The following is a 201,776-nucleotide window of genomic DNA, read 5'->3' as shown; positions in this document are numbered from 1 at the left end:
TCATCAGGTCAGGCTTGATCAGATTATGCTTGAGCATCCAGCCGGGGCCGACTTCGCCACCAAATTCTTCATCGTAAGTGAATAGCAATTCCAGTGTACCCGCTGTTGGTTTTACAACGGCTTCGAGTGCACGCAGGGCAAAAGTATAAGTCGAGAAATCACATTTGCTCACAGCCGTAGCGCGGCCATAGATATTGCCGTTTTCTATTTCACCACCGTAGGGGTTCTTGGTCCAGCCTTCGCCCGGTGGTACGACATCACCGTGAGCATTCAGCAGCACGGTCTTGCCCGGGCCATACTGGCGGCGTACCAGCAGGTTGGTGATACTTTGCAGGCCTGCTTCTTTGACTTCGCTATCAGGTACTGCATGTTTTTCTGCTGTGATCCCCATGTCTTGCAGCAGGTCGGCGGTACGCTCTGCATGCGGGGTGTTATTGCCGGGTGGGGTATCAGTTGGTACGCGCACCAGTTCTTGCAGGAATTTGACTTGCTCGTCAAAGTGATTGTCTACCCAGGCATCGAGTTGTTCGTAGTTATTCATGTGGAGAGCTTTCATTGTGAGTGTGAGTGGGCGTCTTATGTTTGACGCCTCGATTGAAAGTGTTCAACAAAATGGGTAAACGCTTGCGCTGCGAGTGCAGCATCTTCTGCTGTCATGATTTCATCTGGATGATGGCTGATACCGCCATTGCCGCAACGTACAAACAGCATGGCGACATCGCAGATGGCGGCCATTGCCATCGCATCATGTCCTGCGCCAGAGGGCAGGTGGCGTAGTGAGACATCGCAAGCAATGATGGAGTCTGCCAGTTGTTGCTGCAACCATGGCGCACAAGGCACGCTTGCAGCCTCATGGGTTCTGCGCAAATTGAAATGCACCTTGCGGCGCGCCGCGATGCGCTCGATTTGCGCCAGCACATCGGCCACGGCCTGTTCGCGCACAGTATCCTGCTCCGCTCGTATGTCTATCGAAAATACCGCCTTGCCAGGCACCACATTGGTGGCGCCATTCGGCACATTGAATTGCCCCACCGTGCCGACCAGACCAGGCATACCCTGGCAGCGCTGTTCTATATACAGGCCGGTTTCTGCTGCTGCCATGGCAGCATCGCGGCGCATGCCCATGGGGGCTGTACCGGCATGTCCTGCCAAACCTTCCACCTCGACCATATAGCGGGTGGCCCCGGATATGGCCGTGACCACGCCCAGCGCCAGTCCTTCATTGAGCAAGACCGGCCCTTGTTCTATATGGACTTCGACAAAGCCCAGTAAGCTCGCCTGGTCATAGGCGGCTTTGGCCAGCCCGGCTGGATGAAAGCCAGATGCTGTCATCACTTCGCGCATGCTTGCGCCGCTGTCATCCAGATTATCCAGCACAGTCATGTCGAAGGTGCCTGCGGCGGCGCGGCTGCCCAGGAGCGTGGCCTTGAAGCGCACGCCTTCTTCTTCCGCAAAGCCGATGACCTCTATCGCGAACGGGAAACGCTTGCCTGCCGCATGCCATTGCTCTACACAAGCCAGTGGTAGCAAGATGCCTAGGTTCCCGTCATATTTGCCAGCATTGCGCACCGTATCAAAATGCGAGCCGGTCAGCAGGGCGGGGGCATTGGGTTCCAGGCCTTCATAGCGTCCTATGACATTGCCAGCCATATCGCGCCGCACATTCATGCCAGCAGCGCACATCCATTCAGCCAGTTGGGCGGCGGCATTGTGGTGCTCGGGGGTCAGATAAGTGCGCGTCAACATGCCCGGTGTTTCGGTATGTTGCGCCAATACGTCAGCCCTGTTCATGATTTGCGAGGCACTACTCGCGTAGGAATGCATCTTGCTCGACATGCTGGTCTCCTCCTGGTCAGGTGTTTCGGGCGTTTAATTGCGCGCCTCATAGCAACTGGCGACTCTCGTGGTTTCTGGTGGGAAACTGCCTGCATCTGCTTGCCAGGATGGTCGTTGTTTTTGCCTGTTTTTTGAATTCTACTATTGAATTCATTTATTGCATACAAAAATTGGATGCAGTATATTTGATTTCAGATCGCGTCCTGAAAAGGTGGCTTGATGGTGAGGTCTGCAAGAATTTTCGTCTATTTATCAATGAGTTGGAGTTGAATTTCAGTAAGTAATAATAACCAGTCAATCAGGAGGTAATCGTGCAGCGTATCTACAAATCACTTTTTGGCCAGGTGCTTATCGCCCTGGCAGCCGGGATACTGATAGGGGTCTTGTACCCCAGCTTTGGCGTCAGCCTCAAACCCATAGGCGATGGCTTTATCAAACTGATCAAGATGATCATCCCCATGATCGTTTTTTGTGTGGTTGTCCATGGCATTTATGGTGCAGGCGAACTCAAGAAAGTAGGGCGCGTCGGCCTCAAGGCGCTGATTTACTTTGAAGTGGTGACCACGATTGCACTGGTATTGGGCCTGGCGCTGGCTTTTCTGTTCCATCCCGGTGAAGGCATGAACATTGTCCCGGCCTCGCTTGATGCCAGCGCCCTGGGCACCTATGTTGATAATGCCAACAAGGTAAAAAGCGCAGGCTTTGCCGAATTTGTCATGAAGATCATCCCCACCACCGTGGTCAGCGCCTTTACCTCGGGTGACGTGTTGCAGGTCTTGCTGTTTTCGCTGATCTTTGGTTGCGCCCTGTCATTGGTAGGTGAAAAAGCCCGCCCTATCGCCAATATGATCAGCAGCCTGTCTGAAGTATTTTTCAAGTGTATGTCCTTCATCATCAAGCTTGCGCCCTTGGGCGTGTTTGGTGCCATTGCCTTCACTGTCGGCAAATATGGGGTGGGTTCATTGAAACAACTGGGTTTGCTGGTGATCTTGTTTTACGCTGCCGTCATCATTTTTGTGTTTGGCATTTTGGGTACGATATTGAAAGTCGCTGGCTTCAATATCTTTAAATTCATCAAATACCTGCGTGAAGAGTTGCTGGTGGTACTGGCAACGGCATCGTCTGACTCAGTCTTGCCACAGGTGATGAAAAAGCTCGAATACATGGGCATCAAGGACACCACCGTTGGACTGGTGATACCCACCGGTTATTCATTCAACCTTGACGCCTTTTCTATCTACCTGACACTGGCAGCCGTATTCATCGCCCAGGCCACCAATACTCCGCTGGCATTTTCTGATTTGCTGGCGATACTGGCGATTGCCCTGGTGACCTCCAAAGGCGCACATGGCGTGCCTGGCTCGGCGATCGTCATCCTGGCTGCCACTTTGTCTGCCATACCGGCGATACCGGTAGTGGGCCTGGTGCTGGTGCTGTCCGTCGATTGGTTCATCGGCATCGCCCGTGCCCTGGGTAACCTGATCGGTAACTGCGTTGCTACTGTGGTTGTCGCCGCATGGGAGAAAGACATAGACAGAACCCGCGCCCATGCGGTCTTGAATGGCGATACTGCTGCGATTGCCAGCTATGATCTGGCGAACAGCAAGACCGAATTGGCGGCTGGATGAATTGATGGAGTGAAAGCTGTCAGCATGTGACAAAAATAACGCCCAAGGATGGAAATCTTTGGGCGTTAAGTTTATCAGGTTACAATTTCGCCTTAGCTCATCATGCAGCACGCTAGCTCCACAGGTAAATAATATGACCGCCACCACGAATACAGATCAGGCAGACAGCTCAGAAGCCATCGCCCTAGACATCACCACGGCCATCGCCGAGCAAAGGCTGCCGCCCGGCACCAAGCTCAGGGAAGAGGCACTGGCGCGCATGTATTCCGTCAGCCGCACAAAGATCCGTGCGGCCCTGGTCATGCTGGCCAAGGACAAGCTCATTGACCTCGTGCCAGAAAAAGGTGCCTTCGTCAGCAAGCCCAGTGAGCAGGAAGCACACGAGATATTTTTTGTCCGCCGCATACTCGAAGCCGCCCTGGTACGCGAATTCATCGCCAAGGCCACCGCAGAAGATTATGCCCGCATAGAACAACACCTGCTCCAGGAACGCCAGGCCATCAGCGACAACAACGTCCAGGAACGCTCAACCCTGCTCAGCGATTTCCACATCCTGCTCGCCAAAACCGCAGGCAACCAGGTTCTGACCGACATCCTCATGAAACTCGCTGGCCGCAGTTCCCTCATCACCATGCTCTACCAGTCCAGTCGCGACGCCAGTTGCTCTTCGGACGAACACGTAGAATTCATCAAGGCCGCAAAAGCAGGGGACGTAGAAAAAGCCGTAGAACTGATGGCCCATCACTTGCACCACGTTGAATCAGCGCTGCAATTCAAGGAAGTGGCGAAGAGTGACAAGAAGGATTTTATTTCGGCACTGCTGGCTTGAGGTTGATACTCCTTCAGCATTTCAAGGTAGAAGGTGCGGAAAGCGATAAATGTCTAATAAACCTCTTGCAATAAAAAGCCCCGAATTCAAGGCTCTCGCCAGACAGAAAACCAAACTCTGGCGAGAGCTTGACGAGAGCCGGGCTCCGCATCCCGGCATTGATCACATACAAGACCAGTGGGGTACTTATGTTCCCATGGATAAGGTTAAGAAATTGCTTGATATGATGGATCAACTTGCTGGAGTTGATGATAAAGAGGAGTCTCGTGGCAGCAGATATAGTAGAGCAGCCTTGCTGTTGACGCTCAATCTGCTTGATCAGGCGGAAAAGGAATTCAAACTGCTAGTTGATCAAAATCCAGAGGAGACATCATGGAGCTCAAGCCTTGTAGTAATTGCCGCTAGACGCGGAAAATTAGAAGAGGCGAGGCGGATTGCCAACATCGTTAATACAAGCTCGCATACATTCTTCCATATGTCGGAAGAGAGGATATTGGAGGAGTTTGAACGACATGGCCGTTTGATCAAACCTGATCAATCCTGATCATTGAACAACATGCGCAAAACAAAAATATTATCCAAAGTCAGCACCGACAAAGAAAACAGCATCAAGCTGCAATTCCCATTTTTGCAGAACATAAAAGAAAATATTGATCACGGCAATATGGGGCGCGTTGCTACCTCAGTGTTTGACCACTGGATTACTTGCGAGAGCGAGTATTCTCTATTGGATAACATAGACGTCGCTGAACAAGAAAACCGGAATAAAAAATTTCTGTCGCACTGGGCTGCGATATTTGATACTACCGAGGTGTTCACGGTTCGTTACCGTGGACAATGGCCGCAAAAAAAGAAACTGGTCATCAAACAATATACCGACAAGACTGGCTATCTGATGCAATGCAAGCAGAAAATGCTCAGCACCCCATTCCAATTCCTCATCTTGCCCGAGTTTGATAGCCTCTACGTAGCATCGTGGGACGACACCCATGTGCTTTATTTTAACGACCGTCTGCGGGCTGAGCTAGTTCTACGCCTGGCAGAAAAATCTGGATTGCATGTCCTGGAATTCAATTAAATCCAATTAAATCCGAATCACCCTGCGTAGATACGATTAGATTTGCGTAATCGTACGCATGTTGATCTACGCACCATGTTTGGTAGATTTGTTGTTTCGAAGTCTTACATGCGTGCGAATACGTTTCACTAATCGTCTATGTTTTTGGCACCACCTGGCGACTTCATTTTGAAGGCCGGTACATATAAGAAAATGCCAAAATAAGAAAACCAAAAATCGTCATGACGAGTCCCATTTTCACGTCTCTTTTTTCCCATGGCCATCTGTTCTTTGTATAGTCATTCGCTAAATAAATGATCCTCATACTTCGCCCACCATGCAGGGTTTGCGAGGTAGCCTGGTCAATGCTTTTCGTCACAGTATACTTTTCGCCTCGTTCTGTGACGAGTGTCAAACGCACGTCGTTTTGATTGCTAGCTGGCCCAGAAATTTTCTCCAGTGGTTCAACCTGAGCATTTCTTCCGAGAAGCTCGAAGTCGCGGTTTTCGAGATAACCTCCCACTCCTTCATATAAGCCCATTGCAGAAAAAAAGAAACCCAAAACACGAATTTTTCCAGCGAGTGACATGATTACTATACCCTTTTAAATATTTTTTAAGTCACCTTCCACTGAGTCAGCGGAGGTGAGCTCTATTCTTTGACTTGCAAGAGCCAGATTGTCAGCTTGATGCTACTGGTGCAGCAGGTGGTGATGCCGCCATGAGCTTTTGCATTTTCTCCAGATAAACACTGGCTTCTGCTGCCACGTCTGCATCAGGGTAGCGCTGCAAGATCACCTTCACGATGGAAATTGCCTGCGCATATTTGCGGAAATGGTCACCCGACAGGCGGGCGGCCAGCATGTATACGGCGGGGATATCTGCATGCTTGGGGTTCTTTTTGTCAAAGCCCTGTATCAAATTCATCGCACCCTTGAAATCATTGGTGGCAAAAGCACTGCTGGCAACTTGCAGGATATCGTCAGGTTGCACTTCAAAAGCCGGGTCGCGGTTTTTTAGTTCGCTCAGCATATGCATGGCTTTTTCGTGATAACCGGCTTTACCCAGTACCAGCATATAACGCCGTGCCTGTTCGCAGATGCGTTTTTCATCGCCTTTGCGCAGCAATAACTGATATAGTTTTTCATTCAGGGTCAGGCTGCCGCGTTCGTAGCGCATTTCATCTTCCAGTATGCGCAAGGCAGCATCGAGCTCACCTCTCATCAAGAGTGCGTCGATACGTTGGATGAACGGGTCAGAAGATGCAGGCGCTGGATTGTCCTGCGCCTTGGACTGCTCCCTGTGCGTATCAAAATCCACTGCAACCGGCAAACCGAGTTGCTGATGGTATTGATACAGCACATAGCCCATCATCGAATAGGTTGCCAGGATCAGGTAGAAATTCAAAAAAGTCATCAGCGGCACGCTTACGAAGGGCGACCAGGTTGCCGGTATCAGATGACGCAAGCCTTCTATGCTCAACAAAACTGCACCAAAGATTGCCCATACAACGAAATAGGATGCACCCATGCCGCGTATGAAGAACAGCGCTGTCGCAGGGTTGAGAGCACGCCAGGCATTATCTTCAATCGCCAGCACCATCACCGCAGCGGGTATGGGCAGGGCAAACAGGATGGCAAGCACATAAAACCATTTGGCGAAATGCACATCCGGCGCCATGAATTTATCCATCCTGCTGCGCGGCTGGTTGCTGTTTTCTTCTGCACTATTGTCTTGTGCGCCGTTTTGCTTACCATAGGTCAGCTCCGCCTCACGCATGGCAATGCGGCGGGCTGCTTCATCACTGCCATCGCTGCTGGCCCTGGGCGCAGCCATATCATACTGGCTGAGGGCTTTGGGTTCATCCGGGTCGGCACTGTCGTCATCTTCATCTGTTGGCGCAGGCCTGCGTGTAGGGGAGGCCTCATTACCCGCTATTGCCGCCAGCGATGCTGCCGCAGGCATTTGCACACTTGCAGCACTGGTTTTGGATGAGATCGCAGGCGCATTCGCATCCGGCTTCATGGCATATGTGCCAACCACGACCATCAAGAGAAAATATAGCAGGAACACCAGGTTCTGCTTATAGGGGCGCTTGTCTTTATTACCCCAGACAGTAATGTCATCCCATTTTGGGTTCAGTTGCCCCATCGATGCCATTTCCATGACCGCATACGCATAACGCAAAAAGAATAGCATCAGCAAGCCGCGAAACATGCCAAAGGCAAACACCGTCACGACACTCAGGGCCGACAAGCCTGCAATCATGATCAGCGGTGCAGGCTTGAAAGGAAACAGCAAAAACGCAGGCAGGCGCTGCAAAAATGGCGTGATATCGTCTTGGTAAATCTTGATCTTGGGTTCTGCGGACATGGCTACTCTGAATTGTTGTTATGCGCTGTAAAAGCGCTATATAGGGGCGGGCAACCCGGCAATATAAACGTAGTCAGGCTTGTGTGCAAGGCTGTTGTCTGAGGGAATTGTTTTGCGGAAAAATGTTAGTTGGCTTCGGTAATTTATTACCCGGGGAGATGATATGAGTTTCAGTCATTATCATGCGACTAGAGATTAGTGGATTATAGAGAAGTTTTTCTGATGAACGAATGGGCGACCTACTAGCTCGAAAATATTAAGTTGTTTCTAATACTGCAATATACGATTAAATTTCATTAATCATAGAATCCATCAACTAAAAAGCATCTAACAGCGCTGATGATGGCTACCATGGTGGAAAAGTTGTGCTCAGCACGCGGCATAAGCTTAGTGAATGCGTGTACTTATGAATACTAAAGTTCCAAAATTATAATAAATTAACAACAATTAACTTTTTGTGAATATAAAGTATTTGCTAAATTTGCATATTAATTCGTTAATGATTAAAGATTATTATCTTATTCATTTTGAATGTTGTAGCAAGCTGCGTGCACAACAATATCGACGAGGGTCTTGGTTATGACAAAATCATGGAAACTACTTGAAGCACATATACGTGAATTAGCGTCTGTCATTTGGTCAAGACCTGTTGTCGCGCGACGAATTAGCGGGGTGAATTATGATGCAGTCATCGAAGTTTCTGATGACGAAATCATCTTGATTGAAATTACAGAGCAGTTCTTGCTAAACAAGGTCAGAGATGATATTGCAAAAATAATAGCGGTTAAATTGAATTTTGCGAGCAAAGGAATCTTGACGCGAGGGTTTATTGTTTTAAATCAAGAACCGACTCCTGGTATGTCTGAGTTAGGGATAGATTCAAAAATTATGGTGCTGTCTGCTGAGTCATTTACAAAAATGGCTTTTGACTTCCAAAGCTATGTCAATCTTAGGAGTAAGCAAGTATTTGGTAGTGCGATTAATCCGACCACAGGTGAGCCAGACAAACATGCCTACATACCAGTTGAATATACTGATGAACTAAGCAAACACAGTTTTACTACCTTGCAAATAGCTGAGAAATTGCTAAAGGGTGAAAAGCTAATTCTTTTAGGAGAGTACGGTACTGGGAAAAGTAGATGTGCTAAAGAGACTTTTGAGGTATTAGTTGGAAAAGGTACTTTGAACAGCTCTTTTGTGTTTTCAATAAATCTTCGAGATCATTGGGGGGCTTCCTCTGCAATTGAAATTATTGCTGGCCATTTAAAGCGAATTGGCATGTCGAACGTAATAGATCGGGCCATGCAATTGCTTACAGCGGGACATATCACGTTAATTCTGGATGGGTTCGATGAAGTTGGTTCACAGACATTTGGACATAGTTTATTCAAACGGGAGGCAATTCGTAAAGAGGCTTTAAAGGGAATACGAGAGTTAATCGGTGATTGCCGGGCAGGGGTGCTTGTCACTGGACGCCCACATTATTTTGACAGCAATAAGGAAATGTATGATTGTCTCGGTATATCATTAAGAAGTCACCAATCAGTTTTGATTAAGTGCGCAGTAGAATTTGACGAAGCGCAAGCGCAAAATTATCTGAGAAATATTGGGATCAAAGCTCCAGTTCCAAAGTGGCTTCCAAGAAAACCATTGATATTCTTGATTTTGGCGGAAATAAGTAACGGCAAGGCGCAGGAAATATTATCAGCTGAAATTGGAGAGGTTGGATTTTGGGGGCAATTTCTCGATACTGTATGCACTCGTGAAGCAAGAATTAATGCGTCTATTGACCCAGAAACAGTTAGAAATGTTCTTACAAATCTTGCTGCAATTGTGAGGTCAAGTGATCGGGCTTTAGGTAGATTGACTCCAACAGACGTGAATCAAGCCTATGAAAAAGCCACAGGCTCAATTCCCGACGAGTCTGGTCAACTCATGTTGAGTAGGTTATGCACGTTGGGTAGGATAGAGCCAGAGTCCCCTGACAGACAATTTGTTGATCCCTACATTGCACAATTACTGTTTGTGGAAAATCTATTTGAAGATGTTTCAAATAAAAATACCTCTATACTGGCTGAACCTCTTTGGAAGCAAGGTCTAAAGAAAATCGGAATAGAGTTTCTTGCTCAGTATATTGAGCATTATGGTGAGCTAGCTGAGGTTCTTGCTATGGTAAATCACAGTGGAGTCCCAGTAAATTCACAGCCCGTTGGGGAACTGGTCGCAGCGGCAAGTCTTTTGAATGGCGACTCTTTAGACTTTAAGGGGCTACAAATTAAATGGGCGGAAATTTCACTTCTGGAATTGGGTAACATTGAGTTAAAAAATATTGAGTTCAAAGAATGTCTTTTTGATGTTATATCTTTTGAATCTAGCAAAATTAGTTCATCATCTAGATTCAAAATTGAAGATTCGTTTATTTCAATGGTCACAGGATTTGCTTCGGAAACCGCACGACCCGAATGGATTGTTGGGGGGAAAATTGAGGAAACGCAAAGCGCATCAAATTCCGCACGAATTAAATCAAGTAATTTACCCCCGTCACAAAAACTATTATTGTCTATTATCCAGAAGATTTTCTTTCAACGAGGTGGAGGGCGTAAGGAAAGTTCTCTATACAAAGGTGGATTTGGTGAAGCATTTGATAGAAAAATCATCGATCAAATCATCAATATTTTATTGAGTGATGGACTAATTGAGAGAAGCAAAGATAGTTCAGGCCACATATATAACCCAAACCGTGAATATACGGCAAGGATGAAGGCAATTAAAGACCAGTTATCTTTAAGTAACGACCCGCTTTGGCTCAAGATGCTTACTCTTGATCAAAAAAAACATGACAAGAAGTGATTTCTAAAGGAAGTTTTGCTCGTATGCTTTTTGTGCAAGGAAGAAATATCGCATGTTTTTAAAAAATGCCGTCGTGTTTTTGCTCAGTCGATCTAAAAAGGTACAAGATTGACGTAGATGGCAATTGTTTACCTCGTCACAATCCCAAACGTCCCCTGCGCCTTGTCGATGAGACCAAAGAAACGCACCAAATCTATCTTGCTGCCATCCACCTTCAAGTCATCACTGAACATCGTATCCTTGACACCCGCTGTCCCCGCCATCATCTTGATGAAGATGGGTTTGGTCAGTGTCAGCGTGGCGTTTGCATCTTTTACGGGCTCAGCTTTCTTGTGATGCAGTACCGCGTTTTCTATCCATAGGACGTAAGACTCTTTGGTGTCGGTCAGTACCAGGTTGAGCTTGTAGTCTTTACCTTCAGCATCGGGGCCGTTCAGGCCGGCGGCCATGGCTTCGAGGAAGCGTTCTATCGGGGTTTGGCTCAGCATGTCTATCATGGCGGCGCGGTTGACGCCTTTGGCGGGTGGGCCGTTGCGTAGTTCGTTGGCGGCGGTGAGGTAGCTGTTGCGCCAGGTGGATGCTTCTGCTGCGTAGCCCATTTGTTCGTAGGTGCGTGCCAGCAGTTCTTTGGCGTTTTTGTTGTTGCTGTCGGCAAAGACGACGTGGTTTAGCAGCTCGGCTGTCCAGCGGTATTCTCCCTTGTCGAACGATCTTTGTGCAGCGGCGATGGCGTTGTCTGCGCCGCCGAGCAACTCGACATAGTGTTTGGCATATTCTTGCGGTGGCAGGCGGTTCAGGTTGGCGGGGTTGCCATCGTATGCACCTATGTAGAACTGATACACGGCTTTGACATTGTGGCGCAGGTCGCCGTAGTAGCCGCGTGCGCCGAAATAGTTTTCCAGTGATTTGGGTAGTTTGATCTTGTCGGCGATTTCGTAAGGTGTGTAGCCGGCATTGATGAGGCGCACAGTCTGGTCATGGGTGTATTTATAGACATCGCGTTGCTTGCTGATAAATTCTGCAATGCGTGGCTTGCCCCAGATGGGCCAGTTGTGCTGGCCAAAATAGACATCGGCATCGGCACTTTGTGCGAGGGCCTGTTCGAGGTAGCTGCTCCAGCGTTGTGCATCGCGTGCCTTGGCACCGCGCACGGGCAAGAGATTGTGCATGGTTTGCGCGAGTATCTCGGCACCGGCATAGGCTTTTTTATCAGGGATGCTGAAGGTGAGTTCTGACGGTGCTTCTGCACCTGGCACGTTGTGGAAGACAAAATTCACACCGTCCAGCGTCAACTCTTGCGTTTCTTTGGTGACGAGCTGGTTAGGTGCCAGCACGCCTACGCTGCCGTAGGCGACCGCTTTGCCGAGACCGGTATCGACCAGGCCCTTGGGTGAGCGTTCGAGGTCTTTGCCAAACTGGTAGCCAGAGCGCCTGGCCATGGCGGTGCCGACGAGAATGTTTTCGCTGGTGGCTTCTTCCATGAAACCATCAGGGGCGATGACGGGGATTTTTTTGCTTGCCACTTGTTCTGGCGTGATGACGCCAAGTGCGCCGCCAAAATGGTCGGCATGGCTGTGGGTGAAGACGATGGCAGTCACTGTTTTGTCACCCAGGTGTTTGCGGGCAAAGGCAAGGGCGGCACTGGCGCTTTCTTTGGAGGTCAGCGGGTCAACGATAATCCAGCCTGTCTTGCCTTCGATGATGCTCATATTGGCGATATCAAAACCGCGCAACTGGTAAATGCCATCAGTGACTTTGAACAGGCCAATTTGGGCATTGAGTTTGGCATGCCGCCACAGGCTGGGGTTGACAGTGGCGGGGGCTGCGCCATCAATGAATTTCCAGGCATCGAAATCGATGAGCACGTCACCTGCGGGGCCGAGGATTTTGCCTTCTGGTTTGGCGATCAGGCCGCGCCTGGCATCTTCAAAGTCTTGCTGGTCATCCAGCGCCAGGCCTTGTGCCATGTCGGCATTGGCTTTGACGGTAGTGGCCGTGGCGTCGCCCATGGGTACGTTGCTGGCCTTTTGTCCGCAAGCGCTGAGGATGAGGCTACAAGCGAGGCCGCTAATGAGCCGGGCGGCGAGAGGTGTTAACTTCAAGTGATGCATGACAGCCTCCATTATTTATTTTATGGAAGAGCGTAGGGCAGCGGGTTATAGTTGTCCAATGCATTCTTAAGCTAAAATTAATGCGCTGCATGCATGGAGGTGTTTAAATGATAATGCCATGCTCAAGCACGCATGTGTCTATGTTTTTATGCTGTCTTATTCAGGTCAATCTCATGGAACATAATGGAACTTAAGCGACTCAAGCATGTAGTTGCCCTGGCAGATGAAAAGAATTTTGCCCGCGCTGCCAAGCGTGTGCATCTGTCGCAATCAGCCCTCAGCCGTAGTATACAGGCGGCCGAGGCTGAGTTGCAGGTGCAACTGTTTGACCGTGGCACGACCGAGGTGTTGCCCACCCCGGCAGGCAGCTTTTTTATAGACAGGGCACGCAAGCTGGTGTTTGACAGCAATTGCCTGCAAAGGGATATTGAGCTATACCGCAGCAAGCAGATAGGTGAGCTGGCGATAGGCGTGGGGCCATTTCCTGCGGCGACCTTGCTGCCCATGCTGATGCCAGAATTGCGGCAGAATTTTGCCAGCGTCAGCTTGCGGGTAGAAGTCAATAACTGGGAATACCTGGCCCAGCATCTGCGGGCAGAAGAACTGGATTTTTTTGTGGCAGATACGCGTGACCTGCCGCCGGACCAGGAGCTGGATATTGATTTGCTGGCGCGCCAGCATGGCGGTTTTTTTGTGCGCGCCGGGCACCCGTTATTAAGCAAGGCAGAAAGGCTGCCTGCGGATATCCTCGATTATGGCCTGGCATCTGTGCGTTTGCCGCAAGCGATACGTAAGGCCTTGGCGCAATTGCTGGGTTTGCCAGCGGGTGCCGCCTTGCCAATTGCGCTTGAGTGCGATGATGTGCTGACGCTGAAGCGCGCGGCCCTGGAGTCTGACACCATACTGGCGGCCATCAATGCTGCGGTGGCAGATGAAATCCAGCGTGGCCTGATGTTGCCGCTGGTGATTGCGGGTATCCCGAATATGCATTCCGAGGTGGGCATAGTGTCGCTGCGCGGGCGTAGCCATTCGCCAGTGGCGCAGTTTGTCATAGGCAGGTTCAAGGAATTGGCTGAATTGCATGCGCGACAGTAGTGGACTTACGCAAAACCGCCACAGCTGCGTTGCAGCTCCCGCATTTAGCAAATTTGGTACTAAAGTACTGTCTTCGTCGCCGACGGAACTAACCTCTCTTGCCAGACAGGTTTCCTAAAGCGATAGCCTTGCTGGGACAATTTTGCGTAAGTCCTAACATATACAGAGACAGGCTGGGCGTTAAAGTCCAAAACTCGCTAGAATCTTGCTTTCAGATAATTCACCGGAGCCAGCCTTGCATCGCAGTCACCACCACAGTGCCATTCTCGCCAGCATACCCGGCATACAATATGGCTTTGGTAATGCCAGGGACTTTGTGCCAGCCAGCCTCAGCGGGCACTGGGATACCGTGCCCAACAAGCTGCAGGTACATGGTACCCGCGTGGTGGAAGTGATAGAGCAATCCCAGCAGTGCGGTGATGCCGATGCTTTTTTCACCCGCCTGCCCGGTATACCTGTGACTGTGATCACTGCTGATTGCGTACCTGTCTTGCTGGCCAGGCGAGACGGCAAAATGATCGCCGCTGCGCACGCAGGCTGGCGTGGCATCGTCGGCGGAGTGGTGCAAACCTTGTGGCAGGAACTGGCCGCACAGGGCGAGCAACCGAAAGACTGGGTGGCTGCCATAGGCGCGCATATAGGCCCATGCTGCTTTGAAGTCAGCGAAGAACTGGCGGCGGATTTTGTACGGCAGTTTCCTGATCTAGATGCCACAGCGATCAACCCGCGTTACCGTCATGTAGATCTGAATGTATTGGCCAGGCGCGCCTTGCAGCAAATCGGTATCGACGATATTGATCATGCCGCGCCTTGCACCATGTGCAGCAAGACCGCAGAAGGCAAATATGTTTATCGCAGTTATCGCCGTGGTGACCGAAATTCTTTTCAGCATTCAGGGCTGGTGATTTTGCCTTGATCTGATTTCTCAACCTTGTCTTGCGCGTGTTGGCTCAGGTAGCCAAGAAAATTGCTGGCAATGGGGGACAGGCGTTTGCCTTGCAGGTGGACGATATACCAGTTCGACATGATGGGAAAATCCTGGACGTCAAGAACGGTCAGGTTTTGATCTGTCAAATGATCGCCTAGCGCATGGCGTGACAGGATGGTCAACCCCATGTCGGCAGCAACCGCTTGTTTGATCGCCTCGTTGCTACCGAGTTCCAGTCTGACCAGGGGTGTGAACTTATTTTCGCTAAAGTAGTGTTCGCATGCCAGCCTGGTGCCAGAGCCCCGCTCACGCAGGATAAAGCGCTCATTTAATAACTGGGCAAATTGCAGCCGTTTTTTCCCCGCCAGAGGATGCTGCAAGGGTGCAACCACGACCAGCGGATTTGGCAAGAATATTTGTTTGACAACGTCAATGTCCCTGGGAGGAGTGGACATGATATAGATATCGTCCAAGTTGTTTCTCAGGCGGTCGACAACGCCGTCACGGTTTTGCACTTCGAGCGCGATATCAATTTCCGGGAATTCCCTGCAAAAATCACCCAGCATGCGCGGGATAAAGTATTTTGCGGTGCTGACCACGGCCACGCGCAGGCTGCCCTCGGTTAATCCTTTCATAGCTGCGATTTGCTGCTCAAAGCTGCCCCATTCATGCGCCAGGTTGCGGGCGGTGCGCGCTAATTCTTCGCCTGCCTTGGTCAGGTAGAGTTTTTTGCCTATCACTTCATACAGGGGGATTCCTATGGTGTCTGTCATTTCTTTCAGTTGCATGGACACCGTGGGTTGTGTCACATGACAGGCGCGTGCAACAGCACTGATGCTGCGTAGCTCTGCCAGGCGTATGAAGATCTGCAATTGTCTAAAGGTAATATTCATAGGTTTTTATCTATGATTGGATTCAATAAAATTGATTTTACCTTATGATGACCTGCGCTTACCATGCCTGCCATCGATATACTTAAGGCAGATATGCAGAGCTTACTTGACCCCGCCATCCTCTTTTTTATTTTTGGCATCCTGGCTGGTTTGATGAAATCAAATCTGGAGATTCCTTCTCAGATTGCCAAATTCCTCTCCTTATATTTACTCATGGCCCTGGGGCTGAAGGGTGGTTTTGCGCTGGCGCATTCTGGGCTTAACCTGCAACTGGTAACGAGCCTGGGCTGCGCGGTTGCATTGGCGCTGATCGTTCCCGCATTGTCTTATCTGGCCTTGAAGCGAATTCTGCCAGCCCTTGACGCCGTTGCTGTGGCGGCGACTTATGGTTCTGTCAGTGCCGTCACTTTTATTACGGCGGTGCAGTACATGGATACCCATGCTTTACATTACGGTGGACACATGGCGGCTGCGATGGCGCTGATGGAGTCGCCAGCGATACTGTTCGCCGTGATCGTGGCAAATGCAGTGCGCAAGCGCCATGCGAATGTCGATGTTGCTAACGCTGTGGCTGGCGCTGTTGCTCAAGATAAGGCTGGAACTTTACCCACACTGGGCAAGATACTGCACGAGTCCTTGACGGATGGTGCACAGTTGCTGTTGTTGGGTGCCATGCTGGTAGGCATACTTTCCGGTGAGGCAGGCAAGGTATCGATGCAGCCATTTTCTGGCGACCTGTTCAAAGGCATGCTGGCGTTTTTTCTGCTTGATATGGGCTTAAAGGTTGCACGCAACCTGGGACAATTGCGTGGGAAGTCGCCCTTGCTGATTGCCTATTCCTTGCTGGCGCCGCTGGCCCATGCCGGAATTGCGCTGATCCTTGCGGCCCTGTTCGGCTTGCCTGCAGGGGATGCTGCGCTGTTGATGGTCCTTGCTGCCAGTGCCTCCTATATTGCAGTACCGGCGGTTTTGCGCTTTGCTATTCCTGAAGCCTCACCTGCACTGTATTTGGGCATGTCACTGGGATTGACCTTCCCATTCAATATTTTGCTTGGTATTCCTTTGTACATGACAATCGCTCATCGTGTATTGATTTGAAACTGCCTCACCTGATTTGCCTAAAAAGCATACAATCTTGCATGCCTGATTGGACTTGTTCAACTTTAGCGGACTCAGCATGAGCAAACATAACCTGAATATTAATGGTCAATTGCAGGCCGTAGATGTCGCCCCCGATACACCCTTATTATGGGCACTGCGCGACAGCCTGAACCTGGTTGGTACCAAGTATGGCTGTGGTGTAGGGCAATGCGGCGCTTGTACTGTACAAATCAATGGCGTACCTACCCGTTCCTGCATGGTGCCAGTATCTGCTCTTGGCAAGCAAAAAGTTACCACCATAGAAGGTCTGGATGCCAAGGCCATGCACCCGCTGCAAACCGCGTGGCAAGAGCTGGACGTGCCGCAATGCGGCTATTGCCAGGCTGGTCAGATCATGTCGGCTGCCGCCTTGCTGAAAGACAAGCCCCATCCTACTGATGCTGATATCGATGCGGCCATGGGCGGCAACCTGTGCCGCTGCGCGACCTATATACGCATACGGGCAGGCATACACAGGGCGGCAGAACTGGCTAATGGCAAGAGTGGCAAGAGTGGCAAGAAGAAGGTGGCGAAATGAATAAGCAGATAAACAGCGCAGTGCCCGCAGAAGTTAGCTCACCGGCCCGCCGTGACTTTTTGCGCATGTCGGCATTGACTGGCGGTGGCCTGATATTGGCTTACCTGGGGGCTGGCGACAGTGCGCTGGCGCAGATCAGCAAACCCGCGGCATTGCCATCAGCCGACTTTGTCCCGCATGCCCTGATACGCATAGGCAGTGACGGTACGGTGACCCTGGTATCCAAACAACCAGAGATAGGGCAGGGCATCAAGACTTCGCTGCCCATGGTGATAGCCGAAGAGCTGGAAGTGAACTGGAAAGATGTGCGCATTATCCAGGGTGATCTTAATCCCGCCTATGGCAGCCAGGGCGCTGGTGGTTCAACTTCCACGCCGACGAATTACAATGAATTCCACAGGCTGGGTGCTACTGCACGCACCATGCTGGTCAGTGCTGCTGCGCAAACCTGGAACGTGCCGGTCTCTGAATGCCATGCGGCGGACAGCACCGTGCACCATGCTGCCAGCGAGCGCAAACTGACGTACGCGGCACTGGCCGCTAAAGCTGCTACATTGCCCGTGCCAGATGCCAAGGATGTCAAACTCAAAGACCCGGCGCAATTCAAATTGCTGGGCACGCGCATAGGCGGGGTTGATAATCCCGCCATCGTGACCGGCAAACCGCTGTTTGGCATAGATGTGAAATTACCTGGCATGCTGTACGCAGTCTATGAAAAATGTCCTGTCTTTGGTGGCAAGGTCGTTAGTGCCAATCTCGATCATATCAAGGCACAGCCTGGCATTAAGGATGCTTTTGTCATTGAGGGCACGGACAATCTGCGTGGCCTCATGCCCGGCATTGCCATTATCGCTGAGACTACTTGGGCAGCCTTCAGCGCCCGCAAGCTGCTGGAAGTGAAGTGGGACGAAGGCAAGGGCGCAACTGAGAGCTGGTCCGGCTTTGCTGAACAAGCCAAAAAACTGTCAACACAGCCAGGCACCGCCACTTTGCGCAAGGATGGTGATGTTGCTGCAGCCATGGGTAAAGCCGCCAAAACGGTGGAAGCTGCCTACACCTACGCCTTCATCTCGCATGCGAGTATGGAACCACAAAATTGCACGGCTGCGTATAACGCGCAAGACAGCAGCCTTGAGATATGGGCTCCAACCCAATTGCCAGAATCTGGTCAGGCGCTGGTGGCTGATGTGCTCGCCATGCCCAAGGAAAAAATCAAGCTGCACATCACTCGCAGCGGTGGTGGCTTTGGCCGCCGCCTGAGTTCTGATTTTATCGTCGAAGCCGCCGCGATTGCCAAACGCGTTAATGCGCCAGTCAAGCTGACCTGGTCACGCGAAGATGATATGCGCCATGATCATTTCCGCGCAGGCGGCTTTCACTTCTTGCGCGGTGCGGTGGATGACAAGGGCAAGCTCACCGCCTGGCACAATCACTTCGTCAGTTTTGGCAATAAAGTCATGCGGGATGGCAAGCCGCAATTGCAGGCGGGCAGCGGTGCTGGTTTATCGGGGGATGAATTCCCTGGCCGCTGGCTCGACAATTGTCTGTTGGAACAGACACTGATGGAGTGCAATATCCCCATGGGCCCATGGCGTGCGCCGGGAAGCAATGTGTTTGCCTGGGTCTTCCATAGTTTTATTGATGAGCTGGCGCATGCAGCAGGGCGTGACCCTGTGCAGTTCCGCCTCGATATCCTGGGTGATAAAGATATCGTGCCAGGCACAGGGGAGCGTGGCCAGCCTTATCATGTGGGCCGCATGAAGCGTGTCTTGCAAGAAGTGGCGGCCAAGGCAGGCTGGGGTAAAAAGAAATTCCCGCGCGGGCAGGGGCAGGGCATTGCCTTCCATTTCAGCCATCGCGGCTATATTGCCGAGGTGGCCGAGGTTACCGTCAGCAAACAGGGTGAGCTCAAGGTCGACAGGGTGGTCGTGGTGACCGATATAGGTTCGCAGATCGTCAATCTCAGCGGTGCCGAGCATCAGGTATATGGCTCAGTGCTGGATGGTATCAGTACCCTGATGTACCCTGAGCTCGATATTCAGCGTGGCCGTGTCGTGCAGGGTAATTTCAATGAATATCCCCTGCTGCGCATCAAGGACAGTTATACCAAGATTGAAGCACATTTCCTGAAAACGGATTTTCCTGTGACGGGTTTGGGCGAGCCAGCCTTCCCGCCAGTGGCACCGGCGGTGTGTAATGCGATTTTTGCAGCGACGGGCAAGCGCGTCAGGCAGTTGCCTTTGACGCATACGGATTTGAGCTGGAGTTGATGGGGTAAAATTGTTGGGCGGCTTCGTAGGTTGGCGAGCGTTGTAGGTTGGGCTACGCTTCACCAGCCCAACACTCGGCGCTTGAATAACGTATTCGTGTGTTGAAGCCCAGTGTTGGGCTGGTAAGGCGTAGCCCAACCTACCTGTACCTCAACTCTCCATCCCATACCGCAACTTCAACTGCCTCGAAATCCGCTTCATCAACAAAGTCAGCGGATAACAAAAGCAAAAGAAGAACAAACAGGCATACAAATAAATAGGCAGCATCAAAGCTGTATTCCCTGTCGCATTGATGACGGTATTGCAGCGGCTGACGAGTTCGCTGACGCCGATGATGGATGCGGTACTCGACGCCATGACGATGATGAGGGCATAGCTGGTCCAACTGGGGATGAACAGAAAGGCGGCATGATGATTGCCTTTCTTCCATTCATCCATGGCGATGGTCAGGTTGTCACTGGTGAAGCCGATGACGGCAATCGCCAATGCCAGCGCTGCCTTGATCCACACCGGGAAGCTGATGATGGTCTTGAAATAAGGCAGCAATATCTCGGATGGCAGCATGAAGGCCAGGTAAAACTGGAACACGATAGTGGGTATGCTGCGCGAAAACTCAGTCGCCACCAGGCTGACTTTGACGCGACGCGGATGGCTTGATAGACGCAAGGATGCCAGCAACCAGCCTATGCCTGTCCCTATGACCATGGCGACGATGGATATCCAGATATTCAGGGCAAATCCACCGAGTAAATACGGTGTCCAGGTCAGCAGATGCTGGAAGATTTCTGTGGTTTCCATCATGCGACTCTCGCCAGGATTTTTTGTTCAAGCTGGCGTATGACACGTACGACGGCAAAGATGATCAATAAGAAGGTCAAGAGCAGGGCATTCATCATGACGCCGACATTGCCGCGTTCATTAATGATGGAAGTGGTGGCTGACAACAGTTCCGGCACAGCGACTGCAGAAGCCATCATTGTGGCCTTGGAGACGTTGATGAGTGAGGCAGTTACTGACCCGCTGGCGAGCCTGGCGATTTGGGAAGTGTTTGTGAAACGCAGGCGGAATTCACCGTGTTGCAAACGGTAGGCGGTAGCCGCATCAAGCAAAGCCGTCATGACACCCGCACCGGTATACACACTGAGGCAAAACACCACGACGCCAAAGGCAGGCAGCGCTATACCGACGGACTCGCTGAGTATTGCACCCACACCAAACAGCAGCAAATACATGCAGAGCAGCGGCGGCGTCATGCGGCCCACCGTGCCCAACAGAAGTGCCGTTGCTGACAAAAGCCATACCTTTGATTCGGCAAACACCGCGCCCGCCCAGCCCAGCAAGAGGCTGAAAGTGATGCACAAGACCGTCAGAGCCAGCGTCACCAGCAAACCATAACAGAATTGGCTGCGGTCAACGCTGTCATACACCAGGGTCAGGTTGATGCCCGTGGTTTCATTGAGCCACAGGCCAAGTTGTGCCAGGCCGCCTACATCCGTCGATGTCAGGAAAACCTGGTTACGGCATTCTGCCCGCCAGTTGCCATCTGCCATACGGTGGCAAAAGGCGGTATTGTCGTCTTCATTCTGTTGCCAGAGCGCGTGGGTATCTGCCAGGAATTTCGATGGTGCTATGCCCCAGGCTTTTTCCCGCTCCTGCAAAAAGCCGCTGCGATGCCAGTCGGCGACGATATCGCCCAGCATTTTTTCAAATGCCGTTCCTTTTTCATCTTTGCTGATCGCCATCGCCCAGGCAGTGTTGAGAGTCGGCGGTAATGGTGCCTTATAACCCTTCCATTCAGGGTTGGCGAGATCATTGATGACGGCGGTATTGTCGAACAGATAGCCTATGCAACGCCCATCCTTGACGGCCAGTTTGGCATCCCTGGCATTGTTATACATCTGTAATTCCATCAGGTAGCGTTGCTGCATGATGCGGTTGAAGTAGGAGCCTTGTGTTACACACACCGGGTGGCCACGGGTATCTGCCCACTCCTTGATGTTGGCTGTTGGAGGCATGAACAGGGTGACGCCGGACGCATAATAATTCGGTTCTATCATGGTAACGATCCGGCGGCGTTCTGCCGTGTCACCGGTGGTGGCTATCACCAGGTCTATCACACCTTCCTGCAATTTTTGCAGGCGGTTGCTGCCTGTGACGCTGACTTTACGCAATTGCACGCCAAGACGTTTGGCGATGTCGGCAGCCAGGTCATGCTCGAAGCCTTCAGGTACTCCATTGGCGTCAAGCATGCCAAACGGTGGGTAATCGGTTTTGACGCCAACGATGATGGCACCACGTTCGCGTATCAGCGTCAGTCTTTCACTTGCTGTAGGGGGGGACGTTGTCTGCGCCTGAGTTGCAGTCATGAACAGCATCATGAGCAAGAGCAGGGCGCAATAGAATTTTATTTTTCTTGAATACGTCATCATGTTTGAATCATGGTTGAGTCATATTTTACACAGGTACCGCCACCGCACGGATGCCATAACCGAGGGCAGCAGGCAGCAAGGGCAGCAGGGCTTCATCGAGCTTGCCCAAAAGATCGTGCTGGGTAATCATCCATTCTGGCAGCAGGCTTTCTGGCGACAGGGCTGTGATGGCAAAGCCAGCCTCCTGCAATTCTGCACGCAACCCCGCAACTGAATACAGGTGATAAAAAAACTGATGCGCCTGTTTGTCTATGTTGCGGGTGAATAAAATATTACCTGGTTCTTTTTGCGTATCGCGGGCTTTGCCCGTCATGCGCTGCCAGTATGCGGCAAATAGCTCGAAAGGGCGGCGGCGGAAGATGCTGGGTACGCTGAGTACCAGCCTGCCTTCAGGCCGCATCAGGCTGCGCAATTGTCTAAGTGTATCTATCCTGGCGGTATGATCACCGACATGGCTGAGTACGCCAAACATCAGCATGACCATGTCATAGTCGCCCTGCGCATTGAGTTTCTCTGCCTCACCATCGAACAGGCGTATGCGTGCTGCATGTGGGTGATCTTGCAAAAAGCGTGACAGTTCTGCGATAGCCGCATGCGAGATGTCATAGGCGGTCAGTTTGGCATTACTTTGCTCCAGCAGTGGCAGGGCATAGCGGCCATTGCCACAACCAAAATCAAGAATGTCTTTTGCTTCTTTTGCGCCGTTTTCAAACAAGAAATGCAGAGTGCTCTGGTTAGGTTTTGGATAACGCTTTTCGTATTCATGACTGGTGTAATAGCGGTCATACAAATCCGTCATCGCCTCAGTGATGTGATGATTGTCACGGACAGGCGCTGGCAAATCATCTTTCACAGGCATTCTTTCGGTGTGCTGGGGCTGATGCTGTCACCGCATAGCCATTTGTCGCCACTTTTCTTGTTCCAGGTCTTGTGCATGTCATCGAGAAAACGTGATGGCGGGATGGACCAGGATTTCTCTACTTGCTGCAGATAGCCATTCCTGTGCCAGTTGATAATGGTCCTGGACAGATATTTTTCCAGCTCGCCACCGTGCTCTGTTGGCGCAATTGCGATGGACCAGGGTGTAGTGAAGATAGTGGTCATGGGCATGACAAAATCATTGGCCCATTCTGGTGCCCGCAACATGGCAGCGATAGCCGTATCGTCATACACCAGGGCAGCACAGCGGCCATCACGCAGAGCCTGTTTTGACCAGTCATTCGAGTAAAGGGCGACAACGTCAGCACCGTAAGTGACCGTCACGCGGCGATTATAAAAAGCGCCGCGACGGCTGCAAACGCGGCGGTTCTTGAGGTCTGTCCATTCCTTGAAATTCTCGCTCTTGCGGGTCAGCAGGTTGACGCCTGAACTATAGTAATGTGGCAGGATGAGGTTCAATTCTTTTTGCCTCTCCAGTGTGTCAGTCAAAGTGGCAATCAGGATATCGACCTGGCCATATTTGACTGCATCGATACGTTCAGCAGTCAGCACCCCCACCAGTTCAAGTTGCACACCCAGATCGGTGGCGATGCTTTGCGCCAGGTCAGGTTCCATACCTATGATTTTGCCGCTGCTGTCCTGATAGCCCCACAGCAGCACGTCTTTTTTTACGCCGACGATGAGTTTGCCGCGCTGCTTGATTTCTGCCAGGCTGGTCGCTTGTGCAACACAGTTCAGCATTGAAAGTATGCAGCACAAGGCGAGACTAAAGATGGTGGATTTGGATATCATCATGATGCCTGCTGATCTGCTTGTGGTTTATTATCGGCCACACTATTTTTTGCGAAATGAAAATGCAGGGCAACGCAGGTAATATCGTCTGATTGCGGTGCGCCATTAGCATGCAGGTCAACATCGGCAACAGTGCGGTTGACGGCGTCATTGACATCGCTGATCGGGTGGTTTTCAAACAGGGGGGGAAGGCGATCAGGCGTGTATTCTTCATTTTGCGGGTTGAAGGCTTCAGTCACGCCATCGGTATAGATCAGCACATAGTCACCGGCTTGTAACTGTACAGTTTTTTGTGAGAAGGGTATGCCATCCATGATGCCGAGGGCGCTGCCACCCGTCATGGGTAAAAATTCTGTTGTGCCATCCTGATGTATCAGCAGAGGCGGGGGGTGGCCGCCATTGACATAGGTGAGTATGCCTGTGGCAGGATCAAGCACGGCGTAAAAGGTGGTGACGAAAATGCATTCATCATTGTCTTCTGCCAGTATGTCATTGGCAATGGCTATGATTTCGCCAGGCTCGCTGGCATTGCGGGTGGCGGTCGCACGTATCAGGGTTTTTGATACCATGCCGAATAAAGCTGCTGGCACACCTTTGCCGCTGACATCGGCCACGACTATGCCTATCTTGCCATTGCCTAATGAAAAGTGGTCATAGAAGTCACCGCCCACTTCCTTGGCCGAGCGCATGATGCCCCATAGGGAGAATTCTTTTTCATTGGGCCAGTGACGCGGCAAGATCGACAGCTGCATGTTGGCCGCGATATCCAGCTCCTGCCGGATACTGACGAGTTGCAGGCTTTGTTTGAAGGCTTGCGAGATGGTTTCAAACCAGGGTTTCCAGGTGCCGGGTACCACCGGTATAGGGGCAGGGGTGAACTGGCTTTCTTTTGCGATATGTGCCACCAGCTTGGATGCAGGCGAAATGAATTCTCGCGTAGTCACATAATAGGTGACTACCATTAGCAGCGTCAGCCCCAGTATCACCAGTAACATGATGGGGCCACGTTCCCACAAGAGGTTTTTCCAGAGCTGGTTCTTGGGAACGACATACACCAACTGCCACGGTGCGGAGATAAAGGGGTGACGTATCAGCAGGTAATCACCTATTTCGACTGCCTGATTTGCGGGTATGTCAGTCAGGCGATTGCCGTCTGTGAGTATGCCTGCTGGCAGGATTTTTTCCAGCTTTTGCGTGGCTTGTACTTCCATTGCATTGGCATATGCCTCGGGATGGGCGACAACCTCGCCATAGGCATCCACCAAAAAGGCCGTACCGGGTTTGTAGGCAAAGTCAGCATTAATACGATTCAGGTAATCGAGGCTGGTATCAATGGAGACCACGCCACGGAATTTGTCATCATGGTAGATAGGTGCCGCAGTTGGTACCAGCAAACCACTGGCGGTGCCACCGTAGTACACAGGTGCCCAGTATTTTTCGCCAGTAGGGTTTTTCTCTGGCGTACCCATGAGCCAGGCCTGGTTTTGATATACCTTGTCGCTATGCGGACGTTTGGCCGCATCCATCCAGGGATAGGTATTGGAAAAATTGTCCACCGATATGAAACGGCTTTCGCTGGCATTCGGCAAATTAAAGGCAATCGCCTGGAAGACCTGATTCAGGTTCAGGGCCATTTCCACATCCAGGTAAAACTCAGGTGTGCGGCCTTGCAATTTACCCAGGCCGTTCAAATTGCCAGTGGCGTCTTTTTCTGGTGCCTTGTCGAGGTCAAAACTTTGCTTTTCCTGTTCGAGTTTTTTGAATAAGGGGGAATGCCCGGTATCGGTTTCTGCTTTGTTGAAAGCAGGCGGAGCGCTATCGTAAAAATTGGCTGCCGAGATCCGCATTGCTTCGAGGTTGTCGAGCGATGAGCGTAAGATGAATTCTACAAATTGCCCATGCCTGTCTACATGGCCTTGTATGACCTTGACTTCTTCGGTATGTTTTTGCCGTATCTGGAACAGGAAGAATCCCATGGTGAGCACGACGATAGCGATATAGGTGAAGCCGACCAGCCGGTTATAGTTGCGAAAGAAGTTAATATTGTTGTTTTCATTGTTATTGCTGACTGGCGGCGTAGTGCTGAGCATTTTCTGGTCCGGTGTCTGGGTTTCTTTGGTCTGTTTTCTGAAAAATGATCAGGACGGGATGCGCTTGCAAAAACGCACTTCATTGATGTCGCCGTCACGGCGGTAAACAAAGCTGTCAGCCATCTTCCTGACAAAATGCACACCCAGGCCACCGATATCACGTTCATCGACATCAAGTGTGGTATCAGGCTCGGCGATAGCGAAGGGATCAAAGGCATGCGCACTGTCGCGGATGATGACTTCAACGCAATTCTCTATCGTTAGAACGGTGACTTCAATTTCACCACTGGCATCATCGCCATAACCATGGATGACGACATTGGTCAGCAATTCATCAAGCATGAGGACGATGCTGTTGGCGGTGCGTGGAGGTATGCCATGGCGCTCAGCCCAGCCACGCAGGGCTTCGGTCAGCGCTTCAATTTCAGCGATCAGCCCGGGGATGATGTGATGGAACCTGGCTTTGCCCGGTGCCGCTTCTTCAATCGACATCTATGCCTCCTCAACGATAGTGAGTCTGTCCACCGGATAGCACACCTGGAGAGGTGAGCAACAGCACAATATCTCAATGTCGCTACACTCTTGGTTTGCATAGTCGAGGATAGTGCTGCCTGCGCATTCTGGTTTTCAGGTTCTTCAATGACTTCTCGCTGCACATGGAGAGAGGCAATATAAAGAAGCTGGACATGCACATGGTTAAAGAATGTTAAATGCTGATTGCTGTAAAAAAACCATTCTATAAAAATCAGTAAAGCCAAATGTCTGAAGAATTTCTGCTCGATAGACAGCTTTCAATAAGTTAGGATGTACGCAAAACCACCCAGCTACGTTGCAGCGCCTCTTCCAGGCACCGCGTACTAAAGTACGGTCTTCGTCGCTGACGGTGTAATCGGTATGTCAGGCAACATGTTGCCTGCCGACGTAACGGACTTCCCTGACAAGGGAAGTTTCCTTCAGTAATAGCCTTGCTGGGACAATGTTGCTTAAGCCCAGTAGTTGGTGTCACCTGACTGGACTATTATTCCCGCGCTGGAATTTTTTGTCGATGCGTTTCTAACGCAAATTAACAGATTTTCCGTGTTTTCTTCACAATTTATTTTATCCATCAATAAGTGTTGTTTGCCCGCATTCATATTGCGGTCTGGTTCTCAGATAGGTTAAACTTTTTACATCGTCTCAGCCGGAAAAAAAACAATGAATGCTCAGTGGTTTTTTCCTACCCCTTATTGTCTGTTCGTGCGTTTGTCTGTGCGCCGCGAACGCTATGTGCAGTTCAAAGAGCTGGCTGGCAAGGTCGCTTTCGCGTACCAGCAGCACAGCCGCCGCATGCGCTGGATGGCCTATGCCACCGTTGCCGGCCCCGCCAATTATGTCTATATCATGCTGCCGCTGGATGAGTTGGGCGACATGGACCGCATGCCTTCACTGGACCAGGTTTTGCATGATGTGTATGGGGCCGACAGCACACCCTTGCTGGAAAAATTCCAGGAATGCGTGTTGCAGATGGAAAGCTTTGTGCTGAACCGTGTCAATGACGGCATAGACCCGATAGAGCGCGAAACCCCACCCCCTTATCTGTATTACCTGAACCTGCAAGCTCAGCCAGGCCGGATGGGGCAACTCATGCAAAATCTGCAGCAATTGGGCGTTGCCACTGCTGGCAGCCCCTTGTTCTGCTTCGCAACCTTTGCCGGGCCAGTCAGGCTGCATGCTTTTACCATGGGTAATACCATAGCTGAACTCGGTGAGGTTGCTACGCTGGAAAGACGGGTCGTGCAACACTATGGTTCTGACGAGGGGCACAAGGTTATCGCCCAGATACATGACACGCTGGTCGATATCGACGCCTCGATATTGCGCTATATAGGCCATCTGGATTGAGATGAGCATGCATACCAGGGATTTCATTTTGATGTTGGGCTTGGATGCAGATTACTTTAATCAATGCATTGCCGTTGGGCATAATTTGATTTCTTGTTCATCATGAGTATTGATATGGATAAGGCCGCGCCAGAGTCTGGGACTCAGGTGACAGAACACGCGATTGCTGTCATCGGCATGTCATGTGTTTTTCCTGGTACTGCCAATATAAAGGCGTTCTGGTCCTTGCTTGAGCAAGAGATATGTGCGGTTAAGCGCATACCGCCAGAACGTTGGGATGCGGTAGACTTGCCTGCCTCTGCCGCGCCATATGCTGGTTTCATTGATGATGCCGCCTGTTTTGACCCGGCCTTCTTCGGCATCTCCCCCAAGGAAGCATGGGCGCTGGACCCGCGCCAGCGCCTGACTTTGCAACTGGCCTGGTGGGCGCTGGAAGATGCGGGCATTGCTGGGGACAGTTTGAAAGAAAGCCGCCTGGGCGTTTTCATCGGTGCTGTCAATGGCGAATTCCTCGGCAGCTTTGCCCATACCGATGATGTGGAGGCCCACATGGGCATAGGTATGTCGAATGCCGTCATCGCCAACCGTATTTCGCATGTGCTGGGCTTGCGTGGTCCCAGCATGACTATCGACACTGCGTGTTCATCCTCATTGGTGGCAGTGCACCAGGCTTGCCGCAGTTTGCAGGCTGGCGATGCCGACATGGCGCTGGCCGGCGGTGTCAGCCTGATGTTAAGACCAGACAGCAGCGTTGCCTTGGGCAAGGGCAGCATGTTGGCACCGGATGGTCTATGCAAGACATTTGATGCCTCCGCCAATGGCTATGGCCGTGGTGAGGGTGCTGGCCTCGTCTTGTTGAAACGCTTGTCAAATGCGCTGACGGATGGTGACCGCATCCATGCCGTGATACGTGGTTCTGCCACTAATCATGACGGTGTCTCGAATGGTATCACCGCCCCGAATGGACTGGCGCAAGAGAATTTGATACAGGCAGCGATGGCTGATGCCGGCATGTCGCCATCAGCGATCCAATATGTAGAAGCACATGGCACGGGTACGCTGCTAGGCGATCCTACCGAAACGCGAGCTTTGGGGCGCACGCTGGGCCAACAGCCACGGCAAATGCCCCTGCTGATAGGCTCAGTCAAAACCAATATCGGCCATCTGGAAGCGGCTGCCGGTATTGCTGGCCTCATCAAACTGATACTGGCGCTCAAGCATAAAAAGATACCGGCCAGCCTGCATTACACCCAGCCCAATCCACATATCAATTTTGAGCAATTGCGCTTGCAGGTGGTAGCGCGAACGACAGAATGGCCAGCTAATCCTGAGGCTGTTACAAGGGCCGCTTCTATTAGCGCCTTTGGCTTTGGTGGTGCAAATTGCCATGTCGTGCTAGAGGAATTTATTCCTGTATCCCCTTCAGAAAATCTACAAGTCGATGAACCGGATATTTTGCTCTTATCCGCATCCAGTAATGAAGCACTGAGTTTGCTGGTGCAGCAAACTGCAAAAGAGCTGCATGCTGATGTTCATCAAAACTTCACTGCGATTTGTTCTTTGTCACAGCATGGCCGTGCTCATTTGCGTCACAGGTTGGCGCTGGTGGCTAGCAGTTCAGATGACGCCAGTAGACATCTGCATGCATGGCTGGACAAAGGCTATGCTGAGCCGTTAGTCACTGACATCGCGGCCAGACGACCACCCAAACTGGCTTTCCTCTGCCCCGGTCAAGGCTCGCAGCGACCTGGCATGGCAAAGGGTTTATTCCAGTTTGCCAGCTTTCGCGCCACCATCGCAGAAGCGGATGCGGTGTTGCCCTGGTCGCTAAGCGAGTTATTATTAAGCTCTGATGAGAATATCGATAAGACTGCGCACACCCAGCCAGCTTTATTGGCGCTGGGGGTAGGACTGGCACGTCTGCTCGCAGAATACGGCATCAAGCCCACGGTGCTGGCAGGACATAGCCTGGGTGAATATACTGCGGCTGTCATCGCCGGTGCTTTGAGTTTTGTGCAGGCACTGCGCCTGGTTGAAAAGCGTGGCGGGCTCATGGAGGCCTTGACTTCAGATGGTGCCATGGCTGCTGTGCGTGCTGATGAAAAAACTGTCTTGGGCTATCTGGCTGGCACAGAGATCAGCGTTGCTGCCGTGAATGGTCCGCAATCCGTGACTATTTCCGGTGCCATAGATCAACTGGATATACTTAGTCAAAAGCTGATTGCAGTTGGCATACGAGTGCGCATGTTGAGGGTAAAAACTGCTTTTCATTCTGTCTTGCTGGAACCCATGCTGGCAGAATTCGAGCAGGCTCTGCAGGAAGTCGAATGGCAACCATTGCAAATAGCTGTGACATCAAATCTGAGCGGTGAATTGCTGCCCGTTGGTCACCTCTACGATACTGCCTACTGGCTAACGCATACGCGTGAAGCTGTGCGTTTTGCTGACAACGTCGCGGCGCTGAGTAAAACTGCTATTGATACTGCGCTGGAGCTGGGAGCCGTGCCAGTGCTGTCCGGCATGCTGGATGATTTTACAAACACCAATGGTATCAATATACGGAGCCTGCCTTGCCTGGATGCGGCCCAGGATGACAGACTGGCATTCTTGAAAACAGTCGCGCACCTGCATGTGTTGGGTAGCAAGCTGCAATTCGCTGACAAAAAAAATGCAGCGGCTGGTGATGCCTTGCCCTTGTATCCCTTTGCCAAGGAAGTCTTTCCCTTGCGCCTGGGTTTGAACAGTTTTAATGGTGACAACGCGGCTGTACCATCAAGCAAAGCTGTCGAAACTGGCAGGCCAGCGTCTGCAAACGCATGCGTGGTCGTCACTGATCCCGCAGCTATCCGCAGCCGCATCATTGCCATCATCGCTGGCTTGCTGGCGATTGATGTCAGCAAGGTCGATGCCGCAGCACCCTTGCTGGAAATTGGTGCTGATTCATTGATACTGATGCAGGCCGTAGGCCGCATAGAAAACGAGTTTGCGGTCAAGATACCGGTGCGTGCTTTTTTTGAGAATTTGTCTTCGATTGAAGCAGTGGCCGCTTATCTGGCCGAACAGCAGGTTGGTAAAGTGTCGACTGATGTCTTTATCGAAAAAGAAGTTAAAGCTGATGTATCGATGGCAACTGTTGTTGCCAAACCCAAAAGCAATATCCTGCTGAGTACTAATCTGAGCGAAGTACAGCGCCAGCACCTGGATGAATTCAGCATCAGTTATTGCAAAAAAACTGCACTGTCCAAACAACAGGCCCAGCAATACCGGCACGTACTGGCAGATAGCCGCGCATCTGCGGGCTTTCGTTTCTCCATCAAGGAAATGCTCTACCCCATCGTGGGTCAGCGAGCTGCCGGTGCCAAAATCTGGGATCTGGATGGCAATGAATACGTAGACATTTCCATGGGTTTTGGTGTGCAGTTGTTTGGGCATGAGCCAGGATTTTTAAAAGAGGCAATGGCAGAAAGCCTATCGCGCGGCATACGCATAGGGCCGCAATCAGACATGGCAGGTGAAGTCGCCAGACTCATCAGTGAATTGACAGGGGTTGAGCGCGTCGCCTTTTGCAGCTCAGGCACTGAAGCCATCATGACGGCACTGCGTCTGGCCCGGACTTTTACTGGTCGCAACAAGATTGCCATCTTCCGCGATAGTTATCACGGTCATTTCGATGGCGTGCTGGGTGAGGTCAATGATGATCCGTGGAAGGTGATGCCGCGTGTGGCTGGCATTACGCCAGGCATGGTCAGCGACCTGGCCTTTTTTGAATATGGTTCGGCAGAGGCGTTGGAATTATTACGTGGCCGCTTGCATGAATTTGCTGCGGTGCTGGTAGAACCTGTACAAAGCCGCAACCCCGGCTTGCAGCCGCAAGAATTCTTGCGCAGCCTGCGTGCCATGACCAGGGCGGCTGGCAACTTGCTGGTGTTTGATGAAGTGCTGGTCGGTTTTCGCATACACCCCGGTGGTGCCCAGGCGCATTTTGATGTGCAGGCGGATATAGTCACGTATGGCAAGATAGTCGGCGGTGGTTTGCCGGTGGGTGTGATTGCCGGTCGCGCCGATATCATGGCTGGCATCGATGGCGGGCACTGGCAATATGGCGATACATCTTATCCAGCGGCGGACACGACTTTCTTCGCGGGTACTTTCAACAAGCATCCGCTGGTGATGGCAGCCGCACACGCTGTGTTGACAGAGATCAAGCGGGGCGGTCTGGCTGTCTATCAAAAACTGAACGACAATACCGCAAGGCTGACAGCGGAACTCGATCAGGTGTTTGCTGCAGCCGGTGCACCTATACACCTGAAGAATTTCGGCTCGCTATTCCGCTTTGTCTTCAGCGAAAACCTTGATCCCTTCTTTTATCATTTGCTGTATCGCGGCCTGTATGTATGGGAGGGGCGTAATTTATTCCTGTCGACTGCGCACACTGATGATGACATCGCTGCGATAGTCAGCCGGGTAAAGGACAGTGTAGCCGATCTCAAGAATGCTGGTTTTATTGCGACTACTTCGCTTGCATCAAAGGTAGAGGAAAAAATCCTGCCCCTTCGTCTTCCTTTATCCAAGGCACAAAAACAATTGGCGACACTGGCGGCTTTGTCTGAACAGGGTTCAGCAGCTTATGTCGTCAGCGTCGCGCTGGAGTTGGAGGGTGATATCAATCATGCTGACATCACGCGTGCATTTGCAACGCTTGTAGCCAGACATGATGCCCTGCGGGCATCCATAGAGTTAGAAGCAGGCGTGCAGAAAATCGCAGCTCATGTGGAAGTAAAAGTGCAGCGCCATCAAGTCACTGCCAGCACGCTAGATGCAGGCTTGCAAAACAGTGTTGCAGCCAGTTTTGACCTGACGCGGGCGGGAGCTTTTCGCATAGACTTGTTTGAGCTTGATACGCATCATGCTGTTCTGCTGTTTGCTGCCCATCATGTCTTCATCGACGGGCAATCCATGCAGATACTGTTTGACGAATTTGCAGCGCTCTCGAATGGCCAGGCTTTCACCAGCAAATCGGACTATGCCTTATTGGCGCAACGCATGGCAGATGCAGGTTCATCGCCAGAAGAGCAAGAACACAAACAATACTGGTTAAATAAATTGCAGCAAGCTCCACTTGGCATAGAGCTGCCATGTTCCCATGCCAGGGCCAGCATGCGTGGTTTTGCAGGCCAGCGTCTCACTCAGGAACTTGACAAGAACATCTTGCGCCAGCTTGACCAAAAAGCGGGCAAGCTGGGCATGTCATTCAGCATGGCGTTGATCGCTGCATTTGCAGCTACCCTACGTCGCGCCGGTGCAGGGCGGGATATGGTGCTCGGCATCCCCTATTCTGGTCGTGACGAAACGCTGGCGCACACGCCTGGTTATTGTGCCCATCTCTTGCCCTTGCGTCTGACTATTCCGGCACAGGCAAATACCAGCACGGTATTGGCAGAAGTGAAGCAGCAATTCCTTGATGCCATCACCCATGCAAATTACCCGCTGTCGCAACTGGTGGATGACCTGGGCCTGGCGCGTGACCCGGCCAGGCCGCCATTGGTGAATATCACCTTCAATATAGATAAACTGGCCGCCATGCCCAGCTTGCCGGGCATGACTGTGCAGGCATATTCTTCGCGCATACGCCATTCGCGCTTTGACATAGGATGCAATCTGGTCGATTGGCAAGATGGCGCGCGGGTAGAGCTGGATTTCGATAGCCAGTTATTTGATGCTGCTGACATGCAGGAATTGCTGGAGAGTTTTGCCGCCATGATAGAACGCATGGCAGGTACCGATCAGGATTTTGATGAACGTGTTGCCGCCAGGGTTGTCTGGTTGCCCCTCAGAGTTGAACCAGATACTGCCAAGCCGGGTTTGCTGCAAAGATTCCGTCAGTCAGTTGAGCAAGACCCACAGGCGATTGCCTTGCGTGTGGATGCATTGGAAAGCATGACACGCCAGCACCTTGACAGGCAATCTGACAAGCTGGCGCTGGATATTTTAACTATAAAGCGAAGCGCAGGCCCAGTATTCTTGTTGCTGGGCCGCGGTCTGGCTTTCCCCGTTGCCATGCTGGCGGCATGGAAGGCTGGTAAAGCTTATCTCCCGGTAGATAGCAATCTACCGCAGGGACGCGTGCTGGAATTGATGCAGCAGGCTAAACCTTGCTGCGTTATCTTGCAAGATAATCCTGGTATCAGTGATGCATTGGCTAAATTGGATATTCCATACCTGCAATTGCCAAACAATCTCGCAGAAATCGATGTTCAAGATCATCAGCCACTAGCTTTGCCTGATTTAGACCCTGAGTCCTGTGCTTATCAGCTATTCACTTCCGGCTCAACTGGCAAGCCCAAGCTGGTCGCTGTGCCTCACAGGTCGGTTGAGCACTATCTCGATGCGGTTATTTCCGCTTTTGATTTGCAGCCCGGCTTGCGCTATGCGGTGATATCGACGTTTGCTGCTGACCTTGGTTTAACCACAGTGTTGCCCGGCCTATTCCATGGTGGTTGCCTCTCCATCATCAGCAATGCCATGGCGCGCGACGCCGATGGTTTTGCTGCACTGATGCAGCAAGCGCCAGTTGATGTATTAAAAATTGTCCCTTCGCATCTTGAAGCCATGCTTGCAGCGCGGGACAATGCGGCAGTCTTGCCATTGTCGCATTTGATACTCGGCGGCGAAACCGCCAGCGCCAGACTTCTGCAACAACTCAATGATGTTCAAGCAAGCTGCCACATCTACAATCACTTTGGCCCGACTGAAGCGACCATCGGCGTCATGGTTGGAAAATGGCAGGGCGACTTGAGTGGCATGCGCTTTAGCCAGCCTCTGGGTAGTAACCGTATCCACATACTCGATGACGCAGGGCAGCCATGTGCTTTTAGCGAGACAGGTGAGATTTATCTTGCTGGCCCCGGCCTGGCATTGGGTTATGTGGGCATGCCTGAAGATGTGACTGGCCCTTTCCTGTTCGCAGATATTGCTGGCGAGCGCGAGCGCCTCTACCGCACTGGCGACCTTGCAATGATGCATGCTGATGGCCGCATACAGATACTGGGCCGCAAGGATGAGCAACTGAAAATACGCGGCTACCGTATCGAACCAGCAGAAATCATCGCTGTCCTGATGGTGCAAGACAATGTGGCGAATGCAACGGTGATCTTGCATAAGCCTGAACTTGGCCGTCCGTATTTGCTGGCCTATGCAGTCGCGGCTGAATCCGAAAAACCACTGGATACACAAATCCTGCTGGCCAAGTTGAAGCAGAATTTGCCAGATTATATGCTGCCGAAAGCAGTGATTTCCATAGCCAGCCTTCCTTATACATCGAACGGTAAGCTAGATCGCGCTACCTTACCCAAGTTGGATGATGAACAAGATAATCCTGAAGTAGAGAACGCCATCAGCTCAGAAGCAGAAGCGGTGGTACTGGCAATCTGGCGTGAACTCTTACAGCGTGAGAACCTGGGTACTCAGGCAGATTTTTTCCAGAGTGGCGGCGATTCCATTTTGGCGATACAGATGATGGCCCGCTTGCGTCAGACTGGCTGGCAAGCCAAGGCCATGGATTTATATGCAACGCCCGTGGTGGCCGACTTTGCAAGGAAAATTCTGCCTGTTGGCGAAATGGCTGGCGCTGATGTCAAGCCTGAAGGCGAGTGCGGACTTTTGCCTGCGCAGCTCAGGTTGCAAGAACTGATGAAGGAAATACCAGATCATTTCAATTTATCTGTCTTGCTGGAAATGGCGGACTGGGTCAGCGCTGACATGCTTGAACAGGCATTGCAAGCGCTGATAGCGCAACATGATGCGCTACGACTGAGCTTTAATAAAGAAGCTGCACATTTCAATGAACTTTCCCATAAACCAGTTTTGCATCTGACTAAAGACTACCAGCAAGTACAGGCTGCATTACAAGCTGCACAAGGAAGTTTGCTGGCCGCCGCCTGGACACCTGCAAGCGAAGTGCAACAGCCCCGACTCTTGCTCGTCGTGCACCATCTCATCAGTGACGGTATCTCCATGCAAATCCTGCTGGAAGATTTGCGACAGGCACTGCTGGATTTGCAGGCAGGCCGCACCCCCGCGCTTGGAAGAAAAACAGCCTCAGTGCAAGCCTGGGCAGAACATCTGAAGCGCCAGGCCAGCCAGGATGCCGTGCTTGCAGAAGCTGAGTATTGGGCCGTTTGTACTTCCATTCCCGCGCCGGAGTTGCCGAATAGTGGGCAGGGTGATGGTTATGGCTGCATTGCCGAAGAAGCGCAAATCAGCGTCATCGTACCCGCAGAAATCACCAGCCGCTTTTTACGTGGGCTGCCAGATGCAGTAGCGGAAGATATCCTCATCGCAGCCCTGACCCTGAGCCTGGGCGACTGGACGGGTGAAACTGTCGCCTATCTGGAGCTGGAAGGCCATGGCCGTCAACTTGACCAGACTGAGCTGGATGTCAGCCGCAGCGTGGGGTGGTTCACCAGCCGTTACCCGGCATGGTTTGATCTGACCGAGATAGTTGGAGATGCTGCTGCCAGCGAGATTGCAGCACAGCGCAGGGACATACCTGCGCATGGCTTTTCTTATGGACTATTGCGTTACCTGGGTGCAGACAAAGTACGTGTCACATTGGCACAAGGACAGATGCCTGAGATCAGCCTGAACTATATGGGCCAGATCAATCCACCACCTGATGATGTCTGCAAGCTCTTGTCGTGGTCGCCAGACCGGCAGGATAGAGGGGCAGAACGAGGAGGACATCTGCCACGTTTGCATAAACTGGCGATAGAAGCTTATATCCTTGATGGTTGTCTGCACTTGCTATGGCAATACCATGCATCCAGCTATCAGGAACAGGAAATATGCAGCGCCGCGCAAAAAATGGCTGCCTATATCGCCAGTATTTTGAGCAGCAACACTGCGACAGAAGCAAAACATGGGAAGGAAGAAATAACATGAACACGATGCCCAAACCCGGACTGAATCTGCGCCGGCCGGCGGTGCGCCTGTCGGATGGCAGCCTGGTGGACAAGCAAGGTTTTGCCAACGCGTCCGGCTTGCCGCTGGTCTTGCGCCCTCATGCAAAAGGCGTTGATTTGTTGGGCTGGATCAGGGATAACCAGGCGCAATTGCAGCAGGATTTATTGCAATATGGTGGCTTGCTGTTCCGTGATTTTGACATGCGTGGTGTGCAGGATTTCCAGGCGGGCCTGGATGCCTTTGGCGTGCAGCTCATGAATTACATAGAAAAAGCCACGCCGCGCAAACAGGTGAATGGGCAGGTATATACATCGACCATCTTCCCGCCTGAACATGTAATCGCCCTGCATAATGAATTGTCGTATGTACGCCAGTGGCCGGGTCGAATCGCTTTCTTTTGTGAAGTCGCCGCCGAGACAGAGGGTGAGACCCCTATCGCTGATGTACGCCGTGTACTGGCTGCGATAGATACTGAAGTCAAGGAGAAATTCCGTCGCCTGGGCTGGATGCTGGTACGCAATTTTGGTTCTGGCATAGGGCCATCCTGGCAGCATTCGCTGGCAGTAGAGAGCAGGGAAGAAGCCCAAGCCTATATGCAAAAGTCGGATACGAAATGGACCTGGATGGAAGGCGACAGGCTGCGCACTTCACAAGTACGTTCCAGCATACGCTGCCATCCGCAGACAGGTGAAGAGCTATGGTTCAATCACATCGCTTTTTGGCATCCATCCAGCATGACGGATGAAGTACGTAATTCATTGACTGGTGATCTGGGTGTGGAAAACCTGCCCTATAACACTTTCTATGGTGATGGCACGGTGATTCCTGACGAGGTGGTGGCGCACCTGCGCGCCGCCTATGATGCAGCAACTATCAAGTTTCGCTGGCAGCCAGGTGACCTGCTCTTGCTCGACAATATGCTGGTTGCGCATGGCCGTTCCAGGTTCACTGGTGAGCGCAAGATACTAACGGCCATGGGGGATGAAGTGCGCCCGACCAGTGTCTTGCCAGGTTCGACAAACTGAATGCAATGCACATACAAACCAGGGACATGCAAGTGAGCGGCAAACTGAAAAGCGGTTTTCCATTGTCACCAGTCCAGCAAAGGCTGTGGCAACTGGCGCAAATAGATGGTCAGCAGACTTATCTTGTCAGTGTTGACTTTCGTAGCGCTGGCGTGGACGAAGCACTATTGTGTCTTGCCTTTGACCAAGTATTGGCCAGGCATGAAATTCTGCGCATGGAATTTGGTGTCTTGCCCGGCATGCAATTACCTGTGCAGGCGCCCGCTGAAACAATGGAACCTATAAAGGTGGCGCCACCGCAACTGGCAGCAATCCATGAAGACCAACGCGCCTGCCTGCAAAAACTGAATGACAGCCATTACCGTCTTGGCCTGTCTTCCCTGTGCGCCGATGCACAAACTGCTTTGCTTATATTGACTGAAGTCGAAGAAAGACTGGTAGATGCAGCATGGTGTGCCGTGCCCGATACTATAAAAGTAGAGGAGGAAGACCTGCCTTTCACCAGCCTTGCGCAATGGCAGCACGATATGCTGGCAGAGCCTCAGGATGTGCAGTTGCCAGCCTGGGATGCGACAAACAGCCTGGCAACAGGCAGTCTGCCAGACTGGCCTTTCATGCGCAGGCAACGCCAGGCCACACCCTATGTCAAGCGCCAGCCTCTTGCATTATCAGCGGACTTGTCCGTCGCCTTGAATGCCCTGGCTGACAAAAACCAGTTGCCAGTCGCGCATTTACTTTATTTGGCCTGGACGGTATTGCTCTATAGATTAAATCCGCAGTCAACTGCTGTGGCATATCAGGCCAATGGCCGTGCCTATGAAGAAATGACGACGGCTATGGGGCCTATGGCGCGCTTTATCCCGCTGCATACTGTAATAAACCCGCAAGCCAGCTTCATGGCTTTGCTGATGACATATAGCGCAGTCATTGATGAAGTTTGCGCGCTGCAAGACTACATTGCGCCGCTGAATAGCAAACAGGGACTGGCCGCAGGTTTTTGCTGGCAGCAGGCAGGCGCGGGCAAACTAATAACAGCAGATGCGCCTTTCGCCTGGATCGATGAATGCCTGCTGGTATTGTTTGCTTATGCGGGTGCGCCAGGCCAACTGCAACTGTATTTGGATTACGACATGGCAGTGTGCGACTCTGCCTGTATGCATCATCTGGAAGAGGAGTTGCTGGCTCTACTGACATCCATAGCCGCGAACCCGGATGCGCAGGTAGATCAATTGATACTGCTAGGCCCCAATGAACGGCGGCAGATCATGCAAGACTTTGCCGGGCCGGTTGTGTCGTCTGCAGAACCCTGGCAAGCGCCGGTGCAAGATATTCTTGATTGCCTTGCACAACATCCTGATCAGATATTCCTACAAAGCCCGTTGACCCAATTGACTGGACAGGCTTGCTCACACCGCATTGAGGAGTTGGCACAGCATGTATTGCTGGCCAGGCAGCAGGATGAATCCAAAGCCAGGGTCGTGGCAGTATTGCTGGACCGCAGTGTCGATATGATAGCCAGCATTCTGGCGATACAGGTGGCTGGTGCAGCATACCTGCCGCTCGATACTGCATATCCTGAAGAGCGTATTGCTTTCATGTTGCAAGACAGCGGTGTGAGCGTACTGCTGACCAGTGCGGTAATTGCTGCCCAATTCAAACAGCAAGTGGCATTTGCAGGACTGCTGGAAAAGATAAAGCTGATTACCGTTGATACCTTGCCCGCACTTGAAGATGCAACTGCCCCGCAATTTCCTGTATTGCGAACCAATGACCTGGCATATCTCATTTATACCTCGGGTTCGACTGGATTACCCAAGGCTGTCGCCGTATCGCATGGCGCGCTGGCCAATCACATGCAATGGATGCTCAGGGATTTACCGCTGGATGCAGACGATGCAGTCCTGCAAAAAACTGCCATCAGTTTCGATGCATCGGTTTGGGAAGTATTTACCCCTTTAATGGCAGGTGCCAGACTGGTACTGGCCGCACCCGGCGTCGAAAGAGACCCGGAAGCTTTGTTGCAAACTATGCAGGATTTTGATATCAGCGTGCTGCAACTCGTGCCCAGCATGTTGCGCATGATGGTAGAGCAGCCTGAATTTGCCAAATGCCTGCGCCTGCGTCGTCTGTGTTGTGGTGGTGAAGTGCTGGATGCTGAACTGGCGCGGCAGGCACTAACTGCTTTACCAACAGGTGCAGAGTGCATCAATCTGTATGGCCCTACTGAGGCGACAGTGCAAGTCGTCTATGAAAAGGTCGGCATGGATGACACGGTGGTTGCCATCGGCAAGCCCATAGACAATACCCGCATCTATGTACTCGATGACTATTTACAGCCGCAAGCCATAGGTGTGCGTGGTGAATTGTACGTGGCAGGTGCCAGCCTGGCGCAAGGTTATTACCAGCGTGATGCCTTGACGGCGGAGCGTTTTGTCAGCGATCCATTCGTGCATGGTGAGCGCATGTACCGCACCGGTGATCTTGGTGCCTGGCGCATGGACGGCAAGCTAGATTGCTTTGGTCGCGCAGACAGGCAAGTCAAGCTGCGTGGTTATCGCATAGAACTGGGCGAGATAGAAGTCATTGTTGCCGCACAGGCAGGGGTGTTGATGGCTGCCGTGGTAGTGGACAGGGATGCCGCAAACATAGACCAGTTACTGTGCTTCTACTCGCTCAAGCCAGGGGCCAGTCTGGCCGCTGCCAGCATCAAAGAGACGTTGGCCGCTGCTTTGCCTGACTATATGTTGCCAAACTGGCTGATACCGATTGATGTCTTCCCCTTCATGCCTAACGGCAAGGTCGACAACAAGGCTCTGCTCAAGCTGCGCCCATCAAATACCGCCATCTCGCAGGCACCGCGTGACACATTGGAAATGCGACTGGAACGTATCTGGGAAAGTGTCTTGCATGTCTCCCAGGTTGGCATCACCAGTAATTTCTTTGACCTGGGTGGGCATTCCTTGCTGGCCGTGCGCTTGATGGCTGAGATAGAAAAAGAATTTGCCCACAGGTTGCCGCTGACTTCGTTATTCTCTGCACCCACCATCGCTGCCCAGGCAGAACTCTTGCGTAACGAGAGTTTGCAGCTTGATCCTATAGTGATACCTATACGTGCCGGCAATCCCCAGCATACGCCCATTGTACTGGTGCATCCTACCGGCGGCAGTGTCTTGTGTTATCGCGACCTGGCCAGCGGTTTGGCGACAGACAGGCCAGTCATTGCCCTGCAAGACCCGGGTCTCATGGGGCTAGCGACCTATGAAAGCGTGGAAGAACTGGCCAGCCTGTATCTGGACAAGATAGTCTCGCTGGTCAAGGACCAGCGCTATTTGCTGGCAGGCTGGTCTTCTGGCGGCATTATCGCTTATGAAATGGCGAGGCAGGCATTGGCACGCGGTTATGAAATTGCCTTCTTGTGCCTGATCGACAGCCAGGTTGCGCCACTGGCTGAATCTGCGCCGCCGCGTGAACGTTTGTTGCGCTCCATCTCGCGCCTGATAGCCCACAAGGCAGAGATCGCCTGCCCTGATTTATCTGGCCTGCCATTTGATACTGCCTTGCAGCGCCTGCTGGAACTGGCACGCGAAGCCGACTATGTACCACCGCATGCGGATGAAAAAGAAATCGCCCGCTTGTTTAACGTGTTTGAAAAAAATGTGACTGTCATAGGCCGCTATACCGCAGGCCCTCTGCCACGCCGTACCTTGCTCATGAAAGCCACACAGGCTTTGCCGGAAGCGATACGTGAAGCAGCTGTGCATTACAACTCGGAAGAAAAACATCTGGGCTGGGACAAACTCTGTTTTGTCAAAGTGCGCGATATCGTCGGCGACCATATGTCGATGATGGAAACACCGAGGGTCAATGCAGTAGTAGAAGCCCTGGATCAGGAATTGAAGGAAGTCGAGCGCTTGCATGGCCTTGGGCGGCAGATACTGCTGCCTATGCTGGGTTTATAGTTGGCAATCAGTATGTTGTTTTCTGTCAGTATGATGTGCAAAGACCTATGAAAGCTGGAACAAATATGGACATGGCTTTTCCTCTGACGCCTATGCAACAAGGCATGCTGTTTCACCATTTGCGTGAACCAGCCAGTGCTGCCTATTTCCAGCAATTGCGGGTGCGCCTGCAAGGTGAGCTGGATACGGCAAAATTGCAGCAAGCCTGGGAAACCGTCATCGCCCATCATTGCGCATTGCGCATGCGCTTTCTGTGGACAGGAGACCAGCCGCTCCAGCAATTACAGGCTGCAATCGTCCTGCCATTCAAAGTTGTCGATTACAGCCAGTCTCCCAAACACGAACATGAAGCATTGCGTCAGCAATTCTTGCAGGCTGACAGCCAGCAAAGGTTTGCGTTGGATCATGCACCGCTGATGCGCGTCAGCCTATTACGCTGGGCTGAACATGAATGGGAGATGGTCTGGAGCCATCATCATTTGATACTCGATGGCTGGGCATCCGGCCTGGTGCTGGCCGCGGTAGCACAACAGTATGCAGATGTATTGCAGGGCAAGACAGTCAGCCTGCCAGCAGAACGGCCCTATATCGATTTTTTGCTATGGATAGGCAAGCGCGATAACCTGGCGGCAGAAGATTACTGGCGTCATGCCCTCCGCGGTATTGAGCAGGTAACCAGTTTGCCTGTGTTGAAACGCAACACAGGAACGGCTGCAAAAGTCGTGGCTTTTGAAAACCTGCTGGCCGCTGATGACTTCACTGCATTATCGGCCTTGTCGCAAAAAAACGGCGTGACCACTGTCAGCGCCATCATGGTTTGCTGGGGTTTGCTCTTGTCCAGATATGCAGACAGCAAGGATGTGCTGTTTGGTGTGACCACTTCTGGCCGGCCTGCTGAGCTCGATGAGGTAGAGCAGATGGTTGGTCTGTTCATCAATACCATCCCGCTACGCATCAAACATAACGCGGAACAAAGCATTGCCAGCCTGCTGACTGATGTACACAGACACCTGGCCGCATCGCGTGAACATGAACACAGCAGCCTTAGCCGCGTGGCTGAATGGAGTGAACTACCCTCGGGCCAGGCACTGTTTGACACGATCGTTGTGTATGAAAATTACCCGCTGGCAGTGCAGGGCAATCAACTGGGCGATGCACTCATCGTTGATTACCATTTGCAGGAAGAATCGAATTACCCGCTGACCTTGATCGTAGAACCGAAAGACAATGGCGTGCATTTGCGCCTGCTGGCAGACACTGCGCGCATAGAGCCTGCAACAGCGCAAGCCATGCTGGACCAATATCGCTTTTTGTTACAGCAACTGGCACATGCCAGTAGTGGGCAACAGGTCAGGAATTTGCATTTGCTGACAGCAGCGCAGCGTGAACGGCAATTGCAGCAATGGAATAACACTGCCTGTGCTTATGACACCACCGCCACGCTGGCGAGCATCTTTATAGACCAGGCAGCACGCACGCCAGATGCGATAGCGCTCATCGACGCGCAGGGCAGCATGAGCTATGCCAGTTTGCGAGACAGGGTCAGCCAGATGGTGCATGCCATCAATGCCTTGGGATTGAGCGCGAATTCGCCAGTCGCCGTCAGGCTCACGCGTGACCGCGAAATGCTGGTTGCCCTGCTGGCCGTAGTCGCCAGCGGCCACCATTATGTGCCTATTGAACCGCAACTGCCTGCCGCCCGCGTCATGGCGATTTTTGATAGCCTGCCGGTGCGCTGCATACTGACGGTCGGCACTTTGATGGATAGCACGCAGGCCCTGGCAAATGAACGGCAATTGCAAGTCGTCTGTGTTGATCAGACGACAGTCTTGCCAGTCGTAGCCTTGCAAAATCGGGCGCGTCCGCAAGACCCGGCTTATGTGATCTTTACATCCGGTTCCACTGGCAAGCCCAAGGGTGTGCTGGTCTTGCATCAAAAAGCCATCAACCTTATAGAGTGGGTGAACCACACATTTGACATAGGCGCGCAGGATAAGCTCCTGTTCGTCACTTCACCCGCATTTGATCTGTCGGTATATGACATCTTTGGCATATTGGCCGCAGGCGGCGTCGTCAGGATCGCCAGTGAGGCCGAGATTGCTGATCCTGAACGCTTGCTGAAAATTATAGAGACAGAAAATATCAGCTTCTGGGATTCTGCCCCGGCGGCCTTGTGGCAACTGGAATCATTATTGCCACAAGGTTCTGCGGTCACTGCCAGGCTGCGCTTGATCTTCGTCAGTGGTGACTGGATACCGCTGGCCCTGCCAGACCGCATGAAAGCCGCTTTCCCCGGCGTCTGCGTCGTTGCCCTCGGAGGTGCGACTGAGGCGACGATCTGGTCGAATTATCATATCGTGAGAGAACCGCAGCCAGACTGGGTCAGCGTCCCTTATGGCCGGCCTATACAAAATGCGCGTTACTACATCCTAGATGCCGACTTGCAGCCTCTACCTGTGGGCCTGCCTGGTGATCTCTATATCGGTGGTGATTGCCTGGCCGAAGGCTACGTGGGCCAGCCTGAATTGACGGCAGAGCGCTTCATGCATGATCCCCATGCAAGATCGGATGTGCAGGATGCACGCATGTATAAAACGGGCGACCGTGCCCGTTTTTATGCTGATGGTGTCATGGAATTTCTGGGCCGTCTCGATAACCAGGTCAAGATACGCGGCTTTCGCATAGAGCTGGGTGAAATAGAAATCGCCATGGGCAGGCATGCAGCGATACGTGATGCGATCTGCATAGTGCATGACCATAATGATGGCAACCCGGCATCGGGTACATCCGACAAGGAATTGCTTGCTTACTACGTGCTGCATACCGGCCAGAACCTGGGGGCCGAGGAATTGCGCCTGCATTTGCAAGCGCAACTGCCAGCCAGCATGCTGCCATCACATTTCTTGCAGCTTGATAGCGTGCCTGTGTCGGTGAATGGCAAGGTGGACAGGAAAAACCTGCCACTGCCTGAGCGCAAGGGCAATGCGCACGCGACGCAGCAGGCTGGTGCTGATGCTGTGCAAGACATCATCGCAGCAGCATGGTCCGAAGTATTGTCTGTGCCAGGCGTGCATGCCACAGATGATTTCTTTGCCCTGGGCGGGCATTCATTGCGGGCAACCGCCGTCATGGCAAGGCTGCGTGCGGCTTTCTCGGTGGACCTGCCTTTGCGCCTGATATTTGAATACCCAAGCTTGCAGTCCTTGGCAGCAGCAGTGCGCGAATTACTGAGTGGCCATGCGCAAGTACAGGTGCTGGCTTTACCCGCATTGAATCGCGATGAGGGTTTGCCCTTGTCACGCGCGCAATCGCGCCTGTGGTTTTTGCACCAGATGGAACCACGCAGTGCCAACTACAATGTCGCACTGGCGGCACGGTTGGATGGCAATCTGGACCAGGCTGCTTTCCAGCACGCGGTACAACAAGTGGTGGCACGTCATGAAATCCTTAACCTGTGCATACAAAAACAAGGGCAGGGTGCAGTCATGCAGGCCATGGCCAACGACGCTGATCTGGCAATTCATCTGGAAGATATCAATACGAAAAACCTGGATGAAACACAGATCAATGCCAGGCTCAAACAACTGGCCAGCCAGCCCTTTGATCTGGAAAATGAAAGACCGGTACGCCTGAGCCTCCTGCTCAATGGCGAGCGGCAAGCCTATGTGTTGATACTGATACACCACATCGCTACCGATGGCTGGGCGATTGCCCTGTTTGCGCAAGAACTCTTGCAGGCCTATGCCGCTGAAGTAAGCAATACCCAGGCATTTGCAGAACCCACACTACAATATGCTGACTTCAGTCACTGGTGGGAACAGCAGGTACAAGGGCAATACCTTAACAAGGAAATGCAATATTGGAAGCAGCAACTGGCTGCCTTGCCACGCTTGAACTTGCCCACAGATTTGCCGCGTCCGGCAAACAGCAGCCATGCTGGTGCGCGTATCAGTTTTGAGCTTGATGCCAAATTGTCCGATGATTTACGCCGTGTCGCGCGGCAGCATTCAGCTACCTTGTTCATGCTCTTGCTGACGGCTTTTTATGTCGTCCTGCGCCACAGGTCTGGCCAGGATGAGATCGTCATTGGCAGCGATATCGCAGGCAGGGATCATCCGCTGGCAGAAAAAGTACAGGGCTTCTTTGTCAATCAACTGGTCTTGCGCAGCAATTTTTCTGATTGCAATAGCTTTGCCGATATGCTGGGCAAGGTCAGGCAAACCAGCCTGCAAGCCTATTTCAACCAGCACCTGCCATTTGACTTGCTGGTGCAAGAACTGAACCCGCCACGCGATGCCGGTGGCATGCCGCTGTTCCAGCACAAGTTCGTCCTGCAAAATGCACCGCTGGCGCAACTGGATAACAAGCACTTTCAGATACAGGCAGTCGATTTGCATACTGACACGGCAAAATATGATTTGCTGCTGACTGTCATTGATGAGCCACAATTGCGTGCCACACTGGAATTCAGCACTGAATTATTTACCGTAGCAACTGCACAAAGCATACAACGAGAATTTATTGCCGTGCTGGGTCAGGTCGCCGCCGACGCCAGCATCAGCTATGCCAGCCTGGCGAGCATGTTATCACTCGATGGTGCAGAACGCCAGGAAGCGGCAAAACGTGATTTGCGTAAGAGTGGCTTGCAAAGACTGAAAGACTTGCGCAAGCCTGGGGCAACAACATGAGTAACACGATCATGAAAGATGCAATGACGGAGCAAGCAAGCATGACTGCCCATAAAGTGGAACGGGTTTTGTGGGATGTGACGACAGAAGCGGCTGAGCTGCATGCAGCTCTGTCAGCGATTTTACCGGATCTTGATACGCGGCTGGCGGCATTGCGCCAGGAACTGCCTTGTGCGCATGGCATCAATCCTTTCCAGTCTGGTGCATACCAGCGACCTTATCGCCATCTGCGGGCTTTTTACCAGGATACGGGTGCAGGTGTGCTGGCGCATAAAGGGACGGAAGTGTATGCGCATGACCGTGACCAGCATCTGGCTGTTCTTGCACAATTCCGCATTGATTATCCCATACGCGGCAAATCTCTTTTTTCCGCGGCTGAGCATTTTGCCCTGGTCGAACAAAAAATCCCGCTGGCCATCAGTGCTTTTGAAGCGGTGGAAGATGCGAAGGCTGCCTGCATGTTGCAGCAGGCGCATTTAAAACGTTTTGGAAATCTTGCCTGCATCCCGACACCTTTGCTGGTGATACAGTGGCCTGCGTCGGCACGCGATAGTCATCTTGCTGCCTTGCGCAGCCTGCTATCAGAACGTGCGATGCGCATAGTAGAAACTTCATCAGCAGATGGCCTGGCCGCTATTATTTATTACTACCCCAGCCTGCCTTTGCGGGTTGCGCATTTACCTGTGGAATTGAAAAAGCCCGGTAATACACCCTGGCTGCAAAGGCTGAGTATCCTGACTGCGGATTATGGCCTGACGCCGGAACAAGTGGTGGACCGCTGGATAGACCTGGTCGCCCGCATGCTGGCACTGGGCTTCTTGCCTGGCCGCACAGAGCACATAGGCATAGGTCATTGTCTGGAAATGCAAAATGCCGTCATTGATGGCGGCTTTGTCGATCTGGCTTCCATCATCCGCATGGCAGAAGTCAAGAGCGATGCTGCATTCATGGAAATGCTGATGGTGGCCTTTGCTGACCTCAGTAAAACGGTGCGCCACTTCATGCTGGGGCCGGTCGCCGATGTGGAGGCGGAATACCGTAACCCATCCTTGCTCATGCTGGCCTGTCTGCAAAGAGTCGTGCCTGCGCTCTTGCAAAAACTGCGTACCTATCCTGATCTGGAGCCACGCCTGCAAGCTTATCTGGATCGTAGCGAGGTCAGCTGTTTCAGTGCATTGGCTGAAGAGTTTCAGTACCTTAGTCCGGACATGCTCAACCCTGCGGCGCACGCATGATGACAGAGCGACTACTTACCGCCATGGTGCCCGGCCTGGATGCGATGTATAAGCCAGTCGACCTGGTACAAAGGCCGACCCCCATCAGCCATGAAACTGTGCTGGCAGCACGCTGGAATTTGCAAGAGCTATGGGTAAAGCGCGATGATCTCAGCTCACCAATTTATGGCGGCAGTAAGGTCAGGAACCTCGAATATTTCTTTGGTGACGCGATAGCCAAAGGTGCAACCTGTGTCGCCACCATGGGGCCACTTGGCAGCCATCAGGTATTGGCGACAGCCACCTTCGCCCGTATCCACGGCCTGCATGCACGGGCCTTGCTGACGCCGCAGCCAAATGTGCATGAAGCCGGGTTGAACAAGCGCCTGCTACCAGCATTGGGGATGGAATTCCTGCGCTGTGAGCGCTTCCTCGACGTGCCCATGGCTTTCCTGCGCATACGTTATACCCGCCATCAGGGGCAAAGACCTTACTGGATACCACCAGGCTCGCATCACCCCATAGGCGTCCTGGGCGTTATTGAAGGCGCTTTGGAAATTGCGGCAGCCATCAAAAGCGGTGAATTGCCTATGATAGACGACATCGTCATCCCGACAGGTACTTGTGCTACTGCATCCGGCGTCTGGCTGGGCCTGGCGATGGCTGGTTTGCCTATCCGTGTGGTGGCGGTGCGAATGGTACCGATGATGATTACTGGTCCTGCCAAGATGAAAAAACTGGCAATGAAAACCCTGGCCTTGTTGCGTCAGGCTGGCTATACCAAAGAGCCACAGTTTGGCGACATACTCTGGGTCGATGAATTCGCTGCACCAGGTTATGGGCAAAGCAATGCCGATGCCGACGAAGCAGCGAAAGAAGTGGCAGAGGTCAGTAACTTCCGCACTGAGACCACTTATATCTCCAAGACTCTGGCGATGTTCCGCAAGTCCACCCTGCAAGGGCGGCGCGTGCTGTTCTGGAATACCTATAGCGCGGTTGATCCTGATCCATCCACCATTTGTGCAAAGGCCGCAGCATGAGTAGCTTGAGCTTATCCCTGCTTGATCTGGGCATTATTGCCCCCGGCCAGAATGGTGCAGAAGTATTGGCGCAAACATTCAGGATGGCGAAGCTGGCTGATCAACTAGGTTATGAGCGCCTTTGGCTGGCCGAACACCACGAAACCCATTTCTCTTGGGCTGCGCCGGAAATGATGCTGGCTGCTCTTGCACATGCTACGCAGCGTATAGGTCTGGGTTCAGCAGCGGTATTGCTGCCCTTGTACAGTCCGCTGGCTGTTGCTGAAAATTATCGTGGCCTGTCTGCATTGTCAGGCGGGCGGATAGTGCTGGGCGTTTGCGGCGGCGTGCCTGCTGATCCGGTCGCCCTGGCTGCGTTGACGGGTACCGATGAACCACCCGGTGTCATCACCAAACAGTTTGTCGATAAACTGGCAGCCTTGCTGTGTTACCTCGATGGTGATTTCCCTGAAGGACATCGCTTTGCCCATGCTGCGACACCATGCTTTGCTGAAAGACCGCCACTGTGGATCATGGGTTCAGGCTTTGGCACGGCAGAACTGGCCGCGAAGTCGGCAGCCAGTTATGCCTACTCAATGTTTCACAGGGCCAGTACGCAGGATGCCGCCATCACCAGTGCCTATCAACGCCAGTATGGTGAATATCAGGGCAACACAGACAAAGCAAAAATCGCCATCGCCCTGAGTTGCATCTGTGCTGATACCGAAGAAATTGCCCAAGCTCAAAAGCAGCAGATAGAAAGCTGGATAGGCAGCACCATGCGCGTCAATATCTGTGGCACGCCAGCATCCTGTCGCGACCAACTACTGGCGATACAGGAGCGCTATGCTGCTGACAGCATTATCATCTATCACATGTGGCATCTGGAAGAGCGCAAGCGCGCAGCTATAGTGGCACTTGCTGAGTTATTTGAATTGCAAACGGATTTGCAGACATGACAGACTTGAGGGCCAGTCCTTTGACATTAATGGATCAATACCGAGCATACATGGACATGGATGTTGATGCTCCTGCCATGTCCTGGGTGCCAGAGCGCTCGCAAGACCTGGCAGAGCATCTGAGCCGTCAGGAACTGTATGTCGCCAGCGAAGGCATAGCCCATGGCCTGTTGCAACTGAGCTGGCCGGATGATCATCCTCGCATGATGATCCTGGCGTTCACACCAGGGCTGGATTTCATACTGGCCTTTCTGGCTTGCCAAATTGCAGGTGTGATTGCCATCCCCATCGCCATGCCCAGACGCGGCCGCGAGGCACATATACTCGAAGCGATCATCCGCAATTGCGGTGCGACGATGACATTGACCAGCGAGCCAGAAGTGCTGCGCCTGCAGGATGTGTTTGCCTCCAGCCCGGTGCTGGAGAGCATGTACATACTCAGCACCATACAGTTAAAAGTATTGGGTGAAGGCAGGGATATGTCAGGGCGCAAGGCGCAGGACTATTCCTTCATCCAATACACCTCTGGTTCCAGCAGCTTGCCAAAAGGGGTGCTGGTCAGTCATAGCAATCTGGCAGCCAATCTGGCGCTGATACAGAAAGACTTCAGAGTTGATCCTGAATTTGTCATGGTCAACTGGCTGCCGCATTATCATGACATGGGTTTGATCGGCGGTTTGCTGACACCTGTCTATGGTGGCATACCTTGCGTCAGCATGGCACCATCGGCTTTCATCAAACGTCCGGTGCGCTGGTTGCAACTGATATCGGCACAGGAGGATGGCCGCAAAGTGATGTCCGGCGGCCCCAATTTTTCCTATCAGCTATGTGCTGATCGGGTCGCAGATGCGGATATAGCATGCTTGCGTCTGCAAGCATGGAAAACTGCCTACAACGGGGCAGAGCCGATACGCGCCATCACCCTGAAAAAATTTGAACAACGCTTTGCCCCGGCAGGCTATTCGAACACGAATATGCTGACCTGCTATGGTCTGGCAGAGACCACGCTGTTTGCTACCGGTAACCATGACCCGGTCATACGGACGGTATCGGTACTGGGCCTGGAGCAGGGCAACATAGGCGTAGCACTCAATAAAGAAGATAGTCGCCAACTGGTTGCCAGTGGTTATGCCGACCCTGAACGCATGGTCATTGCCGACCCGGTCAGCAAGGTAAGGCTGGCGGATGGCAAGATAGGCGAAATCTGGATCACCGGCCCCAGTGTGCCAGAGACTTATATCAATAATCCTGAGCAAAGCCAGCTGACTTTCCATGCTCAACTCGCTGAGCAACCTCTGTCGCGCTATCTGGTGACAGGGGACATAGGTGCCATTGTTGACGGGCAATTGTATGTGACCGGACGCAGCAAAGAGTTAATGATACTTAATGGCCGCAATATATATCCACATGATGTGGAAGCATTGATACAGAATGCCGTCACCGGGATTGAGGACGTCGCTGTTTTTTCTTATGATGATGCAAGCGCAAAAAATGAAAGCATTATTGTCATCTGCGAGTTGGCACGCACTGCGCGAAGCTGGTTTGCAGACACCCCTGAACAGACGCTGAGTGCAGAACTCGAAAAACTCGCCAATCAGATCAGGCTTGCAGTGGCACCGGCAGAAATCGCGATTACCCATCTGCGCTTTGTCGGCCCCATGGGCATCAGCAAGACCACCAGTGGCAAGACCAGTTATGGGCAAAACCGCAAGGCTTTTGCTGAGTTGTCAGAAAGCATCAGATCACGCACCGCATCGGCAGAATTCCGCAATAAAGATTAATCAATCAATCCGGGAACAGATAATGACAGAAAAGCTGGCAGCAAAAAACTGGAATGCAGAACAGCTGGAAGACTGGCTCATCAACAGGGTGGCGCAACTATTGGAGCAACCGGCCGACGATATCGATCCTGACATGCCATTCAACAGCCTGGGCCTCGATTCCATCAATGTCATGGACTTGATTGTTGAAATCGATGATTTGCTGGGTATAGAAATTGAATCGACCATCGTTTGGGATTATCCGACGATACATCTTTTAAGTGAATACGTCGCAACACTGGTAAAAGGATGACAGAGCTGAGGCATAGCAGATAATGAAATGAATGCTTTATGCCAACTGGCATGGGTAAATTAAACCGGAGCAAGCATGAGCGATCAAAAGGCAGCACCCAAAAACGAAGCTGCCAATGCAGCAGATGGCGAACATAAAGTCAGTTTCTGGGGATTCATCGGTCAGGCGCTGGGCCTGGCCTTTACTTACCGCTTGTTGGCCAGCCTGGTGGCGTTGGCCTTGCTGGTGCAGATTGGTTTTAATCTGCTGATGCCCCTGAGTTACCGCTACATTTTCGACAAGGCTATCGTCAACAAGGACATGGGCTTGCTGGCGATTTTGTTGGGTGTGCTGGCAGTCGGTTTCCTGCTCAATGCCGCTGCTGGGCTGATGCAGGACTTTGGTACTGCCACGATAGGTTCACGTATCTCCAAGAGTTTGCAGGAAAGGATGTTCGCCAACCTGCAAAAGCAATCCACCGATTTTTTCAGCAAGACACCGCAAGGCGACATCGTTGCTTGCTTTGGTCCTGATGTGATGGCGATAGAAACTGCCCTGGTGCGCGGCTTGCCCAGCTTTTGCATGCGCCTGGTCACCATCGTCACCAGCTTGATACTGTTGTTTGTCATTGAATGGCGATTGGCGATGGTGGCGCTGATACTCATGCCCATGATTGCCTTCGCCCCCAAGCCCTTTGGCCCGCGTGCGCGCAAATTTGGCCGCTCGCGTGACGATCTGCAATCCGGCAATGCTGGCCTGGTGCAAGAGAACCTGCTGAACCACCTGACCATACGCACCTTCAACCTTAGCAAATACCGCGAACAGCAATTTGGCGACAGGTTGACGCGCTTGCAGGAAGATGATTTCAGGGCGAATTTCTTTACCTCCATGATAGGCCGCTCCACCAATGTTGCTGCCGGTTTTTTGCAGATAGGTGTACTCGGTGTCGGTGCCATCCTGGCCGTCATGGGTTTTTTGACGACGGGTTTGCTGATTGCTTTCATAGGTTTGTTGCTCAATATCGGTGGTGCCACCGATAACTTGACCCAGGCCATCCCTTTGCTGGTACAGGGCATGAACAGTTACTCGCGCATACAAAAACTGCTGAGCGCGCAGCCAGCTTTGCCGGATAGCCCAACAGCTACGGCATTGCCAGCAATACAGGAGAACCTGAAACTGCAAGGTGTGGAATTTGCCTATCAGCCTGATCATCCTATCTTGCGTGGCGTTGATATAGAAATCCCGGCAGGAAAGACGGTGGCGATTGTCGGTGGCTCCGGTTCCGGCAAATCCACGGTACTGTCATTGTTGATGCGTTTGTATGATCCCAACAAGGGCAAGATACTGCTCGACAATGTGGATTTGCGCGATGGCACAGAGGCATCCTTGCGCGCACAAACCAGTGTGGTCTTGCAAAACACCGCCTTGTTCGATACCAGCATCGCAGAAAACATACGTATGGGCAGACTGGACGCAACAGATGAAGAAATTGTCGCTGCTGCCAGGGATGCTGGCATCCATGATTTGATAGAGACTTTCCCGAATGGTTATCAAAGCGTGGTTGGTAGCCAGGGCGGCAGCCTGTCGGGCGGCCAGCGCCAGCGTATCGCCATTGCCCGTGCCCTGTTGCGCAATCCACGTATACTCTTTCTTGATGAAGCCACTTCGGCACTCGATGCCCATACCGAAGCCGAGATAGGCGCGACCCTTGACGCCATCTCTGCTGACTGGACCGTAGTATCTGTCACGCACCGGTTCACCCATATCACCAATTACGACCTCATCATCGTCATGGAAAAAGGCCAGGTGGTGGAGTCGGGCACGCATGAAGAGTTGCTGGCCAAGGATGGTCGCTACGCCATGCTGTGGCGCAAGCAAAGCGGCTTCACGATTACTGATGATGGCAAGGCCAGCGTCTCCGTGGAACGACTCAGGGGTATCCCTTTCTTGTCAGAATGCCCGGACGAAGTCTTGCAAAAACTCTCGAAGTCGCTGGTGTCAGAATCCTTTGCTGCAGGCAAGCCGGTGTTCGAGGAGGGGGAACCAGGCAGCAAGTTCTACATAGTCGCTCGCGGCAAGCTAGAAAACTATGTGAAGCTTGAAGGTGATAAAGAAACACCGCTAGGCATGCTGGATGACGGTGACTACTTTGGTGAAATGGCGTTGATACGCCCGGTACCGCGTATCTGGTCCGTGCGTGCCGTCGTGGACAGCACCTGCATCAGCCTGGACCGCCAGCAATTCATGGAGTTGATGGATGCTGATCCTAAACTGAAAGAGGCGGTGACGACAACGGCCTATGAAAGAGCGGCAGAGTGGACGCAGGCCATCCTGGAAGCGGCAGACGCTTAATGATCAAATAGGACGGCAAAAAGTAAAAAGCCCGCGCAAAAAAGCGTGGGCTTCTTATGACGGCTTGATGAATTCAAAAACGTGCCAGTGCCGCATCCTTGTTCGCCTGTATATCCAGGATAGCATTAAAGCCACTGACCAAAAATACTTCATTGATTGAATCATTCAGGCTGCACAAGACTAGTTTGCCGCTGGCTGCTTTGGTTTTCTTGGCTGTCAGCAAGATGACACGCAGTCCCGCGCTGCTGATATAGGCGAGGTCAGAGAAATCGATGAGTATGTGCACTTCGCCGGCTTCGATGGCAGTGAGAATTTCTTTCTCAAATGCCGCAGAATTATTGCTGTCCAGGCGGCCAGCAGGCGTAAATGTTTTTATAGTCGGCATATTGATCCTGACAGGAAAGTTTGTGAGCTAAATGTTGCTTATTCTAGACGTAATTTCGATGCAAATCGTACTTTTAACAACGCAAAAATAATAATATTTTTTTGAGCTTTGTTAAAAACTAGACATCATTTCTGTGCGCGTGTACCATTGCCTTCGCTGCCTAAATTTTGAGCTGAAACGGGTGGCATAGAGTTTCGTTTCATTCCGATATTATTTTCGTTGAACCACGTAAACTAGGGGTAAGAAAAATGGCACATTTATATGACCAACTGGCAACTGCAATTGCAAAATCCGCACAAGATCCTGCATACCGTACCAAACTGCTGTCTGACCCAAACGGCACTTTGAAATCTGACGGCGTAGATATTGGTGGCGCAAAAGTTTCTATGGAATGGACAGAGATCACCAATGTACTGAGCATCCTCGTTGAAAACGGCGGTGCAAACTGGACAGGCTCTATCGTTCTGAGTATCAAGAAGTAATTCCCCGCTAGTAGAGTAGAGCACATGGCTCATCCGGGCTATGTGCCTGATGTCTGTCGCAGACCCTCAGACAGCACATCAATCAAAATGTTTTTCCTGGGTAATAATCTCTGAACAAAGACAATGCATCCATGAAAGTGGGTATGTGTTGTGCAAATTCACGTTCGCAGATGCCGCCTTCCCGGGAGCCATTTCTTCTGCTAGCCAATGCAATAACATGCAGTTCATCATACTTTCTAAGTAAAAAATCCCAGTCTCCGGCATTGCTACTATCAAGGCCATTGAGCAAGCTGACCTTTGACGTCGTATCTACGCTGAATACCAGTTTCCGCGCATCTGCCGACAAACCATCGCCAGTAACTTTCAGGTAAGCCTCTTTCAATACCCAGAATTCATAAAATTTCTGCGCTTTGTTCTTCGTGCCGGGCAGATTGATTTCTGCAATTTCTTCTTTACTGCATACCACGCCCATCAAATCATCCAGAGTGACATCGTGGTTAAATAATTCCACGTCCACGCCGATATCAGCGCCAAATTGTAATGCCACTACAACCAGGTCTCCTGCATGAGAAATACTGATGGCAGGAGCCACAATATTTTCTTTGATGAAGCTGACAAAGGGTTTGCCTGAAGTGGCGGTGACGACCGATATTTCTTCAGGCGGGATGCCGCACATCTTTGCTACTGCCAGTTTGCTCAATACACGGCCACCCAGATACCTGTCCCTGTCGTCCTGTTGCAGATAGCGCTGAGCACGTTTTTGTTCTACACCCGTTAGCAGGGTTTGCAAGCCGGTTCTGTATGTGCGCAGGTAGTCGAGCCTGGCTATCCATATTTCTGCAGCCGGGTTCGCGTACATATTCTTTGTGTGAGTAGTCATAGACAGGTTATATTCATCCGTGCCGCATTATATTGAGAACCCTGATAAAGGAATAGTATATTGAAAATCATCGCCTACCCATTTGCCGGTGGCAGTAGCTATAGCTATGCAAAACTGTCGCGCGAACACGCGCATGAATGGCAGGTGCCCGACCCGCCTGGACATGGCAGCAATATGCGTCAACCCCTGATGCATAGCATTCCTGAGATGGTCTCAGCCTTACTGGAGCCCACGCTGCGCGCAAGTGCCGGTAACGCTTATGTACTGTTTGGTCACAGCATGGGCGCTTATATAGCATTGGCGATGCTCGACAGGCTGGTGGAACTGGGTGCCAGCCTGCCGCAAAGACTGGTATTGTCTGGTGCCGCCGCTCCGCACAGCCGCTCGTTACAACATCATGCAGAACTCCCGCATAAGGAATTTCTGGAATGGGTAGCAAACATGGGTGGCATCTCGGCAGAAGTGCTTGCAGAGCCGCAATTGATGGAATTGTTTGAGCCCATCCTGCGAGCCGACATAGGCGCAGCAGAAGCCTATGTTGATGGAAGACAGCGTCAGCACGATGTACCTGTGCGGGTGCTGTTGGGGCAAGATGACAGGATAGCGCTGGCCGATGGTCTGGCCTGGGCAGAGTGTTTTGTGCATGCACCTGAAATACATACATTTGCAGGCGGGCATTTCTTCCTGTTTGATGAAGTCGACAAAGTGCAACACCTGATCGCCTGAAATAAAAAAACGTGGCCCTGAATGCCAGGGCCACGCTTAGCAGTCAATCAAGATCAGTATTAGAAGCGATACAGCACAGACGCCTCAATCGCACGGCCAAAGATAGGGCGGGCAAAGACTACGCTGCTGCCACTGCCGATGACGCGCGAATTACCCTCGGTCAGCCCGAGTTGATTGGTCAGGTTGGTGCCAGCCAGGCGAAATTCCAGATTCTCACCCAGGCCAACCAGAATGCCAGCATCCAGCGTGTAATACTTGGGCAGGGATTGCTGGTTTTCTGCATCGGCAAAGCGTGCATCGACATGGGTGTACGTGCCATACAGTTTGATATCACCATTGTCGAGCGGGATGCGGTAGCTTGGTGACATGCGGAATTGTAATTTAGGCTGGCGCTTCACCTCATTGCCAGTATTGGTGCCATAGTTTTCATACTTCGATTGCTGGTAGGCACCACTGAGTGAAATCTGGAAATTCTTGATCGGGCGCGCAGCCACTTCAAATTCCAGGCCAGAACCGCTGGAGCCACCAATCGCATTCACATTGCGGCCATCTGCCAAGAATTGCTGGAAGGGCAGGCCTGTGAAAGTATTGTGGAAGAAGGTCAGGTAGGCGCTGAAATATTCCGACACACTCTTCAAACCTATTTCATATTGCTTGACCTTGGTCACAGGCGCATTCACCCCATTGTCGCGTATGGTATCGAACTGTGGCAGGGCGAAGCCAGAGTTCAGGCGTGCAAATACACTGAAATTTTCTGACACCTTGTAATTGCCACCGAGGGTATAAGACACTTCATTGTCTGAGCGGTCAACCGAAGTGTTGCTGCCGCTCAGTACTGATGCGCTGTTGTTGTACAGGGTCAGCGGGTTATTATCCAGATCGACTGACTTTGGATTCGAGATAACGCCATTCAAACGACGGTTCTCGGTGCGTACACCAGCATCAACGCGGATGCGGTCGTTGATCTTCCATTCATCGGCCAGATAAAACGCCGTGTTCTGTGCCGAGAAATTTTCATTCAAGGTATAGAAGGATGCGCCATCATGGCCATTGCCGCTGACTATCACGCCATTATTCAACTGTACATTGATAGGGCGGGCATTTGGTGTTGCTGTCATCAGCACGCTATTACCCAGATACCACATGTCCTTGGATGAATAGTCAGCGTAATACAGACCAGCGGTAAAGGTATGGTCTTTGATGATCTCTTTGCTGATGCGCAGTTCATCAGTGAAAGAACTCAGCTTCTTTTCTACCGACCAGATACCGGCAGACATTACTTGCTGGTCACCTGCCACTGCAGCGCCGCCATTCAGATAAGTTGCCGTACCCGAGACTGCCTGCTTGCCACCTGCCGCAGCCACCACATTGGCCTGGCCATTGGCGGACTGGATAGCACTATTGATATAACTGGACATGCTCACAGGGCTGTTGCCCGTAAAGATCGCCAGGGTAGGTGCATTGCCGGAGAAATGATTGAGCTTGTTACTGATATTCCAGCCGTTGATGGTTTGCGAAAAGTCCACACCAAACAGATTGGCTTGCAAGCCACGGCCATTTGCCAGGTCTTTATTGATGACCTGGCCAGGGCCGACTTCCAAGGCGACATTGCGCAATTCATTGCTGTACAGCGAACCGGTCAAAGGATCAAAACCAGGGAAAGCCGTTGGCTTGCCGCCAGCAGAGCTGGCAGAGATCAGCGGCACGCCAGTATAGAAAGTGTTTTTGTCATTGACGGTACGCGCATAAAAAGTCAGCTCGCCCTGGTCTAGTTTTCTGGTGACGCTGGCAGTGATTTGCCCGCCATCGTCTGCGGGGTATTGCCCGTCGCGCACTCCCTGTGCCACGCGGTAAAAACCACCTATGGTTCCATACCAGCCATCGGCAATCTTGCCACCATAATAGCCATCGATGCGACGCAGATTGCCCGTGCCTACCGTAGCTCGCAAACTGCCCTCTGCCACATCACGGCCTTTCTTGAGCAGGAAGTTCATCGTCGCACCAGGCTGGCCATTCGAGAAGATAGGGCTGGGGCCGCCGCGTAATACTTCCACCCGTTCTATCGTGTCATCAATACGGAACAGCGATGAACCTTCGAGGAATGACAGGGTCGGCGGCGGGAATAATGGTGAACCATTCATTTGTATCGTCACAAACGGCGCATCACCATCGATAGGGAAACCACGCACGCCGATATTGGCACCGGCATTGCCACCGCTGGATTCGGCATAAATACCTGGCACGATTTTCAGCAGATCAGCAGTACTGCTGGGAGCTGCCTGTTTCAGTTGTTCTTCATTCGCGGTAGTGATGGAATAAGACGCATCGATCTTGCGTTGGCCACCGTTGCGGGCATTACCTGTCACGACGATTTGCTGGACTTCATCTGCCTTGGTTGGCGCAGTGGCATTCGCAGTATTGGCAGTTGCCGCTGTGTTGGTTTCTGGATTGCTGGCGACCTGGGCTTGCGCCTGGCTCAATAATGTCATCATGGCGATCGTAATCGCCGACAAGCGGAAAGGCTTGTTGCAGTTCATGTTGTGCTCCTGAATATTATTAAAGTTTGTCGTCCCTAACATCCGTTCAAGGGCAATACGTCCATTTTTCATGATACGCATTGTTGCCTCTTGCCACTTCCTAAATGAGTCCGGCCTGGTTTTTTATGCGGCCTGTTTCCCTGGTACTCAAGTGACGAGATGTAAAAACAAACTCATTGAAACAATAAATGTTATCGATGTCAATTGAAATGTTATCGATGTCATTTATTCGACACAAATTATTGAGATGTTTAAAAGTATATAATTTCTGTGCGGAAATGGACATGCCATCGGCTTGATGAAGGCCGATGTTCGCATGAGATTGATCCAATATCCGGCGCATTTTTGCCTGGTTTTCACAGGTATGCCCTGGCATCCGCTGTAACTTGGTGTCTACTTTGTGTGACCTGAGGCCTGGGATATATCGCCCGCAAACAAGCTCTGTCATAATGCGCGGGAAATAAAGCAAAATCACCTCAGAGTCTGCGAGGCAGGAGACATTACTGCTATTTGCCAGAATCTGAAATTGCTGGATCTGAATATCAATCATTGGGCAACCTACAACAAGGTCTTTGCATGACAGCAAAAAAGCGCAGCACACCCAACCCTGAATCCGGGGTAACGATGGAACATCTGGCAGCCATTGCCGGGGTATCCACCATTACGGTGTCGCGTGCCTTGCGTAATAGCCCCCTGGTGACAGTCGATACGCGGGAAAAAATCCGCAAGATTGCAGAAGAGCAGGGCTACCGCTTCAACGTCAGCGCCCGCAATTTGCGCTTGGGCCGCAGCCATTCTGTCGCTGTGGTGGTTGAGATGACACCCGCCAATGACAGACCCATGTCCGACCCCTACCCGCTTGAATTATTGGGTGGCATCACCCAGGAGTTGACCACCGCTGGCTATAGTGTAGTGCTGACTTCCATGCAACTTATAGACACGCCGCCAGTGCAGGGGGCAGATGGCATGATCTTGCTAGGGCAGGGCTCTCACGGTGAAGCGGTACACCGCTTGCAACGCTCTGGCTTGCCGCTGGTGATCTGGGGTGCACCGGATGCGAACCAACCTGGCATCGTTGTCGGCAGCGATAACCGCAAGGGCGGTGCCAGCGTGGCCGAGCGCTTCATCCAGCAAGGACGGCGCAAGCTCTTGTTCATCGGTGACATCGACCATGCCGAAGTGCAGGAACGTTGCGCCGGTTTCATGGAAGCGCTGGGTGATCAGCAACACGCAGTCACCATCCTGCGCCCCAAAGCGTTTACCTTTGAAGCAGGTTTTGACTGCATGTCTGCCTACCTGGATAAAAAAGACAAAGCCTTCGACGCCGTCTTCGCCGCCAGCGACTTGTTGGCGATGGGCGCGATACGTGCAATTACCGAAGCAGAGATGAGCGTGCCTGGCCAGGTATCCGTCATCGGCTACGACGACACCCCAGGTGCTGCCAGCTTTATCCCTGCACTCACCAGCGTGCACCAATACCTGCGAGACGGCGGGATCCTGCTTGCCAAGAAAATCCTTGGCCTCATCAATGAAGAAGCCGTGGAGTCTGAGGTCTTGCAGACCATGCTGGTGGTCAGGCAAACCTGATGTTTTCGTAGCGGCGATGCCGTGCCGGATTTTCAATTCACACAAGCCGGATGTTGTCCGCATCCGGCTAGCCTCTCCCGCAGTAGCGCTTAAGTTATCACTGCTTAAAACCGGGTATTTAGCACCAGGTAGGCGTTAAACGGTGCACCCGGTTGTATCTGCACATTGTTATTGGCTGACTCCATGTAGCGGGTATTTGCAAGGTTATTGAGTTTCAAGGTAATGTCATAGCGCGCTTGCAGATAAGTCAGGGCCAGGTCGATGCGGGCATAACCTGGCAGACGTACCATATTGTCAGTCAGGGCATATTGCTCGCTATGGGCAATGATGCCTGCACCTGCACTCCAGTTCGTGTTGAAACCTTGCTTTAACCACAGACTGGCATTGTGGGAAGGTGTCATTTCTGCGCGGTTACCTATGCGTATATCATTCGATGCGACGATCTTGGCATCGTTATAGGTGTAGCTGGCATTGACCTGTGTAGCGCTCAACAGTTGTCCCTGCAGTTCAAGCTCCAGCCCCTGGTTGCGCTGACGGCCAATTTGCAACTGACGCAAACCTGTCAGGTCAGCAGGGTCAGCAGTCAATTGATTGCTTTGCTCTACCCTGAACAAGGCGATACTGGTGTACAGGCGTCTATCCAGCCACTCTTGCTTCAAACCGATTTCTTGCAAGTCAGTTTTCAGGGGGGGGACCTGGCTCAGCGGATTGCTGCCGGTGTACAGCAAGTCACCACCGGCAGGCTGATGCGAGCGACTGATCGTGGCATAGGCCGACTGCTGCGGCGTGATTTTATACACCAGCCCCATGCGTGGTGAGAACAGATTATCCGTACGTTCACTGATGGCATTGTTGAGCAGCCTGTTGGTTTGCTTTTGCTTGAACTGGTCAAAACGGCCACCGAGCAGCATGTCCCAATCATTCGTCAAGGCAATCTGATCCTGCAGGTACAGGGCCGTGGTATCGGCATCGAAGCGGCTGTCTATGGCCACAGGCAAAGCCCTGAAGTCAGGAGCGGCCAGCAATTGCTGGGGGCGGTATAAATTCACAGGGTAAGCCGTGCCGGTTTGCCTGACCAGGGAATCGCGCTTTTGCTGGGATAATTCCAGGCCAGCCAGCACCAGGTGGTTACCGATGGCGTACGTCAGTTCAGTCTGGTTGAGCAAGTTCTTTTGCTGTATGGGGAAATAGGTAATCTGGCGTGATACGGTATTGTCAGCATTCACACGCCGGTTGCGTGTGTTCACACCATCGAGATCAGTCTGGCTGTATTGCAGGTTGTTGACCAGGTTTAACTGCTGATTGAACTTGTGTTCCAGCCTGACTTTAAAAAGATCGCTATTGGTTTTGGTGAAGTCAAATTTTTCACCATAAAAAGTGCTGGCATCAACTACCAAGGCACGTCCATTCACCGACGGTATGCCACGGTCAGGCGTGTGGTCTTCGCGCTGTATTTCAGTCTGCAGCAGCAAGCTGGTTTGTGGGCTGATATTCCATGACAGCGATGGTGCCAGTATCGTGCGCTTATGATCAACAATATTGCGGTAACTGTCACCCGCATCATAGGCAGCAATCAGGCGCGCATTGATCTCATTGCTCAGGGCTCCACCTGCATCGACACTGAGTCTGCGCTGGCTGTTCGAACCCAGGGCCAGTGAAATTTCACTATCCTGTTTTGCCTGCGGTTTTTTGGTAATGCGGTTGATCAAGCCTCCGGCTGCGCCACGGCCATACAAGGCGGCTGTCGCGCCCTTGATGACTTCGAGTTTGTCGGTGGTGGAAAGATCGCGAAAGTACAGGCTATCGTCACGCATGCCATCCAGCAGGGTTTCCCGTGGAGAGTAAAAACCGCGTATATAAAATTCATCACGGCGGCCTTCCCCTTGCCCGGCGATGATGCCAGGCGTGTAAGCCAGTGCATCCTTGCTACTATTGGCTGCACGGTCGCGCAAGTCTTCATTGTTGACGACAGAAATTGATTGCGGGGTTTCCAGCAAAGTCCCATTGGTTTTGCTGGCACCACTTACTCTGGTGGCGCCTTGCCGTGACTGTGCCTTGACTTCAATTAATGGCAAGTCATTTTGTGTCGTGCTTTGTGCCATCACTGTGTGGCTATGAGCCTGACAAAGCAAGGCCGGGAGTATCATTGAAAAAGATTTTGCGTACATAATTAGTGCATCATTTTGGAGTTGAAAAAAACGGATACAGAGCAAGGCGCATCGAGGTTCATTAAGGTTCATTCACCACGCCCAGCGGGTGATATAGCGGCAGGTAAGCAGCCTTGCGGTCAGCCTGCTTTAAAAAACGGATCAGCAAATTACCCTTGACTGGCAAGGGTTCGCCGGACAGCAAGCCCTGTATGCGACGCGCTGCTTCCGGGTTGGGGAAGTTGGCAAGGTAACTTTGCAGTGTATTGCGCAGACAAGCCCACAATTCCAGGTATAGCTCATGATTACCATTCGCCAGCGTGGCGATGACTTCGCAGATATTATTGACCAGCAGGCAGTAGCCTATGCGAGTCCAGCCGGCTTCATCACTACAGCAAATCTCTTTGCGTGTATGTTCATCGAGTTGCATGGAACTGATCAGTTCGTGGGCTCTGGGTGTGAGCCTGGTCAGCTCCAGGTCGCGGACGATAAAGCGCACTGGAGTGCCATCCTCTGTAAGTCCGACGATGCTGTTTTGCATATGTGGTTCAAAGGCGATGCCTTTTTCAAACAACAGGTAGAACACGGGATAAATTGCCAGCTCGGCATAACGGCTGAACCACAGGCGCATGCCCTGGCGCAGGGACAGACTGTGTCTGTGGGAAAACCGTTCTATCAATGCAGCCACCTGCAGGCGACCTGCCTGGCCGTTGCCAAACAGCGCGGCACATATCATGGGCGTGATACCTTGCACCATATGCGTTGCCAGACCTTCGCGCAAGACCAGCCCAAAGCCGTCTTCGATTTCCTTATGTTGCCGGTCACTCTGCTGCTGGTTTTCCGGGAAGGCTACACTCAGGTAAGCCTGTTCTTCCAGTGCATGAAAATGTGGGAACAGTGCCTGCATATCTGCCTTCATAGGTCGGTACAGGCGGCTTGCAGTCAATGCGGCAGTCAGTTCGTGTCTGGCATTATTGCGTATGCAATTAGTGATGCGCAGGTTCAGCGACAGCTTTAAGAAAGCACTGCCATCTTCAGACAGCATGGTACGTATGGATGCCGTGGGATAAAACTGTTTACCACTACAACCAAGATCGCGTATTTCACCAGCGGCCATGGCGGCTTGAATGCGAGGCTGTTGCACGAGCCAGTCAGCTTGCCAGGGGTGCAAGGGCACGATGATGTGCTTGCTATCGGCTTGCAGTTCATGCCCAGTCAGTTGCTGCAAGCGGTTGCACAAGTCTTGCTCATCCAGACTATCGCTGAGGATCCAGCTACATGGAAGCTGGAAGTAGCGCAACTGCAGTTGCGCGCCATGCTCAGGTGAATAGTTTTTTTCTTCTTCTTTTGTCCAGCCTGAACGGCTCTTGGGCGTAGGATGGAAAGGATGACCCGTCAGCAAATGCTGTTCACTGCGTATGTATTGCTGTAAAGCTGAGTCTGTGTGGAGAGAACATAATTTGCCTTGCTGCGCCTCCAGCAAATGCTGCATGGTAGCGATGCTTTCCTCGATTTGTTGCAGCAGGTCGGCATTAAACTCAGTGCCTTCGCGCAGCGACAGGTCGGCGATGATGAGTTGGGCAATGTCGCGCCAACTGGCTACTGACCAGCTCTGTTGATGGTCTTGCAGATAGATGTCGGTGATGTAATCGTAATTGCCGGTGACTGAGACATGCTGTACCCCCACGCAAAAACGGCTTTGCATGCGGGGTAACTGTATGTCCAGCACCTGGCCCTGATACTGTCGCAGTGCTGCAGGCGGCAATCTGGTATGAGCGATCGAACGGACTGCCAGCTTATGTTCCTGCATGGCGACCTCCCGCGCATAGCAGTTCAGCAGGACGCGAGCATGTTGCACCTGGGCGTATTCGCTGGCATTGACAGGGACCGCATTGTTGGCAGCCTGTCTGGCATGCGGCAAAGCATGTGGCAAAGCATGTTGCAAAGACGGCAGATGGAGGAAGTGCAAAGTGTCAGGTGCGTGGTTCGAGGTGAACCGCGGTAAGCTAGCGTTCATAGGCGTTTACTTTCTAAAAAAATGGAGAGGCCGGCCAACAGCGCACAAGCCAACCAGATGGGTGCGGTATAGTTCATTGAAGTAGCCAGACCGCTTGCGAGAATTCCTGCCATGACAGCACCCCATTTATTGGCGCCTTCCAGCTTGCCAAAATGCTGGCCGGCACTGGCTTTTCTGGTCGTGGATGCCGCCAGGGCATTGATGGCCAGATAAGCGCCAGTCATCCCTGCGCCCATGAGTATCCGGCCCGTAGCCAGGAGGGGCAGATTATTGGCCAGTACCTGCAATAACAAGCCTGCGCAGGTCAGCGCGGAAAAGCGCGCCAGTGCAGTCTGTGCATTGGAAAAATTGACATGGCGGCCGATAGGCCAGGCCAGCACCAGAAACAGTGCATGCGGCAAGCCAAACAGGGCACCGGCCCAGGCCGCGGACATATTCAGGCGTTGTGCCAGGTCAATGACAAAATACGGATAGGTCAGTACCGTACCTATGGTGAATAGCGCCTGGTAGCGGTACAGACTGCCGGCACTGATTGTGCCAGCCTCGGCAGGTGCTGTGCCAGTGTTGTCCGCCACTGTATGCGCGGCAGGGGTACTGGTTTTGGCAGGCAACAGAGAGAGTATCAACCCCGCCAGACCAGGGAATATAGCCAAATAAAAAAAGATATGTAGCAGATTTTGTCCGTCGCTGAACAGGCCTATGATGGCAGGCCCTGCGAACAGCGCGGTACGGGCCGAGCCTTGCATGACACTCAGTAATGTAGCAAGGCGCTTACCAGGCAGGAAAGAAGCCAGAAAAGCATTCGATGCCGCAAAGGTGCCGCCCAGCAAACCTTGCAAAGTCAGGCCAAAGGCAAATTCCCAGGGGGTGTGCGCCATGCCTGTGATGATAAAACTCAGGCACAAACCCCAGTGCGCCCGTATCAGTGAAGCACGTATGCCTATACGGTCAGCCAGCTTTCCCCACAAGGGGTTGGAGATCGCGGCCGCCAAGGTTGGCAGGGTAAAGTACCAGCCAGCCATGACCAGGGCCTGGCTCGAAAAATTCTGCTGCAGTATGTGCGCATAAAATGGCGGCATGCACAGTGCAGCAAAGGCGGCGCCAAAATGCCCCAGTACCGTGATGAAAATGGTTTGCCGCATTACGTGCCCTGAGACTGCATGAATTGATGCAAGGGGTTGGGGACTGTATGAAATGCTTGTGCGCTGGCGGCAGAAAGACGCCTGCTGGCCAGTTTTTCCATTTGCAATTCTGGTGCAAATAAATTGAATTGCTGGAAGCGTGCAGACAATTGCGGCACTTGCGCCTGATAATCAAGCACGGTTTGCGCAGCGAGTTGCCAGAAGTGGTTTTCCTCAAAACCGTGATGCCTATCCAGCCTGTGTGCCAGTTCAGAAAGGTGGATAAACAAGAGCACTTCAAGCAGATAATCCCTGGCTTCGTCTGTCGTGTCCATGGCAAAACCGTTGCTGGCATTGGCTGCATTGCGGTGTGCCGGCGCCTGACGTAAATGCTGCAAGTGAGCTTCGTTGGTGGTTTGCCCGGCGATAAAGTGCAGGCCGCCGGGCAAGTCCCGAATGACAACACCGGCAGGCAAGCCATCCCTGACGATGAGCAAGGTATTTTGTGCGTGCGCTTCCAGCAAGACACCATGCGCCAGCATCAGATGGATAAACGGTGGCAGCATGGCTTGCAATAGCGTGTTAACCCAGGTTTCGGTGCCATGTTGTTGTAACCAGGGTGAGATATTCAATTGTTGCTGATCATCAAGTGTAGTCAAGGCAGTGCAGGGGAATATCTGCTCGCCTTGCCTGAGTATGGATGTCGGTGATTGTCGCCAGATCGCGCCCAGTAAGCCATATCTGTCCTGGCGCGATGCCGCAGGTGTCAGGGTGATACCCATGGGTTCTGCCAGAACTGCCAGTCTGCAGTGCTGCTGTAAAAAAATATCTTCGCTGTACAGCTTGTCCAGCCATTGCGATATCAGCGGCGAATTATGAACATGATGGTCAGACAGGATGCGGTCTGCCGAACTGTTGGCGATGGCCAGCGGCAGTTTGAGGTTGTGATTGTTATGGCTGGCAAGAGATGTCAGTGAACGTATCGATTGCTGTGCCAGCCAGGTCGTTTCACCCGTACCAAGATAGAGCAGGCGGCCATCTGCCAGCCAGTCAGCGTACTGGATTTGCAGGCTCTGATGCCAGTGCCAGGGATGGGCGGGCAGCAAATAATAATTGTTTGCCTCCTTGCCTGTGAGCCTGATGGCTTGCTGCAAACGCAGCACTTCTGCTGCACCGATTTCCGTTTGCAAAAATTGTGTGTAGTCACCACCAGGCAAGCTATGAATATCAGCCAGCCGTTTATCGAGTGCCAGCCAGACCAGGCCAAAAGCCTGCGCAAATTCTGGCCCATAACGCTGATGGTCCGCCAGGTTAAAACCTATGCGCGAACGATAGCAAGGGTGGTACAGATGGCCATCACCCAATTGTGCTTCCTGCCAGGCATAAGGCAAGTCAAGTGCAGTACGGCCCTTTGCCGCAAGTGCCCTGGCTTGCAATGAGCAGGCCTGTTTGGCTGCGGTATGAATTAATTCATTAATGAAGCGTGGGCCATTCTGCGCCGCGTGTGACCTCAGCAAATTGCCTGCAACGGAGGCAATATCAGTAGTGCTTATGCCACTGCCCACTTCGCATACAGGGCCGTGCAAACGGTTGCGCCCAAAGTTGTTGGCCGGATGTGCGGCTATCCGGTATTCAAGCTGTCGACCTTGCTCATCCATTCCCCGCAAGTACAGATCAGCTTTGCCATCAGCTTGCCTTTCCAGATGTCCATCCAACGCGCCTTCAAACCAGAAGGCGTCTATGAACTGACATAGCGTGCGTTCGGCTGCTGCTGCATAAAATGAGTTATTGCCAGTCGCTGGAATTTGATTGTTGCTGTCCATATTGTTTTTCCAAAAAAATGAGCGCGAGCAAATCCTTTGTGATTGCCGGGGCAATCACATCTTGCTGCGTGATGTGAAATGAGAATTTCTATGGGTCGGCGATTAGCCAGGACAGTCGTAGTACTGCACCATGAGAATATTTTTCAGCGAAGGGGCGACGATTGATCGATATGAGTACGAATATGAAATGACGATGGACATGATTTCCCCGCGAATGTAACGCATGGTTTTTTCACTTGCCCACGTAGGGATGCTGGCTTACGTGTGTAGCTGGGGCTGGCGCTTGAGAGGGTGTGAAATTGCTAAAGTGAAATCATTATAAATGAGAATCGTTATCATTTGTGAGTTATTTAATAAATAACCTAAAAATGCTAGGGGCAAATGTTGGGAGCAAATCGTGTTTTGCCCACCGTAACAGGGGGAGTGCTCTCTTTGAAAGCTTCGTTTTAGAGTGATAAAACGGATTGCTGATGAACCTGAATTTATTTCCTTGCGGCAGCACTCGTCCTAGTAATTCTTAATCCATGTTGGCCTTCTTCTAAAATAATAATTTAGTTTGTTGACTTTTAAAACCGGTTTAAATAGAATTAATTTATATTTCAAACCGGTTTGAATTGGTTTCACAATACCAAATCCATAAAAATGAATCGCAATATTCAAGAGATCAAGAATAAAAATGAAGGACGACAACGTGCAAACAAGCGATGCCTTGCAACATCAGTTTCCGCTGGAAGGCTGGGGGATTACAGAAAATCACATCGATGACGGACATCACCTGCTTAGCGAAACCCTGTTCGCCCTCGGGAATGGCTACATAGGCTTGCGCGGCACAGCAGAAGAGGGCAATCAAAGAACTGCGGCAGACTCGCTGAACGGCAGTTACCTCAACGGCTTTTATGAATCCGAAGCCATACAGTATCCGGAAAACGCTTATGGCCTGGCGCGCATCAATCAATTCATGTTGAATGTGCCCAATGCCAAATGCCTGACATTGATGCTGGAAGACGAAACTTTTGATTTGCAGCAAGGCAGGCTAGACAGCTACCAGCGTCAACTGGATTTTCGTACCGGCTTGCTGACGCGCACCCTGCAATGGACATCTGACCATGGCCGCAGCATACGCCTGCATAGCCAGCGCCTCGTAAGTTTTGATAACAAGCATGTGTATGCAATGTCGTATGAAGTCACGCCACTGAATTTTTCTGGCGAGATCAAACTGGTTTCTGCTATTGATGCCGCAGTAAAAAATATTGCGGCGGGTGATGATCCGCGTGTAGGTTCTGCCATCAGTGGCCCTGTGCTGCACAAACTTGAAGTGATGCAGAACGATGATTTCTCTGCCTTCCTGCACCGCACCCACAATAGCGGCCTGAGCCTGGTAACTGCGATGCAAAATGACATGCAAACTGAGAGTGCCTACACCAGCAGCTTGCAGCAGTTTGATGACAAACTGGAACAGCAATTCACCATCCAGGCAGTACAAGGTCAGGCAATAAAGCTGGATAAATTTTGTAGCTATTTTTCATCACGCGATTATCCTGCTGCGTCTTTGCTTTCGCTCAGCCAGCAGGCACTGGGCAAGGTGCGTGAACAAGGTTTTGCACAACTGTCCGCGAGCCAGCAAGCATATCTTGATGATTTCTGGGCGCAGGCTGATGTGCATATCAGCGGCGACGCTGCGTTGCAGCAGGGCATACGTTTCAATATGTTTCACTTGCTACAGTCAGCCGGGCGTGATGGCAAGACCAATATCGCTGCCAAGGGCCTGACAGGTGAAGGCTATGAGGGCCATTATTTCTGGGATACAGAAATTTATATCTTCCCCTTCTTCCTCTACAACAAACCAGAGATCGCCAGAAAACTGCTCGAATACCGCTTTCAATACCTGCCGCAAGCCAGGGAACGTGCGCGTCAGATGTCGCATGCCAGCGGCGCACTCTACCCATGGCGCACCATTGATGGTGAAGAATGCTCAGCCTACTTCCCCGCAGGCACGGCGCAATACCATATCAATGCTGATATCGCCTATTCCATCAAGCTGTATATGGAAGCCACGGCAGACATGAATTTCTTGCTGACGCAGGGGGCAGAAATCGTGCTGGAAACTGCACGCCTGTGGATGGGCCTGGGCCATTCCACCCGCTTGCCTGGTCACAACGAGGAATCGTTTTGCATCAATGAAGTGACTGGCCCTGATGAATACACGGCGCAAGTCAACAATAACTATTACACCAATGCCATGGCGCAAATGCATTTGCGTTTTGCTGCTGATATCGTCAAGCAATTACAACTTGAACACGCAGAAAAATTTGCTGAACTTGCAGCAAAAATCCATCTACAAGAAGATGAAGCAAATGCATGGCAACGTGCCGCTGATCTCATGACTTTACCCTACAACAAAGAGCGCGGCATCCATGAACAGGACGACAGCTTCCTCAATAAAAAGGTCTGGGACTTTGCCAATACTCCTAAAGAAAATTATCCCCTGCTGTTGCATTACCATCCGCTGGTCATCTACCGTCATCAGGTTTGCAAACAGGCAGATGTGGTACTGGCCTTGCTCTTGCTCAGTGACCAGTTCAGCCTCGATGACAAGCGCCGTGACTTTGATTTCTATGAAAAAGTCACGACGCATGATTCATCCCTGTCCACTTGCATCTTCAGTATCATCGCCGCAGAAGTCGGCTATCAGGACAAGGCTTACGACTACTTCATGCAAACCGCCAGGCTTGACCTGGATAATACTCACGGCAACACCCATTACGGTGTGCATACTGCCGCCATGGGCGGCACCTGGCTCGGTATTGCCTATGGCTTTGCAGGCATGCGCGTCAACCAGGGGCAACTGAGTTTTGCACCGGTCTTGCCCAGGCAATGGCAAGATTACCAGTTCCGCGTGCATTTCCAGGGGCAACTATTGGAAATCACCGTGAGTCAAACTCACGTCGATTACCGTCTCATGCGCGGTGAGGCATTGCAATTCCGGCATAGAGGACAAAGCCTGCAAGTGACTGATCAACAAACCATATGCCGTGTGCCTTTGCATCAAGCGGAGCTGTCTCATGCGTAAATATGATTATCGTGGAGTGATTTTTGATCTGGATGGCGTGCTGACAGACACTGCACATTATCACTATCTGGCATGGAAAAAATTGGCGGAGAGTGTCGGTGCGAGTTTTGACGCAGCCTTCAATGAGCAGCTAAAAGGTGTGGATAGAATGGGTTCGCTGAACCTGATCCTGGCCGCATCCGGCAAAGACTTCAGCGAAGCAGATAAACTGGCACTGGCAGATCAAAAAAACTTGCATTACCAAAGCCTGATTGCGCAGTTGAGCCCCGCTGATTTATTGCCCGGGGCGGCTGAGTCCTTGCAACAGATACGCGCGACAGGTTTAAAAACAGCTTTGGCATCTGTCAGCAAAAATGCTCAGGCGGTCATCGAGAGATTGGGTATCGCAGATCAGTTTGATGTCGTCGTCGATGCTGCAAAAATAATCAACAGCAAACCTGATCCTGAAATTTTCCTGACCGCAGCAGCAAGGCTGGGCTTGACTTCAGATAAATGTTTTGGCCTAGAAGATTCCATCGCAGGCATACGCGCCATCAAATCTGCCAACATGTTTGCGTTAGGCATAGGCAGCCCGGCAGTATTGACGGAAGCTGATGTCGTCATCGCAGGTTTGCATGACTTCAGTTTGCAGGATTATTTGAAGTAAAAAGCAGTGAAGTAGTAAAAAGTAATTCATAAAAATAAGAAGCAAAAAATAAGAAGCAAAAATAAGAAGTAAAAATAAAAAAAGGTAGGAGACAACATGACCCAGCAATACCCGCAGCCAGCCAGCAGGCGGCGCATTATTCTTGCGCTATTCCTGCTGTATTTTGTATTTGCCATCCTGCTCAATAGCGTGGGCACGGTGATACTGCAAGTCATCAAGACTTATGGCGTCAGCAAATCGGCTGCCAGTGTGCTGGAGGCGTTCAAGGATATTCCTATCAGCATAGTGTCGTTTTGCGTGGCGTCTTTTTTGCCGCGCCTCGGTTATAAATATGCGATGCTGACAGGCATGGCCATCGTCACGCTCAGCACAGCAACCATGCCCTTGTTGCCCGGGTTTTTGATGACCAAACTTTTGTTCCTCAGCGTGGGTGTTGCCTTTGCGCTTATCAAGGTATCCGTCTATGCGACCATAGGCCTGGTCAGTACAGACCGCAAGCAGCACGCCAGCCTGATGAATACGCTGGAAGGTTTTTTCATGGTCGGTGTGCTCAGTGGTTACTGGATATTTGGCTATTTCATTGATGCCAACGATCCGGCTTCTCCAGTCTGGCTGCACGTTTACTGGCTGCTGGCAGCCTTATGTGCGTTGACTTTCTTGCTGGTCGCGACCACCAGCTTCACCGAATTTGAAGCAAAGCTGACAGTCAGTCACAGCAGCCTGCTCGCCGATTTTGCCGATATGCTTAAACTGATGGCGCGTCCCCTCGTCTGTGTTTACATCATCTCGGCGTTTTTATACGTACTGCTTGAACAGGGCATAGGCACCTGGCTGCCGACCTTTAATAATGAAATCCTCAAAATGCCAGTAGACATGAGCGTACAAGCCACCAGCATCTTTGCGGCTTGCCTGGCGATAGGCAGGCTGGGGGCTGGTGCTGTCATGCGAAAGTTGAACTGGTATCTGGTATTGAACATCTGCCTGATCAGCATGGCGGCGCTGGTCTTGTTGACGCTGCCATTGACGCATAACATCGTCGCCAACCCTGATCTGCGCTGGAGTAATGCGCCGCTGGCGGCCTTCATCTTCCCCTTGATAGGCTTGTTCATGGCACCGATTTATCCTGGCATTAATTCTGTCATGCTGAGCTCTTTGCCAACCAATCAGCATGCCGCCATGACGGGTTTGCTGGTCTTGTTTTCTGCCCTGGGTGGTACCAGCGGTTCCATGATTACCGGTTATGTGTTTGGTGCGATGAATGGGCAAACGGCGTTTTATCTGTCTCTGTTGCCCTTGAGTGTCATTTTGCTGACGCTGTTTTTCTTCAAGCGTGCGATTGAGCGGCTGGACTGATATGTTCATGGATGAACTTAGCCACAGTGTACAAGTATATAATCCCAGCTTAATTCAACCTTAATTCCATCTTTATCATTTGCCCTATGTCGATTACTTTAAAGGAGCTTGCCGCCAGCCTGGGTATGTCCAAGACCACGGTCAGCCGTGCCTTGAACGGCTACCCTGAAGTCGGTGAGCAGACGCGCAAAAAAGTATTGGCAGCAGCAGAGCAGCATGGTTATGAAGCCAACCCCATGGCGCGCAGCCTGGCCGTGGGTCGAACCAATGTGTTTGGCCTGATCTACCCCTTGCTACCGTCTGACCTGGGCGATCCCATGTTCCTTGGCGTCGTCGGTGGCATGGCAGGGGCGCTGGAAGCGCGCAAGATGAACCTCATGATCGCGCCCGTCTCACCCGGCAATGAATTGCCCTCCTATGAGCAAATGGTCAAGGGCCGCCGTGTCGATGGTCTCATCGTCAGCCGCACCATGGTGCAAGACCCGCGTATCGCTTATTTGTCCAGGCAGGGCTTTCCCTTCATTGCCCACGGCCGCACCCAGACTGACAAACCTTATGCCTGGTTTGACTATGACAACGAAAACGGCATACGGTTGGCTGTACAACACTTGCTGGAACTCGGCCACCAGCGCATCAGCCTCATCAGCGCACCTTTGGAATTGAATTTCGCGCGCCAGCGTCGCACCAGTTTTGTTGAAGCCATGAGCGGCGCTGGCCTTGACATTGATACCCGCTACCTGATACAGGATGCCCTCGACAGGCGCAGCGGTTACCTGGCAGTGCAGCATCTATTGAACTGTTCGCCCAGGCCCACTGCCATCATCGTTGATAATCATCTTTCCGGTGTCGGTGCCATGCGCGCTTTGATGGATGCTGGCATCGCCATAGGCCGTGACATCTCCGTCATCGTCTGGGGTAGTATGGAAGACACCCTGATTGGCGACCAGGTCACCACCATAGATCAACCTGACCCAAGAGCAGCAGGTACCAAGATGAGCGAAATGCTGTTGTCGCTGATGAATGGCACACCCGCAGCAGACTTGCAGGTCCTATGGCAGCCGGTGTTGATCGCGGGATCAACCACCGGCCCACTTTAAATGCAGTCAAGATCATCACTGATCCTTCAAATACTCCAGCAAATCCAGCCTTTGTTCCTTCGTCAGCATAGGCAAGTCACCAGTTTCTTTGGCTGCCTTGGTACCATAGTCATGACCAAAGTTACGGTTGCCATTCAGTCTGGTATCGAAGGTAAAACCTTCATAACCCGTACTCTTCATACCGACTTTTTCTGCATCAAATTCACGCGAACCGACGAGGAACTTTTCAGGGCGGCACTCTGCATCTTTTTGATCTGCAGGGCAGGTCGCTGGCAACAATAAGTCATACAAAGTAGGCACAGAACCGTTATGCAGATAGGGCGCGGTCGCCCAGATACCATTCAGTGAGCGGCCTTTGTAGGCTTGTAGTGAAGAGTAGGGGTTCATCGTCGTATCAGGGATGTAGTTGCCATGCTTGTTTGAATCATGGATTTCATTACCAAACAAGGCCTGGATAATATTGTGCAACCATTCAGACCATCGGCGTATGAAGCCCTTGTCGGCATCGGGTGTAGTCACCACCCCCAGTGTCGCCTTGGTCAACAGGGCCGCAATAGGGGCTTTTTTATCCAGCAGCACATCACCTACACCCGCACCTACATACTGATTGCGCAAGATGCCTGAGTAACCATCGTATTTGATGCTGTTGTCAGCCATGGTCGGATCAGTGCCCACTTCTTCCAGCTTGGACATATGTGCTACTACTCGGCGTTGTGGTGAGCTACGGTCTATCTCCGCATGGCAACTGACACAATAATTGGCAAACAATTTTTCACCACGCTTGATACGGCTCTGGTCCAGCTTGCCCAGAATATCTTGCGGCCATTTTGGGGACTGCAGCTCGGTAAGCTGGTTTTCTATACGGCGCAGGTTCTGGGTATTGATAGAGCTGTCATACTCGACCACCTTCTTGGTCCAGCCCTGGCCAGTCAGCAATGAGGTGATGGAGAAGCGCTTGCCCTCATGCCAGTCCAGCGAGCCAAACACACCAATGACTTCACCAGTATTACGACCCAGTGGCCCCAGGCCGCCATTGCCACCCAGGCCGTTCCACTGCACATAATCATGCTGGGCGATATCCCATAAGAAGGGGTAACTGACAGGTGCATCCGCCTTGATGAATAATTCCTGTCTGAGCTTGACGATATTCTTGGCCGAAGTCGCCACTCTTTCCACGATCTTGTCGCGGTCGGCAGAGCTGATGTCTGGCCCTATACCCGCCAGTGCTGCGCGCACCTCATCTTCAGTCAGTACTTTGTTTAGCACTTCTTCAATTTGCTGGCGGTTCAACAAATGTTCAAGCGTGCGATTGTAGATACGGCCAAACGCATCCAGCCGTGCATAACCATAATCGACAGGGCTGTGGTTGATGATGTTATAGCTGGTCAGGCGCAGAGTATAGGTTTTGATGTCGGCAATCACTTCCGCTTCACTGTCATATGTGCCCAATTGCATGATGGCCTTCACAAAACGTTTTTGCACCTCAGGCTTATCCCTGACGGCGATCATCGCTTCTGTCAGGCCTTTGAGAAACCCCGCCATGTCTGCACTGGCCGGGCCGCCATCTATGCGCATGCCGGTACCCTTGTAATTGATTTGCCCGGTATGGCACGCCGCACAGGTAAAGCCCATGTAATTCTTGCTCAGGTAATTGTCTTTGACAAAGCCTACTGGCAAGGCATCAGGATTGCTCGAGGTTTTTTTCTGTGGCAGGTAACGGTAGCGGTTGATATTTTCATCACTGCGAAACAACTCTGGCTTGTCAGCCTGTTCCAGCACCAGGAAAAAATCATAAGGCAGCAAATTTGAACCTTGTGTTGTCGTGTAAAACCACAGGCTCTGCTCAGGCTTCCAGTTCTGTTGCAAATAAACAATCTTGCTTGCGCTGTCACCAAATACATCCTGCTTTACCGCTACCGCACCTCGGTCAGGATCATTGTCCGACACTTCCCATCTCTGCGACAAAGTGATGATCAGGGGCGGGATGATGAACAGCAAAATCAGCAGCAAGAAGCCATGCCATATTTTGAATTTTATTTTCGGAAGTTTCATGATTTTTCCTGGCTGAATAAAGGCGGGGGTTTTATGGCTGTGTTTGAGTTTTTTTATATTTAAGATTGTTTTTTTTGCATGTCCATATTTTAAGTCTTTTTTACAGGCTTGCTGCACAAGTCGAGATGGATGTGTATTTTTAACAACGTCACTGAGAGTGGCAAGGGTGCGCGCACCTGATGCATCAGGTTGTCGCAGTGAGATGCAGTGCTTTTAAGAAAGGTTTATTGATTAACTTAAATAAAAGGCCAATTATTTTCCGAATTTGCAATGAAAATTTTCATAATGAAAACGAATTATTTTTACCTCCGACATTTAATAAGCTTATGTATTGGTTTGATGAAGACTTGCGATCGTTCTCGCCAACCTGTTTTGACAAGCGCAGACCAAATGGCTATCGTTCGGGGTGTGTTGAGTCAGACATCGTGTATGTTTGATTTTCTGCCGCTTCATTAATTTGCCTATATCTGGCATAGCATGAGACAAACCCCTTTCATCAGCCTGATGATCGCATCTGTATTTGCTTCTTACGCTCACACATCAAGCGCGGCCGGTAAAAATATTGTATTACCTGCTACCGCAAGCGCTGCAGTCAAAACCAGCTCTTTAACCTTCACATTGACTGCCAGGGGGGACTATGTCATCTGCTCAGATCAGGATAAAAGCACTAAAAAAAACAGGCAAGTTAGGTGCTCTGTCTGCTGTCGATGCACTGGAAAAAAATTTGCATGAGATGAAAAATGGAGCAAGCGATGTCGTCCTCAACATCAAAACAGGTAAGGATGTTAACTTCCAGTATCTGGTTGATGTCGTATCACAATGGTCAGGCAAACCTTGAGCAAATTTACAGTGACGACAGAAGCAGGCTCGTGCACCGTACAAATACCCCTGGATATGCCAGCCAATAATACCGCATACCTTACAGTCCAAATTTCTGCGGATGGTGACTATGCACTGCAACTGACTGGTAGCGACGGAAAACTCAAAGGCAAGAATGTGACTTACGGGCACGAAAAGATAGGGGATCTGGTTCAGGCCATTGAGCAGGCAAAAAAATCAAATACCGGTATCTATGCCTTCATCAGCACCGATAAAAATTCACCAATTCAAGCCTATGTAGATATAGTCAATGCGTTTGACTCAGCAGCCATAGATAAGCATTGGATTACGGCCAAAGGCGTGGGGAAAATGCGGAAAAATTCATCAGAAGAAAATACACTCAAGGCAAATGAGCAGCGCATACGTGAGCTGGAGGCGCAGCAGAAGGAATTGCTTGACCTGGCGAAAAGCAAGGGCGTACGTTAATTGCGCAGTGAAGAATTGTTATTGATGAATTGATGTCCCATATTGTAATGCGTCAAATGGAAGCGACCATCCTGCTCAATCATGGCACTTGTATGCGATATCTCGCTCAGGGGTTCGCTGCTTGCAGCCCGACACTTCTTATCTTCACTTTGCAACTTGCAAGCTGTTGAGCGTCCTCAGGCAGATGAACGCACTGAGATGCTTTTATCTGCCACACTTATCCCCGCGTCCAAAAAGCAAACTACAGACAGTTCTGCATACATAGTGCCGCCGTTTGTCTTAATCCCAAACGGGCGCGCACTATGCCAGATAGCTCATCTATTTCGTGAGAATGGAAACAACCTTTTTGTTAAAGTCCACACCCTTGCTACCTATCATGATGACTGCTTCCGTACCCCTCACACTGACCTCGACTGGCGTCGTGGCGCAATCTTCGCGTATGACGGTCACAGCGGTGATTTCCTTGCTTGGGGCTGTTGCCGTGGATCTTAAGTGATACTGAGGCGCTGAAGGTTTGTCTGGCTGAATGTCCACCTGGTCAGTCGTCGTCATTACCGAAGGGAAGTTATGGTGTGTGATGCAAATCGATGACGGGCTATTAATGACCTTGGCCGTGCCGACAGTATCGAGGCTGAACGGTTGCAAGGCATGGAAGTTCAGTTCCCAGCTGCGTGCAGTCGCACTGTTTGCCCAGTCATAGATCACCGCAATGCGCTCTTCCTTGAAATAGGCCATCGACCGTATTGCATTATCAAGCAAAGGCACCCAGGTGGCCGGTGTGCCACCGGCAGTCTGGCGGCGATAGGCTTTGCTGGCGTCGCCAGTGACGATGGCTATGCCATTGCTTTCACCACCGTTATACAACTGGCCTGCGGCATCAGATGTATATACGGGGACGGTGGGTTTGGGTGGCGACACCGTAGAAGGAGATTCTGATTGGCCTATCCCACCATCAAAAGTCAGGGCATTTTGTGACCTGGTTGAGCGGGTTTGCCTGTGGTGTTCTGAATCATAAACATAATAATAACCACTACTGATCAGCATGTCCTTGCCTTTGGACACCAGGGTAAAACTGTTCTGGTCTGCATAGGAATGGTTATAAGCGCCCCATTCACTGGAGCGGAAGGCAATGCTGGACCTGTTTGCATCCGTGAACTTGCTGGTCAGAGAGGCCAGCCCTGCATTCGGGAAGAACCAGTTGTCCTGCGCTGGCACAACCGGCGTGACTGGTTTGGCACCCATGGCCACTAAATTGAAATAATAGACGGGACGGATGTTTTGATTGGTGAGATTGTCCTTGTTCGCACGGAAGTACCATTCATGCGTGGCATTCTGCGTCAGCAAAGCAAATGGCTGCAAGGTGTCGAATGAATAGGCCTGGTAATCATAGGTGTAGATGTGATCATCGCCAAATGGTGTCATCAACTGTCTGTACAAAGGCGCGGTGAATGCCATCAGATAATCCACATACTTGGCATAGTAGGGATGTTTGCTGATATCGTAGCCAGTGACAGATTTGATGCTGATCATGGTTTCAAGTAAGGTAGCGACATACCAGCCATAACCCATACCATTCTGGAACGCACCGTCATCACCACCATGAGCAGTACTGCTGACCAGGAAGGTTGTATAGGTATCACGCAGATATTGTTCCGCTTCCGGGAAGTTCTGGTCACCTGCCAGCAGCAATAATACATTCAGCAAAAAGCCCACATTGGTCACACCGTGCGAATCTTTTTTATGCCAGTGATGACTGGCGATCAGTGGCATCATTTGTTCGGTTCTGATTTTGATGACACTGATGACCTTGCTTTTTTCTGCTGCGCTCAGATCATCATAGAAATAATCATAGCCCTTCGCCAGCGCCAGCAGCACCTGGCGGGCCGCCTGATCCTGGAACGTATAGTTGCTGACACCATTGACCGGGTCCCAGTCTGCCAGTGCCAGCAGGCGTGCCTTGCCAGCGCTAGCCATGCTGGTGTCGTTGGTCAGCTTTGAGACATAACCAAGATAATTCATGTCACTGGCCGCCGCTGATGCCATGCTGTTCAGGGAAATCAGCCAGATAGAATAGTCAGTCGGGTTCGGTGTATTGACAGGCCGTTTTTGTGGTTCTGCATCAATGGCCTTGTCCATGATGGTTTTGGCTTTTGCTTTCAACACTGCAAATGGCGCACTGGCATTTTGCGTGATATTGGCCAGCATAGTGTCTTTGCTTAAACCCCTGGGAAACATGCGCGGTCTGGTCGCTGATTTGGCGGCGTTGATGATTTGTGTGGGGTTATAACTGGCAACATCAATCGCAGTAGTATCGACATAAAAGCGTCTTGTCTGGCTCTGCTGCACCGTACCGTTCTTGCTCTTGTAGCTGACCCTCCATTCATAACTGCCGACAGGCAAAGTACTGGGAAATTGATATTGCGGATACTTGCTCGTGGCCGACAGATATGGCTGTCCATCCTTGAGGATAGTGACACTCCAGGGTTCCGCAATGTCGGTATTTACCGGCAGATAACCCTCTGGCCATTGTAATATGGGCGCCCTGGTTTTTGAAATGCCACAATCTTCAGGATACACATTTCCATAAAGCTGGGGTAGGTTGGAAATAAAATCAGCCACCTGATTGGGTGTGCAGGTTTGATTGAACCTAGCCTTATAGACATTGCCATCATAGCTTGCCACAACGTTGAGACCAGCCGGCGGTGCCTGTATGGCCAGTTTTGCCCGGTTTTTGTCGCTACCTTTGGCTGCGTTGGTAGCATTTGCAGCGTCGGCAGCATTTGCACCTGCGCTGCAAACCGTCAAGACGAGCACCGGCAGGCAGGAACAAAAGATGGGTGTGATGTTAAAAAACTTCTTGATATGCGTTTGCAGATACATGGTTTTTACTCACTTTCTTTTCATGAAAATGAAGCATGGATTCATTGTTGGCGCTGATGACCAGTCTTGAACCGGGTTGGCGCTGATGAAATAAAGATACTGACGACCGACATGGACTTTCCATGCCCTTTATGTGCCGCCATGCCTCGTTATATAACAAGTTATTTCTCTGTCATTCTAAATTTACAAGTGGTTGCAATTTAGACATAGTGCGGAGGTGGGCAGATGTTTTATTGCTGAAGGAGCGCTCGGGCGCGATGCTTGTTCATGTGCTGAATACAACGCCTGGTAGCTACAATTCATACTGATAGTGCTGGTAGCAGCAGTCTGTACGGCTACAATGCAAAATAAATTTCTGAACAGAATATCCGGCTGTAACACTGTAACCCCCCATTTCTAAAGGCGTCTGTCATGTCACTTACTCTATACGGTCACCCATTCTCGTCCTACACCCAGAAAGTGCTTATCGCGCTGTACGAGAATGACACGCCTTTTGAATTTCGCTGCATAGGGCCAGACACGCCTGCATACACCACAGAGTGGCTACAACGCTGGCCGCTGGGCAAATTTCCCTTGCTGGTCGATGGTGAGCGCAATGTCGTCGAGACCAGCATCATTATTGAGTACCTGCAAATGGTTCACCCTGGGCCAGTGCGCCTGCTGCCCGCAGATACTATGCAGGCACTGGACGTGCGCTTTCTTGACCGCTACTTTGACCTGCATGTCATGACCCCAGTCCAACATGCGGTTGGCGCAGCACTCACAGGCGATACCGTAAAAAGACAGGAAGGACTGACCCACGCCGCAAGCAAACTCGACCTCGCCTATGCATGGCTGGAAAATCACCTCAAAGGCGACGCATGGGCCAGCGGCGAAAATTTCACATTGGCAGACTGCGCCGCAGCACCTTCACTTTTCTATGCTGACTGGACCCAGCAGATCACAGAAAAATATCCACGACTGCGCGCTTACCGCAGCCGCCTGCTGGCCCGCCCATCATTCGCCAGGGCAATGGAAGAGGCGCGGCCTTATCGTCAGCTATTTCCGCTTGGGGCGCCGGACAGAGATTGATGTGGGATGGATCAGGGATTGATTTTCCTGAACGCTTGAAGACCTGCAAGTTGCATAGAGTTGTGAATTTTTTGCGTGTGATTTTCTTGTCTTTAGATAAGAAAATATCCTATGCAACAGATAGCCAATATCATGAAAGGCAGACCAAACAAGGCGATCCTGGCAAAACCTGTTTGCTGTGGGCGGGCTGGAAATCCCGGTTCAAGAAAAGAAAATGTCACGCCCCGGCCAGCTCTATATTCTAGATTCCATAGCAAGCCCGCGCTAAAATAAAGCACCGAGGATGCATAAATATTTGCCTCCCAGGTAATCGGATATTGGCCATCTCTGATCAACAGGTACAAGTCATAACACCAGCTTGCTGAGAACATCCAAACCCCAATTGCGACCAGCACATGCCTGAGTCTGGCTTTGCCTCTTATTCCCAGGTAGAGCATTCCCGTTGCCCAAGGTGCAGTCAAGAATGTGAGTACAGACATCATGGCCGCATCAAAATAATCCCAGGTCGGGTCAGCGGTGTAAGGTGCGACGACAGTAATCCCAATTGCAGCGATGCTGAACGTAATCAGCTTCCAGGGCACGTACAGAAATGATTTGTACGCTTGCAGAGGAAAGGAGGCGCGCTCAGACATGTATAGCCAGATGCAAAAAATGCAGTAGCTGATCCAGGCCGCGAGGTAAAATTTGAGTTCTGGGGTCATGGATAATTGTATTCGGGATTCATTCGCTATGACTTTGTGATCGGGTTTGAATCACGAGGGAAATACTGGTTCTGTTCGAAGTGAAATACCTTTTGGTTCCAGCGTATTACGAAGTGCACGCACATTTATGACCTCGCCAACCTGCGGCCAAGCCTTGCTCAAACCAGGTAAGGCTGTCGCTGCACTCTGAGCAGACATTGTCTTCATCACTCATTTGCATGAGATTTCAGATACACAAGAAAAGGGTACGGCCATGGTTGTGCAGCATTTCTTGTCTTTTTATTGGAGTTACTTGCCCATTGATATTATTTACATCCAAAACGCCAAATTTGATTGCCGTTATAAAGGTAGAGTAAATTACCAAAGAGAAATCAATTGCTCTATCGCTAGTTTTTTGCAGTGGATCCTTGTAGACGATCATGGATCGTGCTCCGCACGATTTTTACCCGCCTTCATCTCGTGTTATTTGAAAATCGGAATGCGCGGAGATTGATACTGAGAAATTCTGTGCAATCGCAATCTTGCAACTGAGAAGTGTCAAAAAGATGATTTTTTTCATTTTTACATTCGCGCGATTTCGAGTGCTAGTTTAAGAAAAATATTACATTGAATTCTCATGGATGTTGTCAATATTATAGGCGCGGCGTCAAGCTTTGACATGTATGAACTGAGACCACCAAGGATAACTTATATCACCTACCTGACTGGGAGCGACCAGACCCTACTTATATCCATTTAAAAAAAACTATCTGGCGAGTGCTTCAGTCTGATGACATCTGAAGAATGTATCAAGGGTAAGATATAGTGCATTTAACATGATAATTTATTAACTAATTGCGATGACACATAACGAAAATTGTGCTAACCTCGTCTTATGACAACGATGCTTTCTCCCATAGAATCTGAATTCGCCACTTCTGAAGAATCTGCGTCTTATGACGTTTGGTTTCGTGCGAAGGTACAAGCATCGCTGGATAGCACCAACCCAAAGTGCTACAGTACTGACGAAGTAAGGCAGCGTATGCAAAAAATCATAAAAGCGGCTGAAGACAGTGCTTCCGGTAATTTGGCTTGATGAAGCGCTGGAAGATCTGGCTGTAATTACCACTTACATTGCCCAGCGCTCTCCTAAAGCAGCCAACAATATCAATGACAATATTTCCAGTGTGCAGACATGCTGGGTGAGCACCCTTTGCTGTTCCGTTCAGGACGTGTTGCCGGTACTCGCGAAGTTGTTGTGCATCCTAATTATATTTTGGTGTTTCGCGTTACAGTCTCTGCCGTAGAAATTCTTAACGTCCTTCACTCGCGGCAACAATACCCTTAAATCGCGATTTGAATTTCCATCAAATCAGCAAAAATACAAAACCACCCTATGAAGCTGGGGTGGTTTTGTATTTTTGGTGGAGGCGGCGGGAATCGGCCATCCTGGCCAGACATATCGCTTGCAAGCGATATGTCGCTCACAGGCTCGCTGCATACAGCTCGAAACCCCTGTTCGCCCCGCATCCCGCAGATTCAATTCACGGAGATCGTCAAAATACAAAAGCCACCCGTTAATGCCGGGTGGCTTTTCTATTTTGGTGGAGACGGCGGGAATCGAACCCGCGTCCGAAAGCACTCTACAGACAGTTCTACATACTTAGTGCTGCCATTTGATTTAATCCTGACGACGCGGACGCACACGCTGCGGCAGGACGAGTTACCTATTATTTAATCGAGAGTCAAGTAACCCGGCTCAAGACGATTCCATATGAATGTCCTTACTGCTGTTGCCAGCCCACCCTATGGACGAAGTGGTGCAAGGTTAGCCGGTATTAAGCGGCTAATGCGTACGAGTTATCGTTTGCAGTTATATAGTTCAGATTGTATTTACGAGGTAGTCTGGCCTCGGTATGCCCTGCGCTGCTTTGCAACCCCCGTCGAAACCTGGTCGTCCCCAAAGCTTGATCAGTATACTCCATTTAGGGGTAATCCTGCAGTATTCAAGAGGCCATGGCCTGTAAATGTTTGGCGCGTACCAGTTCCAGCAGTTCCAGCGGGCTGTCGATGATGGCGTCGGCTTTCCAGTGTTTGGGTTCGGTGGCACCACAATAGCCCCAGGCGGCGGCGATGCTGGTCATGCCGGCGGCTTCGGCGGCTTGTATGTCGCGCAGGTCGTCGCCGACGTACCAGCAATTTTCTGAACGTATGCCCAGTTGCCTTGCCGCTTCCAGCAAGGGGGCAGGGTGGGGCTTGGAATGCGGGGTGGTGTCGCCGGAGATGACGCAGCGTGCTTCCTGCAAATCCAGTAGCGGCATTAGCGGGCGGGTAAAGCGCATGGCTTTGTTGGTGACGATGCCCCAGGCTACGCCCATGACATCTAGACCGCGCAGCAGGTCTGGCACTTGCTTGAACAGGGTGCTGTAAACAGCAATGGCGGATTCATACTGGTTCAGGAATTCAATGCGCATGGCTTCGTAATCAGGGTGTTCTGGCTTGATGCCAAAACCAGCGCCGAGTAGGCCGCGTGCGCCAGCTGATGCATGGGGGCGCAAACTTTGATAATGAACGGGAGCCAGTTGACGGTTTGCGCGCATGACATTGACTGCTGCTGCCAGGTCGGGGGCGGTGTCTGCCAGGGTGCCGTCCAGGTCAAACAGGATTGCTTGTGGAGTTTGCATAGTAAAAATTCAAAAAAATCAAAAGCGTGGCTGGAGGTTTGATGACCTTGTGCCATGCATTAATTCGTCAAATTCACAGCGGGCGCGTACAGGCGACCATGTAGTTGACGCTGGTATCGGCATTCAGTGAATAGATTTGGGTAAGGGGGTTATAACTCAAACCCTTCATGGCATGTAATTCGAGGCCGGCATTGCGTATGTCTTGTGACAATTCTGCCGGGGTGATGAACTTGGCATAATCATGTGTGCCCTTGGGCAGCATTTGCAGCAGGTATTCTGCACCGATGACGGCAAACAGGTAGGCCTTGGCATTGCGGTTCAGGGTGGAGAAGAAAATATGTCCACCTGGTTTGACCATTTTTGCACAGGCTTTGATGATGGATGCGGGGTCGGGTACGTGTTCCAGCATTTCCATGCAGGTGACAACGTCAAACTGGCCCGCCTCTGCTTCTGCCATGTCTTCGGCGGCGATTTTTTTATAGCGGACGTTGACGCCCGATTCCAGACCATGCAGGTCGGCGACTTTGAGGGCCTTGTCAGACAGGTCTATGCCGGTGACGGTCGCGCCTTTTTTTGCCATGGATTCAGCCAGGATGCCGCCGCCGCAACCAACGTCGATGACTTGCTTGCCTGCCAATGGCGCACGCTGGTTGATCCATTCCAGACGCAGGGGATTAATTTCATGCAGTGGTTTGAATTCGGAGGTGGGGTCCCACCAGCGATGGGCAAGTTCACTAAATTTCTGGATTTCTGCGGGATCAGCGTTCAAGGTCGACATGATGTGGTCTGAAGGGCCGGGTCAGGGCGTGAGCTGCGAAACCGCTATTGTAGGCGATTCAGGCTGATATCGCATTGGCGAAAAACAAACATGGGAAAAATGGTTTTGAAGTTGTTTTGAAACGAGGATGGAACGTGGGTGAAATGAGGAGAATGAAATAAGTTAGCGCAAGCACAAATAAAAAAACCCGCCGAAGCGGGTTTTTTAGAAGCCAGGCTTCAACTACTGAATTACTTGACGTTGCGTGTACCAACAACTTCGATTTCAACGCGACGGTTTTTGGCGCGACCTTCAGCTGTTTTATTGTCAGCTACTGGTTGTTTTTCGCCTTTGCCTTCGGTGTAAACACGGTTGGCTTCAATGCCTTTGCTTACCAGGTAAGCTTTGACTGCTTCAGCGCGACGGATAGACAATTTTTGGTTGTATTCGTCAGAGCCTACAGAGTCAGTGTGACCAACAGCGATCACGACTTCCAGATTGATTGCTTTCAGTTTGGATGCCATGTCGTCGAGTTTGACTTTAGCTTCTGGTTTCAGAACAGCTTTGTCAAAATCAAAGAATGCGTCAGCTGCAAACGTTACTTTTTCAGAAGTAGGTGCAGGTGGAACAACCGGTTTTGGTGCTTCAACAGGAACAACAGCTGGTGCTGGTGCTGGTGGTGCTGGTGGAGCTGGTTGTACTAAAGGTGCATCGCAACCTGGAACTGCGTCAGCAGGTGTCCAGTAGCCAGTACGCCAGCACAGACCAAATGGGTCGCGTGCGATTACACCGCGACCATCTTGTACATAGGCGCTGTGTGGCTTGTTAGCCATAATGTCTTGCTGTGCGGAAGCAGAAAAGGATGCTACTGCGGACGCTGCGATAACGAGCTTGACTAAATTTTTCATATTTCTCCTCTCGGGTGAGATTATTACCGCAGATGAACTGCGCAAATTACTGCATAAAAACAGATAGTACCACGGCGATGATGACATTACTATTTCGTCAAACGTCATGTCAGCCGTAAATCAACATTCGCACTATTTTGCCATAATCATCAATATAAAGACGAAAATTGTTAAATCGACAAAGTTACAGTTAGTTAAATATGTCGTATTTTGACAACGAAATACACGCTTTGGCAAGCTAATACTGGTTTTAGAGCAAAATTGTTTTGTTTTTGATCATGGAATAGACGGGTTTCTGCACTGGAATTATTTGGCGAGACCGCGTCCTTCAACGACGATGCGTCTGTTTGGTGCAAGACATTCTGCCAATTTTGCCTTGGGTAATTTGTCATCGCAAGACTTAATTTGTTGTGTTTTACCCATGCCCATGGTGTCCATAGGGGCATTCAGGCCCTTGCTGCCGAGGTAGGCGACCACGGCATCAGCATTCTTTTCAGATAATTTCTGTGCTTGCGCATGGCTGCCTGTCAGGTCGGTGTGACCACTCACGACGATCAGCTCAACTTTGGTGCAATTTGCCAGTTTGGGTATGACTTCATTGTCGATTTGTTCTTTGCCCTTGTTATTGAGTGAAGATACTTGTAGAGATTTCTTGTGTTCAAAAATATCATCACTTTGTAATGTGATGGCAAAATCGCAGCGCTTGGGCGGTGTTGCTGGGACGGGGGCTGTGGTTGGCGCTGGAGGTGTCATTGGTATGGCAGCTGGAGGTGGCGCTTCTGCACTTTGCGCTGCCGATGCTGGAGCGCTGGCTTGGGCAAGCACTGACACAGCGGGCAGGGCGAATGCTGCGAGCACGCAAAGTACTGTCAATTTTTTTAACATGATTGTCTCCGTCGGGATGTTAGTTATTTTATGAGATGTTTTTATTATGCTTTTGATTTAATCATATAAATTTGCGCTGAGGCTGTCATTTGAATGACAGTGTTGCCAGCGATGTTGACTATTTGATAGCTTATTGGGAGGTAGGTATCAGGCGGTTAGTAGGCTTTAGTGGACTATTGGCGGGTAAATCACCGCGTTTGCCCGACTTAATTGCTATAAATGGAATTCAGCGTAGGAGGCATGTTAGAATCAAGAGTTAAACGTCAGTCTTTAGCAGTCTCTTTAGCAGTCTTAATGAGACGTTATTAAAGACGTTATTAATTAACCAAGCTCTAATTCGCCGGCCGCCAATGGATCAATTCGCAAAAGAAACACTCCCGATTTCCCTTGAAGAAGAAATGCGCAAAAGCTATCTCGATTACGCAATGAGCGTTATCGTAGGTCGCGCTTTGCCGGATGTGCGTGATGGCTTAAAGCCTGTGCATCGTCGCGTATTGTTCGCGATGCACGAAATGAACAACGTCTATAACCGCCCCTTCGTCAAATGTGCGCGTGTGGTGGGTGAAGTCATGGGTAAGTACCATCCTCATGGCGATGCCTCCATTTACGACACGCTGGTGCGTATGGCGCAAGACTTTTCCCTGCGTTATACCCTGGTCGATGGCCAGGGTAACTTCGGCTCCATCGACGGCGACAATGCTGCGGCGATGCGTTATACCGAGTGCCGGCTCGACAAAATCGCCAATGAAATTCTGGCGGATATCGAAAAAGAAACTGTCGATTTCGTCCCCAACTATGACGGCAAGGAAAGAGAACCTTCAGTTCTGCCTACCCGTATCCCGAATCTGCTGATCAACGGCGCATCCGGTATTGCGGTAGGTATGGCGACGAATATTCCGCCGCATAATATTACCGAGATCATCAACGGTGCCTTGCATTTCTTGCGCAATAGTGACTGTACGATCGATGAACTGATCGAGATCATCCCTGCACCTGATTTTCCTACCGGCGGCATTATCTATGGCGTGTCTGGTGTGCGCGATGGTTACCGTACTGGCCGTGGCCGCGTGGTCATGCGCGCCAAGACGCACTTTGAAGAGTTTGGCAAAGAAAACCGCACGGCACTGATCGTTGACGAGCTGCCTTACCAGGTCAATAAAAAATCCCTGCTGGAACGTATCGCTGAACTGGTACGTGACAAAAAGCTCGATGGTATTTCTGATATCCGCGATGAATCCGATAAATCGGGTATGCGCGTGGTCATCGAACTCAAGCGCGGTGAAGTGCCTGATGTGGTGCTGAACAATCTGTACAAGCAAACGCAGTTGCAAGACACCTTCGGCATGAACATGGTGGCGCTGGTAAATGGCCAGCCTAAATTGCTGAACCTGAAAGAAATGCTGTCCTGCTTCTTGTCACACCGCCGTGAGGTAGTGACACGCCGCACCCTGTTTGAACTGCGCAAGGCGCGTGAACGTGGCCATGTGCTGGAAGGTCTGGCAGTTGCGCTGGCGAATATTGATGACTTTATCGCCATCATTCGCGCTGCACCGACGCCACCGATCGCGAAACAGGAATTGATGACCCGTGCCTGGGACAGTTCCATGGTGCGCGAGATGTTGACACGTACTGCGGCTGACAATTTAGCGGGTATTGATGCTTTCCGCCCTGAGAATTTGCCTAAACATTACGGCATACAGCCAGATGGTCTGTATAAATTGTCTGATGACCAGGCGCAAGAAATCCTGCAAATGCGTTTGCAACGCCTGACTGGTCTGGAACAAGACAAGATCGTCAATGAATACAAAGACGTCATGGCAGAAATCGCCGATTTGCTGGACATCTTGTCCAAACCAGAACGCGTTACCGTCATCATCACTGATGAACTGACCCTGGCCCGCAATGAATATGGCGAAGGCAATAAAGACGTACGCCGTTCAGAAATTACCCATAACGCTACAGATCTCGGTACCGAAGACCTTATCACGCCGCAAGACATGGTCGTGACCCTGTCGCATACCGGTTATATGAAGTCGCAACCCTTGTCTGAATACCGCGCGCAAAAACGCGGTGGCCGTGGCAAGCAGGCGACAGCAACCAAGGATGATGACTGGATCGAGCAACTGTTCGTGGCCAATACCCATGATTACATCCTGTGCTTCAGCAACCGTGGCCGCATGTACTGGCTGAAGGTCTGGGAAGTGCCACAAGGCTCACGTACTTCACGCGGCAAGCCAATTGTCAACATGTTCCCATTGCAGGAAGGTGAAAAAATCACTGTTATCCTGCCTTTGTCTGGCGTTAACCGCACCTTCCCTGAAGACCATTATGTCTTTATGTCCACCAGCCTGGGCACGGTCAAGAAAACACCTTTGACTGACTTCAGCAATCCACGTAAAGCCGGCATTATTGCGGTCGATCTGGATGAAGGTGATTTCCTCATCGGCGCTGCACTGACCGATGGCAAACATGACGTCATGCTGTTCTCTGATTCCGGCAAGGCAGTACGCTTTGATGAAAACGATGTACGTCCTATGGGCCGTACCGCCCGTGGCGTACGTGGTATGAATCTGGATGAAGGTCAGCAAGTCATTGCATTGCTGGTGGCTGAAAATGAACAGCAATCTGTGTTGACTGCGACTGAAAACGGTTACGGCAAACGTACGCCTATCACTGAATATACCCGTCATGGCCGTGGTACCAAGGGCATGATCGCTATCCAGACTTCCGAGCGTAACGGCAAGGTTGTGGCGGCTACGCTGGTAGAAACAACGGATGAGATCATGCTGATCACTACCGGCGGCATTCTGATACGTACGCGTGTTTCTGAAATTCGTGAAATGGGTCGTGCAACTCAGGGCGTGACCCTGATTGCAGTGGAAGACGGTACCAAACTGTCTGGCCTGCAACGTATTGTTGAAACAGATGCTGATGTAGATGCTGTACTGGAAGCAGGCGAAGTTGGTGATGTCGCTGCTGATACTGGCGCAAATGAAGCGGAAGGCGGCGCACCAGAAGCCGACGCAGCGGAGTAAAACATAACATGACGACGATCTACAATTTCTCTGCAGGCCCGGCAGTATTGCCGAAAGAGGTATTGCAGCAAGCCGCTGCCGAAATGCTGGACTGGCAGGGCAGTGGCATGTCCGTCATGGAAATGAGCCACCGCGGGCCAGAATTCATGTCCATCCTCGCTGCCGCGCAAAGTGATTTGCGCGAGCTGCTGGCGGTGCCGGACAATTATAAAATCCTCTTCCTGCAAGGCGGTGGTCTGGGTGAAAACGCCATCGTCCCCATGAACCTCATGGGGCGTAAGCCACAGCTTGCAACGGCAGATTTTGTGCATACTGGTTCCTGGACAGGCAAGTCCATCAAGGAAGCGAAAAAATACGGTAACGTCAATATCGCAGCTTCTGGTGAAGCCAGCGGCTACACCACTGTGCCTGCACGCGATAGCTGGAAATTGACGCCGGATGCTGCTTATGTGCATCTGTGCACCAATGAAACCATTGATGGTGTTGAATACCAGTTTGCCCCTGATGTGTCAGCAGAAACGGGTGACGCGCCTATCGTTGCTGACATGTCTTCGCATATCCTCTCTCGCGTGATTGATGTCGCCAAATATGGTGTCATCTTTGGCGGTGCGCAAAAAAATATCGGCCCGGCAGGTCTGACCATCGTCATCGTGCGCGAAGATTTGCTTGGCCATGCTTTGCCCATCTGCCCCTCTGCCTTTGACTGGAAAATCGTTGCTGACAATGATTCCATGTACAACACTCCACCAACCTATGCGATTTATATCGCTGGCCTGGTGTTCCAGTGGCTCAAGCAGCACGGCGGTGTGACGGCGATGGAGCAAAAAAATATTGCCAAGTCCAGCCTGTTGTATGACTACCTGGATTCCACAGATTTTTATGCAAACCGGGTAGAGAAAGGCAGCCGTTCACGTATGAATGTGCCTTTTTACCTGAAAGATGAAAGCCTGAATGCGGCGTTCCTGACAGAAGCCAAGGCGAATGGCCTGTTGCAATTGAAAGGCCATAAATCAGTAGGCGGCATGCGTGCTTCGATTTATAACGCCATGCCTATGGAAGGCGTGCAGGCTTTGATCAGCTTTATGCAAGAGTTTGCCCGCAAACATACGTAAATACCCGAGCCATTGGCTTGAGCACATGGCGTCTGTTTTGATTACACCATATAGACAGACGCCGCTAATTATTTTCATCGTCAGCCCTTTCTGAGCATGGTACTCACCATCACCTGGAAACCGTGGCGCTGATGAACCAGGTCAAAAGCCTGGCGAAAAAAGCATATCCGGTATGGCAGCCTTGCGCTACAGTATTGCTGCCTGCCACACCCTATCAAACACGGTTTTTAGGTCATTATGAGCGACAATAAATTACTTCCCTTGCGCATCAAGATCGATGCCATTGATGCACAAATCCTGGATTTGCTGAACCAGCGCGCCCGCGTGGCGGAAGAAGTTGGCCATGTCAAGGCAGAAACCAATGCGCCCGTGTTTCGCCCTGAACGCGAAGCGCAAGTCTTGCGTGGCGTGGCTGAACGCAATCCCGGCCCCTTGCTGAGTGACGACATACAACTGATCTTCCGCGAAATCATGTCGGCCTGTCGGGCGCTGGAGCGCCGCGTGGTCGTGGCTTTCCTGGGGCCGGTTGGCACCTTTAGTGAGCAGGCTGTCTACAAACAGTTTGGTCATGCTATCCAGCCACTGCCTTGCGTGTCCATCGATGAAGTTTTTCGTGCGACTGAAGCAGGTACGGCAGATTTTGGTGTCGTGCCTATCGAGAATTCATCTGAAGGCGCGATCAATCGCACCCTTGATCTACTCTTGCAAACCAGTCTGGCCATCAGTGGTGAGCTGGCGATACCGGTGCAGCATAGTCTGATGAGCAAGTCTGGCAATATGGAAGGCGTCAGCCGCATCTGTGCCCACTCACAAGCGTTAGCACAATGCCAGGCCTGGCTGAATCAGCATTTCCCGCATGTGGAAAGACATGCAGTGGCGTCAAACGCAGAGGCAGCACGGATGGCCAGCGGTGACTACACCGTGGCGGCGATTGCCAGTGAAATTGCCGGTCACCAGTACAACCTGGGCATCGTTTCTGCCCATATCCAGGATGATCCGCATAACCGCACCCGTTTTGCTGTTATTGGCCGTTTGCGTACTACGCCTAGCGGCAAGGACCAGACTTCCATCGTGCTGGCGACGCCGAACAAGGCTGGTGCTGTGTATAACCTGCTGGCTCCTCTGGAAAAACATGGTGTCTCGATGACCCGTTTTGAGTCACGTCCTGCGCGTACTGGCAATTGGGAATACTATTTCTACGTTGATGTAGAAGGCCATGTGATGGATGCCAAGGTTGAAGCTGCCATGGCTGAATTGAATGACAAGGCAGCCTTCTTCAAGGTGCTGGGTTCTTACCCTTGTACAGTGTGAGTGCCTGATGCAAAAAGCTTTTCAACGCATAGCGATATTTGGCGTAGGTTTGATTGGTGGCTCGTTTGCCCTGGCTTTGAAAAAGGCAGGTGCAGTTGAACAGGTGGTCGGGGTGGGGCGCAGCCAGGCTTCGCTGCAAAAAGCGCAGCAACTCGGCATCATCGATGAAATAGCTTTGAATGCCGATCAGGCATTGCGTAATTGTGACCTGGTGCTGATTGCAGCGCCGGTGGCACAAACCGGCGCGATATTGAAAGCGATTTATCCTCATCTGCAAGCGGGTACGATAGTCACGGATGCGGGTAGTACCAAGGCCGATGTGGTGGCTGCCGCACGCGCCAGTCTGGGTGAAAAGATAGCACAATTTGTGCCAGCACATCCGATAGCCGGACGCGAACTGAATGGGCCAGAAGCAGCACTGGTGGATTTGTATGTCGGCAAAAAAGCCGTCATCACCCGTTTGGCAGAAAATAGCGATGCAGACGTGGCCAGGGTGGCATGGGCGTGGCAGCAATGTGGTGCCATCATCCATCATCTGGACCCGGCATCGCATGATGCAGTATTTGCCGCAGTCAGCCATTTGCCGCATTTGCTGGCGTATGCCCTGGTTGATGATATTGCGCGCAAGCCGCATGCGGATACCTTGTTTCAGTATGCGGCCAGCGGTTTTCGCGACTTTACCCGCATCGCTGGTTCATCACCGGAAATGTGGCGTGACATCAGCCTGGCGAACCGCGCTGCGATGCTGCAGGAACTGGATTCCTACACCGCCCGCCTGTCCATCTTGCGGCAGCACCTGGTGGATGCTGATAGCGACGGTATAGAAGGTATTTACGCCAATGCCCAGCGTGCGCGCCATAACTGGATCAGCGCCATTGAGGCAGCCGAGAAACAGCAGCGTGAAGGTGGGGATTGACAGGGCTACGCTCGTCTCCACATCGACAAACCCAACATTGAATAAGACCATGACACAAGCAAGCAAACATTATCCGCATTACCTTGATCTGCAACCTGTCATGCAGGTGCAGGGCACAGTCAAATTGCCGGGCTCCAAAAGTATTTCCAACCGCACCCTTTTACTGGCGGCGCTGGCAGAAGGCAAGACCCGGATCATGGATTTGCTGGCATCCGATGACACCATGGTCATGCTGAACGCCTTGACGCAGTTAGGCGTGCACTGGGAGCAGGATGGCGATAGCCAGAATTACACGGTAGAGGGTGTCAAGGGACATTTCCCAAAACACCAGGCCGATCTGTTCATGGGCAATGCCGGTACTGCGATACGCCCGCTGGTTGGCGCATTGGCCGTATTGGGTGGTGACTATACTATCCACGGCGTGCACCGCATGCATGAACGTCCTATCGGTGACCTGGTTGATGCACTCAACGAAGCTGGTGCGCAGATTGAGTACACCGGCAATCCGGGTTACCCGCCCTTGCACATACGCCGTGGCCATATCCATGCCCAGCGTTTGCAGGTCAAAGGCAATGTTTCCAGCCAGTTCTTGACAGCCTTGCTAATGGCCGCACCTTTGATGGCGCGTGAGCATGATGTAACGATAGAAGTGATCGGTGAGCTGATTTCCAAGCCCTATATAGAAATCACCCTGAACCTCATGCAAAAATTTGGCGTGACGGTAGAACGTGATGGCTGGCAGGCATTTACGGTCACCAAGGGTCAGTATTATGTGTCGCCTGGCGTCATTCATGTCGAAGGGGATGCTTCTTCTGCCTCTTACTTCCTGGCAGCCGGTGCTATTGCTGGTGGCCCTATCCGGGTAGAAGGTGTAGGCAAGTCCAGCATACAGGGCGATGTACGTTTTGCCGAGGCGCTGGAGAAAATGGGCGCAACCATCACCCGTGGTGATAACTGGATAGAAGCCACGTCGAATGGCGTCTTGCAAGCCATAGACATGGACTTCAACCATATCCCCGACGCTGCCATGACGATAGCAGTAGCGGCACTGTATGCCAATGGCACCACGACCCTGCGCAATATAGCCAGCTGGCGCGTCAAAGAAACTGATCGCCTGTCTGCCATGGCAACAGAATTGCGCAAACTCGGTGCCATAGTAGAAGAGGGCGCAGACTATATGGCGGTGACGCCACCCGAGCATATCTTGCCAGCGACCATTGATACCTATGACGATCACCGCATGGCCATGTGCTTCTCTTTGGCCAGTCTCGATGGCCGGGCCCGCAGGGGTGCTACTATGCGCATCAATGATCCAAAATGCGTGGCCAAGACTTTTCCTGATTATTTTGAAGTCTTTGCCAAGATTAATCACCAAGATTTGTTTTAAAGGTTTTTATAGTTCTCTATGACTGTCCCAAGTCCTGTTATCACGATAGACGGCCCTACCGCATCCGGTAAGGGCACGGTAGCACACAGGGTGGCCAAACATCTGGGTTTTCATTACCTCGATTCTGGCGCTCTGTACCGCCTGACTGCCTTGATGGCTACCCGCCATGGCATCGCGCTGGAAGATGAAACTGCCATTGCCAGCATGGCAAGAACCCTGCCTTGTCGTTTTGTCCACGGCCACGTTTTTCTTGAGGATGCTGATGTTACCGATGCCGTGCGGGCAGAAGAAGTCGGCGTGGCAGCTTCCCGCATTGCTGTTTTGCCAGTAGTACGCCAGGCGCTGGTCGATTTGCAGGTGGCTTTTCGCTATACGCCTGGTCTGGTGGCAGATGGGCGCGATATGGGGACAGTCATCTTTCCCGATGCCAGCTTAAAAGTTTTCTTAACAGCAAGTGCTGAAGCGCGCGCAAGCCGTCGATATAAGCAATTGATTGAAAAGGGAATTTCTGCTAATATGGAAAACTTGGTAAAAGATTTGATGGAACGTGATGCGAGAGATAGTGCCCGCACCACAGCGCCGCTCAAGCCCGCGCCAGACGCGATCATCCTGGATACATCTGAATTAACCGCTGAAGAAGCTGTCAATAAAGTGTTGGTCTGGTATGCGCAAACACAGACAAACAACGCCGTATAGGTAGCTTAGGTAATAAGTAGCTGGTGAAGTCTGCATGTGTCGTTTCAAGTGCCTTTATTGACGCAAGGTTAATAAGGGGATGTTCAACCTAACCCGGTAAATAGTGTCTTTTGCACCGTTCCGGCTAACTTGTAAATACTATGTCTACTGTTTTCATGTCCCAAGATTTCGCAACCGGTGCAGATAGCTTCGCAGCTTTGTTCGAAGAATCCCTGTCACGTCAGGATATGCGTTCCGGTGAAGTGATTTCTGCTGAAGTCGTCCGTATCGACCACAACTTCGTGATCGTTAACGCTGGCTTGAAGTCTGAAGCCTTTATCCCTGTTGAAGAATTCAAAAACGACCAGGGCGACCTGGAAGTTAATATCGGCGATTTCGTTTCCGTAGCGATTGATTCGCTGGAAAACGGTTTCGGCGACACAATTTTGTCCCGTGACAAAGCTAAACGTCTGGCCTCCTGGCTCGCGCTGGAAAAAGCGCTGGAGTCTGGCGAGATCGTTACTGGTACAGTAAATGGCAAAGTCAAAGGTGGCTTGACTGTTCTGACGAACGGCATCCGCGCTTTCTTGCCAGGTTCTTTGGTTGATACACGCCCAGTTAAGGATACAACTCCTTACGAAGGCAAAACCATGGAATTCAAGGTTATCAAGCTCGACCGCAAACGTAACAACGTCGTGCTGTCCCGCCGCGCTGTTGTTGAAGCGTCTATGGGCGAAGAGCGTCAAAAACTGATGGAAACCCTGAAAGAAGGCACAGTGGTTACTGGTATTGTTAAAAATATCACTGACTACGGCGCGTTCGTTGATCTGGGTGGCATCGATGGCTTGTTGCATATCACTGATCTGGCATGGCGTCGTGTACGTCACCCTTCCGAGGTGTTGACAGTTGGTCAGGAAATCACTGCAAAAGTATTGAAATTCGACCAAGAGAAAAACCGTGTTTCCCTGGGCGTAAAACAATTGGGCGATGACCCATGGACAGGTTTGTCCCGTCGTTACCCAGCGAATACACGTCTGTTCGGTAAAGTAACGAACCTGACCGACTACGGCGCGTTCGTTGAAGTCGAGCAAGGTATTGAAGGCCTGGTTCACGTTTCCGAAATGGACTGGACGAACAAAAACGTTGCACCAAACAAAGTTGTTCAATTGGGCGACGAAGTTGAAGTCATGGTTTTGGAAATCGACGAAGAACGTCGTCGTATCAGCCTGGGTATGAAACAGTGCAAAGCCAATCCTTGGGATGATTTCGCAATCAACCACAAGAAAGGTGACAAAGTTCGCGGCGCGATCAAGTCCATTACTGACTTCGGCGTATTTATCGGTTTGTCTGGCAATATCGACGGTCTGGTACATTTGTCTGATCTGTCCTGGAACGAAACAGGCGAAGAAGCAGTACGCCGCTTCAAGAAAGGTGACGAACTGGAAGCCATCGTTCTGGCTATTGATGTTGAGCGTGAGCGCGTTTCCCTGGGCGTTAAACAGCTGGAAGGCGACCCATTCAACAACTACTGCGCAATGAATGACAAAGGTGCAGTTGTCGTTGGTACAGTTAAATCTGTTGAAGCCAAAGGCGCAGTAATCCAGTTGGCAGACGACGTTGAAGGCTACCTGCGTGCATCCGAAATCTCCCGCGACCGCGTGGAAGATGCTGGTACACACCTGAAAGTCGGCGACAGTGTTGAAGCCCTGGTATTGAACATCGACCGCAAAGCCCGTGGTATCCAATTGTCTATCAAAGCTAAAGATAGCGTTGAAACACAAGAAGCCATGCAAAAAATGTCCGTTACTGATTCCAACGCAGCATCCGGCACAACCAGCCTGGGCGCTTTGTTGAAAGCCAAGCTCGACAATAAAAACTAAGCTTACGTCATAAGGTTTTCACTATGACTAAGTCGGAGCTGATAGCTCGTCTGGCAGAGCGATATCCGCAACTGGTAGCTAAAGATGTGGATATTGCTGTTAAAACTATACTGGATGCAATGTCGGATGCCCTGGCAACAGGGCAACGCATAGAAATCCGTGGCTTTGGCAGCTTTGCACTGAACAGTCGTCCACCACGGATAGGTCGTAACCCCAAGTCCGGTGACAAGGTGATGGTCCCTGAAAAACGGGTGCCGCATTTCAAGCCAGGCAAGGAATTGCGCGAACGTGTTGATGCCATGGTGGGGCAACCGATACACGATGACTAAGTCAGGCTGACTGGTCAAAGATCGGGCTTCGACAGCGATGTAAAAATAAAAACGGCATATCGGTTTTCCGATATGCCGTTTTTTTTCAGTACAATGCTCTTTTCGGGATTAATTGCTTCATTGACGATTTCCCTGCTTATCCATCAAGGATGCATACATGAAATATATTTCAAGATTTTTCGCCATCGTGCTGTTTGTCCTGTTCTTTGGCTTTGCCTTGAAAAACGACCAGATTGTCACGCTGCAATATTTTTTTGGCTATCAGCAATCTGCGCCGCTGGTCATCATGCTGCTGGCTTTTTTTGCTGGCGGTGCTACGCTGGGCGCGCTTGCCATGGTGCCGATGGTGTTTCGCCACAGACGCGACCTGCACAAGCATAAAAAGACCCTGGCAGAAATTGAAAAAGAACGTGAAGCCGCGCAAAGGGCCAGCACACAAGCACCCCAGCCTGATAGCATTCGCAATATCTGACACTGGTGGGCGCAGCTTTCAGCACATTCAGACCTGCGAACAAAGATTGGCTAAAGACATATCAGCAATTCAGGCTTTGCGTCTGAACTGACATTGTTCTCAACAATAAGAAGAAATACACATGGAATTTGAAATTTGGTGGTTGCTAGGCATACCCTTATTCTTCACCCTGGGCTGGAGCGCGGCACGTATCGATATACGCCAGTTGATCTCGGAATCCCGCAGCTTGCCGCGCGGCTATTTCAAGGGCTTGAATTTCTTGCTGAACGACCAGCCAGACAAGGCAATTGATGCTTTCATCGACATCGTCAGACTCGACCCGGAAGCAGTGGACCTGCATTTCGCCCTTGGTAACCTGTTCCGCCGCCGTGGTGAAACTGAACGCGCCATCCGCGTCCATCAAAACCTGCTGGCCAGGCCAGACCTGCCTACCGAGCAAAAAACCCAGGCCATGTATGAACTGGGCCAGGATTACCTGAAAGCCGGTTTGCTCGACCGTGCCGAAGAAACCTACAACCTGCTCGTCAACAGCCCGTTTGAAGCCCAGGCCAGGCGCGCCTTGCTGGAAATTTACCAGCGTGAAAAAGAGTGGGCGCGCGCCATAGAAGCGGCGAATGCCTTGCAAGAATGTGGTGCCGGTGGCCGTCAAAAAGAAATCGCCCAGTTTTACTGCGAAATTGCCCAGGATGAACTGGTGCATACCAATACAGAAGCGGCCCTGGCCAATCTGGAAAAAGCACTGGCAGCAGACCGCAACAATGTACGCGCCATCATTCTCATGGGCGATGTGTACATGGCCAATGGCGACACTGAAATAGCCCTGGCGACCTGGCGGAGGGTGGAGCAGCAAAGCGTGCCGCATGTGGCGCTAGTGGCGCAACGCCTGATGGACGGTTATCGCAAGCTCGACAAAGCACAAGAAGGTTTGAATCTTTTGAAGAACTTCCTGGCTGAAGCACCTTCGATAGATTTGCTGGAAGTCGCCTTCAAGGCCACGCTGGAGCTGGAAGGTATAGAAGCCGTCAATAGTCTTGTCAGTGAAGAATTGCGCCGCACCCCAACCCTGCTGGGGCTGGACAAGTTGCTGGATGGCCGCATTATGGTGGTGCCGCCTGAAGTTAGACCGGAACTGGCCATCATCAAGAATCTGGTGCACGGCTATGCACAAAAACTGGCGCGTTATCAGTGCTCCAATTGCGGTTTCAAGGCCAGGCAATTTTATTGGCATTGCCCTGGCTGCAGCAAGTGGGAAACTTACCCTCCACGCCGTACGGAAGAGCTGAACGTCATGAATTAATGATTCCTGTCATGCTTGAGCGCAGACTGATTTGCGTAAGGCCTCAGGGATAGTCGTTAAGTGTAAAGAATCTTGAATAAGGGCTGTGATCTGAAATTCTATGTGAATGACTGGATACTCAGATGTGCAAAATGACTTATTTTTATTTGGTGATCAAAAAATGAAAATCACAATTATTGGTACAGGTTATGTCGGCCTGGTCACAGGTGCCTGCCTGGCGGAATTGGGTAACGATGTGTTTTGCCTGGACGTCGATCAGCGCAAGATTGATATCCTCAATCATGGCGGCATCCCTATCCATGAACCGGGCCTGGAAGAAATCGTCGCGCGCAACCGTGCTGCCGGCCGCATTCAGTTTTCTACCGACGTTGAAGCAAGTGTGAAGCATGGTGACGTGCAGTTCATCGCTGTCGGTACACCTCCGGATGAAGACGGTTCTGCTGATTTGCAATACGTCGTGGCTGCGGCAAAAAATATTGGCAAGTACATGACGAACTTCAAGGTCGTCGTTGATAAATCTACCGTGCCTGTAGGTACAGCAGACCGCGTCAGCGCTGCCATCGCAGCTGAGCTGGCGGCACGGTCGGTGACAGCCGAATTCTCTGTGGTGTCGAATCCGGAATTCCTGAAAGAAGGCGCAGCAGTAGAAGACTTCATGCGTCCTGATCGCATTGTTATTGGTTGCGACCAGACGCCGCAAGGTGAAAAAGCGCGCAGCCAGATGAAGAAGTTGTATGCGCCTTTCAACCGCAACCATGAACGCACTTACTGGATGGACGTGCGCTCGGCAGAGTTCACCAAGTATGCAGCGAACGCCATGCTGGCGACTCGCATCTCTTTCATGAATGAGCTGGCCAACCTGGCTGACCATGTTGGTGCCGATATTGAAGCCGTGCGTCACGGTATAGGCTCTGATCCGCGCATAGGACACAGCTTTTTGTATGCTGGTTGTGGTTATGGTGGTTCCTGCTTCCCTAAAGATGTGCAGGCGCTGGAACGTACTGCCCAGGATTACGGTTTGAATCTGTTGATCCTGCAGGCGGTAGAAGCCGTCAATGCACGTCAAAAACAGGTACTCGGCAAGAAGATACAGCAGCGCTTTGGTGAAAATCTCAGTGGCCGTCATTTCGCCATCTGGGGTTTGGCATTCAAGCCGAACACCGATGATATGCGGGCTGCGTCATCCCGTGTCTTGCTAGGCGAATTATTGCGCGCAGGTGCGACTGTGGCAGTGTATGACCCGGTCTCCATGCAAGAAGCCAAGCGCGTGCTGGAACTGGATTTCTATGATGCGCCTGAATTGCTGGCCTCAATACGTTATGCAGCTAACCCCATGGATGCGCTCGTCGAAGCCGACGCATTGGCGATCGTCACTGAATGGAAGGCCTTCCGCAGCCCTGACTTTGATGAAGTCAAGGCACGCCTGAAGCAGCCTGTCGTGTTCGACGGCCGTAATCTGTTTGAGCCCACGGTCATGACCGAACTGGGTATTGAATACCACGGCATAGGCCGCTCCGTATTGACGAACAAATAATGCAAAATATGGATGCAAAGAAAGATGTAACGGTGAAACGTATTCTCGTCGCTGGCGATGTCATGCTCGACAGATACTGGTTTGGCGAAGTCAACCGCATTTCACCAGAAGCGCCGGTACCTATCGTGCGTGTGGAAAAAAGTGAAGAGCGCCTTGGCGGCGCCGCCAATGTGGCTCGCAATGCCGTTGCCTTGGGCGTGCAGGCTGCCTTGATGGGTGTCATTGGTGACGATGATGCCGGCAATAGCATGGAGCGTTTGCTGAAGACTTCAGGCATCGAGGCTTACCTCAGTCGTGACCAGCAAATCTCTACCATCATCAAATTGCGCGTCATCGGCAGGCAGCAACAATTGTTGCGCATTGATTTTGAAGAACGCCCGACCGAACATGTCTTGCGCGACAAACTGAATCGCTTCAACTCTTTGCTGACTGGTTATGATGTCGTCGTCCTGTCCGACTATGCCAAGGGCAGCCTGGTGAATGTCAGTGCTATGATCGCTGCTGCAAAGGCAGCAGGAAAGATCGTGCTGGTTGATCCCAAGGGTAGTGACTTCAAGCGCTATGCTGGTGCCAGCCTGCTGACACCGAACAAGTCAGAATTAAAGCAAATCATCGGCGACTGGCCAAATGAAGAAGAACTGACATCCAGGGCCCAGCGATTGCGTACAGATTTACAAATCGATGCCTTGCTGCTGACCCGTTCTGAAGAAGGTATGACCCTGTTCACGGCTGATGGTGTGACCCATGTGCCAGCCATGGCGCGTGAGGTATTTGATGTCTCTGGTGCCGGTGATACCGTCATCGCCACCATGGCCGTCATGCTGGCGCAAGGCAAGTCCATGCAAGAGGCGGTAGTGATTGCCAACCGTGCTGGCGGGATCGTGGTTGGCAAGCTGGGTACGGCGACTGTGACACGGGAAGAGCTGTTTCCTGAGACTGTGCAATAAGTGATATCCGATGACCTTGAATGCGGGGTCATGGATCGACTTGATGCAGATGAGGCGAACTTCAAACCGCACTCTTAAACATACAAGCGAAGAGGATCAGTATGTCTGCCTTGAGTATCAAACGTCTCATTCTTGTAGCAAGCGTTGCTTTGCTGATCGCGCCATCTTGCCACGCATCTTCCCCGGAAGATAAACCTGCAGGGACGATCCTGGACGCATCGTCTGCGCAGATTGAGAACGCCTTTTCTCCCGATGCCAAAGCAGAGGAATTGGTGCTCAAGGTCATCAACACATCCACCTCCAGCATCAGATTGGCTGCCTACTCATTTAGTTCACCCACCGTGGTCAAGGCGCTACTTGATGCAAAAAAGCGCGGTGTCAATGTCATGGTGCTGGTCGATTATGGTCGCAACCAGAAAAAGCCTAATTGGGCAGCCTTGAACCGTCTTGTCGGTGCAGGCATAGCTACGCGAACTATTGCTGTATATGCGATTCATCATGACAAATACATAGTAGCGGATGAGCAAACTGTCCAGAACGGCAGCTTCAATTACACACGGGATGCCGCCGAAGCGAACAGCGAAAATGTCATCGTTTTTTGGCGTAACCCAGAATTGGCGAAGTCATTTCTTCGCCAATGGGAAAGCCGCTGGTCCGCAGGAGTGGATTACAAAACTATGCTGGTAACGAAATAGCTGATAAGAATCCCTGGAAATGCTTCAGGAAATCGCCCCAAAACGAAAGCTTGATGCCACCACGCCGCCAAAGACGTTTTCTTCATGATAAACACAACTGGCAACTTCTCCCTCTGCGGCACCGACTGCCACCATCAGCGGCAATAAATGCTCTTCTCTTGGATGCGCCACCCGTGCTGCTGGTGCATCTTCCCAATGGATCAGGCGGGCGACTCTCTCAGTCGTGCTGCTGGCGACCAGGGTATCCTGCAACCAGTCATCAAAACTCGATGAGGGTTCTTTCGCCAGCGGGCCAAAGCGGCGCAGGTTATGGTAGCTGAGGCCGCTACCTATGATGAGCACACCTTCATCGCGTAGTGGGGCAAGCGCACGTCCCAGCGCCAGGTGTTCTGCGGGGTCAAGTCCTTTGCGCAATGATAATTGCACGACTGGCATATCTGCCTCAGGGTACATCACCGCTAGTGGGGCAAATGCGCCGTGATCAAAGCCACGCTGCGCGTCAGCCTGTGCTGGCAAGCCTGCATTTCTGATCGATTCCATTACCTGTTCTGCCAGTTCAGGCGAACCCGGGGCAGAGTAATGTACCTTGTAGGTATGCTCAGGAAAGCCGCCGTAGTCATACAGCATCCCCGGCCATGGATTTGTCATGACCTTGAAAGAACTTTCTTCCCAGTGCGCCGAGATCATCAAGATGGCCTTGGGCTTGTGCGGCAGTTGCCGTGGCATATCGACCAGTGATGCTTCCAGCACATGCATGGTCTTGCGCATGTCTTCCATGTAAGGCCAGGGGCCGCCGCCGTGTGAAATAAAATAGGTAGGCAATTTCATATGAGTATCCTCCACAGGTCATTTGGTGCCGGGGCTTGTTTTTTCAATTAATTCCATGAAGCCCATATAAATCATCATAATGTTTCCTCATATGGAAATCGATGGTGGTAAAGTAATTGTATTGTTTCCAAAAAGTGCAACTATGGCCCATGGATAGCTGAGGATGAAGATATGGATGAACTAGATATCAGTGGCATCAGGGTATTTCGCGAGATTGTCGAGTCAGGCAGCTTTACCGCGGCAGCTGACAGGCTGGGTATGGCTGCGCCCATGGTCAGCAAGCATATCGCCAGACTGGAGCGCAAGCTGGGGGCGAGGCTGCTCAACCGCAGCAGCCGCAGCATGAGTTTGACTGAGGCGGGTAAGGATTTTTTTGCGCAGGGCAGGCAGGCGCTGGATATTCTTGATGCTGCCATCGCCTCGGTTGCGCAAGAAAGCGGGCCACCACGCGGTGAATTGAAAATCAGCGCCCCGGTCTGGTGTGCGAATCCTGGCTTTGCGACGGTGCTGGCAGATTTTCATCAACATTATCCTCTGGTCAGGCTGAACCTGCATCTTGATAACCACATGGTGGATCTGGTGGCAGATGGCTTTGATCTGGCACTGCGAGCGACCGATGAGCCATCACCAGCCTTGATTGCCAGGTCTTTGTGCAAAGTCGAGTTCCGCCTGGTTGCCACACCGGCTTTTGTGAAAAATCTGCAAGCTGGCAACAAAGACGACGCCATCGACGTGGCAATGATATTGCCCAATTATGTGCAGCTTGAAAGGTTTCACTTGCCGGTACAAACAGAGTGGGCACCTTTAAAGCTGGATGCGATCATGAAATGCGGTGACACCACGCTCACTTATCACTGCGTACTGGCTGGCATGGGTGCCGCATTTCTACCCGAGTGGCTGGTAGGCGATGATCTTGCTTCTGGCCGCTTGCAACTGGTGGCAGGTAATGAGCCGGGTTTTACCGGCAATCTGTACGCCGTCTATGCCAGCCGCCGCCAGATGCCGCCCAAGTTGCGGTGTTTTATCGATTTTTTGATAGAGAGGCTAAGCGATTAGTCATATTGACATTAAATTGTGGAATACTTGTCAACGGAATTAATCCAGTGCCGTTGATAGCTACATAGCCAGCGATAAAAAACAGGCTATGTCATTTAAAGATTCGCTTAAAAAAATGTTCAATTATTGAGGGAGTATTCGCATGTTGAAGAAAATTATATTTGGCCTGATGGCCTTGTTGGCTGCTACCGGTTTTGCATTTGCTGATGTCGATGTCAATAAAGGTGACCAGGCTGCACTCGATGGTATCAAGGGCATAGGCCCAGCCAAATCCAAGGCTATTATCGAAGAACGTACCAAGAACGGGGCCTTCAAGGATTGGTCTGATTTTGAAAGCCGCGTCAAAGGCATCGGCGAAAAAAGCGCTACTAAATTGTCTGAAGCTGGTTTGACTGTCAATGGCCAGGCTAAACCTGGTGCAGCAGCAAAACCAGCGGCCAGCGCAGCGCCTGCCAAAGGTGAAAAGGCTGATAAAGCTGCCGCCAAAGCAGAGAAAGCAGCATCCGCAGCATCTGCAACTGCGGCACCAAAAGCTTCTGCTGCGGCATCGGCTGCATCCAATGCATCAGCTGCAAGTGCGGCATCGGCAGCTTCAGCAGCGTCCAAGGCTTCCGCCGCATCGGCAGCTTCCAAGGCCAGCGCAAAATAAGCCTGACGCTTCCGTTTTTGTTGAACTGACAGGCAGACAAAACCCCGGAAGTGATTCCGGGGTTTTTTATTAGCTTATTTAAATTCTGTATAAGCCTGATTAGTGTATTCCAGTGGGCTGCAAACGCTTGATTTGTCTATGAGAAGCTGATTTTTTCCAGAGTTGGAGGTGCTTTTTCAAACAAGCCGCTTGCTTATGCGGCAAGCGTCTAAGGGTAACTGCGTTTAGAATAAGAGTTTGTCTTTTTAAGCTGCTTACCATGACCTATCTGACCATCGAAGACACCATAGGCAATACACCGCTCGTTAGATTGCAGCGCATACCCGGCGAAGAAAACCAGCGGCGTAATAATGTCATCCTAGGCAAACTGGAAGGGAATAATCCTGCCGGTTCCGTCAAGGACAGGCCAGCCTTGTCCATGATCAAAAGGGCAGAAGAACGTGGCCGCATCAAGCCGGGTGATACCTTGATCGAGGCGACCAGCGGCAATACCGGTATTGCCCTTGCCATGGCAGCCGCCATGCGTGGATATAAAATGATCTTACTGATGCCAGAAAACCTGAGCGTAGAACGCCGCCAAAGTATGGCTGCCTATGGCGCACAAATTATGCTGACCCCCAAGACTGGCGGTATGGAATATGCGCGTGATCTGGCGGAGCAAATGCAGGCCGAAGGGCAGGGCGTGATTCTCGACCAGTTCGCCAATCCAGATAATCCGCTGGCGCATTATGAAGCAACAGGACCAGAAATCTGGCGCGATACCAAGGGCAGGATCACCCACTTTATCAGTGCCATGGGTACTACTGGCACCATCATGGGTGTATCTGCTTATCTGAAAGAGCAAAACCCGAATATCCACATTATCGGCGCGCAGCCAGAAGAAGGCTCGCAAATACCTGGCATACGCAAATGGCCAGAAGCTTATCTGCCGAAGATTTATGACAAGGCCAGGGTCGATCAGGTGGAGTCAGTCACACAGGCAGATGCTGAACAAATGGCGCGCAGGATGGCGGTGGAAGAAGGTATATTTTGTGGTATTTCTGCCGCAGGCGCATGCGAAATCGCTTTGCGGATTGCCCAGACGGTAGAAAACGCTACGATAGTCTTTATTGTCTGTGACCGTGGTGACCGGTATTTATCGACAGGCGTGTTTCCAGCCTGAGCATCCGTGCCATAGTAAGTGCAACCCGCGCTCGCCGATTGCGCTCAAAACGTGGCTTGCTGACGTAATTGCAGGTATGCGTGAGTCGATAGCGGGTAACTCTTGCAGATGCAAGTGACAGGGCTGAGGCATAGAGCCAAGTCTTATAGCTAACTCATAAAGCTAACTCATAAAGCTAAATTCTGGAGCCACGTCATGAGAGTAGTTTGGGGATAGCTGACTAAGGTGAGCGGTACCAGCCCCTGCCATTATGGGCACATTAGCTGAGGCACTCTGCCATGAAGATCTCCAGGCGGCTCAATTTTTTTGCACTTCTCCAGCAGCTTTACATCAAGCTGTCATAAATTCGGCGCACAATAAAAACAAGAAAAAAAATACCGAAATCACGCTTGTGGCGCGTTTTCGGTATTTTTCAATGTAGCAGTTTTCCTGATAACCCGAAGGTCAGGCAGGCCAGCAAGCATTGATCAAATGAAAGACTTATGCTGCGTCTTTTGGTTTGAATTGCTTGTCGCTGATACGGAATTTCGCACGACGGTCGCCCATCAATTCGCGCAATTCTTTGATACTGACATCGCTGATTTCATGCATGCGGATCAGCAGTGATGCGCCGACCGGCAGGCGACGATGCCTGATTTTACTGATTACTGGTGGTGCCACTTCCAATGCTCTGGAGAGTGCTGCATCATTTTTCAAATGCAATTGCTTGATCAGAGTATCCAACAGATTGTTTGGATCATAGTCGATTTCATCGGATTCAAGCTGGGTCAAATTTGCCATAATTACCTCGCTGTGTAGTTTATTGACGCTTAATTAGTTGCTTCAATAAAAAATTAATCAAACGGTAATATTGTATCTTTAAAATATAATTTGCTTGTCAGAAAAATAGCAAACCATTGTTAAATCTCTTGACACTTTGCTTAGTTAAGAAGTAAATGTGTCAACTAGATGACAGCACTTTAGTTTAGAAAATACTGAATGGCAATGTTTATTCCAGTAATTAGTTACTAGAATAACATAAATTAACAATTTTATTTGGTTTATTAAAATCTGTTAAATTGCGAGCTTCATCCCCCATCACTCTGTGATGCGGCGTTAAACGCATTAAGTGAGAATTATTTTTGTCTGGCCGCAGCGATGACGCGGCCGAGATCATAGACCGACATTGCATAAAAATAACTGCGGTTATACAAGGTAATCGCGTAAAAATTTTCTGTTGCAAGCCAGTACTCTGTTGCGTCATTGCCATTTTGCAGATCGACAAGCCCATACGAGATATTTGTTGGCGCTTCGCTACTAGCTGTTGTCGCGATGGCTTTTAAATCCTGCAACTGATAGCTAGCCTGCAAACCTTTGCCCAGGGCCGTGCTGAGTAGCTCACTTTTCTCATGCAGTACCAGAGTTGCAGGGAATGCGACAGGTAAATTGCGCTTCCAGCCATGCACTGCCAGATAGTGGGCAACGCTGCCTATCGCATCCACCGGTGAATCTGTCAGGTTGATCTTGCCATCACCATCAAAGTCCACTGCGTATTTTCTAATGCTGCCTGGCATGAATTGCGGCCAGCCTATCGCGCCTGCGTAGGAGCCTTTAAAAACAAACGGATCGAGCGAGGCCTCTCTGGACATCAGCAACATGTTTTCCAGTTCGCCGCGGAAGAATTGCATGCGTGCATCGCGGGTCGGCGTGTCAGGGTAGTCAAAGGCCAGCGTAGTCAGCACATCCATGACACGAAAGCCGCCAGTCTGCTTGCCAAAGATGGTTTCTACACCAATCAGGCCAACGATGATTTCTGGTGGCACGCCATATTCCTGCTCGGCTTTGGCGAGTGCATCGGCATATTTATCCCAGAAGGCAACGCCAGCTTCGATACGGTAAGGTTCGACAAAGCGTGCTCGGTAGGCTTTCCAGTTCTTGGGTTTGCCTGCCGGAGCGGGTCGCATCAGTTGCCTGGCGGTTTCTATGTATCTGGCTTGCTTGAAGATGGCTTTTAATTCTGCTTCGGTATAGCCATGCTTGCTGACCATGTCAGAAATGAAGCCGGATACTTCCTTCCATTGCTCAAAATGGCCTTCATCTTTTTTTGTCTTGGCCGCCGCAACAGTACTGGATGCAGTTTTTTTTACATGTCTTTTTTCTGTCGCATGCGCTGCGCCTGTGGTGAGCAGGGCGGTCGCGATGATGAGTGAATAAATGCCGTTCAGCAAGATGCCAGGCTGGTTTGTTGCGTGGGATGTCAGAGAGATCAAAATACGTCTATAAAAAATTAGCGGCATGCTGCCAGCAAGGTTTTCAAACGCCGGATCAGCGTGCTTTCCGGACCTGGGTCTTTGCCGTAGCGGGCACTTGCGTACAGTGTCAGAAAACGCTCGGCATTCTCAAAATCAGCTGCGGGCAGGCTGCTGCGCAATCTTTCCAGATAGGTTTTTGGCCCCTCATGCAAAGCGCGTGCTGCGGTCTTTTTTTCCATCTTGCGACAGAAAGAAAAGTATACCTTATCAAGCGCTGTGATACGTGGCCGGTTGCGAATTAAGGGCAGGGATATCAGGCCGAGTATCACGCTGGTCGCAACAAAAAACAGCATGGTCAGTTGCGCCCAGTCCACTTTCATGAGGCCCATGGAATTGAGCAGGCTTCTTTGGGTATTCTGGTTATAGTTCAATACCCATTGATTCCAGGAGTTATTGACCGCACTCCATTGCATGCGCACCTGGTTGAAAAAGGAAATTCCATCCGGGCTCAGGTTGATGAGGCCCGCCAGGCCCTGGCGTGGCACGGCATAATTGAGTGAGCGCTGTACTCTTTCTGGTGCTACGGCTGCGGTCGGGTCTATCCTGATCCAGCCTTTGTTTTCCAGCCAGACTTCAGCCCACGCATGGGCATCGGACTGGCGTATTTCGAGATAGCCATCCACAGAATTCAGGTTACCGCCCTGGTAGCCGGCAATTACCCGTGCCGGAATATTGGCGGCGCGCATCAGCAGGACAAAGGCACTGGCATAGTGTTCGCAAAAACCAGCCTTGGTATCAAACAGGAATTCATCGGCACTATTCCTGCCCAGGCGTGGCGGCTCCAGCGTGTAGGAATAAGCTTCACGGCGAAAATAATTAAGGATGGCCCAGATCAACCGCATATCATCCGGATATTGTTGCCTTAGCGCCGCAGCAAAAGCCAGGGTGCGCGGATTGTAGCCTTCTGGCAGTTTCAGCGAGTCCGCCACCATCTCGTGGGTGCTGCTGGCTTCCAGGGAATAGCTGGTATAAGACTCTATCGTGTATTTGAGTCTTTCATTGGTGACTTGTTCGCGCCGGGTTTCCATCAATCTGTTGATGATGGCAATGTTGCCAGTGTTGGTTTCTAGCGCAGGTTTGCCTGCGGGCATGTCTAGCGCAAACAGCCAGTTTTGTCCATTTGCTTCCAGCGTGATTTCCTGACGGATGGCCTGGCCGCCATATTTAATCCAGTTTTTGTCCTGATCCGTTTTGTAGGAAGACCTTTTCTCTTCCTGTGACCAGCTGCGCCCATCGAATTTATTCATAACGATGCCGCGCCAGTAAAGTTGGGGTTTGGCCGGGATGAATTTATCGAACTTGACGCGAAAGGCAATTTCTTCAGATTGTGCCAATTCGCTGATATTCCCTGGCGACATCGAGTTCGACAGACCGCTGCGGCCAGATTGTGCATCGCCTGGCAAGCCCCACAATGGCCCCTGTATGCGTGGGAACAGCACAAAAGCGATAATGGTCAGCGGAATTGCCAGCGCCAGTATGCTGGCGCCAAGCTTGAGCCTTTGCAGTAAAGGCGGTACTACACCTGTGTAATGGAAGGATAACTGCGCTGTCAGCAACAGGCATAGTCCTGTTAACGTCAGCATGGCGGCGAAGATACTTTGCTGATAAAAGAAACTCGTCAGTAACAGGAAAAAGCCGAGAAAAATAACCACGAACAAATCTCTCTTGGCATGCATTTCCAGCAGCTTGCAGGTCAATAACAAAACCAGCATGGTGACGCCTGCCTCGCGGCCAAAAAAAGTCCTGTGCGTCAGATAGACCCCAGCCATCATCATCATGGCAACCGGCAACAGCAGCCAGGCAGCAGGCAAACGGCGGCCGCTCAGGGTCAGCCAGCCACGCCAGGTCAATAGCAGGGCGCAAGAAGCATTTACCCACCATCTGACGTGGTCGGCATGTGGTAATAGTACGAAGGCGCAGGCAAAGATCAGCAGCAGAGTATCTGCCTTGTCGCGTGACAATATGGTGCGGAAGACGGGCAATTTCATGGTGCGTGGATCTCGTAGAGCGCCAGTGCGCGCAGGCAGGCCTCACAGTGCTCTGGCCCTGTGGTTGCCGGATACTGTGTTTGCGCCAGCCTGAAACCATAAGTCAGGCCGCGCTGATCAGCCTCCAACACCCAACTGGTCAGGCGCGACAGCTTTAATTCGGTATCCAGGCTACGCGGCAGCGCGGCAAAGTCCAGCATGACATCGCTGCCCGAACCTCCGGCGAATTGCTTGGTCACCAGTGAGCCACCCAGTGCAGTATCGACTTTGGCAATCTGTTTCCAGGCCAGGTGTTTCATGGGGTCGCCAGGCTGATATGCGCGCACACCGGCGAAATCTTCATCACCGGCATGGCCAGGTGCTTCAGTCTTTTGCCCAGCGCCTGACATCGGCAAGGGTGGCGGATTTGCCTCTGGTTGCGGATAGACCAGCGCATTGGCATCTGGCAGCCAGGTACTCCAGGCGCGTAACAGGCCCAGCGGGTAGGCGGTCTGCAAACGGATTCGGGGTATCGCTTGCAAACCCCGGTTCGTCGTGGGGTAGCTGAGTTGCACGGCTACGCGGCTGTCGGCGGCGATATCAACAAATTTTTCCGGATGGCCTTTTTCAGCAAAACCCACGCTGATGGCATAGCGCGGATGAGTGCGGCGGTTGATCAGATAAACGGTATATTCGGTTTCTTCGCCCGCAAAGACAGCCCGGGCCGAACCTGGCAGCAAGTGCAGGTAGGCGAGGTTGCGAAAGCCATAAAATACATTGACCAGCGCAACACCACCCAGGACATAAGTCAGGCCAAAGCCCAGGTTCAGGCTGTAATTGGTGGCGGCCAAAAACATCAGTAGCAAAAGGACGACATAGACCAGCCCAGGTTTGCTGGGCAAGGTGAATACCCGTCGCTGATTCAGGAACACTTCACCGTTTTCTGGCTTGTTTTCCAGAAAAACGATCTTGCGCAGTCTTTTTTTTATCGATGTGAACATGCCGTGATTGATCTATGGCTGAAAAATTCAGACGCTGACGCGCTTCATCAATTGCGACAGTAATTCGCTGCTGGCACTGACTTTGCCCGTCATCGACTTCAAGGGGCGCAGCCTGTGCGCAATGACAGGTATCAATACTGCCTGTACATCTTCAGGCAGGACATGGTCACGGCCTTCCATGGCAGCCCAGGCACGGGCGGCCTGCAACAGGGCGATAGAGGCACGCGGGCTCATGCCCTCGGCAAATAAATCACCCTGGCGTGTTGCGTGGGCCAGCGATTGCACATAGTCGATCAGCGCTGTTGAAGTATGGATTTTCTTGAGCTGCTGCTGCGCTTCCATCAATTCTTCTGGCTGCATCACTGCGGGCAGTTGTGCCAGCAGGCTGCGCCTGTCCTCGCCCAGCAAAAGAGCGCGTTCCGCCGCTGCATCCGGGTAACCAAGTGAAAGGCACATCAGAAACCTGTCGAGTTGTGACTCAGGCAGGGCAAAAGTACCTACCTGATGGGCAGGATTCTGGGTGGCGATGACAAAGAAGGGCGAGGGCAGGTTGCGTGTCTGGCCTTCTACCGAGACTTGCCTTTCTTCCATGGCTTCCAGCAAGGAGGATTGGGTTTTGGGGGTAGCACGGTTGATTTCATCTGCCAGCAATACCTGGGCAAACACAGGACCAGGATGAAAAACAAATTGTGATTTTTCCCGGTCAAAAATCGAGATGCCAACCACGTCGGCCGGCAGCAGGTCGCTGGTAAACTGCAGGCGATTGAACTTCAGACCCAAGGAAATCGCCAGCGCATGCGCCAGCGTGGTCTTGCCTACGCCAGGTAAGTCTTCTATCAGCAAATGCCCGCCCGCCAGCAAACAGACCAGCGCCTGCCTGATTTGCTGTTCCTTGCCTATGATGACGCTGTTGACCTGTTTTGCTACTTTATGTACTTTGGAAAACATGTTTTTCCTTGCCTGGATATGTTTATTGTTGCCTGAAAAACATGATAGACATACCCAAACTGCGGCCTTTGTCGTCATGAATTGTCAAATTTCTGTGCCCACAGTGTAAACCGAAATGTCAAAAACTGTTGCCCATAGTGAAAAGATTCAGACAGACGGATTTGCAAAATCATGCAAATAGGGTGACACTGATGATAAGACAGATAAGATAAGCAGAACAAATATCACTCATACTGCGCTGGCATGCATGTGCCGGACTGGTTTTGTGGCAGTTCTGGCACAGAGACATGACAACTGCGTATTACACCCATGCTGACTGCAAACGCCATGAAATGGGCTCATGGCACCCCGAATCACCAGACCGCCTGCAAGCCATAGATGATCAATTGATCGCCAGCCGCATCAGCAGCTTGCTGGATCACCGGGAGGCACCGCAGGCCACCGAAGCGCATCTGGCGCGCGTGCATACTGCCGACGCCATTTACAGAATAAGGGAAAACTGCCCCTCGGAACGATCGGAGTACACCCATTTCCCGCTGGATGCCGACACCTCATTGAATGCCTATACCTGGCGTGCCTCTTTGCGTGCAGCCGGTGCCGCAGTAGCTGCGACTGATGCGGTAATTGATGGCGATGTTGAAAATGCATTTTGTGCCATACGCCCGCCTGGCCACCACGCTACGCCCAGTGAAGCCATGGGTTTTTGCATGTTCAATAACGTCGCTGTCGCTGTCAAGCATGCACTGGAAGTACGTGGTTTGAAACGGATCGCGATCGTCGATTTCGATGTTCATCACGGCAATGGCACCGAAGAAGCTTTCAGGGATGATGAGCGCGTGCTGATGGTCAGTTTTTTTCAGCATCCTTATTATCCATATACCGGCACTGAGCATCCGGCCAGCAATATGGTGAATATCCCGGTCCCGGCGCATAGCTATGGCGATGTGGTGCGCCAGTTGATTACTGAACAGTGGTTACCAGCCTTGCGCGAGTTTGCGCCAGAAATGATTTTTATCTCTGCCGGTTTTGATGCCCACCGAGAAGATGACATGGGGCAGATGGGCCTGGTCGAGGCCGACTATGCCTGGATCACCAAAGAAATCATGAAGATAGCCCAGGAGTTTTCGAATAAGCGCATCGTTAGCTGTCTTGAAGGTGGTTATAACCTGTCTGCCCTCGGTCGCAGCGTGGTGGCGCATCTTAAAGTCCTCGCAGACCTGGATTGATCCATGATTAATTACGGTAGCCTGAGTCCGTTCAAGACGGAACGTCTCCTCTTGCGCAAGATGGAACGCAGCGATATAGACAGTGCCGCCATCATCCATGGTGACCCTGCCACCAATATTCATAACCCCACTGGCCCCAGATCACGCGAAACTACCAGGATATTGCTGGATGACTGGGCAGGTGCGTGGGATAGTCAGCATTTTGGTTACTGGACAGTCTGTTCTATAGACGAGCCAGGCCAGGTATTGGGTTTTGGTGGCGTCATGCGCAAGCAAATCGCAGACTTCAGTGGCTTGAATATCTATTTCCGTTTTGCTGCGCACACCTGGGGCAAGGGCTATGCAACGGAAATGGCGATGGCAGCCTTGCATGCTGCTTTTGTCGTGCTGGCTGAGGATGCTGTCTATGGCCTGGTCAGGCCTGCCAACATTCCTTCGCGCCGCACCCTGGAAAAAATCGGCATGCAGTTGTACTCAGAAGTGGACGATGTGCCAGGTGAAGCCACCAGCCTGATTTACCGCATCACCCGTGCCGATTACCTGAGCCAACAAAACTGATACCCCGATCAGGCGACGAAAATCAGGCTATGAAAACCAGGATGTGAAAATGAAAAAGACACTAAGTGCTTTATTGGCTGCATGGGCGATGCAGACTACATTGGTTCATGCCGCAGATGATATTGCAAGCGTCACGAGCAAAGTTGCCCAGTTCATTGATGAATGGCATGACGACGCCGCCCATGCACGCCTGCAATATTTCGACAAGATGGCAAAAGATGGCGTGTATATCGGTACCGACAAGACCGAACGCTGGACGCGCGATGAATTCAAAGCCTGGGCCAAACGGTTTTTTGAACGGCCATCTGCCTGGGCTTTCAAGTCCTTCAACCGTCATATCAGCATGTCGGCAAACCACAAATTTATCTGGTTTGATGAGCAGTTACAAACCCAGATGGGTATCTGCCAGGCTACGGGTGTGATAGAGCAAACAGCCAGGGGTTTTGAAATCAGGCACTATCAGTTGTCGCTGACTGTGCCAAATGAGCTGACCGATTATCTGGCTGATGGCGTGAAGAAATTGACTGAAAAACAGGCTGAACAAGCGCAGAAAAAATGAATCCGCTTACTGTGTCAGCCTGACCTAAGTACTCTCAATACTTGATGATATAAGCCAGCGCAAAATAGGGTGGACGGTTTTCATGTGCCTGGCTACCGCCTGTGCTAGTCGTACCATAGTAATAATTGTCGTAATCAATCCCACCTTTGCTACCCATTTGATTGCTGCTCTGAGTACCCATGGGCCAGGTTGAGGTCGATTCTCCAAAACCATAATGCTGGTGGCTGGGTATCTGATTGACATTGAGGGTCACGGTTTCAACGCCGCCTGTGCTTTTGAGTGGGTAGTTGCTGAGGCCATTACCTTGCCCGGTGCCGATCACAAAACGGCTGCGTAAATCGGGTACCGTGCCGCCTATGACGGCGAACAGGTTGGGGTAGGTCGATTGGCTGATAGTCTGCCCGACGCAAAGCAGCCAGCCGTTTGGTGCATCGCTGCCGCCAAAAGAAATAATGGAGCCAACAGGTAAAGGGTTGATTGCTACTGTGTCGGCAGATTGGGCAGGAACTGCATTAGCTAATGTGCTCATGGTATTTTCTCAAAAAAGAAATGAATCATGCCAGTGACGAATCTTGTACTGGCATCCAGATAAAGATGTCCTGAACCTTTAGTCCTAGTATTTGATGATGTAGGTCAGTGCATGAAACGGCGGCATATTGTTATGTCCCCAGGTGCTACCTGTGTTGCCAGTCCAGGTCGTATAATGCGTGGTGGTGGTTGACCAGCCTTCCGAATCACCTGTACCATTATTATCGCCACCCTCGCCGCCGCCGACGCCATAAGAATGATTGTGCGATGGCATTTCATTGACGCTGAGTACGTGATTCTCTTCGCCGCCAATGGTGTTGAATTCACGATATGAGAGTGCGTTACCCTGTCCTGCCCCAATGATGAAACGGCTGCGCAAATCTGGTACATTGGCCCCGATCAAGGCATACAAGTTGGGATGGGTGCCCTGATCAATAGCTGCTCCGTCACATAGCAGCCAACCATTAGGTGGTGCACTGCTGGCATAACTGACGATGGTGCCGACAGGCATCTGTATGGTGGCTGAAGTCGTGGCTGTTGCGCTTGGATTTGGCATGAGATACTCCGGTCAGTTATTCGTGGTATTGCCATACACATTCAGTGTATAGGTGGTCTGTGGCGAGGTCGGGTTGACGATATAAGACGTCGCAGTTTGCGGAATCGCTAATGTGACCCCGCTACTTAAGCCATCGTTGGCAATGATTTCAAAACTGTTCTGTCCCTCGATATTCCAGTTCAGCTGGAAGGCATAACTCGCTGGTGGCACGATAGTGGTAGTCTGTATCGTGAAACTGTTGATCACGGGGGGGAAGATCAGGGGCACCGTGCACTGTATCTTGTTCAACAGGTTCTGCCAGTTGCTGTCAGAGTAAGCCCAGCAATACACAGTGAGGGTCTGGGTCTTGGTAATGCCGGTGATCTGCGGATGCTCGCTGTCATAATTGAGCGCGGGATGCGCCGTAGTACCGTAGGTGTATTTTTGTTCTGGTATGGTCATGCCTGGGATATAGAAGCTCAGCTTGACGCTGCCTACACCAAACATGCTCCATGTAAGCGGTATAGAAACTAGTTCAGTGGAACTGCTGACATGGATGGTTTCTGCCAGGCTGTAGATGCCGATGGCACCAGGATTTGGTGGAATCTGCTTGCTGATGGGGACGACAAATACCGTATCGTTGTAGTGTGTACCATCGTTCGCCATGAAGCCGGAAAACTGTACATACATCTGCGTGGGGCCAGTCGGCGTCATCGAAATGATATTGGCGAAAGAGAACGTCACATTTGACTGATCACCGGTACCTATGATCTGTTTGTTGGTATTGTTGGGCGTCAATGTCCAGGTTGGCGAATTTGCCTGGCCGGTGACAGAGGGGTTTTGTACACTCCAGCCACCAGTCTGATCTACATAGACACCCGCACTGATAGCCCAGGCTGAACCCAGTTGGGTAGATTGCTGCTTGTCGTCCGGTGCCAGTGAGCCACTGGTCGTGCCATACACAAAACTGACCGATACCTTGGGCGAACCCGTCCACATATTATTGCCATTGAACAGAGGTGTGTTGCCGATATTCTTGAGATTCAGGTACAGGGTATTGGTCAGCGGGTTGCTGACCGCGGATACGTAGACTGCGCCGCCAAATTCAGGCGCGACGCTGAGTACGTCATGCAAGTTCAGGTTGCCCGGTGCCGGTTGCGCGACCAGCGCCAGTGTTGACGATACCTGGCTAGGCACGTTGGTACCGCTGATGTCATTGAAGTTGATCTGCACGACGTCAGAGGTAGGCGTGTTTGATGTCAGTATATTGTTGATGCTGAAAGTGACTGCGCCATTGCTGGACCATGGGGCATTGCCGCCTGTCCATTTCAGTTGCAGGGCCATGTCAGTGCTGTTGTAGCTGAAAGCCCAGCCTGCCGGTGCGATATTGCTTATCGTCATTTGCTCCAGCTGTGGCGCCGTGAAATACAGCGGCATAAACACTTCCAGGCTGGCAGCGTTAGTGAGATTGATATCAGCCCCGGTATCATTGGTGAGCGCGATATTCAGGCTGGCTGTAACCCCAGTATAAAGGGTAGCGGGCGTGCCCGGTACCGCAGGGTTGTTCATGGTCATTATTACTGAGCTCATAATTTTTTCTGTCTGTTAGGGTTGATCAAAATAATCAATGTTCAGTAGTGCTGGCTTGGTTGTTACTGCTTGTATGCATGGTTCATTCATTACTATCCGGGGTGAGTTCCAGCCAACCCTCTTGCAAGGTCTGTGGTGAGTAACCATAGACCGGGGTCTCGTTGGCAGCATTGGCAGACAATGCTGTTTCGTCGGCACTGCCTGGTGTAATCCACGACCACACATAACCAGCCTCCGCGGGCAAAGGCACGACCAGGCCCTGACTCATTTTCAACATGGGTCTAGTGACGAAATTGACTTGCAGGCTGTTCATTGCGGTTGAATACTGGTCTGGCGGTATGCTCAGCTCATTGACAGGCAATACGCCTGTCGTCGCATGCACTGCCGCACGCGGATCAACCAGCATGGTCAGGTGGCGCGATGCTGCATTCAAAGTCAGTTGTACCGTGGTCTCAGTCGGCAACCTGACACCACCTTGCATGCCAGGATCAGCCGCAGGTGCATAAAATACTGCACCGGTGTAGGGATTGTCGCCAGTGCCATCCATCAGGTAACCAACCAGCCCGTCATCCAGATTGGCGAGGTCGCCCAGGCGTAGCGGAAAGTTGAGATTTTGCAGGTTGGCGCTACTGTAAGCCATGCGGTCTGTGTAATTGACACGGTTGTTGTTAACGTCCTGCGGGAATGGCGCGCCGGGCCCGCTACCTCCCTGGCTCAGGGGCAGCAGGTTGCCTGCAGTCTCCAGGCCAACCGAGGCCCTGACCAGTGCCAGTGGATTGCCCAACAATACAGACAGACTCGCATCCCTGGCGTAATTGGCCGGGTTGATATAGTCGGCAGAATCCAGTATTACCTTCATCAGGTCTTGCAGATAACTGGCGTTCTGGCTATTGATGTACCACATGTAATTGGCCAGGTTGGCGTTCACCTTGGGCGAGCCTGGTTCACCAATGTCATAGTCCAGGCTGCTGGTGGCGTTGGCCAGATTGCCGGCGCGGGTACGATAGACCAGGGCAGGACTGGTGCTCTGATGTTCTATGCCAAACGTCCCTATAGGGCTACCATCGGCATTGTAGAAGAACAGGTTATTGTCGAGGTGGTTCGGCATAATCCAGCCGCATATGGGTGAGGTGGCGGGGTGGTGGCTCATCTCTTCAAAGTCCCCGGTGATACCGGCTATGTTGGTATCATACGAGGCTGACAACCACTGGAACCACAAACGGCTTGATGCCAGTAACCTTGGTGGCAGGTAAATCTTACCCTGGTTCGCTGTATCTTCGGCTGGCGGCGTCATGGAGTAAGCGGTAATCACTTCCAGTGAGCCGTCTGTATTGGTCGCTGCTGTCGCCAGGTCCATGCGCTGACCAAAGGCATCGACGATTTCTATACTCATGATCTCCAGGAAGCCAGAACGCAGGGGGCCAAAATTGCCCTGGGCCAGCAAACCTGTGGTGATGGGTTGCTGGCTGTTGAAGCCAAAGTCATACCAGTTGTCCCAGGCATTCTGTTTGGCGGCGTTGGCAACGGCGGTAGTTACGCTGTCGCGGCTACCCTTGGTCAAGTCCTCGACTGCTACCTTGGCGACATCAGCAGTCAATATCTGCTGGATATTGAAACCGCTGATCGATTGCGCCAGGAAATTCTTGCCCGCATACGCGTCGGCTATGCTTTGCAGGGTAGGATTGTCCGGATCGCCAGGGTGGCCAGCGATGTAAGAATTGATCTGATACACCAGCACCCCGGTGGAATTGGCACTCATGGTCGATGAATTGCCATAGGTAATGGGGTCAGGCGAGGTGAAATTCACGGCCTGACTGCCATTCATTTTATAGACATAATCGACCGCATCCGTGTCCAGGGTAAAGAAGTCGGTGAGATTGGATGGTGAGTAAATCGCATTGCCATTATTGTCCTTGGCTTCCCACAACAAAGGATTGAGCCTGACATTCCAGACCATGAATACAGGCAGGAAGGGGTTGACCTGGCTGACTGGGAAACCGGCTGGTGTCGCCTGGGTGTTCCAGCCTATGGTATTTGGTGCCCAGCCATTGCTTGCGGCATTGCTGAAAGTGATGTTCAGCGATTGCGGTGCGCTGACGGCGATAACAGAATTGGCTGTTGGTTGATAGTTGTCGCTCGCCACAGTAGTAAACAAACTGGACTCAGGCGAAGTGGGTGGCGTCGGCACACCACCTGCGTTCGGTGCTATATCTAACGGGCTCAGGCCGCCTTGCGCATACATCAGGCTGATAGTGAAAGCAGCGGCTGAAGCAACCGCCGGATTATTCGCCCCTCCTTTTGCTGCAAGTGCTGAGGTCACTGCCGTTGCCAGCATGGGTATGATCAGGCAGGCTTCGCCGAGCAGGGAGCTCACATCCGCTCCCATGGGGATATTGCTGTTGATGGCTGGTGTAATACCTGTGCTGCTGGCGGCAACCTGGAATTCAGTGCTGTTGTAGCAGATATTGAGCTGGCCCAGTATCTCCTGGCTCAGACGCACAAAGGTCAGTGGATTTTTGCCATTCCTGCGCGCGGGTTCCATCATGTCTCCCTGCATTAGCACCAGGGGCTCATTCGGCAGATAGAAAGCGTCACTTTTCGTGCATTGCACTTGCCAGGCCGGGTAAGCCGCCAGGGCATTTTGCACCACCTGATAATTGTCCCAGACCTTGTAGGCCAGACTGGAGATAGACACGCCGCTGGCTGGCTGGCTGACACCGGTGACTGCACCTGATTCTTCGTCCGTGATATACGACAATATACCGACTGCCGTGCCCTTGGCAATGACGGTATTCAATTCACCACCGCTGGCAGTGTTGATGAAATTTGCCATATTGTTGATGCTGATATTCGGGTCAGTGATTTCACCCGTGTAGAGCTTCACATAATGGGTCCAGTCCATGAACAATTGCTTGCGCATGGTGGAGAGCGCAGCGCGGCCCATGTCGTAGTTTTTTTGCGCCTGGTTTAGTAGGTACAACTGTTCGGCCAGGTCCAGTGGCAGGGTGACTTCAATATCAGGATTGACCGGGGTGTCACCATTGACTTCCTGGCTGCCGATGATCCACAGATAACCACCCGGGTCGGTAGAGAAGGCATTGCTGTGCAGTGCTTCTTCGAGGGTGATCAGTTTGTTCGGTGTTTTTTCGAGATCTGCCAGCAAACCCAGTTGCAGGGCATCGAGCAGGTATTCATAATTGCTCAGCACATTCGGGTCGTTGGTCTGCTGGCCCATGTCAGTCTTGAGCATGGCAGCCACGGCTTCTTCAGTTGAATTGCCGATGGCAATCTCAACCTGGGTATCCCAGACAGAAACATTGCCTGCATTATTCGACTGCAAAAAGTAAGTCGTGCCGGGATTGCTGAGCATGTTCCAGACCACTTCCTGGCTGGTGCCGGCAGACAGGGTTTCTTCTGGATAGTTGAGTGAAGCTATCGTGTGATTATCATTGAGTTCATAACCCACATCGGCCAGATTGAAGGTCCACTTCATTTTTCCAGCAGTGATCTGCTGGAAAAAATCATTGGGTGTCAGTTCAGGGGCGACATGGTTGTTATTGCAGTCAGTCAGGTACTGGTTATAGTCGTCGGTAATATGGGCATCAATATTGGCCAGCGGATCAGACAAGCTTTCATTGAGCCAGCCCGTGATCTGATAACTGGTGCGGAACTGTATCGTCGCATTCGCCTTCAGAGCTTCATACAAAGACTTGTAGCCAGCATAAGGTACATCAGAAAAATTATCCCAAAAGCCAAACACACTGCAGCATTCAGGGTAGTAGGACCCAAAATAAGCACCGACAAAACCGATTGATGTCAGGTACAGCGAGTTGCCATCGGTGGCCTTGTAATTCGGCAGGTAATTCGATGCCGGTGTATTCGCCGGGTTCCAGCCTGCTGCATCGACCACTCGTCCCATGTACATGAAAGGCTGCTGCTGGAAACCTGGTTGGGCAGGAATAGGGACAGAAATAACGGGCCGGATAATGCCAGCCGAGTCGGCTTGCAGTGATGATGACAGGTAATCGCTCTCGACTACCCAGCTTTTGCTGCTGATGCTGCCATAAGCCTGGGTTTGCGAATTATAGAAACTCAGGAAACGCGTCACCAGCCAGCGGTTTGGTGAAGCCGGGAAAACCAGGTTGCCCCCTTCGGCAGGTTGTGTCCCCTTGCGAAAATAATCAGGCAGCTCCCATTGCAAATGCACACCTACGCCGAGCGGGTTGGCCGGGCTGTTGAGTGGGGTCCCGCCACTTGTACTGCCCAGCGGCGCATAAATCTTGTCGCCAGTGCTGGCCGCAGGCGGTGGCGAGCCACCATTCGGGTTGTACCAGGGCATGGAGTTAAAATTGGCTGTCTTGCCCTGCAAGCCGCCGACGACATTGGTGGCATCATTGTTATTGACGCGCAGTGCCGCAATATTGAGTGGAACGATGGCGTTCATCATGATTTTCAGTCGCTGGCTTAATTAATTTGATTTATAAAAACTGACCATGCCCACACCCTCGGTCATCTCAAAGCCCATCTCGGCAGAATCGATACTGCTGGGGGCAGTGGTACCCGGTGGTGGTGCGACAGAGCGGTTGGCTTGCAGGATCAGTTTGGACAAACTGTCCATGCCCAGCACGCGCGGCGATATACTGCGGAAACATGAGCTGATGTCAGTCGGCGTCACCGTCTGGCTCATGGTGACGCTATTCGTCGTAGTGCCATTGCTATTGGCCGTAGCATTGCCAAAGGTATACAGGTTCTTGACCGCAGTGGCTGCCTGGCCTCTGACGGTACAGCCATTCTGGAAGCAATCAATACCGTAATGCAGCGCCTGGGGTGCTTCATGTATATCAACACGGTAGGCGTCACCTGCAACCAGACAGATTAAGGTGTCTGATTGGGGTCCCAGTTGCTCCAGTCGCAAGATTTGCAGCATGACAGGTGGCACGTCTTTTGGTGTGCCACCGAGAGGATAGACATTCACACCCATGCTCGGGTAATCAAGTACCAAAGATGAGCGCAGGACAAAGCCGCTGATGACCGTGGAATTGCTCTCGCTGAGTTTGGCCGTAGTACCAAAAGCCTTGGCCCTGACTTGCGAAGCCGTACCCTTGACCTGGCTGGTCACCTCCGGCAAGACGGCTGATTGCAAATTCATTTCTGGCGTATCAACCTTGGTAGTCAAATTGCGGCCTATGCTCATGGCACCATCCGTCAGTGCAGAAACCCAGTTACTGTCGAGATAAAAAAAGCGCAGGGATTCTGGTGGCAACATGTTTTCATCTGGCACCAGGTAATTAAAGGGCACACCATGCAGCAGTGCCAGGTTGGCCAGCCAATCCACCAGTACTTGTGGCATGGCAGGATTGGCCAGATTGGCCTGCACATTGGCGGGACTGGAATACGCAGTCTGCAGGTTGCTGATCAGCGATGAGCGCTTATAGACGGATTTCATATTAAGCCTCGGGGTTGAGTGACATGATGGTGCGCTTCAGCAGCGAGTGAGAACCATGCGGTGCTGGCGCGCCGACCACGAGTTTCATTTGCTTGGCTTGCGGTGCCAGGTCCAGCGAGACACCCAAGCTTTGTTCCAGCATCTGGTCTTCGACGGATTGCTGTACCTGCATTTCCAGGTCGCGCTTCCAGGTGTAATAGGCGGTTGAGAAAGAAGTATCCTGCAAGGCCACCATGCGGCCTATGGTCCAGGCGGCAGCATAAGAGGTATCCAGCAAACCCGTAGTCGGGTCAAAGATGGTGGCCGCATCCGGCGAAGCTATTGGCACCTGCAACCATGATTGCGTAACCTGATAAGGTGTCAGCGGGCCACGATACCATGACACGGTCTGGCCGGAAGTACGCAGTGTTTCATTGAGCGGCACATAGCCCATAGTCAATGCACCGCGCACGACCGCATTGCTGCCCTGATAGGCGAGACGCAGATTGGTATTGGCGGCGGCTGGTGGAGGTTGCTTTTTCGGGTCATCAATGACGCGGTCATTCAGCCTCAGTAACTGGTGGACAAAGGTCGCTGGCTGGCCTGTGCTGAAGAAAGTCCAGGTGCTGAGTACCGCCAGTCTCAACGACAGATTGCCATTGTAAGTGTTGCCCGCTGGTGCGCCGCCACTGCTGGTGCTCGGTAAAAAGTTTTGCAATTCTTCAAGCGATACCAGGAATGCGACGGTCTTCTTGCCGGTAGCAGGCAGGCGGTTGCCAAATACGACGGAGAATGAACCGGTAGGCTCCCCCGGGTCTGGCGTATTGGTGGTAGTCGGCTGGTTGATCAGGCTGACTACACGGCCATGCGCCATCTGCTTCAAGTCATCGACACTCGGTGCAATTTTCCAGAACAGGCTCAAAGGGACATCGATAGTCTGGATGGCGTCTTTCAGTGTCTCGCCGGGTTCCAGCCCCAGTATGCCTGTTGCACCATTGAAGTAGGAGTAGTTGCTACCCAGGCTGCTGTTCGTGCCAGACGGTAGCGCAGCTTGCGGGAACAGGTCGGCCACACTGCGGGTCGCCGCAGCCAGGCCCAGGCTCACACCTTGAGCGGTGCAGGCATCGACATCATCTTCATCCAGCAACATGACCCACAGCCAGGTTGGTACGTCGGCATCGGTATCCGTACCTGCCTCTGGCGGCGAGTATGGCAGTTGATTGGTCGGGTAACGTACCCAGGGGAAGGTTTTTTGTGAAAACACCACATGCGGCAAGACATTACTGAATTCGCCCGAAGCATTGTCCGAAGGGAAAACGGAGCTGATCACATTGCCAGGCTGCGAAATCGCAAAGCGGTCTGCCGTTACCGCAAAAGTATAGCTATTGCTATAGTCAGCAGCGCTGACAGCATTGGCAGCGCTATCAAGTATGTTTTGCCTGACCTTTAGCTGGTAACCGCCAGCATCCAGCCCGGGTAAAAAATGCTGGATAAAGGATACCTGTTGATTCAGCAAATAGGTTTCATCGTCATTGACAGCCATGTTGATCCACACCTTCAGAAAAAAATATTCATCTATGCATTATTTGTTGCGCTATTACATCCAGATCGCAATTGCTAGGCTGCTATCGCCTCTCCCAGTACACCCACCAGTGGCCAGTCAGTCAGGGCTTCTGTCGTTGCCATGGCTGCCAGGTTCAGTTGTGAGGGGGTATAGGTAGCAAAGCCGTTAGCCGTCAGATCATCCAGCACGGTATTGCGCTGGCTGCTGACCCAGCTATTCGTCAGCGAGCTGAGTACATAATTCTGGTTCGTCAGCGCTTGCGTGCTGGCGCCTGTGACATTGATCTGCAAGTCCTCCGCCGGGCTGGTGATGGTCGAGGTCACCGTGTAACTCTGGTCAGACTGTTGCGAGGTATAGCTGAACGTGGTCTGGTTGCCGGCCGTAAAAATCAGCTGTATCAATGGCACATTGTTGACCGTCAATGGATTGCGCGGCAGGGCCGTGATATTGAAACCCATCAGTGTATGTGGCAGCAGGGCCGCAGTATTGGCATCCTTGCTGGCATTCGGGTCACCCCACAACGCGGTATTCGAATTACCCAGCACAGGCTGAATCTGCACTTCATTGATGTAGTCAGTGAAGTTGCCGTTATTGTCTGCCTTGGTCAGCGTGATGGTATGAATGGTCTGCACACCCGACAGCTTCATGGGCTTGACGCTGATCGCCGTATTCCATATCTGTGTGCTGGAGTAAGACTCACTGGCTGCCACCAGATGTGGCAAGGCTGTGGTACTGGCAATAGGCAAGAGATTGGGTATCGTGGTTGTCGTGCTGCTACCCGTGCTCCAGCGTGCGACATTCGACGGTATGGTTGATGCAGTCATCAACTGGAACTGATTTGGATCGATGATCCAGTTCCAGGTGCGGCCTTGAGCATCAACGATGTCCTGTTGCAGCAAGCCTACGGCGACGGATGCAGATGCATTGGTGTCTGTGCTGGCATTGCTACCGTTACTGCTTGCTGCCAGTTTTTGTGTGCGGGCCGCTTGCTGCATGTTCAGCATGCCCATGCTGCGTGCAGAGACAGACTTGACAGAGTTGGATGAGGTTGAGCCACTGCCAGGCAAGAAGTTGTCTGCCACATTCTGCCAGCTGACAGGAGCAGGGTTGGGTGCAGAAGAACCGAAGCTGATCGTAAAGCTGACGATGTCGAGATCGACCTCGGCACGGCCACCAAATGAAGGCCCCCATATCTGCAGATTCGCACCTACACTGACACGTATCGTGAACAGGCCAAGATCAACCGAACAACCGACATTGACGTAGGCATCTGCTCTATAGACAAAGGGTGCCCAGGCGATTAAAAAGTCCATCCCGCAATTGAACCAGGCCTTGATGGAACCGAGCGAAAAGCTGGCAGAAAACTGCATGCCCGCCATGAACATGGCCGGTGTCAGTGCCAGGTAGGATGAGCCCGATGCCTGAAAAGGCCCGAGCGCAAAACCCATTTGCATACGGGGTACGGCTGGGTACCAGGCTGGTTTGCTGTAGGCACTGTTATAGCCGCCCAGTGTCACCACAAAATCGCCCTTGTGGGCACCGCTGAACCAGATATTGAAGGCAAAGCCACCGCTGATCTTGACGAAGTCGCCATACAGGTAAGACGCAGGAGTGACCACGCCAGCCACGGACAGTGCACCACTGTCTGGCGTGAACGAGGCGACGATATCGATTTCTATATACGCGAGCGGGCTGCTGGCTCCCTTGGGTAAGGTGATGGAGCAGGAACCCAGCAAACCTATCTGCGTGCTGACGCCAAACGACACCGTGACCAGGGCAAAGGCCGACACCATATTGAAAGACGTGAACTGTATGCCTGCTGCCACCCAGTATTGGCCAGGCTGGTTGGTCACAACAGGATTGGTGCCACCAGCCAGTTGTGTCAGCACGCTGCTAAAGGCTGCACCCGCAGTCGATGGTTGTGCTGGAGCCTTGCCTGGCAACAGCAAATAACCCGGCAGGGTTGCGATGGTAGGCAGGTTCAACGCATAGTTGACACCAAAACCAAAGGCCAGGCCTGATACATACAGGAACGGCGGGCCACCCAAAGGCACTTGCAGATTGGCATAAATAAAGAAGGAGGCCGGATTATTATTCTGCGCCGGGGCATAGCCGCCTATAGCCTTGAAACCATAGCTGGCAACCTGCACGACGACTTCACCAAAATAATTCGTGATAGCGTTCTGTTTGACTTTCAGGAAAGCGCCACCCAGCCTCAGATTGCCACGCTGGAAATCCATAGCGAGGCCATCCAGGTCAAAACTGACCGTGTTACCTGCGGGCATGCCAGGCAAGGGTAGTGGGAAGGTGATGGACAGGCCTTGCAAGTCCAGCGAAAAACCGCCCATCGAAAACCCCGCAGACAGGCCAAACGTTGCTTCACCACTTTTATAATTCAGGCCGATTTTTTGCAGGTCAACCGGGCCAAAAGTCTTGTTGATATTGATCCAGTTGATAGGGCTGGCTGCCGGGCTGGCATTCACCGCACCCGCGCCTTGGTAATAGGTAGCCGGTGCTGTCGATGCCGGGGCAGCAGGCAAGGCCATGGGCAAGGAGAAGTTGCTGACAGCAGCATTACTGTTTTGACGCATCAGGCCTGCGGTGAAAGCAAAACCCTTTTTATTGAGACTGAATGTAGTCTGGTCGCCTGTCGTATCTATTGCATAGGTATTGCTTTCACGCGAGGGCGGTGAACCTGCTGGCTTTAAAGGATTGCTGCTCTGCGACACCTGGGGGATATTGAAGCTGACAGGCTTGCCATTATTTTGTGCCGGGTCCGCATTGGTATAGCTGAAGCCGAGATGCTGGAGTATGAATTCATTGAATACCGGTATGCTGCCAACCAGGGGCAAATCTTTGAATGCCAGGTTGGTGTCTATCGAAGCACCGACCACGTAGTTGCTGGTGGTGGAACCACTGGTCAGGATAGTATCGGCATAAAAGCTGAAACCAAATTTCTCGGTGCTGCTGCCATTCTGATAGATCAGTTCAAACTTGGCTGCCATGCCCATTTCTGTCTTTGTCGCACCAGTGAGCGGCTTGGTATAGGTAATCTGCCCGGCGACATAGTCGATGACGGCTTCCAGATTCAGTTCAGGCGGGAATTGCACATCGACACGAAACTGCTGGCCGATATAGCTCATGAACTTGCCTATATCGATGGTGGCATCCTGCACCGAACCACTGAAGGTGTAGACAGACCCGGTCGAGTTGCTTTCCACTTCTGCGCTCAGGGAAACAGGAACCGAACCGATTTGCAGGTTCAGGCCGAGGGTAAGGTCTATGGCTGTGTTGGACATGGCGGCGCGAAGTTTGGATTGTTCATGATTGATCAGGATTGGCTGGTGGCGGTGAACGAAATCGCCAGGCTTTCTATCTTGAGCCAGCTCGACAAGACAGGCGGCAGCGCAATCAGGCCAACGTCAGGATTAGAGCCTTCTACATCAAGATTGAAAGAAAACAGGAATTCTTTCGTGGTCGAATTAAGACTGAACTCGTATATATTCACCAGCGTCTGATTGCTGGAATTGAAATTGGCTGGATGCATGCCCGGAAACGCCTGACTGATCAATGCCATGCCTGGATTGCTGGATACGTCTCCACCACCTAGTTTCAGATTAATGAAGTTGATGACATCACCAAGATAAATGGTCACAGGCGGATCAAAGGGTTCACGGTCAAGTTTGAATAAAAAGCCATTGCTGGCACCTTCCTGCGAATCGCTCTGGCCCAGTACAATTTCTGAAGCCAGCGGTACATCCTGTTCGCCTATGACCAGCGTGGTTTTAAAATTGATCGTTGTACCCATGGTCCGCGCACCTTCGTTTTCAAGAGAGGATGGTTCTACATTCATTTGCGACTTACTTGACGTAAGCAACGGCGATACTGAAATCCTTTACACCAAAACTGTCGCTGAACAAGCCCAGATAAGAGCCACCGTTAGCAGTGGCATTCATCGCTATTTCGACAGAAAATTCGCTGATCGTGCCTGTGGAAGTATCTGCCACGGTGGCAAAATCAAATGTTTCAAGTGCCAGTTGATTGGATATGCCAGTGTTGAAGCTGCCGTCACTCATAAGGTCGCAGATGATTTGCGATACCGGCAGGTTTTGCGGATTTTCAAGAGTGCCAGTCACAGAAAAAGTGGGGTCGGATCTGGTCGGCATCTGCATCGCCAGATCATAGCTAAAATCCGGCGGCACACTGGGCGGGCTGGTTTGTTTGTCGTAGGGGTAGAGCGCGATAGTACCGTTCAGTCCCCAGGTCGGTGTCGGCTTGCTGAGTGGATCGCTGACACTGATCCAGATTGCCAGCGGGTTCAGGAACAACGCGTTTGGATATAGGGGTATGTTGACTATGCCTATCGAGGCCGAGACATTATTGACACTGATACTCAGCGAAGGCGTAGTCTTCACATAGAGTGACAATTCCAGCGACAAGAGATTTAAGGTCGTGCTGGCCGGGTTATAGTAATTAGTTGGGAGTGTGGTCGGGAACATGCTGGAAAACTGTGCGCCCGGCACCAGGAAATCCAGGTCATCCAAGCCGATTCCAAAATTGCTGAACGTGGCACTCATGGTGAACAGGCCATTGCTCATTGGTATCTGCGTACTCACGTTGCCGCTGCCACGACCTATCTTGACGGTGGTATTCAGATTGAACTGGTCGGTTGTCGGATCGTCATCGACGGTGGCGGATTGTGGCGTGGTGTTCTTGATGGCTAGGTTGGCTGCCTGCATGAGCTGGCCACCAATGACGGGAATGCAGGCTGCCAGTGCGCTCAGTATTGCGGCATTATTGCTCGACGTCAGATCAATGTTGAGCACATTGTTGGTCGTCGTGACTGTGCCCGTCATCGGTACCGTAGTCATACCCAGCATTTTTGACAACACGGACATGGATTTGCCGGTCGCCTGCAAATCCAGATTGGCACTGAAATTCGTGCCGGTGATCCGTGAGCCGGACGGTACGTCAAATACCAGCACACTGAGTATAGAGTTACTCAGTGCCGGATAAGTGCTGCCATAGACATCGGTAAATTTCCAGTAAGCCATGAGATATGCCCCTGCCAATATTTAATTTATATGACGTTGAATTCGATGATGACTGGCAAGTGATCCGATACCGCGTTAAATGCATTCAACACTGCCCGCCCTCTGGCCGGATACAAGTCATTCGGTGGGTCAAAGGTACTGTCCTTGGCTTCACCTATCAGGTCGGCGACTTCCTCATCGCCTACAACAAGCTGCGGTATCGCCCAGAAAATATTGTTGTCGTAAGCCGCATTCAGATAAGCGGCTTGCCCCGCCTGCGTGGTATCAAGGCGTCGCCTGACGCTGGAGAGTGAATTGTTGGGCAGGTCGGTACCAAAATTGGGCAGATTACTAAATGGCCTGACGGTAACGCCATTCCCGTTCATATAGCTGTCGCTTGGCTGGCAATTGAAATCCCCCAGGAAAAAGGTATTCTGCACTGCCGCCGACGGCGTGTTCACAAGTTGCCTGCAAAAATCAATGGGAGGGCGCATTCTTACTGCTGCTCCGCCACGCGGCGGCGGGTCATGAATGCCGGAAAAACGTATCGAAGTAGCTGGTTGCGATACCAGGTTGAAGGTAGCAACCAGAGGCGTTCTGCCTGGCAGATAGGCATTGGTGATGGTATCGCGTTCTATGGCAATCGCATTCACAGCCGCCGGGGTCAATTCCCTGGTGTTATAGATGAAGCCTACCGTCTCATGTCGCCCGGTGACAACGGGTACCAGATAATCGTAGGTATATTCTTGGGGATTATGGTTCATCGCGGGGACTGCGAGATTCATGGCATCGCGCAAGGCGACCAGAGTGGGCAGGCAATTGCCTGACACTGGCCCGCCCTTTCTGGTGCCGCCGGTTTTGAGCTCAATGACAACAAACAGGTCAACCGGTGCGGAGGACACTACGCCTTCCCATTGTTCGGCCCCCATGACGACATTGGTAACGAAATCAAGAACGGTGTTACCCATGCCATAGGTTTGAAACAAAGGCTGGAAGGTATTGCCTTTGGTTAATTTGTTGAGACTGACATTTCTGAGATTCCAGGAAATTACCTTCATCGCTCATCTACCTATGGTTATGGCACCTATGAAACAATAAAATTCCAAATGCTACTGTATTCCCGTATCGCAGCCTGTTCTGCACTTTGATTCGTCACTTGAATCGTCACTCATTGATTTCATTGCACGAGTTTGTCTTGATATAAGAAACGACTGAGTTCTCGACAAAAAATATACTGGAAGTTAGCTCGACAGAAATGTTTTGTACTAATAAAAACACAATAAATGATAGATTGAAAAAATAGCATCCAAGTATAAAATAATCAACAAAATTTACAATTCTGGTCAATTTATTAAACATTATTGTCTTTTTATATACTCATGAATTTCATCGTGCGTATATAAATAGCTGGCTTTACTGGTGTCGCAAGGAAAATCCGGCGCAAGCGGGGCAGAGTTCCGTACAATATCGCTTTGTTTTTGCTAAAAAGAAGAATAAGCATGTCCATACAATGGTTCCCCGGCCACATGAACGCCGCCCGCAAGAAGGCGGCGGAAACCATGGAAAACACCGATCTGGTGATAGAAGTGCAGGATGCCCGCATTCCACAAGCCTCTTGCAACCCCATGGTAGAGTCGCTGCGTACCTTTCGCCAGCGCCCCTGCCTGAAGATCTTGAACAAGTCTGACCTGGCTGATCCTAATGCTACCAAGGCATGGCTGGATTTTTATAACGCCCAAAAAGGTGTGTTCGCCGTCGCCCTGAGTTGCAAAAAACCGTCTGATGTTGCCAAAGTACCTGGCCTGGCTTTGAAGCTGGCCCCGCATCGCGGCGTGCCGACCAAGCCGCTACGCATGATGATCATGGGCATACCCAATGTCGGTAAATCGACCTTGATGAATGCCTTGCTCAAAAAACGTGTCGCCAATGTCGGTGATGAGCCGGCCGTGACCAAGACCCAGCAGCGCCTGTACCTGGGCAAGAACATGATCTTGACCGACACTCCCGGCATGCTGTGGCCCAAGATAGAACATCCTACTGACGGCCTGATGCTGGCAGCCAGCCATGCAGTCGGCGTGAACGCGCTGATCGAGGAAGAAATCGCGACCTTTCTGGCAGAGCAATTGCTGATTCATTATCCAAAATTCATCACTGCGCGCTACGGCTTTTCTGTAGAAGGTATTGATGCCGTTTCTGTCATTGAGGGCGTGGCCAAAAAACGTGGCTATAAGCTCAAAGGTGGCGACTGGGATTATGAAAAAGCTTCCCACACCCTGTTGCTTGATTACCGTAGTGGTGCATTGGGACGTGTGAGCCTGGAAACCCCGGCCAGCCGCGAACATTTACTGGCGACTTATGTGCCACCGATTTTGCTGGGGCAGGGCAAGAGCGTGCAGACTGGCATGGAGCCAGAGCAGGAAGAGGCCGAATGAGTATCGCCGCAGCATCACCTTTTGTATTGCGCGCTGATGCCGCAGGCATCACCACCCTGACACTGAACCGTGGCGAGCGTTTCAACCCTCTGTCAGAAGAAATGCTGACTGCCTTGCAAGCTGAATTCAAGGCCATTGCGCTTGATGACAGTGCGCGTGTTGTGGTTTTGGCTGCTGCTGGCAAGGCATTTTGCGCTGGACATGACCTTAAGCAAATGCAGGCCCATCCCTCAGAAGATTATTACAAGAACCTGTTCCAGCAGTGTAGCAAGCTCATGCTGGCTATCCAGAAACTACCTCAACCCGTGATCGCCCGTGTGCATGGTCTGGCGACCGCAGCGGGTTGTCAGTTGGTGGGCATGTGTGACCTGGCTGTGGCCAGCGACAATGCCAGTTTTGCCGTGTCAGGCGTCAATGTCGGCCTGTTCTGTTCTACACCCGCAGTCGCCTTGTCACGCAATGTCGCACGTAAACAAGCCATGGAAATGCTGTTGACGGGTGATTTTATTGATGCCCAGACGGCGATGCAGCGCGGGTTGATCAATCGTGTCGTCAGCACCGAGGAGCTTGATGCTTGCGTTGCTGAACTGGCCGCCAGCATCATCGCCAAGCCCGCGTTGGCGATCCGCATGGGCAAGCAGTTATTCTACAAGCAGCTGGAAATGGGTGTGGAAGCAGCCTATCAACTGGCCGGACAAACCATGGCTTGCAATATGCTGGATGATACTGCGCAAGAAGGTGTGCAGGCTTTTTTGGAAAAACGCAGGCCTGACTGGTCTTGATTATTGTTCTGGTTCTTTCGACCTGAGATGGTCAGCAATCACCGCACCAAGTGAACACCAGACACCAGCTACAAAGCAGGTATACAAGACCGTATATGAAGTGGGCAGTTGAGCAGGGTTGTCGCCATAGGCAAAACTGGCATAGGTATAGACCAGCGCTGTAGTGGCAATTCCCAGCAGATAGCCATGCATCATAGGCGATTTTTCAGCCAGATACCCCACCAGCAAGCCTGGCACCACATACTGTGCAAAGCCAAAAATGGCCATGAACAACTGGTTTCCCCATAAGCCCGTATCCGTATTCACCAGTGTTGCTGGTGCCATCGAAGCCTTCAGCAGCGCAATAAATACGAAATACAGCAGACCATACACAACGGTCGAGACAGCGATCGCCTGGGTGTTGGGTTTGGAAATAAAAGGGTGGAATGCCATAGGGGCAAGATTATACTCTTAGCTGCTGAAGAATTGGGCACAATTGAGCGTGTTTTATGCCATTCTTGAATAGCATGGTTTGCTGCCATTGAGCCGTAATCTCTTTAACGTCATTCCTGCGTGCTTTTGGCAGGAATCCAGTGGCGTTCTTTGTATACCGTAGCTTGAAATTAAATTGCCCTTCGTGGATACAAGCCGGGTCTAGGCCCGGCAGCCGAAATACGTTCTTTGCGTCGCCAAAGAACGCCAAAAAGGCGACCCAGGTATCGTCGCCCACTAAAGGGGGTACCCGTTTGTGCAATACAAAAAATAGGAAGATCCGAAACTCGCCTGCGGCTCAGACAGCGGCTCTTCTTAATCCATTTTCTGTACAGCACAAACGGCGCCGATACATGGGAACTGCAAAAGTCAAAAGCAACCCCAACGTCAAGAGCAACCCCAACGTCAAGAGCAACCCCAACGTCAAGAGCAACCCCAACGTCACTGCTGCCTTGGAGAATATTCTCTGGCTCGTAGCACAATGAGACTTTTTAAGCCCCAAACACCAAGCCTACCCAATCACCTTACGCGCAAACGACTCGAGGTAATCCATCAAACCATCCGCCGCCTTGGCTGCCTGTTCTTCATTGCCTTTGGCAATCGCCTTGGCGACCAGCATGTGGCAGCGGGCACCTTCTTCTATGTCGCCTTCGTGCTGGAAGGCGTACCAGAAGCGGCGGCATTTGATGATCAACGGGATCACTGCAGCGACGGCGGAAGGGTTGCGGCAGGCTTCGTGAACGACATGGTCCAAGGCCTGGTCGGCTGCCATATAGTCGTTGAGGTCATTGCGCTTGGCGGCGACCAGCATTTTGTCGGCGCATTCTACGATGTCTTTGCGGTGTTGCGGCGTAGCGCGGCGGGCGGCGCTGGCGCCGATCAGGCGTTCGATGACGCGGCGGGTTTCTATCAGCGTCATGTGTTCGGCGGCTTCGATGTCGCTGATGATCAGGCCGCGCCTGGGCATTTGCTGTATCAGGCCGTTTGATGACATGCGCATCAGGGCTTCGCGCAGCGGGGTGCGGCCCAGGCCGGTCCTTTCTACCAGTTCAGACTCAACTACCGGTGAGCCAGGTTTTAACTGCAACGTGACGATCATGCTTTCTATCGCGTCATAGGCAACATCGGCTGCGCGTAATTTGGGAGCGAAAGCGGGTATTTTTTCAGGAGTAGCAAGCATCAGATATCCATGTTCTGTATTTTGTATGGATTTTACCTATTCGAGTACGAATTTTACCTTGTAAAAAGCCAGTATTATCAAATTCTGCGCGTTTTTATAAAACTTTTGCACTTTTTTGACATATGGCAATATATTCCTGCCTTCAATTTTGCCATGGACTATCCTTATTTGCTGGTGATTTACGCAGAAATCGGCACAGGAGTAGATTCTAGACTGAATTATGGTTTAAGCTGCACATTTCAAATATAATTTAAATATATTTATAAATTAATTTAATTGCAACATATTCTTTTTTCTTATCGATGCTTCCTGCCTCTTATTTTGGCCCCTTATTTTTTCTACCCTACCTTGATGGAGTTGATCAATTGACGCTGCCCGCAATCCCCTTTCCAGCACAGGAAAAACGTCAGCAAATGGCCAGCCAGATGGCGAATGTTTTTTTTGCTGAAAGCCTGTTCGATGCCATGCCCGACATCGTGTTTTTTGTGAAGGACAATGAGGGGCGTTATCTGGTGGTTAATCACACGCTGGTCAGGCGTTGTGGTGTCAGGGACAAGGATGCCCTGATAGGCAAGAAGGCAGAAGAGGTGTTCCCATCCTCACTGGCAGCCAGCTATGCAACACAGGACACGTTGGTGCTGAGTGGCAAAAAAGAAATCCATGACCAGTTGGAGCTGCATCTGTACCCGAACCGCTCGCCGGGCTGGTGCCTGACACAAAAAATCCCCTTGCGTGATACCCGCCACAACATCATAGGCATGACAGGCATCTCACGCGACCTGGCCATGCCTGACCAGCGTCATCCCGTGTATGCCAAGATTGCTGCTGCGGTAAAACACCTGCATCAAAACTATACACAAACTATTGCCATGGCAGACTTGGTCAAGCTGACAGGTTTGTCGGTGGCGCAACTGGAGCGCAATTTTCACAAGATATTTTCCCTGACACCGAGGCAGATGATGGTCAAGATACGCCTCGATGCCGCCTCATCCTTGCTGGCCGAATCACAATTAAGCATTACTGATATCGCTGTTGCCTGTGGCTACCAGGACCACAGCGCGTTTTCGCGTATCTTTAAGGCAACAGTTGGCATGACGCCGAGTGAATACCGCGACGTAGTAGTGCGTAGCTAAATGCGGACAAATATTTCCTTTGGGTAATTGAATAGTCATCCAAATGACAATCTTTGACAAAGATGTGTTTTATTCTTTGGGCAATGCTTTTCGGAAATTTTGTTGAGCATTAACCAAATCACCCTTTGGCATCCAGCACAAAGGGAAAGAAAACACTGGAGACAATATGTTCGTAAAATTAAATCGCTGCAAAGCGATGGCTAGGCTTTTGCTTGTCAATTTGATGTTGTGCTGTAGTGTAACTGCCTATGCAGATGGGAATGACATCGTCATCGGTCAATCAACTGCATTGACCGGCATCCTGGCTGAACTGGGGGTTGCGCATTCCACCGGTGCCAAAGCCTACTTTGATTATGTGAATTCACAGGGTGGCGTGAATGGCCGCAAGATACGCCTGATTACCCTGGATGATGCATATGACGCCAAAAAGTCTCTTGCCAACGCAAAACAGTTGATAGAAAAAGAAAAAGCCGTAGCTCTGTTCGGCATGCTGGGCACACCCGCCAATACCGCCTTGCTGCCAGTGCTGGAAGAAGCCAATATCTTGAGCTTTGCCCCGGTGACCGGCGCTGACGTGGTACGCAAGCCATTTAACCGCCGCATCTTCAATATCCGCGCGGGTTACACGACAGAGACAGAAAAAATCATTGACCATCTGAACGTACGTGGCATCAAGAAGATAGGTGTGGTGGTACAGAACAATGCCTTTGGCAAGGAAGGCCTCGCTGGGATAGAACAGGCGATCGCCAAACATCAGTTGAAGCTGACGGCAACAGTCAGTATCAACAGCGATTCTTCTGACCTTGACAAGGCTGTCAGCGCCATGGAGGCGGCCGATGTACAGACCATTATCCTGATCACCGCAGGCAAGCCATCCAGTGATTTTATCCAGGCCTTCAATAAGAAGGTCAAGGGCATGCAGTATTTTGCGCTGTCGGTACTGGCGTCACAGGCTGGTATTACAGCACTGGGCAAGGATGGCGTGGGCGTCATCATTTCTCAGGTATTGCCTTTCCCTTACTCTGCCACGACAGCCCTGGTGCGTGAATATCAGAAGGTCATGGGCAAGATGAACGTCAAGGAATATTCTTATTTGGGTATAGAAGGTTTTCTGGATGCCAAGGTGTTTGTCGAGGCTATCAAGCGTGCCGGCAAGGATGTCAACAGTGAGCGCCTGATCACAGCATTAGAGGGTATGGGACGTACTGACTTTGATGGCTTTATCGTCAACTTTGGTAAGAATAACCACCAGGGCTCTGATTATGCAGAGCTGACGGTCGTATCCAAAGACGGGCGGTTTTTGCGTTAATGTTTTGCATTGCATGATATAGCAGCCTGATCCGGGTATTTTCCGAAATCAGGCTGCATATACATTTGCAAATACATTTATTAACGTATACCCCAGACAAAGGGGTCGCGTTCATCCAGTAGTAACTGTGCTTCTGCATTCACAAAAGCGCTGCCGCGCAAGCTGGGCAAAACCTTGCCATCTGCCGCATGACGATAGCTGGCTTCAAACACGCTGCCCAGTATGCTCTCTTGTCGCCAGACCTGGCCTTCTTTGAGTTTTTCATCCGCTGCCAGACAGGCCAGCTTGGCACTGGTGCCAGTGCCGCAGGGTGATCTGTCATAGGCTTTACCGGGGCAGAGTACAAAGTTCTGGCTATGGTTGTCCCTTGAAAGTGGTGGGCCAAATAATTCCACATGATCGATCAGTGCGCCGTTTTCACCGGTGATGCCCTGGTTTTCCAGTGACTGCCTGACGCGCCAGCTAAAGTCTGTCAATTGTTCTACATTCGACAGACGCAGGTCTTGCCCGTGTTGGTTGATCAAAAAGAACCAGTTGCCGCCCCAGGCAATGTCACCGCTGATCTGCCCATGTCCGGCCACATCGATTTGTACTGCATGGCGGTAGCGGTAGGCAGGCACATTGTGCACGGTTACGGTGTTGTCTGTATGCAGCTCTGCCTCAACGATACCGACCGGTGTTTCTATCCTGTGCTTGCCTGCCTTGATCTTGCCCTGATAGGCCAGGGTGACGATGAAGCCTATCATGCCGTGGCCGCACATACCCAGATAACCAACGTTATTGAAAAATATCACCCCAGCCGTGCAAGACGGGTCGTGCGGTGCACACGCCAGCGCGCCGACGATCACATCCGAGCCACGCGGTTCACAGACTGTGGCAGAGCGATAGTGATCAAATTTATCACGAAATAATTGTAGGCGGGTCGCCAGGTCACCTGTGCCCAGGTCCGGGCCGCCATCAACAATAATCCGGGTAGGTTCACCACCAGTATGCGAATCAATGACTGAGATTTTTTTCATGTTTTTTTGCCAGTATGGGATGAGTTTGCTGAATCAGGGTTTCCATGCACAAGCAAACCTGATTCATGAGGAAATGATGATCGACGTCAGCTTAGGTAAAAACGCTGCACCTGTCTTGACACAAATTCAGCAGACGTACGACGAAATCAGCATAGCCATGTTGGTAATATGATCCCGCACCCAGAGTGCAGATTTGCTAATCCACCTTGCCGGTATTGGCAAAATTTTTGTAACGCGTGATTTGCTCGCCCAGCATATTGTCTGCCATTGGTGCAATTTTTTCAAAACCGCCCAGCATATATCCACCTACGCTGTAGGTCAGGACCAATTTACTCAGCGTCTGGCTTTTTTCAGCAGGTTTTTGCGGGATGAGATCCCAACTCATGCTGCCAGCCAGGCCATGGGCCTGTAGAGGGCCGAGTGCGCCAGACATGCGCAAGGCTTTGCCAGGCGCAGCATGTACCACGCTCAAATGCTGTACGCCACCACCATTCGGGTATTTTTCACAGAAGCAGCCACCAGGCCTGGCGTCTATGCTCAGGTTCTTGGTGTTATGGGTATAGGTGTGTGACGGATTCCACCAGTTGCTGACGTTGACCAGCAACTCGTAGGCTTCTTCAGGTGGTATATTCAACAGCACTTCATGACGTATCTGGAAACCGTTGCTACTGACATTGATAACATCTGCCAGCGCTGGAGCACTCAGGCAGAGCAGTGCAGAGGTGGTAAAAATGCGCAAGTGAGAGTTCATGTGTCGCTCCTGTTTGGTGGATCATCAAATTCAAGTCGTGAATTTCTGACGCTGAAGCACTTTTTTGATGCATACAGATGGTAAAGTACGTTTCGCATTTTGACCATGCGATAATCTTCAGCCATGAGAGAAAATTGAACCTGTTGCATGAATCTGTATCCAGCCCACACTGAAAATGCCATGCCCAAAGAGATCAAGCAGCGCCTGATTGGCGGTTTGCTCATTTCTCTCGCCGTGCATATATTTATTTTGTGTTTGCAGTTTGGCTTGCCTGGCCTGGGTATGCCCGGCGTGGAAGCGCCGTGGAACAAACGCAGGGCCGAGTCCCCACAAATTACGGTACAGATTGCCAATTCAACACTAGCTAATAATGACAAGCCAGTTGCTGCCAGCGCTGCGGCTGAGTCGTCGGCACCAGTAGCGCCCATGACACCACTGACACCAATAACACCTGTCACCCTCAAGTCTGATCCTGCACCCGCATCCACTACTGTCGCAGTCAGCGTTAAAGAAAGTGGCGCAACTGCAAAAACCGAGAGCAAGGCTGCCACTTCTGGGATACACCTGGTTGCACCGCAAAAAGCGGCACCTGCTCCCGCACCGGTACAGACCAAAGTTGCCAGCAAGCCGCGCGCTCCCCAAAAAACCAAAGCCAACACGGCACCACCTTTGGCCCAACAGCGCAAAGTCATGGCGCCAGATGTGGCCCGTGTAATCACCCAGGATATAGCCCGTGAAGAGAGCTTTGCCATGGCTGTCCCTAATCCAGATGATCTGCCCAAAAAAGCCGATGCAGAACCCGACCCTAAGAAGCAATATGACAACGTAGCGCAAGAAGGTGTGGAGCAGGAAACACCGCAAGAAAAAGCTGCCAAAGAACAGGCAAGAGAACAAAAACGCAAAAAGCGTGAAGAACAGATGCGCAAGCAAGCCGAGGAACTCGCGCAGCAAAGCGATGCCAATGGCAAGGCAGAACTCCAGCAATTGAGCAAACAATTCGACGAAGAAAACCGCAAACTCGCCGATGAAGCCAGCCGCAAGGCGGCAGCAGCACTGGCCCTGCAAAAACAACTGGAAGCAGAAGAACAAAACCGCCGCGCCCAACGCGAAGCAGCCCAGGCTGAAGAAGGTAAACTGGCAGAGCAAAAACGCCAGGATGACAATAAGCGCCAAGAAGAAGAAAGACAGCAAAAATCCCAGCAACTGGCACAGGCACAGAAAGAACAGCAGCAAACAAAAGAACAACAACTAAAAGAAAAAGAGCAGCAAATCGCGCTGGAAGCGGAAAAACGCAAACAGGAAGAACAGCGCCAGCAAGCTGCGGTACGTCAAAAACAACAAGAAGAGCAAGTCGCCAGACAAAAGCAGGATGAACAATTAGCGAAACAAAAAGCCGAAGAGCTGGCTGCAAAACAAAAAGCAGACGAGCAGCGTGCCCAAGCACAAGCACAAGCACAAGCACAAGCACAAGCCCAAGCACAAGCACAAGCACAAGCACAAGCACAAGCACAAGCACAAGCACAAGCACAAGCACAAGCACAAGCACAAGCACAAGCACAAGCACAAGCACAAGCACAAGCACAAGCACAAGCACAAGCACAAGCTGCTGCCGCTGCCAAAGCTGCTGCCCAGGTCGCCGCCAATAACCAGTCTGCAAACTCAGGCATCAATCCTGGTGCAAACACCGGGCAGCAAAACAATGGCGCTGCCACCACGCCGGGCAATGGCAGCAATCAGGGGAATAAATCTGACCCGTTCAGCCTGCCTAAAAATATCACCGGTGGTGACCTTGCAAGCCGGGCCAGGGACCAGGCACGCGGGCTCGATGTCCTGCGTGGTACGCCGCCTTTGCCACGCAATGACGCAGAAGAAAAACCACGTCGCCGCAGCCTGTTTGGTAGCCAGGATAAGGATGTTCCCTTGCGTCTGTATATCGATAGCTGGAAACAAAAAATCGAACGCAATGGTAATCTGAATTATTCGCAAATTTCCAAAGACAGGGCGCGTGGTGACCCTGTCGTGGTGGTTTCCATACGCAGTGACGGTAGCGTCGAAGAAATCACTATCTTGCGTTCCAGCGGACGTGCCGACATCGATGAAGCAGTGCGCCGTATCGTCCGCGTGAATGCCAAATACGCTGCCTTCCCGCCGAATATCGCAGCTCAGTATGACGTCATAGAAATACGCCGTATCTGGAATTTTGACGACAATCTGAGATTGATCGAAGAACTGCGTTAGTTGTGTGAAGCATTCTGCCAGCTGGATTTTTATGATTCCATGCCGGGCCAGGTAAATTAATCATCACTCATGACAAAATTTAAAAACTATTCCAGCGTTTCCATCGTGTTGATTGCGCTCAGTGCTCTGGTTGCACTCACGTCCAGCTTTGGCGGGACGATAGAGAACCTGCGCATTCTTTTCATCACCGACCCGGATCATGCCGGGTTCGCCGATGTTTTATCGGGCCAGGTCTGGCGCTTGCTGACGCCTGCCTTCATCCATTTCGGTCCTATGCATCTGATCTTTAATTTACTGTGGGTATGGGATCTGGGCATCGTCATTGAAAACAGAAAAGGCCCTCGTTTTTATCTGGGCTTCTTTCTGGTCACTGCAGTTATTTCAAATATAGCGCAATACCTGCTCACAGATAATCCTTATTTCGGCGGTATGTCGGGCGTTATATATGGGTTATTTTCCTATGTCTGGATACGTGGCCGCTATGACCCCACCTTCAACGGTATCATGCGCAAAGCCACGGTGAATATGATGCTTGCCTGGTTTGTATTGTGCTGGACGGGCTTGCTTGGCCCTATCGCAAACTGGGCGCACACCATGGGTTTACTGGTTGGCGCTGCTTGGGCCTATATTGAGTGCAAGAAGCTGGGGCTGCATCAATCTTCTCTACCGTTACCAGCAAACGCGGCGCAGAACCTGCAATACTTTTCTACTGCCGATATCCTCAAGGCAGAATCATTAAGAGATTGGGTCAGACAGCAATACCTGCCAGAAGCAAGAACCCGGTTTGATACGATAGAAGGCAAGCTCAAAATCATTGAGGTGATCTTGCAGCAAAAGCCGGTAGAGGCGCGACCACCGCATGAAGTGCAGGCATTGGAATTAGTATTTGCTGATGCCCTGATACAAGAGACAGGTTTGAAATGGGCCGTGATTGATAATGATCAACAACGTATCTTTGTCATGACTACTGCAGGCGCGCCGATAGTCATTTTTTGCCCTGTTCCTGCCAGCAAAATCATGCAGGCAGTAATTGATACAAACAAAGATGCAAATCTGGCGGGATTGTTCAGAACCAGTGTGGAAACCATAAGGAAAAGTCAGCAGGCGCAAATTTAGACAATAAAAACCGGAGAACGCAAAAGTGCATACTGTCGTTGCGGACGTAGAAAAAAGCCAGCTACTTGTCGTCAACTGACTTTTTAATTTAAGGCAAGGTCGCAGGCTTTGCCAGATAGCTGGTCGAAAAAGTCTTGAACTGCCCGCCGTCGGTATTGATGGAAGTCTGGTTGACTTCACCGGTGCTGAACACCGCGCCTATCCCCCCCACTGCAACCATTTCAGATGCATGCGTTAAGAAGTAACGGACCTTGTTGTCGCGGTATTTACCTGACGAGCCGCCTATCTGAGTCGATGGCACACCGAGCGGGGTTTGCCACCACAGGACAGGCAATTGCAAGCCCTGATAATAGGTTTTAGCCAACGCAAAATGGTCCTTGAAATTAGGCGAAGTCAGATTCGATTCATCCCAATACCAGCCTGTGCCTGTACGTGAACAGTAAGACACTTGGGGCACGGTTTCAAAACAGCCTGCATCCCTGTCCAGGGTTTGCATAACGATGAAATCTGCCTTGTCGGCACCCAGCTTCAGCATATAAGACATGGCGGTCGAGTGCAGGTCTTCAAACAGGGCAGGGGGGAAGCCAACGTAGGCATTCGGCGCAATGGCGCGCGCCATCTGCATCAGGCACTGGCTGATACCAGCGACGCTATTCGGCTGGTTCGCGCAGTCAGGATTATTGTTGACCTGCGCTGGTACAGTGGCCGGGTCGGCGTTATTGGATATCCTTTGCGTATAACCCCAAAAGTCTGGCTCAAAATTGACCAGCACCGGTTTGCCATAGGTTTTGATCTGCTGGAACATCAGACGTACATTGTCCCAATAGCCTTTCATGAACGTCGTATTGGTCAGGCCGCTCAGATTACCGTCGCCATTACTGGCCATCTGGTACAAAGTGAACATGGGGATGGCACCCAGCTTGTCGGCATTTTGCGCAACGATCTGGACATAAGCACCAGAAGGGCTGTTCCAGGTTGGCCATGAGCCAGCACCGACGCCGACCAGGTATTGATCATAGATATCCGGTGTCATGTTTTGCTTTTGTACATCCGCCAGATCGGCACTGCCCAGACCCACCAGAAAACGCGTAGGCTTGCCGAGCTTGGCTGCCAGTGCTGCGGCTTTTTTCTCCAGCGTGACGACCGTCGTGCCAGTGCCTGTGCCCGTCGTAGTACCCGTACCTGTACCAGTGGTGGTTCCGGTACCAGTCGTTGTGCCTGTAGTAGTTCCGGTGCCTGTACCCGTGGTTGTGCCAGTAGTTGTTCCTGTCGTGCCAGTTGTGGTACCTGTAGTCGTGGTGCCGGTAGTTGTCGCTGCAGTCGAGCCACCGCCACCACCACCGCAGGCGCTGGTGGCCACAAGCAGGCTTGCTGCAAGGATAGTTGGGAGTTTCATAAGACTAGGAATAAAGTGTCAAAGGTTCTGTTCATGATAGACGATGCCTTTGCGACTTTGCCTGAAACCATTTCAAGCTTGCCGCTTAAATAACAATCCTTCACAATGTTGGCATGTCAGAACCCAAGCCCAAAAGAAAATCCTGCCCGCAATGCCTGCGCCCATCCACAGCCTGCATATGCAACTGGGTTTGCAGCATTGCCAATGCTCCCGAAGTATTACTGTTGCAACATCCCCTGGAAGTCAACAATGCCAAGGGCAGCGCACGCCTGCTGGACTTGTGCCTGCAAGATTCACGCATGGTGGAAGGCGAACAGTTTGATCAACAATTATTGACTGGCTTGCTGCAAGCTGGTGGCAAACAGGCTGTCTTGCTCTATCCTGCAACTACGCAAAATGATGCGCGAGACCTGCAATACGAAGCATCAGAATTTGTTGCGCAAGACCATGCATTGACGAACATACGCCTGGTAATCATCGATGCAACTTGGCGCAAAAGCCGCAAGATGCTGTATCTGAACCCGCCGCTGCAACAACTACCCCGCCTGAGCCTGCAAGACATGCCAGCCTCACACTACCGCATACGCAAGGCGCATGCCCCAGATCAGTTATCGACACTGGAGGCGGCTTGTTATGCATTGATGCAACTGGAGCAGGATGAGGGAAAATATCAGCTGCTGTTACAAGCTTTTGATGGGTTTGTGGGGCAGCAGATGGGGTTGATAGTTTTGAATAACTAAGGCGAATTTGATCTTGGTTCATGCCCTTAAGCCTGAAGTCATTATCTGAACTTCCGAGCTGATGACAGCAAGCAGTGGAAGACTCCAAAAATATCTTCCACCGCCGCACATATGTCTTATTCACCCATGTTTTACTTTGCTCAATTCTTACCACGAGCGTAAGCGACGCGGTGAGCGGATATTTTTGCTGGCCTTTGAATAATTATCAAGCCGGTGATTCAAATGTTCCTGGACTATCCGGTGTCGCACGCCATGCCGGTGTGCGTTCTTGTGTAGCATCAGAAAGTGCCTTGCTAACACCCGCCGCATTGTAATCCTTCAGATATCCCGGTGAGCCAGGTTGTTGGCGCCATGATTGCGCGATCGTGCCAGCATCGACGGCTGCAAATCCTATCTCTTCGACAAGCTGCATGACGCTTGCTTTAGCTTGTGTATTATCACCAGCGACTGCCAGCGCAACCCGCTCGGCGCGCTTATCAGCCGTACCCTTGTTGAGCAGGTGTTCAGCCAGTATGCTATTGAATACTTTGATAACCGGGCGTCCGATCTGCTGTTCAACCCAGGCGCTTTCTGTCATGCCTGCTTCGACTTCTGCAATCAGGCCATCGCGTTGCTGCGGATAATAGTTGCTGGTGTCAATGACAATCAAGTCCGCAGGCGCGTTGCGGAACAGGTCTTTGGGCAAGCTGGCGACAGCTGTCATGGGGATAGTGACAACCACGATCTCACTGCCCTGCACTGCTTGTGAGACCGTCACCGGATGGGCCCCCGTTTCATTTGCCAGATCAGCTAACGAAGATGGGCCGCGTGAGTTGGCCACCGCTACATTGTGTCCTGCCTTGGTGAATAAACGTGTCAGTGTGCCACCGATATTGCCCGAGCCAATAATGCCGATTTTACGCATGATTTCTTTCCTTGTTTAAGCTGCCCCTGGGGCAGAGAGGGTGATATTATTCCTTTCAGAATCACACATAAATAAGGGTTTTTGTATGTGTGTAACAACTGGGAGTGTGGAATGGACAGGCTTGCAAGCATGGCGGCTTTTGTCAAAACGGTGGAAGCCGGGTCCTTTGCTGCAGCCGCCAGCGCACTGGACATGTCGCCTCAAATGATCGCCAAGCATGTCAGTTGGCTGGAAACTCGTCTGGGCACGCGCCTGATCAACCGGACTACCCGGCGACAGAGCCTGACCGACATAGGCAAGGCTTATTACGATCGTTGCAAGACGGTGCTGGCCGATGCAGATTGGGCTGATTCGCTCGCCGACGAGGTGAAAGGTGCGCCGAAAGGGCGCTTGCGTATCAATGCACCGGTGTCATTTGGCACTTACGCGCTGACGCCTGTCATTGGCCGCTATTTGCGACAGTATCCGCAGATAGAAATTGATCTGGTGCTGAGTGACCGTTATGTTGATCTGGTGGATGAAGAATTTGAGGCCGTGTTTCGTATAGGCCGTTTGAGTGATTCCAGCTTCATTGCGCGCGAGCTTGCGCCGTTTCGCCTGGTCGCCTGTGCATCACCAGACTATCTCAAAGAAAGAGGCGTGCCCGCCACGCCGCTTGACCTCGAACAACACGAGTGTCTGGCTTATGCATCCAGCACAGGCCCCACTGCCAGCGAATGGCGCTTTATGCGCGGAGAAGAAAAATACCAGGCGGAGGTCAGGCACCGCTTGCAACTCAATGATGCAAAAGCATTGCTGGTTGCAGCCTTGAATGGAATAGGCGTGGCTTATGTTGCAGAGGACCTTGCGCGTGAAGATTTGCGCACCGGTCGTCTCGTTAAGATTTTGCCTGACTATGAAACACCATCACGGCCCGTGCATCTTATCTACCATCCTGACCGCAGGCAGACTCCCAAGCTGAAGAGTTTTATTGACACAGTAGTTAGCGAGCTTGGTATGTAGAGGTGGTTGAGTAATTAAGATAGAAACGGTGCGTATGGCGCACCCTACCGAACGTAGCCCAGTCCTTATCTTTCTATTGTCTTAATTAGCAAATCCTCTAATGAAAATCTTGTCCATTGGTGATTTAACTATTTTTCTTGGGTTTGCTATACCAAAGCGCATTCACAATAATCCAGCGGTCTTCAAATTTGCCCATATGGAAGTAATCGACAAACCACGGTGTTTCCAGGCGTACTGAGGCTGCTTTGTCTGTTACGTCCAGGACAGTACAGCTACGGCTCCATTCTGCCTTCGGTGTTTTAAGTGCGCCTGCTTTGGTCAGGTTGACCAGTTCTTCTTTGGACATGCGCCGCAGGCCGAGGCGCTCATCCGGCGTGTCGCCTATCACTGCACGCTTGGCCAGATCGGGATGCAGTGACCGGGCTACCCGTTTGGGATCCGCCTCCAGTTGGCCGTCAATATAGTCGTAGCAAGTGGCCTCGATGGCGGCAATGGTGGCAGCATCTGCGGTGGTTTGATTGCTGCCAGGGCCTGCGTAAAAGGTAGCGGCGATGAAAAGGGTCACAATGGACATGGCGTTGGGTTCCTGATTGAGTGCGGCTTTTTAAAGATCAAAGACGGAGTGACATAAAGAATGACATATTTGTCGATACCTTGGCAGGTATCTGCTTGCCTGACGCTTGATTGAGCAAAACCATCAATCTACCTTGACCCGGCATATTCATGTTGGTTCCTGGTATTTGTTCGCGATTCGTTCGCGTTGCTATCTTCAGGCAAAATTCACAGCTGCAAAAAAGCCCCGCAAAAGCGGGGCCCTTAGTATTGATGCGTATTGATGCGTATCGATGCGCATCTATGCAGGATCAGATCAGCACATTGATAATCGCATTGCCGATACCGATCAACGCAGCACCAGAGATCAGGCCGGCGCAAATAGGTTCGCAACCCTCTACCCAGAAATCATAGCCTTTGCTGCCAGGTGTGCTGTTGCGCTTACCCATCCACCAGAATATTGCTGCGCCTATCCACATTGCCAGGCAGGATTCTGGCGGCAGGATGACGCCCAGACCGATGGAGACGGCAGACAACGGGAAGCGGCCCTTGGTGAAGATACGTGCGCCTTCAATCAGGCTGGCGGCGACTGCTGCCACGATAATGGCGGTAATGGCGGAAGATGGGAGGCTGCTGAAGCCTTTGGCAATCAGTTCTGCCACGCCTTTCCATTGCATCGCACCAGGGAAGGCAAACTTGTCGGACACGATGGTGGCAGTGGAGCGTACACCATTGGCATCAGGCGGCAAAAACAGCAGGAAGTACAGTGGTACGCAAGCCAGCGCACCAGAGAAGATGCCGATGATATGGCCTATCGCCTGCTGCCTTGGTTTGGCACCCAGCATGTAGCCAGGTTTGATGTCTGACAGCAGGTTGGATGCATTCGATGCCACTTCAGCAGTCATGCCGGCAGGGATGAGGTTGTTGGCCGGATTGGCACTGTCAATCGCACCCATGCTGAATTGGGTGATTTTTGACAGGGTGCTGGTAGGTGTCCAGGAGGTCAGTGCCATGGCATTGGCGCAGATGATGGTCAGGATAAACACCAGCGGCAGGGTGATGATGGACATGATCCATGGCACACCAAAGAAGGCATGTGTGGTCCAGGCTGCCAATATGCTGAAGATGGGGATGCCGATGTAGGAAATCATCAGCGGCACTTCGATATGATCCAGGATATTGCTGCCCTTGTCGGCAACTTTAGTCTTGTCTGCTTTTTTGAAGATGCTGGTGAACAATTCAGGCTTGGCCGCCAGGCTGATGAAGGACGCCACCACCATCATCGAAACTGCCCACCACAGGCCCCATTGATTGACGATTTCGGTGCGCGAGATAGGTACGACCTTGCCACTTGGGGCGATGCGTTCGATGATGTCGCCGCGTTGTATCATCCACGGTGCCAGGAAAACGAAGTTGATGATGGCACCTATCAAAACGCTGCTGGCAACACGTATGCCCATCAGGCCACCAACGCCCAGCATCGCAGCATCAAGGGTGAAACGCAGGCCCAGTGCACGGAAATCTGTGCCGAGGATTTTGGGGATCAGCAGATCGTATTTGACGGCGGCGGTGTAATAGTAATGATCGACGCGTTCCTGGAAATGCCAGGCTTCGGTCATGCTGGTCCACTTATCCATGCGCAGGATTTTGAACTGTATCAGCTTCATCCAGCCATCGCTGGTAATCATTTGATAAATGGCTGTCCACATGGCGGTAAAGGCCATCAGGCGCGCCTTGTACATGCCGCTGGCGGCTTCGCCGGTATATACCGCATCCAGCACCACGCCGCAGGCACGGCCTTCTGGGAAGGGCAACTGGTCTTCATTGATAAAGCGGCGCTTCATCGGGAAGGCAACCAGCACACCCAATATGGAGCAGACGCTCATCCACACCACCAGGTGCCACCAGGTGACCACGGTACCGCTGATCAGCATATACGCTGACAGCACGGTATTGAGTGGCATGGTCATGTAGCCAGCAGCTGTCGCGATGGATTGCGTGCAGTTGTTTTCAAGGATGGTGAAATCCTTGGCGATACCCAGGTTGGCAAGTATTTTGAAAATCGCAAATGCCAGGATGACGGATGTCAGGCCGACACCGATGGTGATGCCGGTTTTGGCACCGATATATAAAGCAGTTGCAGACAATATGCCGCCAAGCAAAAAACCAGTGAATGCCGAGCGTATGGTCAGTTGTGCCATATCGCCACGGTAAATATTGGCGAACCACCACTCGTCCTTTTGGGCACGGGTCCACGTTCGTATTTGCTCATCGCTTAATTGTTGCAGCGCCATATTTTCTCCAAAGCGGTTGTCTTGCTTGATGATGATGTCCAGCTTGTTGATACATACGCAAGATCATTGCAAATATGAAACACAAAGCCGGAAATATGAAAATTTTCTTTCAGGTGCGGCAGTATCCAAGCGACAGATGTTTTCTGTCAAGCGTGCTTGTTGAAAAAAAGCTTTTAGCTGTCGTTCTATTTGATTTATAGCGAAACTGGCATGTGATTCGCTCCTGTATCAGTCCAAGTCACCCCTGCCTTCTCACTCCAGCCGGGGAGCGTGAAGTACTGCCTCTCGTCGCGGACGCGTTGTTACGCGTCCATGGCTTGACTGGCAACAAGTTCATGACGCCTAACGTAGTTGGCCACCTGGTCGTGAGCCCGGAGGCGCAGAGCTATGTTGGTGGACAGCACCATTCACTGGCTGTTGTCGAAGTGAAGGTTCCCTCAGTCACGTTCCCCAATGTTGAAGTCAAGCAGGCTTTTGTCAGCGAGGTCACGGACATCATAGACAGGCTAAAGACAGGCTAAAGACAGGGCAGCATCCGCGGGAAAGGACTTATGTCAACGTCACGTATGCAGTTGAAGGCACCTGGGGTATCGCGGGCAAAGCCTATTCCAATGCAGAGATGGGTGAGGCTGTGCAACAAGGATTCAACTGGAGAAAACCGATTGCGCAAACCGATTCGGGAGTAAGCACAATGCAGCAATCAAATTATCTGTTTTTCACTACGCAGTGCGAGCAGGCCCTAAGTTTCTATACGCAGTGCGGCCTCGGTAATGTGGTCGATATCCTGCGTCATGGTGAGAGAGGGATGTCGCTAAAGAACGAGACCATGCGCGGCAAGATCATGCATGCCAAATTTGAAGGGCCGGGTTGCTATTTTATGCTTCAGACAATGATGATGTAGAACCTATGCGCGGTTCTGCCGACATACTGATGATGGATAACCGTGAGCAAACCGATCAACTGTTTGCACTGATGAATCGGGGCGCAAATGTCACCACACCGCTGGCTGTGCAAATCCGGGGGGATTATTTTGGTAAGCTGACTGACCAGTTCGGTGTGCAGTGGATGGTTACTGCGCTGAATGAATTGGATGTCATTGAATAGATTGTGACTGCAACTAAAAAGCCCCGCAACTTTCGTTGCGGGGCTTTGAGCAATGCGACTCTATAAGAGTCGCTAGCAGCTATTACATCATGCCGCCCATACCACCCATACCGCCCATGCCACCCATATCACCACCCATGCCGCCGCCTGCTTTGTCGTCAGGCAATTCAGCAACCAGCGCATCAGTCGTCAGGATCAGGCCAGCAACAGACGCTGCATTTTGCAATGCAGAGCGCGTTACTTTAGCTGGATCCAGAATACCCATTTCTATCATGTCACCGTAGGTGTCATTGGCAGCATTGAAGCCGTAGTTGCCTTTGCCATTGATGATGGCGTTAACAACAACGCTAGGTTCGCCACCAGCGTTCGCAACGATTTCACGCAGTGGTGCTTCGATTGCTTTCAACACCAGTTTGATACCTGCTTCTTGATCTGGATTGTCGCCTTTGATGTCGCCTGCAGCTTGACGTGCACGCAACAGGGCAACGCCACCGCCAGGAACAACGCCTTCTTCAACAGCAGCGCGAGTTGCATGCAGAGCATCTTCAACGCGGGCTTTTTTCTCTTTCATTTCAACTTCAGTTGCAGCACCAACCTTGATCACAGCAACACCGCCTGCCAGTTTGGCAACGCGTTCTTGCAGTTTTTCACGGTCGTAGTCAGAAGTTGCTTCTTCGATTTGCGCGCGGATTTGTTTAACGCGTGCTTCGATACCGACAGCCTGGCCAGCGCCATCGATAACGGTCGTGTTTTCTTTACCGATTTCGATACGTTTAGCTTGGCCCAGATCAGCCAGAGTCGCTTTTTCCAGTGTCAGACCAACTTCTTCAGCAATCACTTGACCGCCGGTCAGGATAGCGATGTCTTCCAACATGGCTTTGCGACGGTCACCGAAGCCTGGCGCTTTAACAGCTGCAGTTTTCAGGATGCCACGGATGTTGTTCACCACCAGAGTTGCCAGCGCTTCGCCATCGACATCTTCAGCGATGATCAGCAGTGGGCGACCGGATTTTGCCACTTGTTCCAGTACCGGCAGCAGGTCACGGATGTTCGAGATTTTTTTGTCGAACAACAGGATGAACGGGTTTTCCAGGATAACGGATTGTTTTTCTGGATTGTTGATGAAGTAGGGTGACAGATAGCCACGGTCAAACTGCATACCTTCAACGATGTCGAGTTCGTTGTCCAGGGATTTGCCGTCTTCAACAGTGATCACGCCTTCTTTGCCGACTTTGTCCATTGCCTTGGCAATGATGTCGCCGATGTTTGCATCGGAGTTAGCAGAGATGGAACCAACTTGAGCGATTTCTTTGTTGGTTGTTGTTGGCTTGGACAGCGTTTTGATTTCAGCAACGATGGCTGTAACCGCTTTGTCGATACCGCGTTTCAAGTCAGTTGGGTTGAAGCCAGCTGCAACATATTTGAAACCTTCGCGAACGATGGCTTGTGCCAGAACTGTCGCTGTCGTTGTGCCGTCACCAGCGTTGTCAGAAGTGCGGGAAGCCACTTCTTTCACCAGTTGTGCACCCATGTTTTCCAGCTTGTCTTTCAGTTCGATTTCTTTGGCGACAGAGACACCGTCTTTAGTTACCGTAGGTGCGCCGAAAGAGCGTTCCAGAACGACGTTACGGCCTTTAGGACCCAAGGTGACTTTAACTGCGTTCGCCAGGATGTTGACGCCATTGACGATTTTCGCGCGTGCGTCATCACCAAAAATTACTTGTTTAGCTGCCATATTAATTCTCCGAATTCTTTAATTGATATCGTGGATGTCGTTTACTTCTGTACGACCGCGAAGATATCTTCTTCACGCATCACCAGAACTTCGTTGCCGTCAACTTTGACAGCCTGACCAGAATATTTACCGAACAAAACGCGGTCGCCAACTTTTACGTCCAGGGCGCGAACTGTACCGTTGTCCAGCAATTTGCCAGGACCAACAGCCAGCACTTCACCTTGATCTGGCTTTTCAGCAGCAGCGTCAGGCAGAACGATACCGGATGCAGTCTTTGTTTCTTGATCCAGGCGTTTCACGATCAGGCGATCGTGCAGGGGACGAAGGTTCATACAAGCTCCTTTAAATTTGCGAGTAATTACTATTGGAATTCAATTAAGCTGGGGAAAGACTTGTTAGCACTCTCTCCCAACGAGTGCTAAGTATATGGGCGAGAGGAGGGCTTTTCAAGAGCTAAAAAACAGCTAAATCGATTTTGTTGGTTGGCACGGGTACATAAATAGTGATTATTTAATAATAAAAGGGCCAAATCGATTTCTTTTCGATAATTAATTTCTTTTTGATATGCCTTTTTTATTTAATTTGGTTATATAACCAAATAATTCTTGCTCTTTGCAGAGTGGTGGCTTAAGCTTTAAATATTGGTTGTTCGACCAAATATTTAGATAAAAAGGTTTTATGAAATATCATGCAAACTATGGTCAATTCTGGTGGGAAATATCTTGTTAGACCCGCAGTCGTTTTGCTCACAGGTGGCATGGGTACAGGCAAAACTTCAGTCGCCAGCCAATTTACCAGTCTTGGTGTACCGGTTTTGGATGCTGATTTGGTGGCGCGGCAAATTCATCAAGACCCAGAACATGTAGCGACAAAGCAGATTGCACAAGAATTGCCGCAAATCGTGGATGAAAGTGGCCGCGTAAAGCGTGGTATCTTGCGCACTTTGCTGGTGGCCGATGTGCAACTGAACGAAAAGCTCAAAGCTATATTGCAGCCCCATGTAATGGTTGCGATGCAGGAATGGACGGCGCAACAGCGTGCGGTGTATGTGGTCTGGGAGTCAGCCTTGTTTCCCAGTTTGCGCTTCGCAAGTGAAAGTGGATGTATGGCACCAACAAGAATTTTGCTGGTGGAGGCAAGCGAGGCAACACGTCTGCAGCGTCTGCAACAGCGCAATCCAGGCTGGGCTGAGGCTGAGTTCAGACAGGTTTTTCAAATACAGGCATCATCTGGTTTATACCTGCAATGTGCGCATGAAGTGATGAGCAATGAAAACGACATTGCCAGCCTGTGTCAGCAAGTCTTGCATCAACATCTTATTTATATGTCGTACTGGAGTCCATTATGAAAAAAATCGCATTCTCTGGCACGCTTGATCCCATCACCAATGGTCATCTATGGGTGATTCAAGAGGCCAGGGCTTTAGCTGATGAAGTGGTGGTCTTCATTTCTGAAAACCCAGTCAAGAAGCCGCAGTTTTCTGCACCTGAGCGCAAGCACATCATTGAACGCAGCGTGGCTGAATGCGGCTGGCACAATGTCAGCGTGGTTATCGTCAAGGGCGATTACACGGCGCGTGCTGCCAAGCGCCATGGCATAGAGTATCTGGTACGCGGGATACGCAATACCTCAGACTTTGATTATGAAAACCTGATACAGCAAACCAATGTCGATGTACTCGATGGTGCCAAGACCATCTTTGTCATGCCACCGCGTGATCTTGGTTCTGTCAGTTCCAGTTTTGTGCGTGCCTTGCAAGGGCCGGTGGGCTGGCACTGGACGGTAAAAAAATTCATGCCCATGCCAGCTTATATAGCGTGGATCAAAAGCTGGTTGCGCACTGACTGGCAAAAACTGTGGGAAGCCGAAGCTGATGTTGACGGTACCAAACTCGACCACTGGTTTGATTATCTGACGGGTGATGATGCCTACGGTGCGGCACGCCGGACTTACCATAATCTTGATCATCTGGTGCATGGACTGAGCGAGATATCGGCCTGGGCGAGCAATACCGGTGCCAGCCAGTCTGATGTAGCGATATTGAAAAAAGCGTTCTGGTTCCATGACGCCGTGTATGGTGGAAAACATGCTGATTTATCGAATGAAGAACAGAGTGCCAGGTTGTGGCTGGATGCTGGTCTTCATACAAAAAACGCGCAAGACACGCAAGCAGTGGCTGACCTGATACGTGTAACAGATCACTTCCAAAGTGCAAGCGTAAGTCATCCACTCAAGGACGCCATGCTGGGCGTTGATCTGGCGATTTTGGGGCAGGCTGCCGATACCTATGATGCCTATGCTGCAGCCGTGCGGCTTGAATATAGTGATGTAGATGATGCTACTTATCAGGCTGGCAGGGGGCGTGTGTTGAGTCATTTTGAAACCCAGGCAGCGGCAGGCAAATTATTTACTGATGCCTGGTTTGCGGATTTATACACCAGTCAGGCGCTGCTTAATCTGCAGCGTGAAAAAACGCAATCAGCGTAGTTGAAACGAGGGGCAGTAAAGGCTGCGATCCGGCATATAAGGTCAGCTTTTTCAATTATGTTTCAGTTAGCTGAGTGAGGCTTGCCCTGGCTTGCTTCACCAGCGTATTCGTCAGGCGCGCCAGTCGCGGCGTCTGCACTTTCCAATGGTGCCAGTACAGCGCCACATCAACCGGATTAGCTGGCATCAGCCTGACCAGTTTGTCCTGATCCAGGTTGTCCAGCATGGTTTCAGGTATCACTCCCCAGCCCAGGCCAAGCAAAATTGCGTGGTTATACGGTGTCGTTGCCGGTATGTAGTGTGTGGGGTAGGCATGTTCCTGCAGCCCAAAATGTTCGAGCAAAATCTGTGCTTGCAATTTGTCTTTGCGATTAAACGTCAGTACCGGTGCCAGCCTCGCTGCCTTGCGTGTCATACCTTGTGGGAACCAGCGCTGGTAGTACGTTTTGCTGGCGACCGGATGGTAACGCATGAAGCCCAGCGGCACAGCCTGGCAACCCCGCATGGCATTTTGTTCAGCCGATAGGCAGCCCAGGACCATACCGCTTTCCAGTAAGTCATGGGTATGATCCTGGTCATCAATCAATACTTCAAGCAAGATATTTTCAGCGATCAAAAATTCTGCCAGGGCAGGAAGTAACCAGCTATCCAGACTATCGGCATTGACGCCCAAGGCAATACTGATAGCTGCGCTTTGCTGACCGGCAAATTCACTTTGCAAATCTTGCTCAAGCTCTGCCACCCGGCGCAAGTGTTGCACCAGCTTTTGCCCGGCTGCCGTGGCGCGGCAAGGGCGGCTGCGCACCAGCAGGGTGTTACCCAGTTCCATTTCCAGTGCCTTGATGCGCTGTGAAATGGCAGAGCTGGTCAGGTTCAGGGCTTGCGCTGCTTGTTCCAGACTGCCATGGTCAATGACACTGAGAAAGGCTTCGCACTGGCGGCTGTCTAGTCTTGTTTGCATTTTTCTAGATAAGATATTAATGAGTTTGTGGTGTTTTGAGTAAAAACCTCTCGACACAGAGACACAGTAAAAAGGGATAATTTTTAAATAACGCTCGTTGCTATCGAATGCATTCGACCAAGGTTCTTTGTTGCATCACGAAGAATGTAAAAAAACTAAGTTCATAAGTTAAGAAATTTTAATGAATTCGTAAATATTTTAAATTTACTTCATATTAAACCTTTTGTTGCCCAAACTCCCTATATCAATAAACAGGGAGACAGATGATGTTGGCTTTTATACTCAAGGGCATGGGCATGAGTGCAGGTTTGATCATGGCTATCGGTTCGCAAAATGCCCATGTTTTGCGCATGGGTTTGCGCCAGCAGCATGTGGCTTTAACAGTCATGATCTGCATAGCGTGTGAAATGCTGCTGATACTGGCTGGTGTGGCGGGTATAGGTGGCATGATCAATAGCCAGCCAGTCTTGCTGATGATGGCCCGTTGGGGCGGGGTGGCGTTTTTGATCTGGTATGGGTTGCGGTCTCTGCGGGCTGCGGCCAGTCAGCAAAGTCTGGTCGCAGAAGACGGCGAGTTGAATCTGACGGCGGGCAAGGCAGCCCTGGCAGTGCTGGGAGCGACCTTGCTCAATCCACATACCTATCTCGATACCGTAGTGTTGCTAGGAGCCATAGGTGGGCAGCAACCTGGTGACGGCAAATACTGGTTTGCCGTGGGTGCCGTCTTGAATGCCACGATCTGGTTTGCGGCTTTGGGCTTTGGAGCTCGTCTGCTTGCCCCCTGGTTTGCCAAGCCTATAGCCTGGCGCGTGCTGGATAGCGTGGTCGGCATTGTGATGCTAATGCTCGCACTCAATTTAATACTGGGTTGAGCTTGTTTTGCTCTGGTCGTTTGTTGAAAAGTCCGAATTGTGATAACTTCGGCGCATGAAAAAATCCTGGCGTTTATTGATTGCTTGGCTGTTACTGGTACTGCTGCCCCTGCAGGGCGTTGCTGTTGCCAGTAAATTAGGCTGCGCCATGGATATGCCTGTCCAGGCTGGCGTCTCTGTTGCCGTTGGCAATGAACATTGCCAGCCAGTTGCCAAAGCTGATGGCACCAGCACCAGCGCTGTAAAAGGCAAGGTGGGCGATCATTGCAAGTCTTCCTCTCCCTGTTGCATGAGCATCGCCCTGATGCCTGCTATTTCAATTTCTGCATTGATACCTGCGTATGATGATGCTCAGGTGCTGCCTGTTTTGCTGCCAGCATCTGTCCCAGCGCGCATGCTGGAACGTCCCCCTAAAGTTGTTTTCGCCTGAATAATTAGCGTAGTTAGCTACGTTTCGTAGGTTGGGCCGCACGTACAAGGTAGCTCAACCTACGAATAGCCACCTCAATTTTGCAGAGATACACTTCTTACCGCGAGGACTTCATGTCGCACATTCATTACCGATATCTGTTACCAGCATTGCTGGTAATGACTGGCTGTACCAGTTTTGATATCAACCAGAGTACCCAAAAAATCAATCAGCAATATCCGGCTTATACCCAGGGAAAACTCGCATTGGCCAGCACCTCTGCGCAACAAAAAGACATGAAGGTACGAGCGGCAAGTCTGTTGCATGACACGCTGACGCAAGATGCCGCCGTACAAATTGCCTTGCTCAATAGCCCCGCGCTGCAAGCCATGCTGGCGCAACACCAGGCAGATGGGGGGGATGCCGAACAAGAAGGGCGTATCCAAAATCCTGTCTTTAACTTTGAGCGTAACCGTCAATCCGGCGAGCTTGAGATCGCCCGCATGCTGAGCTTCGGTCTGCTGGATTTACTCAGTCTGCCACAACGGCAGACGTTGGCGCAACATGGTCTGGCACAAGCCCAAACACAATTGAGCGTGAATGTGATTGACCGTGTGAATCAGGTGCGTGCTGCCTGGGTCAGGGCAGTCGCAGCACAACAAAGCCTGGAATATGCCATGCAAGTCAGCGACGCTGCCGATGCCGGCGCTGTACTGGCAGAACGCATGCTCAATGCGGGCAATTTCAATAAGCTGCAGGCAGCGCGTCAGCAGGCGTTCAAGGCCGACGCGGTGGCGCAACTCAGCTTTGCCCGCTATACCGGCCTTGCTACCCGCGAAGCGCTGGTGCGTTTGCTGGGCTTGAATGACGAGCAGGAGAAAAAACTCAAACTACCAGAGCACTTGCCTGATTTGCCGGTAACACCGTTGGCAGCAGAAAACATAGGTCCGCAAGCGACCAAAGACCGTCTCGATATACAACTGGCAAAACAGGAACTGGATGCCGCCGCCGCACGTCAGGGCCTAAGCCTGGTCAGCAGCTTTGCAGATATAGAACTGGGCATCAGGCGCGACACCAATTTTGATGCATCGGGCAATAGCGATATCAAGCGTGGTTTTACAGTCAGCCTGAGGTTGCCTTTATTCGACTGGGGAGATGCACAAAGAACTGCCATGAATGCGAAGACTCTTGCAGCCAGTTATCGCCTGCAAGATACGGTGAATAATGCAGGCTCGCATCTGCGGGTCAGTTATTCTGCCTATCGCAGCATGTACGATATCGCCAGGCAATACCATGACGAGATACTGCCGATACGCAAACGCATCTCTGCCGAAAACCAGTTGCGTTATAACGGCATGTTCATCAGCGTGTTTGAATTGCTGGCCGATAGTCGCGAGCAAGTCAACAGCGTGCTGGCCACTATCAACGCGGAACAACAATTCTGGCTGGCAGATGCGGCGTTGCAGGCTGAACTGCTGGGGCGTCCATCGGCAAGTAATCTTAATCCCGTCAAATCAGCTGCCACGGCAGAAACAGCGCATTGATCACTAGATCTGCGAAGGAAATAACATGAGTACAAGAAGAGATTTTTTTAAACTGGCGGGTATTACTGGCATCGCTGGTGGTGCCCTGGCAGCGGCCAGCGTCAGCAAAGTGGCATTGGCTGCCTTGCCGGAAGCTGTCACACAAACCAGGCCCGACACCATGCCGCCGCTGCAGCCCAAGAATGGTCGCCCGTACAATCCGGTGGTGACACTGAACGGCTGGACCCTGCCATGGCGCATGAATAATGGTGTCAAGGAATTCCACCTGATCGCTGAGCCGGTAGTGCGGGAAATGGCTCCCGGCATGAAAGCCCACCTTTGGGGTTATAACGGCCAAAGCCCTGGTCCCACGATAGAGGTGGTGGAGGGCGACAGGGTACGTATCTTTGTCACCAACCGTTTGCCAGAACATACCAGCATGCACTGGCATGGTCAGCGCCTGCCCAATGGCATGGATGGTGTATCCGGCCTGACCCAGCCGTCGATACAACCAGGCAAAACTTTTGTCTATGAATTTGTGGCACGTCGCCCCGGCACCTTCATGTACCACCCGCATGCAGACGAAATGGTGCAAATGGCGATGGGCATGATGGGTTCATGGATTACCCATCCAAAGAATAAACATCCGCAGATTGAGGAAGTCGACAGGGATTTTATTTTTTTACTCAGTGCCTATGACATAGAGCCAGGCGCATTCAAACCCAATATCATGACCATGACAGACTTTAATTTATGGTCATGGAACAGCCGCATTTTTCCTGGCATTGATACCCTGAATGTACGCAAGAATGACAGGGTCAGGATACGCGTAGGCAATCTGACGATGACCAACCATCCGATCCATATCCACGGTCATGAATTCACCGTGACAGGTACGGATGGCGGCCCCGTGCCCAGAACAGCGCGTTGGCCGGAAGTGACGACTGATATCGCCGTCGGCCAGATGCGCCAGGTTGAGTTTGTCGCCGATGAAGAAGGCGACTGGTCCTTCCATTGCCACAAGAGCCATCACACCATGAATGCCATGGGCCACAGTGTGCCGTCAATGATAGGTGTCGATCATAAAGATGTGGCCGACAAGATCAGCAAGTTGATCCCAGCTTATATGAGCATGGGCGACAAGGGTATGGCCGACATGGGAACCATGGAAATGCCGCTACCCGACAACACCATCCCTATGATGACAGGCGAAGGGCCATTTGGCGGGCTGGAAATGGGCGGCATGTTCAGCGTCGTCAAGGTGCGCAAAGACCAGAAGCCGGGTGACTATAAAGACCCCGGCTGGTTCCAGCATCCCAAAGGAACAGTGGCGTATGAATATGCCGGTCCGGTAGCGGATGCCCTGCGCCAGCCTGCTGATCGGCATGCCGGGATGAAGCATGGCAAGGAAGTTGAAGTACAGGTGCGCAAGCCGCAAGGCCATAGCGGACATTAAGTTACGCAAACAAAAATGGGTGAGGTCAGTAAGCCTGATCCCACCCGTTCTTGCATTAACTTTCTTATTTCGCCGTGATGGTCAAAGGTATATTGGTAGTTGCAGTTCTGCCGGTATTGTCAGTAGCTGTGACTTTCAATGTATAGCTGCCTGTTACGGGGCTGCTCCAGCTTGTGATGATATTCGTGCCACTCATGCTGAAGTTTAATCCCAGCGGCGCACCGCTAATCGAGATAGATAGCGATGTTGCGCCAGGCGCGGTGATACTGATGGTGCCCGTCAAGGCCTTGCCCGCCACACCCGTCAAGGCAGGAGCATTGATGCTCAGACCAGATGCCACGATGCTAATGTTGAATATTGCCTGGCTGCTTAGTCCAGTCTTGCCGTCTTTGACGACGACTGTGATCACATATTTGCCTGCCAGCGGGCTGGCCCAATTGACCGCACCGGTCTGGTTGATGCTCATGCCAGATGGTGCGCCACTAAGGGTGTAGGTCAGTGCATTGGCTGAACTCGCATTTACGTTGAACGACAGGGCACTGCCGGCTACGCCATTGATCGTACTGGCAGTTACTAAAGGCGGTACAGGCGCGGTGATCGTGACTGTATATGTGCCCTTGCCACTCTGGCCAGTTGCTGCATCCAGCACAGTGACAATCACGGCATATGTGCCTGCAACAGGTGTGGCCCAAGTGACGATACCAGCGCTGCTGATCGTCATGCCCGATGGATTGCCACTCAGGCTGTAAGTCAATGCATTGCTTGCAGTTGCTGACACAGTAAAGCTCAATGCAGTGCCAGTTTGGCCACTGATGCTGGCAGAGGTCACTGCCGGTGCTGGTGTGATGACGGTGCCACTGAGTGTGCTCAGCAAATTACTGACATTGGGTGTCCCAAGACCAGTCAACTGATCATGCCCAATCTTGGCTGTACAACTGGCGCAACTGCCATTGCTGCCCTTGGCAACGTCAGCAAATACGTTGGCATAACTGCCCGGTACGCTGGCAATTTTGTTATACAACACCGCATGGGGTGCACCCAATACTGTTTTGCCAGTTTGTACCAGAGTCGCATTGGCGACGGCGATAATGCCCGCCCATTGCGGTGTCGCCAGGCTGGTGCCACCAGCGCTGACCCAGTTGACTGTGCTGCTGCCTTGTGTCATCACGGCGACATACTGGCCAGTGTTCGGATCAGAATTCATGGACACATCAGCCACTGTCCTGCGGGCTGGTGCGCCCATGCCTGGTACGCTTGTATTTTGATAGCTGGGTGTTGCTGTATAGGCGCTGACACCACCGCCGGTATTTGACCATGCCACTTCAGTCCTGCTGCCACCAGAATAAGTCAGGCTGGTGCCGCCCACGGCTACTACATTCGGTGACACTGCTGGCCATTCAACGTCAGGGCCATTGTCGCCGGAGGCAGCAAGATAAGTCATTTTTGTTGGTGAGAATGTACTTTCTACACCGGCAGTCCAACTGCCTTCTGTTGAACCAAAACTCATTGATACCACACCCGGCCCCATGGCATTGGCCAGTTTGATGCCGCCGACCATATTACTCATGGAAGAATCGGCAGCTTCAATCAATATGATGCGGGCGAGCGGTGCCGTGGCATGTGCCCATTGTACATCGAGTGCAATTTCTGTGGCCCAGCCAGAATCATAAGCTGGTGCATTGCTGCTCATGCCGCCCGCGCTGGTGCTAAACACGACAGCAAATTCACAAGCGCTGGCAGATGCCGCGGCCAGTGGCAGGGCAGTGCTGGAAGCAATGGTTTTGGCAGCACAGGCAGGCAGACCAAATTTTTGATTGAAGGCATTCAGTTCTGCCACGATATTGGGATCATGTCTTGCATTGACAATGTAAATTGTTTGCCCAGCACCTAACTGCGCAGCCTGAACTGCTGTCAAACCTGTCATGCTGGCAGGCAGTGTCGGTAAGCCGTATGCTGCGCGTATTTGTGCCGGCGTGTAGGTAGATACCACACCTGTGCTGGCCGATGGCAACACATCAATCGAACCCGCAGCAATCGGCGGCGGTGTCAGTTGCGGGCGTGGCAAAGAGCGTATTGCCGATACCGTCAGACCGCGGCCATGCACGCCTTGCCATTCACGCGGTATGGTTTGCAAGGCTGGTGGCATGTGGGCTGATCTGCTGCCGTTGAATGCATCTGTGTCGGCAGGCGCATCAAGCAAGACTGGTGCGATGTGAAAAGTGGGTTGGGTCATTTGAATTGCCACATCTGGCGGCAATACAGGCAACGTGACATCCAGTGTCGTCATGCCTGTAGCAACTTCTGCCGGTGGTAACGCAACGACAGCATTGCTGACTTGGGGGCTGTCACCGCCGCAGGCGGTAAGGACGCTTGCGCTGATTAAAATACTCAGGCATGCAAGCGGGCTGAGTGATGTGGAAACTGCTTTCTTTGGACTAATCACGAGTGCACTCCGATATCAGCAGAGGGCGGTGATTCGGTTGTTATAAATACGCATCAGCGATCAAACGCGTTCGCTATAACATCACCGGTAACCCCGCTGCCATGGCGCGTGTGCGCTGTAGGCCGGTGGCTTTGCGTCCCTGACTTTCAACAGGTTTGCCCTCAAGTTTTTTGGAAACTGAATTTGAATTTCTTGGTTACAAATTCAGGGTATGAATATTTCCACTCAAAAGAAAGCAGAAAAATGTCAAGGATTGTTGAAATCGTGTGGCTAAAACAAGCTTCGGTTTCGCTTTGATAACAGAACCTGGGAATTGTTGCTTTGCTGGCTTTTCAATTAAGCAAAAAGTGTTAAGTTGTAAAATAATTTCACATTTCATTTTCACCATGGCAGCATCTGTGCGTACGGACTTGTATCCGATTTTTATCTGAATAAAACATCAAAAAATTGCAGATGAAACTTTCTCCACACATCTCCCGTGCCGGAATTTTGATTTGCCTGGCACTTGCTTGCGCAAGTTCACAAGCTGCAAAGAGTAGTCTGGATGATTGCGACTTGATCACGGCAAAACCTTTGCGCGCCCATTTCAAGGACTGGTTGGCAAAGAATCGCAAACTTGCAGCTTAGGGCAATGTAAGGCAGCAAACTTATGTTGCTGCTGAAGCAAATAGCCGCCTAGCCTGCCTGGAAGAAAAATCACTGAAAAGTCGGGCTGGTCTGTGGCCATGACGAGCGGTAAGGGCAAGAGTGAACAACATCCAATCCGGTATACCGAACATCAAGAAAAATGCAGATGCCTTCACTGCATTGAAAGACGCTGTCAAATACACACACCAAACTGGCACCAATGATCCGGCTTATCGCGGCATGTCGGCACAACTGGTCTTGCGATATCAGGCAGTCTTGCCAGAAGCGCTGGAAACTGCTTATGAAGATGTGGCTGGTGCCAACCAGCTTGAGTATGTACTTAAACGTCAATTTGGAAAACGTGATGCCAATTATGCCTTTGTATCTCACCGCACGACACTCGCGCAACTCACCATGAAAATATCGGCAGAGCGTCGCGCCGTTCTCGATCAAAAAGCGCCGCAATGGGCGGCAAATTTTCATGCAAAATAAGTTGCACAGCGATATCTTTTATGTCTGCTTTGATTCGTCATCTACTGCATATGTTGGCTAACGTACAGACCTTTTCCATAGGGTGATAGAGAATATTTTTTGCAGAAGTCAACAGATGTGCTCGTCAAACGTTATAGGTGGTAAGCACAGTATGTATTTCTGTGAGCAGGTATTGAAAAGGAGTACGCAATGAAAACCATGACATGCAAAAAAGTCTTGCTGGCAGGCGCTGCTTGTGCAGCTTTATTCATGACGGCACAGAGCCAGGCGCAGAATGTAGGTCTTTCTGTGCAATTTGGTCAGCCAGGATTTTATGGGCAGGTGGATGTAGGTAATTTTCCTCAGCCACAGGTAATTTACCGTGAACCACGTATCGTGCAAAGAGTACAGGTAGTTGAGCCCCCTATGTACTTGGTTGTCCCTACCATGCACAGGAATAACTGGAGTCGTTATTGCTACAGCTATAATGCCTGCGGCCGCCCAGTCTATTTTGTGCAGGAAAACTGGTATAACACGCAAGTAGTGCCACGCTACCGCGATGGTTATTATCGCGACCATGACTACAGGCATGATGCATATCGCCGCGATGACTACCGACGTAATGAATACCAGCGCGATGATTATCGACGTGACGACAGACGTTATGACGAGCATGATCGCCATGGACATGAGCGCGGCAGAGAACATCCTGAGCATTAATGATTTGTTGCTTCTCAATAATCACTGACATTGATCTACAACAGGGGCTGCAATGCAGCCCCTGGCTTTATGGTGATTCCAGACTTGCCATCTTTACTTTCCAAGCCTGAATTGCCGTTGACCAGAACCTTGGAATATCATCGAATGTTAATGACAAGTTCAGCCTCAGGAATTGTGCTGCTGGCATCAGTGCTTCATGCAGTAAGTCATTATCACCGCGGTCAAAAGCGAGTGCCCCGGTTTGCTTGGACAATTTCTCACCATCTGCATTGGTCACCACTGGCACATGTAGATAAGAAGGTGTGGGCGAGCCCAGCAATTCTTGCAGATAAATTTGCCGTGCAGTGGAATCGATCAAATCAGCGCCGCGCACCACATGGGTAATGCCTTGCGCCGCATCATCGACCACCACTGCTAACTGATAAGCCCAGAAGCCATCGGCACGTTTCAAGACAAAGTCACCAACCTCGGTCGCCAGGTTTTGTTCCTGCATACCCGCGAGTCTGTCTTTAAATCGATAGATTTGATCTGGTACGCGCAAACGCCAGGCGCGGGCAATTTTCCCTGCTGTCAGGCCATGACGGCAAATGCCCGGGTAAATCTGGCTGGCTGTTTCACCCAGCCGCAGGCGTGAATCAGCGATTTCCTTGCGTGAACATGCACAGGGATAGCGCTTGTCACCTAAAACTTGCAAGGCAGCTTCGTACAGATGCTGGCGCTGGCTTTGCCAATGGATGTCGCCATCCCAGATCATGCCGCAGCGGTACAGCGAGTTGATGATGTGCTGGTCTGCGCCTTTGACATTGCGGTCAAAATCCAGGTCTTCCATGCGCAGCAGCCATAGCCCGTCATGGGCTTTTGCATCGAGATAGCTAGCCATGGCAGCCACCAGCGAACCCATATGCAGTGGGCCAGTCGGGGAGGGGGCGAAACGTCCTATGTATTTTTGCATCATCTGTTCTGTTGGCATGGACGTTATTCAATTACCGATCAGCATGCGTTGCACGACAGGGTCTTGCAATTTCTGCAAAAACCACAACAAGGCCTTTCCCTTGTTAGCATTACGCCAGACCAGGCGGTTATCTTCTGGCGGGCGGTGGGCAGTGGTTTTCTTTTCTATCAGCGCACCGCTACGCAAATGTGGCAATGCCAGGCGGCGTGGCAAATGCCCGCAACCCAGGCCGGCTAGTTGTGCCGCCAGCTTGGCATGCATGGTGGGCACGGTCATGGTGTCCTGGCCGCTCAGCAAGCCTGCGGTCATTGATGGCAGTGTCAGACCGGTATCACCGATGGCTATTGCCCTGTGGGCCTGTAAAATCGCTGGTGTAAGTGGTTCCTCAGCCTGCGCCAGCGGATGTTGTGGTGCCACGGCAAACACCCATTCCACACTGCCCAGCAAGCGGGTCTGGAATTCGCCCTGCATGCGTATTGCATCTGGTCCGTAATAGGCGGCGCCTATGGCGAGGTCCGCGCGGCCAGATACCATGGTTTCCCAGACGCCTGACAAAATCTCCTGGCTGATGCGGATCCGCGTGCCGCAGGCCTGTTGTTCAAATTCCTTGATCAAGGGGATGATATCCTCGAATTGTATGATGCCATCAATGACGATACGCAGCTCTGCCTCCCAGCCACTGGCTGCGCGTTTTACGCGGTTTTCCAGCTCTTGCGCTGCGTTCAATAAATGCCTGCCTTGTAGTAATAACTCCTCTCCCGCTATAGTCAGCTTGGCTCTGTGGCCACGCCTGTCATATAGTAGTACATCCAGATCTTCTTCCAACTTGCGTATGCTGTATGTGATGGCAGAGGGCACTTTGTCGAGGGCCGCCGCAGCCGCCGCAAAGCTGCCCTTGCGATCTATGGCATCAAGGATTTGCAGGGCTTCAAGAGTCAGGTTCATGTTTGTTCAAATAATTTGAATGAGTTGTATGAAATTCTACCCTTATGTCAAAGAATTTGCATGTATATAGTGTGTATATCGCCTGAACATATTCTTCAGGAAATTTGAAAGGGACTTATATGATTACGCTCAGACCATCACAAGAACGCGGCCACGCCGAGCACGGCTGGTTGAAATCGCATCATAGTTTTTCATTTGCAGAATATTACGATCCGCAGCACATGGGTTTTGGGCCATTGCGTGTGATTAATGACGACTGGATCGCTCCTGCCATGGGATTTGGTACGCATCCGCACCAGAACATGGAGATTATTACTTATGTACTTGAAGGTGCGATTGCGCACAAAGACAGCATGGGTAATGGCAGTACGATACGTCCAGGCAATGTGCAGTATATGAGTGCAGGTACTGGTGTGCGCCATTCGGAATTCAACCCGGCTAATACTGAACACACACGTTTGCTGCAAATCTGGATACAGCCAGACCAGTTGGGTGGTGAGCCTTTGTACGGCGAAAAAGAATTTAGTCGTGAAGAAAAGCAGGGCCGCTTGCGTTTAGTCGTCTCTGGCGATGGTGCTGATGGCTCCATCAAGATTCGCCAGAACGCTCGGCTGCAAATTGGTTTGTTTGATGCAGCAGAAAGAGAAGAAATCGCATTGGCAGCAAACCGCCTGACATATGTCCACGTTGCACGCGGTGAATTGCAAGTAAATGGCATGTCCCTTAAAGAGGGCGATGCCTTGATGATGTCAGCCGAAGAAAAACTTGTGCTAGAGCAGGGCAAACAGGCAGAAGTACTGGTATTTGATCTGCCTCATTAAGATGGAAAGATAGGCAAATCACTGACGAAAAAACGTGTCAGTGATTTGTCTTTTTGCGTAAAAAACTCATACCCACACAGGAGTAAAACATGTCTAAAGTCGCGATTATTTATCATTCAGGTTATGGCCACACTACCAAGGCCGCAGAAGCAGTACACGCAGGTGCAGCAGCAGCTGGCGCCGATGCTGAACTCATCAAGATTGATGCCGAAGGCAATATTACAGACGCACAATGGGAAACCCTGGCCACAGCTGACGCCATCGTCTTTGGCTCCCCAACTTACATGGGATCAGTGTCCTGGCAATTTAAAAAATTCGCCGATGCGTCTTCCAAACCCTGGTATAGCCAGGTCTGGAAAGACAAGATCGCTGCAGGCTTCACCAATTCTGCATCCATGAATGGCGACAAACTATCGACCCTGCATTACCTGTTCACGCTGTCACAACAGCACTCCATGATCTGGGTAGGCACTGGTTTGATGCCTTCAAACAGCAAAGCGGCGCAACGCAATGACATCAACTACATCGCCAGCTTCAGCGGCCTGATGACACAATCCCCATCTGACTCTTCACCAGAAGAAGGCCCGCTGCCAGGTGACCTGGAAACAGCGAAATTGTTTGGTAAGCGTATAGCGGAAGTGGCTACGAAGTTTAAGTAAGATGAGTTGGTGTTGAAGTAAAAAAACCCGCCGGGTTGATTGGCGGGTTTTTCTTTTGAATTGAAACACAATCATTAATCAACACCTTGAGAAATATGAGTGTAGGTCGTGTTGACGTTGTTTTTGATTTTTGCAGTTCCCATGTGTCGATGCTTTTGCTGCCAGGTAGAAAATGGAAAGAGAAGGATCGATGTTTGAGCGTAGCGAGTTTTCGAGCCTTCCCATTTTTTGTCTTGCAGCAAAGGGAATCCCCTTTAGGGGGCAGCGACGCCTGGGTCGCCTTCTTTTGCATTCTTTTCTTGACCACTACAGCGAGGCAAGAAAAGAATGTAGCTGTCGGGCTACCCCCGACCGGCAATCGTAAATGACGTGCAAAGTATTTCAAAAGCAGATATACAATTACGACGAATCAGAAATTAATTCTTGAAATAGTTTGCTAGGGCCGGCGCAGGATTCCAGCTAAAAGCACGCTGGAATGACGACTTTGAGAGTGCTAAAAGTCGACCTATACGTTATTGCATAAGCAATCCAAATAACGGCCTCTTTATAATAGGCACGTAGCAAAATTCCCCTACAGCTTCTCCTTCAAAAACTGCAATAAACGCGGTGCCAAATATCCAGAATCACTTCCATGTATCTTGATAGGCTCAGACGCCCAATAATGCCCCGCATTCTTCAACACGACTGAACGCACAGAAAACCCCGCCTGCTTCAAGGCATGCATAAAGGCAATCGACTGTCCTTCAGGATCAACAAATTTATCCTTCGCTCCCCAGCTCAACAAGAACTGTGTTTGATTATTATCACGCGTTACATATGACAACGGTGATGCCTCAACATAAATTTTGCGGTTATCGACGAGGCTGCTGCCAAGGAAGCCCTGGGCAATATTATTGTCCGGGTAGTAGCGATTCGAATGTTCCCATTTTGCCGTCAGATCATAGCTGCCATAAATCCCTATGCAAACCTTGACCCTGGTAGTGGGATTCATGCCATCCGAGAACGGCGGCTGATCACCAGCCAGTGCGACGATAGTAGCAAGCTGTGCCCCGGCAGAATCACCAATCAAGCCTATGCGCTCAGGATCAAGCTGGTAAGTCGCCGCCTGCTGCCGCAAAAATTGCACGGCGGCGCGCACATCATGTACTGCTGCCGGATAGAGGTTGGTTTTATCTTTGACCAGACGATAATTAATGGCAAATACGGCATAGCCATTTTTTGCCAGGTATGGTCCCCAATGCTTGTACAGGCTGGCATCTGCAAAACGCCAGTCGCCGCCGTGTACTGCAATCAGCACCGGATATTTTCCATCACCTTTGGGGCGGAAAAGGTCGCCCGTTAATACTTCGTTGCCGTTGTGCTGGTAGATGATGCCTGATTGAACATCATAAGCAGCATCTGATATGGTGGCGTGTGCAGAAACTGCTGCCAGCTGGCATAGGGCGATACAGTTTATTAGACGATATAAAAAAGAAGTAAATCTCAACAGATTGATTGGCCAGTTAAAAAATTTCATTTCAAAGAGCGTTAGATAGGGTAATCCCAGTATGCCGCTTCAGCCAGGAGCGATGACAGACAGTGTGACCAAGCTTGAGTCTGCTGTGACGAATTAAATCAAGGTGAAAGTGATGCGCATAAAAAAACCGCCTCTTAAGTATCTTAAGCAGGCGGTTTGGTAGCGCATTTGGCAGCTCCAGTTGAACTCGCGCAAATTTATTTGCACTCGCCCTCTGCTACCATGTGCACCAATTCCCAGACATGACCATCGATATCGTGGAAGCCATGCCCGTACATAAAACCGTGGTCTACCGGTTCTTTAGGCACCGTGGCGCCGGCAGCTTTTGCCTTGGCGACCAGGCTGTCGACTTGCTCACGACTGTCGCAAGACAGGCAGTTCAAGACTTCAGTGCGTTCACGCGCATCGCTGATGGGTTTGTTGGTAAATCCTGCAAAGAATTCTTCCACCAGTAACATGACGAACAGGTTCTCGCCCAGCACCATACAGGCACCCTGGTCATTGGTGAATTTGGCTTCAAAGGTATAACCCAGGCCGCTCCAGAATTCCTTGGAGCGGGGCAGGTCTTTGACCGACAGATTTACAAAGATTTGCTTATGCATTTGTCTTCCTTAATTTGTTGTATTAGTGTGAGTGGACTTAATGAATTATGCTGCCTGTGTGTTTTCAGCTTCAGGTACCCACGCACAGCAGTTCCAGCCATGACCGTCAAGATCATAGAAGCCCTGCGCATACATGAAGCCATGGTCTTCTGCTTCGTCGGGAATGGTGGCACCGGCTGCCCTGGCTTTTGCAATGAGGGTATCAACATGCTCGCGGCTCTCGCAAGAGAGGGCATGCAAAACTTCTACCCGCTCATGCGCGTCGCAGACTGGTTTGTGGGCGAAGCTGGCAAAGAGCTCTTCTACGAGCAGCATGACGAGGATACTTTCACCGAAGATGATGCAGGCGGATTTTTCGCCGCTGAATTTTGCGTCAAAGCTATAATCCAGGCTGCTCCAGAATTCCTTGGCGCGGGCCAGGTCTTTAACAGGCAGGTTGACAAAAATTTGCTTGTGCATTGTGCTCTCCTTTAATTTTTTGTCGCTGCTGTGGACATAGTGGCCATAGCTGGCAGGTCCAGCGCGCGCACTGGGCGTACTTCTATGCTGCCATGCTGCGCTGGCGGGATTTTTGAAGCCAGGTGTATAGCTTCATTCAAATCCCTGGCTTCGATGAGGTAAAAACCGGCCAGCATTTCCTTGGTTTCTGCAAACGGGCCATCGGTGACTGACAATTGCCCATTCCTTACCCTGACGGTAGTAGCGGTGTGTACGGGATGCAGCGGTTCGGCTGCCAGCATATGCCCACTATCCAGCAAGCCTTGGGCATACATGGCGCACTTTTCATCCGGGCAGGCATTCCAGTGTTCATTGTCGAGATACACCAGGCAAAGATATTTCATAAGGGCTCCAGCGATAATGGAATAGCGTTGGTCGGATTACAGTGGCAGTGGCTCGCCATTGATGATCCATGGGGTGCCGTATTTATCGACCAGCATGCCCCAGGACTTGGCCCAAAATGCTGGCTGTACCGGCATGGTCACTTGGCCACCTTCTGCCAGTGCGTTGAAGACCTTGCTGGCTTCTTCTGTCGTCTCATAATTCAGGGCAAAAGATACGCCTTTAATGCCCTCGTAAGGCATTTGCTGCGGGCAGTCTCCTGCAAACAGCAAGCCGCCATCTGGCAATTCCAGGCGAGCATGCAAGATGCGGTGGGCAGATTCTGCCGGTATCATGGCTGCCATGGGGGAGTCTGCACCATTCATCATGACGGTGATTTTGCCGCCCAGGACTTGCTCATAATGGTACATGGCTTCCTTGCAGTTGCCGTTAAAGGACAGGTAAGCGATAGGATGTGGCATGGTCATTTCCTTTTATCAATTTTAAATTGGTTGGATGATCGTGTGAAAGCATCTTCACATCTGATAGTCGAATGGACTGACAGTAAATCGACACTACTTCTTAAAAAATTTAATTTTTTTTGTAGATATCCGAAAATTGCCATTGAGCATTAATTGCTCAATGCTCGCACACGTTCATTGAGCAGCTTTAATTGTGCCTCAATAAATGGCAAATTTGGATCATGCCCGGCGCGTGGCACGACAATATATTCTTTTTGCGGCGCAGTAATGCTATCCACATACTGGCGGGTAATCTCAGGCATGGTCAGCAAATCTTCGGCGCCCTGGACGAAAAAGACCGGGATAGCGAATTTGGTAGCGTTGTCAGCAAATTCCACTTTGCTGAACATGCCGTCACCCTTGTAACCGACAAATTTCAGGAAAGAGTAATCTTCTCCAGCTTCGTAGTCAGCCAGAGCTGTCGGGGTGGCATAGGCGGGGTCAGACATCCACCAGGCTTTGGGTGCAGGGTCTGTACGCTGCGCTTCATATTTGCGTATTGCCTTGCGCAAAATACCAAAGTTGCGCGGATTGCTCCACGGTGGCGTACCAAGTGCGCTTATTTTACTAACCGTCTCCTGGTCACCCGCAGCTTGCGCCAGGCTCAGTATCTTATTGTAACTGGCTGTCTGGTTAGTCTTGTAGCTGACGACTTGCGAAGTGCCGATATAAGCATAAAATAATTCAGGTTTCGATACACTGATCTGCACGCCGAGTATCGAACCCCATGAGCTACCGGTCAGTATGATTTTCTTCTTCCCAAGATGTTGGGTAAGATAAGCAGCCAGGGCGACGCCATCGTCAGCCATTTGCGCGACCGTTAATGGCGTATCTTCGCCGGGTTTATTCTTGCCATAAGTCTTGCCAGCGCCACGCTGATCCCACTGCACTATGGTGTAATCTTTTTCCCATGCACCATAAATTGCACTGGCATAGGGGCTCATGGTATTGCCGGGCCCGCCATGCACGATCAGGATGACGGGGTTACTGCAATGCTTGCCCTTGATGGTGACCCATTGAGGTATGCCACCTATCTCGACAAAACCTTCTTCATTGATGGCTTGCGTTGCTGACTTGCAGGCAAGGCCTGGTGAAATCGGTGCGGCTTCAGCCGTGCATAATGCGGGCAGCAGGCTGAGTAGCAAAGCGGGAGGAACGTGGTACAGTTTTGCCATATATCGCCTTGGTTCAGGGCAGACTTCTTTTATTTTTTGTAAGCTTGACGAGTATCAAAGAAGATCTCTAATTCTGTAATGTCTGCAAGCGGCGTTCAATAAACCGCTTTTCCGGTTCCTGTTTACAGAGTTGTAGCGCCTGTTCATAGGATAACTTTGCCTGTGCCAGATCACCATTACGGCGACACAGGTCAGCTCTGGCTGCATGGACTAAATGGTAGTTTTGCATTTCTTCTTTTTCCAGCAGGGCCGCGACCAGTTGCAAACCTGCTTTTAACCCACCAGCACACATAGCAATGGCGATGGCGCGGTTCAGTTCTATGACGGGGTTGGCTTCTACCCGCAGCAGCGCGTCATACAGACCAACAATCTGCGGCCAGTCAGTCTGCGCATAAGTAATTGCCTCTGCATGAACGGCAGATATTGCCGCCTGCAGGGTATAGGCAGCAAATCGGCCAGAGCGCAAAGCCTGCTCCACGAGCGTACAGCCTTCGGCTATGAGTGCGTGATCCCATAATTGACGGTCTTGCTGTTCCAGTGAGATCAATTCTCCCTGGCTATCAGTACGGGCGGGGCGGCGTGATTCATGTAATAGCATGAGCGCCAGCAAGCCGCTGACTTCTGGCTCGGGCAATAGCTCCTGTAGCAGTCGCGTCAGCCTGATGGCTTCTGCCGCCAGGTCCAGGCGTAAGGCAGACTCACCGGCAGAACTGGAATAGCCTTCATTAAAGACCAGATAAATCACCCTAAGCACGCTGTGCAAGCGCGCAGGCAATTCTCCTTTCTCCGGTACCTGATAAGGGATTTTGGCATCACGTATTTTCGCCTTGGCACGCACTATGCGTTGCGCCAGTGTAGGGGCAGGGGTCAGGAATGCGTGGGCAATTTCTTCTGTCGTCAAACCGCAGACTTCGCGCAGCGTCAGGGCAACCTGGGCATCGGCAGCCAGTGCAGGATGGCAGCAGGTGAAGATCAGGCGTAGCCTGTCGTCTTCCATGACCGCTGATTCTGGCGTTGGCTCACCAGGCTGGGCACTTTCATCGACCAGCCCTTCCACGGTTTCTATGTGCTGGTCTAGCGGATCAAAACGTTTTTGCCTGCGTATGCTGTCTATCGCCTTGTAACGTCCAGCCGATACCAGCCAAGTGTGTGGGTATTCAGGCATACCTTTGTCTGGCCATTGCTCCAGCGCTGCCTTGAAGGCTTCATGCAAGGCTTCTTCTGCCAGATCAAAGTCGCCCAGCAAATGCACCAGGGTCGCAAAGACCCGACGCGACTCTTGCTGGTAAATACGCTCCACCAACACATGGGTGTTATCGCAGACTGAAGTCATCATGTGGCTAATTGGGGTATGAAGCCTTCTTGATTGCCTGACTGCTGGCGTTGCTCAGATAAGTGAACCTGAAGAATGAATAAATTCTGCATTTTCCGTACCAGAAATAGAGATGGCTGATTCTAGCGCACTCTGAAAGAACAATGCTTTAAAAACACTAGTTCAAAGCAAATTTCCATCATGTCGAATGTCTTCGGGATTCTGGAAAATAGACCGATTGTGCTTTTTTTACCACTACTTGTTCACTGGCCTGCTTGAAGCTGAGATCGGTCATGAATACAAAAATACCCTCCGGTTAATCCAGTGTTATGAGGCTGCCACGTCTCAGGCAGGTAGTTTCCCCACGATTTTTGTCATCCTACAAAGTTTCTGTAAATCAAATTTTGTGCCAGAAACTTAGATGAAAAATTCTATCGAATTGAATAGACGCTGATGTTGGACTTTTATTAATGTAGTTAAAGAGGCATCTAAAAATAGCTAGACTAAATTTTAACGTATTGATCAACATCAATGGGGACAACGAAAGATGAGCAGCACGCAAAGTATGTACACCGACCGGCTCGCCAGGCTGGTGCAATTGTCACGGGACAGGCATGTCTTCAGCTTCACCCGCTTTGACTGGGTGGATGATATCAGTGACCAGGACTGGTGGGTGAGCCCTGAATTGTTGAGCATCCACGGCACGCCGTATTATGAGCAAGCCGGCGAGGCGCAACGCAAACTGCTCAGCAAATGGGAATGCATTAATCTCTTCAGCCTGAATGTGACGGGCGAGCAGGAGTTGATTGCAGGTGTGGCAGAGCTCTTGCATACCCCCATGCTGAAAGAGGCCAATGATTACCTGCATCACTTCATTGACGAAGAAAACCAGCACATGTGGTACTTCGCCAAATTTTGCGAAAACTATGCGGGCAAGATTTATGGCAACAAAAAAATACAACTGACCGAGCTGAAGCTTGATCCCAGGCTGACAGTCCTCGTTCGCTTTGCACAGATTTTCATTTTTGAAGAAGTCGGCCATTACTACAACCTGAAGATTGCACTCGATGACCGCGTACACCCCTTCATACGCGAAATCAATGAGGCGCACCGCAATGATGAGTCGCGCCACATTACCTTTGGCCGCGCCTTGCTGGCCAGGCTGGCTGATGGCATCAGCAATGACTATGCACCAGAAGTGATGGAAAAAGTCTCGCAACACTTGCGCAAATATGTGCAGGTTACCATTGAATCACTCTACAACCCAGCCATGTACCGCGATGCAGGTTTTGCCAGCGGCATGGCAATTCGCAGTGCCTTGCTCGTTGACCCGGCAAGGCAAGACTTTCATGCACGCGAATTGCTGAAAAAAGTACTGGCCCTGCTGGACGACACAAATTTATTAAAACAGGAGACAAGTTTTGAACCAGCTGATCAGTCTTGACAAGATCAATGAAGTTAAACAGTGGTTGTTGTCGAAGAAAAAATATCTGTCCGATATTCCCTTCGATCTTGATCTGATAGAAAACGAGGTAGTCGATTCCCTGAGCTTTGTGGAATACGTGCTGCTCATAGAAGAAATCAGTGGCAGGGAAGTCGTGGTCGATGACACCGTGCTCGACAAGGTCAGAACCCTGGACAGGGTACAACTGAATTATATGGAATAGGGCATTTCCATTCCGCTACCTATGCAGAAAACAAATACAAAGCAAATACAAGTCAAATACAAGTCAAATATAGGACAAATACAAGGACAAACCATGGAACACCAATTCAATGATTATCGCTATGGCGATCTGCTGGAACTGACCAACCGTCACCGCAATACGACAAAAAATATTATGCTCACCGGCGCTACCGGCTTCCTCGGCAGCAATTTTCTGTTCTGGCGTTTGCGCCAGAGCGGCAAGATCTATGTACTGGTCAGGGGAGAATCGCAGGAGCATGCCAGGCAGCGTGTGTATGATGCGCTGGCTGTATGTGCTTCGGCCTATAACCAGCCTATCCCCAAAGCGGATATCGACAGCAAGCTGGAATACATACTCGGTGACATGACCGAGACCATGTGCGCGATCAGCAAGAGTGACCTGGAAAAACTTGTGTCAGCGGGCATCAGCGAGTTTTGGCATTGTGCTGCCAGCCTGAAGTTTGAAGATCGCCACAAGGAAGAAATCTACCACCACAATATCAACGGCACCCAGAATGTGATGGATCTCGCGCGGCGGGTGCAATGCCAGCATTACCTGCATATTTCCACTGCCTATACGTCTGGCCGCGTAGCTGGCGAAATACCTGAGAGCCTGCATCCTGTCGATATCGCCTACAACAATTTCTACGAGAGCAGTAAAAATGAAGGCGAGCATGAAGTTGCTAGATACTGCGATGCCAATGGGCTCGATTACCGCATCCTGCGTCCCGCCATCATCATGGGGCCGCTGGCATCACGCCGCAGCGGAGGCACGCGTTTTGGTATCTACGGACTGACCCAGGAAATGTACCGCCTGCGCGAAACATTGAGCAAATTGCAGACACCCCTGCGTCTCATCGGTGACCTGGCTGCTGCCGGGAACCTGGTGCCGGTGGATCAATGCGTGTTCGACATGATCTATCTCAGCAATATTGGCTTCGGCGACCAGAAGGTCTATCACCTGACCAATTCCAGTGATCTCAATGTCAAGACCATGCTGGAAAAAATTGACACGGCACTCGGCATGAAAAGCATCAATTTCGTGCCCGAGCGTGATACTCCAGCTACTGCGATCGAAGAATTGTTTGACAAGCGTACCGTATTTTATGGCGGTTACTACCGCACCATCAAAAACTTCTCCCGCAGCCTGCCTAAACATGTGGGTCTGAGTTGGGCTGATTATGGCACTTACTTGACAGCCTTTATCAAAGAACTGGACGAGCAAACGAGTGGCACTACCTTCAGTCGTACGCAAGTCACGGCTGAAGATGGCACAGAATTATGCGTGCTGACTCTCGGTGATAAAACCAAACCCGCGCTGGTGTTGGCAAATGCCTATGGCATGCCATCTGACTTCATGTTCCCGCTGGCCCAACGTTTGTCTGATCAGTTTCACGTTATCACCTGGGAAAGCCGCTGGGTGCCCGCCATTACCCATGAATTTGATCTGGAAAAATGCCACTCGCTGACCCATGCCAAAGACATGGTGGCGATACTTGATCACTTTGGCATCATCAAGGCAGCTATCGCTGGCTGGAGCAGCGGTGCCCAGGTCAGCTTGCGCAGCATGGCGGTTTTCCCTGAGCGCATTTCATCGGCAGTCTTGCTGAATGGCGGCGTCTCCTTGCCAGCCTCGAATGAAATCAAGATCACCGACTTTGAAAAAAATATACGCACGCTTTTTCCCAAGATTGCTGCCAATTATCGCTTCGCCCAAAAGTATTGCGACCTCATTTACGGCGCCCATGCAACCTCAGATGACGGTGAAGACCGCAAGATGATTTCTACGATACTGACCAGTACCGATCCTTTCTTGCTGTACATGACCAGCGTGCCTTTCCGCACGCCAGAATCACTGTTCCGTTATGCCAATATGATGAATGGCCTGTTCAATGAAAGAGACGATGCCTGGACTGCCGATATCCCGCATCCTGTGCTCGTCCATGTCGGCGGCAAGGACCAGGTCACGCATGCTGATGTTGGTCGCTTCCTGGTCGCGGGTCTGAAGCAGGGTGTGTTGTCCTTTGATGAAAACGGCGACCACTTCTCGCATTTCTACGATGAAGACCTGGCGACCATGATCAGGCAATTCGTCGCGCAGCATCAGGATCAAGTGATGCCCAGCCTGATTTGATGTCGAAGGCAATGTCCGCTTCAAAAAAAGCCTGTGGCTATTGCCCTGCTGTTTGCGTTATAGCGAAATGACGATCATGGTCATCACCATGGTCGGGGGGAGACATTTGTATGAAAAAAGAAAAAAAATTATTGATTGCCGGTTTTTTCAATACTGCTAAAACCCAGCCCAACAGCAACGCATTATGGGTGGATGAACAGGTTTATACCTATGCTGAATTGCTGTTGCGTGTTGCCAGGATTACCCGCACGCTGGCGCGCGAAAACAAGGATTGCAGCCGTCAACGTTGCGCCTTGCTGGTTGATCGCAGCATTACTGCCTATGCCTCTGTGCTTGGCACTTTGCTGGCCGGCATGACCTATGTGCCACTGAATGCCAAATTTCCGGTGCAGCGCAATCTGCGTATGGTGGAGCTGTCTGCATCAGCCTCGATTGTGGTGGATGAGCGCTCCATGGATGCAGCCAAAGAATTGCTACAGTCTTATCCCGAGCCATTGACCGTGCTGATGCCCGAGACGGAGGCACTGCCAACCTGGGCAACCAGTGCCAGCCAGCATACCTATATTTTGAAACGCCAGATGGCCGAGGCTGATACGGCCAGTCTTACTCTACCTGCAAAAGCCAATCCTATTGCCTATGTCCTGTTCACCTCCGGCAGCACAGGTTTGCCCAAAGGCGTGGCAGTGACGAATGAAAATGCCTCTACCTATGTCGCCAGTATAATAGCGCGCTATCAACCGGGGCAGGGGGATCGCTTCACCCAGTTTTTTGACTTTACCTTTGACTTGTCGGTGCATGATATTTTTGTCAGTCTGAGCGCTGGTGCCTGCCTGTATAGCGTGCCTGCGCGTGTCATGATGATGCCGCTTAAATTTGTGCAGCAACATGAATTGACGCACTGGTTCTCTGTACCATCACTAGCCGCCTGCCTGAAACGTTATAACGCCTTGCGCCCTGGCATCTTGCCCAACTTGAAGTACAGCCTGTTTTGTGGTGAAGCACTGCCCACCAGCCTGGCGCAGGACTGGCAACCTGCTGCGCCTAATTCCATCATAGAGAATTTATACGGGCCTACCGAGGCGACCATAGCTTTTACGGTGCATCCATATCAGGCCAGTGACGAGCGTATCGCGGCCTTGCCTGTTGTACCCATAGGCCAGCCTCTGCCAGGTCAGGAAACCATGGTCCTTGATGACCACTTTAATCCTGTTGCTGACGGTGAAATGGGTGAACTGTATCTGGGCGGCTCACAACTGGCACAAGGCTATTGGGAAAATGCAGAGCTGACGCGCCAGCGGTTTCTCAATATGCATTTCGAGGGCAAACTGGCGCAACGCTGGTACCGTACCGGAGACCTCGCCTGTGCAGATGCTAAGGTCGGCTTGCTGTATTGTGGCCGCATCGATAACCAGGTCAAGATACGTGGTTACCGGGTAGAGGTGCAAGAGGTGGAGGCCGTGATACGTCGCCTTGGCGGTTCTGACCTGGTGGCAGTGGTACCCTGGCCACTAGCTGCCGATGGCAGCGTGCAGGGCTTGCTTGCCTATGGTTGTGGCTTTACCGTATCATCAAGAGATATACTCAAGGCCTGTACCTTGTATTTGCCTGCTTACATGCTGCCACAGGACGTAATCGAATTGCGCAAGATGCCGCTCAATTCGAATGGCAAGATCGATTACCCGGCCTTGCAAAAGTTGGCGAAAGAAACTGATGGCCAGCAAGTGGAAAAAGTCATTCCTGGCGTATGATGCTTTTGAAAATGCAGCAGGAGATGAACCCGTCCTGTGCGACGGGTTTTTTGTGTAGACGATACAGTTTCCAAGGCAGGAGGAAATGTGGCCAGAAAGCATGAATGCGTATTTTGCGAAATCCTCAACGGGCGCAGTGCCGCATCGGTCGTGTACCGTGATGAACACTGTATCGCCATTCTTGATGCCTTCCCCCTGACGCGAGGGCATTTGCTGGTGATACCGCAACAACACCAGCAGCATATAGAAGACTTGCCGGAAGAAACGGTGGCTTATCTGTTTGCCATGGCCAGCCGTTTTTCATCCGCATTGCGCCTCAGTGGCGAAAGCAGTGCTACCGCAGTGCTGCTCAATAATGGCAAGGCTGCCAATCAGCATGTGGCGCATGTGCACCTGCATGTGATACCTCGTCGCGATGGCGACACAGCATTGATGGCATGGCGTTACCTGACACGCTTCATCAATCCCTGGTCTTATATAGGCCGCAGCAAACGCTTGACGAGACAGGCTGCGCGGTGGCAGGCTTTGCTCAAATCAGAATAAATTATTTGCATATCCAAAAAAACAAGGCCTGACAATGCCGGCCTTGTTTTGTTCGGCTTAGCCAAATTTCGCCATCAAGCCGCTCTCTTTTCATCTACCTTTACATCGATCTTTTCAACTTTCTTTTCGTCCCTTAATTCACGGCGCAAGATCTTGCCTACATTTGACTTCGGTAACTCAGTACGGAATTCAATATACTTCGGTTTTTTGTAGGAGGTCAGTTGTTCCTTGCAATAGCTCATCAAGATTTCATCGGTCAATTGCGCATCTTTTTTGACGACATATAATTTCACGGCTTCGCCAGAATTGGCATCTGGCACACCTATGCAGGCGCATTCCAGCACGCCTGGGTGAGCCGCAACCACACCTTCGATTTCATTTGGATAAACATTAAAGCCCGATACGAGGATCATGTCTTTCTTGCGATCGACTACGCGGATATAGCCGTTCTCTTCCATGATGCCGACATCACCTGATTTGAAAAATCCATCAGCAGTCATGACACTGGCTGTATCTTCAGGGCGGTTCCAGTAACCCACCATGACTTGCGGGCCACGTATGGCAATTTCACCTGCTTCACCCAAAGGTACGCGGTTGCCGTTATCGTCAAGTATCGCTATTTCTGTCGATGGCAATGGCAAGCCTATGGTGCCGCTAAAGTTTTCTGCATTGGATGGGTTGCAGGTCGCGACAGGTGAGGTTTCAGACAAACCGTAGCCTTCAACGATAGCGCAGCCAGTGATTTTTTTCCAGCGCTCGGCAACCGCCTGCTGCACCGCAGTGCCACCACCGTTGCAGGCCTTGAGTTCAGAGAAATCAAGTTTGGCAAAATCAGGATTATTCAGCAAACCGTTATACAGGGTATTCACTGCCGGCAGCATGCTGATTTTATGTTTGGAAAGCGTCTGCACCAGCCCGGGAATATCACGCGGGTTGGGGATCAGGATATTCAGACCACCCAGACGCGTACCCATCAGGCAGCAACTGGTCAACGCAAAAATATGGTACAGGGGCAGAGCACAGACGATGGTCATCGCCTCTACTTTGGGAGCCTTGTTCAGTGCTGGTTGTGCCCACGCATCATTTTGCACAACATTGGCAGTGACGTTGCGGTGCGACAGTGTGGCTCCTTTGGAGACGCCTGTAGTACCCCCGGTGTATTGCAGAAAGGCGATATCATCCTGTGTGATCGTTACCGCTTTTAATGACTGGCGTGAACCATCTGCCAGCGCCTGTTTGAAACTGATGGCGCTTGGTAGCGAAAATTCAGGCACCATTTTCTTGATATGGCGCACTGCGAAATTGACGACCATGCCTTTGACGCCTCCCATCAGGTCACCCATGCTGGTCACGACAACATGCTTGATACGGGTTTTGCTCAAAACCTGTTGCAGTGTGGTGGCAAAGTTCTCCAGGATGACGATGGCTTCTGCACCTGAGTCATTTAACTGGTGTTCAAGCTCACGCGGTGTATATAAGGGATTGACGTTGACAGCGGTATAGCCTGCCCGCAAGACTGCGGCGATGACGACAGGGTATTGCAGGACGTTGGGCATCATGATGGCAACGCGCGCACCTTTTTCCAGACCCCTGCTTTGCAGCCACGCGCCAAATTTTTTCGACAACTCATCCACTTCTGCATAGCTCAGGTACTTGTCCATACAGACATAAGCCTTGCGGTCAGCATATTTCTGGAAAGACTCTTCCAGTAAATGTACCAGGGATGTGTATTGTGTGTAGTCGATTTCTGCGGGCACACCTTGGGGATAGGATTGCAGCCAAAACTTTTCCATGCTTTACCTTTTGTCTCATTGTTATAAAAATCGGGTGACGTCAGGCGATAATGAACACCGTCTGCGTACTGATGTTGGCAAACTTATTATTGTTTTTGACCATGCTAAATGCAGGTGGCAGCAAGAGGCAAGGCTTATTCATGACATTTGAATAAGCCTTCTAAAAAAATGCTATTGTGGTTTTTTGGGAGCAGTTCCGTGCTCCTCTGGTAGGGATTTTTGAGTTCGACTGAAAAAGGTTTTGCAAGTTACTTTACTGCTTGATGACGATTTTCTCAGTTTTGCCATCGCGTGACACCATGAAGCGCACGATGGATTCAACAGTGACGGTATCAATTTGCCCAGCCATGCGACGGTCGAATGGGTGGTCGTCGAATGCCACGTTGGCGCGGAACATGCGTGCACCCAGTCTTGTCAGGGAGGGGATGTTGAGGGTATCCGGTTTATACGATGCTGACTTTAACCATGCCTGTGCCTGCGTGCGGTTTTCTATTCGCATATCATTGGCTTGGGCGGCGGCGAGGACTTCCAGTGCCCATTGATTTGAATTCTGGTACATGGTGGAGTAGGCATAAGACAGCATGTTATAGCGCGCCGCATGCAGGTTCTTTGCGCGGCCATCGGCCATCACTTGCTGTATTTTCTGTTGGAGCTCACTGCTGGGGATGAGGATCAAGGTCTCAAAGGCAAACATGTCGTCCATGAAAAAATTACCCAGGCCTTCCCTGAATAATTCTGAATTAGCCGTACCACACTGGTTTAGCTCATGCATGACAGACCAGGTGCCATCTGGCAGGTGTTCTATCAGACCCAGATGGGAATAACGTAAATTGTATTTCGATAAATCCTGGCCGACACGGGCAATGATGGCAACATTGGCCTGGCTTTCATCCAGCCTGATCTGGGTCTTGTGCGCAAACTCCAGGGCTTGCATGACTTTCTTTGGGTCGTAACTATTTTCCTCGCAAGGGCGACCGGCAAAAGCCGGTGCCATGCATGCCAGTGTGAAGACGATGAATAAACGCTGCATCAATTTGAGCGTTACCGAGGAAGTCAGTGAGCGTGTGCGCATATATAAATTGAATCAGACCTTGTTATGGTGCATCAGGGCAGTACCGATTTCGTTAGGAATAAATGCCAGCACCTTGCCTGCACTGACCAGCAAATAACCAGTTGTCATCGCGCTGACTTCCACCACTGCACCGCTGACCAGACCAACTTTTTCTATGCCCTTGCCAGATAACCTGACAGTAGTGCTGACTGCCTGGGTCGATCCCTTGAGTACGACTGTCACGCCATCGGCCCCCGCCTTGACGGTATCAACAATCATCTCGCCTGATCCCGCCACCATGGAGAAACCACCGAGCATGATGATACCCACACCCATGGACAAGGCTTCAGAACCACCAGAAGGGCCGCAGGAAATGCAACCACGGCCAGCGTGGGCAGAAAGCGGCAACAGGCTGCTGGCGCACAGGGCGGCGATTAGGGCGATTTTGCGAATTGGTGCTGACATTATGTCTCCTTGAATGTAGAAAGTGACTCTACAATAATATAAGACCATAGAATCACAAGCTATTTGTCATCAGTAGCAAATAGTTACAGAAGAGGTGGTGGAATTTGATACCAAAAACTGATTTTTTCAGGAAAATAGATACTGATGTGCCACCTGCCATGCCTTTTGACAAGAGCAGGGCAGGTAGCTTGGTGACGCTGCGGACTACCAGATACTAACGCGTTTTTCTGGCGTCAGATACATCTTGTCGCCAGGTTTGACGTCAAACGAAGTGTAAAAATCAGGATGATTAACCAGGCTGCCATTGACACGGAATTCGCCAGGGGAATGCACGTCAGTCTTGACCAGTGTGATGGAGCGCTGCTCGCGTGACTTGCCACGTCTGGCTTGTGCCAGACCCATGAACAGGCGCTGTTCTGCAGTCCAACCATCGATGACAGGTGCAGGTTTGCCTTGCAGGGATAATTTATATGCGCGTAATGCCATGACGATGCCAGCATTGTCGGCAATGTTTTCACCCAGGGTCATTTTCCCATTCAGGAAATAACCGGCAACTGGACTATACGTCGCATATTGATCAACCAGGCTGGCGGTTTTTTTCTTGAATTTTTCCTGGTCTTCTGCTGTCCACCAGTTGCGTAGATTTCCGTCGCCATCATACTTTGCACCCTGGTCATCAAATGCATGGCTGATTTCATGACCGATGGAAATGCCCAGTGCGCCGTAGTTGAAAGCGTCTTCTGCAGTGACGTCAAACAGCGGTGATTGCAGGCGCGCCGCGGGGAAGACGATTTCATTCATCTCAGGGCTGTAATAAGCATTCACCGTTTGCGGTGTCATATGCCATTCTTCACGGTCTATGGGTTTGCCCAGTTTGGCAACTTCCCTTTCATAGCGTGCTTTGCGCGCGCGCAGCAGGTTGGCGATCAGGTCATCACTCTTGATTGTCAGGCCAGTATCATCCTGCCATTGTCTTGGGTAACCTATCTTGACGCTGATCTTGGATAATTTAATCTGTGCCTGTTTCTTGGTTTCCGGGCTCATCCAGTCCAGAGTTTCTATACTTTGCTTGAAGGCTTCGAGAAAATATCCCACCATTTTTTCTGTGCGTTGTTTGACTTCAGGCGGGAAGTATTTTTCTACATACATCTTGCCCACGGTTTCACCCAGCAATTGGTCGGTCAGTGCTACGCCGCGTTTTTCGCGTGTGCGGTTTTCTTTGGTACCTGCAATCGTGGCTTCATAGAAGGCAAAGTTTTCATTCACAAAATCAGACGACAGAAAAGGACTGTAAGAGCGGATCAGATGCCAGGTAAAATATGACTTCCAGGTGCTGAGGTTGAACTTGTTGATGGTATCGTTAAAGCCTTTGATGAAGCTCGGCTGTTGCACAACAAGATCATTGATTTTGCCACCCATGCCTGCGGATTGCAGATACACCGCCCAGTTGAAGGCGGGTGTCATCTTGCTCAATTCAGCTACAGACATTTTGTTATAGGTCTTGACCGGATCGCGGTTTTCTACGGGTGTCCATTGCACTTTGGCCAGTGCAGTTTCCAGCGCGATGATATTGTCTGCCTGTGCTGCTGCATTGCTTTTGCCAGCCAGCCTCAGTATTTTTTCTATGTGTGTCTTGTATTTGGCACGGATGTCGGTCATTTTTGCATCCTCTTGCGACAGGTAATAGTCGCGATTTGGTAAACTCAGCCCGCCTTGGGAGACAGTCACGGCATATTGACTGGAATTGGTGTTGTCCTGGCCTATGCTTAAACGTATCGGGGTGTTGACACCTATCTCATGGAAATGAGCAATCAGGTCATGAATGCCACGCTTGTTTTGCATTCTGGTAATTCGCCCCAATTCATTGTTGAGTGCCGTAATGCCCAGGGCATTGCGTTTTTTTTCGTCCATGAAACTGGTGTAGAGATCACCGATTTTTTGTTTATCCGAGCCGGCCAGTTTGTTGTTCTCTTTCGCGGCGCTTTCGACGATAGAACGCAATTGTTGTTGCACATCTTCACGCGCTTTCATGAAAGTACCCCAGTCTGATTTATCTGCCGGGATTTCATTTGCCTTCAGCCAGGCACCTTGTGCATAACGATAAAAATCATCCTGTGCGCGCACTGCCTTGTCCATGTCTTCAGGATGTATGCCTGACCCCAGGGCCGCGACTTTTGCGACAGTGCTCACAGCGGGAGTGTCGGCAGCCAGTGCGGCATTGGTCAGCAGGCTGAGGGCGAGTGTGCTGAGTAATAAGCGTTTCATAAGGAGTCTCTGTATGTTTGTTTTGCCCGGGCAGCAAGGCGCTGCAGGATGCAGGCGGTGTATTTTATATGCCAGAACCTGAATAGACTGTCTGGTGCCGGCGAAGTTCAGTATGGGAAATAAAAAAGCATTACTGTATAAACAGTAATGCTTTCGTTTGAAACCTTACTTCAGCAGTCTGCTGTGGCAATCAGGCCGCAGTAGCCTCAGCTTCACTCGTGCCTGTTGCTCCGGTCGATTCTTTCTTGCAATGCGGGCAAGATTTGCCAGAGATATACCAGGGAGACAATTGCTCGCGTGGCGTGACGACAGCGCGGCAGGCAAAACATTGTTTGGTGTCTGTTGCTTCCAGTTGTGGGTTTAGTGCTGTGCGGTAGTCAAACACAAAGCAATCGCCATGGTAGTGATCGCCACCAACTTCTTCAAAATACTTGAGGATGCCGCCTTCGAGCTGATAGACGCTGTCAAAGCCTACATTCTGCATATGGATGGCGGCTTTTTCGCAGCGTATACCACCGGTGCAGAAAGTAACCACGGTCTTGTCGTTCAGGGCATCGCGGTTGGCTTCGATAACAGCCGGGAATTCTGTAAATTTGGCAATGCGGTAATCGATGGTATTGTCAAAACTGCCAACATCGACTTCAAAATCATTGCGGGTATCCACCATGACCACAGGCTTGCCATTGTCATCATGGCCCTGGTCCAGCCAGCGCTTCAGCGTATGCGCATCCACCGCAGGGGCGCGGCCTTCTTCAGGCTTGATCAGCGGCATGCGCATGGTGATGATTTCTGCTTTCAGCTTGACCAGTATCTTGGTGAACGGCTGGTGGTCAGAAAAACTCTCTTTGGCCACAACGTCTGCAAAACGCGGGTCTTGGTGCAGCCAGTCCATATAGGCATCAATCTCATGGCGCAAACCGGCCAGGAACATGTTGATGCCTTCTGGCGTCAGCAGTACCGTGCCTTTCAAATTCAGTTCCTTGCACTTGTCCAGAAATACCTGGCGTTTTTCAGCAGTGTCATCGAAACTGATGAACTTGTAGGCAGAAATATTGACGTAGGGTTTATCGGGTGTTTGTATTACAGCGGGCATGATGAAATTCAGTAAGTCATTGATTTGGCAGCATTATAAGCGATTTAATCAGGCTTTTGCGACCAACAGCATCTCGATATGCGGAATATCGTCTTCCAGATAGATGTCAGAAACCGTCTCAAAACCAAAGCTGCCATAGAATTTTTCGAGATAGGCCTGGGCACCGATACGGACAGGGGCGGCAGGGTAGAGTGCATGCAAAGCCTTGACGCCGTTTGCAATTAAAGCTTTGCCAACGCCGGTGCCACGCCAGTCTTTGGTGCTGATGACGCGGCCAAGAGATGCTTCTGTAAAGCTGACGCCAGCAGGGACAATACGCAGGTAAGCCGCCACTTCGCCTTCTGGCGTCCACGCAGTCAGATGATGTGAAACTGGGTCTTTGCCATCCACATCCTGATACACGCAATTTTGTTCAATGATAAACACGGCAGCCCGCGCCTGGTAAATAGCATGTAACTGCATATTGCTTAATTCGGCAAAGCTTGTACATTGCCATTGCAAATCGTTTAAGTTTTTAGTTGTACTCATCTGTATTTCGTCAGGTTGTGGTGAATCAGGATAGCTTACATCTGTCTGAACAGATGTGCATAGACTCTACTGACTTGTAGCTTGTCTTCACTACCTTTGAGTTTAAGACTGATCTTGCCAGTGTCATCCTTGTTGGCGATTTGTATATGCAAGGTATTGACCACCGTGCTGCGGTGGATTTGCCAAAAGATGCTGCTGTCGAGTTGTGGCAATAATTCACGCAGGCTGCTGCGTATCAGAGATGAGTGTTCTCGGGTGACTACATTGATGTATTTGTCGGTCGCTTCAAAATACAGAACATCATCGACATTGATCATGCGTATCTGGTTGCCAACGGCGGCACGGATAATACGCAGGCGTTCTGGTGCTGCCTGGTTGCTGCTGCCATTAGCGCCTGGTAAAACCTGGCCAGGCACGAGGTGACGTAATTGCTCGAGCACGCGATCGAGTTCATTTGGCCTTTGTACGCCATCTGCCAGGCGGGCCTGTAGTCTTTGCACAGTCTTGCTCAGACGTTCTTCACTGGCTGGCTTCAAGACATAATCAGATGCCGAATGCTCAAAGGCTTCTATGGCATATTCATCATAGGCTGTGACGTAGACGATAAGAGGGAAGGCCTTGTCGTCCGGCCATTCTTCGGCCAGTTCTTGTGCGACATCCAACCCAGTCTTGCCTGGCATTTTAATGTCGAGAAAGAGGATGTCTGGTAGCTTGTCCAGTGCTTCTTGTACTGCTTGTACGCCGTTCTCAACCACGGCGCAGAGTTGCAGCTCTGGCCAGAGTTTTTCCAGCATTTTTTGCAGGGTCAGTGCGAGTATGGGTTCATCTTCTGCAATCAGGGCACGTTTGGCTGTCATGGTCATATGGATTTAGTTGATAGGAATGCTGAGGTGGGCAATCGCACCTTCAGGTTGATTGGCTTGCAGGCTCAGGCTGGCTTGCGGGCCATACAAGGCTAGCAGGCGCTCACGGATATTGGCATTGCCTATATTATTCGCTGCGCTGCTGATATTTTTGCTGTCATCATAATTAAAGGGCAGGCCTAGGCCGGTGTCGATGACTTTCAGGTGCAAAATACCATCCTGTTTTTCTGCGACGACATGAATGCTGCCGCCTTCCATCTTGGGTTCTAGCCCGTGCTTGACGGCGTTCTCCACCAGCGGTTGCAAGAGCATGGGGGCGATAGGCGTTTGCTGCAGATCGTCGGGCAAATCCAGAGTATATTGGAGGCGCTTGCCCATGCGTATTGCCAGCAATTCCAGATAGGCTTGCATGAGAGTGAATTCCTGTTTCAGCGTGGTTTGTTCTGCGCGGGAAGAGCTTAAGGTATTGCGCAGGTAGACGATCAGTTGCGCGAGCATGTGCTGTGCCCGGGGCGGGTCTATCGCAATCAGACCTTGCAGATTGGCCAGGGTATTGAACAGCATATGCGGTTCTATTTGTGCCTGCAACATTTGCAATTGCGCTTGCATGGCCTGTTTTTCTATCGCGGCATTCTTGGCTTTTTCTGCTTCGGCAGCGGCCTGCAATTCTGAAATTCTGGCCCTGCTCCAGAAGGACCAGGCAGCAATAAGGCTGACTATGCAAGTCATGGCAATAGAGCTGACCAGATATGGCGACTTAATTGTGTTCACATCCGGAACAGGGTAGTTGAATACCAAGGCGGCGATGGACATGCCTACCATCAAAGCCAGCGGTGCCACCACGATGCACATGAGGTAAAAGCCTATGGTGTTTGGTATTCCGGCGCCCCAGAACAGACGCTTGAATATCTTGATCAGCAAATAGGCTGAAAAGCCTATGAACATGGAAAACACGATATGCTCAAACAGATTCCCGCGGGCATGCAGGATATAGTGGACACCAAAGCCGCAGGCCAGGTTGATTGCTAACAAGCGCGGCATATCACCGATAACACCTACCAGGCTCTGGTAATGTTCAGGCTTTAATTTGGACTGTAGTTTTGACTGTAAATGAGTCTGGATTTGGTGCAAAAATTTGTTGTTCATTTCATCATTGGCCGGGTATCTTCGTGCGCTCAGCTTAACCTGCTTGCTGACCCTGCAATAGGCAAACACGATAAAGGCAGTGTTTTTTGTCGTAAAGACCGACAAATCTGGCGTGAGCAAGCCACGCCAGAGGATGTGATTAGAGTTTCTTATATGATATTTTTAGCCTTCAAGGCCTGCAGTTGTTGCTGGTCGTAACCCAGCGTGGCAGCCAGCACGCTCTCGGTATGTTGCCCCAGTAAAGGCGGGGCTGAAGGATAGATAACGGGGGTGGCCGACAATTTCATCGGGCTGGCCACTAGTTTCACCTGGCCAGCAGTAGGGTGGGGCAGGTTGATCTGCATTTTGCGCGCCAACACTTGCGGGTCTTTAAATACTTCATCGAGGGTATTGATGGGGCCGCAAGGTACGCCGGCCTCTTCCAGCAGGCTGATCCATTCCTGCTTGGTCTTGAGCCTGACCATGTTTGCCAGTATGGGCACCAGCACATCCCTGTGTTCAACCCGTTTTGGGTTGGTGCTGAAGCGCGGGTCCTCTGCAAGTTCGGGCAAGTCGCCTATTTGTACAAACTTTTTATACTGACCATCATTGCCCGCCGCCACGATGATATGCCCATCTGACGTCGCAAAGGTTTGGTAGGGCACGATATTCGGATGCGCATTGCCCCAGCGTTTTGGGGCATTGCCACTGGCCAGGTAATTCATGTTCATATTAGCCAGCATGGCGACTTGCACATCCAGCAAGGCCATGTCGATGTACTGGCCCTCGCCGGTCCTGTCCCTGTGCGTCAGTGCAGCCATGACGGCGATGGTGGAGTACATACCCGTCATCAGGTCTGCGATGGCCACGCCGGCCTTTTGAGGGCCGCCGCCTGGCAAGTCATCACGCTCACCCGTCAGCGACATGAAACCGCCCATGCCTTGCACGATAAAGTCATATCCGGCACGGTGGGCATAAGGGCCGTCCTGGCCAAAACCGGTGATCGAGCAATACACAAGATCAGGCTTGATCAATTTCAAGGATTCATAATCAAGACCATATTTTTTTAGCTGGCCAAGCTTGTAGTTTTCCAGCACCACATCAGATTTTGCTGCCAGCTCACGGATGATTTGCTGCCCCTCAGGGGTGGCAATATCCACCGTGATGGCTTGCTTGCCACGGTTCGCGGCCAGGTAATAAGCTGCCTCTGTCGTGTTATTACCTTCTGCATCACGCAAATAAGGTGGCCCCCAGCTACGTGTATCGTCGCCACTGCCTGGTCTTTCAACCTTGATGACTTCTGCCCCCAGATCTGCCAGGTTTTGTGCACACCATGGGCCCGCCAGCACCCGTGTCAAGTCCAGCACTCGGATATGGCCCAAGGCAGTTTTTTGTAGCGACGTTGTCGACATCTTCGATTATCCTATTAACATTATTTGTTACTTGTAAGGAGCGCATATGTGGCCCTATCCTAAAGTCATCGCCCACCGTGGCGGTGGAACTCTGGCACCAGAAAATACCCTGGCAGCGATGCGTTGCGGATGGGAACACGGTTTTGCCGCCGTGGAATTTGATGTCATGTTATCAAAGGATGGCGTTCCTGTGCTCATGCATGATCCTGAATTTGGCAGAACAGTGGCGGGCAGTGGCCGCGTGGCTGATACTTTGGCTGTAGATTTACAGAAGATGGATGCTGGCAAATGGTTTGCTGACAGCTTCAAGGGCGAGCCAGTCACCCTTTATTCAGACGTCGTACACTTTTGCCGCCAGCATGGTATTTGGATGAATGTGGAAATCAAACCTTCTCCCGGCGCGGAAGAAGAAACCGGGCGGGTAGTGGCAGAGCAAACGCAGACCCTGTTTGCTGACGTTGCCGTGCTTGATGCCCTGCGCCTGCCGCTGTTTTCTTCCTTTTCATTTACTGCCCTGATGGCAGCCAAGCATGCTGCGCCCACCATCCCACGCGGTTTTTTGATCGATAAAATTACGTCTGACTGGAAAGCGTGCCTGCAGGAACTGGCAGCCAGGGCCTTGCATACCAATCACAAATACCTGACGCCAGAGCAGGTGAGGGAAGTCAAGGATGCAGGCTATGGCGTGTTTTGCTACACCGTCAATACACCGGAGCGGGCAGCAGAAATCCTGCATTGGGGTGTCGATGCATTTTGCACTGACAGGATAGATCTGATAACCGCTGATTTCTAAAATTGCTGTGGCTACACGGCTTTACAAGTACTTACACCGATTACACCTTCCCTGTCATCAGAATAAATACAGCTTTCGTTAAGAGCTTATGGGCAGTTCGCTTATAGAAAAACACTCCCTGCTAAGGAAAAACCATGAAATCCATTAAATTTGCTGCTGCTGTTGTCGCTACTCTCATCGCTGGTTCGGTTTTCGCACAAACCAATACCCCAAATATTGATAAGCGTCAGGAAGTGCAGCAAAAGCGTATTGCCAAAGGCATGGAAAGCGGCGCGTTGACCGCAAAAGAATCCGCCAACCTGGAAAAACGCGAAACCAAGATAGAAGCCGACAAGCAGGCAGCCAAGGCAGATGGTGTCGTCACCAAGACTGAACGTGCCAAACTGGAACATGAAGAAAACCGCGCCAGCAAGAAGATTCGTAATAAAAAGCATAATGCGGACGTTGCCAAGTAATACTTTATTCATGAAAACTAAAGTCGCCAGTTAACGCTGCCGGCTTTGGTTTTGCAAAAAGATAAGAATATTTATGTATTCCTGTGTTCACCATCCAGGCTGATGACGATAAAACAACGAAAGCTTTTCAGAGCTGTCCTTAGATTTTCTCTCGTTTTTCTCTGTGTCTCCGTGCCTCTGTGTTGAGAGGTCTTCCGTTTTTAAACAGGTTTTTCAATCAACTTGCTGGTCAGCTACCAGCCACCATAGATAATGTGCTGAATTTATACCGTATAATCGGCGGCTACAACCATTATTACACCCATTTTTCAGCTTAGAACCATCATTTATGAACTCGTCAGAAATCCGCGATAAATTCCTTAGCTTTTTCGAATCCAAGGGCCATACCCGTGTGCGCTCCTCCAGCCTGATACCCGGCAATGACCCGACCTTGCTGTTCACCAACTCCGGTATGGTGCAGTTCAAGGATGTGTTCCTCGGCCAGGACAAGCGTGCCTATACCCGCGCCACGACAGCGCAACGTAGCGTTCGTGCCGGTGGCAAGCATAATGATCTGGAAAATGTAGGCTACACAGCGCGTCACCATACTTTCTTTGAAATGCTGGGCAATTTCTCTTTCGGCGATTATTTCAAGAAAGATGCGATTCACTACGCCTGGGAATTGCTGACGACAGTCTATGGCTTGCCAAAAGACAAGCTGACCGTCACCGTCTATCAGGAAGATGACGAAGCTTACGATATCTGGAAAAACGAAATTGGCGTACCGGTAGAACGCATCATCCGCATCGGCGACAACAAGGGGGCACGTTATGCATCCGACAATTTCTGGCAAATGGCTGACACTGGCCCTTGCGGCCCTTGTACCGAGATTTTCTATGACCACGGTCCGGAAATCTGGGGGGGGCCTCCAGGTTCGCCAGATGAAGACGGCGACCGGTTCATTGAAATCTGGAACCTCGTATTCATGCAGTTCAATAAAGATGAAGCGGGCGTCCTGAACCCTTTGCCTAAACCATGTGTGGATACCGGCATGGGCCTGGAACGTTTGTCTGCAGTCTTGCAGCATGTGCATTCCAATTATGAAATCGATACTTTCCAAAACCTGATCAAGGCAGCAGCGCGTGAAACCGGCTGTACGGATCTGGAAAACAATTCACTGCGCGTGATTGCTGATCATATCCGCTGTGCAGGCTTTTTGATCGTCGATGGCATCATCCCTGGTAATGAAGGCCGTGGCTATGTGCTGCGCCGTATTACCCGTCGTGCCTTGCGTCATGGTCACAAACTGGGCCAGAGCCAGCCTTTCTTTTACAAGCTGGTGCCTGATCTGGTCAAGGAAATGGGTGTTGCATATCCTGAACTGGCTGAGGCGGCTGAGCGTGTTGCACAAGTATTGAAGCAGGAAGAGTTGCGCTTTGGCGAAACTCTGGGTAATGGCATGAAGATTCTGGAAGCAGCACTTGCCAAAGACAGTAAAAACCTGGACGGCAAAACAGCGTTTACCTTGCATGACACCTATGGCTTTCCACTTGATCTGACCGCAGATATTTGCCGCGAGCGCAATGTTGTACTGGATGAAGCAGGTTTCCATGAGGCGATGCGCAAGCAAAAAGAAAGCGGCAAAGAAAATAGCGAATTCACTATGGCTGCCGCTATTGAGTACAGTGGCGAAAAGACAAAATTCGTTGGTTACGATCAATTGCAACATGAAGCCAAAGTGATAGCTCTGTATGTTGATGGTACTGCTGTCAATGAAATCAAGGCAGGCCAAAAGGCAATCGTCGTTCTTGATACCACGCCTTTCTATGCAGAATCAGGTGGCCAGGCAGGCGACTCTGGTGTGCTGGTGGGCGTGGATGGTGCCGTGTTTGAAGTGAATGACACAAGAAAAATCCAGGCAGATGTATTCGGCCATCACGGCGTGTTGAAATCTGGCAGCCTGGCTATTGCACAGAATCTCAAGGCAGAAGTGAACCAGGAAATCCGCGCACAAACCATGCGCAATCACTCTGCCACGCATTTGATGCACAAGGCCTTGCGTGAAGTACTGGGCAGCCATGTTGCACAAAAAGGCTCTCTGGTGGATGTGGAAAAAACCCGCTTCGACTTTAGCCACAATGGCCCTATGACTGTGGATGAAATTCGTCAGGTAGAAACCATCGTCAACCGTGAAATTCTGGCGAACGTGGCAACCCAGGCGCAAGTGATGGGCTATGACGACGCGGTCAAGCATGGTGCGATGGCACTGTTTGGCGAAAAATATGGCGATGAAGTACGCGTACTTGACATCGGTACTTCGCGTGAGCTCTGCGGTGGTACTCACGTATCCCGCACTGGTGATATCGGCCTGTTCAAGATCGTGGCTGAAGGTGGCGTTGCTGCCGGCATCCGTCGTGTTGAGGCGGTGACTGGTGAAGTTGCACTGGCGCTGGTACAAAACCTGAACAGCCGCATCAATGAAGCTGCTGCCGCCCTGAAAACCCAGCCAGAAGAACTGACGCTGCGTATCGGGCAAGTGCAGGATCATGTCAAGGCTTTGGAAAAAGAACTGGCGACGCTGAAATCAAAAATGGCTTCCAGCCAGGGTGATGACCTGGTGAACCAGGCAGTCGATGTCAAAGGCATCAAGGTGCTGGCAGCCACGCTACAAGGTGCTGACGTGACAGCCTTGCGTGAAACCATGGACAAGCTCAAAGACAAACTGAAAACAGCAGCGATTGTGTTGGCAGCAGTCAATGATGGCAAGGTTAGCCTGATTGCCGGTGTGACGGCAGACAGCACATCCAGAATCAAGGCCGGTGACCTGGTTAACTTTGTAGCCCAGCAAGTTGGCGGCAAAGGCGGCGGCCGCCCTGATATGGCGCAAGCGGGTGGCACGGATGCGAGCGGTCTGACAAAAGCCTTGGAGGGTGTGACTGAATGGGTAACTTCACGTCTATGATACATATACGCCGTGCTGAAGTTTCAGATGCGGCCCAACTGCAAAGGGTGTTCGCCAGTGGCGGCACTTATGCTGGTACTTTGCAACTGCCGCATCCGACAACCGAGATATGGCAAGAGCGGCTGGAAAAGGCAGACCCCAATGATACCCGCCTGGTTGCCATCTATGATGGTGTGGTGGTGGGTATGGCCAGCCTGCATATGGAGAAAAAGCAAAGACGTAGTCACGTTGCCTCCCTTGGCATGGGCGTGGCTGACTCTTTTTCTGGACGCGGCATAGGCACTGCGCTATTGACCGAGTTACTCAATTTATCGGATAACTGGCTCAATCTCCTGCGCCTGGAATTGACTGTGTTTTGTGATAACACGGCTGCCATCCATCTGTATAAAAAATTTGGCTTTGAAAAAGAAGGCACAATGCGCGCCTATGCTTTTCGTAATGGCCAGTATGTCGATAGTTATGGCATGGCACGCCTGCATCCCAAGCAGGCGATGATACCGTTGAGGGAAACCTGAGGTCAGCATGGAATTGAAGTTTTGCCCTGTATGTGCAACATCACTGATAGAGCGCCCCGATGAACAGGAAGCAGGCAAGCTCAGGCTGGCCTGCCCTGAGGGTCACTGGACCCACTGGGACAATCCGCTACCGGTGCTGGCGGCTCTGGTTGAGTTTGAAGACAAGATACTGTTGGCGCGCAATGCTGCCTGGCCAGAAAACACCTTCGCCCTGATCACCGGTTTTATGGAGCGCGGTGAAACACCAGAGCAGGGCGTGGCACGCGAGCTCAAAGAGGAAACCAATCTTGATGCCGATGAAATTACCTTAATAGGTGTCTATGAATTCATCCGCAAAAATGAACTCATCATTGCTTATCACGTCAAGGCGTCCGGCACGGTCAGCCTGTCACCAGAATTGCTGGAATACCGTCTCATAGAACCCGAAAAACTCAGGCCCTGGAATGCTGGTACCGGCCATGCCATGGCCGACTGGATGCGCACTCGTGGACTGGAACCTGTTTACCGGGAATGGGAAAGCAAATAGCTTGAGTCTTTTGCAATGCAAAACGACGACGCCCCAGAAATGCTTGGAAGAGCACAGTTTCATACGTAATTGCTAATAAAAAACCAGTTTAACAATTGTTTTGGTGAAATACATCCAATAAGTAAGCCAGCAGTAAGTTTACTGTCTAAGATGAGAGTGTGGGCTTTAAACGAAGATTTTTAGATTTTTGCACCATTTCCGTGCGAAAACTTTTTAAAATATTTGGTCTTTTGTTGTTAGTCTGCTGCGATGCACCATACGAATGAAAATTCCGGTAGAATTGGTGCATCAATTGTCGGGCGAATTAGCTTACTCAATTTGTATTACTGGGAAAATCATGCAATTCAATAAAGAACTGGATGCACGCGGACTGAACTGTCCTCTTCCAATTTTAAAAACCAAAAAGGCGCTGGCCGAAATGCTCACTGGTGAAGTGTTGCATGTGCTGGCGACTGATCCTGGCTCCGTCAGGGACTTCAAGGCTTTTTCCAAACAAACCGGCAATGAACTTTTGTCGCATCAGGAAAACAGCAAAGAGTTTGAGTATTTTATCAAGCGCAAGTAAGTCGATAGTCTGCTCACCCGCCGGCAAAGCAGCACACAAAAAACCCGCAATGATGTTGCGGGTTTTTTCATTTCAGCAACGCATTTGTCTACCTGACTTATCTTCTGTTCACACTGAAACCATATTGGATTAGGCATTCTGCTCTAGTGGTAAAGTGGATTAAAAAGAACGCTCGTGCTAAATTGTGCAAAATCTTGATGTTTTCGTTTTATAATTAATAGAATTTACGTATACGTCAATTTGCGAAGGCGAAAGCGCAGTAATATAAGGAACTTAGCGAAGTACCAAGCCTGCGAAATAGAAGTTTGCGAGGCGGCTCTTCATGTATAAGTTTTGTGCGCGTCTGCTCTTGCAAGTAAAACGATGGAACGTCAGGCAGCAAATTTTCAGTATCAAGCTTTAACATTCGTATCAAGTTTCGTATAAATTCGGTATTAAATTCTGTATTTCCCAATTAGCTCATAAAGGCAGAACTATGAAAGTCCTGGTACCAGTCAAACGCGTCGTCGATTACAACGTCAAAGTACGTGTTAAATCTGATGGCTCTGGCGTTGATATCGCCAACGTTAAAATGTCCATGAATCCATTTGATGAAATCGCTGTTGAAGAAGCGACCCGTTTGAAAGAAGCTGGCGTCGTGACAGAAGTGATCGCTGTTTCCTGCGGCGTGGCGCAATGCCAGGAAACCCTGCGAACTGCAATGGCGATTGGTGCCGACCGCGGCATCCTGGTCGAAAGCGACGCAGAACTGCAACCGCTGGCCGTGGCCAAATTGCTTAAGGCACTGGCTGACAAAGAGCAACCACAACTGATCATCCTCGGTAAACAGGCAATTGATGATGACAGCAACCAGACTGGCCAGATGCTAGCAGCCCTGCTGGGTTGGCCACAAGCGACTTTCGCTTCCAAAGTCACGGTTGCTGATGGTAAAGCCACAGTCACGCGTGAAGTAGACGGCGGCCTGGAAACATTGTCCCTGACACTGCCAGCCATCATCACCACAGACTTGCGTTTGAATGAGCCACGTTATGTGACTTTGCCTAACATCATGAAGGCCAAGAAAAAACCACTGGACAATGTCAAACCGGCAGACTTGGGTGTGGACGTTGCTTCCCGTGTCAAGACTTTGAAAGTGGTAGAGCCACCAAAACGCAGCGCTGGTATCAAAGTGCCTGACGTGGCGACCCTGGTTGCCAAGTTGCGCAATGAAGCCAAAGTAATTGGCTGATTTTCGACCGTTAAGGTAAAGACAGAATTTAAGAATAATTTTTGTTGCCAGGATATGGATCCTGACAACACATCAAGTGGAAGACATCATGACTACACTCGTCATCGCTGAACACGACAACGCTGGCCTCAAGGGCAGCACATTGAATACCATCACTGCTGCTGCGCAATGCGGCGCAGATGTACACGTACTGGTTGCTGGCCACAATGCGGGCGCAGTCGCACAAGCTGCTGCACAAATCGCAGGCGTTGCCAAAGTATTGCATGCAGATGCAGCACATTTTGCTGATGGCCTCGCAGAAAACATTGCCGAGCAAGTATTGGCAATCGCTTCTGGCTACAGCCACATCCTGGCACCGGCAACTGCCTACGGCAAAAACATTTTGCCACGCGTAGCTGCCAAGCTCGACGTATCGCAAATCTCTGAAATCACCAAGGTAGACAGCCCCGACACTTTCGAGCGTCCTATCTACGCTGGTAACGCCATCGCGACTGTGCAATCGACTGACGCGATCAAGGTCATCACTGTACGTACTACAGGTTTTGATGCGGCTGCTACTGGTGGTTCTGCTGCTGTTGAAACAATTTCTGCAGTTGCTGATTCTGGCAAATCTGCTTTCGTTTCCCGCGAAGTGGCCAAGTCTGACCGTCCTGAGCTGACAGCGGCCAAAGTCATCGTTTCCGGTGGCCGTGGCATGGGTTCTGGCGACAACTTCAAGATTCTGGAACCACTGGCTGACAAGCTGGGCGCGGCGATGGGTGCCTCCCGTGCTGCGGTTGATGCAGGCTTTGTACCGAATGACTGGCAAGTTGGTCAGACCGGCAAGATCGTTGCACCTCAGTTGTATATCGCTGTCGGCATCTCTGGCGCGATCCAGCATTTGGCAGGTATGAAAGATTCCAAAACTATCGTTGCTATCAACAAAGATCCAGAAGCACCGATCTTCTCGGTAGCTGACTATGGCATCGTTGGCGATCTGTTTGATATCGTTCCGCAACTGGTTGCTGAACTGGGCTAAAAAAAAGAATCCCTGATTTCGCTACTGCGCGACGCTATTTGGGGCCTGCGATGCTCGCCGTACAGTCGTACGACTGCGCTTCCGAGTTTTCAATGAGCCAAACTAACGTCGCTCGCTACGCTTACTCAAGGATTCCTTGATCTACGTAATTTTTTTGGTCACCCTGGTGACCTGATTGGGGCAGGTAAGCGGTTTATCGCATCATTTCTAGCGATCTTCCTGACCTGCCCCTTTTTCTTTTTTTGGGATACAAAAATGAGCTATGTTGCCCCCGTCAAAGACATGCTGTTCATCATCAATGAGCTGGCTGGTCTTGCTGAAGTCAGTGCATTGCCCGGTTGTGACGATGCGACGGCAGAAACCGTGGAAGCGGTGCTGGAAGAAAACGCCAAATTTGCCGGTGAAGTGGTAGCCCCATTGAACTGGCCAGGCGACCAGGCACCGAGCTACTGGAAAGACGGCGAAGTCTTTACCACCAAGGGTTTCAAGGAGGCCTTCAAGATGTTTGGCGAGGCAGGCTGGCAGGGTGTGCAGCACCCGCAAGAATTTGGCGGCCAGGGCTTACCCAAGCTGGTGGCGACACCTTGCATAGAAATGTTGAATGCGGCCAGCATCTCGTTTGCGCTTTGCCCATTGCTGACAGATGGCGCGATTGAAGCCCTGCTGACTGCAGGCACAGACGAACAAAAAGCCATCTACCTGGAAAACCTGATTTCCGGCAAGTGGACCGGTACGATGAATCTGACCGAGCCACAAGCCGGATCTGACCTGGCGATGGTACGCAGCCGTGCCGTACCCCAAGGTGATGGTACATACAAGGTCTACGGCACCAAGATTTTCATCACCTATGGTGAACACGATATGGCAGAAAATATCGTCCACCTGGTGCTGGCACGTACGCCGGATGCACCAGAAGGCGTCAAAGGTATTTCCCTGTTCATCGTGCCAAAATTCCTGATCAATGCTGATGGCACACTGGGTGCGCGCAATGATGCACACTGTGTATCGATAGAACACAAACTGGGTATCAAGGCCAGCCCGACTGCGGTATTGCAGTTTGGTGACAACGGCGGTGCTTTGGGCACGCTGGTCGGTGAAGAAAATCGTGGTCTCGAATACATGTTTATCATGATGAATGCAGCGCGCTTTGGCGTTGGCATGCAGGGCATAGGCGTGGCAGAACGTGCTTACCAAAAGGCTGTGCAATACGCCAAGGACCGCGTGCAATCGCGTGACCTGGCAGGTTCTGCTGGCCCGGTTGCCATTATCAACCACCCGGATGTGCGGCGCATGCTGATGTCAATGCGCGCCCAGACTGAAGGCGCGCGTGCGCTGGCCTATGTGGCTGCCGGTATCAGCGACTTTGCCCATCATCATGCAGACACCGCAGTGCGCAAGGCCAACCAGGCTAAATATGAATACCTGGTGCCTATCGTCAAAGGCTGGTCGACAGAAATGTCGCTGGATGTCACCTCGACTGGTGTGCAGGTTCATGGCGGCATGGGTTTCATTGAAGAAACCGGCGCGGCACAACACTACCGCGATGCCAAGATTCTCACCATCTACGAAGGCACGACAGCCATCCAGGCGAACGACCTGGTAGGCCGCAAGACTTCACGCGATGGCGGTGCCACTGCCAAAGCATTCATCGCTGATATGCGTGCGACAGAAGCACAACTGGCCGCTATCGGTTCAGTCGATACGCTGGCGATACAGCGTCAACTGGCAGCAGGCACGGCTGCGCTGGAAGACGTGGTTGATTATGTCGTCACCAACTTCAAGCAAGACATCAAGGGTGTATTTGCTGGCAGCGTCCTGTACCTGAAGCTGGCAGGCATCGTTTTTGGTGGCTGGCAAATGGCGCGCGCTGCCATCATCGCCCAGCAAAAACTCGATGCAGGCGAGGGTGATGCCGCTTTCCTGAAAGCCAAAATAGCTACGGCACGCTATTTTGCTGACCATATCCTGTCGGCAGCGCAGGGCTTGCGTTCAGCGATTGTGGATGGCAGTGCCGGTGTCATGGCTTTGTCTGAAGACCAGTTCTGATCATCCTGCTAGTAAATTAACTTGTATGTTGAAAAAAGGCTCATTCGTGTGAATGAGCCTTTTTTATTACGGCCTCCATTCTGATTTCCTTTCCTGCTTTATCTTCCCCTGGTCCTGTGTGCGTTAGCGCATAGAGCACTGTCGCGTTCGCCTTTACTATTAACGGTAAGCATCCTTTGCTTATTGTTAATGCTGCCGCCAAGATCGTGTGGCTGTCCCTGATGAGGAGTATCTTATGCAACAAACAGTCGCTGAGTTTTTGGTCGCTACCTTATATGACATCGGTGTACGTCAGATCTTTGGCGTGGTGGGTGATGCGCTCAATCCATTTACTGATGCTATACGCCGCCACAAAGACATAGAGTGGATAGGTGTAAGGCATGAAGAGGGTGCCGCCCTCGCTGCCGCAGGCCAGGCCAAGCTGACTGGTAAACTGGCCGTCTGTTGTGGCACCACTGGCCCGGGTGCCAATCACCTGATTGCAGGTTTGTACGAGGCGCACAAAGACCATGCGCCGGTATTGGCGATCTCTGGTGGCGTTCCTGCTGCGCAGCGGGGTAATGACTATCTGCAAGAAAATACCCCTGATTTATTGTTCCGCGATGTTGCGGTATATACCCAAACGCTGACCAATGCTGAGCAGGCAGCGCATATATTTCACCAGGCAATTGCGCATGCTTATGGCATGCACGGCGTGGCTCACCTGAATATTCCGCCAGACGTATTTTCTGCAAAAACTGATGCCAAAATGGGTAGCCTGGCCACCTTGCGCGCCTCGCCAGAAATGGCGGCTGATCCTGAAGACGTGGCCGTGGCAGTGCACCTGATCAAGCAATCAAAGAAAATCGCGATTTTTGCCGGCACTGGTTGCCGCTCGGCAGTCACGCAAGTACTGCAACTGGCAGAGCGCTTGCAGGCACCTGTGATGCACACCTTTCGCGGCAAGGACATGGTGGCGCACAATCATCCGCTGTGGATAGGCGGCGTGGGTCTGATCGGCGGCGCACCTGGGGTCGATGCCCTGCAAAATGCAGACATGGTATTGATGCTCGGTTCAGATTATCCCTATACCGAATACCTGCCCAAGAACGGCAAAGTGATACAGATCGATGTGCGCGCTGAGGTATTGGGGCGACGCACTGGTGTGCAATTGGGGATAGTCGGTGCCATCAAGCCGACTATCATGCAGTTTCTTGAACAATTGCCACAGCGCGAAGACCAGGATTTTTTGCAAACTGTGACAGAAGCCCGCAAAAAGTGGGATGAGATGCTGGACAAGAAAGCAGCGCTGGAAGACAGCACTGAGCCTGTCAATCCGCAAGCCCTCGCACGTAGTATCAGCAGGCACGCGAAAGCAGATGCTGCCATCATTATTGATACTGGCGAAGTGACACTATGGTGTGGCAACTGGCTGCAACAGTCCGGTCAGCAAAGGATACTTGCTTCATTTAATAATGCCGCAGTCGGTACTAGCCTTGGACAGGCCAATGGCGTGCAGGCCCTGAATCGTGACAGGCAAGTCATCGTGGCAGTGGGCGATGGTGGCTTTACCATGTTGCTGGGCGAATTCATGACCAGCGTAGAACATCGTCTACCCGTGAAGGTCGTGGTATTCAATAACCAGCAATGGGGCCTGGTACACATTGAAATGGAAGAGGCTGGCTTGCCTGCAGATAAGGGCAGCACGTTTCCGAATATGGATTTTGCTGCCTTTGCCGTCGCTTGCGGTGCATCCGGATTCACGGTGAAAAAATCCAGCGAGCTGGAAAATGGCTTGCGCCAGTTATTGGCAGCCAGTGGTCCAGCGGTTTTGAATGTGTTTATCGATCCTTCAGAGCTGCCATCCATGCCGCATATCCATCTCGACCAGATTTGGCGGTTTGGTCTGGCGCGGGTGAAAGAAGCCTTGCTTGCCTTGCGCGGTGGCTGAGCAGATGAATCACTAAGCCATCAATGTCCAAGCGCAGCAGCAAGACGGTATGGAGCAAATCCTTCAAAAGCATCTTGAACAAGATGACAACAG

At 51.3% G+C, this 201,776-nt stretch carries 162 protein-coding genes, 1 other RNA gene and 1 riboswitch (1 of these 164 running past the window's edge); of the genes, 90 read left to right on the top strand and 73 right to left on the bottom strand.

Features of this window, described 5'->3' with window-relative positions; translation table 11 throughout:
• Both ACO0LG_RS19420 and ACO0LG_RS19415 read right to left on the bottom strand, forming a co-directional pair.
• The coding region (locus ACO0LG_RS19420; RefSeq protein WP_423029201.1) for a M20/M25/M40 family metallo-hydrolase at window positions 1–541 on the bottom strand (541 nt) is incomplete at its 3' end.
• Window positions 542–576: 35 nt separating this feature from the next.
• Window positions 577–1,836 (bottom strand): allantoate amidohydrolase, encoded by a 1,260-nt coding sequence (locus ACO0LG_RS19415; RefSeq protein ID WP_423029200.1) that lies wholly within the window; start codon window positions 1,834–1,836, stop codon window positions 577–579.
• A 311-nt stretch (window positions 1,837–2,147) separates the two neighbouring features.
• Here ACO0LG_RS19415 and ACO0LG_RS19410 point away from each other — a divergent pair, with 311 nt between their 5' ends.
• The 4 genes from ACO0LG_RS19410 (at window position 2,148) to ACO0LG_RS19395 (ending at window position 5,371) form a co-directional block, all read left to right on the top strand.
• Window positions 2,148–3,464 carry a C4-dicarboxylate transporter DctA gene (locus ACO0LG_RS19410; protein WP_423029199.1) on the top strand — a complete coding sequence of 439 codons (1,317 nt, stop codon included), beginning with the start codon at window positions 2,148–2,150 and terminating at the stop codon, window positions 3,462–3,464.
• A gap of 133 nt (window positions 3,465–3,597) precedes the next feature.
• On the top strand, window positions 3,598–4,293 hold the full coding sequence (locus tag ACO0LG_RS19405) for a GntR family transcriptional regulator (RefSeq protein ID WP_423029198.1): 696 nt from the start codon (window positions 3,598–3,600) through the stop codon (window positions 4,291–4,293).
• A 49-nt stretch (window positions 4,294–4,342) separates the two neighbouring features.
• Window positions 4,343–4,837: a hypothetical protein gene (locus ACO0LG_RS19400; protein WP_423029197.1), complete on the top strand. Its 495-nt coding sequence runs from the start codon at window positions 4,343–4,345 to the stop codon at window positions 4,835–4,837.
• A gap of 12 nt (window positions 4,838–4,849) precedes the next feature.
• The gene (locus ACO0LG_RS19395) at window positions 4,850–5,371 is read left to right on the top strand and encodes a hypothetical protein (RefSeq protein WP_423029196.1); all 522 of its coding nucleotides are present in this window, start codon (window positions 4,850–4,852) and stop codon (window positions 5,369–5,371) included.
• 163 nt (window positions 5,372–5,534) lie between these two features.
• Here the strand turns inward: ACO0LG_RS19395 and ACO0LG_RS19390 are convergent, their stop codons facing one another.
• Complete coding sequence (locus ACO0LG_RS19390) at window positions 5,535–5,939, bottom strand: hypothetical protein (RefSeq protein ID WP_423029195.1); 405 nt, start codon at window positions 5,937–5,939, stop codon at window positions 5,535–5,537.
• A gap of 91 nt (window positions 5,940–6,030) precedes the next feature.
• Window positions 6,031–7,722 (bottom strand): tetratricopeptide repeat protein, encoded by a 1,692-nt coding sequence (locus ACO0LG_RS19385; RefSeq protein WP_423029194.1) that lies wholly within the window; start codon window positions 7,720–7,722, stop codon window positions 6,031–6,033.
• A 579-nt stretch (window positions 7,723–8,301) separates the two neighbouring features.
• Here ACO0LG_RS19385 and ACO0LG_RS19380 point away from each other — a divergent pair.
• The gene (locus tag ACO0LG_RS19380) at window positions 8,302–10,572 is read left to right on the top strand and encodes an NACHT domain-containing protein (RefSeq protein ID WP_423029193.1); all 2,271 of its coding nucleotides are present in this window, start codon (window positions 8,302–8,304) and stop codon (window positions 10,570–10,572) included.
• Window positions 10,573–10,700: 128 nt separating this feature from the next.
• Here ACO0LG_RS19380 and ACO0LG_RS19375 read toward each other — a convergent pair whose 3' ends face one another.
• Window positions 10,701–12,683, bottom strand: a complete 1,983-nt coding sequence (locus ACO0LG_RS19375; RefSeq protein ID WP_423029192.1) for an alkyl/aryl-sulfatase — start codon at window positions 12,681–12,683, stop codon at window positions 10,701–10,703.
• Window positions 12,684–12,866: 183 nt separating this feature from the next.
• On the opposite strand from ACO0LG_RS19375, the gene ACO0LG_RS19370 reads away from it, so the two are divergent.
• Both ACO0LG_RS19370 and pgeF read left to right on the top strand, forming a co-directional pair.
• Window positions 12,867–13,778, top strand: a complete 912-nt coding sequence (locus ACO0LG_RS19370; protein ID WP_423029191.1) for a LysR family transcriptional regulator — start codon at window positions 12,867–12,869, stop codon at window positions 13,776–13,778.
• Window positions 13,779–14,013: 235 nt separating this feature from the next.
• On the top strand, window positions 14,014–14,694 hold the full coding sequence (gene pgeF, locus ACO0LG_RS19365) for a peptidoglycan editing factor PgeF (protein WP_423029190.1): 681 nt from the start codon (window positions 14,014–14,016) through the stop codon (window positions 14,692–14,694).
• On the opposite strand, the gene ACO0LG_RS19360 is transcribed toward pgeF, so the two are convergent.
• Entirely contained in the window at window positions 14,664–15,599 is a 936-nt protein-coding gene (locus ACO0LG_RS19360) for a LysR family transcriptional regulator (protein WP_423029189.1), read from the bottom strand. The two genes, pgeF and ACO0LG_RS19360, sit on opposite strands and share 31 nt — an antisense overlap.
• Before the next feature lie 93 nt (window positions 15,600–15,692).
• Between ACO0LG_RS19360 and ACO0LG_RS19355 the strand changes: the two genes are divergently transcribed.
• The 3 genes from ACO0LG_RS19355 (at window position 15,693) to ACO0LG_RS19345 (ending at window position 19,547) form a co-directional block, all read left to right on the top strand.
• On the top strand, window positions 15,693–16,697 hold the full coding sequence (locus ACO0LG_RS19355) for a sodium-dependent bicarbonate transport family permease (protein WP_423029208.1): 1,005 nt from the start codon (window positions 15,693–15,695) through the stop codon (window positions 16,695–16,697).
• A 79-nt stretch (window positions 16,698–16,776) separates the two neighbouring features.
• Entirely contained in the window at window positions 16,777–17,277 is a 501-nt protein-coding gene (locus ACO0LG_RS19350; protein ID WP_423029188.1) for a (2Fe-2S)-binding protein, read from the top strand.
• Entirely contained in the window at window positions 17,274–19,547 is a 2,274-nt protein-coding gene (locus tag ACO0LG_RS19345; RefSeq protein WP_423029187.1) for a molybdopterin cofactor-binding domain-containing protein, read from the top strand. The genes ACO0LG_RS19350 and ACO0LG_RS19345 overlap by 4 nt, the downstream gene beginning before the upstream one ends.
• A 150-nt stretch (window positions 19,548–19,697) precedes the next feature.
• On the opposite strand, the gene ACO0LG_RS19340 is transcribed toward ACO0LG_RS19345, so the two are convergent.
• Genes ACO0LG_RS19340 through ACO0LG_RS19315 form a run of 6 tightly spaced genes read right to left on the bottom strand, consistent with a single transcriptional unit; the run spans window position 19,698 to window position 26,289 of the window.
• Window positions 19,698–20,348: a polar amino acid ABC transporter permease gene (locus ACO0LG_RS19340; RefSeq protein WP_423029186.1), complete on the bottom strand. Its 651-nt coding sequence runs from the start codon at window positions 20,346–20,348 to the stop codon at window positions 19,698–19,700.
• Window positions 20,345–21,976 (bottom strand): transporter substrate-binding domain-containing protein, encoded by a 1,632-nt coding sequence (locus tag ACO0LG_RS19335; RefSeq protein ID WP_423029185.1) that lies wholly within the window; start codon window positions 21,974–21,976, stop codon window positions 20,345–20,347. Before ACO0LG_RS19335 ends, ACO0LG_RS19340 begins: the two co-directional genes overlap by 4 nt.
• A gap of 25 nt (window positions 21,977–22,001) precedes the next feature.
• Complete coding sequence (locus ACO0LG_RS19330; RefSeq protein ID WP_423029184.1) at window positions 22,002–22,835, bottom strand: class I SAM-dependent methyltransferase; 834 nt, start codon at window positions 22,833–22,835, stop codon at window positions 22,002–22,004.
• Window positions 22,826–23,710 carry a transporter substrate-binding domain-containing protein gene (locus tag ACO0LG_RS19325; RefSeq protein WP_423029183.1) on the bottom strand — a complete coding sequence of 295 codons (885 nt, stop codon included), beginning with the start codon at window positions 23,708–23,710 and terminating at the stop codon, window positions 22,826–22,828. Before ACO0LG_RS19325 ends, ACO0LG_RS19330 begins: the two co-directional genes overlap by 10 nt.
• On the bottom strand, window positions 23,707–25,797 hold the full coding sequence (locus ACO0LG_RS19320) for a SpoIIE family protein phosphatase (protein WP_423029182.1): 2,091 nt from the start codon (window positions 25,795–25,797) through the stop codon (window positions 23,707–23,709). The genes ACO0LG_RS19325 and ACO0LG_RS19320 overlap by 4 nt, the downstream gene beginning before the upstream one ends.
• Window positions 25,798–25,845: 48 nt before the next feature.
• The gene (locus tag ACO0LG_RS19315; protein ID WP_423029181.1) at window positions 25,846–26,289 is read right to left on the bottom strand and encodes an ATP-binding protein; all 444 of its coding nucleotides are present in this window, start codon (window positions 26,287–26,289) and stop codon (window positions 25,846–25,848) included.
• Window positions 26,290–26,991: 702 nt separating this feature from the next.
• Here ACO0LG_RS19315 and ACO0LG_RS19310 point away from each other — a divergent pair.
• The 11 genes from ACO0LG_RS19310 to ACO0LG_RS19260 all read left to right on the top strand — a co-directional run bounded on the left by ACO0LG_RS19310 (window position 26,992) and on the right by ACO0LG_RS19260 (window position 53,907).
• On the top strand, window positions 26,992–27,678 hold the full coding sequence (locus ACO0LG_RS19310) for a hypothetical protein (RefSeq protein WP_423029180.1): 687 nt from the start codon (window positions 26,992–26,994) through the stop codon (window positions 27,676–27,678).
• A 102-nt stretch (window positions 27,679–27,780) separates the two neighbouring features.
• The gene (locus ACO0LG_RS19305; protein ID WP_423029179.1) at window positions 27,781–36,618 is read left to right on the top strand and encodes an aminotransferase class III-fold pyridoxal phosphate-dependent enzyme; all 8,838 of its coding nucleotides are present in this window, start codon (window positions 27,781–27,783) and stop codon (window positions 36,616–36,618) included.
• A complete protein-coding gene (locus ACO0LG_RS19300; protein WP_423029178.1) occupies window positions 36,615–37,664 on the top strand; it encodes a TauD/TfdA family dioxygenase in 1,050 nt (349 codons plus the stop codon). Before ACO0LG_RS19305 ends, ACO0LG_RS19300 begins: the two co-directional genes overlap by 4 nt.
• 5 nt (window positions 37,665–37,669) lie before the next feature.
• Window positions 37,670–41,623, top strand: coding sequence for a non-ribosomal peptide synthetase (locus tag ACO0LG_RS19295; RefSeq protein ID WP_423029177.1), 3,954 nt, complete (start codon window positions 37,670–37,672; stop codon window positions 41,621–41,623).
• A gap of 47 nt (window positions 41,624–41,670) precedes the next feature.
• Window positions 41,671–46,311 (top strand): amino acid adenylation domain-containing protein, encoded by a 4,641-nt coding sequence (locus tag ACO0LG_RS19290; protein ID WP_423029176.1) that lies wholly within the window; start codon window positions 41,671–41,673, stop codon window positions 46,309–46,311.
• Window positions 46,308–47,546, top strand: coding sequence for a hypothetical protein (locus ACO0LG_RS19285; RefSeq protein ID WP_423029175.1), 1,239 nt, complete (start codon window positions 46,308–46,310; stop codon window positions 47,544–47,546). The genes ACO0LG_RS19290 and ACO0LG_RS19285 overlap by 4 nt, the downstream gene beginning before the upstream one ends.
• Window positions 47,543–48,565 carry a 1-aminocyclopropane-1-carboxylate deaminase/D-cysteine desulfhydrase gene (locus tag ACO0LG_RS19280; RefSeq protein ID WP_423029174.1) on the top strand — a complete coding sequence of 341 codons (1,023 nt, stop codon included), beginning with the start codon at window positions 47,543–47,545 and terminating at the stop codon, window positions 48,563–48,565. Before ACO0LG_RS19285 ends, ACO0LG_RS19280 begins: the two co-directional genes overlap by 4 nt.
• Window positions 48,562–49,503 (top strand): MsnO8 family LLM class oxidoreductase, encoded by a 942-nt coding sequence (locus ACO0LG_RS19275; protein WP_423029173.1) that lies wholly within the window; start codon window positions 48,562–48,564, stop codon window positions 49,501–49,503. Before ACO0LG_RS19280 ends, ACO0LG_RS19275 begins: the two co-directional genes overlap by 4 nt.
• Entirely contained in the window at window positions 49,500–51,284 is a 1,785-nt protein-coding gene (locus tag ACO0LG_RS19270) for a fatty acyl-AMP ligase (protein WP_423029172.1), read from the top strand. The genes ACO0LG_RS19275 and ACO0LG_RS19270 overlap by 4 nt, the downstream gene beginning before the upstream one ends.
• A gap of 22 nt (window positions 51,285–51,306) precedes the next feature.
• Entirely contained in the window at window positions 51,307–51,576 is a 270-nt protein-coding gene (locus ACO0LG_RS19265; RefSeq protein ID WP_423029171.1) for an acyl carrier protein, read from the top strand.
• A 75-nt stretch (window positions 51,577–51,651) separates the two neighbouring features.
• Entirely contained in the window at window positions 51,652–53,907 is a 2,256-nt protein-coding gene (locus ACO0LG_RS19260) for an ABC transporter transmembrane domain-containing protein (RefSeq protein WP_423029170.1), read from the top strand.
• A gap of 73 nt (window positions 53,908–53,980) precedes the next feature.
• Here the strand turns inward: ACO0LG_RS19260 and ACO0LG_RS19255 are convergent, their stop codons facing one another.
• Window positions 53,981–54,292 carry an STAS domain-containing protein gene (locus ACO0LG_RS19255; protein WP_423029169.1) on the bottom strand — a complete coding sequence of 104 codons (312 nt, stop codon included), beginning with the start codon at window positions 54,290–54,292 and terminating at the stop codon, window positions 53,981–53,983.
• 248 nt (window positions 54,293–54,540) lie between these two features.
• Between ACO0LG_RS19255 and ACO0LG_RS19250 the strand changes: the two genes are divergently transcribed.
• On the top strand, window positions 54,541–54,774 hold the full coding sequence (locus ACO0LG_RS19250; RefSeq protein WP_423029168.1) for a hypothetical protein: 234 nt from the start codon (window positions 54,541–54,543) through the stop codon (window positions 54,772–54,774).
• A gap of 82 nt (window positions 54,775–54,856) precedes the next feature.
• Here ACO0LG_RS19250 and ACO0LG_RS19245 read toward each other — a convergent pair whose 3' ends face one another.
• On the bottom strand, window positions 54,857–55,654 hold the full coding sequence (locus ACO0LG_RS19245; RefSeq protein ID WP_423029167.1) for a 4'-phosphopantetheinyl transferase family protein: 798 nt from the start codon (window positions 55,652–55,654) through the stop codon (window positions 54,857–54,859).
• A gap of 60 nt (window positions 55,655–55,714) precedes the next feature.
• On the opposite strand from ACO0LG_RS19245, the gene ACO0LG_RS19240 reads away from it, so the two are divergent.
• Window positions 55,715–56,380 carry a thioesterase II family protein gene (locus tag ACO0LG_RS19240; RefSeq protein ID WP_423029166.1) on the top strand — a complete coding sequence of 222 codons (666 nt, stop codon included), beginning with the start codon at window positions 55,715–55,717 and terminating at the stop codon, window positions 56,378–56,380.
• A gap of 59 nt (window positions 56,381–56,439) precedes the next feature.
• On the opposite strand, the gene ACO0LG_RS19235 is transcribed toward ACO0LG_RS19240, so the two are convergent.
• The gene (locus tag ACO0LG_RS19235) at window positions 56,440–58,917 is read right to left on the bottom strand and encodes a TonB-dependent receptor (protein WP_423029165.1); all 2,478 of its coding nucleotides are present in this window, start codon (window positions 58,915–58,917) and stop codon (window positions 56,440–56,442) included.
• Between the two features lie 576 nt (window positions 58,918–59,493).
• Between ACO0LG_RS19235 and ACO0LG_RS19230 the strand changes: the two genes are divergently transcribed.
• Window positions 59,494–60,504, top strand: a complete 1,011-nt coding sequence (locus tag ACO0LG_RS19230) for a LacI family DNA-binding transcriptional regulator (RefSeq protein WP_423029164.1) — start codon at window positions 59,494–59,496, stop codon at window positions 60,502–60,504.
• Between the two features lie 104 nt (window positions 60,505–60,608).
• Here the strand turns inward: ACO0LG_RS19230 and ACO0LG_RS19225 are convergent, their stop codons facing one another.
• From ACO0LG_RS19225 to ACO0LG_RS19210, 4 genes are all read right to left on the bottom strand, one after another.
• Entirely contained in the window at window positions 60,609–62,606 is a 1,998-nt protein-coding gene (locus ACO0LG_RS19225; protein WP_423029163.1) for a TonB-dependent receptor, read from the bottom strand.
• A gap of 127 nt (window positions 62,607–62,733) precedes the next feature.
• Window positions 62,734–64,668, bottom strand: a complete 1,935-nt coding sequence (locus tag ACO0LG_RS19220) for an IucA/IucC family protein (protein ID WP_423029162.1) — start codon at window positions 64,666–64,668, stop codon at window positions 62,734–62,736.
• The gene (locus ACO0LG_RS19215) at window positions 64,665–65,810 is read right to left on the bottom strand and encodes an MFS transporter (protein ID WP_423029161.1); all 1,146 of its coding nucleotides are present in this window, start codon (window positions 65,808–65,810) and stop codon (window positions 64,665–64,667) included. Before ACO0LG_RS19215 ends, ACO0LG_RS19220 begins: the two co-directional genes overlap by 4 nt.
• Complete coding sequence (locus ACO0LG_RS19210) at window positions 65,810–67,612, bottom strand: IucA/IucC family protein (RefSeq protein ID WP_423029160.1); 1,803 nt, start codon at window positions 67,610–67,612, stop codon at window positions 65,810–65,812. The genes ACO0LG_RS19215 and ACO0LG_RS19210 overlap by 1 nt, the downstream gene beginning before the upstream one ends.
• 691 nt (window positions 67,613–68,303) lie before the next feature.
• Here ACO0LG_RS19210 and ACO0LG_RS19205 point away from each other — a divergent pair.
• The 4 genes from ACO0LG_RS19205 (at window position 68,304) to ACO0LG_RS19190 (ending at window position 73,778) form a co-directional block, all read left to right on the top strand.
• The gene (locus ACO0LG_RS19205; RefSeq protein ID WP_423029159.1) at window positions 68,304–70,682 is read left to right on the top strand and encodes a glycoside hydrolase family 65 protein; all 2,379 of its coding nucleotides are present in this window, start codon (window positions 68,304–68,306) and stop codon (window positions 70,680–70,682) included.
• Complete coding sequence (gene pgmB / locus ACO0LG_RS19200) at window positions 70,675–71,328, top strand: beta-phosphoglucomutase (protein WP_423029158.1); 654 nt, start codon at window positions 70,675–70,677, stop codon at window positions 71,326–71,328. The genes ACO0LG_RS19205 and pgmB overlap by 8 nt, the downstream gene beginning before the upstream one ends.
• A gap of 96 nt (window positions 71,329–71,424) precedes the next feature.
• Window positions 71,425–72,681, top strand: a complete 1,257-nt coding sequence (locus tag ACO0LG_RS19195; RefSeq protein WP_423029157.1) for an MFS transporter — start codon at window positions 71,425–71,427, stop codon at window positions 72,679–72,681.
• A gap of 92 nt (window positions 72,682–72,773) precedes the next feature.
• Window positions 72,774–73,778 carry a substrate-binding domain-containing protein gene (locus ACO0LG_RS19190; protein ID WP_423029207.1) on the top strand — a complete coding sequence of 335 codons (1,005 nt, stop codon included), beginning with the start codon at window positions 72,774–72,776 and terminating at the stop codon, window positions 73,776–73,778.
• A gap of 15 nt (window positions 73,779–73,793) precedes the next feature.
• Here the strand turns inward: ACO0LG_RS19190 and ACO0LG_RS19185 are convergent, their stop codons facing one another.
• The gene (locus ACO0LG_RS19185; protein ID WP_423029156.1) at window positions 73,794–75,830 is read right to left on the bottom strand and encodes a di-heme-cytochrome C peroxidase; all 2,037 of its coding nucleotides are present in this window, start codon (window positions 75,828–75,830) and stop codon (window positions 73,794–73,796) included.
• A 637-nt stretch (window positions 75,831–76,467) separates the two neighbouring features.
• Between ACO0LG_RS19185 and ACO0LG_RS19180 the strand changes: the two genes are divergently transcribed.
• Together ACO0LG_RS19180 and ACO0LG_RS19175 are read left to right on the top strand one after the other, a co-directional pair.
• Window positions 76,468–76,668, top strand: a complete 201-nt coding sequence (locus ACO0LG_RS19180; protein ID WP_423029155.1) for a hypothetical protein — start codon at window positions 76,468–76,470, stop codon at window positions 76,666–76,668.
• Window positions 76,665–77,135 (top strand): hypothetical protein, encoded by a 471-nt coding sequence (locus tag ACO0LG_RS19175; RefSeq protein ID WP_423029154.1) that lies wholly within the window; start codon window positions 76,665–76,667, stop codon window positions 77,133–77,135. The genes ACO0LG_RS19180 and ACO0LG_RS19175 overlap by 4 nt, the downstream gene beginning before the upstream one ends.
• 318 nt (window positions 77,136–77,453) lie before the next feature.
• Here ACO0LG_RS19175 and ACO0LG_RS19170 read toward each other — a convergent pair whose 3' ends face one another.
• Complete coding sequence (locus tag ACO0LG_RS19170) at window positions 77,454–80,015, bottom strand: DUF4962 domain-containing protein (RefSeq protein ID WP_423029153.1); 2,562 nt, start codon at window positions 80,013–80,015, stop codon at window positions 77,454–77,456.
• A 411-nt stretch (window positions 80,016–80,426) separates the two neighbouring features.
• Here ACO0LG_RS19170 and ACO0LG_RS19165 point away from each other — a divergent pair, with 411 nt between their 5' ends.
• Entirely contained in the window at window positions 80,427–81,086 is a 660-nt protein-coding gene (locus tag ACO0LG_RS19165; RefSeq protein ID WP_423029152.1) for a glutathione S-transferase family protein, read from the top strand.
• A 92-nt stretch (window positions 81,087–81,178) separates the two neighbouring features.
• Here the strand turns inward: ACO0LG_RS19165 and ACO0LG_RS19160 are convergent, their stop codons facing one another.
• A complete protein-coding gene (locus tag ACO0LG_RS19160) occupies window positions 81,179–81,718 on the bottom strand; it encodes a hypothetical protein (RefSeq protein WP_423029151.1) in 540 nt (179 codons plus the stop codon).
• Window positions 81,719–82,661: 943 nt separating this feature from the next.
• On the opposite strand from ACO0LG_RS19160, the gene ACO0LG_RS19155 reads away from it, so the two are divergent.
• Together ACO0LG_RS19155 and ACO0LG_RS19150 are read left to right on the top strand one after the other, a co-directional pair.
• On the top strand, window positions 82,662–82,862 hold the full coding sequence (locus tag ACO0LG_RS19155; protein WP_423029150.1) for a stability determinant: 201 nt from the start codon (window positions 82,662–82,664) through the stop codon (window positions 82,860–82,862).
• Between the two features lie 99 nt (window positions 82,863–82,961).
• Window positions 82,962–83,114 carry a type II toxin-antitoxin system RelE/ParE family toxin gene (locus ACO0LG_RS19150; protein ID WP_423029149.1) on the top strand — a complete coding sequence of 51 codons (153 nt, stop codon included), beginning with the start codon at window positions 82,962–82,964 and terminating at the stop codon, window positions 83,112–83,114.
• A gap of 254 nt (window positions 83,115–83,368) precedes the next feature.
• Here the strand turns inward: ACO0LG_RS19150 and ssrA are convergent.
• The 5 genes from ssrA to ACO0LG_RS19125 form a co-directional block, all read right to left on the bottom strand.
• Window positions 83,369–83,728, bottom strand: a transfer-messenger RNA (tmRNA) gene (ssrA, locus tag ACO0LG_RS19145).
• Between the two features lie 44 nt (window positions 83,729–83,772).
• On the bottom strand, window positions 83,773–84,450 hold the full coding sequence (locus ACO0LG_RS19140; protein WP_423029148.1) for an HAD family hydrolase: 678 nt from the start codon (window positions 84,448–84,450) through the stop codon (window positions 83,773–83,775).
• Window positions 84,451–84,523: 73 nt separating this feature from the next.
• Entirely contained in the window at window positions 84,524–85,228 is a 705-nt protein-coding gene (gene ubiG, locus ACO0LG_RS19135) for a bifunctional 2-polyprenyl-6-hydroxyphenol methylase/3-demethylubiquinol 3-O-methyltransferase UbiG (RefSeq protein ID WP_423029147.1), read from the bottom strand.
• A gap of 230 nt (window positions 85,229–85,458) precedes the next feature.
• Window positions 85,459–86,115, bottom strand: coding sequence for an outer membrane protein OmpA (gene ompA / locus ACO0LG_RS19130; RefSeq protein WP_423029146.1), 657 nt, complete (start codon window positions 86,113–86,115; stop codon window positions 85,459–85,461).
• Window positions 86,116–86,421: 306 nt separating this feature from the next.
• Window positions 86,422–87,000: an OmpA family protein gene (locus ACO0LG_RS19125; RefSeq protein WP_423029145.1), complete on the bottom strand. Its 579-nt coding sequence runs from the start codon at window positions 86,998–87,000 to the stop codon at window positions 86,422–86,424.
• A gap of 350 nt (window positions 87,001–87,350) precedes the next feature.
• On the opposite strand from ACO0LG_RS19125, the gene gyrA reads away from it, so the two are divergent.
• From gyrA to ACO0LG_RS19060, 13 genes are all read left to right on the top strand, one after another.
• Window positions 87,351–90,035, top strand: coding sequence for a DNA gyrase subunit A (gene gyrA / locus ACO0LG_RS19120; RefSeq protein ID WP_423029144.1), 2,685 nt, complete (start codon window positions 87,351–87,353; stop codon window positions 90,033–90,035).
• An 8-nt stretch (window positions 90,036–90,043) separates the two neighbouring features.
• Entirely contained in the window at window positions 90,044–91,147 is a 1,104-nt protein-coding gene (gene serC / locus ACO0LG_RS19115; RefSeq protein WP_423029143.1) for a 3-phosphoserine/phosphohydroxythreonine transaminase, read from the top strand.
• Between the two features lie 237 nt (window positions 91,148–91,384).
• A complete protein-coding gene (gene pheA, locus ACO0LG_RS19110; protein ID WP_422942727.1) occupies window positions 91,385–92,458 on the top strand; it encodes a prephenate dehydratase in 1,074 nt (357 codons plus the stop codon).
• A gap of 7 nt (window positions 92,459–92,465) precedes the next feature.
• Complete coding sequence (locus tag ACO0LG_RS19105) at window positions 92,466–93,374, top strand: prephenate dehydrogenase (protein ID WP_423029142.1); 909 nt, start codon at window positions 92,466–92,468, stop codon at window positions 93,372–93,374.
• Between the two features lie 49 nt (window positions 93,375–93,423).
• Window positions 93,424–94,761 (top strand): 3-phosphoshikimate 1-carboxyvinyltransferase, encoded by a 1,338-nt coding sequence (gene aroA / locus ACO0LG_RS19100; protein ID WP_423029141.1) that lies wholly within the window; start codon window positions 93,424–93,426, stop codon window positions 94,759–94,761.
• An 18-nt stretch (window positions 94,762–94,779) separates the two neighbouring features.
• Window positions 94,780–95,457, top strand: a complete 678-nt coding sequence (gene cmk, locus ACO0LG_RS19095) for a (d)CMP kinase (protein WP_423029140.1) — start codon at window positions 94,780–94,782, stop codon at window positions 95,455–95,457.
• Between the two features lie 155 nt (window positions 95,458–95,612).
• A complete protein-coding gene (gene rpsA / locus ACO0LG_RS19090; RefSeq protein ID WP_186952926.1) occupies window positions 95,613–97,316 on the top strand; it encodes a 30S ribosomal protein S1 in 1,704 nt (567 codons plus the stop codon).
• Window positions 97,317–97,339: 23 nt separating this feature from the next.
• Window positions 97,340–97,645, top strand: coding sequence for an integration host factor subunit beta (locus ACO0LG_RS19085; protein ID WP_110256992.1), 306 nt, complete (start codon window positions 97,340–97,342; stop codon window positions 97,643–97,645).
• Window positions 97,646–97,802: 157 nt separating this feature from the next.
• Window positions 97,803–98,117 carry a LapA family protein gene (locus tag ACO0LG_RS19080; protein ID WP_162042230.1) on the top strand — a complete coding sequence of 105 codons (315 nt, stop codon included), beginning with the start codon at window positions 97,803–97,805 and terminating at the stop codon, window positions 98,115–98,117.
• Window positions 98,118–98,238: 121 nt separating this feature from the next.
• Window positions 98,239–99,414 (top strand): lipopolysaccharide assembly protein LapB, encoded by a 1,176-nt coding sequence (lapB, locus tag ACO0LG_RS19075; RefSeq protein WP_423029139.1) that lies wholly within the window; start codon window positions 98,239–98,241, stop codon window positions 99,412–99,414.
• Between the two features lie 160 nt (window positions 99,415–99,574).
• Window positions 99,575–100,948 carry a UDP-glucose dehydrogenase family protein gene (locus ACO0LG_RS19070; protein ID WP_423029138.1) on the top strand — a complete coding sequence of 458 codons (1,374 nt, stop codon included), beginning with the start codon at window positions 99,575–99,577 and terminating at the stop codon, window positions 100,946–100,948.
• Window positions 100,949–100,956: 8 nt separating this feature from the next.
• Window positions 100,957–101,895, top strand: a complete 939-nt coding sequence (gene rfaE1, locus ACO0LG_RS19065; protein WP_423029137.1) for a D-glycero-beta-D-manno-heptose-7-phosphate kinase — start codon at window positions 100,957–100,959, stop codon at window positions 101,893–101,895.
• Window positions 101,896–101,996: 101 nt separating this feature from the next.
• Entirely contained in the window at window positions 101,997–102,590 is a 594-nt protein-coding gene (locus ACO0LG_RS19060; RefSeq protein ID WP_423029136.1) for a phospholipase D family protein, read from the top strand.
• Window positions 102,591–102,614: 24 nt separating this feature from the next.
• Here ACO0LG_RS19060 and ACO0LG_RS19055 read toward each other — a convergent pair whose 3' ends face one another.
• Window positions 102,615–103,418: a DODA-type extradiol aromatic ring-opening family dioxygenase gene (locus tag ACO0LG_RS19055; protein WP_423029135.1), complete on the bottom strand. Its 804-nt coding sequence runs from the start codon at window positions 103,416–103,418 to the stop codon at window positions 102,615–102,617.
• 171 nt (window positions 103,419–103,589) lie between these two features.
• Here ACO0LG_RS19055 and ACO0LG_RS19050 point away from each other — a divergent pair, with 171 nt between their 5' ends.
• From ACO0LG_RS19050 to cysM, 3 genes are all read left to right on the top strand, one after another.
• Window positions 103,590–104,474 (top strand): LysR family transcriptional regulator, encoded by an 885-nt coding sequence (locus tag ACO0LG_RS19050; RefSeq protein WP_423029134.1) that lies wholly within the window; start codon window positions 103,590–103,592, stop codon window positions 104,472–104,474.
• A 142-nt stretch (window positions 104,475–104,616) separates the two neighbouring features.
• A complete protein-coding gene (locus ACO0LG_RS19045; RefSeq protein ID WP_423029133.1) occupies window positions 104,617–105,123 on the top strand; it encodes a ComEA family DNA-binding protein in 507 nt (168 codons plus the stop codon).
• A gap of 259 nt (window positions 105,124–105,382) precedes the next feature.
• The gene (gene cysM, locus ACO0LG_RS19040) at window positions 105,383–106,285 is read left to right on the top strand and encodes a cysteine synthase CysM (protein ID WP_423029132.1); all 903 of its coding nucleotides are present in this window, start codon (window positions 105,383–105,385) and stop codon (window positions 106,283–106,285) included.
• 480 nt (window positions 106,286–106,765) lie between these two features.
• On the opposite strand, the gene ACO0LG_RS19035 is transcribed toward cysM, so the two are convergent.
• The 5 genes from ACO0LG_RS19035 to ACO0LG_RS19015 form a co-directional block, all read right to left on the bottom strand.
• The gene (locus ACO0LG_RS19035) at window positions 106,766–107,065 is read right to left on the bottom strand and encodes a hypothetical protein (RefSeq protein ID WP_110257001.1); all 300 of its coding nucleotides are present in this window, start codon (window positions 107,063–107,065) and stop codon (window positions 106,766–106,768) included.
• Between the two features lie 335 nt (window positions 107,066–107,400).
• Window positions 107,401–108,561, bottom strand: coding sequence for a lytic murein transglycosylase B (gene mltB, locus ACO0LG_RS19030; RefSeq protein ID WP_423029131.1), 1,161 nt, complete (start codon window positions 108,559–108,561; stop codon window positions 107,401–107,403).
• Window positions 108,552–110,564, bottom strand: a complete 2,013-nt coding sequence (locus ACO0LG_RS19025) for a transglutaminaseTgpA domain-containing protein (RefSeq protein WP_423029130.1) — start codon at window positions 110,562–110,564, stop codon at window positions 108,552–108,554. Before ACO0LG_RS19025 ends, mltB begins: the two co-directional genes overlap by 10 nt.
• On the bottom strand, window positions 110,561–111,544 hold the full coding sequence (locus ACO0LG_RS19020) for a DUF58 domain-containing protein (protein WP_423029129.1): 984 nt from the start codon (window positions 111,542–111,544) through the stop codon (window positions 110,561–110,563). Before ACO0LG_RS19020 ends, ACO0LG_RS19025 begins: the two co-directional genes overlap by 4 nt.
• Window positions 111,545–111,571: 27 nt before the next feature.
• Window positions 111,572–112,492 carry an AAA family ATPase gene (locus ACO0LG_RS19015; RefSeq protein WP_423029128.1) on the bottom strand — a complete coding sequence of 307 codons (921 nt, stop codon included), beginning with the start codon at window positions 112,490–112,492 and terminating at the stop codon, window positions 111,572–111,574.
• 287 nt (window positions 112,493–112,779) lie between these two features.
• Between ACO0LG_RS19015 and ACO0LG_RS19010 the strand changes: the two genes are divergently transcribed.
• From ACO0LG_RS19010 to ACO0LG_RS19000, 3 genes are read left to right on the top strand one after another with little or no spacing between them, the layout of a single operon-like run.
• Complete coding sequence (locus ACO0LG_RS19010) at window positions 112,780–113,718, top strand: histone deacetylase family protein (RefSeq protein ID WP_423029127.1); 939 nt, start codon at window positions 112,780–112,782, stop codon at window positions 113,716–113,718.
• A gap of 3 nt (window positions 113,719–113,721) precedes the next feature.
• Entirely contained in the window at window positions 113,722–114,276 is a 555-nt protein-coding gene (locus ACO0LG_RS19005) for a GNAT family N-acetyltransferase (protein ID WP_423029126.1), read from the top strand.
• A gap of 49 nt (window positions 114,277–114,325) precedes the next feature.
• Window positions 114,326–114,835, top strand: coding sequence for a nuclear transport factor 2 family protein (locus ACO0LG_RS19000; RefSeq protein ID WP_423029125.1), 510 nt, complete (start codon window positions 114,326–114,328; stop codon window positions 114,833–114,835).
• A 34-nt stretch (window positions 114,836–114,869) separates the two neighbouring features.
• Here ACO0LG_RS19000 and ACO0LG_RS18995 read toward each other — a convergent pair whose 3' ends face one another.
• The 10 genes from ACO0LG_RS18995 to ACO0LG_RS18950 form a co-directional block, all read right to left on the bottom strand.
• On the bottom strand, window positions 114,870–115,364 hold the full coding sequence (locus ACO0LG_RS18995) for a phage tail protein (protein WP_423029124.1): 495 nt from the start codon (window positions 115,362–115,364) through the stop codon (window positions 114,870–114,872).
• An 84-nt stretch (window positions 115,365–115,448) separates the two neighbouring features.
• Window positions 115,449–115,919, bottom strand: a complete 471-nt coding sequence (locus tag ACO0LG_RS18990) for a phage tail protein (RefSeq protein WP_423029123.1) — start codon at window positions 115,917–115,919, stop codon at window positions 115,449–115,451.
• A 12-nt stretch (window positions 115,920–115,931) separates the two neighbouring features.
• Window positions 115,932–117,488 carry a hypothetical protein gene (locus ACO0LG_RS18985; protein WP_423029122.1) on the bottom strand — a complete coding sequence of 519 codons (1,557 nt, stop codon included), beginning with the start codon at window positions 117,486–117,488 and terminating at the stop codon, window positions 115,932–115,934.
• Window positions 117,489–117,570: 82 nt separating this feature from the next.
• Complete coding sequence (locus ACO0LG_RS18980) at window positions 117,571–121,935, bottom strand: hypothetical protein (protein ID WP_423029121.1); 4,365 nt, start codon at window positions 121,933–121,935, stop codon at window positions 117,571–117,573.
• 21 nt (window positions 121,936–121,956) lie between these two features.
• Entirely contained in the window at window positions 121,957–122,934 is a 978-nt protein-coding gene (locus ACO0LG_RS18975; RefSeq protein ID WP_423029120.1) for a hypothetical protein, read from the bottom strand.
• Window position 122,935: 1 nt separating this feature from the next.
• Window positions 122,936–124,456 (bottom strand): hypothetical protein, encoded by a 1,521-nt coding sequence (locus ACO0LG_RS18970; protein ID WP_423029119.1) that lies wholly within the window; start codon window positions 124,454–124,456, stop codon window positions 122,936–122,938.
• A 74-nt stretch (window positions 124,457–124,530) separates the two neighbouring features.
• Window positions 124,531–127,776 carry a DUF6603 domain-containing protein gene (locus tag ACO0LG_RS18965; protein WP_423029118.1) on the bottom strand — a complete coding sequence of 1,082 codons (3,246 nt, stop codon included), beginning with the start codon at window positions 127,774–127,776 and terminating at the stop codon, window positions 124,531–124,533.
• A gap of 32 nt (window positions 127,777–127,808) precedes the next feature.
• The gene (locus ACO0LG_RS18960) at window positions 127,809–128,285 is read right to left on the bottom strand and encodes a hypothetical protein (RefSeq protein ID WP_423029117.1); all 477 of its coding nucleotides are present in this window, start codon (window positions 128,283–128,285) and stop codon (window positions 127,809–127,811) included.
• 52 nt (window positions 128,286–128,337) lie between these two features.
• Entirely contained in the window at window positions 128,338–129,531 is a 1,194-nt protein-coding gene (locus tag ACO0LG_RS18955) for a hypothetical protein (protein ID WP_423029116.1), read from the bottom strand.
• A gap of 26 nt (window positions 129,532–129,557) precedes the next feature.
• The gene (locus ACO0LG_RS18950) at window positions 129,558–130,568 is read right to left on the bottom strand and encodes a hypothetical protein (RefSeq protein ID WP_423029115.1); all 1,011 of its coding nucleotides are present in this window, start codon (window positions 130,566–130,568) and stop codon (window positions 129,558–129,560) included.
• A gap of 441 nt (window positions 130,569–131,009) precedes the next feature.
• On the opposite strand from ACO0LG_RS18950, the gene ylqF reads away from it, so the two are divergent.
• Both ylqF and ACO0LG_RS18940 read left to right on the top strand, forming a co-directional pair.
• Window positions 131,010–131,942, top strand: a complete 933-nt coding sequence (ylqF, locus tag ACO0LG_RS18945; protein WP_423029114.1) for a ribosome biogenesis GTPase YlqF — start codon at window positions 131,010–131,012, stop codon at window positions 131,940–131,942.
• A complete protein-coding gene (locus ACO0LG_RS18940) occupies window positions 131,939–132,724 on the top strand; it encodes an enoyl-CoA hydratase (protein ID WP_423029113.1) in 786 nt (261 codons plus the stop codon). Before ylqF ends, ACO0LG_RS18940 begins: the two co-directional genes overlap by 4 nt.
• Here ACO0LG_RS18940 and ACO0LG_RS18935 read toward each other — a convergent pair whose 3' ends face one another.
• Window positions 132,725–133,156 carry a hypothetical protein gene (locus tag ACO0LG_RS18935; protein ID WP_423029112.1) on the bottom strand — a complete coding sequence of 144 codons (432 nt, stop codon included), beginning with the start codon at window positions 133,154–133,156 and terminating at the stop codon, window positions 132,725–132,727.
• Between the two features lie 392 nt (window positions 133,157–133,548).
• Between ACO0LG_RS18935 and ACO0LG_RS18930 the strand changes: the two genes are divergently transcribed.
• Window positions 133,549–133,680 (top strand): hypothetical protein, encoded by a 132-nt coding sequence (locus ACO0LG_RS18930; protein WP_423029111.1) that lies wholly within the window; start codon window positions 133,549–133,551, stop codon window positions 133,678–133,680.
• A gap of 26 nt (window positions 133,681–133,706) precedes the next feature.
• Here ACO0LG_RS18930 and ACO0LG_RS18925 read toward each other — a convergent pair whose 3' ends face one another.
• A complete protein-coding gene (locus ACO0LG_RS18925; protein WP_423029110.1) occupies window positions 133,707–134,375 on the bottom strand; it encodes a GntR family transcriptional regulator in 669 nt (222 codons plus the stop codon).
• A gap of 365 nt (window positions 134,376–134,740) precedes the next feature.
• On the opposite strand from ACO0LG_RS18925, the gene ACO0LG_RS18920 reads away from it, so the two are divergent.
• Together ACO0LG_RS18920 and ACO0LG_RS18915 are read left to right on the top strand one after the other, a co-directional pair.
• On the top strand, window positions 134,741–135,508 hold the full coding sequence (locus ACO0LG_RS18920) for a helix-turn-helix domain-containing protein (RefSeq protein WP_423029109.1): 768 nt from the start codon (window positions 134,741–134,743) through the stop codon (window positions 135,506–135,508).
• Between the two features lie 166 nt (window positions 135,509–135,674).
• The gene (locus ACO0LG_RS18915) at window positions 135,675–136,817 is read left to right on the top strand and encodes an ABC transporter substrate-binding protein (RefSeq protein ID WP_423029108.1); all 1,143 of its coding nucleotides are present in this window, start codon (window positions 135,675–135,677) and stop codon (window positions 136,815–136,817) included.
• A gap of 80 nt (window positions 136,818–136,897) precedes the next feature.
• Here the strand turns inward: ACO0LG_RS18915 and ACO0LG_RS18910 are convergent, their stop codons facing one another.
• Together ACO0LG_RS18910 and ACO0LG_RS18905 are read right to left on the bottom strand one after the other, a co-directional pair.
• Window positions 136,898–137,836 (bottom strand): 4-hydroxyproline epimerase, encoded by a 939-nt coding sequence (locus ACO0LG_RS18910; protein ID WP_423029107.1) that lies wholly within the window; start codon window positions 137,834–137,836, stop codon window positions 136,898–136,900.
• A 196-nt stretch (window positions 137,837–138,032) separates the two neighbouring features.
• On the bottom strand, window positions 138,033–138,587 hold the full coding sequence (locus ACO0LG_RS18905; protein WP_423029106.1) for an SRPBCC family protein: 555 nt from the start codon (window positions 138,585–138,587) through the stop codon (window positions 138,033–138,035).
• 147 nt (window positions 138,588–138,734) lie between these two features.
• On the opposite strand from ACO0LG_RS18905, the gene ACO0LG_RS18900 reads away from it, so the two are divergent.
• Window positions 138,735–140,825: a TonB family protein gene (locus tag ACO0LG_RS18900; RefSeq protein WP_423029105.1), complete on the top strand. Its 2,091-nt coding sequence runs from the start codon at window positions 138,735–138,737 to the stop codon at window positions 140,823–140,825.
• 69 nt (window positions 140,826–140,894) lie between these two features.
• Window positions 140,895–141,941 (top strand): rhomboid family intramembrane serine protease, encoded by a 1,047-nt coding sequence (locus ACO0LG_RS18895; RefSeq protein ID WP_423029104.1) that lies wholly within the window; start codon window positions 140,895–140,897, stop codon window positions 141,939–141,941.
• 88 nt (window positions 141,942–142,029) lie between these two features.
• Here ACO0LG_RS18895 and ACO0LG_RS18890 read toward each other — a convergent pair whose 3' ends face one another.
• A complete protein-coding gene (locus ACO0LG_RS18890) occupies window positions 142,030–143,337 on the bottom strand; it encodes a hypothetical protein (protein WP_423029103.1) in 1,308 nt (435 codons plus the stop codon).
• Between the two features lie 113 nt (window positions 143,338–143,450).
• Here ACO0LG_RS18890 and ACO0LG_RS18885 point away from each other — a divergent pair, with 113 nt between their 5' ends.
• The gene (locus ACO0LG_RS18885; RefSeq protein ID WP_423029102.1) at window positions 143,451–144,077 is read left to right on the top strand and encodes a tRNA-uridine aminocarboxypropyltransferase; all 627 of its coding nucleotides are present in this window, start codon (window positions 143,451–143,453) and stop codon (window positions 144,075–144,077) included.
• A gap of 205 nt (window positions 144,078–144,282) precedes the next feature.
• Here the strand turns inward: ACO0LG_RS18885 and ACO0LG_RS18880 are convergent, their stop codons facing one another.
• Window positions 144,283–144,981, bottom strand: a complete 699-nt coding sequence (locus ACO0LG_RS18880) for an NADPH-dependent F420 reductase (protein ID WP_423029101.1) — start codon at window positions 144,979–144,981, stop codon at window positions 144,283–144,285.
• Window positions 144,982–145,092: 111 nt separating this feature from the next.
• Here ACO0LG_RS18880 and ACO0LG_RS18875 point away from each other — a divergent pair, with 111 nt between their 5' ends.
• Window positions 145,093–145,983, top strand: coding sequence for a LysR substrate-binding domain-containing protein (locus ACO0LG_RS18875; protein ID WP_423029100.1), 891 nt, complete (start codon window positions 145,093–145,095; stop codon window positions 145,981–145,983).
• Window positions 145,984–146,107: 124 nt separating this feature from the next.
• Here ACO0LG_RS18875 and ACO0LG_RS18870 read toward each other — a convergent pair whose 3' ends face one another.
• Both ACO0LG_RS18870 and ACO0LG_RS18865 read right to left on the bottom strand, forming a co-directional pair.
• Entirely contained in the window at window positions 146,108–146,557 is a 450-nt protein-coding gene (locus ACO0LG_RS18870) for a nuclear transport factor 2 family protein (RefSeq protein ID WP_423029099.1), read from the bottom strand.
• A gap of 289 nt (window positions 146,558–146,846) precedes the next feature.
• A complete protein-coding gene (locus ACO0LG_RS18865) occupies window positions 146,847–148,829 on the bottom strand; it encodes an OPT family oligopeptide transporter (RefSeq protein ID WP_423029098.1) in 1,983 nt (660 codons plus the stop codon).
• Window positions 148,830–149,164: 335 nt separating this feature from the next.
• On the opposite strand from ACO0LG_RS18865, the gene ACO0LG_RS18860 reads away from it, so the two are divergent.
• The 3 genes from ACO0LG_RS18860 (at window position 149,165) to ACO0LG_RS18850 (ending at window position 149,933) form a co-directional block, all read left to right on the top strand.
• Entirely contained in the window at window positions 149,165–149,350 is a 186-nt protein-coding gene (locus ACO0LG_RS18860; RefSeq protein ID WP_423029097.1) for a hypothetical protein, read from the top strand.
• Window positions 149,351–149,520: 170 nt separating this feature from the next.
• The gene (locus tag ACO0LG_RS18855; RefSeq protein ID WP_423029096.1) at window positions 149,521–149,730 is read left to right on the top strand and encodes a hypothetical protein; all 210 of its coding nucleotides are present in this window, start codon (window positions 149,521–149,523) and stop codon (window positions 149,728–149,730) included.
• 5 nt (window positions 149,731–149,735) lie between these two features.
• Window positions 149,736–149,933 carry a hypothetical protein gene (locus tag ACO0LG_RS18850; protein WP_423029095.1) on the top strand — a complete coding sequence of 66 codons (198 nt, stop codon included), beginning with the start codon at window positions 149,736–149,738 and terminating at the stop codon, window positions 149,931–149,933.
• 82 nt (window positions 149,934–150,015) lie between these two features.
• Here ACO0LG_RS18850 and groL read toward each other — a convergent pair whose 3' ends face one another.
• Together groL and groES are read right to left on the bottom strand one after the other, a co-directional pair.
• Entirely contained in the window at window positions 150,016–151,668 is a 1,653-nt protein-coding gene (gene groL, locus ACO0LG_RS18845) for a chaperonin GroEL (protein WP_423029094.1), read from the bottom strand.
• Between the two features lie 41 nt (window positions 151,669–151,709).
• Window positions 151,710–152,000 (bottom strand): co-chaperone GroES, encoded by a 291-nt coding sequence (gene groES, locus ACO0LG_RS18840; protein WP_110257032.1) that lies wholly within the window; start codon window positions 151,998–152,000, stop codon window positions 151,710–151,712.
• 356 nt (window positions 152,001–152,356) lie between these two features.
• Between groES and coaE the strand changes: the two genes are divergently transcribed.
• Both coaE and coaD read left to right on the top strand, forming a co-directional pair.
• Entirely contained in the window at window positions 152,357–153,016 is a 660-nt protein-coding gene (gene coaE, locus ACO0LG_RS18835; protein ID WP_423029093.1) for a dephospho-CoA kinase, read from the top strand.
• Window positions 153,013–154,155 (top strand): pantetheine-phosphate adenylyltransferase, encoded by a 1,143-nt coding sequence (coaD, locus tag ACO0LG_RS18830; protein WP_423029092.1) that lies wholly within the window; start codon window positions 153,013–153,015, stop codon window positions 154,153–154,155. Before coaE ends, coaD begins: the two co-directional genes overlap by 4 nt.
• Window positions 154,156–154,210: 55 nt before the next feature.
• Here the strand turns inward: coaD and argP are convergent, their stop codons facing one another.
• Window positions 154,211–155,116 carry an HTH-type transcriptional regulator ArgP gene (gene argP / locus ACO0LG_RS18825; RefSeq protein WP_423029091.1) on the bottom strand — a complete coding sequence of 302 codons (906 nt, stop codon included), beginning with the start codon at window positions 155,114–155,116 and terminating at the stop codon, window positions 154,211–154,213.
• Between the two features lie 266 nt (window positions 155,117–155,382).
• Here argP and ACO0LG_RS18820 point away from each other — a divergent pair, with 266 nt between their 5' ends.
• From ACO0LG_RS18820 to ACO0LG_RS18805, 4 genes are all read left to right on the top strand, one after another.
• Window positions 155,383–155,988, top strand: coding sequence for a LysE/ArgO family amino acid transporter (locus ACO0LG_RS18820; protein WP_423029090.1), 606 nt, complete (start codon window positions 155,383–155,385; stop codon window positions 155,986–155,988).
• Window positions 155,989–156,043: 55 nt separating this feature from the next.
• On the top strand, window positions 156,044–156,418 hold the full coding sequence (locus tag ACO0LG_RS18815; RefSeq protein ID WP_423029089.1) for a hypothetical protein: 375 nt from the start codon (window positions 156,044–156,046) through the stop codon (window positions 156,416–156,418).
• Between the two features lie 113 nt (window positions 156,419–156,531).
• A complete protein-coding gene (locus tag ACO0LG_RS18810; RefSeq protein WP_423029088.1) occupies window positions 156,532–157,941 on the top strand; it encodes a TolC family protein in 1,410 nt (469 codons plus the stop codon).
• Window positions 157,942–157,966: 25 nt separating this feature from the next.
• On the top strand, window positions 157,967–159,376 hold the full coding sequence (locus tag ACO0LG_RS18805) for a multicopper oxidase family protein (RefSeq protein ID WP_423029087.1): 1,410 nt from the start codon (window positions 157,967–157,969) through the stop codon (window positions 159,374–159,376).
• Window positions 159,377–159,440: 64 nt separating this feature from the next.
• On the opposite strand, the gene ACO0LG_RS18800 is transcribed toward ACO0LG_RS18805, so the two are convergent.
• A complete protein-coding gene (locus ACO0LG_RS18800; RefSeq protein ID WP_423029086.1) occupies window positions 159,441–161,819 on the bottom strand; it encodes a putative Ig domain-containing protein in 2,379 nt (792 codons plus the stop codon).
• An 83-nt stretch (window positions 161,820–161,902) separates the two neighbouring features.
• Window positions 161,903–161,989: riboswitch (cyclic di-GMP riboswitch) on the bottom strand.
• Between the two features lie 577 nt (window positions 161,990–162,566).
• On the opposite strand from ACO0LG_RS18800, the gene ACO0LG_RS18795 reads away from it, so the two are divergent.
• Both ACO0LG_RS18795 and ACO0LG_RS18790 read left to right on the top strand, forming a co-directional pair.
• On the top strand, window positions 162,567–162,938 hold the full coding sequence (locus ACO0LG_RS18795) for a hypothetical protein (RefSeq protein WP_423029085.1): 372 nt from the start codon (window positions 162,567–162,569) through the stop codon (window positions 162,936–162,938).
• Between the two features lie 189 nt (window positions 162,939–163,127).
• Window positions 163,128–163,637 carry a hypothetical protein gene (locus ACO0LG_RS18790; RefSeq protein WP_423029084.1) on the top strand — a complete coding sequence of 170 codons (510 nt, stop codon included), beginning with the start codon at window positions 163,128–163,130 and terminating at the stop codon, window positions 163,635–163,637.
• Between the two features lie 67 nt (window positions 163,638–163,704).
• Here ACO0LG_RS18790 and gluQRS read toward each other — a convergent pair whose 3' ends face one another.
• Both gluQRS and ACO0LG_RS18780 read right to left on the bottom strand, forming a co-directional pair.
• Window positions 163,705–164,607, bottom strand: coding sequence for a tRNA glutamyl-Q(34) synthetase GluQRS (gene gluQRS / locus ACO0LG_RS18785; protein WP_423029083.1), 903 nt, complete (start codon window positions 164,605–164,607; stop codon window positions 163,705–163,707).
• Window positions 164,608–164,616: 9 nt separating this feature from the next.
• Complete coding sequence (locus ACO0LG_RS18780; RefSeq protein WP_423029082.1) at window positions 164,617–165,534, bottom strand: LysR family transcriptional regulator; 918 nt, start codon at window positions 165,532–165,534, stop codon at window positions 164,617–164,619.
• A gap of 119 nt (window positions 165,535–165,653) precedes the next feature.
• Here ACO0LG_RS18780 and ACO0LG_RS18775 point away from each other — a divergent pair, with 119 nt between their 5' ends.
• Both ACO0LG_RS18775 and ACO0LG_RS18770 read left to right on the top strand, forming a co-directional pair.
• Window positions 165,654–166,355 (top strand): pirin family protein, encoded by a 702-nt coding sequence (locus ACO0LG_RS18775; RefSeq protein ID WP_423029081.1) that lies wholly within the window; start codon window positions 165,654–165,656, stop codon window positions 166,353–166,355.
• Between the two features lie 89 nt (window positions 166,356–166,444).
• Complete coding sequence (locus ACO0LG_RS18770; protein ID WP_423029080.1) at window positions 166,445–167,014, top strand: NAD(P)H-dependent oxidoreductase; 570 nt, start codon at window positions 166,445–166,447, stop codon at window positions 167,012–167,014.
• Window positions 167,015–167,585: 571 nt separating this feature from the next.
• Here the strand turns inward: ACO0LG_RS18770 and ACO0LG_RS18765 are convergent.
• From ACO0LG_RS18765 to ACO0LG_RS18735, 7 genes are all read right to left on the bottom strand, one after another.
• Window positions 167,586–168,500, bottom strand: coding sequence for an alpha/beta hydrolase fold domain-containing protein (locus ACO0LG_RS18765; RefSeq protein WP_423029079.1), 915 nt, complete (start codon window positions 168,498–168,500; stop codon window positions 167,586–167,588).
• 227 nt (window positions 168,501–168,727) lie between these two features.
• On the bottom strand, window positions 168,728–169,132 hold the full coding sequence (locus tag ACO0LG_RS18760; protein WP_423029078.1) for a VOC family protein: 405 nt from the start codon (window positions 169,130–169,132) through the stop codon (window positions 168,728–168,730).
• Between the two features lie 45 nt (window positions 169,133–169,177).
• Window positions 169,178–169,591: a VOC family protein gene (locus ACO0LG_RS18755; protein WP_423029077.1), complete on the bottom strand. Its 414-nt coding sequence runs from the start codon at window positions 169,589–169,591 to the stop codon at window positions 169,178–169,180.
• A gap of 11 nt (window positions 169,592–169,602) precedes the next feature.
• On the bottom strand, window positions 169,603–169,974 hold the full coding sequence (locus tag ACO0LG_RS18750) for a YciI family protein (protein WP_423029076.1): 372 nt from the start codon (window positions 169,972–169,974) through the stop codon (window positions 169,603–169,605).
• Window positions 169,975–170,010: 36 nt separating this feature from the next.
• Window positions 170,011–170,433 (bottom strand): VOC family protein, encoded by a 423-nt coding sequence (locus ACO0LG_RS18745; protein ID WP_423029075.1) that lies wholly within the window; start codon window positions 170,431–170,433, stop codon window positions 170,011–170,013.
• A 149-nt stretch (window positions 170,434–170,582) separates the two neighbouring features.
• A complete protein-coding gene (locus tag ACO0LG_RS18740) occupies window positions 170,583–171,647 on the bottom strand; it encodes an alpha/beta fold hydrolase (protein WP_423029074.1) in 1,065 nt (354 codons plus the stop codon).
• A gap of 67 nt (window positions 171,648–171,714) precedes the next feature.
• A complete protein-coding gene (locus tag ACO0LG_RS18735) occupies window positions 171,715–172,983 on the bottom strand; it encodes an RNA polymerase sigma factor (RefSeq protein WP_423029073.1) in 1,269 nt (422 codons plus the stop codon).
• A 523-nt stretch (window positions 172,984–173,506) separates the two neighbouring features.
• On the opposite strand from ACO0LG_RS18735, the gene ACO0LG_RS18730 reads away from it, so the two are divergent.
• The 5 genes from ACO0LG_RS18730 (at window position 173,507) to ACO0LG_RS18710 (ending at window position 179,071) form a co-directional block, all read left to right on the top strand.
• A complete protein-coding gene (locus ACO0LG_RS18730; protein WP_423029072.1) occupies window positions 173,507–174,403 on the top strand; it encodes a diiron oxygenase in 897 nt (298 codons plus the stop codon).
• A complete protein-coding gene (locus tag ACO0LG_RS18725; protein ID WP_423029071.1) occupies window positions 174,381–174,626 on the top strand; it encodes a hypothetical protein in 246 nt (81 codons plus the stop codon). The genes ACO0LG_RS18730 and ACO0LG_RS18725 overlap by 23 nt, the downstream gene beginning before the upstream one ends.
• 93 nt (window positions 174,627–174,719) lie before the next feature.
• Complete coding sequence (locus tag ACO0LG_RS18720) at window positions 174,720–176,780, top strand: alpha/beta fold hydrolase (protein ID WP_423029070.1); 2,061 nt, start codon at window positions 174,720–174,722, stop codon at window positions 176,778–176,780.
• A gap of 110 nt (window positions 176,781–176,890) precedes the next feature.
• Window positions 176,891–178,528, top strand: a complete 1,638-nt coding sequence (locus ACO0LG_RS18715) for an amino acid adenylation domain-containing protein (protein WP_423029069.1) — start codon at window positions 176,891–176,893, stop codon at window positions 178,526–178,528.
• Between the two features lie 87 nt (window positions 178,529–178,615).
• Window positions 178,616–179,071 (top strand): HIT family protein, encoded by a 456-nt coding sequence (locus ACO0LG_RS18710; protein WP_423029068.1) that lies wholly within the window; start codon window positions 178,616–178,618, stop codon window positions 179,069–179,071.
• Between the two features lie 74 nt (window positions 179,072–179,145).
• Here ACO0LG_RS18710 and ACO0LG_RS18705 read toward each other — a convergent pair whose 3' ends face one another.
• From ACO0LG_RS18705 to ACO0LG_RS18665, 9 genes are all read right to left on the bottom strand, one after another.
• Entirely contained in the window at window positions 179,146–180,864 is a 1,719-nt protein-coding gene (locus ACO0LG_RS18705; RefSeq protein WP_423029067.1) for a long-chain-fatty-acid--CoA ligase, read from the bottom strand.
• A gap of 253 nt (window positions 180,865–181,117) precedes the next feature.
• The gene (locus ACO0LG_RS18700) at window positions 181,118–181,936 is read right to left on the bottom strand and encodes a DUF2145 domain-containing protein (RefSeq protein WP_423029066.1); all 819 of its coding nucleotides are present in this window, start codon (window positions 181,934–181,936) and stop codon (window positions 181,118–181,120) included.
• Window positions 181,937–181,948: 12 nt separating this feature from the next.
• Window positions 181,949–182,380 (bottom strand): hypothetical protein, encoded by a 432-nt coding sequence (locus ACO0LG_RS18695; protein ID WP_423029065.1) that lies wholly within the window; start codon window positions 182,378–182,380, stop codon window positions 181,949–181,951.
• A gap of 204 nt (window positions 182,381–182,584) precedes the next feature.
• The gene (locus ACO0LG_RS18690) at window positions 182,585–184,645 is read right to left on the bottom strand and encodes a M13 family metallopeptidase (protein ID WP_423029064.1); all 2,061 of its coding nucleotides are present in this window, start codon (window positions 184,643–184,645) and stop codon (window positions 182,585–182,587) included.
• 190 nt (window positions 184,646–184,835) lie between these two features.
• A complete protein-coding gene (locus tag ACO0LG_RS18685) occupies window positions 184,836–185,738 on the bottom strand; it encodes a sulfurtransferase (RefSeq protein WP_423029063.1) in 903 nt (300 codons plus the stop codon).
• Window positions 185,739–185,786: 48 nt separating this feature from the next.
• Entirely contained in the window at window positions 185,787–186,266 is a 480-nt protein-coding gene (locus ACO0LG_RS18680; protein ID WP_423029062.1) for a GNAT family N-acetyltransferase, read from the bottom strand.
• A 35-nt stretch (window positions 186,267–186,301) separates the two neighbouring features.
• A complete protein-coding gene (locus ACO0LG_RS18675; protein WP_423029061.1) occupies window positions 186,302–187,123 on the bottom strand; it encodes a LytR/AlgR family response regulator transcription factor in 822 nt (273 codons plus the stop codon).
• 12 nt (window positions 187,124–187,135) lie between these two features.
• On the bottom strand, window positions 187,136–188,275 hold the full coding sequence (locus tag ACO0LG_RS18670; RefSeq protein WP_423029060.1) for a sensor histidine kinase: 1,140 nt from the start codon (window positions 188,273–188,275) through the stop codon (window positions 187,136–187,138).
• A 149-nt stretch (window positions 188,276–188,424) separates the two neighbouring features.
• On the bottom strand, window positions 188,425–189,666 hold the full coding sequence (locus ACO0LG_RS18665) for a CaiB/BaiF CoA transferase family protein (protein WP_423029059.1): 1,242 nt from the start codon (window positions 189,664–189,666) through the stop codon (window positions 188,425–188,427).
• A gap of 46 nt (window positions 189,667–189,712) precedes the next feature.
• Between ACO0LG_RS18665 and ugpQ the strand changes: the two genes are divergently transcribed.
• From ugpQ to ACO0LG_RS18610, 11 genes are all read left to right on the top strand, one after another.
• A complete protein-coding gene (gene ugpQ, locus ACO0LG_RS18660) occupies window positions 189,713–190,459 on the top strand; it encodes a glycerophosphodiester phosphodiesterase (protein WP_423029058.1) in 747 nt (248 codons plus the stop codon).
• 134 nt (window positions 190,460–190,593) lie between these two features.
• Entirely contained in the window at window positions 190,594–190,914 is a 321-nt protein-coding gene (locus ACO0LG_RS18655) for a hypothetical protein (RefSeq protein WP_423029057.1), read from the top strand.
• Window positions 190,915–191,242: 328 nt separating this feature from the next.
• Entirely contained in the window at window positions 191,243–193,855 is a 2,613-nt protein-coding gene (gene alaS, locus ACO0LG_RS18650) for an alanine--tRNA ligase (RefSeq protein WP_423029056.1), read from the top strand.
• A complete protein-coding gene (locus tag ACO0LG_RS18645) occupies window positions 193,834–194,370 on the top strand; it encodes a GNAT family N-acetyltransferase (protein WP_423029055.1) in 537 nt (178 codons plus the stop codon). The genes alaS and ACO0LG_RS18645 overlap by 22 nt, the downstream gene beginning before the upstream one ends.
• Window positions 194,371–194,377: 7 nt before the next feature.
• Window positions 194,378–194,896: an NUDIX domain-containing protein gene (locus ACO0LG_RS18640; protein ID WP_423029054.1), complete on the top strand. Its 519-nt coding sequence runs from the start codon at window positions 194,378–194,380 to the stop codon at window positions 194,894–194,896.
• Window positions 194,897–195,233: 337 nt separating this feature from the next.
• Complete coding sequence (locus ACO0LG_RS18635; protein WP_110257077.1) at window positions 195,234–195,461, top strand: sulfurtransferase TusA family protein; 228 nt, start codon at window positions 195,234–195,236, stop codon at window positions 195,459–195,461.
• Between the two features lie 475 nt (window positions 195,462–195,936).
• Window positions 195,937–196,689: an electron transfer flavoprotein subunit beta/FixA family protein gene (locus ACO0LG_RS18630; protein ID WP_423029053.1), complete on the top strand. Its 753-nt coding sequence runs from the start codon at window positions 195,937–195,939 to the stop codon at window positions 196,687–196,689.
• 88 nt (window positions 196,690–196,777) lie between these two features.
• On the top strand, window positions 196,778–197,707 hold the full coding sequence (locus tag ACO0LG_RS18625; protein WP_423029052.1) for an electron transfer flavoprotein subunit alpha/FixB family protein: 930 nt from the start codon (window positions 196,778–196,780) through the stop codon (window positions 197,705–197,707).
• A gap of 255 nt (window positions 197,708–197,962) precedes the next feature.
• Window positions 197,963–199,753: an acyl-CoA dehydrogenase gene (locus tag ACO0LG_RS18620; protein ID WP_423029051.1), complete on the top strand. Its 1,791-nt coding sequence runs from the start codon at window positions 197,963–197,965 to the stop codon at window positions 199,751–199,753.
• 235 nt (window positions 199,754–199,988) lie between these two features.
• On the top strand, window positions 199,989–201,683 hold the full coding sequence (locus ACO0LG_RS18615; protein ID WP_423029050.1) for a thiamine pyrophosphate-binding protein: 1,695 nt from the start codon (window positions 199,989–199,991) through the stop codon (window positions 201,681–201,683).
• Between the two features lie 23 nt (window positions 201,684–201,706).
• On the top strand, window positions 201,707–201,776 hold the start of the coding sequence (locus ACO0LG_RS18610) for an alpha/beta hydrolase family esterase (RefSeq protein ID WP_423029049.1). It continues 1,025 nt past the right edge of the window; only the first 70 of its 1,095 coding nucleotides appear in the window; its start codon is at window positions 201,707–201,709; the stop codon falls past the right edge of the window.

Origin of the sequence: Undibacterium sp. Ji42W (assembly GCF_049340405.1) — a bacterium.
GTDB lineage: Bacteria > Pseudomonadota > Gammaproteobacteria > Burkholderiales > Burkholderiaceae_D > Undibacterium.
Note: the sequence above shows the minus strand (reverse complement) of the source record. Positions and strands in the feature narration are given on the sequence as shown.

Excerpts from the sequence above, each read along its gene's own strand:
- ACO0LG_RS19415 (WP_423029200.1), bottom strand. The coding sequence starts at position 1,836 with ATGTCGAGCAAGATGCATTCCTACGCGAGTAGTGCCTCGCAAATCATG.
- ACO0LG_RS19405 (WP_423029198.1), top strand. The coding sequence starts at position 3,598 with ATGACCGCCACCACGAATACAGATCAGGCAGACAGCTCAGAAGCCATC.
- ACO0LG_RS19400 (WP_423029197.1), top strand. The coding sequence starts at position 4,343 with ATGTCTAATAAACCTCTTGCAATAAAAAGCCCCGAATTCAAGGCTCTC.
- ACO0LG_RS19395 (WP_423029196.1), top strand. The coding sequence starts at position 4,850 with ATGCGCAAAACAAAAATATTATCCAAAGTCAGCACCGACAAAGAAAAC.
- ACO0LG_RS19390 (WP_423029195.1), bottom strand. The coding sequence starts at position 5,939 with ATGTCACTCGCTGGAAAAATTCGTGTTTTGGGTTTCTTTTTTTCTGCA.
- ACO0LG_RS19385 (WP_423029194.1), bottom strand. The coding sequence starts at position 7,722 with ATGTCCGCAGAACCCAAGATCAAGATTTACCAAGACGATATCACGCCA.
- ACO0LG_RS19380 (WP_423029193.1), top strand. The coding sequence starts at position 8,302 with ATGACAAAATCATGGAAACTACTTGAAGCACATATACGTGAATTAGCG.
- ACO0LG_RS19375 (WP_423029192.1), bottom strand. The coding sequence starts at position 12,683 with ATGCATCACTTGAAGTTAACACCTCTCGCCGCCCGGCTCATTAGCGGC.
- ACO0LG_RS19370 (WP_423029191.1), top strand. The coding sequence starts at position 12,867 with ATGGAACTTAAGCGACTCAAGCATGTAGTTGCCCTGGCAGATGAAAAG.
- ACO0LG_RS19360 (WP_423029189.1), bottom strand. The coding sequence starts at position 15,599 with ATGAATATTACCTTTAGACAATTGCAGATCTTCATACGCCTGGCAGAG.
- ACO0LG_RS19355 (WP_423029208.1), top strand. The coding sequence starts at position 15,693 with ATGCAGAGCTTACTTGACCCCGCCATCCTCTTTTTTATTTTTGGCATC.
- ACO0LG_RS19350 (WP_423029188.1), top strand. The coding sequence starts at position 16,777 with ATGAGCAAACATAACCTGAATATTAATGGTCAATTGCAGGCCGTAGAT.
- ACO0LG_RS19345 (WP_423029187.1), top strand. The coding sequence starts at position 17,274 with ATGAATAAGCAGATAAACAGCGCAGTGCCCGCAGAAGTTAGCTCACCG.
- ACO0LG_RS19340 (WP_423029186.1), bottom strand. The coding sequence starts at position 20,348 with ATGATGGAAACCACAGAAATCTTCCAGCATCTGCTGACCTGGACACCG.
- ACO0LG_RS19335 (WP_423029185.1), bottom strand. The coding sequence starts at position 21,976 with ATGATGACGTATTCAAGAAAAATAAAATTCTATTGCGCCCTGCTCTTG.
- ACO0LG_RS19330 (WP_423029184.1), bottom strand. The coding sequence starts at position 22,835 with ATGCCTGTGAAAGATGATTTGCCAGCGCCTGTCCGTGACAATCATCAC.
- ACO0LG_RS19325 (WP_423029183.1), bottom strand. The coding sequence starts at position 23,710 with ATGATGATATCCAAATCCACCATCTTTAGTCTCGCCTTGTGCTGCATA.
- ACO0LG_RS19320 (WP_423029182.1), bottom strand. The coding sequence starts at position 25,797 with ATGCTCAGCACTACGCCGCCAGTCAGCAATAACAATGAAAACAACAAT.
- ACO0LG_RS19315 (WP_423029181.1), bottom strand. The coding sequence starts at position 26,289 with ATGTCGATTGAAGAAGCGGCACCGGGCAAAGCCAGGTTCCATCACATC.
- ACO0LG_RS19310 (WP_423029180.1), top strand. The coding sequence starts at position 26,992 with ATGAATGCTCAGTGGTTTTTTCCTACCCCTTATTGTCTGTTCGTGCGT.
- ACO0LG_RS19305 (WP_423029179.1), top strand. The coding sequence starts at position 27,781 with ATGAGTATTGATATGGATAAGGCCGCGCCAGAGTCTGGGACTCAGGTG.
- ACO0LG_RS19300 (WP_423029178.1), top strand. The coding sequence starts at position 36,615 with ATGAACACGATGCCCAAACCCGGACTGAATCTGCGCCGGCCGGCGGTG.
- ACO0LG_RS19295 (WP_423029177.1), top strand. The coding sequence starts at position 37,670 with ATGCACATACAAACCAGGGACATGCAAGTGAGCGGCAAACTGAAAAGC.
- ACO0LG_RS19290 (WP_423029176.1), top strand. The coding sequence starts at position 41,671 with ATGAAAGCTGGAACAAATATGGACATGGCTTTTCCTCTGACGCCTATG.
- ACO0LG_RS19285 (WP_423029175.1), top strand. The coding sequence starts at position 46,308 with ATGAGTAACACGATCATGAAAGATGCAATGACGGAGCAAGCAAGCATG.
- ACO0LG_RS19280 (WP_423029174.1), top strand. The coding sequence starts at position 47,543 with ATGATGACAGAGCGACTACTTACCGCCATGGTGCCCGGCCTGGATGCG.
- ACO0LG_RS19275 (WP_423029173.1), top strand. The coding sequence starts at position 48,562 with ATGAGTAGCTTGAGCTTATCCCTGCTTGATCTGGGCATTATTGCCCCC.
- ACO0LG_RS19270 (WP_423029172.1), top strand. The coding sequence starts at position 49,500 with ATGACAGACTTGAGGGCCAGTCCTTTGACATTAATGGATCAATACCGA.
- ACO0LG_RS19265 (WP_423029171.1), top strand. The coding sequence starts at position 51,307 with ATGACAGAAAAGCTGGCAGCAAAAAACTGGAATGCAGAACAGCTGGAA.
- ACO0LG_RS19260 (WP_423029170.1), top strand. The coding sequence starts at position 51,652 with ATGAGCGATCAAAAGGCAGCACCCAAAAACGAAGCTGCCAATGCAGCA.
- ACO0LG_RS19255 (WP_423029169.1), bottom strand. The coding sequence starts at position 54,292 with ATGCCGACTATAAAAACATTTACGCCTGCTGGCCGCCTGGACAGCAAT.
- ACO0LG_RS19250 (WP_423029168.1), top strand. The coding sequence starts at position 54,541 with ATGGCACATTTATATGACCAACTGGCAACTGCAATTGCAAAATCCGCA.
- ACO0LG_RS19245 (WP_423029167.1), bottom strand. The coding sequence starts at position 55,654 with ATGACTACTCACACAAAGAATATGTACGCGAACCCGGCTGCAGAAATA.
- ACO0LG_RS19235 (WP_423029165.1), bottom strand. The coding sequence starts at position 58,917 with ATGAACTGCAACAAGCCTTTCCGCTTGTCGGCGATTACGATCGCCATG.
- ACO0LG_RS19230 (WP_423029164.1), top strand. The coding sequence starts at position 59,494 with ATGACAGCAAAAAAGCGCAGCACACCCAACCCTGAATCCGGGGTAACG.
- ACO0LG_RS19225 (WP_423029163.1), bottom strand. The coding sequence starts at position 62,606 with ATGGCACAAAGCACGACACAAAATGACTTGCCATTAATTGAAGTCAAG.
- ACO0LG_RS19220 (WP_423029162.1), bottom strand. The coding sequence starts at position 64,668 with ATGAACGCTAGCTTACCGCGGTTCACCTCGAACCACGCACCTGACACT.
- ACO0LG_RS19215 (WP_423029161.1), bottom strand. The coding sequence starts at position 65,810 with ATGCGGCAAACCATTTTCATCACGGTACTGGGGCATTTTGGCGCCGCC.
- ACO0LG_RS19210 (WP_423029160.1), bottom strand. The coding sequence starts at position 67,612 with ATGGACAGCAACAATCAAATTCCAGCGACTGGCAATAACTCATTTTAT.
- pgmB (WP_423029158.1), top strand. The coding sequence starts at position 70,675 with ATGCGTAAATATGATTATCGTGGAGTGATTTTTGATCTGGATGGCGTG.
- ACO0LG_RS19195 (WP_423029157.1), top strand. The coding sequence starts at position 71,425 with ATGACCCAGCAATACCCGCAGCCAGCCAGCAGGCGGCGCATTATTCTT.
- ACO0LG_RS19185 (WP_423029156.1), bottom strand. The coding sequence starts at position 75,830 with ATGAAACTTCCGAAAATAAAATTCAAAATATGGCATGGCTTCTTGCTG.
- ACO0LG_RS19180 (WP_423029155.1), top strand. The coding sequence starts at position 76,468 with ATGTCATCTGCTCAGATCAGGATAAAAGCACTAAAAAAAACAGGCAAG.
- ACO0LG_RS19170 (WP_423029153.1), bottom strand. The coding sequence starts at position 80,015 with ATGTATCTGCAAACGCATATCAAGAAGTTTTTTAACATCACACCCATC.
- ACO0LG_RS19165 (WP_423029152.1), top strand. The coding sequence starts at position 80,427 with ATGTCACTTACTCTATACGGTCACCCATTCTCGTCCTACACCCAGAAA.
- ACO0LG_RS19160 (WP_423029151.1), bottom strand. The coding sequence starts at position 81,718 with ATGTCTGAGCGCGCCTCCTTTCCTCTGCAAGCGTACAAATCATTTCTG.
- ACO0LG_RS19155 (WP_423029150.1), top strand. The coding sequence starts at position 82,662 with ATGACAACGATGCTTTCTCCCATAGAATCTGAATTCGCCACTTCTGAA.
- ACO0LG_RS19150 (WP_423029149.1), top strand. The coding sequence starts at position 82,962 with ATGCTGGGTGAGCACCCTTTGCTGTTCCGTTCAGGACGTGTTGCCGGT.
- ACO0LG_RS19140 (WP_423029148.1), bottom strand. The coding sequence starts at position 84,450 with ATGCAAACTCCACAAGCAATCCTGTTTGACCTGGACGGCACCCTGGCA.
- ubiG (WP_423029147.1), bottom strand. The coding sequence starts at position 85,228 with ATGTCGACCTTGAACGCTGATCCCGCAGAAATCCAGAAATTTAGTGAA.
- ompA (WP_423029146.1), bottom strand. The coding sequence starts at position 86,115 with ATGAAAAATTTAGTCAAGCTCGTTATCGCAGCGTCCGCAGTAGCATCC.
- ACO0LG_RS19125 (WP_423029145.1), bottom strand. The coding sequence starts at position 87,000 with ATGTTAAAAAAATTGACAGTACTTTGCGTGCTCGCAGCATTCGCCCTG.
- gyrA (WP_423029144.1), top strand. The coding sequence starts at position 87,351 with ATGGATCAATTCGCAAAAGAAACACTCCCGATTTCCCTTGAAGAAGAA.
- serC (WP_423029143.1), top strand. The coding sequence starts at position 90,044 with ATGACGACGATCTACAATTTCTCTGCAGGCCCGGCAGTATTGCCGAAA.
- pheA (WP_422942727.1), top strand. The coding sequence starts at position 91,385 with ATGAGCGACAATAAATTACTTCCCTTGCGCATCAAGATCGATGCCATT.
- ACO0LG_RS19105 (WP_423029142.1), top strand. The coding sequence starts at position 92,466 with ATGCAAAAAGCTTTTCAACGCATAGCGATATTTGGCGTAGGTTTGATT.
- aroA (WP_423029141.1), top strand. The coding sequence starts at position 93,424 with ATGACACAAGCAAGCAAACATTATCCGCATTACCTTGATCTGCAACCT.
- cmk (WP_423029140.1), top strand. The coding sequence starts at position 94,780 with ATGACTGTCCCAAGTCCTGTTATCACGATAGACGGCCCTACCGCATCC.
- rpsA (WP_186952926.1), top strand. The coding sequence starts at position 95,613 with ATGTCCCAAGATTTCGCAACCGGTGCAGATAGCTTCGCAGCTTTGTTC.
- ACO0LG_RS19085 (WP_110256992.1), top strand. The coding sequence starts at position 97,340 with ATGACTAAGTCGGAGCTGATAGCTCGTCTGGCAGAGCGATATCCGCAA.
- ACO0LG_RS19080 (WP_162042230.1), top strand. The coding sequence starts at position 97,803 with ATGAAATATATTTCAAGATTTTTCGCCATCGTGCTGTTTGTCCTGTTC.
- lapB (WP_423029139.1), top strand. The coding sequence starts at position 98,239 with ATGGAATTTGAAATTTGGTGGTTGCTAGGCATACCCTTATTCTTCACC.
- ACO0LG_RS19070 (WP_423029138.1), top strand. The coding sequence starts at position 99,575 with ATGAAAATCACAATTATTGGTACAGGTTATGTCGGCCTGGTCACAGGT.
- rfaE1 (WP_423029137.1), top strand. The coding sequence starts at position 100,957 with ATGGATGCAAAGAAAGATGTAACGGTGAAACGTATTCTCGTCGCTGGC.
- ACO0LG_RS19060 (WP_423029136.1), top strand. The coding sequence starts at position 101,997 with ATGTCTGCCTTGAGTATCAAACGTCTCATTCTTGTAGCAAGCGTTGCT.
- ACO0LG_RS19055 (WP_423029135.1), bottom strand. The coding sequence starts at position 103,418 with ATGAAATTGCCTACCTATTTTATTTCACACGGCGGCGGCCCCTGGCCT.
- ACO0LG_RS19050 (WP_423029134.1), top strand. The coding sequence starts at position 103,590 with ATGGATGAACTAGATATCAGTGGCATCAGGGTATTTCGCGAGATTGTC.
- ACO0LG_RS19045 (WP_423029133.1), top strand. The coding sequence starts at position 104,617 with ATGTTGAAGAAAATTATATTTGGCCTGATGGCCTTGTTGGCTGCTACC.
- cysM (WP_423029132.1), top strand. The coding sequence starts at position 105,383 with ATGACCTATCTGACCATCGAAGACACCATAGGCAATACACCGCTCGTT.
- ACO0LG_RS19035 (WP_110257001.1), bottom strand. The coding sequence starts at position 107,065 with ATGGCAAATTTGACCCAGCTTGAATCCGATGAAATCGACTATGATCCA.
- mltB (WP_423029131.1), bottom strand. The coding sequence starts at position 108,561 with ATGCCGCTAATTTTTTATAGACGTATTTTGATCTCTCTGACATCCCAC.
- ACO0LG_RS19025 (WP_423029130.1), bottom strand. The coding sequence starts at position 110,564 with ATGAAATTGCCCGTCTTCCGCACCATATTGTCACGCGACAAGGCAGAT.
- ACO0LG_RS19020 (WP_423029129.1), bottom strand. The coding sequence starts at position 111,544 with ATGTTCACATCGATAAAAAAAAGACTGCGCAAGATCGTTTTTCTGGAA.
- ACO0LG_RS19015 (WP_423029128.1), bottom strand. The coding sequence starts at position 112,492 with ATGTTTTCCAAAGTACATAAAGTAGCAAAACAGGTCAACAGCGTCATC.
- ACO0LG_RS19010 (WP_423029127.1), top strand. The coding sequence starts at position 112,780 with ATGACAACTGCGTATTACACCCATGCTGACTGCAAACGCCATGAAATG.
- ACO0LG_RS19005 (WP_423029126.1), top strand. The coding sequence starts at position 113,722 with ATGATTAATTACGGTAGCCTGAGTCCGTTCAAGACGGAACGTCTCCTC.
- ACO0LG_RS19000 (WP_423029125.1), top strand. The coding sequence starts at position 114,326 with ATGAAAAAGACACTAAGTGCTTTATTGGCTGCATGGGCGATGCAGACT.
- ACO0LG_RS18995 (WP_423029124.1), bottom strand. The coding sequence starts at position 115,364 with ATGAGCACATTAGCTAATGCAGTTCCTGCCCAATCTGCCGACACAGTA.
- ACO0LG_RS18990 (WP_423029123.1), bottom strand. The coding sequence starts at position 115,919 with ATGCCAAATCCAAGCGCAACAGCCACGACTTCAGCCACCATACAGATG.
- ACO0LG_RS18985 (WP_423029122.1), bottom strand. The coding sequence starts at position 117,488 with ATGAGCTCAGTAATAATGACCATGAACAACCCTGCGGTACCGGGCACG.
- ACO0LG_RS18980 (WP_423029121.1), bottom strand. The coding sequence starts at position 121,935 with ATGATGAACGCCATCGTTCCACTCAATATTGCGGCACTGCGCGTCAAT.
- ACO0LG_RS18975 (WP_423029120.1), bottom strand. The coding sequence starts at position 122,934 with ATGAAATCCGTCTATAAGCGCTCATCGCTGATCAGCAACCTGCAGACT.
- ACO0LG_RS18970 (WP_423029119.1), bottom strand. The coding sequence starts at position 124,456 with ATGGCTGTCAATGACGATGAAACCTATTTGCTGAATCAACAGGTATCC.
- ACO0LG_RS18965 (WP_423029118.1), bottom strand. The coding sequence starts at position 127,776 with ATGTCCAACACAGCCATAGACCTTACCCTCGGCCTGAACCTGCAAATC.
- ACO0LG_RS18960 (WP_423029117.1), bottom strand. The coding sequence starts at position 128,285 with ATGGGTACAACGATCAATTTTAAAACCACGCTGGTCATAGGCGAACAG.
- ACO0LG_RS18955 (WP_423029116.1), bottom strand. The coding sequence starts at position 129,531 with ATGGCTTACTGGAAATTTACCGATGTCTATGGCAGCACTTATCCGGCA.
- ACO0LG_RS18950 (WP_423029115.1), bottom strand. The coding sequence starts at position 130,568 with ATGAAGGTAATTTCCTGGAATCTCAGAAATGTCAGTCTCAACAAATTA.
- ylqF (WP_423029114.1), top strand. The coding sequence starts at position 131,010 with ATGTCCATACAATGGTTCCCCGGCCACATGAACGCCGCCCGCAAGAAG.
- ACO0LG_RS18940 (WP_423029113.1), top strand. The coding sequence starts at position 131,939 with ATGAGTATCGCCGCAGCATCACCTTTTGTATTGCGCGCTGATGCCGCA.
- ACO0LG_RS18935 (WP_423029112.1), bottom strand. The coding sequence starts at position 133,156 with ATGGCATTCCACCCTTTTATTTCCAAACCCAACACCCAGGCGATCGCT.
- ACO0LG_RS18930 (WP_423029111.1), top strand. The coding sequence starts at position 133,549 with ATGGGAACTGCAAAAGTCAAAAGCAACCCCAACGTCAAGAGCAACCCC.
- ACO0LG_RS18925 (WP_423029110.1), bottom strand. The coding sequence starts at position 134,375 with ATGCTTGCTACTCCTGAAAAAATACCCGCTTTCGCTCCCAAATTACGC.
- ACO0LG_RS18915 (WP_423029108.1), top strand. The coding sequence starts at position 135,675 with ATGTTCGTAAAATTAAATCGCTGCAAAGCGATGGCTAGGCTTTTGCTT.
- ACO0LG_RS18910 (WP_423029107.1), bottom strand. The coding sequence starts at position 137,836 with ATGAAAAAAATCTCAGTCATTGATTCGCATACTGGTGGTGAACCTACC.
- ACO0LG_RS18905 (WP_423029106.1), bottom strand. The coding sequence starts at position 138,587 with ATGAACTCTCACTTGCGCATTTTTACCACCTCTGCACTGCTCTGCCTG.
- ACO0LG_RS18900 (WP_423029105.1), top strand. The coding sequence starts at position 138,735 with ATGAATCTGTATCCAGCCCACACTGAAAATGCCATGCCCAAAGAGATC.
- ACO0LG_RS18895 (WP_423029104.1), top strand. The coding sequence starts at position 140,895 with ATGACAAAATTTAAAAACTATTCCAGCGTTTCCATCGTGTTGATTGCG.
- ACO0LG_RS18890 (WP_423029103.1), bottom strand. The coding sequence starts at position 143,337 with ATGAAACTCCCAACTATCCTTGCAGCAAGCCTGCTTGTGGCCACCAGC.
- ACO0LG_RS18885 (WP_423029102.1), top strand. The coding sequence starts at position 143,451 with ATGTCAGAACCCAAGCCCAAAAGAAAATCCTGCCCGCAATGCCTGCGC.
- ACO0LG_RS18880 (WP_423029101.1), bottom strand. The coding sequence starts at position 144,981 with ATGCGTAAAATCGGCATTATTGGCTCGGGCAATATCGGTGGCACACTG.
- ACO0LG_RS18875 (WP_423029100.1), top strand. The coding sequence starts at position 145,093 with ATGGACAGGCTTGCAAGCATGGCGGCTTTTGTCAAAACGGTGGAAGCC.
- ACO0LG_RS18870 (WP_423029099.1), bottom strand. The coding sequence starts at position 146,557 with ATGTCCATTGTGACCCTTTTCATCGCCGCTACCTTTTACGCAGGCCCT.
- ACO0LG_RS18865 (WP_423029098.1), bottom strand. The coding sequence starts at position 148,829 with ATGGCGCTGCAACAATTAAGCGATGAGCAAATACGAACGTGGACCCGT.
- ACO0LG_RS18860 (WP_423029097.1), top strand. The coding sequence starts at position 149,165 with ATGACGCCTAACGTAGTTGGCCACCTGGTCGTGAGCCCGGAGGCGCAG.
- ACO0LG_RS18855 (WP_423029096.1), top strand. The coding sequence starts at position 149,521 with ATGCAGCAATCAAATTATCTGTTTTTCACTACGCAGTGCGAGCAGGCC.
- ACO0LG_RS18850 (WP_423029095.1), top strand. The coding sequence starts at position 149,736 with ATGCGCGGTTCTGCCGACATACTGATGATGGATAACCGTGAGCAAACC.
- groL (WP_423029094.1), bottom strand. The coding sequence starts at position 151,668 with ATGGCAGCTAAACAAGTAATTTTTGGTGATGACGCACGCGCGAAAATC.
- groES (WP_110257032.1), bottom strand. The coding sequence starts at position 152,000 with ATGAACCTTCGTCCCCTGCACGATCGCCTGATCGTGAAACGCCTGGAT.
- coaE (WP_423029093.1), top strand. The coding sequence starts at position 152,357 with ATGCAAACTATGGTCAATTCTGGTGGGAAATATCTTGTTAGACCCGCA.
- coaD (WP_423029092.1), top strand. The coding sequence starts at position 153,013 with ATGAAAAAAATCGCATTCTCTGGCACGCTTGATCCCATCACCAATGGT.
- argP (WP_423029091.1), bottom strand. The coding sequence starts at position 155,116 with ATGCAAACAAGACTAGACAGCCGCCAGTGCGAAGCCTTTCTCAGTGTC.
- ACO0LG_RS18820 (WP_423029090.1), top strand. The coding sequence starts at position 155,383 with ATGTTGGCTTTTATACTCAAGGGCATGGGCATGAGTGCAGGTTTGATC.
- ACO0LG_RS18815 (WP_423029089.1), top strand. The coding sequence starts at position 156,044 with ATGAAAAAATCCTGGCGTTTATTGATTGCTTGGCTGTTACTGGTACTG.
- ACO0LG_RS18810 (WP_423029088.1), top strand. The coding sequence starts at position 156,532 with ATGTCGCACATTCATTACCGATATCTGTTACCAGCATTGCTGGTAATG.
- ACO0LG_RS18805 (WP_423029087.1), top strand. The coding sequence starts at position 157,967 with ATGAGTACAAGAAGAGATTTTTTTAAACTGGCGGGTATTACTGGCATC.
- ACO0LG_RS18790 (WP_423029084.1), top strand. The coding sequence starts at position 163,128 with ATGAAAACCATGACATGCAAAAAAGTCTTGCTGGCAGGCGCTGCTTGT.
- gluQRS (WP_423029083.1), bottom strand. The coding sequence starts at position 164,607 with ATGCCAACAGAACAGATGATGCAAAAATACATAGGACGTTTCGCCCCC.
- ACO0LG_RS18780 (WP_423029082.1), bottom strand. The coding sequence starts at position 165,534 with ATGAACCTGACTCTTGAAGCCCTGCAAATCCTTGATGCCATAGATCGC.
- ACO0LG_RS18775 (WP_423029081.1), top strand. The coding sequence starts at position 165,654 with ATGATTACGCTCAGACCATCACAAGAACGCGGCCACGCCGAGCACGGC.
- ACO0LG_RS18770 (WP_423029080.1), top strand. The coding sequence starts at position 166,445 with ATGTCTAAAGTCGCGATTATTTATCATTCAGGTTATGGCCACACTACC.
- ACO0LG_RS18760 (WP_423029078.1), bottom strand. The coding sequence starts at position 169,132 with ATGCATAAGCAAATCTTTGTAAATCTGTCGGTCAAAGACCTGCCCCGC.
- ACO0LG_RS18755 (WP_423029077.1), bottom strand. The coding sequence starts at position 169,591 with ATGCACAAGCAAATTTTTGTCAACCTGCCTGTTAAAGACCTGGCCCGC.
- ACO0LG_RS18750 (WP_423029076.1), bottom strand. The coding sequence starts at position 169,974 with ATGAAATATCTTTGCCTGGTGTATCTCGACAATGAACACTGGAATGCC.
- ACO0LG_RS18745 (WP_423029075.1), bottom strand. The coding sequence starts at position 170,433 with ATGCCACATCCTATCGCTTACCTGTCCTTTAACGGCAACTGCAAGGAA.
- ACO0LG_RS18740 (WP_423029074.1), bottom strand. The coding sequence starts at position 171,647 with ATGGCAAAACTGTACCACGTTCCTCCCGCTTTGCTACTCAGCCTGCTG.
- ACO0LG_RS18735 (WP_423029073.1), bottom strand. The coding sequence starts at position 172,983 with ATGATGACTTCAGTCTGCGATAACACCCATGTGTTGGTGGAGCGTATT.
- ACO0LG_RS18730 (WP_423029072.1), top strand. The coding sequence starts at position 173,507 with ATGAGCAGCACGCAAAGTATGTACACCGACCGGCTCGCCAGGCTGGTG.
- ACO0LG_RS18720 (WP_423029070.1), top strand. The coding sequence starts at position 174,720 with ATGGAACACCAATTCAATGATTATCGCTATGGCGATCTGCTGGAACTG.
- ACO0LG_RS18715 (WP_423029069.1), top strand. The coding sequence starts at position 176,891 with ATGAAAAAAGAAAAAAAATTATTGATTGCCGGTTTTTTCAATACTGCT.
- ACO0LG_RS18705 (WP_423029067.1), bottom strand. The coding sequence starts at position 180,864 with ATGGAAAAGTTTTGGCTGCAATCCTATCCCCAAGGTGTGCCCGCAGAA.
- ACO0LG_RS18700 (WP_423029066.1), bottom strand. The coding sequence starts at position 181,936 with ATGCGCACACGCTCACTGACTTCCTCGGTAACGCTCAAATTGATGCAG.
- ACO0LG_RS18695 (WP_423029065.1), bottom strand. The coding sequence starts at position 182,380 with ATGTCAGCACCAATTCGCAAAATCGCCCTAATCGCCGCCCTGTGCGCC.
- ACO0LG_RS18690 (WP_423029064.1), bottom strand. The coding sequence starts at position 184,645 with ATGAAACGCTTATTACTCAGCACACTCGCCCTCAGCCTGCTGACCAAT.
- ACO0LG_RS18685 (WP_423029063.1), bottom strand. The coding sequence starts at position 185,738 with ATGCCCGCTGTAATACAAACACCCGATAAACCCTACGTCAATATTTCT.
- ACO0LG_RS18680 (WP_423029062.1), bottom strand. The coding sequence starts at position 186,266 with ATGAGTACAACTAAAAACTTAAACGATTTGCAATGGCAATGTACAAGC.
- ACO0LG_RS18675 (WP_423029061.1), bottom strand. The coding sequence starts at position 187,123 with ATGACAGCCAAACGTGCCCTGATTGCAGAAGATGAACCCATACTCGCA.
- ACO0LG_RS18670 (WP_423029060.1), bottom strand. The coding sequence starts at position 188,275 with ATGAACAACAAATTTTTGCACCAAATCCAGACTCATTTACAGTCAAAA.
- ACO0LG_RS18665 (WP_423029059.1), bottom strand. The coding sequence starts at position 189,666 with ATGTCGACAACGTCGCTACAAAAAACTGCCTTGGGCCATATCCGAGTG.
- ugpQ (WP_423029058.1), top strand. The coding sequence starts at position 189,713 with ATGTGGCCCTATCCTAAAGTCATCGCCCACCGTGGCGGTGGAACTCTG.
- ACO0LG_RS18655 (WP_423029057.1), top strand. The coding sequence starts at position 190,594 with ATGAAATCCATTAAATTTGCTGCTGCTGTTGTCGCTACTCTCATCGCT.
- alaS (WP_423029056.1), top strand. The coding sequence starts at position 191,243 with ATGAACTCGTCAGAAATCCGCGATAAATTCCTTAGCTTTTTCGAATCC.
- ACO0LG_RS18645 (WP_423029055.1), top strand. The coding sequence starts at position 193,834 with ATGGGTAACTTCACGTCTATGATACATATACGCCGTGCTGAAGTTTCA.
- ACO0LG_RS18640 (WP_423029054.1), top strand. The coding sequence starts at position 194,378 with ATGGAATTGAAGTTTTGCCCTGTATGTGCAACATCACTGATAGAGCGC.
- ACO0LG_RS18635 (WP_110257077.1), top strand. The coding sequence starts at position 195,234 with ATGCAATTCAATAAAGAACTGGATGCACGCGGACTGAACTGTCCTCTT.
- ACO0LG_RS18630 (WP_423029053.1), top strand. The coding sequence starts at position 195,937 with ATGAAAGTCCTGGTACCAGTCAAACGCGTCGTCGATTACAACGTCAAA.
- ACO0LG_RS18625 (WP_423029052.1), top strand. The coding sequence starts at position 196,778 with ATGACTACACTCGTCATCGCTGAACACGACAACGCTGGCCTCAAGGGC.
- ACO0LG_RS18620 (WP_423029051.1), top strand. The coding sequence starts at position 197,963 with ATGAGCTATGTTGCCCCCGTCAAAGACATGCTGTTCATCATCAATGAG.
- ACO0LG_RS18615 (WP_423029050.1), top strand. The coding sequence starts at position 199,989 with ATGCAACAAACAGTCGCTGAGTTTTTGGTCGCTACCTTATATGACATC.